This is a genomic window from Variovorax sp. GW821-FHT09B01 (assembly GCF_059418345.1).
Map to the genome: position 1 here is coordinate 109,609 of NZ_JBWKPQ010000006.1, position 222,676 is coordinate 332,284.

Below are 222,676 nucleotides of genomic sequence, written 5' to 3' on the forward strand. Positions count from 1 at the left end.
CGGGCGTCATCAGCCCGGTGGTCAACGCCAACATGACGGCGGTGGTGGTGCTCTCGATGGCGCTCACGCCGCTGGTGGTGCTCGCGCACCGCCGCTTCGCGCCGGCCGTGGCCGAGTCCATGGACGGCATCGACAAGGCCGAGGACCTGGTCGGCAACGTGCTGGTGATCGGCTTCGGCCGCTTCGGCCAGATCGCGATCCAGGGCGCGCTGGCGCGCGGCGCCTCGATCGCGATCATCGACACCGACACCCAGGTGATCCGCGATGCCGCCCTGTTCGGCTTCAAGGTCTACTACGGCGACGGCTCGCGCGCCGACGTGCTGCATGCCGCCGGCGCCCACAGCGCGCGCGTCATCATGGTCTGCGTGAACGACAAGGCCGCCACCACGCGCATCGTCGAGCTGCTCAAGGCCGAGTTCCCGCATGCGCAACTGCTGGTGCGCGCCTACGACCGCGAGCACATGCTCGAGATCGGCAAGCTCAACGTCGACTTCCAGATCCGCGAGACCTTCGAATCGGCGATGGCCTTCGGCCGCCAGGGCGTGCTGGCGCTCGGCGCCTCCGACACCGAGGCCGACGAGGTGATCGGCGAGCTGCGGCGGCGCGACGCGGAGCGCCTGGTGCTCGAGATGGCCGGCGGCATCTTCGCGGGCCGCGCGCTGGTGCAGGTGAACACCGAGGCGCACGGCAAGAACACCTGAGCGCGCCCGAGTTCGTTCTCGAGCCGCGCGCGGTTCAGAGCTTCTCGGTCTCGCCGCTGCGCGGCTGCCACTTCATGAGCCGCTTCTCGATCAGGCCCACCAGCGCGTCGAGCGCGAGCGCGAAGGCCGTCAGCACCACGATGCCCGCGAACACGGTGTTGACGTCGAAGGTGCCCTCGGCCTGCAGGATCAGGTAGCCGACGCCGCGCGCCGAGCCCAGGTACTCGCCCACCACCGCGCCCACGAAGGCCAGGCCCACCGAGGTGTGCAGGCTCGAGAACACCCAGCTGGTCGCGCTCGGCAGGTAGACGGTGCGCAGCAGCTGGCGCTGGTTGGCGCCCAGCATGCGCGCATTGGCCAGCACCACCGGGCTCACCTCGCGCACGCCCTGGTAGACGTTGAAGAACACGATGAAGAACACCAGCGTGACGGCCAGCGCCACCTTGCTCCAGATGCCGAGGCCGAACCACAGCGCGAAGATCGGCGCGAGGATCACGCGCGGCATCGAGTTGGCGGCCTTGATGTAGGGGTCGAGGATCAGGCTCGCGGTGGGCGCGAGCGCGAGCCACAGGCCGCAGCCCAGGCCCAGCACGGTGCCGATGCCGAAGGCCAGCACGGTCTCGAGCAGCGTGGTGCCCAGGTGCAGGTAGATGTCGGCATTGCCCTTGAGCCCGTCGGGGAACAGCGGGTTCGCCGGCACCTCGAAGGGCAGGAACCAGCTCCAGATGCGGCCGGCCACCTGGATCGGCTCGCCGAGGAAGAAGGCCACCTGCTGATTGCGCGAGGCCAGGTGCCAGCCCACGAGGATCACGACCAGCAGCACCAGCTGCCAGAAGCGCGCGTTGCGTTCGTTGAGGGCCAGGCGCGACATCATGCGGCCTTCTTCAGTTGCTGCGCGTAGCCCTTGAGCACCTCGTCGCGCAGCACCTCCCAGATCTGGGTGTGCAGCTCGACGAAGCGCGGCTGGGTGCGCACCTCGGCCACGTCGCGCGGGCGCGGCAGGTCGATCTCGAACTCGCCGATCGGATGGGTGGCGGGCCCGGCCGAGAGCACCACCACGCGATCGCTCATCGCGATCGCTTCGTCGAGGTCGTGGGTGATGAACAGCACGGCCTTCTTCTTCGCGCTCCAGAGATCGAGCACCTCGTTCTCCATCAATTGCCGGGTCTGGATGTCGAGCGCGCTGAAGGGCTCGTCCATCAGGATGATGTCGGGGTCGAGCACCAGCGTCTGCGCCAGCGCCACGCGCTTGCGCATGCCGCCCGAGAGCTGGTGCGGATAGCGGTCGCCGAAGCCCGAGAGGCCCACGCGCGCGAGCCAGGCCTCGGCCTCGCGGCGCGCCTGTGCATCGGCCATGCCGCGGTATTGCAACCCGACCATCACGTTGTCGATGGCGCTGCGCCAGGGCATCAGCGCCTCGGTCTGGAACATGTAGCCCGCGCGCGCGTTGATGCCCGCGAGCGGCTGGCCGAACACCTTGACCGTGCCGGACGAGGGCTGCAGCAGCCCCGCGCCGATGTTGAGCAGGGTCGACTTGCCGCAGCCCGTGGGACCGACCACCGACACGAACTCGCCGGCGCGCACGCGCAAGGTGGTGTCGGCCACCGCGGTGTAGCGCTGGCCGGGGTCGTCCTTCGAATGGAAGATGCAGCTGATCGAGAGGAGTTCGAGTGCGTGGTCGGACATGGCGGAACTGGATGTCGAGCGAAGTGCGTCCCCCAGAAAAAACCCGGCCGAAGCCGGGTCGCGGGACATCGAGGTCAGGCCTTGAACCTGTCCTTCGCTCGCCGTGCGAAATCGTTGGTGTAGGTTTTCGCCAGGTCGATCTTGTCGGCCTTGACGGAAGTATCGAAGCTCGCGATCGCGGCCAGCGCGGTCTTGGGTCCTTCGGACGGCACGATGCCGTCGGGCGCGATCGATTCGCGCACTTTGTCGAACGAGGCGAGATAGAGCGCGCGGTCGCCGAGCAGGTAGGTCTCGGGCACGGTCTTGATGATGTCGCCCGGGCCCGCGGTCTGCAGCCACTTGAGGCCGTGCACGATCGCGTTGGCCAGCGCCTGGCAGGTGTTGGGGTTCTTCTGCACGAAGTCGACCGGCGCATAGAGGCAGGCGGCCGGCATCGGCCCGCCGAACACCTGCTGCGTGCCCTTGAGCGTGCGCGTGTCGCTGATGATCTTCACGTCGCCCTTCTGCTCGAGCATGGTCATCACCGGGTCGGTGTTGCTGATGGCGTCGATCTGGCCCGAGCGCAGCGCGGTGAGCGCGCCGGCAGCGACGCCCACGCCGATGTAGCTCACGTCGCTGGCCTTGAGGCCGCCGCGCGAGAGCACGAGGTTGGCCACCATGTTGGTCGACGAGCCCGGCGCCGAGACGCCGATCTTCTTGCCCTTGAGGTCGGCGATGCCGGCATAGCTCGACATGTTCTTGGTCGACACGCCCATCGCGATCTGCGGTGCGCGGCCCTGCAGCACGAAGGCCTGGAAGAACTGGTTCTTGGCCTGCAGGTTGATGGTGTGCTCGTAGGCACCCGAGCACACGTCGGCCGAGCCGCCGACCACCGCCTGCAAAGCACGCGCGCCGCCCGCGAAGTCGGAGATCTCGACGTCGAGCCCCTCGGCCTTGAAGTAGCCGAGCTGCTCGGAGATGGTGAGCGGCAGGTAATAGAACGCCGCCTTGCCGCCGACCGCGATCGAGATCCTGGTTTTCTCCAGCTTCGGCTGCGCAAACACCCGCGGCAACGCGATGGTGGCGGCGGCGATGGCCGAGGCGGAAATGAGGGTGCGGCGGTGAAGCATGGAACGTGGCCTGCGGCGGCTTGGGGTGGCTCTGGGATGCGTCGAAACTGAATCGAGCTTAGGGGCGCGCGCAGGGTCGCTGCATCGGGGTCATCCCGTGCGGGTTTTCACGTAAGCATGAAGGCCTCTCACAGAGTGAAAAAGGCCGGATTAGTCCGCGCTATTTCGCGAGGAACAGGATCGCGATGTTGACGACGAACGCAGCCGCCCAGACCGCGCTGCGCAGCGCCGGAATGCCCTTGATGTAGAGCGCGAGATAGGCCACGCGCAGCAGTACGTAGGCGATCGCGAGGCGGTCGATCCACAGCTGCGCGGCGCCGAGCTGGTGCGCGATGAGCACCGCGCCGATGAAGAACGGCAGGCCTTCGAAGCTGTTGGCCTGCGCGGCATTGGCGCGCGCGCGCCAGCCCGCCTGCCTGGCGGCCCAGTCGCGCGGCTGCGCGTTGTCGCTGGGACGGAACGCGCCGGCCTTGGCGATCCAGGCCGCGAGGTACGGCAGGCCGCAGGCGATGAAGACGCACCAGTAGGCGACGGTGAGCAGCGACAGGGTCATGGGTGTCTCCGGAATCTCTTGGATGCGCCGCGCGGCGCGGTATGAGCGCCGCGCAGCGGCGGTGGCCGCCGCGGGATCAGCGCCGGTCGACCAGTGCGTGCGCGATGGTGCCGAGGTCCACGTACTCGAGCTCGCTGCCCGCGGGCACGCCGCGCGCGAGCCGCGTGACGGTGAGGCCGCGCTGGCGCAGCGCATCGCCGATGACGTGCGCCGTGGCCTCGCCCTCGGCCGTGAAGTTGGTCGCGAGGATCACCTCGGCCACGGTGCCGTCGAGCGCGCGCTCGAACAGCTTCTGCAGGCCGATGTCCTTGGGACCGATGCCGTCGAGCGGACTGAGCTTGCCCATCAGCACGAAGTAGTAGCCGCGGAAGGCGTTGGTGCGCTCGAGCGCGGCCTGGTCGGCCGGCGTCTCGACCACGCAGAGCTTGGTCGCGTCGCGCCGCACGTCGAGGCAGACGTTGCACACCGGCATCTCGGTGAAGGTGTTGCAGCGCTCGCAATGGCGCACCTGCCCCGCCGCCTGCTGCAGGGCGCGCGCGAGCAGCTGCGCGCCCTCGCGGTCGTGCTGCAGCAGGTGGAAGGCCATGCGTGAGGCCGACTTGACGCCCACGCCCGGCAGGCGGCGCAGCGCATCGACGAGCGCGTCGAGGGAACCGGCGTCGGACACGTCAGCCTTGGTGGCTCGGCGGCATCAGAACGGCAGCTTCATGCCCGGGGGCAGGCCCGGCATGCCGGCGGTCAGCTTGCCCATCTTCTGCTCGCTGGTCTCCTCGGCCTTGCGCACGGCGGCATTGAAGGCGGCGGCCACGAGGTCCTCGAGCATGTCCTTGTCGTCGGCCAGCAGGCTCGGGTCGATGGTGATGCGCTTGACGTCGTGCTTGCAGGTCATCACGACCTTGACCAGGCCGGCGCCCGATTCGCCCTCGACCTCGATGTGGGCCAGTTCTTCCTGGGCCTTCTTGAGGTTGTCCTGCATTGCCTGCGCCTGCTTCATGAGGCCGGCCAGTTGTCCTTTGTTGAACATCGTTGGTCCTGTGGATCGGTTGGGTGGATGGAGAAGGATAAGAGATGGAAGCGCAGACGGCGGCGAAGCCTCGCCGCCGCAAGGGCCACGGCCGATTGTCGCCGCTGCGCGTGGCCCGCTGCGCTCAGGCCGGTTTGAGCGAGCCCGGGACGATCCTCGCATCGAAGTCGCGCATCAGGGCCTGGATCTCGGGATCGCTGCGGATCGCCTCCTCGGCGATGCGCTGGCGCTCGTCGGCGGCGGCCTTGTTGCGGCGGGCCGGGCTGTCGACCACGCCGCCGACCTCGATCGCGAGCTTGACCTCGTGGCCGATCGCGGCCAGCGCGGCGATCAGCTTCTCGCGGCTCGAGGGCTGGTTGAGCGACTCGCGCTCGATGCGCAGCAGCCACTGGTCGGTGTCGCGCGCCACCAGCTGCGACTGCAGCGCCAGTTCGCGCGTGAGCGCGGCGATGCTCTCGGCCGCGATCAGCTGCGTGACGGTGGCGAACCAGAAGTCGCCCTCCTCGCTCGGCGGGATCGGCGCGGCCGGGGCCTGGGCGCCGTCGCGCGGCGTGTCGCGCGCGCCGGGCGGCGGCTGCACGCGCATCGGCACGGCGACCACCTTGGCGGGATCGGGCTCGGGGGCGTCCTCGGGCGGACGCGCCTCGGGCCGGCGCACGGGCTGGTCGACGACCGGCAGGCGGTGGCCCGCCGGCGCATGGGCCGGCGGCTGCATGGGCGCGGCATCGGACACGGGCGCCGGACGCGGCACCTCGGCCGACATGCTGCGCACCGGGATCGGCCGCGGCGGCTGCGCGGGGGCGGCAACGGGTGCCGGCGCCGCCGCCGGGGCTTCATTCAGAGTTTTTTTTTCCGCGGAGGCCGAGCCGGCCGCGTTCTGCGCAGGCTTGAACGCCAGCAAGCGCAGCAGCACCATCGTGAGCGCGGCGTATTCGTCGGGCGCGAGGCCGAGCTCGCCGCGCCCGTGCAGGCACAGGCTGTAGAGCAGCTGGGTCTCGTCGGCCGGCATCAGCAGCGCGAGCCGCGCGGTGTCGGCCGCGTCGGGATCGGTGGCGGACGTGGCGGCCTCGGCGCGCGAAGGCACGGCCTGCAGCACCGCCATGGCCTGCAGCACCGCCGTCATTTCCTCGAGCGTGGAGGCGGCCGACATGCCGTCGATGCGCAGCGCCTCGGAGGTCTCGACCACGGTCTTGCCGTCGCCCTGCGCGAGCGCCTCGATCAGGCGGAACACATGGCCGCGATCGACGCTGCCGAGCATCTGGCGCACGCCGGCTTCGACCAGTTCGCCGTTGCCGAAGGCGATCGCCTGATCGGTCAGCGAGAGCGCGTCGCGCATCGAGCCGCGCGCCGCGCGCGCGAGCAGGCGCAGCGCCTGCGGCTCGGCCGGCACCTGCTCGGTCTGCAGCACCGAGGTCAGGTGCTCGAGCACCGTCTCGGGCGCCATCGGGCGCAGGTTGAACTGCAGGCAGCGCGACAGCACCGTGACCGGCACCTTCTGCGGATCGGTGGTGGCCAGCACGAACTTGAGGTACTCGGGCGGCTCCTCGAGCGTCTTCAGCATCGCGTTGAACGCGGTGTTGGTCAGCATGTGCACTTCGTCGATCATGAAGACCTTGAAGCGGCCCTGCACCGGCTTGTAGACCGCCTGCTCGAGCAGCGACTGCACCTCGTCGACGCCGCGGTTCGAGGCCGCGTCGAGCTCGGTGTAGTCGACGAAGCGGCCGGCGTCGATGTCGCGGCAGGCCTGGCACACGCCGCAGGGCGTGGCGGTGATGCCGCCCTGCCCGTCCGGCCCCTGGCAGTTGAGCGACTTGGCCAGGATGCGCGAGACGGTGGTCTTGCCCACGCCGCGCGTGCCGGTGAACAGGTAGGCGTGATGCAGGCGCTGGGTGGTGAGCGCGTTCTCGAGCGCCTGCACCACGTGCCCCTGACCGACCATCTCAGCGAAGGTTTTCGGACGGAACTTGCGGGCGAGCACGATATAGGACATTGCGCCCATTCTAAAAGCCGCGAAGGGGGCCTTCGGCGTCCGCCTCTTCGATGTTTCTCATCGATCGATTCACCGCCCCGGCGAAGGGGGCAACGCGAGCGAGGTTAGAATCGCCGCTGACGGGCCTCCCTGCATGGTGAAGTGGCCAACCGGGTCAGGTGGGGAACCAAGCAGCCCTAACTGCGTAGTCAGTGCCAGGGGTAAGGCTCGTCAACTTCTTCAGCGCTTTCGTTTCGGCTCGAAACGGGAGCCGCGCCAACCGCTCCTCGTTCCATCGATCACGGCCTGGGTCTCATGCAAGACCCAGCCGTGCGAGCACGCCGCGCGCGGCGGCAATGCCGCTGGCCATCGAGGCCGTGAGCAGGTAGCCGCCGGTCGGCGCTTCCCAGTCGAGCATCTCCCCCGCCACGAACACGCCGGGCAGCGCGCTCGCCATCAGTTGCGCATCGAGCGCCTCGAAGCGCACGCCGCCCGCGGTGCTGATCGCCTCGTCGACCGGGCGCGTGGCCAGCAGCCGCAACGGCACGGCCTTGATCGCCTGCGCGAGCTGCAGCGGATCGTGCATCGCCTCGCGGCTCAGCACCTCGTAGAGCACGCCGGCCTTGATGCCCTCGAGGCCGAGCCGGCTCTTGAGATGGCTGCCGAGCGAACGCGCGCCGCGCGGATGTTTGACCGCGGCCAGCACCTGCTCGGCGCTGCGGTCGGGCAGCAGGTCGAGCAACAGCGTGGCACTGCCGTGGGCCGCGATCTCGTCGCGCAGCAGGGCCGAGACGGCATAGACGAGGCTGCCCTCGATACCGCCCGCCGTGGCGACGAACTCGCCCTTGCGCGCGAACTGCCGGCCGCGGCTGTCGGTGAACGACACGGCCACCGACTTGAAGGGCTGGCCCGCGAAGCGCTCCGAGAAATGCGCGCTCCAGCCGCTGCCGTCGAAGCCGCAGTTGGCGGGTTGCAGCTCCGCCACCGGCACGCCCTGCGCCTGCAGCCGCGGCGCCCAGGCGCCATCGGAACCGAGCCGCGCCCAGCTCGCGCCGCCGAGCGCGAGCACCACCGCGTCGGCCGAGGCCTCGACCTCGCCCGTGGGGGTGTCGAAACGCAGCACGCCGGGCGAGACCGCGGCATCGCCGGTCCAGCGGTGCCGCATGTGGAACTGCACGCCGGCCTCGCGCAGCCGGTGCAGCCAGGCGCGCAGCAGCGGCGCGGCCTTCATGTCGGTGGGAAACACGCGGCCCGAGCTGCCGACGAAGGTCTCGATGCCCAGGCCCGCGGCCCATTCGCGCAGTTGCGCGGGACCGAAGGCCGCGAGCATCGGCTCGAGCTCGGCGCGGCGTTCGCCGAAGCGGCCCACGAAGGCCTCGAAGGGCTCGGAGTGCGTGAGGTTGAGCCCGCCGCGCCCCGCGAGCAGGAACTTGCGCCCGACCGAGGGCATGGCGTCGTAGAGGTGCACGTTCGCACCGGCCGCGGAGAGGATTTCCGCCGCCATCAGGCCGGCGGGGCCGCCGCCGATCACGGCGACGGTGAAAGAAGAAGTCATTCGAGGTTCACCAGTTCGCCCTGCCCGGTCAGGAACGCGGCGCGCACCGTGGCACCGGGATGGGCCTGCTGCACGGCCGCGCGGTAGCGCTGCATCTGTGCGATGAGCGCGGCATCGCGCTCGGGCCTTGCGGCCGATTTGTAGTCGAGGATCCACCAGGTGCCGCTGGCGCGCTCGCGCACCAGCCGGTCGATGCGCAGCGTGTCGCCTTCGTGCACCAGCGTGACCTCGTTGCCGTGCCAGTCGATCCGCTCGAGGTCCCAGGCCCAGGCACCCGCGCCGGCGCGGATGCGCGCGGCCAGCGCAGCGGCGCCGCGCGCCTGTTGCGCGTCGAGCAGGAACTCCTGCGCCGCCGCGCGCACATGGGCCGCGGCCAAGGGCTCGCCGGGCACCGACCATTCGAGCAAGCGATGCATCGCCTGGCCAAAGGCCGCGGCGCGCGCGTCGAGGGTGGCCGCCTTTTCCTTGCGCGCGACGGGCACCGGCGGCGTCGCGGAAGCAAACACCGGCAGCTCGTGGATCGCGAACACGGCCTGCGCCTGCGCCGCGAGCGGGGCCACCAGCGGCTCGTCGGCAGCTACGGTCTCGCAGGCCTCGGCCAGCCGCGCCCACCAGCTGCCTTCGTTGGCGCGCGCGGGGCGCACCGACGACAGCACCAGCCGCGCGCGGGCGCGCGTGGTCGCGACATAGAGGCCGTTGAGTTCCTCGCGGTGGCGCGCGCGCTGCTCGTCGAGCAGCAGCGATGCCGCGCAGGCCGGTGGCGTCTTCTCGCTCGCGAGGAAGACGAAGCGCGTCGGCACGCGGTCGCCGCCCTTCCACTCGACCAGCACGCCCATGGTCTGGGCGCGCGGCGGTGGCGCGTCGCAGTCGAGCATCAGCACGGTGTCGGCCTCGAGGCCCTTGGCACCGTGCACCGTCAGCAGCTGCACCGCTTCGGGCGCGGCCACCGACGGGGCACGCACGCCGCCGGCACGCAGCGCGCGCACCAACGCATAGGGCGTGACGAAGCGCGCGCCATCGATGTCGAGCGACGCGGCCAAGAGGCCGCGCAGGTTGGCCAGCGCGCCCTGGCGCAGCGCTGCGGGCACGGCCGCGCCGAACTTCGCGAGCACGTCGCCGTCGTGGAAGATCGCGTCGAGCGCATCGTGCGGCGGCAGCGTGGCCAGCCAGCGCTGCCAGCGCTTGAGCCGCGTCGCGGCCTCGGCCAGCGCGGCCGGCAGTCCCTCGCCGGTCTGCAGCAGCCGGAACCAGCTCCAGCCCGGCAGCGCGCGCTGGCGCAGCGCCAGTTGCACCAGGTCGTCGTCGCCGATGCCGAACAGCGGCGACTTGAGCGCGCGCGCCAGCGAGAGATCGTGCGCGGGCGAGACCAGCGCATCGATCAGCGCCACCAAGTCCTGCACCTCGGGCGCATCGTGCAGCTCGTTCTTCTCGGGCTGCTGCACCGGGATGTGGCGCTGGCGCAGCGCGTCCTGCATCGCGGCGAGCCGGCTGCGGCGGCGCGACAGCACCATGATCTGGCGCGGCGGCGTGCCGTCGGCGATCAGCTGCGCGATCCAGCGCGCGGCCTGCTCACACTCCTTCTGCAGCAGTTGCTCCTCGGGCAGCACGCGCGGCGTGACCAGGCTGTCGCGCCAGTGCAGCATGCCGTCGTCGGCCGGAGCCGCCTCGGCCGCGGCCTCGGCGGCATCGCGCTCGATGGCCGGCAGCTTCAGCAGCGCGCCCTCGTCGCTGCGCTCGGTGGTGTGGGCACGGAAGCCGTCGAACTCGCCGGCCTCCTGCGCGGCCAGCATGGCCTGGTTGACCAGGCCCACGACGGCGCGCGCATTGCGGTGCGTGTGGTCGCAGTTGAGCAGCTCGCCGCCGAGGCCCTCGCGCACGAACTTCTTCGCGGCGATGAAGACCTGCGGCTCGGCACGACGGAAGCGGTAGATGCTCTGCTTCGGATCGCCCACGACGAACACGCGCGGCGCGCTGCCGCCCGCGCCCACGTAGGCGCTGAGCCAGCCGTAGAGCGCCTGCCACTGCAGCGGATTGGTGTCCTGGAACTCGTCGATCAAGAGGTGCGCGATGCGCGCATCGAGCCGCTCCTGCACCCAGCCCGAGAGCGCCGACTGGCCCAGCAGCAGTTGTGCGGCCTGCTCGACGTCGTTCATGTCGACCCAGCCATGAGCCCGCTTGACGCCCGCGAAGGCATCGATCAGCAGGCGCGTGAGCCGCGTCATGCGCTGCTGGTAAAGCCAGGCCGCATGCTGGGCTTGCGCGGCGCACAGCAGCTGCAGCTCGGCCTCGGCCTCCTGCGCGGCCGGGTACTTCTGCAGGTTCTTGTTGAGCCGGTCTTCGGTCGCGACGAAGAAGCTCTTGCGCAGCAGCGCGAGCGCCGCCGGCAGCGCGGACTCGGCCGGCTCGCCGGTGCCGAAGATGTCGATGACGGCCTCGGCCGCCTTCTGCGGCGTCTTGTTGGTCTCGCGGCCGAGCGCGGCGGCGCGGTCGAGCCAGCGCCGGCGCACGGCCTCGCCGCGCAGCGCGTCGGTGGGCGTGTCGAAGCCGGCCAGCGCCGGATGCAGGTCGGCGAAATGCCGCACCGCCTCGGCCGGTTCGGCGAGCGAGAACTCCACGCGCCGCGTGAGCGCCTCGCCGAGCGCCTTGGCGGTCTGCGAGCGGCCGTAGGTGGCGACCACCGCGTAGTAATCGGCCAGTGCATCGGGGTCGGCGGTCACGGCCTCGAAGAACGGGCGCCAGGTGCGCGAGCGCGCCTCGGCATCGTCCTCGAGCAGCTCGTAGTTCGACGGCAGGCCGAGTTCGCGCAGCACCGCCAGCGGCGCATTGCGCAGCAGGCCCGCGAACCAGGCGTGGAAGGTGCGGAACTGCACCGGCCGGCCGCCTTCGAGCAGGTGTCGGTACAGCCCCTTCAGGCGCGGCGCGGCGGCCAGCGCCTCGGCCGGCGGCATGCCGCGCATCACGAGTTCCTTGACCAGCTCCTCGGGCTCGCGCTCGGCGAAGGCCTCGAGCCACTGGTCGAGCCGCTCGCGCATCTCGCCGGCCGCCTTCTTGGTGAAGGTGATGGCGAGGATCTCGTGCGGCTGGCAGGCGTTGGCACCGTCGTCGAGCAGCGCGCGCACGATGCGCGACACCAGCATCCAGGTCTTGCCCGCGCCCGCGCAGGCCTCGACCGCCACCGAGCGCCGCGGATCGCAGGCGACGGTGTAGAAGGCCTCGCGCGGCACGCGCTGGCCGTTGTGTTCGTAGGCGGCGCCGTTCATGGCGTGCTCCCCTGCAGCACGGCGGCGCCGGCATCGTCGCTCCAGAAATCCTTGCGGCACAGGCCGCGCGCGGTGCAGTGCTCGCACACCGTGCCCTCACCCAGCGGCGGCAGCGGCGTGCCTTCGGCGATGCGCCGGAAGTCGTCGAGGATGCCGGCCACCAGCGCATCGCGCGCCTGCACCACCACCGGCTGCTCCACCGTCTGCGTGCCCGAGGACTTCTCGCCCACGTTGACGTAGGCCGCGCGCAGCGTGTCGTCGGCCACCAGCGCGGCATAGAAGGCGAGCTGCGTGTCCTCGGTCGGTTCCTTCACGCGCTCCTTGGTCACGGCCGAGGACTCGGTCTTGTAGTCGATCACGAAGGGCTGGCCGTCGGGCATGCGGTCGATGCGGTCGAGCCGGCCCACCAGCTGCAGCGCGCCCAGCGGCTGCTCCTTCCAGGGTTCGGACTCGACGAAGACCGCGCCCGCGGCCTCATGGCCCGCAAGCCAGTCGAGGTAGCCGTCGCGCACCGCGGGCCAGGCCGCGGCGAAGGGCAGGAACTCGGCGTCCGACAGGCCGTACTCGCGCGTGGCGCGCACGGCCGCGTCCTCGATGAAGCGCAGGCGCTCGCCGGCGTCGCCCGTGGGCGTCTGCTGCAGCGTCTCGTGGAAATGGCCGAGCACCGCATGCAGCCAGTTGCCGAAGTCGCGTTTGTCGACCTCGGCATCGAGCTCGTCGGCGCTGCGCAGGCCGAGCTGGCGCAGCGCGAAGAAGCGGTAGGGACAGCGGCGCAGGTCCTCGTAGACGCTGGTCGACACGTTGCGCAGCGGCAGCAGCGCGCCCGAGGGCGTCGGATAGAGGGTGGGACGCACGGGCACTTCGCGCCGCGTGCGCGGATCGTCGGTGAACGCGAGCGCATGGTCGAGCTCGAGGCCCTGCACCAGCGGGCTGGGCCGCACGGGCTCGCCGCTGGCATCGGCGCTGCGCCACAGCAGTTCGCACCAGGGGTTGCACAGGGCCGCGTTCCAGGCCGCGCGCTGCGCCGCCTCGAGCGCCTCGCGCGAAGGCAGGCCGAGCTCGAGCCGCTGCGCGGCGCTCCAGTTGCCGGGCGGCTCGGGCGATGCGGGCAGGCGGCGGTCGTCGCAGCCCGGGATCACGATCGCGCCGAAGGCCCGGCCCAGCAGCTGATGCAAGGGCAGCACGATCACCTGCGGTATCTCGCCATTGACGGGCGGCACGAAGCTCGCGTCCTCGAGCACGTCGCGCACCCAGGCCGTGAATTCGGACAGCGTGTGACGACCGCCAGGAAAAGCCTCGTCGTCACCGTGCGCGCCGGCATCGAGCCACAGTGCCGAGATCACCTTGCCGCCCGCGAGGTCGGCCTCGAGCGGCTCCCACTGGCCGGCCGCCTCGAGCAGTTCGCGCAATGCGACCAGCCATTCGGCGAGCGGGCGCGCCCGCGCCATCGGCGCGCGGCGGGCCTCGATCTCGTTCGTGAAGGGCATCAGCGCGACGTCCTGCGGCTTCTCGCTGTGCGCGGCCTGCGCGCACCAGGCCGACCAGTCGCGCACGCCCTCGCGCCGCAATCTGGACTCGAGTCCCTGCACCGCGAGCGCATCGCCGTCGTCGCCGCTCTTGAGCCAGTCGAGCACCTGGTCGCTGCCGGCGTCGTGCGCGCAGGCGCGCAGCGCGCTCATCAGCATGGCGGCCGCGCGCGTGGTCGAGAGCTTCCAGCCGGTCTCGTCCTGCGCCGTGACGCCCTGCCCCTTGAGCCGCGCGCCGATGCGGCGCGTGAGCGCGCGGTCGGTGGCAACCAGCGCGACCGGGCTGCGGCCCTCGGCCAGGTGGCGCAGCGCACAGGCCGCGGCAAGCTCGGCCTCGTCCTCGGGATCGATCGCGACATGGGCCGCGGACTGCGCGAGTGGCGCGATGGCGGGCACCAGCGACAGGCGCACGGCGCGCTCGCCCCACAGGCCGCACAGGGTCTGCGTCAAGGGGTCGGTCTGGAAGCCCTCGAGCACGATCAGCACGTCGATCTGCGCGCGCGCGGGTTCGCGCAGCAGCACGTCGGTGGCATAGCTGGCGTTCGCGGCCCAGGCGACCGCGATGCGGATCAGCGCGCTCTCGATGCGGAACCACTCCGATTCGCTGCCCGCATCGGCCACGCCCGCGGCGCGCTCGGCCCAGGTACTGCCGCGCTCCTCGGGCGCAACCGCGGCTGCGAGCAGCGCGAGCTGATAGGCCAGCTCGACCACGCGGCCCGCGAGCGCGAAGCGTTCGGCGCCGAAGCCGGTCTGCGAGAGCAGGCCCTGCGCGGTCACGAGGTCGCGCGCCATGTCGAAGGCGATGTCGTAGCCCGAGGGCACGAAGCCGCCCGCGCTGCGCGCCCAGTTGCGCGTGGTCTCGAAGCGCGGCACGAAGCCCGGCGAGCCGCAGCGCGCCCACATGGCCTGTGCCACGCCCATGAGCTGCGCATAGGGCACCAGCACCATCGTGCGCGCCGCATGCGCCTGGCGCTCGGCGAGCACGCGCACGATGCGCGCGACCACACCATCGGCAGGGTCGCACCACAGGGCCTGGACGGGATGGCCTTCGTTCATGTTCTGTCGCGGGGGATTCGGTAGCGGGGCCGGGTCGCGACGAGGGCTCTGGCTATCGGCGCCATAGCCTTCGTGCATGCCACGTCACCCCTTGGTTTCTGTCACAATGACCCGCACTGTAGCTGCACCGAAACTCCCCGCGCACAAGGACTCCATCATGGCCAGCGAGCTGATCAAACACATCTCCGATTCCTCCTTCGAAGCCGACGTGCTCAAGTCCAGCCAGCCCGTGCTGGTCGACTACTGGGCCGAATGGTGCGGCCCCTGCAAGATGATCGCCCCGATCCTCGACGAAGTGTCGAGCGCCTACGAAGGCAAGCTGCAGATCGCCAAGCTCAACGTCGACGAGAACCGCGACATCCCCGCCAAGTTCGGCATCCGCGGCATCCCCACGCTGATGCTGTTCAAGGACGGCCAGCTCGCCGCCACCAAGGTCGGCGCCATGAGCAAAGCCCAGCTCACCGCCTTCATCGACCAGCAACTCGCCTGAGTGCTTTCAAACCGGCCAGCGCGCAACGCGTTGGCCGGCGCGTTTTTCCTGTCATAATCCTTAGCAGATCGCCGGCCCTTTCAGGTAGCCGGTTCGAGTTCCCCGGTCAGTGAGGCAGTTCTCGTCTCACATCGAACCACCCCCCTGTTCTCCGTTTCCCCTCGATTGCCCCCGCAAGGGGTCGTTCCATGCACTTAAACGAACTCAAGGCACTCCACGTGTCTGAAGTCCTCAAGCAGGCCGAAGCCCTTGAGATCGAAAACGTCGGCCGCATGCGCAAGCAGGAGCTGATGTTCGCGATCATCAAGAAGCGCGCGAAGGCCGGCGAACAGGTCTTCGCCGACGGTGTGCTCGAAATCCTGCCCGACGGCTTCGGCTTCCTGCGCAGCCCGGACACCAGCTTCACCGCCAGCACCGACGACATCTACATCAGCCCGAGCCAGGTGCGCCGCTTCAACCTGCACACCGGCGACATGATCGAGGGCGAGGTGCGCATTCCGAAGGACGGCGAGCGCTACTTCGCGCTGACCAAGCTCGACGCCGTCAACGGCGGACCGCCCGAGCAGAACAAGCACAAGGTGATGTTCGAGAACCTGACGCCGCTGTTCCCCAAGGAGCAGATGCGCCTCGAGCGCGACGGCATCAAGGGCGAAGAGAACATCACCGGCCGCGTGATCGACATCATCGCGCCCATCGGCAAGGGCCAGCGCGCCCTGCTCGTGGCACCGCCCAAGAGCGGCAAGACGGTGATGATGCAGCACATCGCGCACGCGATCAGCGCCAACTACCCCGAGGTCCACATGATGGTGCTGCTCGTCGACGAGCGCCCTGAAGAAGTGACCGAAATGCAGCGCACGGTGAAGGGCGAAGTCATCGCCTCCACCTTCGACGAGCCCGCCGCGCGCCACGTGCACGTGGCCGAAATGGTGATCGAGCGCGCCAAGCGTCTGGTCGAGCTCAAGAAGGACGTGGTGATCCTGCTCGACTCGATCACCCGCCTCGCACGCGCCTACAACAACGTCGTGCCCTCGTCGGGCAAGGTGCTGACCGGCGGCGTCGATGCCAACGCACTGCAGCGTCCCAAGCGCTTCCTGGGCGCGGCGCGCAATGTCGAAGAAGGCGGCTCGCTGACCATCATCGGCACCGCGCTGATCGACACCGGCAGCCGCATGGACGAAGTGATCTTCGAAGAGTTCAAGGGCACCGGCAACTCCGAAATCCACCTCGACCGCCGCCTCTACGAGAAGCGCGTGTTCCCCTCGATCCAGCTCAACCGCAGTGGCACGCGCCGCGAAGAGCTGCTGCTCGCGCCCGAGATCCTGCAGAAGACCCGCATCCTGCGTCAGCTCATGTACAACATGGACGAGATCGAGTCGATGGAGCTGATGCTCAAGAACATGAAGGCGACGAAGACCAATGTCGAGTTCTTCGACATGATGCGTCGCGGGGGTTGAGCCGGTCTTCGACCGAAGCTCGCCTCCCCAAAAAGCGCGTTGCATCGCAAGATGCAGCGCGCTTTTTTCATGGGCGCGCGACCGGCAGCGCGCGGCCTTCCTCGGCGCTGCGCGAGCCGAGATCGAGCAGTTCCATCAGCGCCACCGCCTGCGCGGGCGGCACGGGATTCGGCCCCTGGCCGAGGATCGCATCGCGCACGGCCGCGTAGTACGCGACATAGTCGCCCGCGCGCGTGGGCCAGGCGCGCTTCGCCACCGTGCCGTCGCCCGCGGGCAGCACGAGCTCGCCATCGAGCGGATCGACGCCCCACCCCGCCATCGGCGGCCGCTGGCCGGCGCGCAGCGCATCCTCCTGCGGATCGACGCCATGCTTGACGTAGCTGCCGCGCGTGCCGTGCACGAAGTAGCGCGGCGCCGCCTGGGCCGCGAGCGTGGTCGAGTGCAACACCACGCGCAGCGGCGCATGCGGCCCCGACTCGTAGCGCAGCACCGCATGGAAGTAGTCCTCGACCTGGGCGCCGTCGCGCAGCACGGCGGTGTCGAGCTGCAGGGTGTCGGGCATGCCGAACAGCTGCACCGCCTGGTCGACCAGGTGCGCCCCCAGGTCGACCCAGATGCCCGCGCCCGGCACCTTCTGCTCGCGCCAGCGCTCGCGAACCTCGGGCCGGTAGCGGTCGAAATGCGATTCGAAATAGACCGGGCGGCCCAGCTCGCCGCTGGCCAGCAGTTCCTTCAGGGTCAGGAAATCGGCGTCGAAACGGCGGTTCTGGTAGACCGCAAGCACCCGATCGTTGCGTTCGGACAACAGCTTGAGCTCGCGCGCCTCCCCGGCATCGAGCGTGAAGGGCTTGTCGACCACCACGTGCTTGCCGGCCAGCAGTGCCGCCTTCGCGACCGGATGGTGCTGGGCGTTCGGCGTGGCGACCACGACGAGGTCGATGTCCTGCCGCGCGACCAGCGCCGCCGTGTCGGGCACCACGGCCACGCCGGGCCAGTCGGCATGCACCTTGTGCGGCTGGGAACTGGCCACGGCCGCCAGTTCGAGCCCGGGCACGGCCGACAGCACGGGGGCATGGAAGGTCTGGCCGGCAAAGCCGTAGCCGACGAGGCCGGCGCGCAGAGGTCTGGAGGTCATGGGAGGCCCGATTTGGCTGGGGGACGGGCCGAACTGGCCGCCATCGGCCCAGTATGCGATAATCGACGGCTTCGCGAAAAGTGCGGCCGGCGTCCTGCCCGCCAGTGGCTCTCGCATCGACCCCCAAGGAAAGACCATGGCAAAAGAAGGCATCCACCCGAATTACCGCGAAGTCCTGTTCGTCGACATGTCGAACGGCTTCAAGTTCGTGACCCGTTCCTGCGTGAACACGAAGGAAACCGCCAAGGCGGACGACGGCCGCGAGCTGCCCCTGTTCAAGCTGGACACGACCAGCGAATCGCACCCGTTCTACACCGGCACCCAGAAGTCGGTCGACAACATGGGCGGTCGCGTCGAGAAGTTCCGCAACCGCTTCGGCAAGACGACCGGCGCCGCTGCCTCCAAGTAAGGCACGCACCCAGGCTCAGGCCTGGCGTCGAGGGCAGCCCGGTTTACCGCGCTGCCCTTTTTGTTTCTCCCACCCGTTGCCGCCCATCGCCCTTTGAACCAGCCCACGCCCGCGATCGTTGCCCAGAATGCCGTGCGCCGGCTGCCGCGCATCGCGCTGCTGCTGCTGTGCGCCGCCTATCTGCTGCCGGGGCTGGTCGGCCGGGGACCCTGGAAGAGCGCCGACATCACGGCCTTCGGCTACATGGCCGAACTGGCGCGCAGCACCGAGGGCATCGCCCGCTGGTTCGATCCGCGCCTGCTGGGCATCGCGCCCGAAACGCCCGCGCTGGTGCCGTACTGGATCGGCGCGCTGGCGATCAAGATCGCGCCCGCCTGGCTGCATCCCGACTTCGCGGTGCGCATCGTGTTCGCGCTGCTGCTGTGGGGCACTTTCACCGCGACCTGGTACGCGGTCTACTACCTGGCCCGCACCGCGCGCGCCCAGCCCGTGGCCTTCGCCTTCGGCGGCGAGGCACGGCCGACCGACTACGCGCGCGCCATGGCCGACGGCGCCCTGCTCGCGCTGATCGCCTGCCTGGGCCTGGCGCAACTCGGCCATGAAACCACGCCCGCGCTGGCCCAGCTCTACTTCGCCTCGCACCTGTTCTACGGCGTGGCGGCCCTGCCCTACCGGCGCGCCGGGCCGGTCATCGCGCTGGTGGTCGGCACGCTGGGCATGACGCTCAGCGGCGGCCCGACCGTCGGCCTGGCCCTGGCCACGGGCAGCGTGCTGTTCATCGCCTACGAGCGCCGCCGCATGCGCCGCGCCGCCGAACCCGCGAGCACCGGCTGGTCGGGCACGGGCGAGGACGAAGGCCCGGGCTACACGCGCGGCGCGCTGTTCACCATGGCCGGCGTGACGCTGCTGGCCGCGGCGCTCGCGATCGGCCTCGGCCTGCTGCAATGGAAGATCGACCTGCCCGGCGCCCATCCCGGCACCTCGATCGCGAGCGACATCCGCAGCCAGGCCCGGCTGCTGCTGTGGTTCACCTGGCCGGCCTGGCCGCTCGCGCTGTGGACGTTGTGGCGCTGGCGCCGCCAGCTCGCGGCGCGCCACGTGGCGCTGCCGTTCTGGTTCGCGCTGGTGCCGCTGGCCGCCACCTGGACCACCGACTACTCCGACCGCTCGCTGATGCTGGCGCTGCCCGCGATGGCCACGCTCGCGGCCTTCGCGCTGCCGACCTTCCGCCGCAGCGTGGCGGCGCTGGTCGACTGGTTCACCCTGCTCTTCTTCAGCGGCCTCGCGCTGCTGGGCTGGATCTACTGGATCGCGATGCAGACCGGCTACCCGCCCAAGCCCGCGGCCAGCGTGGCGCGGCTGGTGCCGGGCTTCGTGCCCGAGTTCTCGCCCATCGCCTTCGTGCTCGCGCTCGCCGCCACCATCGCCTGGTGCTGGCTGGTGCGCTGGCGCACCGGCCGCCACCGCGCGGCGCTCTGGAAGACGCTGGTGCTGCCGGCCGGCGGCACCGCGCTGTGCTGGATGCTGCTGATGACGCTGTGGCTGCCGCCGATCGACTATGCGCGCAGCTACGCGCCGCAGGTGCGCGCGGTGAGCGAGCGCGTGGGCCATCCCAAGTGCGTGGCCGAGCTCGCGCTCAGCCGCGCCCACATCGCGGCGCTGCAATACCACGGCCACTTCGAGCTGCAGCCGCTGCTGCTGGGCACCGACTGCCCGTGGCTGCTGGTGGCCCCCGAGACCATCGAGCGGCTGCACACCATCATCTCGCTCGACCAATGGCGCTTCGCGGGGACCCTGCGCCGCCCCAGCAGTCCCTCCGACGACCTGCTGCTGTACGAGAAGATCGCACCGCGGTGAGGGGCGAACGCGGACTGATCGCCCGCCACGCGGGCACGGTGCTGGTCGGCCAGCTCGCCGTGATGGCCTTCGGCGTGACCGACACCATCGTGGCCGGCCGCTATTCCGAGGACGCCCTGGCCGCCCTGTCGGTCGGCGCCGCCATCTTCGTCAGCGTCTACGTCTCGCTCATGGGCGTGCTGCAGGCCTTGCTGCCGGTCTGGGCCGAGCTGCACGGCGGCGGCCGCGGCGCCGAGGTGGGCCGCTCGGTGCGGCAATCGCTCTACCTCGCGGGACTGGCGATCGTCGTGGGCATGGCGCTGCTGCTGCTGCCGGGCCCGGCCCTGCAATGGACCCAGGTGCCGCCCGCGATGCGCAGCGAGGTCGAGGCCTACCTGATGGTGCTGGCCTTCGCGCTCGCGCCCGCGCTGCTGTTCCGCCTGTTCAGCACCCTGAGCCAGAGCCTGGGCAAGCCCCAGCTCGTGACCTGGCTGCAGCTCGCCTCGCTGGCGATCAAGCTGCCGCTGTCGGTCTGGTTCACCTTCGGTGGCGCGGGCCTGCCGGCCATGGGCCTGGTCGGCTGCGGCTGGGCCACGCTGGTCGTCAACTGGGCGATGCTCGGCTGCGCCGTGTGGCTGCTGCGCGCCAGCCCGTTCTACCGCGGCTACCGGCTCTGGCAACCGATCGAGAAGCCCGACTGGGCGCAGATCGCCCAGTTCGCGCGCCTGGGCGTGCCGGCCGGTCTGGCGGTGCTGGTCGAGGTCACCTCGTTCACGCTGATGGCGCTGTTCATCGCGCGCCTGGGCACGACCGCGGCCGCGGCGCACCAGATCGCCGCCAACCTGCTGGCCGTGGCCTACATGGTGCCGCTGTCGCTCGCGATCGCCACCAGCGCGCGCGTGAGCTTCTGGCTCGGTGCCGGCGATCCGGCGCTGGCGCGGCGCGCCTGCCGCACCGGCTTCGAGCTGACCGTGCTGTGCGCACTGCTGTTCGCGCTCGCCATGTGGGGGCTGCGCTTCCAGCTCGCGGCCGTGTATTCGGACAAGCCGGCCGTGATCGCGCTCGCGGGCGCGCTGCTGCTCGTGGTGGCGCTCTACCACTTCGCCGACGCGCTGCAGACCCTGTGCGTGTTCGTGCTGCGCTGCTACCGCGTCACGCTCGCGCCGCTGGCGATCTACTGCACGCTGCTGTGGGTGGTGGGCCTGGGCGGCAGCTACCTGCTGGCCTACCGCGGGCTCGGACCCTGGCCGGCCATGCAGTCGCCGCTGGCGTTCTGGATCATGGGTGCCGCCGCGCTGGCCGTCACGGCGCTGCTGTTCGGCGCGCTGCTGCGCTGGACCATGGCGCACCGCGTGCGCGACTGAACGGTGACAGCGGCGCGGCCGTTCAGGCCTGCAGCCGCGCCAGCACCCGCGCCTCGCGCACGCGCGTGGCCGGGAACAGCAGCGCGAAGCGCGAGCCCTTGCCCACCGTGCTCTCGATGCGCAGCTCCGCGCCATGGCGCTGGGCGATGTGCTTGACGATCGCCAGCCCGAGCCCGGTGCCGCCGGTCTCGCGCGAACGGCTGCGGTCGATGCGGTAGAAGCGCTCGGTCAGCCGCGGGATGTGCTCGGCCGCGATGCCCGGGCCGGTGTCCTTCACCGCGTACTCGCCGCGGCCATCGGGCAGCACGCGCCAGCTCACCGCCACCTCGCCGCCGCCGGGCGTGTAGCGGATCGCGTTGCTCAGCAGGTTCGACATCGCGCTCTGCAGCTCGGTGGCGGCGCCGGACATCTCGGAATCGGCATCGATGGTGAACGACAGCTTGTGGCCCAGCTGCGGCGAGAGCCGGCCCGACAGGCCGCGGCCCTCGTCCTCGCACTGCGCGAGCAAGGCGCGGATGCGGGTCCACTGGGTGCCGCCGGGAGCGGCACTGCCCTCGAGGCGCGACAGGGTCAGCAGGTCGTTGACCAGCGTCTCCATACGGTGCGACTGCTGCCCCATCAGCCCGAGGTAGCGCGCGCGCTCGTCGGCATCGAGCGGCAGGTTCTGCAGCGTCTCGACGAAGCCCGCGAGCACCGTGAGCGGCGTGCGGATCTCGTGCGAGACGTTGGCCACGAAGTCGCGCCGCATCGCCTCGGCCTGTTCGAGCGCGGTGATGTCGCGCGTGAGCAGCATGCGGCGGTTGCCCGCGTAGGGATGCACCTGCACCGACAGCCGCACCGTGTGGCTGCGCTGTTGCGAGCCCGGGCCGTGGCCGTCGATGACGACGTCGCGGCTGTAGTTCCACGACGCGAGGTAGGCGACGAAGGCCGGATCGCGCACGAGGTTGGCCAGGTGCTGCAGCAGGTCGCGCTCGGCATCGATGCCGAACTGCGCCGCCGCGGTCTGGTTGCACCACTCGATGCGGCCCTGCTCGTCGAGCAGCACCACGCCGTTGGGCGAGGCCTGGATGGCGGCCAGGAATTCCTGCAGCCGGTCCTCGGCCTGGCGGGTCTGCTGTTCGCGGTCGCGCAGCAGCTTGCGGATGCGCTCGGCCAGTTCGCCCCACATGCCGACGCCGCGGCTGGGCAGCCCGACCGCGTCGTTGCGCAGGATCTGCAGCAGCCGCTTGGCGCGCCAGCCGTCGAAGGCCAGCCAGACCACCGCGCCGCCCCAGGCGCCGATCCAGCCGAGCTTCCAGCCAAAAAAGGCTGTAACGCCCGCTCCACCAAGGAGAGACGCTATTAAAAAGGTAGCAATGCGAAACGGCATGGCGGGCGATTATCCGCGCCCGCGGGCGGAGACGCTCACGGCGGTCAAACGGTGGCTTGGGCCGTCAGTCGGTAGCCGGCGCCGCGCACCGTCTCGACCATCGGCGACGCCGCACCCAGCGATTCGCGCAGGCGCTTGACGTGCACGTCGACCGTGCGCTCCTCGATGTAGACGTGGTCACCCCACACCTTGTCGAGCAGCTGGGCCCGGCTGTGGACGCGCTCGGCGTGCTGCATCAGGTAGGCCAGCAGCTTGAACTCGGTCGGGCCGACCTTCAGCGCATTGCCCTGCCAGGTCACGCGGTGGGTGGCGGTGTCGAGCGCCAGCTCGCCGATCTCGACGCGCTCGGTCACCACCTCGGGCGCGCGGCGGCGCAGCACGGCGCGGATGCGCGCGAGCATTTCCTGGGTGGAGAAGGGCTTGGTGATGTAGTCGTCGGCGCCGGCGTCGAGGCCGGCCACCTTGTCGGGCTCGTCGCCGCGCGCGGTCAGCATCAGGATCGGGACGGCCTTGGTACGGGGGTCCTTGCGCCACTGGCGCGCGAGCTGCAGGCCGCTCTGGCCCGGCAGCATCCAGTCGAGCAGGATCAGGTCCGGCAGGAAGGCATCGATCTCGCGTTGGGCCGCCGCGCCATCCTCCGACCAGATCGGCTCGAAGCCGTTGTGGCGGAGGTTGACGGCGATCAGCTCGGCGATCGAGGACTCGTCTTCGACGATCAGGACTCGGGGTTTTTTCATGCTTTCTTGGGAGTCTTGCCGCAGTCGTACTGGTGTCGTTACTGCAGCGCCGACTCGATTTCCTGCATCGAAGTGTGCCGCACATCGGCACCCTTGACGATGTAGATGATGAACTCGGCGATGTTCTTGGCGTGGTCGCCGATGCGCTCGATGGCCTTGGCCAGGAACAGCAGGTCGAGGCTCGCGGAGATGGTGCGCGGGTCTTCCATCATGTAGGTGACCAGCTTGCGCACGAAGCCGTCGAACTCCTTGTCGATCAGGTCGTCGTCCTTGAGGATCGACAGCGCCGCGGCGGTGTCGAGGCGCGCGAACGCGTCGAGCGCGGTGCGCAGCAGGTTCGACGCCAGGTCGGCCGCGATGCGCAGCTCGGTGGTCGGCAGCACGCGCGAAGCACCGCTCTCGATGATCGACTTGACCATGCGCGCGATCTTGTTGGCCTCGTCGCCCACGCGCTCGAGGTTGGCGGTGGTCTTGGAGATCGCGATCAGCAGGCGCAGGTCGCGCGCGGTCGGCTGGCGACGCGCGATGATCGACGACAGCTCGCGGTCGATCTCGATTTCCATCGCGTTCACGCGGTGCTCGGTTTCCATCACGCGGTCGGCCGCGTCCGAATCGAACTGCAGCAGCGCGTAGATCGCCTGGTGGATCTGCGACTCGACCATGCCGCCGAGTTCCATCACGCGCGACGAGACGCCGTTGAGTTCGCTGTCGAACTGGCTGGAGAGGTGTTTTTCAGTCATGGTGTCGTCCTCTTTGCATCCGTTGTTGCATCAGCCGAAGCGGCCGGTGATGTAGTCCTCGGTCTCCTTGCGCTGCGGCTTGAAGAACATCTGCTCGGTGGCACCGAACTCGATCAGGTCGCCCAGGTACATGTAGGCGGTGTAGTCGCTGCAGCGGGCCGCCTGCTGCATGTTGTGGGTCACGATGACCACCGTGTATTCGTTCTTCAGCTCGGCGATCAGTTCCTCGATCTTGGCGGTCGAGATCGGGTCCAGGGCCGAGCAGGGTTCGTCGAGCAGCAGCACTTCGGGCTTGATCGCGATGCCGCGTGCGATGCACAGGCGCTGTTGCTGGCCGCCCGAGAGGCCCGAGCCGCTTTGCTGCAGCTTGTCGCGCACTTCGGTCCACAGGGCCGCCTTCTTCAGCGCCCATTCGACACGGTCGTCCATGTCGCTGGCCGAGAGATTCTCGAACAGCTTCACGCCGAAGGCGATGTTGTCGTAGATCGACATCGGGAACGGCGTCGGCTTCTGGAACACCATGCCGACCTTGGCGCGGATCAGCGCCACGTCCTGCTTGCTGGTCAGCAGGTTCTCGCCGTCGAGCTCGATGGCGCCTTCGGCGCGCTGCTCGGGATAGAGCTCGAACATGCGGTTGAAGGTGCGCAGCAGCGTCGACTTGCCGCAGCCCGAGGGGCCGATGAAGGCCGTGACCTTGTTCTCGGGGATCTCGAGGTTGATGCCCTTGAGCGCGTGGAACTTGCCGTAGTAGAAGTTCAGGTTCTTGACCGAGATCTTCGCGGGCGCTGCGGCGGCGGTGGGAGCGGTGATGGGTGCCATGTTGCGTTTCTCTTGTTCGTTCTGTGCGGGTTGCGTGGAAGCCGCTTCGGGTTCAGTGCTTGGAGCGCGTGAGGACCCGCGCCAGGATGTTGAGGACGAGCACCGCGACGGTGATCAGGAACACGCCGGCCCAGGCGAGCTGTTGCCAGTTCTCGTAGGGGCTCATGGCGAACTTGAAGATCGTCACCGGCAGGCTGGCCATCGGCTGCGTCACGTCGGCGGTCCAGAACTGGTTGTTCAGGGCCGTGAACAGCAGCGGCGCGGTCTCGCCGGCGATTCGGGCCACGGCCAGCAGGATGCCGGTCACGACACCGGCGCGCGCGGCGCGCAGCGTGATGCTCAGGATCACCTTCCACTTCGGCGTGCCGAGGGCGTAGGCGGCTTCGCGCAGGCCCGGGGGCACCAGCTGCAGCATGTTCTCGGTGGTGCGGATCACGACCGGGATCACGATCAGCGCGAGCGACAGCGCACCGGCCAGGCCCGAGAAGTTCTTGAAGTAGGCCACGACCACCGCGTAGACGAACAGGCCGATCACGATCGACGGTGCCGACAGCAGGATGTCGTTGACGAAGCGCGTGACGGACGACAGCATGCCCTTGGGGTTGTACTCGGCCAGGTAGATGCCGGCCATGATGCCGATCGGCGTGCCGACGAAGGTCGCCAGCAGCACCATCACGAAGGAGCCGAAGATGGCGTTCAGGATGCCGCCCGGCTCGTTCGGCGGCGGGGTCATCTCGGTGAAGGCCATGATCGACAGGCCGCCGATACCCAGGCGCAGGGTTTCCCAGAGGATCCAGACGAGCCAGAACACGCCGAACACCATCGCGGCGAGCGACAGCGTGAGGGCGATCTTGTTGACGCGGTTGCGCGAGGCGAACCGGGCCTGGCGGGTTTCGGCCAGGGTCTTGGCGTTGATGAGGGATTGGCTTGTGCTCACGACTTCTTTCCTTCGCTCTTCTTCATCTGCGCCAGCAGCACCTTCGACAGCGACAGCACGACGAAGGTGATGAAGAACAGCACGAGGCCCAGGTACATCAGCGCGGCCTGGTGCAGGCCGGCGCCGGCTTCGGCGAACTCGTTGGCGAGCGCCGAGGTGATGCTGTTGGCCGCCTCGAACACCGACAGCGAGTTCAGCTGGTTCATGTTGCCGATCACGAAGGTGACGGCCATGGTCTCGCCGAGCGCGCGGCCCAGGCCGAGCATGATGCCGCCGATGACGCCGGCCTTGGTGTAGGGCAGCACGACCTTGGAGACGACCTCCCAGGTGGTGGAGCCGAGGCCGTAGGCCGATTCCTTGAGCAGCGGGGGCGTGACCTCGAACACGTCGCGCATCACCGAGGCGATGAACGGGATGATCATGATCGCGAGGATGATGCCGGCCGAGAGAATGCCGATGCCCACCGGGGGACCGGACACCAGCGCGCCGAGGTAGGGCACGCCGGCCAGCAGCTTCTGCAGCGGCTGCTGGACCCAGCTCGAGAGGATGGGGCCGAACACCAGCAGGCCCCACATGCCGTAGACGATCGACGGCACGGCTGCCAGCAGTTCAATGGCGGTACCCAGCGGGCGCTTGAGCCAGCCGGGCGAAAGTTCGGTGAGGAAGAGCGCGATGCCGAAGCTCACGGGCACCGCGATCACCAGGGCGATGGCCGAGGTGGCCAGCGTGCCGTAGATCATCACGAGGCCGCCGTATTCGTTCTGGACCGGGTCCCACACGCTGCTCGTGAGGAAGCCGAGGCCGTACTTGGTGATGGCAGGCCAGGCGCCGACGATCAGCGACAGCAGGATGCCGATCAGCATCGCCAGCGTCAGCAGTGCGGCACCCTTGGCGGCCAGGCCGAACAGGCGATCGACCATGGGACCGGAGCGCGATGCCTTCATCGGCGGCGGTGCGGTGGTGCGGCCCTGCTCGGCGGAAAGATCGAGCGCGGTGGCGGCGGCGGGGAAAGTGGATGACACGTGTCGCTCCGGCAAGGACGAAAGCGGCGCGCCATCGAGCGGATTGCTGCTCATTGGCGCGCCGTGTTTTCTTTTTCTATCGGGAAGAGAAAGGCTTACTTGAAGGCAACGGGCTTGCCCGAAGCGTCCTTGACCTCACCCCAGGACTTGGCGATCGTGGCCTTCACGGCGTCGGGCATCGGCACGTAGTCCAGTTCGTCGGCCGTCTTGTCGCCGCTCTTGTAGGCCCAGTCGAAGAACTTCAGCACGGTGGTGGCATTGGCCGGCTTGTCCTGCGTCTTGTGCAGCAGGATGAAGGTGGCGCCGGTGATCGGCCATGCACCCTTGTCGGCCTGGTTCGTCAGCACCTGGTAGAAGCTCTTGTTCCAGTCGGCACCGGCGGCGGCGGCCTTGAAGGCGGTGTCGTCGGGCGAGACGAAGTTGCCGGCGGCGTTCTGCATCTGGGCGTACGTCATCTTGTTCTGCTTGACGTAGGCGTATTCCACGTAGCCGATCGAGTTCGGCAGGCGACCCACGAAGGCGGCGACGCCTTCATTGCCCTTGCCGCCCGCGCCGGTGGGCCAGTTCACGGCCGTGCCTTCGCCGACCTTGCTCTTCCACTCGGCGTTGACCTTCGACAGGTAGTTGGTGAACAGGAAGCTGGTGCCCGAACCGTCGGCGCGGCGAACCGGGGCGATGGCAGCGTCGGGCAGGTTCAGCGAACCGTTCAGGGCCTTGATCGCGGGGTCGTTCCACTTCGTGATCTTGCCGAGGTAGATGTCGCCCAGCACCTGGCCGCTGAGCTTGAGTTCGCCGGGCTTGATGCCCTGGATGTTCACGACCGGGATCACGCCGCCGATGACGGTGGGGAACTGCATCAGGCCCTTGGCCTGGAGTTCGTCGTCCTTCAGGGGAGCGTCCGACGCGCCGAAGTCGACGGTCTTGGCTTCGATCTGCTTCAGGCCGGCGCCCGAACCGACCGACTGGTAGTTGATCTTGACGCCGGTGGCCTTGTTGAAGTCCGAAGCCCACTTGGCATACAGCGGGGCGGGGAAGCTGGCGCCGGCACCGGTCACGTCCTGGGCGAACGCGGGAAGAGCGAAAACCGCGGCGACGAGGCCGGCGGTTGCAAATTTGAACGTCGTTTTCATGAAGCTTCCTTTAGAAGTAAGAAGTAGTCCCCTTTCGGGCTTGCGACGGACTCTAGAAAGCTTGTGTGACATCGATGTGACACCCCTCTGTCGAGGGAAAATGGGGCTACGGAGCCCTCCGGCTCTGTGACGCTGTCACACAACCGTCATGCGCCCGAACTAGCCTCTCGAACCTCGCTGCGGTGGGGTTCGGGGCGGTGGGGAAACCGTCAACGACTTACGAATCAGGCTCCGCCTTCTTTACTACAACATGCAAAACGGCACCCGCCTCGCAGCGGTCGATCTCGGTTCCAACAGCTTCCGGCTCGAAATCGGCCAGGTCGATCACGGCCAGATCCACCGCACCGAATACCTGAAGGAGACCGTGCGCCAGGGCAACGGCCTGGACAGCGCACGCAATCTCACGCCCGAAGCCATGCAGCGCGGCTGGGACGCCCTCGCCCGCTTCGGCGAGCGGCTGGCCGGCTTCAAGCGCTCGCAGGTGCGGGCCGTCGCCACCCAGACGCTGCGCGAGGCGCGCAACCGCGAGGAATTCCTGCTGCGCGCGCGCACCATCCTGGGCTTCGGCATCGACGTGATCCCGGGGCGCGAGGAAGCCCGCCTGATCTATCAGGGCGTGGCGCACATGCTGCCCCACAACGACGCCTCGGACCGCGAACGCCGGCTGGTGATCGACATCGGCGGGCGCTCCACCGAAATGATCATCGGCCGCGCCCTCGAGGCCGAGCTGATGGAGTCGTACCGCGTCGGCAGCGTCGCCTGGTCGATGAAGCACTTCCCCGAGGGCCAGTTCACCGCCGCCGCCTTCCGGGCCGCCGAGGTCGCGGCCAAGGCGGTGCTCGACGACGCGCTCGGCAGCTACACGCGCGACCAGTGGGACGTGGCCTATGGCGCCTCGGGCACGATCGGCGCGGTCGGCGACGTGCTGGCCGCAGCCGGCGGCGAGCCCGGCGTGGTCAGGCGCGAGGGCCTCGACTGGCTGCTCGACCGGCTGCTCAAGGCCGGCGGCGCCGACAAGCTGCGCATCGAGGGCATGCGCGAGGACCGCAAGGCCGTCATCGGCGGCGGCCTCAGCGTGCTGCGCGCGGTGTTCGACCTGCTGGGCATCGAGGAGATGAAGGTGGCCCAGGGCGCGCTGCGCCACGGCGTGCTCTACGAACTGCTGGAACGCGACGAGAGCGTGGCCGACATGCGCACCACCACGGTCGCGCGCCTCGCCACCCGTTTCGCGGTCGACCCGGTCCAGGCCCGGCGCGTGGGCGACACGGCCGCCGCCCTGTTCGTGCAGCTGGCCCCGGCCGCGCGCGGCGGCAGCACCACCAGCCGCGCCGGCCGCGCGCTGCGCAAGCTCGGCTGGGCCGCGCAACTGCACGAGATCGGCGCGCTGGTCTCGCACAGCGACTACCACAAGCACGGCGCCTACATCCTCGACAACACCGACGCCCCCGGCTTCGCGGTCAACGAGCTCCACACCCTCGCCCAGCTGGTGCTGGGCCAGCGCGGCAAGCTGCGCAAGCTCGAGGGTTCGCTCGACGACGAGACCTTCGTGATGCAGCTGCTGGCGCTACGGCTCGCGGTGATCCTGTGCCACGCACGGCGCGATCCCGCGCCCGATGCGCTGCACCTGTCGCCGCTCGGCACCCGCACCTTCTCGATCGCCTGCGCGCCCGACTGGGCCGAGGCCTTCCCGCAGTCGGCCCACCTGCTGCGCGAGGAGGTGCTGGCCTGGCAGAAGATCAGTACCTGGCGCGTCGATCTGGCGGGCTGCTGAGCCGTCCGGCCAGGTGGCCTGCTGACAGCCGGCACCGCTGCCCGCAGCGCCGACACCGAATGCGCGGCGTGGCCGCGCGCAGCCTCAGAGCAGTTCGGGCGACTGCACCGTCACCACGACGGTCTGCACGTCGCCATCGCGCTCGCGCGTGCGGATCCACCACAGCGCGCCCTTGCGCACCGGGCAGCTGTCCTGCTTCAAGCCCAGCAGCAGCGAGATCGCCTGCCCCAGCGAAGGCTGGTGGCCGATCATCAGCACCACCGACTTGCCGTTGGGCCAGCCGGCCGAGGCCAGCAGCGCATCGGCGGTGGTGTCGGGAGCGAGTTCGCTGCGCAGCTTGTACTTGCGGCCGAGCGCCAGCGCGGTCTGTTCGCAGCGCCGTGCGGGGCTGCTGATGATGCGCGTGCCGTCGGGCAGCTGGCGGTCGAGCCAGCTGGCCATGCGCTTGGCCTGCTTCTCGCCGCGCGCGGTGAGCGAGCGCTGCATGTCGTCGCAGCCCTCGGTCCAGTCATCGGCTTCCGCATGGCGCCAGAAGATCAGGTCCATGGTCATCGTCTTTCGAACTTCGGCTTCATTCGCCGGATGCGACGTCACGGGGCCCTCGCGCTGCGTAGCGGTTCATCAGGGCGGCCTGCGCGCCGTGCGCCTCGATCGCACGCGACGCACCGGCCTCGCCCGGGTGCGTGTCGTGGTCGATGCGGGTGTAGACGCCATCGGCGCCGAGGTCCCAGGCATCGCGGCCGTCGTGCAGGTAGGCGACCAGGCACTCGTCGATAAGGCGCTGGCGCAGCACCGGGTCGGTCACGGGCCAGGCGAGCTCGATGCGCCGCATCATGTTGCGGTTCATCCAGTCGGCGCTCGAGAGATAGAGCGACTCGTCCTCGCCATGGCGGAAATAGAACACCCGCGAATGCTCGAGGAAGCGGCCGATCACCGAGCGCACGCGGATGTTGTCGGTCAGCCCCGGCACCTGGGCCGGCAGCGTGCAGGCACCGCGCACGATCAGGTCGATCTTCACGCCCTTCTGCCCCGCGTGCACCAGCGCCGCGACCAGTTCCTCGTCGGTCAGCGCATTCATCTTGGCGACGATGCGCGTGGGCTCGCCGCGCTCGGCGGCCGCGGCCAGCGTGGCGATCTGCGCGCGGATGTTGCTGTGCAGGTCGAAGGGCGCGAGCCACACGCGGTTGAGCTTGGGCAGCTTGCTCTGGCTCGCGAGGTGCACGAACACCGCTTCCATGTCGGCGGTCAGCAGCGGGTCGGCCGTGAGGTGGCTGATGTCGGTGTACAGGCGCGCGGTGCGCGGGTTGTAGTTGCCGGTCGACAGGTGGCCGTAGCGGCGCATCTGCTTGCCCTCGCGGCGCGTCACCAGCAGCATCTTGGCGTGGGTCTTCAGGCCCACCACGCCGTACACCACCTGGGCGCCGATCGACTCGAGCATCTCGGCCCAGTTGATGTTGGCCTCTTCGTCGAAGCGCGCCTTGAGCTCCACCACCACGGTGACTTCCTTGCCGCGGCGCACCGCCTCGCGCAGCAGCTCCATCAGCTCGGAGTCGGCGCCGGTGCGGTAGATGGTCTGCTTGATCGCCAGCACCTGCGGGTCGTGCACCGCCTCGCGCAGGAAGGCCAGCACGCCCTCGAAGCTCTCGAAGGGCTGGTGGATCAGCACGTCGCCGCGCTGCAGCCGTTCGAAGAAGGACTGCGCGGGCGACAGCGTGATCGGGTAGGAGGCCTGGTAGGGCTTGAAGCGCAGCTTCGGCTCGTCGAGCAGGTCGGCCAGCTGCGTGAAGCGCGCGAGATTGACCGGGCCGTGCACGCGGTACAGCGCCTCGGGCGGCAGGTTGAACTGCTCGAGCAGGAAGCTCGCGAGCGATTCGGCGCAGCTGGCCGACACCTCCAGGCGCACCGCCTGGCCGAAGTGCCGGTGCTGCAGGCCCTGGCGCAGCGCGGTGCGCAGGTTCTTCACGTCCTCCTCGTCCACCGCGAGGTCGGAATGGCGCGTGACGCGGAACTGCGAGAAGTCGCCGACCTCGCGCCCCGTGAACATCGAGGACAGGTGCGCGCGCACCACGCTCGACAGCGCCACGAACAGCGTCTTGCCGTCCGACACCTTGGCCGGCATCTTGATCAGCCGCGGCAGCACGCGCGGCACCTTGACGATCTGGATCGGGTTCTCGCGCCCGAAGGCATCCTTGCCGCCCAGGCGCACGATGAAGTTCAGCGACTTGTTCGCGACCTGCGGGAACGGATGCGAGGGGTCGAGCCCCACGGGCAGCAGCAGCGGGCGCACCTCGCGCTCGAAATACTCGGCCACCCACTTGCGCTGCGCCGGGTTGCGCTCGCCGTGCGAAATGATGTGGATGCCGTGCGTGCCGAAGGTCGGCATCAGCTCGTCGTTGTAGAGCGCGTACTGGCGCGCCACCAGCGTGTGGACCGCCTCGGCCAGCCGGCGGAAGGACTCGACCGTGTAGGTGCCCTTGTGGTCGTCGGCGCTGCCCGCGATCAGGTGCGGCGCGGCGCGGACCTCGAAGAACTCGTCGAGGTTCGACGAGACGATGCACAGGTAGCGCAGGCGCTCGATCAGCGGCACCTCGGGGCGGTGCGCCCAGTCGAGCACCCGCTCGTTGAACGACAGGATGCTGTGGTCGCGGTCAAGCAAGGTGAATTTCGGCGTCTCGGCCACGGAAGGCAGCGAATCGGCCGGATCGGAAGGCATGGACACGGATTCTGGAACAAGCGGCACCATGGCCGTGCTCGATAAAGGGAATGTGACAGTGTCATGCGGGTTTGTGACATTTGCATGACTTTCCCGTGACGCCGTCGACATGCCTACTTTCGACTGCTCTTCCCCGTCCGGCGGCAGGACGGACGACCCGTTCGCGGGTCGGACGACCGCTGGTTTCATGCGCCCAGGAAATGCTTGCGGTAGCGCGCCGGCAGGTCGTCGATGCGCATCAGCATCGGCAGGTCGGCGGTGTTGAAGTCCGGATCCCAGGCCGGCGCGCCGAGCACCTTGGCACCCAGGCGCAGGTAGCCCTTGATCAGCGCGGGCGGTTCCACGTCGAGGCTGCCATCGAGGCGCTCGACCGGCAGCGCGAGCCGCGGCTGCACCTGGTACTGGATCGGCGCCATGTGGCTGGCCGAGAGCTGGCGCCAGATGCTGGCCGCCGCGTCGCCGCAGGTCACGCCGTTGTGCGACATCGGGATGCTGGCGCAGCCGATCATCGTGTCGAGCTTGTTGCGGTGCATGAAACCGGCCAGCGCGCCCCACAGCGCCAGGATCACGCCGCCCTGGCGGTGCTCGGGGTGCACGCAGCTGCGGCCCAGCTCGACCATGCGCTCACGCAGGTCGCGCAGGCGGGTCAGGTCGAATTCGGTGTCGCTGTAGGTGCTGCCCACGCGGCGCGCCTGGGCCGGCGTCAGCACACGGTAGGTGCCGATCACCTGCTGCGTCAGTTCGTCGCGCACCAGCAGGTGTTCGCAGAAATCGTCGAACAGGTCCACGTCGTGGCCGGGCAGCGAGGTGGAGATGCGCGCACCCATCTCGCCGACGAACACTTCATAGCGCAGGCGCTGGGCCGCGCGAACATCGTCCTGGTGACGGGCCCAACCGACGGTGATGCCCTGCTTGGCCTCGATGACGGGGGCCGGCACGACGACCGCGGGACTGACGGCAGCGGGGACCTTGGGCGTCGCGGTGACGGCGGCGGCGGTGCCGGCGACAACGGGCGCGGGCCAGAGGGCTGCGCGGAGCCCGATCTGCGACAGCGGAAATGTCGGGTTGGGCAGTTCTTTCATGTGGAAACCCTTTCTGCTGGGCGAGTCTCGGCACCCGTGGTGAAAAGCGCGTGTCATGGCCGTGGCAATTGCATGACGATGTGACGGGCCGTCGGCCTTCCTTTCGGGGGTGCTCCGCCGCCGCTTCTTTGACGTCTAATGGCTTTCATCGCCGAACCCGCACCGACCTGGAGTCCTCGCCCGATGGCCCTCACCGACGCTTCCACCGCCGCACCGGCTCCCGCCGGCGGTAACCGACAGTTGCAGACCTTTCCGGTGCTCAACGACAGCGAGATCGCGCGGATCGCGCGTTTCGGCAGCGTGCAGCACTTCGCGCGCGGCAGCCGGCTGTTCACCGCCGGCGAGGTCGGCGCCGGCATGTTCGTGCTGCTCAAGGGCGTGGTCTCGGTCACCCAGCGCGACGGCCTGGGCCACGTGGTGCCGATCGTGCGCCAGGGGCCGGGCGAATTTCTGGCCGAGGTCGGCCAGCTCAGCGGCCGCCCCGCCCTGGTCGACGGCCATGCCGAGGAGGACGTCGAGGCGCTGGTGCTGCCGCCCGCGCAACTGCGCGCGCTGCTCGTGGCCGAGGCCGACCTCGGCGAGCGCATCACCCGCGCGCTGATCCTGCGGCGCGTGGCGCTGATCGAATCGGGCGCCGCCGGCCCGGTGCTGATCGGCCAGCCGCAGTCGCCCGACATGGCGCGGCTCGAGAACTTCCTGCGCCGCAACGGCCATCCCTATCACCTGGTCGATGCCGACCAGGACCCCGACGCCGCCGCGCTGCTGGCGCAGTACGGCGACCACCAGTTGCTGGCCGTGTGCCCCAACGGCTCGGTGCTGGTGAACCCGAGCGAGGACGCGCTGGCGCTGTGCCTGGGCATGGTCGATGCCGCCGCGCACGACGAGCTCTACGACGTGGCCGTGGTCGGCGCCGGCCCGGCCGGCCTCGCGACCGCCGTATATGCCGCCTCCGAGGGGCTGCGCGTGATCGTGCTCGACTGCCGCGCCTTCGGCGGCCAGGCCGGCGCCAGCGCGCGCATCGAGAACTACCTGGGCTTTCCCACCGGCATCTCGGGCCAGGCACTGGCCGGCCGGGCCTTCGTGCAGGCGCAGAAGTTCGGCGTCGAGATGCTGATCCCGGCCAAGGTGGCCTCGCTCGACTGCGCGCGCACCAACGCCGACGGCAGCCTCGCCATCGCGCTGGCCGACGGCCGCCGCATTTCGGCACGCACCGTCGTCGTCGCCAGCGGTGCGCGCTACCGCCGGCCCGGGGTGCCCAGGCTGCACGAATTCGAGGGCCGCGGCATCTGGTACTGGGCCTCGGCCATCGAGGCCAAGCTCTGCGCGCAGCAGGAGGTCGCGCTGGTCGGCGGCGGCAACTCGGCCGGCCAGGCCGCCGTGTTCCTCTCGCACCATGCGGCCAAGGTCAACGTGCTGGTGCGCGGCCCCTCGCTCGCGGCCAGCATGTCGCGCTATTTGATCGACCGCATCGAGGCCACGCCCAACATCTCGCTGCAGCCCCACACCGAACTCGTGCAGCTGCACGGCGATCCCGACGACGGCCTCACCGGCGCCACCTGGCGCTGCCACAGCACCGGCGCCGAGCATGACTGCCCCGCGCGCAACATCTTCCTGTTCGTCGGCGCCGAGCCCGAGACCGACTGGCTCGCGGGCTGCGGCGTCGCGGTCGACAAGCACGGCTTCGTGCAGACCGGTCCCGACGCCAGCGCCGGCTTTCCCGCGCGCCCGGCCACCGCGCTCGAGACCAGCGTGCCCGGCGTCTTCGCGGTCGGCGACGTGCGTTCGGGCTCGGTCAAGCGCGTGGGCGGAGCGATCGGCGAAGGTGCGGCGGTGGTCGCGTTGATCCATCAGCACCTGACCTCCAACTCGGCGATCGCCTGAGTCCCCGATCCCTCCACCATTCATCCAGGAGAACCCGCGCATGCGCATCAAGCCCTGCGAACACGTCCCCGCGGAGATCGCCGCGCCCCACACCCTGCGCGGCTGCGAGGAATGCCTCAAGACCGGCGACAGCTGGGTGCATCTGCGCCTGTGCGTGCACTGCGGCCACGTCGGCTGCTGCGATTCGTCGAAGAACCGGCATGCCACGCGCCACTCGCAGGCCGAGGGCCATGCGGTGATCCAGTCGCTCGAGCCCGGCGAGGACTGGATGTGGTGCAACGCGCACGAGCGGCAGGTGGGCTGAGGCGCGCGCCGGTCATTGGCCGTGCGGCGCACGCCCGCGCGGCCGCCTGTATATGCTGGCTGCCGCGTCGAGGAGCCCCTCTTCGCCGCCCCCATCCAGACCGGAGACTCGACAACATGCCCGAACCGAAGACCATCGAGGTCTATTCCTGGCCCACGCCCAACGGCCACAAGATCCACATCATGCTCGAGGAGTGCGGCCTGCCCTACCGCGCGCACCCCATCGACATCGGCAAAGGCGACCAGTTCGCGCCCGACTTCCTGCAGATCAGCCCCAACAACAAGATCCCCGCCATCACCGACCCCGACGGTCCGGACGGCGCGCCCATCTCGCTGTTCGAATCGGGCGCCATCCTCGTCTACCTGGCCGGCAAGACCGGCAAGTTCCTGCCCCAGGGCGACCGCGCGCGCTACGACGTGCTGCAGTGGCTGATGTTCCAGATGGGCGGCGTCGGCCCCATGCTCGGCCAGGCGCATCACTTCCGCCTCTATGCGCCCGAAAAGATCGCCTATGCCATCGACCGCTACACCAACGAGGCCAAGCGCCTCTACGGCGTGATCGACAAGCAGCTGTCGAAGCACCGCTTCATCGCCGGCCCCGACTACAGCATCGCCGACATCGCCATCTTCCCGTGGCTGCGCAGCTGGCAGAACCAGGGCATCACCCTCGAGGACTATCCGCGCCTGAAGGACTGGTTCGACGGCATCGCCGAGCGCCCCGCCGTGCAGCGCGGCGTGAAGGTGCTTGCCGATCTGCGCAAGCCCATCACCGACGACAAGGCGCGCGAAGTGCTTTTCGGCAAGACCCAGTACGAGAAGCGCTGAGACCGCCCCATATTCGGGCTAGAATAGAAGGCTTGTCGGGGTGTAGCGCAGCCTGGTAGCGCATCTGGTTTGGGACCAGAGGGTCGAAGGTTCGAATCCTTTCGCCCCGACCAAGAATCTTCTTTCCTGCTTTGCTTTCTGTTCCGCCTGGAATCTGCCCGTAGCTCAGTTGGATAGAGCACCTGCCTTCTAAGCAGGTTGTCGGGGGTTCGATCCCCTCCGGGCAGGCCAACTCCGTTGTTGATTTCCCTGGGTTTTTCCAACACACCGCGAAAAGCCGAATCTCTCAAAGCGACTTAGAACGCCCCTCCGCTACCCCGAAAGGTAGCGGCACTACTCGCCCGTTCTCGTACGCATCTGCCATGGCGCAGAACATCCAAGCAGGCGACGGGCGCTACCGACTTCGCATCGAGCACAAGCGGCTTGATCGCCACAACCTCTCCACCTTTGAGACCGAGGCCGAAGGAGTCGAACATCGCGACACGCTCAGTCCTATTTGAGAAGCGCGGCATGGTGCCACGAGGCATCCAATCCGATGCGCAGACGACGAAACGTCCGCTCATGATGGAGATGGCCTCAGCCGCCTGGCGGTTCTGGCTCCCGTTGAACAGCGCATGACCCAGCCAGAGGATGGCGATCAGCGTGGTGCCGGGCCTTCAGGATGACGTTGTGGAGCCAGAGACGAATGATGAATCGCCGCTGGGCCCGGTTGGGATTGAAAGTTATGACGAACACATCGCCCTCGTCGATGACCTCGCCGTCCTCGTTCTTGGGTGACCCGCCCTTGGCGATGATCCGGTAGAGGCAGCCACTGAACAACCGCCGTTCCGGGTCACGCAGGCAGCGCTCGAGCTCGGCCGCGTCCCTGGGCACTTGGTCGGCGTGCTTGGCGATGTGCGGCCCGCGCTTGGGCCGGCGGCGGTTGTCCCACCGGTGCGACAGCTGCACGTTGACGGCGCTGCCGGGCGCGACGTCCAGTGCGGTGTCGTCCTCGTCCAGCGTGCCCGGATCGGCGGGCGCGCCGTAGCCTTAGCCTGTTGCGCCATCGTCTACGTCCTGGCGCGGCATGAAGCCGCTGGTGCCGGCCGGAGCCTCGGGCGCCTCGGGATCGTTGGCCACGGGCCGAAACCCGTTGCCATTGCCGTTCGCGATGCTGTGCAACAGGGCCGCCAGCGGGTCGGTCTTCTGCTGGTTGTCCTTCTCGTAGAGGCCCAGGTGCTTGAACAGCGTCTCCATCGCCGCGCCCTTGTCGTGCATGGAGATCTCGATGCCGTACTTCGTCATCTTGGCGCCGGCGTAGAGCGCGACCGCCCGGGGCGACAGGCGGCGCGTGTCGGCCAGCATGATGTTCCAGGCTTTGGTCACCACACAGTCGGCACCCACCTGGGTGCGCTCCTGCTGCGCCTTCGGGCGTCGGCGATCGCACCCTGGATGTATGGTTTTGACAGGTTCTCGAACGCCATCTGCCGGGCGCTGTCCGGGCTGTATGTAGCCGGCGCGGAGGCAGCCCGCGTGTCTTTCAGGTCGATCAGGTACTTGTCGACGAAGCGTTGCTGCAGGCCGGTAAGCCCAAGCTGGGCCGACTCTGGGGCTGCCGGGCGGCGTTGCTTCTTCGCCTTGGTCGCCGGGGCTTTCTTGCGCGCAGGCGAGCCCGCGGCCTTCTTGCGGGCGGCGGGCTCCGTGGTGATCTTCTTCGATGCGGCCGCCTGCTTCTTCGCCGGCTTGCGTGGTGCCATGCGAGCGAGTGTTCTCGCCTGGCGTTCAACGGTCAAACCCTATAGGGGCACAATCCGCGCATTCACTTCGAGGAGCGGCAATGAGCGTCGGCAAGGCCGAGTTGCAGTCAGCCCTATTGGGTGTGATGACCAGTGGATGGACGAGCGTTCAGCGCTGGATGGTGGACGTTCTTGAGGAGCGTGGCTACATCGACGTCCACGACCGGCGCGATGGCAAGCCCGTCAAGCTGGCCGATTTGGGCGAGTCGCCGAGCCCTGCGCACTACACCGTCTCGGTCACCAAAGCCGGTCAGGAATTCCTTCGACCTCCTCAATAGAAAAAGCCCGCGAGGATGGTCCTGGCGGGCGAACGTGCGACCGAGGCCGCTCGAGGAGACAACTGACCGGCATAGCGCCAGAGATTCGATCCATCCGACTTGCGTGCTGCTCGCGCGCTGGACCGTGCGGTCCCATCCCACCCTGCAACCCCTGGGACAAGCAGGAGGAAAAATCCGGAATGGCTTACCCCCAACTCCAGCATCAGGGCCGGCGCCGTGTTCCGGGTCCGGTTGCCCGTGGCCTGCATCTTCCGGCGGAGAATGAAATGAACGAAACCCTACAGGGGCGTTTGCAGTGTAAGCATGAAACGCGAACGCGCGCCATCATCTGAATGAGCTATAGACGCATTGGCCTGCTGAACCCACGCTTCGCCTCCGGAAGGAGAACGAAATGGGAAGAAATCCCCCCTTGCACGACGGAGCCACGGCCCCCAGCGAGCCTCAACCTACGGCAGAGGCAAAGCCTGCGGATCCTTCAAAATCCATGGCAGCCGTCTGGATACCAATCATCCTCTCGATTGGGGGCGCCATTGGGGGTGCGGGCACGTGGCTTTACCAGCAGCAACAGGCGGAGAAAAAAGAGGCAGCGCGAGCCGAGCAGCTAGCTGCTGAAAAAGCCACAGCCGAAAAGCAGCTCGCCGACATGGAGAATGCGCGCCTCTGGCGAGAGTACTTGGTCAAAATCGAAATGGCTTTGGAAGCCAATCGGCTCGTTGCCAAAGAGCTTCAAGCAGATTTCACGGAACCCAACTGGGGCATCCTCGAATCCTACGTAATCCGCGTGCGGCGAGACGGCCAGCAGAGACACGCCCAACTTTACGGACGTATCGCCCGATTGGTCCAAGACAACGCGAAAATCGTTGATCTGCTGGTAGCGTATCGCCCGTACGTGTTGAACGAAGAACTCCCGCCGCAAATCACGGCGTTCAAGGAACATGCAGAGCGATACAACGATCGATGGCTTGCAATTCAAAGCGTTATCGAATCGAAGGAGCAACTGCCCTACGCGACCCCGTTTCCAGAAGCTCTTACGGCTGCCGTCGCCGCCGAATCCAAACTTCGCAAGCCGAGGCCACCCCCTGGAGTGAATGTCCCCGCTCAGAGAGACAAGCTCTAGAAAGCGAGAAGCGAGGCGTCGCTCGCAGGCGGATGCCACCAAAGGCCTCGACCGGTTCGCCGTGCGCAGCTACCCCGGATCATGCATCTCGACCCGTGCTCGAATTACGGTTGAACCCCTCCGGGATGGTTAACTGGTTGCGGTGGCCTGATTTGAACGGGCGACCCTGTGGGTTATGAGCCCTCTGCGCTATCTGGCTGCGCCACACCGCGATCGAAGTGTGGAACGCTGGAGGCCGGCACGCTCGCCCTAGAAGGGGTTATTTCGGCAGCAACGCTTCCGTCTCTTCGATGAGCAATCGAACGCGGCCACGTGCCTTCTTCAAGTCCCGCAACATCGATTCAAGTTCTTCGACCGAACGAGGGGCGAGAGTTCCCACTCCTTCGGCGAGTAAGACTTTGGCGTGTTCCGTGTAGGCGTTTTCAGCCTCGATCTGCTTACCGTCGCAATTCCTACGAATCAGGGCAAAGCCAGAATGCTCGCGCGACCCGCTTTTGGTCTCCATGTCATTCGCGCGCTGTCTAGTCCTATCCGCCGCCCCGCCATGCAACCGCACGTCATCCGCGAGACCGTGGGCCTCCAAGAAAACCTGATCGACCAACGCACGGCGCTCGGCGGCCGCCTGTGCCGCGTGTGCCTCTCGACGAGCAGTCTCAGTTCGAGCGTTTGTGAGATGCGATTGAAGAACTGCGTACCCACTGATTGCGAGGGCCGCAAGAGCGATGTAGTCCGAGGTGTTCATGAGCCGGATTTTCCACTCGAACTAGCTGCCGCCGTTCGAGCCCAAACCTCGCGATGTTGGCCGCCAAATCGCCGATACAAATCTCTTCTTGAAAGAGCTGAGGCTGACCAGGATCGACCTTTTCGGACATTGCATGGACCTGTCGGCAGAGTCGTTTGATCTCCTCGGCCTGTTCCGCGGCGAGTGTGGCAATGTTGCGCCCGGTCTCGATCGCAATGGCCTGGACGGCCGCGCTGACCTGCAGCGCCGCCAGCATGCGGTCCTTGCGCGGCGTCAGCTGAAGCACCATCTCGCCGATCTCCATCTTCACCCAACCGTCGGCCAGCAGCGTCTTCGACATGGCACGCGCTGGCAGGTGCCGCACGGTCGGTACGTATGCCCCGCGCTGCACGCGCAGGATATCGCCTCGATCGACCAGCGTTCCTACGCGATCATCGATTACGCAGAGCTCAGGTGAGTAAGCTCTGCCGGTGTCTCGCGGGTCACGATCTGTTCCTTGCCATGCAGGTCCTGCTCGGCCTTGAACACGATGGTCGTGCTGGATTTACGGTCTTCGGGCATTCGGTTGTTCTCCTCGCTCAAGTCCTGTCGAGCGCCACCGGGCGGCTTTCCGCGCGCGCTACGTGGTCGGGACGTTTCCTATAACGACGTCCTGCCAGATAACCACCATCCAGCGATGACAACCGTTGCACCCAAGTGCCCAGCTCGTGCGCGATGGTCGGCCCAGCTTGGTTGCGCTTTGAGTAGCTACAACGCCTCGGATTGCGCCGCAGGCATCCAAGGCCATTTCACCTTCCCGGTTGAAGCGTGCAGCCACGCTACGATGAAGCGATGCCCCTCCACCGAAACCGACACGCCATTGCCCTGCTATCTGCCGCGGCCCTCGTGAGCGCCTGCAGCACGCCTTCCGATCGTCAAGCCGATCAAACTGTGCGCACAACAAAACCCCAAGCCACCACCCTCTCCCCCGCCCAGGCCCTGACCCCGCAAGCCCAAGGCAAACGCATCCACTGGAGCGGCGGCATCAACGCCATCGAAGCAGAGGAAGGCGCTCGCCAGTGCTTCACGCTGCTGCACGCCACCTTCGATGCACAGAACGTGCTGCAGTGGCCCCGCGACGAGCAGCAGTTCATCGCCTGCGGCGCGGGGGACTACGACCGGGACCTCGTGGCCCTATACACGCTGGTGAGCTTCGACGGCCGCGTGGTCGGGCAGCGGATGTTCCTGGGCAGGCCGGTGCCTGTGATCGAGATCGAGGCCTTGTACAGGCACTCCGACTGCGTGCAGGGCGACGAAAAGATTCCCGCGTGCTACTCGGGCTTGCTGCAGCCTCGAAAGCCCTGACAGCGCGCCGAATCCGAAGCGAGCTTGCGCGCGTATCAATGGCGCGTCATGGCAACGAGCATTCCCGCTCCGCGCGGACATCGAAGACGCGGGAGACCCATGAAAGCTTCGATTCGCCTCGCGCGCCAACCCTGGATGTTCGGCGCCCTGCTCGGCAGTGCCGCGGCCTGTGCCCAACCCGTTCACCTGCCACCGATCGAAGTCAGCGGCCCGCGCGATGCGGCCATCGGCACGGCCGACAGCGCCAGCGAAGGCGCGGTGGAGAAAGCCTCGTTCCAGGCCCGCCCCAAGCTGCGCCCCGGCGACATCGTCGAGGCCGTGCCCGGCGTGGTCGCCACCCAGCACTCGGGCGACGGCAAGGCCAATCAGTACTTCCTGCGCGGCTTCAACCTCGATCACGGCACCGACTTCGCGGTCACGGTCGACGGCATGCCCGTCAACATGCCATCGCACGGCCACGGCCAGGGCTTCGCGGACCTCAACTTCCTGATCCCCGACCTGGTCTCGGGCGTGCGCTACCGCAAGGGGCCCTACTTCGCCGATGGCGGCGACTTCGCGCTCGCGGGCACGGCTTCGCTCGACTATGTGAGCGCGCTCGATGCACCCTTCGCCGAAGTCACGCTGGGCGCCAACCACTTCCGCCGCCTGCTTGCGGCCGGCTCGCGCACCGTGCAGGACCAGACCTGGCTCGGTGCCATCGAGCTCGAGGGCAACAACGGCCCCTGGGACACGCCCGAGCGCCTGCGCAAGGCCAACGCCGTGCTGCGCTATTCGCAGGGCTCGCCGGTGCGCGGCTTCAGCCTCACGGCCATGGCCTACCAGAGCCGCTGGAACTCCACCGACCAGATCCCCGAGCGGCTGGTCGACAGCGGCGAGCTCTCGCGCTTCGGCTCGCTCAACACCACCGACGGCGGCAAGACGCGGCGCCTCAGCCTGTCGGGCAAGTGGTTCGACAACAGCCCCGAGGGACAGACGCAACTCAGTGGTTATGTCATCGACTACCGCTTCGATCTGTTCTCGGACTTCACCTACTTCCTCAACAACCCCGAGCAGGGCGACCAGTTCGAGCAGACCGACCGCCGGCGGGTCTTCGGATTGCAGGGCACGCACAGCCGGCCCAATCAGATTGGTGGACTCGATGGGGTCCTCAGCTTCGGGGGCAGCTGGCGCGGTGATCGCATCGGCGAGGTCGGGCTCTACAACACCGTGGCCCGCGAACGGATCTCGACGGTACGCAACGACAAGGTTCAGCAGGACCTGTTCTCCGTTCACGCCCAGCAGCTCGTGAACTTCAGCGAGCGCTGGCGCGGCTACGTCGGGTTGCGCGGCGATCTGCTGCGCTACGACGTGCAAGGGCGCGAGCCGCTCTATGGCCCGATCAACAGCGGACGCGGCCACGACTCGCTCGTGAGCCCGAAGGCCGGCCTGGCCTTCACCGTGACGCCGGCCCATGAGCTCTACCTCAACGTGGGCACGGGCTTCCACAGCAACGACGTGCGCGGCGCGACGATCAACGTCGATCCGACGAACGGCCTGCCCGCGGACCGCGTGCCCGCGCTCGTGAAGGGACGCGGCGCCGAGATCGGCTGGCGCTTCCAGCCCAGCGAGGACTTCAGCTTCACCACCGCGCTGTGGCAGCTGCGGCTCGACTCCGAATTGGTCTATGTCGGCGATGCCGGCACCACCGAGCCCGGCCGCGCCAGCAGCCGCCGCGGGATCGAGGCCACGCTGCGCTGGAAGCTCGGTTCGCGCTGGCGCTTCGAGGCCGATGCGGCGATCTCGCGCGCGCGCTTCCGGGGCATGGCGCCCGAGGGCGAAGGCAACTACATCGACAACGCGGTGGAGCGCGTGTTCGCGGCCGGCGTCATCTACACCGAGGGCCCGCTGACGGCCTCGCTTCGGCTGCGCTACATGGGACCGCGCGCGCTCGACACCTTGAACACGGTGCGCTCGCGTGCCACCACGCTGCTGAACTTCGGCGCGCGCTACGCCGTCAACAAGCAGCTCACCCTGGGTCTCGACGTGTTCAACCTCGCGGGCAGGAAGGGCAACGACATCGAATACTTCTACGCCTCGTGCAGCGCGGGCGAGGTGGCGCGCGGTGTCTGCGGCGATGGCATCGACGGCCGCCACATCCATCCGATGGAGCCGCGCAGCGCGCGGGTCAGCGCGCGCTGGACCTTCTGAACGAGAGAAAGCGCGCGCCTTGCCTCGAGATTGAATCTGCATCGTGACCCGGCCCGTAGTTGCAGCAGTCGATGCGCAATTCGCGCCGGCATCCTCACCAGGAGTACACGCATGAAGAACAGATTCAATCGCATGGCCACGGTCGCCTTGGCCGTCTCGCTGAGCTTGGGCTCGTTCGCCGCGCTCGCGCAGGTCACCGTCGGCGGTGCGCCGATGTATGCCACCAAGGACATCATCGACAACGCGGTGAATTCGAAGGACCACACCACGCTGGTGGCCGCGGTCAAGGCCGCGGGCCTCGTCGAGACGCTCAAGGGACCGGGCCCCTTCACCGTGTTCGCACCGACGAACGCAGCCTTCGCCGCCCTGCCCGCCGGCACCGTCGATACGCTGCTAAAGCCCGAGAACAAGACGATGCTGACGGGCATCCTGACCTACCACGTCGTGCCCGGGAAGATCGATGCGGCCGCGCTGACCAAGATGATCATGGACGGCAAGGGCTCGGCGACGCTCAAGACCGTGGCCGGCGGCAACCTCACGGCCAAGTCCAGCGGCGGCAAGGTCATGATCACCGACGAGAAGGGCGGCTCCGCGACCGTGACCATCGCCGACGTGTACCAGTCGAACGGCGTGATCCATGTCGTCGACAAGGTGCTGCTGCCCAAGTAATCCATCGCGCACCCGCCCGCGCAAGCTGCGCGGACGGTTCGAAACGCGCCGGAGCCCCGACATCGATCGGGGCTTTTTTCTTTCACGCGGTGCGGCCGCGCCACGGCCTCCCGCTCAAGCGAACGGCAGGATCTTCACGTCGAACACGCGCTCGCAGAACCAGATGGCCGCCACCGCCACGGCCACGACGGAGCCGCCGCGCAGCACCACTGGCGCATAGCCGCGCCAGCCGCGCAGCGACAGCAGCACGACCAGCGCCACGGCCACCACCATGAGCTGGCCCGCTTCCACGCCGAGGTTGAACTGCAGCAGCGCGAGCACGAAGCCGCGCAGCGGCAGGTCGAGTTCGCCGAGCGCGCCCGCGAAGCCGAAACCATGGATCAGGCCGAACAGGAAGCTGAAGAGCTTGCGCCGGCCGCGCAGCAACGGCCGCAGGTTGTCCACGGCCGCGAGGATGATCGTGATCGCGATGCCCGGCTCGACGATGCGCGGCGAGAGGCTGACGATCTTCAGTCCGGCCAGCGCCAGCGTGATCGAGTGCGCGATGGTGAACATGGTGACGATGCCGAGCATCGGCCAGATCGCGTCGCGCCAATGCCTCACCGGTGTCCAGCCGCCATCGCCACGCCGCAGCAGCACTGCGGGCAACAGCAGGCACAGCAGGAACAGGATGTGGTCGTAGCCGATCAGGATGTGATGGATGCCGTCGCGGAAGAAGCCGGGGCTGTCGCTCTCGGCATTCGCTGCGGGCGTAGAAGATCCCGCCACCGCGCCCGGCCATGGCAGCGTCACGCTGCCGGCGGCGGGATCAAGCGAGTGGACTGCGGGCGAAGCACCGCCGTCCGAAGCGAGCCGCAGCAAACCGCGATGCGTCGGATCGATCTCGCGAAACAGCCGGTAGTCGATCTCGAGCGTGGACCCCGTATCGCATCGTGCGTGCAGTTGCAGCACGAGGTAGGCACCGTCGACCCGGTCCTCGACCGCCGGCGGCCGCGTCCCGACCAGCGCGCAGCGACCCTGCTGCAGTTGGAGCCGCGCGAGCGCATAGGCACGGATGTCATCGAGCCGCGCTCGCACCTCGCCCCAGCGCAACTGGCGGTCGCCATCGCGGTCGAGCTCGAGCATCGCGTCGAGATCGCGCAGCGCGATGTCCCAGCGCAGGTCCAGGCCCTCGGCATCGCGCTGGATCTGCAGGTAGGCATCGCTGGCCTTGTGGGCGTGCGCGGCGCCCGGTGCGAGCGCCAGGAGCAGCGCCAGCGCGAACACCAGGACGGCGGCGAGCCCGATGCGGCGACGTTCAGGGAATGGCATCGACACGTGCGTCCTTCAGTCCGATCTCGCGCATCAGCGCCTTCGCTTCATCGCGCGCGGCCGCATCGCCGGCGGCCGAGGCCGCGCGCGCGAACACCAGCAGGTCGATCGGTTCGCGCTGCAGGCGCACATTGAGGCGGGCCAGCTCGACAGCGCGCTTCGCATCGCCTTGCACATCGAGCGCGAACATCGCCTCCTCGCGTGCGTGCTGCGCGGTGGTGCCGGGCCGCAGCGCGGCGGCCTCGAAACGCTCCCGCAATTCCTCGGCCTCGGGGACCACGGCGCGCGATGCCTGCGGTTTTCCCGCCTGCGTGTGTGCAATGGCCAGCCGCAGCAGCACAGCATCGCTGCGCGCTTCCTTCGCGAGCAACGAAGGGATCTCGCCAGCACGACCCGCACGCTGCAGGAAGTCGCTGTACGCCAGCAGCAGATAGCCCGAACGCTCGGCCGCGAGCGCCTTGCGGTACGCGGCATCCGCCTCGGCGGGCCGGCCCGCGAGCTCCTCGATCTCGGCGATCGAGGTCCACAGCCATTGCCGCGTTCCGGCCTGTGGCGCACCCGCCAGCGCGGGATCGGCCAGCAGGCCTCGCAGCGCATCGCGCGCGGCGGCATGGTTGCCGCGCAGGCCCGCGTTCTCCGCCAAGCAGGCCACGCCATAGAGCGCCGGCCCAACGCGGCCCAGCGCACGACAGGTGGCATCGGATTCGTCGTAACGCCCGCGCACGCGCAGCACGGTCGCGAGGGTGATCCAGCCCTGGGGATCGGCGGGCCGGCGTGCCAGCGCCGCCTTCAACAGGGTTTCGGCGCCATCGAAATCGTGCAGGAACTGGGCCACGGTGGCACGCATCACCAGCACCGCGGGCGGCGTCTGGGCGATGGGCGTGGCCTCCCAGGCCTGCAGCGCGGCCACGGCCTGGCCGGCATAGCGCGCATCGCCCTGCGAGCGCGCGAGGTCGAGGTAGGTGGTCGCGGCCTCGATCGCGGTGGTCTCGTCGCCGGGCCGCTGGGCCAGCTCGCGGCGCAGCTTGCGCTGCGCATCGAGCCAGCCGGCGATCACGGGCAGTTTCTCGACCACCTCGTCGTCGCTGGCCGGCACCCGCGGCGCCGCGAGCGCCACCCCGGCCGTACCCAGCAACAACAACAGCGCTGCCGCGCGGGCCAGCCGGTTCGCGGCCCGCCGCGCGGCACGCTGCGCCTGCTTCATTGCGTGGCGACGGGGTCCTTGGTCTCCGACGTCGGCGCCGGATCGAAGGCGGCCACGTTGGCCGGCTCCGCCGTGTCGAGCACCGAGGCGACCAGCGACTGCACGTAGGCGATGAAGCTGTCGTAGGCGTCGGCTTGCGGCGGCGGGTTCTCCGGCGGGTTGCCGCTCACCGGCGGGAACGGATAGAACACGGCGCCACCGCCGCCCCCCCCGCCGCAGCCGGCGAGAAAGGCGGTCACCAGCAGCAGGCCGGCGATGCGAGGGATGTTGCGGTTCATGCCGTCATCCTCCTCAGCGCGCGGCCGAGGCCGAGGTCGAACCCGGCAGCGGCGTGTTGAGGTACGGGAAGGCATCGGGGAACTGCGTGGGGCTCTGCGCGGCACCATCGGTCAGCGCGGCGCTGCCTGCGGGCGCGTCGGCCGGCTTGCAGCCGACCTTGAGCGTGTCGCTGGCACCGGTGGCCACGCACAGCACGCCCATGGCCACGCGCAGCTCGGCATCGACCACGTCGTCGCCCGGCCGGCGTCCGTTCGGGAAGCCCGCGTTGTCGCCGCCGAGCACGCCGAGGTTGCTCTGGTTCGCCTTCACCGTCGGCGCGATGGACGTGTTCAGCCGCAGCATTTCCGACGCCTTGACGTTGGCCGGCTTGTTCACGCCCTCCACGCCCGTGAGGAAGGCCGCGACCAGGTCGGTGCGCGGGAAGTTGGTGGGCGCGGGCGCCGAGAACAGCGTCTGCACCAGCGCCGGCAAGGTCGGGTTGGTCACGTAGTCGGCGAATTGCGCGTCGTCCTGGGGCTTGGAGCTGTTGAAGCGGTCCTTGTCCTTCAGGCCGATCACCACCTCGTTGACCAGCGGCATGCCCAGGCGCGAGACCTGGGCCCAGGCGCCGCCGTTGATCGCGGTGGTGCCGTGGCCGCTCTTGGGCGGGCTGGCGATCAGGCGACCCTGACGCACGCTGGCCGTGGTCCAGCCGCCCACGATCGGATGGCCGGCGGTTGTGATGCACGAGATCGGCACCTCGAGCGCCATCGTCGTCACGTTCTTGTCGGCCAGCGCGTCGGGATTGGCCGAGCTCGAGCCCAGCGGATTGAGGTTGATCAGGTCGAACACCTGGCCCAGGGCCACCGTGAACGGATCCTTGCGCTGGCCGACGAACACGCGGCCCTGCGTGGCGCAGCCCGGGATGTTGACCGTGTAGAGATGCTGGTTCGCATAGGTGGCATAGCCGGTCGGGCCGCCGAAGGTCTTGTCGCCGATGTTGTCGGTGGGCTTGTCGAACTCGGTGCCGCCGCCCGCCTTGGACACGGCCTCGACCTTGCCCTTGCGGCGATCGCCGCGCACGATGTTCAGCGTGTAGGTCTCGCGCAGGTTGCTGGTGGCCTGGTTCGGCCCGCTGATGCCGCCGGCCTGCACCAGCGGGATCGACACCTGCTTGCCCGCGATCGGCAGCTGGATGTCGCGCAGCGTGTTCTTGAACCTGAACTGGAAGGTGATGTCCTCGACCGCGTTGCCGTCGGTGTCGAGGTGGATCTCGTACAGGCCGTTCGGGTCCATGGTGAAGTAGTTGGGACCGCCGTACGGGCTCTGGTCGGGCTGGTAGTTGGCGATCAGCGTCACGAAGTCCTGGCGGCCGGCTTCGTAGCTGCGGAACATGTAGAAGTCGGTGGCATCGAGCTTGGGCATGCCCGCGATCGACGGCGCCTCTCGGTGGCTGGATGCGATGGCACCCACGGCGGTCACGGCACTGAGCACGAAGACACAGGCCCTTGCGGGGGGTAGGGAGAATCTCATCGGCGTCACCTCGGTGTAAATGGTGGATGTGCGGGCACGACTCGTCCGACGAAAACGTCGGCTCTGGATGAGTACGAACCGAAGGTTCAACCGGATGTGCTTTTTTTACCGAGGGTTTTCACCGCGCAGCGCGGCCGTGGAAGTGCTACGCGCGCGTTCCCGCGAGGGCGCGCGCGGTCCTCTTCCTTCCGTCACCGAAACGTCACGAACTCAGCGGCTCGTGAACACGAGCACCGAGCGCCCCGTCGCCAGATAGTCGCCGCGCGCCGCGTCATCGCCCACGCCCAGTGCCGGGTCGGCGCTGTCTAGCACCAGCGTCCACGCACCGGCGGGCGCGGCCGGCAGCGTGAAAGGCACGGCCTCGTGCCAGGCGTTGAACACCAGCAGCACGCTCGCGTCGTGCGCCGCGACCGGAATCGCCGACACCGGCGCGCGGCCGTCGAGCAGCAGCGCGAACGAACGCGTCTGCGGGTCGTCCCAGTGCGAGGGCTGCATCTCCTCGCCGGCCGGCGTGAACCAGGTCGAGTCCTTGGCGCCGATGTCCTCGAACCAGGCACCGGCCAGGAAGCGGTTGCGCCGCAGCACCGGGAATTCCTTTCGCAGCGCGAGCAGGCGGGCCGCGAAGTCGCTCAGTGCGCGCCCTGCTTCGCCACCGGCCGCGGCCCAGTCGACCCACGAGATCTCGTTGTCCTGGCAGTAGGCATTGTTGTTGCCCTGCTGCGTGCGGCCGAACTCGTCGCCGGCCAGCAACATCGGCGTGCCCTGCGACAGCAGCAGCGTGGCCAGCAGGTTGCGCTGCTGGCGCGCGCGCAGCGCGAGCACGGCCTCGTCGTCGGTCGGACCTTCGACGCCGCAGTTCCACGAGCGGTTGTCCGAATGGCCATCGCGGTTGTCCTCGCCGTTGGCCTCGTTGTGCTTGTCGTTGTAGCTCACGGTATCGGCCAGCGTGAAGCCATCGTGCGCGCTGATGAAGTTGACGCTGGCCCAGGGCCGGCGCCCGCGGTGGTTGAAGCGCTCACCGCTCGCGGTGAGGCACTGCGCGAGCTTGCCCGCCGTGCCTTCCTCGCCCTTCCACCAGGCGCGCACGGTGTCGCGGAACTGGTCGTTCCACTCGGCCCAGCCGGGCGGGAAGCCGCCGACCTGGTAGCCGCCGGGGCCGATGTCCCAGGGCTCGGCGATCAGCTTCACGCTCGAGAGCACCGGGTCCTGCCGGCAGCTCTTGAGGAAGCCACCGCCTTCGTCGAAGCCATGCGGCTCGCGCGCGAGGATGGTCGCGAGGTCGAAGCGGAAGCCGTCCACGCGCATCTCAGTCACCCAGTAGCGCAGGCTGTCGGTCACCATCTGCAGCACGCGCGGATGGCTGAGGTTCACGGTGTTGCCGGTGCCGGTGTCGTTGATGTAGTAGCGCGGCGTGTCGGGCAGCAGCCGGTAGTAGCTCGCGTTGTCGATGCCCTTGAACGAGATCGTCGGGCCGAGCTCGTTGCCCTCGGGCGTGTGGTTGTAGACCACGTCGAGGATCACCTCGAGGCCGTGCGCATGGAAGCGGTCGACCATGTGCTTGAACTCGTCGATCTGCGGTCCGTCCATGTAGCGCGGGTCGAGCGCGAAGAAGCCGATGGTGTCGTAGCCCCAGAAGTTGGTCAGGCCCTTCTCGAGCAGCGAGGACTGGTTCAGGAACATCTGCACCGGCAGCAGCTCCACGCTGGTCACGCCGAGCGCGCGGATCGGTGCCAGCACCTCGTCGCGCGCCATGCCCGCGAAGGTGCCGCGGAACTGCTCGGGCACCTGCGGATGCTGCATGGTGAAGCCGCGCACATGGGTCTCGTAGAACACGGTCTCGGGCCAGGGCACGCGCAGCGCATCGGTCTGCGTCCACTCGAAGCGCGAATCGACCACCACGCACTTGGGCACCAGCGGCGCGCTGTCGCGCTCGTCGAAGCTCAGGTCGCCGTCGGCATGGCCCACGGTGTAGCCGAACAGCTCGGGGCCCCACTTCAGCGTGCCCATGTAGGCCTTGGCATAGGGGTCGAGCAGCAGCTTGTGGTGGTTGAAGCGGTGGCCCTTCTCGGGCTCGTAGGGACCGTGCACGCGCAGGCCGTAGCGCGCGCCGGGTTGCAGGCCGGGCACGAAGCCGTGCCAGATCTCGTCGGTGTACTCGGGCAGGGTGACGCAGCCCACCTGCGTGGTGCCGGCCTCGTCGAAGATGCAGACGTCGACCCGCGTGGCATGCGCCGAGAACACGGCGAAGTTGACGCCGTCGCCGTTGAAGCTGGCGCCGAGCGGGTGCGCGGTGCCTTCGAGCACCGTCAGGGGGGTCGGAACGTGAGGGGTGTCGGCCATGGCGTGTGGGTGATCGGGCTGAGGGGTTGCGGGAAGGGACGGCAAAGTCTCCGTGTCCCCCGTGCCCGCGTGCGGCAGCACTTGGCGCAGCCTCGCGTAGGCGGCGCGCCCGTCATCCGGCCACACCGGCCGGCGGCTCATAATGCGGCCCGTCGCCGGCCCCGGAACCCCGGGGTCCCTGCCCGAGTCCACCACGGCTCCTTTGCAACCGCACTCCTCTCCCATGACCGACAAAGAACGCCTCGACTACCTCCAGGGACAAGTGGCCGCGCTCAAGAGCTTCTGCCTGGCCCTGATGTCCTCGCACCCCAATCCCAGGCTGCTGTTCGACCGGATGGAACGATTCGGCAACCAGCAGGCGGGCATCCTGCTGGGCCAGCCCACCTCGGATGCGCTGCTGCAGGGCGCCGATGCCATGCGCGACCAGCTCCTGGCCTATGCCAGGGAACTGCAGGCGGCGATCGACAAGAAGTCGGAAGCCGACAAAGCCTGACGCCCGCGTTCGGCTGTCGGGGCCGCCCGAGCCGCTATCGCGCGTTCAGGTCGGTCGAGGTCTCGAACTCGATGCCGCCGACGAACTTCTGCAGGAAGTTGTAGATCAGGCAGCCGATGGCCACCGCGCAGTAGGCGAAGACCAGGTACATGAGCGGCGCGAGCAGCAGGAGCAGCAGCGACGGCCCGCTCTTGCCGGCCGGCTGCACCAGCGCGAACAGCAGCGCGAAGGGCACGAGGAACACCAGCGAGGTGACCGCCATCATGACGCCGAACACCTTGCCGTTCTGATGCGGTGAGAGTCGCGAGATCTGTTGTTTCATGGGGCGGCGCCTCCTCGCGCCTGGGTTCGAAATCGGACGGATAGCGTACCAGCGCGGGCCTGGCGGCGACGGTGTTACGCTCTCGGGCGCCCTCCTGCCCGCCCCCATGCAGGCAGTGAAGGCCCAGCCACCCGCGGCCCGTCCGCCACGCAAGGAAGCCAAGGCCACGGCCTGCAGCGCAACCTTCCCCGACATTCCATTTCCATGTCCACCTCCACCCCGATCACCTCCTCCCGCACGCTGTCCTACGTCGCGCTCTTCGCCGCGCTGATCGCCGCCCTGGGCGCCGTTCCGCGCATCGACCTGGCCCTGGGCGTGCCGATCACGCTGCAGACCCTCGGCGTGATGCTCGCGGGCTGCCTGCTCGGCCCGCGCCGCGGCTTTCTGGCGGTGGCACTGCTGCTCGTGGGCGTGGCGCTCGGCCTGCCGCTGCTGTCCGGTGGCCGCGGCGGACCGGGCGCGTTCGTGACGCCCTCCGCCGGCTTCCTCGTGGGCTGGCTGTTCGGCGCCTTCGCCTGCGGCTGGATCATGCGGCGCTTCGCCGCCGCGCGCGGACGCACGCTGTTCGCCGCGGCGCTGGCCGCCTCGTTCATCGGCGGCATCGTCGTGGTCTACCTGTTCGGCATCGCGGGGCTGTCGCTGGTGGCCCACCTGCCGCTGCAGAAGGCGGCGCTTGCGAGCCTGGTCTTCGTGCCGGGCGACCTCGTCAAGTGCGTGGTCTGCGCGCTGGTGGTGCAGACGGTGGCACGCGGCCTTCCGAGCTGGCGTCTCGATCGCGACTGATGACCGGCCCGGCGCCCGATTTCCGGACCGTCCACGCGCCGCTCGCCTGGTGGGCGCGGCACACGCCCGATGCGCTCGCGCTCGACGATGGCCACACGCGACTGAGTTTCGCCGAGCTCTCGGCCCGCGTGGCGGCCGAAGCCGCCGCATTGAACGAGGCGGCAACGCCGACGGTCGCCTGGGCCAGCGCGAGCGCCTCGCCGGCCGACCAGCTCGCGAGCTTCCTCGCGATCCTCGCGAGCAACCGCACCGCGGCCGTCGGCGATCCCGACTGGCCGCAGCCCATCAGGGACAAGGTGCAGACGCGCATGGCACAGCACCTGGGCACGGCCGCCGACCTCGAGGAAGCGGACGCGAACACGCCCTTCTACATCGGCTTCACCTCGGGCAGTACCGGCGTGCCCAAGGGCTTCCGGCGCACGCACGGATCGTGGACCCACAGCTTCGAGATCTGCGTGCAGAGCTTCGGCCCCGCCACCGGCACCACCGTACTGGTGCCGGGCCGGCTCTCGCATTCGCTGTTCCTGTTCGGCGCGCTGCTGGGCCTGTGGACCGGTGCGGGCATGCGCCTGCAGCGCCAGTTCTCGGCGGCCGCCGCGCTCGACACGCTGCAGCGCGGCCTCGCGGGCAGCCTGGTCGCCGTACCCAGCCAGCTGCTGCTGATGCTCGAGCATGCGCAGCGCCATGGCCTGGCGCCCGTAACGGGCACGCGCCTCGTGATGATCAGCGGCGCCCCGTGGCCGCGCGCGCGCACCGCGGCGCTGCGCGCGCTGTTTCCCGAGGCACGCATCATCGAGTTCTATGGCGCCTCGGAAACCTCGTTCATCGCCTGGGCCGACAGCGACGAGGCGCTGCCCGACGACGTGGTCGGCCGGCCCTTCGCCAATGTCGAGCTCAGGATCGAGCCGCCCCTGCCCGGACTGATCTACGTGCGCAGCCCCATGGTGTTCAGCGACTACGTGACGCTGACGGCCGAGGAAGACGGCACCGCCGTGCTGCGCGACGGCGACTGGCTCTCGGTGCGCGACATGGGCCATGTGGACGAGGACGGCTTCCTGCACCTGGTCGGCCGGCAGCAGCGCATGCTGCTCGTGCAGGGCAAGAACCTGTTCCCCGAGGAAGTCGAGAACGTGCTGGCCGGGCATCCGGCGATCGCGGCCGCGTCGATCCAGGGGCTGCCGCATCCGCTGCGCGGCATGGAGGCCGTGGCCTTGCTCGCGCTGTCGGCACCGCTCTCGCGCGAGGAACTGCAGGCCTGGTGCCGTGACCGGCTCGAGCCCTTCAAGCTGCCGCGGCGCTTCTACCTCGTCGACGCCTGGCCTCGCACGCCGAGCGGCAAGACGGATCACGCGGCCCTCGCGCGGCGGTTGGCCGACATGCCGACGACGCAATGGGAGCGGCTGTGAGCCCACCCGTGATCCTGGGCTGGGCCCGCAGCGCGGTGGTGCCGGTCGGCGGTGCACTCGGCGCACTGGCGGCGCACGAGATCGGCGCGCCGGTGCTACAGGCGCTGCTGGCGCGCGCCGGTGTTCCGGCACAAGCGGTCGATGCGGTCGTCGCCGGCAACGCGCTCGGCGCGGGCGGCAATCCCGCGCGCATGGTCGCGCTGGCGGCCGGCCTGCCGGACCACGTCGCCGCGCTGTCGGTCGACACCCAGTGCTGCGCGGGCCTCGATGCCCTGACCCTGGCCGCCGGCCTGCTGGCCAACGGCAATGCCGCCATCGCGATCGCGGGCGGCGTCGAGGCCTGGAGCCGCGCTCCCATCCGCCAGCATCGCCCGCGCGATGCCGGCGAGGCGCCCGTGCCCTACGACCGCCCTGCCTTCGCGCCCGATCCGGCGCGCGATCCCGACCTGCTGCTCGCCGCCGCGCGCCATGCCGCGCTGCATTCGATCGGCCGCGCGCAGCAGGATGCTTTCGCCGCAGAAAGCCATGCGAAGGCGCTCGCATGGCGCGAACGCATGTCGCAGGAGATCGTGCCCATCGGCGATGCCACGCACGACAGCTATGCGCGCGAACTCACGGCCTCGCGCGCGGCCCGCATGCCGATCGAGGCGGTCGCCGACACGCTGTCCGACCCGGTCCTTGCACTAGAGATGGCCGTCAGCCGCCTCGCGATCGCGCCGCGCGCCGACGGCGCCGCCTTCGTGCTGCTCGCCACGCCGCAGGCCGCGGCCGCGTTGAAGATCGCGCCGCGCTTCCATTGGCTGGGTGGCACCTCGATCGGCGTGGCGCCGGAGATGCCGATGCTCGGCGCCTCCACCGCCGCCGACGCGCTGCTGCGCCGTGCCGGCCTCGATGCGGACGCGCTCTGGGGCGCGGAGCTGCACGAAGCCTTTGCCGTGCAGGCGTTGTCTTTCATCCAGGCATTGGGTTTACAGCCCTCGCGCCTGAACCGTGGCGGCGGCGGCCTGGGCCGCGGGCATCCGATCGGCGCCTCGGGCGCGATCAGCCTGGTGCGCCTGCTCGCCGACATGGCGCACGATGCCCCGTCGGGTGCGCACGGCCTCGCCGCCATCGCCGGCGCGGGTGGCCTGGGCGCTGCGGGGCTGGTGCAGCGGCGCTAGGCTCCAGCTAGCGAATCACGCGAAAGAAGTCGTCGAGCGGCCGCCGCGCGGTCCGCACGGCGTTCTCGGGCGCCTGCGGATCGGCATAGCCCAGCGCCAGGCCGCAGACGACGTGGTGCTCATCGCCCAGCCCCAGCGTCGAACGCACCAGGCCCGGATAGGACGCGATCGCGCCGATCGCGCAACTGCCGATGCCCTGGGCGTTCGCAGCCATCATCAGCGCGAACAGGCACATCCCCAGGTCCATGTAGCAGCCGCTGCCCATGCGTGCATCGATCACCACCAGCAGCGCCACGGGTGCATCGAAGAAGCGGAAGTTGCGCTCGAACTGCGCATCGCGCGCCGCCCGGTCCTCGCGTGCCGCCCCCAGCGCGCCATAGAGCGCCTGCGCCGCCGCGACCTGGCGCCGGCGCAGGCTGTGGGGCATCGGGCGCGGAAAGTAGCTGTAGTCCTCGGCTTCCTGCTCGCCATTGCGGAATGCGCCCACCAGCGCCGCGCTCAGCCGCGCGCGGGCCTCGCCTTCTAGCGAGATGAACTCGCCGGGCTGCAGATTCGCGCCGCTCGGGGCGCGGCGTGCCTGGATCAGGAGCTGTTCGAGGCAACCCTCGGGCAGGGCCTGGTCGGTAAAGCCGCGGGTCGAGCCGCGTTGCTCGAGCAGCGTCTGGAGTGCGAGGGGGTCGGGGACGGAAGAAGCGGCTGCCGGATCGGAAGCGAGAAGGCTGTGCATGCCGCATTTTCGCAAGCAATGCGAAGCACCCGCCGGCGCGGAAGGAAGCAGCCGCGCCGAGCATCCCAGCGCTCGGATTTCACAAGGCCTTCGTATAGAGAAAGCGATCCTTCACCATCCAGACGATCGCCCCCTTCGGCTGCCTCGTCAACGACAGCATGAACCCCGGATCGTTCGGCTTCATCCACAGTTGCATGCCACCCGCCACGGTCGTCGGCGGGCCGAGGGCGGCCACGAGAAAAGCCTCGGCGTTCTCGACGCGCAGCGCCTCGAGCTTCGCCGCGAAGCCTCGCTCCTCGGCCGTCATCGCCGCCAGGGCCTGCGCGTTCCTCGCCGCTGGCGATTGCCCCGGATCGAATCCGTAGAGCAGGCGGTTCAGCACGCCGTTCGAACTCTCCACGCCCAGAATGCCCATCAGCTCCTCGAAGTAGCCCACCGCGCGCTCGCGTTCCTCGGTGTCCTCGTTCTCCCAGGCGGGATAGGCGGCCTTGAACGCGGCCATGAGCTTCTCCTTGGGATTCGGCCGGTCCGCGAGCGGCTGCAACTGCATGGCCAGCGCATTGATCGTGGCCTCGAAGCGCAGGCGCTCCGGCTCGTTCATCGCGCCCGGGTACAGGGCTTCCGGCAGGAATTTCTTCTTGGCGATGAATGCGGACAGCGCCCGGGCCTGGGGGCCCGGCGGTGTGGAAGGCGAAGGTGGAGCGGCCATGGCGAGCTGACAGAAGAGGACGAGGGCGAGCAGGAAGACGCGCATGCCGCGCACCATACCTCCAGTCGATGCCGCCCGGCGTCCCCGCTTTCCCCACTCCCCGCATATCCATGCATGGATTTCTTCGTTGGTCCGGCACCGGCCGCTTCCTAGCATCGGCCATCCCTGTTCAGAGGCAGTTCCGCTGCCGGTCGCCATGTCCATCGAAAAGCTCTCCCCCTCCCGCGAATCCGCAACCGATGCGCTGCGCGCGCCCTCGCGCCGCGGCCTGCTGCAAACCCTCGTCTCGCTGGGCACGGTGGGCAGCCTCGGCGGGCTCGGCGCGGCCGCGCTCGTCGGCTGCTCGCGCGACGAGGCGAAGTCCGCTTCGGCCAACGCGCCGGCCATCGTCAGGAAGGCCGGCGACAAGGTCGCGTTCAAGTACCCCGACAACCCCTCGTTCGACCTGATCTACCTGGCCGACCAGCTCGGCTACTTCGAGGGCACGAACACGCGGCCGCAGTACGTGGGCAAGATCGCGGCGCCGCAGATCATTCCGCTCGTGGGCACCGGCGAGATCGACTTCGGCAGCCGCATGGTGCCGCTGGTGATCTCGGCCATCGCCTCGGGCGCCGACCTCAAGGTGGTGGCCGCCGGCGGCAAGACGCTGCAGGAAGCGCCGCACATGAAGTACTTCGTACGCAAGGACTCGGGCATCCTCAAGCCCAAGGACCTCGAGGGCAAGACCATCGGCTTCAACAGCTTCGGCGCCTGCGCCGAGTTCGTGACCAAGAAGTACCTGCGCCAGCATGGCGTGGACGTGAACAAGATCAACTTCGTGGTGGTGCCCGACGAGCAGGCCGAGCAGACGCTGGTCACGCGCAACACCGACCTCGCGATCATCCACGCGCCCTTCTCGGGCCGCGCCGACCATGCCGACGCGCTGGTGCGGCTGTGGAGCGACTTCGACCTCGACGGCGGCCTCGGCGGCATGGCGCCCTACAGCGCGCACGGCCGCTTCATCCGCGAGCATCCCGAGGCGGTGCGCGACGTGGTGACGGCGCTGGCCAAGGCCGGCAACTGGGTCAACGCGAATCCCGAGGAGGCGCGCAAGCTGGTCGCCAAGCGCATCAACATGGACCTGCAGAACGTGGACCGCTACGCCTACGTCGAGGACCTGGTGGTGACCGAGCCGCCGATCGAGTACTACGTCGACATCCTGCAGTCCGAGGGCAAGATCCCGGCCGGCAAGGTGGCGGTGAAGGACGTCTACACGAACGAGTTCAACCCCTACGCGCAGGCGCCCTCGCAGCCCGCCGCGGCGAAGACCTGAGCGGCGCGCGCATGAGCGGCATCAAGATCTCGGCGCGCGACGTGCGCATGGACTACGCGGCGCGCGGCGCGAGCGAGCGCGTGCGCGTGCTCGAGGGCTTCGACCTCGACGTGCGCGAAGGCGAGTTCCTCTCGGTGCTCGGCCCCTCGGGCTGCGGCAAGTCGACCTTCCTCGGCATCCTGGCCGGGCTCACCGAGCGCACCGGCGGTCGCATCGCCATCGACGGCCAGCCGGTCGCGGGCGTGCACCGCAACCAGGGCGTGGTGTTCCAGGGCTATGCGCTGTTCCCGTGGCTCACGGTGCTCGACAACATCGCGGTGGGCCTCGAGATTCGCGGCATCGGCAAGGCCGCGCGCCGCCGCACCGCGCAGGAGTACCTCGAGCTCGTGGGCCTGCACGGCTTCGGCGAACGCTATCCGCACGAGATCTCGGGCGGCATGAAGCAGCGCGTGGCGATCGCGCGCTCGCTGGCCTACCGGCCCGACGTGCTGCTGATGGACGAGCCCTTCGCCGCGCTCGACGCGCAGACGCGCGAGATCCTGCAGGGCGAGCTGCTGCGCATCTGGGAGCAGTACCGCAAGACCATCGTCTTCATCACGCACAGCCTCGAGGAGGCGGTCTACCTGTCCGACCGCGTGGCCGTGATGACGCAGCGGCCCGGCCGCATCAAGGCGATCATCGACATCCCGCTGGCGCGGCCGCGCTCGGCCGAGCTGCGCCATTCGCCCGAGTTCGCGGCCCTGCGCCAGCGCGCCTGGGAGGTGCTGAAGGACGAGGTGCAGATCGGGCTGAAGCCGCGTTCCCTCGAAGGAGTGGTCTCGTGAGCGCGGTGCTCGAAGGCGCGCCCGCCGCGCCCGCGCCGCGCCGCACGCTGGCGCGCTTCGCCCGGTTCGTGGGCCGCTTCGCCGAGCGCGCCGCCGGCATCGTGCTGTTCCTCGCGCTGTGGGAAGCGCTGCCGCGCCTGGGCATCGTGAGCGACGCCTACCTGAGCCCGCCCTCGGCCGTGCTCGCGAGCATCGGCCAGTTGCTCGACAACGGCCAGCTCTGGAAGCACGTGGCCGCGAGCCTGCAGCGCTCGCTCTGGGGCCTGGTGCTCGCGAGCAGCGCGGGCGTGCTGCTGGGCCTGCTGATCGGCGGCTTCCGCCGGCTCGCGGCCATCGTCGATCCCGTGCTGCAGCTGTTCCGCCAGACCTCGGCCTTCGCGCTGTTCCCGGTCTTCATCCTGTTCCTCGGCATCGGCGAGCTGTCGAAGGTGGCGATCATCTTCTGGGCCTCGTTCTGGCCGGTGCTGCTCAGCACGGTGAGCGGCGTGAAGCAGGTCGACCGGCTGCTCGTGAACTCCGCGCTGTCGATGGGCGCCTCGCGCCGCTTCGTCTTCTTCAAGGTGGTGCTGCCGGCCTCGCTGCCCTCGATCTTCACGGGCGTACGGCTCGCGGGCGCCTACAGCATCACGGCGCTGGTGGCGGCCGAGATGATCGGCGCGCACTCGGGGCTGGGCTTCCTCACGCTCAACTCGCAGGAGACCTTCCAGATCCCGACCATGTACGCCGGCATCCTGTTGCTGGCGGTGCTCGGGCTGCTGCTGAACTACCTGCTGGCGCTGCTCGAGCGCCGGCTGCTGCGCTGGCGGCGCGGGTTGAGCCTCGATGAGTGAGAACCCGCGTCCTTCCTCCGCCGTGGCCGGCCTGCTCGACGGCATCGGCCGCTGGCCCAGCCTGGTCGCGGCCGGGCCGGTGCTCGCGGTGGTCGCCGCGCTGGCCGCCGCCGGCGGTGCCTGGCCGAATGCCGCCAACGCACCGCGCGAGCGCGGCCTGTCGGGCCCCGCGCCCTGGCTCGCGTGGCTGCCTCCGCTGGCCGTGCCCGCGCTGGCCACGCCGCTGAACCAGTTGCCCAAGGGCCCGGTGCTCGCACGCGCGATCGCGCGCGGCGAACTGGTCGTCGGCGTGCGGCGCTATCCGCGCCCTGCCCCGCCCGGCTCGCCCACCCCGCCCGAACCCGATGCCTTCGACGCCACCCTGGCACGCGAGCTCGCGGCCTCGCTGGGCGTGAAGGCCGTGCTGGTCGGCCTCGCGCCCGACGAGCGCGACGAGGCGCTGCGCGACGGCCGCGTCGACCTGCTGGTGGCCGGCGTGCCCACGCAGGACCAGGGCGCGCGCACCGACGAAGGCGGCGCCGGCATCGATGCCGCGCCCGGCAGCTACGACACCGGCCGCGGCCAGGTGGTCGCGCTGCGCCGCGGCCGCGTGCAGGACGAAGAGGCGCTGCGCGGCGCCTCGGTCTGCGTCGGCGAAGGCTCGGGCTACGCGGGCGCGGTGGCGCTGCGCTATGGCGCCCAGCCGCGCAACTATCCCTCGGCAGTGCATGCGGCCTCGGCCTTCATGGCCGGCGAATGCGCGGCGCTGGCCGAAGACGCGCAGGTGCTCGAGCGGCTGATGGGCAACGAGGAATGGCGCTTCTACAAGCCGGTCGCGCAGGACCTGCGCGCACCGGCCGACGCGGCCGTGCGGCTCGCGGCCGGAGACGCCGTGTCGCGCGACTACATCGCCGCCGCGCTGCGGCGCTGGCGCGCCGACGGCACGCTCGCGCAGGCGCGGGGGGCGCGTGCGGGGAATCTGCAGTTCGAGATCACCTTGTTGAAGGATGGGTTGGTCTGCCATTCGTGAGTGGGGGAGGAAACGGGCTGCGCCAGCCTCGTTCGTGTCACGCGAGCTTCATGAAGACGGCGATCCGGCGCGCTATGGTCGGGCGGCTGCCACCATCGCCCATCCGAAGAAGCTCCGATGCGTTCCCTGCGTACCGTCATTTCCATCCTCTGGGCCCTCGCCGTTGCGATCCTGACCCCACTTGCAGCCAATGCGGCTCCGAATGCACCGGCCACTGGGCAAGCCGACGGCTTTCCGGTGAACACCGTGGTCTCCTGCGGCGTGGCCTTCGAACTCTCCTCCAAGTACCGGATCGGCCGGCCCGAACGAGCCGACAGCAAACATGGACCCGCGCCCCACTACCAGATAGGCAGGCCGGACTATCCCGAGAACCCATCCGGCGGGGACGAATGCCAGTTCACCGTCTGGATCGCGAAACCGAAGAACAGCGATCTCTACGAGTGCCACACGGACGGATATGCCTCCGCGCCGCCCTACGAGGTCTGCGATTGGTATCTTGCGTTCGGCCCCCTGCCCCTGGGCGCGGTGGGCACCGTCGTCGTCGGCCACGGCCGGTTGAACGACATGGGCCAGCGTGACCTGGGAGATTTTTTCTCCGACGAAGACGGCTGGCACCTGCCCAACGCCGTCTCCGGAAGCGTCACGCGCATGGACCCGACGCAACTGGCGGGCAAGTCCGCCCTGAAGGGGGAGTTCGTCTACAAGGGCGAATGGAATCGCGGCAAGACCAGCCGGTACGAGCACGTGTACGGCGGCACCAATGCGCAGCAGGGGTCCATCGTGCAACTGTCGCCCGACCTGCTCGTCGGCATCGTAGGCAATCCCATCCTGTCGGGCGATGCCTGGGCCACCAGATTCCGGACCAGCCTGCGCGTGGCCGCACCCGAGGATCTACGACCGCACCACTAGCCCTCACCCGCCCACTGCCACTGCGCCAACGCGAAGTCCTGCGTCACCAGCTTCTCCGCCAGCAGGAACTTCTTCACCTCCTCGATCAGTCCCAGCCCCTCGGCGGGATAGGCCGCCTCGGGGTACTGGCTCAGCGGATGCGAGGCCTTGACCGCCTCGATCGGGAAGCCGCTGACCTCGGCATGGAAGGCGTAGTAGGCCGCGCTGTCAGCGCGCATCTCGGCAATGGCCGCGCGGCGCGCGCGGGTCCAGGCGGCCGGCAGGCCGGGCGCGGTGGCGAGCAGCTTCGACGAAGCGACGATCACCGAGGTGCCGCGCAGGGTGGGATGGCGGTCGGCCTCGTCGATCACGGGGTAGCCGCGCGATGCGAGCAGCGGTCCGACGTCGATCTGGGCCGCGAAGGCGGCGATCGAGCGCTGGTCGAGCGCGGCCTCGCCGTCGCGCGGGAACATGTGGATCACCTTCACCGACTTCTGCAGGCCATGTTCCTTGAGCAGGCCCAGCACGTAGCGGTGCATGTAGGAACCGCGCGCCACGCCGATGGCCTGGCCCTCGAGCTCGCGCACGCTGCGCACGCCGTCGCGCGGCGTGAGCAGCCAGACGTTCATGCCCACGGTGTCGAAGCCGATCAGCCGCGCATCGAGCCCGCGCGAGCGCGCGACCACGGCGGGCGTGTCACCGTAGATGCCGACGTCGAGCACGCCCGAGATGAAGGCTTCGTTGAGGTCGGGTCCGTTCGGGAAGTTGCGCGTGACCACCTCCTTGAAGCCCAGCGGCGCGAGCTCGCGCTGCAAGAGACCCTGGCGCAGCGCCCAACCGGTGGCGGCCGCGGGCTTCTTGCCCGGACCGATGTAGCCCAGGCGCAGCACGCCTGCGCCCGATGCGCCCTGCGCGATCGAGAACAGCGGCAGCGTGGCCGCGGAAGCGGCGACGGCGCCGCGCAGCAGCCGCCGGCGGCCGGTATCGACGGGCGCCGCCATCAGTGCGCGCGCCGCAGCAGTTCGAAGCTGGCGTCGGCCGAGGCCGTCGATTGGCGGCCACGCCCCCAGCCGATGTCGCGGCGGTAGCTGCCCATCAGCGCCTGCGCGGCCACGTCGCGCTCCTCGGCGGTGGCGCCGCGGTCGGCGATCGGCGCGACGTAGAGCGCGTCCTCGGGGCAGTAGAGCTCGCACATGAAGCAGGTCTGGCAATCGTCCTGGCGCGCGATGCGCGGCAGGCCGCCGGGCACGGCCTCGAACACGTTGGTCGGGCAGGCGCTCACGCAGATGTTGCAGGCGGTGCAGCGTTCGGCGCTGATGAGCTCGATCATGCGGCCACCTCTTCCTCGGCGCGCCGTTGCACGGCGTGGCGTTGCACCCAGACCTCGTCGAGCCCGCCGCTCAAGAGGCGATGGCGCTGGGTCGGGTCGATGGCCGAATGCTCGCGCCGGCGGTGCATGCCGCGCGTCTCGGTGCGCTGCAGCGCGCTGCGGTACATCCAGCGCGAGGTGGCCAGCATGGCGGCCGCTTCGCGCGCGCGCACCGCGTCGGCCGCGCTGGCCGCCGGCGCGCCCTGGCGCAGGCGCTCCCACAGGTCGTCGAGCCGCGCGAGCGAATCGCGCAGCGCGTCGCCTTCGCGGAACCAGTTGCGTTCGTAGGGGAAGACCTCGGCCTGCACCGCGCGCACCACGGCCTGGCTGTCCCAGGCCTGCGCGCCGCGCGTGGACAGCGCGACGCCGCCGGCACGCAGGGCGATGCGTTGCGAACGCGCGCGCGCATAGCGCCCGAAATCGGCCGCGCCGGCGCCGGCCCAGAAACCCGAGGACAGCGCCCAGGCCGCGTTGTGGCTGCCGCCGCCGGTGAAGCCGCCGCAGATCAGCTCGCGCGTGGCCGCGTCGCCCGCGGCATAGAGGCCGGCCACGGTGGTGGCGCAGCTGTCGTCGACCAGGTGCAGGCCGCCGGTGCCGCGCACCGTGCCCTCGAGCCGCAGCGTGACGGGGAAATGCTGCTTAAAGGGGTCGATGCCCTGCCGGTCGAAGGAGACGAAGAAGTTCGGCTGCGCGGTGCGCATCCAGGCGCGGATCTGCGCGTCGGCGCGGTCGAGGCAGGCATAGACGGGTTGCGCCTGCAGCGTCTGCGCGATCACGCCGCGGCCCTTGGACGAACCCGCGCCCTCGATCGCCACGCCGTCGGCCGTGTAGAAGGTGGCCCAGTTGTAGAACAGTGACTTGGTGACCGACGAGAACGCCGGCCCGAGCCCGTAGGCATTGGAGAACTCCATGCCCGACAGGGCCGCGCCGACCTCGGCCGCCATCAGCTGGCCGTCGCCGGTCAGCACGTTGCAGCCCAGCGCGCGGCTCAGGAAGGCGCAACCGCCGGTGGCGATGACCACGGCGCCGGCGCGCGCCACCCAGCTTTCGCCGCTCTGCCGGTTCACGCCGGTGGCGCCGCAGACGGTGCCGTGCTCGTCGACCAGCAGCTCGAGCACCGGGCTGTGGTCGAGGATGCGCGCGCCCGCGGCCTTCACGCGCTTGCGCATCAGCCGCATGTACTCGGGGCCCTGCAGCGAGGTGCAGCGCAGCGCGCCCTGGTCGTCGACCGGGAACGGATAGCCCCATTCCTTGAGCGTCTCGACGTTGCGCCAGGTCTGCTCGAGCACGCGGTCCATCCAGGCGTGCTCGGCCAGCTGGCCGCCCATCGCGAAGCGGCTGGCCTTGGCCTCCTCGCGCGCCGTGCCTTCGGCCGGCACGTGCCACAGGCCGGTGCCCGAGGGCGCGGTGGCGCCCGAGGTGCCGCAGAAGCCCTTGTCGGCCAGCAGCACGCGCGCGCCGCGCGCGGCGGCGCTCACCGCGGCCCAGGCGCCGGCCGGGCCGCCGCCGATCACCAGCACGTCGGCCTCGTGCCGCGTGCCGCCATCGGCGCCCGAAAGAAGCTGCCGCTCGAAATCCCTGGCGCCCATGTCGCGTGTCCTCTGCTGCAAGAAAGAAAAGAGGACCGACCGTAGCGCCGGCTCGGGCGCGGCACAAAGAAGGAATGCGTGCTTCGATATGCGCGGCCCTGGAATGCCGCTCAGGTACCCAGCCGCAGCCTGAGCCCGGCCCAGACCGCCAGCAGCACGGCCGCGCCGAACACCCAGCCCGAGAGCGCGCCGGCCATGGTGCCCGACAGCAGGTTGCCGACGGTGCAGCCCAGGCCGGTCATCGCGCCCCAGCCGAGCAGCAAGCCGCCGCCGAGCCCGCGCGCGATCTGCGCCGGCCGCGGCCACGCGGGCCGGAACTGCCCGCTCGCGAGCGCGGCCGCGAAGGCGCCGGCGACGAGGCCGCCGACCAGCAGCGCGTTCGGCGTCTGCCACAGGCTCTGCGCCACGGCCGTGACGCAGCCCGCGAAGCCGTCGAGGCCCTCGAGCCGCTGCGGCAGCAGGCCCTGCCCTTCGCCGGCCGCGCGCGCCGCGCTGCCGAGCGCGGCCGTCACGCCCAGCGGCCGCAGCCGCAGCACCACGATCACGGCGATGGCGCCCACCGCGAGGCCGCCCCAGACGTAGGGCCAGCGTCCTCGCAGCAGCGCGCGCAGCGCGGCGCCGAAGCTCGCGGGCACCGCGGCGTTCCGCGCGGGCGGCAGACGTCGCCACAGCAGCGCGCTCGCGAGCGCGAGCACCGCGAGCTGCAGCGCGGCCGAGCCCGCATAGCCCAGGTGATGCGGCAGCCAGGGCACGGGCGCGGTGGCGATGGTCGCGCTGTAGAGCGGGTTCCAGGTGTTGAAGCCGAGCACGAAGCCCAGCGCCGCGCCCGCGAGCGCGAAGGGCGCGGTGGGCGAGCCTTCGCCGAGCCGGTACCAGTGCGCGCTGATGCACGAGCCCGACACCACCATGCCCGCGCCGAAGGCCAGGCCCGCGAGCACCAGCGCCCAGCTCACCGGGCCGATGTGCGCATCGGGCGGCAGCCGGCCCGGCTGCGGCACCGGCAGCCAGCCGCTCATCACCACGTGCATGCCGAGCGTGCCCACCGCGAGCGCCGCGACGATCGCGAGCAGGCCGCGCGCGTCGCCGCGCTCGAAGTAGTCGCGCGCATGGCAATAGAAGCAGAAGCGCGAGCGCTGCAGCACGATGCCGAGCACCGCGCCGATGCCGAGCGCGAAGGCCAGCGCGCGGCCGCCGCTGCGCTCGCCGAGCAGGTGCACGCCGGCCGCGAGCAGCACGAGCACGACCGACGCCGTGGCCAGCGCGGGCCAGCGCGCCGCGCCCGTGCCATCCAAAAAAAACGAGCCCGAAGGCTCGCCCAATGCCGTCCGCGCTTGCTGCGGACGGCCACCCAACTCGTGATGACTCACGCACCCTCCTCGTTCTTCTTCTCTCCTCGAATCACTTCGACGCCCAGACGGTGCCGCTCGGGTTGTTCACCGGCACGCCGACCGCGTTGCCGTACTCGGTCCACGAGCCGTCGTAGTTGCGCACGTTCTTGTAGCCGAGGATGCGGTGCAGCGCGAACCAGGTGTGGCTCGAGCGCTCGCCGATGCGGCAGTAGGTGATGACCGGCTTGCTGCCGTCGATGCCCGCGGCGGCGTAGAGCGCCTTCAGCTCGGCCGGCGACTTGAAGGTGCCGTCCTCGTTGACCGCGCGGCCCCAGGGCACGTTGGCCGCGCCGGGGATGTGGCCCGCGCGCACCGCGAGTTCGGCCGCGCCCGGCGGCGCGAAGATCTTGCCGCTGTATTCGTCGGCCGAGCGGATGTCGACCAGGCGCGTGTCCGACTTGCCGTCGGCCACCGCCACCACGTCGGTCAGGCGCGCGCGCAGTGCCGGGTCGGGCCGGCTCGCCTTGAAGGCGGTGGCGGCGTACTCGGGCGTGCGGTTCTCGAGCGTGCGGTTCTCGGCCTCCCACTTCTTGCGGCCGCCGTCGAGCAGCTTGACGTTGTTCAATCCGTACTGCTCGAACACCCAGGCGCCCCAGGCCGCGAACCAGTTGTTGTTGTCGCCGTACAGCACGATGGTGGTGTCCTTGTCGACGCCCGCGGCCGACAGCAGCTTCTCGAACTGGGCCTGGCTCACGATGTCGCGGCGCACGCGGTCGTTGAGGTCGTTGTGCCACGAGAAGTTGACCGCGCCGGGGATGTGGCCGCGCTCGTAGAGGCCGGGGTTCACGCTGACCTCGATCACGCGCACCTTGGCGTTCCGGAGGTTCTTCTCGAGCCACTCGGTCGACACCAGCGCCTCGCCGGCTTCGGCCGTGGATTGGGCGACGGCCACGGGGGCGCTCGCGATGAAGGTCAGCGTGGCAAGGGAGGCGGCTCGCCACCAGCGGCTCAGGATCGACATGCGTAACTCCTTGTGAAAAGTGCAGGCCGCACTTTAGGGAGTCGCCGCGCGCTCACCAACGAAGCGTTTGCGATATGGCTATGACCAATGCATCTGAAAGCGGCAGCCGCTTCGGCGCGATCAGGCCGAGGGCTTCGCGCCCTTGCGGCCGAACACCTCGGGCGCCACCAGCATGAAGGCGCGCACGCGGTCGGCCAGCACCGCGTCGAGGTCCTCGGGCATGGCCTCGGCGTAGATCCAGCGCCGCACGCCGATGTAGAAGATCCCGCCGTGCATGCCCCACATCAGCTCGCGCTCGCGCTCGGTGGGCCTGGCGCGCCCCGTGAGGCCGAGCTCGTGGCGCATCTCGCGCCAGATGTGCGGGAACAGCCGTTCCTTGAGCAGTTCCATGTACTGCCCCGGCACGTAGCCGTCGGACAGCCCCGAGAACACCAGGATGCGCACCCACTCCTTGGTGAGGATCGCGCGCGCATAGGCGCCGTAGAAGCGCACCAACCGCGCCTCGAGCGGCGTGGAACGGTCGGACAGCCACTCCTCCCACTCCTGCTGCCAGCGCTCGAGGTAGACCTCCTCGTACACGCGCTCGATCAGCGCGCGCTTGTTCGGGAAGTAGTGATAGAGCAGCGGATGCGTGATGCCGATCTGCTGCGCCAGCTCGCGCGTCTGGCCGTCGAGGCCGCGCTCCGAGAAGAAGGCGATCGCGCCGTCGAGGATCTGGCGCTCGCGGTCCTCGGTCGAGAGCCGCTGGCGCGCGGGCTTGACGGCCACGTTCTTCGGGTCTTCGGATGCGTCTTTCATGAAACGGCTGTTGTCTTCGGTGTTGTCGTTGGAGGGTCGCAATTTACCTCATGGTAAGTACCAATGATCTTATTGACCAATCGTTAAATACTCCGGCCCATGCGAACGGCACCGGCTCCCGGTGCGCCACCGAAGAAAGAGACGACGGATGGAACTGCAAGGCGAACAGTGGATTCCCGCGGGCCGCGAGACGGTCTGGCGCGCCCTCGACGATCCCGAGCTGCTGGCGCGCTGCGTGCCCGGCTGCGAGGAGATCCGCCGGCTCGGCGAGAACGAGATGGAGGCGCGGCTGCTCGCCAAGATCGGCCCGGTGCGCGCGCATTTCAGCGGCCGCATCCGCCGGCTCGACGTGGTCGAACCGCAGAGCTGCCGCATCGCCTTCGAGGGCAGCGGCGGCGCGGCCGGCATGGCCAAGGGCGAATCGCGCGTCACGCTCGCCGCCGAGGGCAACGGCACGCGGCTGACCTACACGGTCGAGGCGGCCGTCGGCGGCAAGCTGGGGCAGATCGGCGGCCGGCTCGTGAATGCCTCGGCACGCAAGATGGCCGACGAGTTCTTTCTCGCGCTCAACGAGCAGCTCGCGCCCAAGCCCGCGGCGCAGGTGCTCGAAGCCGCGGCGGACAGGCCCGAGGCACGGCGCGAACCGGCCCCCACATTGGCGGCACCCGTGCGCGCCGCCACCGCATCGGCCGGCTTCGGCCCCTGGTCCGGCGAACTGCAGCGCCTGCTGTGGCTCGCGATCGGCAGCGGCATCGGCTGGCTCGCGAGCCGCGCGTTCTGAGCCAGGGAAGCCCGCGATGAAAGCCCCCGCCTTCTCCTACCTGCGCGCGCAGAGCCTGGCCCAGACCTCGGCCCTGCTGCGCGAGCACGGCGACGCGGCCCGCGTGCTGGCCGGCGGCCAGACCCTGCTGGCCACGCTCAACATGCGGCTGTCGAAGCCGCAACTGCTGATCGACATCGCCGCCCTGCCCGAGCTGCGCGGCATCGAACTGCGCGGCGACTTCCTGCGCATCGGCGCGCTGGTGCGGCACGCCGACATCGAATGCTCGGAACTGATCGCGCAGCGGCTGCCGCTGCTGTCGCAGGCCGCGCCGCACGTGGCGCATGCGGCGATCCGCAACCGCGGCACGCTCGGCGGCTCGATCGCCTTCGCCGATCCGGCGGCCGAATGGCCGGCCTGCGCGCTCGCGGCCGATGCCGAGCTGATCGTGAGCGACGGCCAGCGCGAGCGCCGCGTGATGGCCGGCGACTTCTTCATCGACCTCTACCAGACCGACCTGCGCGCGCACGAGGTGCTGGTGGCGCTCGAGTTCCCGCTGCCGGGCCCGGCGCGCCGCTTCGCCTTCGCCGAACTCGCGCGGCGCCATGGCGACTACGCCATCGTGGGCATCGCGCTGGCCGCCGACGTGCACGAGGGCCGGCTGTCCGACCTGCGCATCGCCTTCTTCGGCATGGGCAACACGCCGATGCGCGCGCTCGGCGCCGAGACCCGGCTGGCCGGCACCCAGGCCGACGAAAGCACGCTCGAGGCGGCCGTGCTGAGCCTCGACGAAGACATGCAGCCCGATGCCGACCTGCACAGCAGCGCCGCGGCCAAGCGCCACCTGGCCGGCGTGCTGCTGCGGCGCGCGGTCGAGCGCGTGCTGCAACCGGAGACCGCCCAGTGATGGACACCACCGACACCCACGACCTCAAGCTCGCGGTGCGCATCGAGGTCAACGGCGAGGTGCACGCCTGCCGCGTGGAGCCGCGCCAGCACCTGGTCGACTGGCTGCGCGACGAGCTCGGCCTCAAGGGCACGCGCGTGGGCTGCGAGCACGGCGTGTGCGGCGCCTGCACGGTGCTGATCGACGGCGAGATCGCGCGCGGCTGCCTGGTGCTCGCGGTGCAGGCCGACGGCCGGCGCATCGAGACCATCGAGGGCCTGTCCGACGCCGGCACGCTCGCCGACCTGCAGCGCAGCTTCTCGGCGCGCAATGCCGCGCAGTGCGGCGCCTGCACCTCGGGCATGCTGCTGACCGCGCACGCGCTGCTCGAACGCACGCCCTGCCCGGGCCGCGAAACGATCCGCGAACAGATCTCGGGCAACTACTGCCGCTGCACGGGCTACCACGCGATCGTCGACGCGATCGCGCTGGCCGGGCAGGAACGGCAGGCACGATGCAGCGGCTGTACCGGCACCTCGGGGAGCGCGGCATGAACGACCTCACCCTCCCCGCGCCGGTGCGCGAGATCGAGGCGCAGCGCTACATCGGCCAGTCGGTCGAGCGGCCCAACATGCAGCGGCTCACCCAGGGCCGCGCGAACTACGTCGACGACCTCGAGCTGCCGCGCATGCTGCACGTGGTCTACCTGCGCAGCCCGCATGCGCATGCGCGCATCGTGCGCATCGATGCCGAGGCGGCGCGCCGCATGCCGGGCATCGCGGCCATCGTCGACGGCCGCCAGCTCGCGGCGGTCTGCGCGCCCTGGGTCGGCACGCTCAAGCACCTGGCGGGCATGCGCTCGCCGCCGCAGCATGCGCTGGCGATCGAGCGCGCCACCTGGCAGGGCGAGGCGGTGCTCGCCATCCTCGGCCGCACCCGGGCGCTGGCCGAGGACGCGCTCGACGCGGTCCAGGTCGAATGGGAGCCGCTGCCCGCGGCGGTGCACATGGACACGGCGCTCGATGCCGCCACGCCGGTGATCCATCCCGAGCTCGGCAGCAACCTGTGCTTCCACCGCGAGATCGACACCGGCGGCGTGGAGGCGGTGTTCGAGGGCGCCGACGTGGTGGTCGAGGACGAGTTCCGCTTCGGCCGCCACACCGGCGTGACGCTGGAACCGCGCGCCGTGCTGGCCGACTTCACGCCCACCGGCCGGCGCCTCGTGGTGCACCACTCGCACCAGGCGCCGCACATGATGGCCGACCTCTATGCGCGCCAGCTCGGCCTGCAGGAGGCCGACGTGCGCGTGGTCTGCCGCGACGTCGGCGGTTCCTTCGGCATCAAGGTGCATGCCTATGCCGACGACTTCGCGACGGTGGCGCTGTCGGTGCTGCTGGGGCGGCCCGTCAAGTTCGTCGCCGACCGGCTCGAGTCCTTCGTCACCGACGTGCATGCGCGCGAGCACCGCGTGAAGGCGCGGCTCGCACTGGCGCGCGACGGCCGCATGCTGGCGTTCCAGATCGACGACCTCACGGGCATCGGCCCGTTCTCGATGTTCCCGCGCACCAGCGCGATCGAGGGCAACCAGGTCATCAACATCACGGGCGGCCCCTACAAGCACGCGCACTACAAGGCCACGCTCGATGTCGCCTTCCTCAACAAGGTGCAGACCAGCCAGTACCGCGGCGTCGGCCATCCGATCGCCTGCACCGTGACCGAGGGGCTGGTCGACCTGGCCGCGGCGAAGCTGGGCATCGACCCGCTCGAACTGCGCCGCCGCAACGTGATGGAGGACGGCAGCTATCCGCGCCAGGGTGCCTCGGGCATCCTGCTCGAGGGGCTGTCGCACCAGGCCTGCCTGGACCGCATCGAAACGCTGATGGGCTACGGCGCGCTGCGCCGCGAGCAGGCCGCGCTGCGCGAGCGCGGCGTGCACCGCGGCATCGGCCTGGCGGCGCTGATCGAGCTGACCAATCCCGGCCCGGCCTTCTACGGCGTGGGCGGCGCGCGCATCGCGGCGCAGGACGGCGCGACCGTGCGGCTCGACCCCACCGGCGTGGTGCACTGCGCCACCGGCGTCGGCGAACAGGGCCAGGGCACCGAGACCATCTTCGCGCAGATCGTGGCCGACACGCTGGGCCTGCCGATGGCCTCGGTGCGCGTGCTGACCGGCGACACCGCGGCCACGCCCTATGGCGGCGGCACCTGGGCCTCGCGCGGCGCGGGCATCGGCGGCGAGGCCGTGCTGCTCGCGAGCCGCGACCTGCGCCGCCACATCCTGGCACTCGCGGCCGCGCACCTCAAGCGGCCGGCCGAGGGCCTGACGATCGCGCACGGCGAGGTGCGCTGCCTGGCCACGGGCGACACGCTGTCCGACCTGGCCGAGCTCGGCCGGCTTGCGCACTTCCGCCCCGACCTGCTGCCCGCGGGCTTCCAGCCCGAGCTGGTGGTCACGCGCCACTATGCGCAGCGCGACTATCCCTTCGTCTTCACCAACGGCGTGCAGGCCTCGTACGTCGAGGTCGACGTCGACACCGGCTTCGTGCGGCTGCTGCGCCACTGGGTGGTGGAGGACTGCGGGCGCGTGCTCAACCCGATGCTGGTCGACGAGCAGATCCGCGGCGCCGTGGTGCAGGGCATCGGCGGCGTGCTCTACGAGGAATGCCTCTACGACGACCACGGCCTGATGCGCAACGGCAGCATGGCCGACTACCTGGTGCCGATGGCCTTCGAGATGCCCGACATCGAGGTGGCCCACATCGAGACGCCCACGCGCACCTCGCAGCTCGGCGCCAAGGGCGCGGGCGAGGCCGGCACGGCGGGTGCGCCGGCCGCCGTGCTCAACGCGATCAACGACGCGCTGCGGCCCTTCGGCGCCCACGTGTCGGAACAGCCCGTGACCCCCGAGAAGGTGCTGCGCGCCCTCGGACGCATCTGATCCCCGGCCGCGCGGGCGCCCCCGGGGCCCGCGCCTTCATCGCTTGCATTGACCCGAACGACAAGGAGACACGCCATGACCTCGCCCCTCGACCTTCCCTCCCCCTCGCTGCGCCGGCGCACCGTGCTGCAGGCCGCCGGCGGCGCCCTGCTGGCCTCGGGCGCCGCGCTGCCGCTGCGCGCGCTGGCGCAGAACGAACCGTTCCGCGTCGGCCTGCCGATCCCGCTGACCGGGCCCTTCGCGGCCGAGGCGCGCGCGGTGCAGCAGGGCGCCGAGCTCGCGGTCAAGGAGTTCAACGCGGTCGGCGGCCGGCGCGCCGAGTTGCTGGTGCGCGACGACAAGCTCAACCCGCAGGAGGCCGTCACGCGCACGGTCGAGCTGATCGAGAAGGACCGCGCGCACTTCATCGTGGGCTCGGTGTCGGCGGCGGTGCAGCTGTCGGTCAACAACGCCACCAGGCAGCGCAAGATCATCTACAACTCGGTGAGCCAGTCCGACTCGATCAACGAGGCCAAGGACTTCAGCAAGTACACCTTCCACGAGTGCCTGAACCCGCACATGACCGCGGGCGCGGTGGCGCGCTACGCCTTTCCGAAGATGGGCAAGCGCGTGGTGTTCCTCACGGCCGACTACGCCTACGGCCACGAGATGTCGCGCGGCTTCCTCGCGGCCGGCAAGGCCTTCGGCATCGAGGTGCTGGCCGACATCCGCCATCCACTGGGCCAGACCGACTTCTCGAGCTACTTCCCGCGCATCCTCGCGCTCAAGCCCGACGTGCTGGTGGTCTGCAACTTCGGCCGCGACCAGTCGATCGCCTTCCGCCAGGCCGGCGACTTCGGCGTCAAGCAGAAGTCGAAGATCATCGCGCCGCTCTTGATGCACTCGGGCCGCATGGTCGACGGCCACGAGGTGTATGCCGACATCATCGGCGGCACCGGCTACTACTGGGGCATGGAGGAGAGCACGCCCTCGGCGCGCGCCTTCAACACGGCGTTTCGCGCGGCCAACGGCGGCACCGCGCCGACCGACTACGCGGGCCTGGGCTATGCGGGCGTGCGCAACCTGCTGGCCGCGGCCAGGCAGGCCAACAGCACCGACAGCGACCGCGTGGCCGAGGCGCTGCAGGCCCTCAAGAGCGACGCCTACAAGGGGCCGACCTACTACCGAGCCTGCGACCACCAGTCGGTGCAGTCGGTGCTGATCGTGGAATCGAAGCCCGCCGCGCAGGCCAAGGGCAAGGACGACATCTTCCGCATCGTCGCCACCGAGGCGCCCGACGAGGCACGCATGCGCAGCTGCGCCGAGCTGGGCCACGCCTGAGAGCCTCGCCGTGGAACTCTCCGTCTCCCTGCTGCTCCAGCAGCTCTTCGTGGGCCTGGCGCTCGGTGCCATCTACGTGCTGGTGGCCGTCGGCCTGTCGCTCATCTTCGGGCTGCTGGGCGTGGTCAACTTTGCGCACGGCGCCTTCTACATGCTGGGCGCCTACGTGGCGGTCTATGCCTACGGCCTCACCGGCAGCTTCTGGTGGTGCCTGCTGCTGGTGCCGCTCGCGGTCGGCCTGCTGGGGCTGGTGGCCGAGCGCTGGCTGATCCGGCCGCTGTACGGCCGCGGCGTCGACTACCCGCTGCTGCTGACCTTCGGCCTGGCCTACGTGCTGGTCGACGGCGTGCGCATGGTCTGGGGCGTGCAGGGCGAGGCCTTCGCCACGCCCGAGGCGCTGCGCGGCGCGGTCGACCTGGGCTTCGGCGTGTTCCCGCTCTACCGGCTGTTCCTGCTCGGCCTGTGCGCGGCACTGCTGCTGGCGCTGTGGCTGTTCATCGAGAAGACGCGCCTGGGCCTGGTGATCCGCGCCGGCGCGCGCGACCCGCTGGTGCTCAAGGTGCTGGGCATCGACGTGGGCCGCGTGTGGCTCCTGATCTTCGGCCTCGGCACCGCGCTCGCGGGCCTGGCCGGGCTGCTGGCGGCGCCGTTGCGCGGGGTGAATCCCGAGATGGGCGGCTCGGTGCTGATCGAGGCCTTCGTGGTCACGGTGATCGGCGGCATGGGCTCGCTGGTCGGCGCCATCGTGGCCGGCCTGCTGGTGGGCGTGGTGGTGGCGATGACCACGCTGTTCCAGCCCGAGCTCGCCGAACTCGCCATCTTCGCGCTGATGGCCGCGGTGCTGATCCTGCGGCCCAACGGGCTGTTCGGCGCGCGCGACTGAAGGCGCGCCCTTCGCTTCCAACGCTTTCCAGACCATGTCCACCACCACTTCCTCCTCCCCGCCCCCGCTGCGCGCGCCGCGCGCCGAAGCCGCCGCGGCCCCGGGCGCGCGACGGCTGCGCGAGGCGGCCACGCGCCACCGCGTGCCGCTGAGCATCGCGGTGCTCGCGCTGTTCCCGCTGGTCGTTCCGTTCCACGCGATGGCGATCAACATCCTGCTGTTCGGCCTGTTCGCCGCGGGCTACAACCTGACCTTCGGCTACACCGGCAAGCTGTCGTTCGGCCACGCGGCCTTCTACGGCAGCGGTGCCTACGCCTGCGGCATCCTGATCGCCAGCTACGGCCTGCCCTGGCCGCTGGCCGTGGCGGCGGGCATCGCGCTCGGCGGGCTGGTGGCGCTGGCCATCGGCGCGCTCGCGATCCGCACGCGCGGCATCTACTTCGCGATGGTCACGCTGTCGCTCGCGCAGTGCGTGTACTTCGCGGCCTTCCACGCGACTTCGTTGACGGGCGGCGACAACGGCCTGCGCGGCGTGAACGTGCCCACGCTGCGCCTCGGCGGCTGGCAGGTCGACCTGCTGCAGCCGCTGAACCGCTACTACTTCATGCTCTGCTTCGTGGCGCTGGCCGTGTGGCTGCTGTCGCGCATCCTGCAGTCGCCGTTCGGCGCGGTGCTCGAGGCGGTGCGCGAGAACGAGCAGCGCGCCCGCGCCTCGGGCTTCGACGTGGAGCGCGCCAAGCTGCTGTCGTTCGTGATCTCGGGCCTGTTCTGCGGGCTGGCCGGCGCGCTGACGGCGATCAACCTCGCGACCGTGGGCATCGACACCCTGTCGTACCACACCTCGGGCCAGGTGATGATGGTCACGCTGCTCGGCGGCATGGGCACCTTCTTCGGGCCCTTCGTGGGCGCGGGCGTGTTCCTCGCGATGGAGCATGCGCTGACGGCCGTGACCGAGCGCTGGCAGCTGATCGTCGGGGTGATCTTCATCGCGCTGGTGCTGTTCTTCCCGAAGGGCATCTGGGGCACGCTGCTCGCGAGGATGGAACGATGACGACCATGCATCGGGACGCCATCCTCGAGACGCGCGGCCTCACCAAGCGCTTCGGCCAGTTCACCGCCAACGAGGACATCGGCGTGAGCTTCCCGCGCGGGCAGCTCACCGCGATCATCGGTCCCAACGGCGCGGGCAAGTCGACCTTCTTCAACATGGTCTCGGGCGCCTTCGCGCCGAGCGCGGGCGAGATCCGCTTCGACGGCCGCGACATCACCGGGCTGGCCCAGCACCGCTTCGCGCACCTGGGCATCGCCAAGTCCTTCCAGGTGACCAACCTGTTCCCCGACCTCACGGTGCTGGAGAACGTGCGCGTGGCGGTGCAGGCGCTCGACAGCGGCTTCGACTGCTGGCGCCCGCGCGCCGCGCGCCGCGACTGGATCGAGAAGGCCGAGCGGCTGCTCGAGCGGGTGCAGCTGCAGGACAAGCGCGGCTTTCGCGCCGAGCGGCTCTCGCACGGCGAGCAGCGCGCGCTCGAGATCGCGGTGGCGCTGGCGAGCGACCCGAAGCTGCTGCTGCTCGACGAGCCCACGGCCGGCATGAGCCCCGAGGAGACGCGCTCGGTGATGGACCTGATCCTCGCGCTGGTGGCCGAACGCACGGTGGCGCTGGTGGAGCACAAGATGAAACTGATCATGGGCGTGAGCGACCGCATCGTGGTGCTGCACCAGGGCCGCCTGCTGGCCCAGGGCAGTCCCGCGGAGATCCGCGCCAACGAGGACGTGCAGCGCGTCTACCTCGGCCACGGAGGGCAACACCGATGACCCCATCGCAACCACCGCTGCTCGCGGTGCAGAAGCTCGAGGCCTGGTACGGCCGCAGCCACATCCTGCAGGGCATCGACCTCGAGGTGCACGCGGGCGAGATCGTCTGCCTGATCGGGCGCAACGGCGCGGGCAAGACCACGATCATGCGCAGCATCATGGGCCTGATGGGCCGCACGCGCGGCAGCGTGCTGTTCGACGGCGTGTCGCTGCTGGGCCTGCCGCCGCACCGGCGCTTCCACCAGGGGCTGGCCTACGTGTTCGAGGAGCGCCGCATCGTGCCCGGGCTCACGGTGCTCGAGAACCTGCGCCTGGGCATCCTGGCCTCGGGCCGGCGCGCGCGCGAGCAGGAGCTGATCGACGAGGTGGCGCAGACCTTTCCGCGCCTCAAGGAGCGGCTCGCGCAGGTGGCGGTCACGATGTCGGGCGGCGAGCAGCAGATGCTCGCGATCGCGCGCGCGATGGTGGCGCACCCCAAGCTGGTGATGCTCGACGAGCCCAGCGAGGGGATCATGCCGGTGCTGGTGGACGAGATGTTCGCGCTGTTCGCGGCCTGGAAGCGCGCCGGCAAGACGCTGCTGCTGGTGGAGCAGAACGTCGAGCTGGCGCTGTCGATCGCGGACCGCGCCTACATCGTCGACCAGGGCTGCATCGCGCACCACGCGGGCGCGGCCGAGCTGCTGGCCGACCGCGAGATCCAGGAGCGCTACTGCTCGGTGTAGCGCGCCCGGGCCTGGCTCAGGCGCCGTCGACCACCGGGTTCGACAGCAGGCCCACGCCCTCGATCTCGACCTCGCAGACGTCGCCGGCCTTCATGAAGACCTGCGGCTTGCGCGCCAGGCCCACGCCCGAGGGCGTGCCCGCGATGATGATGTCGCCGGGCTGCAGCGCGAAGGGCTCGGAGCACACCGACACCAGCGTCGCCACGTCGAAGATCATGTCGCGCGTGTTGGCGTCCTGCAGCACCTGGCCGTTGAGCCGGGTCTGCAGCTTGAGGCCGGCGGCGCCCGCGGGCAGCTCGTCGGCGGTCACGAACTCGGGGCCGAACGAGCCCGAGCGGTCGAAGTTCTTGCCCATCATCCATTGCGCCGACTTGAACTGGTAGTCGCGGATCGAGCCGTCGTTGAACACCGAGTAGCCGGCCACGTGGTCGAGCGCCTGGTCCTTGGCGATGTAGCGGCCGGCCTTGCCGATCACGATGACCAGCTCGCCCTCGTAGTCGAACTGGGTCGAGACGTGCGGGCGCTCGAGCGCCTTGCCGTGGCCCACCCACGAGGAGGCGAAGCGGTGGAACAGCACCGGGTAGGTCGGCGGGTCGAACTTGCTCTCGGCCGCATGGTCGATGTAGTTGAGGCCGACCGCGATCGCCTTGGCGGGCGACTGCACGGGCGGCAGCCAGTCGAGGCCGGCCAGCGGCAGCCGGCTGCGCGCGCTCTCGCCGGCGCGGCGCGCGGCGGCCAGGCCCTCGGGGCCGGCGCGCAGCAGCTCGTCGAGCGTGGCGGGCAGGCCTTCGGCGCTGAGGTTCACGACTTCGTCGCCAAGACGAAGACCGAGGGCGGGCTTGCCGCTGCTTTGAAAGGCCAGGAGGCGCATGGGAGTTCCTTGTGGTGGGTGAAAGAAGAAAGCGAAACGATCAGGCGGCGGGATCGGCGGCCGGCGGCGCGGGCTCGATCTCGAAGTTGGTGACGAAGTCCTCGGGCACGCGCGGGCCCCAGGCATAGAAGGAGTCTTCGGGCGGATGGTCGGCGGCGGGCCAGTCGAAGTCGCCGGGCACGAAGTCGATGTCGTACGAATACTCGCAGTAGCTGCCCCAGGGGTCGCGCACGTAGTGGAAGTAGTTCGAGCCCAGCACGTGGCGCCCCACGCCCCAGCCGCGCACATGGCCGGCGGCCAGCATCTGCTCCATGCCGCGACCGACCTCGTCGATGTCGGCCACGTCCCAGCTCAGGTGATGCAGGCCGGGCCCGCCCGACTTGGCCATCGCAACGAGGTGGTGGTCGCTGCCGTGCACGCCGTGCATGAACACGATCAGGTCGCCCGAGCGGTCGGAGACGCGCAGGCCCAGCGCCTCCTCGAAGAAGCGCACCGCCTCGGGCACCTTGGCGCTGAACAGCAGCACGTGCGAGAGCCGGCGCGGGTGCACCTTCGGGATGCGCGCGCGGTTGAGTGACGCGCCCACGCCCGGCGGCGGCCGCGGCGCGAGCACCCGTTCGCCCGCGGCCTCGGGCGAGCTCTTGGCGGCCACCACGACCTGCACCGGGAAGCCGTCGGGATGCAGCAGCCAGAGGCCGGCCTCGCCGCCCTGCCCCTCGCTCAGCGGATGGGGTTCGCAGCGTGGCAGGCCCAGCTGCCGCGCGCGCGCGGCGATGCCGTCGAAGTCCTCCGCGAAGCAGCCGAAGCGCAGGTACTGCAGCTTCTTGGGCTGGCCCGGCGCTTCGTGGAGCGAACCCCAGGCCTGCGGATGGCCGACGGTGTGGAGGTCGAGCCGGCCGCCATCGCGGCGCGGATCGAGGCCGAAGGCGGCATAGAAGCGCTCGGCCTCGGCGAGGTCGGGCACGGTGAACACGAAGCGGTCGAGCGAATGCACGGCCTGCAGCGCGGCGCGCGGCGGGTTCTTGACGGTGCGAAGCGAGGAAGCGGTCATGGCGGCTTGTCTCCGGTGGACGGGTGGATCCGTGGTTTCTTGTTCGAAGAATATATTATTTATTGAATCATAGATTTAAAAGCCTGCCAAGTATGATCTGGGCCGAAGCAACGCCACGGCGCGAAAGGACGCGATGAACGAGAAGACCAAGGGCATGAGCCAGACCCGGCTGGTGTTCACCCACCTGCGCGCCGCGATCGTCGGCGGCCGCCTGCTGCCCGACGCCAAGCTCAACATCGCCGCGCTGGCCGAGGAGCTCGACGTGAGCGCGGGCGCGGTGCGCGAGGGGCTGGCGATGCTCGAGGCCGAGTCGCTGGTGGTGTCGGAGCCCGCGCGCGGTTTCCGGGTCAGCCCCATCTCCGAGCCCGAGCTCGAGGACCTGGTGCAGGCGCGCATCGAGATCGAGAAGCTCTGCCTGGCCGAGGCGATCCGCCATGGCGGCCTCGAATGGGAAGGCCGCGTGGTGTCGGCCCACCACCGGCTGTCGCGGCTGGCCGAGCTGCAGCACGAGCTGCCGCAGACCCTGCTGAGCGAGGACTGGACCACCGCCCATGCCGAGTTCCACCATGCGCTGGTGAGCGGCTGCCCCAACGGCTGGCTGCTGCGCATGCACCTGATGCTCTACCAGCAGAGCGAGCGCTACCGGCAGCTGTCGGCGCCGCTGGGCGGCGACCAGCGCGACGTGCGCGGCGAGCACCAGGCGCTGGTCGACGCGGTGCTCAGCAAAGACGTGCAGGCCGCGCAGGCGCTGATCACGGAGCATCTGCAGACCACGGGGCGCCTGCTGGTCGAGGGCCTGCGCGCGCAGGCGCCGAAGGCGGCGAAGCGCCGCGCTTAGCTGCGCGGCAACGACGCGGCAACGACGCGACGATTGCGCCGCCACATCACAGCTATATCGCGCGGCCCCTTCAACCGACCCGCTCGGCATCGCAAGCTCGCTGCATCTTCAACAAAGCATGCAAGGAGCGACACGATGTTCGCGATGCAGTACTCGCACCGGCTGCCGGCCGGACACGACATGGAAGCCATCCGCCGCCGCGCGGCGCAGCGCGGCCCGCTGTGGGACGACACCGAGGGCCTGGTCTTCAAGGCCTTCGTCGCGCAGGAGCGCGGCCGGCACCGTGCCGTCGGCCACCTCTACGCCTCGGTCTACCTGTGGCGCGAGCCCGCGGCCGCGGCTTCGTTCCTGATGGGCGAGCGCTTCCAGAACGTGATCGACAGCTTCGGCCGGCCGCGCGTGGAGAGCTGGCTGCCGCTCGATGCGCGCGCCGGCGCGGCGCGGACCGAACGCGCGGCCTGGCTGCGGCGCAGCGAGCGCGCGCTCGATGCCGATGCCGATCGCACGGCGGTGTTCGCCGCGCAGGCCCGCGAGCCAGAGGCAGGCGTGGTCGCGACCTGGAGCGCGCTCGACCTGGCCGCCTGGCGGATCGTGCGCTTCACGCTGCTGACGGATGCGCCCGAGGCGCCCGATGCGGGCGATGGTGATGCGATCTACGAAGTACTGCACCTCGCGCAGCCGGGCCTGGAGACGCTGCCATGAGCACCGCCTTCGACCTGCTCGCGGGCCATCTGCTGGCCGTGCTCTCGAGCGCCGCCGTGCTGGCGATGGCCACCGCCGTGGCGGCCATCGCCCTGCGCGCGCTCAGCGCGTGAGGCCGCCGGCCGTCGCGCGCATCGCGTCCGACAGCGACTTCAGGGCGCGCCGCGCCGGCGCATCGGACATGCCCGCATGCAGCACCACGTCGCGCGCGGGCAGCGGCGGCAGGCCCAGCACCGGGCCGACCTCGATCGTGCCGGCCGGCGCCACGCGGCGCCCGAGCGCGGCCACCGCGAGTCCGGCCGAGACGGCCGCGCCCACCGTGAGGATGCCGCCGCCCACGAACACCTCGGACCAGGGCACGCCGCCCTGCGCCAGCGCCGTGATGGCCATCTGCCGCACGCTGCAGGGCTCGGCCTGCGTCGCCAGCGGCAGCGGCTCGCCCGAGCGGTACACGAAGTCGGGCGCGGCCATCCAGCCGAAGGGCTCCTCGAACAGCACCTCGCCGTCGAGCCGGCGGCTGTCGTGGCGCAGCACCAGCACGGCATCGAGCGTGCCGCGGTCGAAGGCCTCGAGCAGTTCGCGCGAGGTGGAGATGCGCACCTCCATCACCACGCCGGGCTCGGCCTGCTTCACGCGGCGCAGCAGCAGCGGCAGCTCGGCGCCGACGATGTGGTGGCTCAGGCCCACCACCAGCCTGCGGCGCGGCGCCGCGAAGGCATCGAGCGCGCCGCTGTGCGCGGCCAGCAGGTTGCGTGCAAAGGGCAGGAAGGCATCGCCCTCGGCCGACAGCCGCACGCGGCGCGGCGTGCGCTCGAGCAGCCGGCGGCCCAGGCCGTCCTCGAGCCGCTTGATGCGCAGGCTCACGGCCGACTGGGTGCCGTCGAGCGCCTCGGCCGCGCGCGTGAAGCTGCGCAGGTCGGCCACCAGCACGAAGGCCTGCACGGCCTCGATGTCGAGCGCCTTCATGGCGCGCGCCCGTCGAAGGCTGGGGGATCGGTGGGGACGATGGAAGGCGCGCTCATTTCGATGCGATCATTTCACAAGGCATTCGCCCGCGTGTTCCGGCGCGGCACATCGACCCTCCACAGAAAGAGACATCCCGTGTCCCTCGAAACCCACTCCCCCGTCAATGCGCCGCTGATCGGCGTGCCCGGCGGCCGCCAGCAGCTCGACACTCCGGCGCTGCTGATCGACCTGAGCGCGATGACGCGCAACATCGAGCGCATGGCCGCCTTCGCGCGCTCGCGCGGCGTGGGCCTGCGGCCGCACGTGAAGACGCACAAGTCGGTGGCGATCGCGCGCATGCAGGTCGCGGCCGGCGCCATCGGCGTGAGCTGCGTGACGGTGGGCGAGGCCGAAGTGATGGTCGCGGGCGGCATCCCGGGCGTGCTGCTGACCTCGCCCGCGGTCACGCCGAGCAAGATCGCGCGCGTGCTCAAGCTCGCGCGCCAGGCCGGCCCCGGCGGGCTGATGGTGGTGATCGACGATCCGCGCAATGCCGCCGAGCTCGCGCGCGCGGCCGCCGCCCTGCCCCATCCGCTCGACGTGCTGGTCGACTACGGCGCGGGCTACAACCGCACCGGCGCCGCCACCGAGGCCCAGGTGCTGGCGCTGGCGGCGGCGATCGCGGCCGAGCCGCGGCTGCGGCTGCGCGGCCTGCAGGCCTACGCGGGCAACCTGCAGCACATCGTGGAGCGCGAACACCGCAGCGCCTCGGCCGCAGGCCTGCGCAAGACGGTGGCGCAGATCGTGGCCGCGGCCGGGCGCCAGGGCATCCGCTTCGAGATCGTGACCGGCGCCGGCACCGGCACCCACGACCTCGATGCGCAGGGCGACGGCTTCACCGAGCTGCAGGCCGGCTCGTACGTGTTCATGGATGCCGAGTACGCGCAGGTGCTGGCCGGCAACGCGCCCGGCCAGGAATTCGAGGTCTCGCTGTTCGTGCAGACCGCGGTGGTCAGCACGCAGGCGGCCGACTGGGTGACGGTGGACGGCGGCAGCAAGTGCTTCGCCACCGACAGCGGCGTGCCGCTGGTGGCGCGCGGCGCCGGCGCGGGCAGCCGCTATGCCTTCTTCGGCGACGAGCACGGCAAGCTGCTGGTGCCGGCCGACGAGCGCCCGGCGCTGGGCGCGCGTGTCGAATTCGTGACGCCGCACTGCGACCCGACCGTGAACCTGCACGACGTCTACCACGTGGTCGAGGACGACACGCTGGTCGCCATCTGGCCGGTGGATGCGCGCGGGAAGCGCTGAAGAAGAAAGCCGCTCAGACCCGCGGCAAGGCGGCCAGGTAGGTCGACACCACGATCGCCGCCGCGCGATCGAGCTGCAGGATGTCGGCCACGTCGAAGGCATGCGGCGCGGTGCGCCCGGTGGCGCCCAGCGGCTTGCGGATCTCGACCAGCACCTCGGCCGCGAGCTCGCGATCGCTGCGCGGACGGCCGTCGGCATGCATCACCCAGGCATCGACGTCGTCCATCGCGATGGTGCGGAACACACCCACGATCGGGACGTACTTGTAGCGATCCTCGCCCACCAGGATGGGGACGTTGAGGTTGCAGAAAAACGTGGTCGTCGACATGCAGGATCGCTGCCGTGGCAAGGCTTCTTAATAATTGATAAGTGTGATGCGAAGGATTTCCCATGACGGCAGAGTTCACGGCATCCAGCCGTGACCTTCTGCACACAAACCGTCCCAAACAGCCCCGTCGCATGCAAAACGAATACTTACATTTTACATGTTCGTAAATCTTTGTGTCGCAAAGGCGTCCATTTGTTACTTAATTCATTCGTAAAGATGTGACGCATGCACGTTTCATGACCTTGTCATCACGCGCCAGGACGCGCCGGCGCGACCGCGCCGCCATGGGCCGGCCTCGGCATGTACCTGCAATGGCGATGCTGCTGTGCGCGCGGAAGGGCTCGACGGCGGCCGCGGGCGTGCGGGGCCGCGCGCCGCGCGAGGCGGACGTGCGCTGTCGGCGCCCGAGCCCGGCGCCGCTCAGTCGGGCGCGGTGAAGCGCGGCGCGCGCCGCTCGATGTTGGCGCGCACGGCCTCGACCTGGTTCGGGCTGCCGATCAGCGCCTGCTGCTCCACCGACTCGGCGATCAGCAGCTCGGCCGCGCTGTGTGCCAGCGAGGCATTGAGCAGCCGCTTGCCGGCGCGGATCGCATCGGGGCTCTTGCCGGCGATCTCGTGCGCCATCGCGAGCGCCTCGGCCAGCGGATCGGCCGCGAGGCGCGTGGCGAAACCGAGCTGCAGCGCCTCCTCGCCCGAGAACACGCGGCCGGTGTAGGTGAGCTCGCGCACCACGTCGCTGCGCGCCAGCTCGCGCATCAGCACCATGCCGCCCATGTCGGGCACCAGGCCCCACTTGATCTCCATCACCGACAGCCTGGTGTCGGGCGCGACGATGCGGATGTCCGCGCCCAACGCCACCTGCAGGCCGCCGCCGAAGGCCACGCCATGCACCGCGGCGATCACCGGCACCGGCACCTCGCGCCACACCATCGCGACCTGCTGCGCGGCGTTGGCCAGGCCGTGCGTACGCGCCACCAGCCCGGCGCTGCCGGCCGACTGGCCCAGCACCTCGCCGGCCGCGCCCTGCTCCATGCGCTGGAACGAGGCCATGTCGAGCCCCGCGCAGAAGGCCTTGCCGCGCCCGGCGATCACCACCGCGCGCACCGTGGCGTCGGCGCGCAGCGCTTCGCCGGCGGCGATCAGCGCATCGAACATCGCGGGGTCGAGCGCGTTCATCTTGTCGGCGCGGTCCAGCTGCAGTTCCACCACGCCGTCGGGGTGGCGGATCGTTTCGATGCGTTCGGTCATGCGGTGTGTCTCCTGGGGTCGTTGGCAAAGTATCGCGCGCCGCGGTGCTCGGCGATGATGGCGGCTGTCGCCGACCCAACACCCGCACCGCCGTCCATGTCCCTCGACCGCCGCCGCTTCCTGCAATCGGGCACCGCCGCCGTGGTGGCGCTGCTGGCCCAGCATCCTGCCGGGGCCACCAAGCCCACGGTGTCCGGCGAGGCTGGCGAAGCTCTGGGCTTCACGGCCGTGCCGGCCTCGCTGCGCGACGCGGTCGTGGTGCCGCCCGAGTACGAATGGCAGTTGCTCTACCCCTGGGGCACGCCCACCGGCATCGCCGGCCAGCCGATGCCCGCCTTCGCGCCCGACGGCGGCAACAGCGCGGCCGACCAGGCGCTGCAGGCCGGCATGCATCACGACGGCATGCATTTCTTTCCGCTCGCCACGCCCGGGCGCGCGCTGCTCGTGATGAACCACGAGTACACCGACGAGCAGTTGCTGCATGCCGACGGCGCGAAGGAATGGAACGCGCAGAAGGTGCGCAAGTCGCTGCATGCGATGGGCGTGTCGGTGATCGAGATCGCGCGCACGCCCGAGGGCGGCTGGCGCCAGGTGCTGCCCTCCCCCTATGCCCGCCGCGTGCACGGCAACACGCCGATGCGCATCGCCGGCCCGGCCGCGGGTTCGCCGCGCCTGCGCACCGCGCTCGATCCGGCCGGCACCGAGGTGCTCGGCACCTTCGCCAACTGCGCGATGGGCGTCACGCCCTGGGGCACCTACCTGACCTGCGAGGAGAACTTCCACGGCTACTTCGGCGGCCCGAAGGAGGCGGCCAAGGACGCCACGCCCGCGCAGCGCCGCTACGGCACGGTGGCGGGCTCGCAATGGGTCGAGTACTGGCGCTTCGACGAGCGCTTCGACCTGAGCCGCCATCCCAACGAGCCGCACCGCTTCGGCTGGGTGGTCGAGATCGACCCCTTCGATCCCGCCGCCAGGCCCGTCAAGCGCACCGCGCTGGGCCGCAAGCGCCAGGAGAGCGCGACCTGCACCGTGACCAGGGACGGCCGCGTGGCGGTCTACATGGGCGACGACGCGCGCTTCGAATACATCTACAAGTACCTGAGCACCGAGCGCATCGCGCCCGCCGGCGAGGGCTCGCGCGCGGCGGCCAACGCGCGGCTGCTCGACGAAGGCACGCTGTACGTCGCGCGCTTCGACGCCGACGGCCGCGGCCGTTGGATCGAGCTCGTGCACGGCCGCCACGGGCTCGACGCCGCAGCCGGCTTCGCCGACCAGGCCGAGGTGCTGGTCCATGCGCGGCTCGCGGCCGACGTGGTGGGCGGCACGAAGATGGACCGCCCCGAGTGGATCGCGATCAGCCCCGGCGGCGAGGTCTACGTCACGCTCACCAACAACAGCCAGCGCGGCGACCTCGGCAAGCCCGGCCCCGATGCCGCGAACCCGCGCGCAGACAACCTGTTCGGCGGCATCCTGCGCTGGCGCGAGGACGACGGCGACGCGGCAAGCGCGGGCTTCGCCTGGGAGCATTTCGTGCTCGCGGGCGACACCGCGCAGCCCGGCAGCGGCGCGCGCTATCCGAGCGCCGACGCCGACCTGTTCGGCAGCCCCGACGGCCTGCACTTCGACAGCGGCGGCCTGCTGTGGATCCAGACCGACATGAGCGGCCAGCTGATCGGCAAGCCGCCCTACACCGCCCTGGGCAACAACCAGATGCTGGTGGCCGACCCGGCCACGGGCCGCATCAAGCGCTTCCTGACCGGGCCCAGCGGCTGCGAGATCACGGGCTGCGTGGTCGCGCCCGACCGCCGCGCGCTGTTCGTCAACGTCCAGCATCCGGGCGAGTCGCGCGACGACGGCAGCGCCACGCACAACAGCGCCTGGCCCGACGGCACCGCACCGGGCAGCGCGCGGCCGCGCTCGGCCACGCTGGTGATCCGGCGGCGCGACGGCGGCATCGTCGGTACCTAGAGGAGACCCCCATGAGCATCCGCATCGTTCGACTCGGCACGCCGCGCAGCCCCGGCGAAGGCCTGCGCGTGGGCACCGTGCGGCGCCCGCCGCGCGGCGTGCCCAAGAGCGAATTCGCGTCGCAGGACTGGTACGACGTCTGGTACCCGAACCTCGCGCCCTCGACCGAGACCATGAAGCTGGGCCAGGCCGCGCAGACGCCGGCCGAGTGGAATGTGTTCATGCGCAAGTACAAGGCCGAGATGGCCGAGGCCGACGCGAGCCGCAGCCTCGACCTGCTCGCGGCGCTCTCGCACCAGACGGCGCTGGCCGTGGGCTGCTACTGCGAGGACGAGTCGCGCTGCCACCGCTCGCTGCTGCGCGGCCTGCTGGACGAGCGCGGCGCCGACATCGCGGCCTGATCAGAGCTGCGGCAGCGCCGCGAACACCGGCAGGGCCTCGGCGCGCGCGGCATGGGCCGCGAGCGCCGGGCAACGGGCCGGTACCACCAGCTCGGGCAGCATCAGCTGCGTGAACGACCAGGCCACGGCCGCCGAGACGGCGTCCTGCGTCAGCGCCGCTTCTTCGGCGGTCCATGGCGCCGCCGCCACCTCGCGCTCGAGTTCGTCATAGGCCGCCAGCAATTGCCCCAGCACCCGGTCCACCCAGGGCTGGTGCAGCTTCTCGGCCGGCCGGAGCTTGCGCTCGTAGACGATCTGCACCGTCTTCTCGCAGGCCGCGAGCGCGAGCCCCGTGAGGCGCAGCGCGCGCAGCCGCGCCGCCGCTTCGGCCGGCCACAGGCTGCGGCCGGCGAGGAACTCGGCGTACTCGACGATCAAGGTCGAATCCATCAGCACCGCGCCGTCGTCGAGCACCAGCGTCGGCGCCTTGACCACCGGGTTGATGGCGCGGAACTGCTCGAAGGTGCTGAACACCGAGAGCGAGCGGTGTTCGAAGGGAATGCCCAGCAGCCGCAACGAGACGGCGGTGCGGCGCACATAGGGCGAGTCGAGCATGCCGACGAGTTGCATCGAAGGTTCCTCCTTGGGTCTTGAACGAAGCCACGACCTTAGCGGTGCCTGTGCGCACGAGCCACGGGCATTCATCGAAAATCGGCGCTCCCGGCCGATGGACCATCGGCGAACCCTTCCGCTCATCGCGCATGGACATCGACAAGAAAGACCGCCTGATCCTCGAAGCCCTGCAGGCCGACGCGCGCCAGAGCCTCGCGGCGCTGGGCAAGCGCATCGGCCTGTCGCAGCCGGCCATGAGCGAGCGCGTGCGCAAGCTCGAGGACGCGGGCGTGATCGAGGGCTACGGCGCGCGCGTCAACCTGCGCGCGCTCGGCGTGGGGCTGCAGGCCATCATCCGCATCGACACCACGCATGCGGGCATCGCGCGCTACCTGAAGCTGTTCGAGCAGATGCCCGAGGTGCTGAGCGCCGACCGCGTGACCGGCGAGGACTGCTTCATCGTGCGCTGCGCGATCGCCGAGCCGGCCGACCTCGAGCGCGTGGTGGACGCGCTCGCGGTCGACGGCGCGGTCACCACCTCGCTGGTGCTGTCGAGTCCCGTGAACAAGCACGTCACCGTGCACGCGGCGAAGCCGCCGAGGAAGTAGCGCGCAGGCTCAGCGCTGCGTCTTGTCCTTCTGGTTCTGCGCCTCGATGCGCTCGCGCGCGGCCAGCCAGTCGCCGTCGCTCCACTGGCGCAGCTCGTAGAAGTTGCCGCCATTGGCCAGCGCGTTGGCGCCGTCCATCATGATGCTCTGGCCCGTGAGCCAGTCGCACTGGCCCGGCGACATCAGGAAGGCCGCGAGGTTCTGCAGCTCGCTCATGCGGCCGGTGCGCGCCATCGGGCTCATCGCGATGGTGCGCGCGCCGGGCTCCTCGCCGGGGTTCAGGCGCTTGCTCATGCCCTCGGTCGGGATCTCGCCCGGGCCCACGGCATTGAGCCGCACGCCGTAGCGCGCCCATTCCACCGCGAGCGACTTGGTCATCACCTCGATGCCGGCCTTGCTCATCGCCGAGGGCACCACGTAGGGGCTGCCGTTGTCGACCCAGGTCACGATGATGCTCATCACGCTGCGGAAGGCATCGCCGGCCTTCCACTGGCCCGACTTGGCCTCGGCCACCCAGCGCTTGCCCACGGCCTGCGTGACGTAGAAGCTGCCGTGGAAGACGATGTTCGCGATCGCGTCGAAGGCGCGCGGCGAGAGGCTCTCGGTCGGCGAGACGAAGTTGCCGGCCGCGTTGTTCACCAGGCCGGTGAGGCCGCCGCTCTGCCAGAGGCTCTCGACCATCTCGTCGACGCTCTGGGCGACGCGGATGTCGACGCCGAAGGTGTCGATGCGCCGTTCGGGAAACTGCTGGCGCCACTCGGCCGCGGTCTCCTCGCAGACCGACTGGCGCCGGCCGCAGATCGCGATGTCGGCGCCCAGGCCGAGGAAGCGCTCGGCCATCGCGCGGCCGAGCCCGGTGCCGCCGCCGGTCACGAGGATGCGCTGGCCGCTCATGAGGGAAGGTTGGAACATGCGTCGTCTCCTGGAGGTTTGCCTGACGGCGGCCATGCTACGCGCGGCGGGCGCCGCGCGCATCGGGGGCCGGGTCGCGGGCGCGACGCGGGGCTGGGGCGAGAATGGCGCCATGCCCGACTCCATCGACGCCTCCTCGCAGCCGCTCGCCGGCGTGCGCATCCTGAGCCTCGCGCTCAACCTGCCCGGCCCGGCCGCGCTGCTGCGCTGCCGCCGCATGGGCGCCGATTGCCTGAAGCTCGAGCCGCCCGCGGGCGACCCGATGGCGCTCTACAACAAGCCTGCCTATGCCGCGCTGCACGAGGGCATCGCCATCGAGGCGGCCGACCTCAAGAGCGAGGCCGGCCAGCGCGCGCTGCACGAGGCGCTCGCGCGCACCGACGTGCTGCTGACCTCGTTCCGTCCCTCGGCGCTGGCCAAGCTCGGCCTGGACTGGAACGCGCTGCATGCGCGCCATCCGGCGCTGTCGCAGGTGGCGATCGTCGGCGCCCACGGCGAACGCGCCGAGGAGCCGGGCCACGACCTGACCTACCTCGCCGAGAGCGGCCTGGTCACCGGCACCGAGTTGCCGGCCACGCTGTTCGCCGACATGGGCGGCGCGCTGCTCGCGAGCGAGGCGGTGCTCAAGGCGCTGCTGCTGCGTTCGCGCGGCGCCACGGCGCAGGGCGTGTACCTCGAGGTCGCGCTCAATGTCTCGGCCGACTGGCTCGCGCTGCCGCGCACCTGGGGCCTGACGCAGCCGCAGGGCGCGGTCGGCGGCGCGCATGCGGGCTACCGCGTCTATCCCTGCGCCGACGGCCGCGTGGCGGTGGCCGCGCTCGAGCCGCACTTCGCCAACCGGCTGTGCGAGGCCGCGGGCCTGGCCTCGCGCGACATGATGGCGCCGGCCACGCACGAGGGCGTGGCGGCCTGGATCGTGGGCCGCAGCCGCGCCGAACTCGAGGCGATGGCGCGCGAGCGCGACGTGCCGCTGCTCACGCTGGCGGACTGAAGCCCGCCGGGCCGGCGGACCTCAGAGCTTGATACCCGCCGCCTTCACCGTCGGCCCGAGCACCGCCACCTGCTCCTTCACGATGCCCTCGAAGCGGGCCGTCGTCTCGGGCTTGGCGACGATGCCCAGCTCGATCAGCTTCTTCTGGACCTCGGCCATGGCCAGCACCTCGTTGCAGGCGGCATGGAGGCGCGCCACCACCTCGGGCGGCAGCTTCGCGGGGCCGCTGAGGCCGAAGAAGTTCTCGAGCACCAGCTTGGGCTGACCGACTTCGGCGATGGCGGGCACCTCGGGCATCAGCGGCGAGCGCGCGCTGCCCGTGACCGCCAGCGGCACCAGCTGGCCGCTCTTGAAGTACGGCACGTAGGCGGTGATCACGTCGATCCCCACGGGGATGGTGTTGGCGATCAGGTCGGTGGTCATCGGCGCGCCGCCGCGGTAGGGCACATGCTCCAGGTGCAGCCCGGTCACGCGGCGGATCAGCTCACCGTGGATGTGGCCGATCGAGCCCGGGCCGCCCGAGCCGAAATCGAGCCGGCCGTCCTTGCGCGCACGGGCTTCCAGGTCGGCGAAGCTCGCGATGCCCGAGCCCTTGCTGGCCATCACCACCAGCGGCGCCGAGCCCAGCGCGGCGATGTGACTGAAGGCCGCGACCGGGTCGTAGGGCTGCTTGTCGAGCGTGAACGGCCCGAGCGCGATCGGCGTGGTGTTCGCGAGCATCAGCGTGTAGCCGTCGGGCGCCGCGGCCGCCACCTGGGCGCCGCCGATGGTGCCACCCGCGCCGGGCTTGTTGTCGATCACCACCGCCTGGCCGAGCCGGCGCGCGAGCTGCTCGCCCATCACGCGCGCCAGGATGTCGCTCGAGCCGCCGGGCGGGAAGGTCACGACGATCCTGATCGGCCGGTCGGGCCACTGCGCGAAGGCCGGCAGCGCGAGCGCGGCGGCGCCGGCCGCCAGCAGTTGCAGCGCGCCGCGGCGCGAGGGTCGAGCGAGGGAGAGGTCGGTGGAGTTCATGGCACGGTCCAGCAAGAGCGATGCCCGCACTCTAGGAACGCACCCATGGCACGCCAATCGCTAGCGCGTTATGCGCGGCATAGCAAAGCGCCGGGCCTGCACGATGGCTTGGCACCAAAGCTGTGCAGCGCCCTTCCCTCCATGTCCCGCGCCAACGATCCTTTCGACACCTACCTGCTGCGCGTCTTCGCCGTGCTGCTGGCCGAGCGCAGCGTCTCGCGCGCCGCCACCCGGCTCAACCAGTCGCAGCCGGCCGTGAGCACCGCGCTCAAGCGGCTGCGCGAGATCTTCGGCGATCCGCTGCTGGTGAAGGACAAGCAGCGCATGGTGCCGACCGAGCGCGCGCTGCGGCTCGAAGCCTCGGTGCGCGTGGTGCTCGGCGAGATCGACGCCCTGCTCGCGCCGGCCGACAGCTTCGATCCCGTGACGACGCGGCTGACCTTCCACCTCGGCACGCCCGACTACCTGGCGCCGCCGCTGATGGCCGCGGTGGTGCAGTACCTGCGCGGCACCGCGCCGGGCGCGCGCCTGTTCATGCATCCGCTCGGGCCCGAGTTCGATGTCGAGGCCGCGCTGGCCGACGGCTCGCTCGACGTGGTGGTGGGCAACTGGCCGCAGCCGCCCGAGCACCTGCACACCACCTTGCTGATGGAGGACGAGATCGTCTGCCTGGTCGACCGCGACCACCCGGGCGCGCAGGGCCTCGCGTTGAGCGACTACCTGCACGGCGCCCACGTGGTGCCGCAGCTCTACAGCACCCTGCAGCGCGGCGTGGTCGAGAGCCACCTGGCCACGCTGCGCCTGGCGCGCACGCCGACCGTGACGGTGCCCTACTTCTCGATGGCGCCGCAGCTCCTGCCCGGCACCGACCTGATCTTCACCACCAGCCGGCACTTCGCGCAGCACTACGCCGCGCTGCTGCCGCTGGCGATCGTGCCGGCGCCGCTCGACTTTCCGCCGATGCGCTTCTACCAGCTCTGGCATGCGCGCCACCAGCGCGCGCCGGGCCACGTGTGGTTCCGCTCGCTGCTGTCGGCCGTGATGCGCACGGCCGGCGCCACGCGGCATCTGCGGATGCCGCCGGCGAAGACCGCCGCGGCGCCGCTGACCCTGGACCGGACCTGAGCGGCCGCGTCAGCGGCCCAGCCCCTCGCGCTGCCGGTCCTCGCGCTTGAGCGCGAGGTAGGTGTCGAGGTCGATCTCGTGCAGCTGGCGCGGGAACTGCTCGGCGGCTGCGAACCAGTGGCGCTGCCGCTGCTCGGACTGGCCCTTGGCATCGGCCGCGAGGTAGGCATCGAGCGTGAGGAAGTAGCGCATCGCATTGCGCTCCACCAGCCCGCGCATGCCGCGGATGTACTCGGGCTTGCCGTCGGGCGTCTGTCCCACCACGGTGAAGCCGACCTTGTCGCGCCCGAAGGTCGCGAGGTAGGCCTGGGTGGCGAGCTTCACCATCATGCTGTGGTCGTAGCTGTAGCTGAAGTGCAGGAAGCTCTTGTGCTCGTCGAGCGCCACCGCCTCCAAGGTGACGTGGTAGTTGCTGGTGCCGAACGGGCCGCTGGCGGCCGACAGGTCGATCATCAGGTGATCGGGCGTCGCGCTCGCCACGCGATAGGCGAAGGGCAGCTCGAAGGCCTGGTCGACCGGCTTGTCGTAGCGCCGCACCACGAAGAGCGTGAGCGTCTCGCGGCCCGGCGCGCCGCTCACGCGGCAGCGCCGGTTGTTGACGTGCAGCAGCATCAGCTCGCACCAGTTGGCCGAGCCCTTGAGCGCGCTGCCGACCTCCGACAGCGGATGCTCGACCACCGCGTAGACGTCGCCCTGCAGCCCGTCGGGCGTCTCGATCGAATCGAGCTGTATGGGGCGGCCGAAGCTGCTGCGCTCGAGCTTGTCCTTGATCTGCTTGTGCCGGGCGCGCAGCGCCTGCGCGGGCGCTTCGCCGGCCGCCGGCTCGGTGGCCGTGGGCGCGGCGACGGCCTGGAGACTGCCCGCCAGCAGCCAGCCGCACAGGACGGCGCCGCAGGCACGCCACAGGTGCCGCGCTGGCGAGAACATGCCGGGACCAGGCCGGTAGAACGAAATGCTCATCGGACCACACCATACAACGGCGCGGCCTTTCGCGTGCTCGGGCGCTTCCCGCGCCCTTGCCCATGCAGGCCGGCGCGGACGCGCCCACAATCGCGCCGAGCGCCTCCCGCTCGCCAAGGAAGACACCATGCCCCTCGTCCGCATCGACCTCCCCGACACCGCTCCCGAGACGCTCGGCCCGGCCATCGGCGACCTGATCTACCAGGTCATGACCGAGACCATCAACGTCCCGCAGGACGACAAGTTCCAGGTCATCGCGCGCCATCCGCCGGGGCAACTCGTGCATCCGCGCAGCTACCTGGGCATCGAGTATTCAGCGCGCTTCGTGCTGATCCAGATCACGCTGAACCAGGGCCGCAGCATCGAGATGAAGAAGGCCTTCTACCGGCACGTGGCCGACGGGCTGCACGAGAAGCTCGGCATCCGGTGCGAGGACGTGTTCATCAGCCTGGTCGAGGTGGTCAAGGAGAACTGGTCGTTCGGAAACGGAGAGATGCAGTACGCGTAGCCCAGGCGCCGCCGGCCAATGCCACGCCCGGCAGCACCAGCGCGAGCGCGATCCAGGTCGAGGCCGTGAGCGGCTCGCGCAGCAGCCAGGCCGCGCCCACGGCGGTCATCAGCGGCACCAGCGCGCCCGAGAGCGAGGCGCGCGCCGCGCCCAGCCGCGCCACGGCCAGGCCGTAGAGCGCGAGCCCCAGCAGGCCCGCGAACAGCCCCTGCCCCACGGCCTGCAGCGCCACCTCGCGCAGCGGCGCGCTCAGCAGCTTGGGCGCGCCCGCGAACCACAGCAGCGGCAGCAGCAACAGCGTCGAGCCGAGGTTGATCGCGGCCGCGCCCTGCCAGGCCGTGAGGCCGCTGCGGCGCAGCGCCAGGGTATAGCCCGACCACAGCAGCGCGGCGAGCAGGAACAGCAGGTCGCCGCGCCATGCCGAGGCGGCCGCGGCCAGCCCGCCGAGGCCGGACACCGCGAGCCCCGCGGCCATCAGCGCCAGCCCGAGGCAGCGCGAGCGCGCGGGCCGCTCGCCATCGAGCCACCAGCCGCCGAGCGCGGTGAACAGCGGCACGCTGCCGGCCACGAACACGCCCATGTGGGCGGCCGGCGCCCACTGCGCGCCGGCCATCACCACCAGCCCGAACGGCAGGCCGCCGCCGAGCACCAGCAGCAGCCCCTGCCGTGCCGGCAGCGAGCACAGCACCGCGCGCGAGGCCCACGCCACCGGCAGCAGCACCAGCGCGGGAATCGCATAGCGCAGCACCGCGAGCTCCAGCGGGCCGAGCGAGGTGGTGACGCCGTGGCGCGAGGCGATCTGCCAGCCGCTGCCGATCAGCGCGGTGGCGAGCGCGGCGAGCACGCCTGTCCAGGGAAGGGATCGGTTCATGCGGCCAGTCTGGCCGTGCGCGCCTGGCGCCGCTATCAAGATCCTGCGCAGCTGCGTGCGGACTTACGCGGCGTGAAGCGCGCGGCGCGCCTCGCCGGGCGTCACGCCGACCTCGCGCAGGAACAGCGCGCCGAGGTGGCTCTGGCTACAGAAGCCGAGCGCGTGCGCCAGGCCCGCGAGGTCGCGTTCGCCGGCATCGAGCTGCGCGAGCGCGGCGGCCAGCCGCAGGTGCAGCCGGTACTGGTGCGGACTCAGCCCCGTGCGGCGGCGGAAGCTGCGCGCCAGATGGAACGGCGAACTGCTGGCGGCTTCGGCCAGTTCGTGCAGCGACAGCACGCGGCCGTCGACGGCCTCCGCCGCCAGGCAGCGCCGTGCACGGCCCACGGCGCCCTCGCTGTGCGCGCTGCCGCCGGCCGCGAGGGCTTCGGCGATCAGTCGCGCCGTGGCATCGACGCCATCGAGCCCCGCTTCGAGGCGACGCCAGTGCAGTCGCAGCCGGTACAGAGCGCGCGGCGACAGCAGGCGCTGGGCCGGCTCGCCGGTCCAGGGCGCGTCGGCCACGCCGTCGGCGGCGCTCACGACCACGCTGCAGCGCGGCTCGCGCGCCTGGGGGCGCAACTGGTAGCGCTGCGCGGGCGCGACGCGCAAGGCCGTCAACGCATCGATCCAGGCACCAGGGCCGTCGTCGCCGCGAAACTCCATCGCGGCGGCATCGAAGGGCAGCACCAGCCGCCCCGAGGGCGCGGTGTAGACGGGACTCCATTGCGGCGCGGTCTCGTGCGAACGCACGCGCTCCACGCGCCAGCGCGGGTCAGTGGCCAGGAGGATGCGTTGCTGTGCCATGGCGGCCGGGGCGATCGCCGGAGCCGGATCGCCCGCCGCTTCAGCGCACCTTGCGCGCCGAGGGCTTGCCGCCGGCGGGCTTGGCCGAGGGGCGGCCCGAGCCGGTGTCGCGCGGCGGCAGCCCGGTGTGCTGCGTGAGGATGCGGCCCTTCGAGGGCTTGACCATCGGCAGCTTCACCGAGGGCGCGGCCTTGGCGGTCTTCGTTGCGGGCGCGCTGGTCGAGTTCTTGCGGCGCGCGCTGGTGTAGCCGCCGTCGGTCAGCGGCTGCCAGGTCGGGATCAGGTGGTGCTTGCCGTTGCCGATCAGGTCGGCGCGGCCCATGGCCTTGAGCGCCTCGCGCAGCAGCGGCCAGTTGTTGGCATCGTGGTAGCGCAGGAAGGCCTTGTGCAGCCGGCGCCGCTTCTCACCGCGCACGATGTCCACCGTCTCGCTCTCGCGCGTGATCTTGCGCAGCGGGTTGCGGTTGCTGTGGTACATGGTCGTGGCCGTGGCCATCGGGCTCGGGTAGAAGGTCTGCACCTGGTCGGCACGGAAGCCGTTCTTCTTGAGCCAGATCGCGAGGTTCATCATGTCCTCGTCGCTGGTGCCCGGATGCGCGGCGATGAAGTACGGGATCAGGTACTGCTTCTTGCCCGCCTCGGCCGAGTACTTCTCGAACATCTGCTTGAACTTGTCGTAGCTGCCGATGCCGGGCTTCATCATCTTGCTGAGCGGGCCCTGCTCGGTGTGCTCGGGCGCGATCTTCAGATAGCCGCCCACGTGGTGCTGCACCAGTTCCTTCACGTACTCGGGCGACTGCACGGCGAGGTCGTAGCGCAGGCCCGAGCCGATCAGGATCTTCTTGATGCCGCGCAGCGCGCGCGCGCGGCGGTAGATCTTGATCAGCGGATCGTGGTTGGTGTTGAGGTTCTGGCAGATGCCCGGGTACACGCAGCTGGGCTTGCGGCAGGCGGCCTCGATCTCGGGCGACTTGCAGCCGATGCGGTACATGTTGGCCGTGGGGCCGCCGAGGTCGGAGATGGTGCCGGTGAAGCCCTTCACGCTGTCGCGGATGGCCTCGACCTCCTTGATGATCGAGTCTTCCGAGCGGCTCTGGATGATCCGGCCCTCGTGCTCAGTGATCGAGCAGAAGGTGCAGCCGCCGAAGCAGCCGCGCATGATGTTCACGCTGAAGCGGATCATCTCCCAGGCCGGGATCTTGGTCGCGCCGTCGTGGCTGCCGTTCTCGTCGGCATAGCGCGGATGCGGGCTGCGCGCATACGGCAGGTCGAACACGTGGTCCATCTCGGCCGTGGTCAGCGGGATCGGCGGCGGGTTGATCCAGACGTCGCGCGCGGTCGTGCCCTCGCCATGCGCCTGCACCAGCGCGCGCGCATTGCCGGGGTTGGTCTCGAGGTGCAGCACGCGGTTGGCGTGCGCGTAGAGCACCGGGTCGGCACGCACCTGCTCGTACGAGGGCAGGCGGATCACCGAGCGGTCGCGCGGCGGCACCTTGGTCTTGCCACGGCCCTGCAGCGCGGGGTTGGGTACGAACTGCAGCGGCTTGATGGCGGGGTTGACCACCGCGGCGGCGGCTGCCGCGGCGGCCGGCGAACCGGCGACCTCGGCCGCCTTGGCGACCGCCTCGGCCTCGTCCTCGCGCGCGCAGCTCGCGCCGTTGGCCTTGGCCTGGTCCGAGACCATCAGGTAGGGATTGACGTGCGCCTCGACGCGGCCCGGCTCGTCCACGCTGGTGGAGTCGATCTCGAACCAGCCCTCGGGCGTTTCGCGGCGCACGTAGGCGGTGCCGCGCACGTCGTCGATCTGGTGCACCGGCTCGCGCGCGGCGAGGCGGTGCGCGATCTCGACGATGGCGCGCTCGGCGTTGCCGTACAGCAGCAGGTCGCACTTGGAATCGACCACGATCGAACGGCGGACCTTGTCCTGCCAGTAGTCGTAGTGGGCGATGCGGCGCAGGCTGCCTTCGATGCCGCCGAGCACGATCGGCACGTCGTTCCAGGCTTCCTTGCAGCGCTGCGAATAGACGATGGCCGCGCGGTCGGGCCGCGAACCGCCGACGTCGCCGGGCGTGTAGGCGTCGTCGCTGCGGATCTTGCGGTCCGCGGTGTAGCGGTTGATCATCGAATCCATGTTGCCGGCGGTCACACCGAAGAACAGGTTCGGCTTGCCGAGCGCCTTGAAGGGCTCGGCGCTCTGCCAGTCGGGCTGGGCGATGATGCCCACGCGGAAGCCCTGCGCCTCGAGCATGCGGCCGATCACCGCCATGCCGAAGCTCGGATGGTCGACGTAGGCATCGCCCGTGACGATCACGATGTCGCAGCTGTCCCAGCCGAGCGCCTCCATCTCCTGGCGCGAGGTCGGCAGGAACTTCGCCGTGCCGAAGCGGGCTGCCCAGTACTTGCGGTAGCTGGTCAGCGGCTTGGCGGCGCGCGCGAAAAAGGAGACGTCGACGGGGGCGTTCATCAAATGGGGGTGGTGCGGCAGGCGGCCTCGAACGGAAACGAGAGATGCGGCTGCGATGGGTAACCCGCGATTTTAGGGTTTTCCACCCTTTCTGTCCCGTGAAAGCGGTGGCGCGGCTTCGGGATTAGGGGCATCGGCCCAGGGAGGGCACCGCTTCGCCCTGCCGGCATTGAAAGCCTGAGTCATTAAATTACTTGCTTTTGTCAATCAATTGACGGATAGTCGCGCCATGCCGACCACCGAATCCCCTGCCGTTTCCGCTGTTCCTGTCGAAGCCGTCAAGGCGGTTCGCCGTTTCAACCGTTTCTTCACGCGCCAGGCCGGCGTGCTCGAGCCCTACCTCGGCGGCGCGCTGCCGCTGACCGAAGTGCGCGTGCTCTACGAACTCGCGCACCGCGACGCGCTGGTCGCGACCGATCTCGCGCGCGAACTGGGCCTGGACGGCGGCTACCTGAGCCGCATCCTCAAGCGCTTCGAGACCGAGGGCTGGATCGTGCGTTCGCCGAGCCCGCGCGATGCGCGGCAAAGCCTGCTGACCCTGACCGAGGCCGGCCATGCCGCCTTCGCGCCGCTGCAGCAGAAGTCGCGCGAGGAAGCCGCCGCCCTGCTCGCGCCGCTGCCGCCACGCGAACGCGAACAGGTGGTCGAGGCCATGGGACGGATCGAGCGCCTGCTCGACCCCGCGGCACCGCGCGCACCCACGCGCACCGTGGTGCTGCGCGATCCCAAGCCCGGCGACATGGGCTGGGTGGTGCAGCAGCACGGCGAGCTCTATGCGCGCGAATACGGCTGGAACAGCGAGTTCGAGGCGCTGGTCGCGGAGATCGTGGCGCAGTACCTCCGCAAGTTCCAGCCCGAATGGGAAAAGGGCTGGATTGCCGAGCTCGACGGTGAGCGCGTGGGCGCGATCTTCGTGGTGCGCAAGTCGGCCACCACCGCGCAGCTTCGGCTGCTGCTGCTCACGCCCGCCGCGCGCGGCCTGGGCCTGGGCAGCCGGCTCACCGACGAGTGCATCGCCTTCGCGCGCGCCAAGGGCTATCGCAAGATGGTGCTGTGGACCAACAGCTGCCTCACGGCCGCGCGTGCGATCTACGCCAAGCGCGGCTTCGAACTCGAGAAGACCGAAGCCTACGAGGGCTTCGGCCAGCAACTGGTCGGCGAGACCTGGTCGCTGAAGCTCTAGCGCCGCTGCAGGCGGCTGCGATTACTGCATGTACCAGCCATGGCTCACCACCAGCGACTGGCCGGTGAGCGCATTGGTCGGGAAGGCCGCGAACAGCAGCGCCACGCGCGCCACGTCGTCGGTGGTGGTGAATTCGCCATCCACCGTTTCCTTGAGCATCACGTTCTTGATGACTTCCTGCTCGCTGATGCCCAGGGTCTTGGCCTGCTCGGGGATCTGCTTCTCGACCAGCGGCGTGCGCACGAAGCCCGGGCAGATCACGTTGGCGCGCACGCCGTGCTTGGCGCCTTCCTTGGCCACCGTCTTCGCGAGGCCGATCAGGCCGTGCTTGGCCGTCACGTAGGGGGCCTTGAGCAGCGAGGCTTCCTTCGAGTGCACCGAGCCCATGTAGATCACGCTGCCGCCGCGGCCCTGCGCATACATGTGCTTGAGGCAGGCCTTGGTCGTGAGGAAGGCGCCGTCGAGGTGGATCGCGAGCATCTTCTTCCAGTCGGCGAAGCTGAACTCCTCGACCGGATGCACGATCTGGATGCCGGCATTGCTCACCAGGATGTCGATGCCGCCGAAGGCCTTGGCGGCCTCCTCGACCGAGGCGTCGACCTGTGCCTCGTTGGTCACGTCGACCGCCACGCCGATGGCCTGCGCGCCCGTGGCCTTGAGCTCGGCCGCGGTGGCGTCGGCGGCGTCCTTGTTGAGGTCGGCGATGACGATCTTCGCGCCTTCCTGCGCGAAGAGGATCGCGATCTCCTTGCCGATGCCGCTGGCCGAGCCGGTGATGTAGGCGACCTTGTCCTTGAGTTGCATGGTGGTTCCTTGGGTTAGGGTTGCGAAGAAGACGAAGAAGAGGAAGCAGCGAGGTAGTCGAGCTCGACCGTGCCGAGCGCGAGCGTCATGTCGGCGATGTAGTGCACGGCCGATTCGACCTTGCGCACCGGCAGTTCGGCCACCGGCGCGAGCGCATGCGGATGCAGCTCGAGCGAGGCCGGGCCGGTCCAGGCGCCGTGCAGCGTGACGTCGACCATGTGGTAGCGCACCAGCTCGCAGATGCGCGGCGTGCCATCCACGTGCGGAATGATCTTGAGCAGGAAGTTGGGCTGCGCGATGCCTGCAAGGATCGGGCCGGGCTCGAGCGCGCGGTGCTTGAAGCCCATGGTGGCCTTGGCCACGCGCAGCTTGCCGTAGTCGAGGGTGCCGACGATGGTGTCGGTCTCGTAGTCGAACTGCGGCGAGGCCAGCTTCTTCGGAAAGCCCCAGAGCTCGCGCCCGCCCGCGATCGGCGGATGGTCGTTGAGGTACATCGCATGCACGTAGGCGCCCTGCTCGAGGCCGCGCGCGGTGCGCAGCTGCACCGGGATGACCTGGCCCGACTCGGTGTAGTCGCCGAAGCCGGTGGAGTCGGGCATGCGGATGAACTCGTACTTGACGAGCGGCTCGACCACCTCGAGCGGCTCGGGCACCACGGCACGCAAGGCGTCGAGGTCGGTGCGGTAGGTGATCACCATGAACTCGCGCCGCATGAAGCGGTACGGTCCGGGCGGAAAAGCGGGGCTGGTCAGCGGCATGGCGAAAGCCTGGCGCCGCACGTCTTCAATGTTCACGACATTCCTCCTTTGAAGCATCTTGAATCCGGCAACCAGTCTCGTGCCGGTTTCTTAGCCGGGGCTGAATCGTGAGGGCGATTCTTCTCGTCAGCGTGACAGACCGGGCCGCTTCACGCGACCGCTGCCGCCCTCGCCGAGGTCGAAGGTGGTGACGCCGTTGACCGCGGCGTCGCTGCGCAAGGTCTCGGGATGCGCGAGCACGCGGCGCATGTCGCGCGCGCCCGACTCCCAGTGCTCCTCGACCGCCGCGCGCGAGAACTCGTAATCCTTCGACTCGAGCTCGTAGGGCTTGTCGCGGTAGATCAGGTGGAAGATGTCGATCGGGTGGTGCGTGAGCTCGGCCTGCACCGCCTCGACCGCGGGATCGCGGCGCAGGTGCGGCGGCAGCTTCTCGATCAGGTCGGCGATCGCCTGCTGCAGGTTCATGTTGGCCGCGAGCGCATCGGTGTTCATGCGGGTGCGGCTCGAATAGGTGATGTCCTTCTGCCGCTCCATCACGCCCGACAGCGTGTGCGGCATCTCGCCGCGCGCATTGAACAGGTCGACCTGCAGCACCACCAGCGGCTCGCTGCGCGGATGCAGGTCGAGCACGTACTGCAGCGGCGTGTTCGAGACGATGCCGCCATCCCAGTAGTCGTCGCCGTCGATGTGCACCGGCGCGAAGCCCGGCGGCAGCGCGCCGCTGGCCATGATGTGCTCGGGGCCGATGCGCTGGCGCGTGTTGTCGAAGTACACCGAGTTGCCGGTGCGCACGTTGACCGCGCCCACGCTAAAGCGCGCCTCGCAGTGGTTGATGCGGTCGAAGTCGACCAGGCGCTCGAGCGTGGCCTTCAGCGGCGAGGTGTCGTAGTAGCTCAGGAGCGGTGCTGCGCCGCCGAGCAGCAGGGCCGGCGAATAGCGCGGCTCGAAGAAGCCGGGAATGCCCACCAGCGAGGCCATGGTCGCGCTCCACTGGTTCTGCGTGCTGCGGTCGCCGAACCATGACGGCAGGCGCTGCGAGGGGCCCGAGGACACGAGATGCCAGAACTCGCGCAGCCGGTCGACGCGGTGCTCGGGCGCATTGCCCGCGATCAACGCGGCATTGATCGCGCCGATCGACACGCCCGCGATCCAGTGCGGCTGCAGCTCGGTCTCGCTGAGCGCCGCGTAGACCCCGGCCTGGTAGGCGCCGAGCGCGCCACCGCCCTGCAGCACCAGCGCCTTGCGCGCGGAGCGCATGTCCTCGCGCCGCGCCGCGAAGGCTTCGAGCCTGCGCGCCGCGGAAGCGGCCTGGCTCTTGCGGCGGGCGGGGGGAGATGGGGAACGGGAGGGAGTCGGGACAGAGGAGGAACGGGGCTTCTTCGGGGACGTCGTCATGCGGCCATTTGACATCAGCCCCGTGACCCCCGACTGACCAGGGGGCACTCGAAGCCGCGTTCAGCGGACCTGTTTCACATCTTCGGCAGCAATTGCCCGCGGATCTCGCCGCCCGGATTCGCGGCCGTGTGGACGTTGGCGTACCACTTGCCCGCGCTGAGGTCGGCGGCCTGCGCCGGCGTGAGCGTGGCCTCGCCCTCGATCGGGCTGGCCGCGTTCGAGAACGGCAACACCACGCCGGCATTGGCGCCGGCCGGTGCCGGGCCATGGAAGTGGGCCGCGGTGGCCGGGCCGCTGAGACCGGTGTAGGTGATCTTGTACTTGAGGACGTTGGTGTCGCGGTTGAGCCAGGCCTCGGCCATGCCGCTGCCGCGCGTCATGTTCGGTGGCACCTCGCTGGCCGCGTTCATGGTGCCGCTGAAGCTCGCGACATTGGCCTTGGACATCATGCCGCAGCCGGCCAGTGCCGCACTGGCCGCGCCGGCGACGAGGGCGGCGCGCAAGAGGGTGCCGTATCGGTTCATGGGAAGTCTCCTGATCGTGAATGGATGCAAACCAGCATAGGCAGGGCATTCGCAATCCCTTGTCGGCCACCACCCCGAATTCGCCGTGCACGCGGCGCCAGCCTTGGCATTGAAAGCCGATTGAAAGAAGACAATGCCGCGATGATTTCCGCTCCCGAATCTTCTTCGTCTTCCACCCCGTCCTCCACCCTGCCCTCGGCCCACGATGTGGTGCAGTTCTGGCGCGAGGCCGGCCCCAAGCGCTGGTTCGCCAAGAACGAGGCCTTCGATGCCGAGTTCGCCAGCCGCTTCGTCGAAGCCCACCATGCCGCGGCGCGCAGCGAACTCGACGCCTGGATGAACGATGCCGAAGGCACGCTCGCGCTGCTGGTGCTGCTCGACCAGCTGCCGCGCAACACCTGGCGCGACAACGCCCACATGCTGGCCACCGACGGCAAGGCGCTGGCCGTCGCGCACCATGCGGTCGACGCCGGCTTCGACCGCCAGCTCGAGGAGGTGCTGCGGCCTTTCTTCTACATGCCCTTCATGCATTCCGAAGTGTTGGCCGAGCAGGAGCGCTCGGTCGTGCACTGCAGCGCGCTCGATGCCAACACCCAGCGCTTCGCGGTGCTGCACCGGGACATCGTGGCGCGCTTCGGCCGCTTTCCGCACCGCAACCGGATGCTGGGCCGCACGAGCACGCCCGAGGAACTTCAGTTTCTCGCCGAGGGCGGCTTCAAGGGCTGAGCGCGTTCAGAGATCGCCGCCCGAGCGCGTGCGCGCCGGCACGTGATCGTCCTTGCCGGCGCCGATGCCGACGTCGGAGTGCTTGAGCGAGCCGTAGCTGCGCGCATAGACCCAGGTGAACTCGGCGCCCAGCAGGAAGATCTGCGCCGAGTAGTAGACCCACACCAGCACCACCACCAGCGAGCCCGCGGCGCCGTAGCCCGAGGCCACGCTGCTCTTTCCGATGTACAGGCCGATCAGGTGCTTGCCGATGGTGAACAGCAGGGCCGTCACCGCCGCACCTACCCACACGTCGCGCCACTGCACCTTCGCGCGCGGCATGATCTTGTAGATCATCGCGAAGATCACGGTGACCATGCCGAAGCTGAAGCCGAAGTTGACCCACTGGGCCAGCGTCTCCCAGGCGCCGAACATCGGCGACCACCACTTGCCGAGCGCGGCCAGCGCGGCGCTCGCCACCAGCGACACCATCAGCAGGAAGCCGATGCCCATCACCATGCTGAAGGACAGCAGGCGCACGCGCAGCAGGTTGAAGATGCCGCTGCTCTTGGCACGCGCGGGGGCGCGCCAGATGCGGTCGAGCGCGTCCTGCAGCTCGCCGAACACGGTGGTGGCGCCGACCACCAGCAGCGCGATGCCGATCAGGGTGGCGACGATGCCCTCGCGCGGCTTGTTGACCGCCTGCAGCATGCTCTGCACCGCGGCCGCGCCCTGCTCGCCCATCAGGCCCGAGAGCTGCGCGAGGATCTCGCCGCGCGCGGCCTCCTGCCCGAACACCAGCCCGGCGACGGCGATCACGATCAGCAGCAGCGGCGCGATCGAGAACACGGTGTAGTAGGCGAGCGCGGCGCCCATGCTCGGGGCGTAGTCGTTCGACCAGGAGGCGACGGCGCGGCGGCAGAGGTCGAAGAGGGGTCGCAAATACATGGCGGAAAGTCTCCTGTCGGTGGCGGCACCGTCCTGTCGGAGCGGCACCCGGCATCTTGCCGTCTGCCTACGATAATCGCTCAAACATGCAACCGTCTCCCCCAGCCTCCGGCGCGGCGGCGCCGTCCGCGCCCTCGCACCCGCAGTCGCCGCGCGACCTCTTCGTGTCCTTCACCTTCTTGGCGCTGCAGGGCTTCGGTGGCGTGCTGGCGATCGTGCAGCGCGAGATGGTCGAGAAGAAGAAGTGGCTCACGCCCGAGCAGTTCCTCGAGGACTGGGCCGTGGCCCAGGTGATGCCGGGGCCCAACGTGATCAACCTCGCGCTGATGATCGGCGACCGCTACTTCGGCCTGCGCGGCGCGCTCGCCGCGGTGGCCGGCATGCTCACGGTGCCGCTGTTCGTGATCCTCGCGCTCGCGGTTCTCTACGCGCACTACGCGGGCAACCCGCAGGTCGCGGGCGCGCTGCGCGGCATGGGCGCGGTGTCGGGCGGACTGATCGCGGCCACCGGCATCAAGCTGATCCCGCAGCTGCGCAAGCATCCGCTGGGCTTCGCCACCTGCCTGGCGTTCGTGGCGCTGGTGTTCGGCGCCATCGCCTGGGCGCGCATCCCGCTGGGCTGGGTGCTGCTGGTGCTCGGCGGCGTGGCCTGCGGCTGGACCTGGAAGAGGATCGCGCCATGAGCGCCGCGCCGGGCCGCCCCAAGCAAGCTCGCACCGCAGTGCGAAGCACGGAGCTACTTCAATGACCATCGTCATGCACTGGCACGACTGGCTCGCCCTGTTCGGCCAATACATGCTGCTGTCGATGCTCTCGATCAGCGGCGCCATCACCACCGTGCCCGACATGCACCGCTACCTGGTGGCGCAGCATGGCTGGCTCACCGATGCGCAGTTCACCTCCTCGGTCGCCATCGCGCAGGCCGCGCCCGGGCCCAACGTGCTGTTCGTCGGGCTGATGGGCTGGAACGTCGGCCTCAACGCGGGCGGCGGCATCGGCGCCGGGCCCTCGGCCTGGCTGCTCGGCCTGTTCGGGCTGGCCGTGACCATGGTCGGCATCATGCTGCCGAGCACCACCCTCACCTACTTCGCCACCCGCTGGGGCCACCGCAACCGCAGCCGCCGCGGCGTGCGCGCCTTCAAGCAGGGCATGGCGCCCGTGGTGGTGGGCCTGCTGATCGCCACCGGCTGGGTGCTGGCCGCCGGCAACCACGTGGGCAACGCACCGGCCTGGCACCTGTGGCTCCTGACCGGCGTGGCCGCGCTCATCGTCTGGCGCACGCGCATCCATCTGCTGTGGCTGCTGGGCGCCGGCGCGGCGCTCGGCGCCATCGGTTTCGTCTGACCTTCGCCCCCTTCCTCCTCCCTCTTCTTCCTTCCTCAGGAGCTTTCCCATGTCGCAACTTCGCCCCCTCGGCCGCTCCGGCCTCCAGGTGTCCCCGCTCGCCTTCGGCGGCAACGTGTTCGGCTGGACCGTCGACGAGGCCGCCTCGTTCAAGCTGCTCGACGCCTGGCTCGACGCCGGCTTCAACTTCGTCGACACCGCCGACGTCTACTCGTACTGGGTGCCGGGCCACAGCGGCGGCGAGTCCGAGACCATCATCGGCAAGTGGCTCAAGCAGAGCGGCAAGCGCAGCCGCGTGGTGCTGGCCACCAAGCTCGGCAAGTCGATGGGCGAAGGCAAGGTCGGGCTCTCGCCGGCCTACATCCGCGAGGCGGTCGAGGCTTCGCTCAAGCGCCTGCAGACCGACTACATCGACCTCTACCAGTCGCACGACGACGACGCCAACACGCCGCTCGAGGACACGCTGGTCGCCTTCGACGACCTCGTGAAGGCCGGCAAGGTGCGAGCCATCGGCGCCTCGAACTTCACCGCGCCACGGCTGGCCGAGGCGCTCGACGTCTCCGAGCGCCTGGGCATCGCGCGCTACGAGAGCCTGCAGCCGCTGTACAACCTCTACGACCGCGCCGTGTTCGAGGACGACCTCGAGCCCCTGTGCCTGAAGCGCGAGGTCGGCGTGATCAACTTCTACGCGCTGGCCGCCGGCTTCCTCACCGGCAAGTACCGCACCGAGGCCGATGCGGCCAAGAGCGCGCGCGGCGCGAGCACCACCAAGAAGTACCTCAACCCGCGCGGGCTGCGCATCCTCGAGGCGCTCGACAAGGTGGCCCAGCAGTACAACGCGAAGCCGGGCCAGGTCGCGATCGCCTGGCAGATCGCTCGCCCCTCGGTGACCGCACCGATCGCGAGCGCGACCTCGATCGCCCAGCTCGACGAACTGGTGACCGCCACCCAGCTCAAGCTCGACGCGGGCACGATCGCGATGCTCGACCGCGCGAGCGAGGAAGAAGGCAAGGCGGCCTGAGGACCGGGTCGTGAGCGACTTCGACGACATCGCGGCGCCCTCGCTCGAGCACTTCGCCGACCTGCGCGTGGAGGTCGGCGAACCCCAGGTGCTGGGCCAGGGGCCGGGCGGCCTGCGCCGCGTGGTGCCGATCACCGGCGGCCAGGCGCAGGGCCATGGCTGGACCGCGCGCGTGCTGCCGGGCGGCAGCGACTTCCAGCTGATCGTGGGCGAGACCCTCTCGGTGCTCGATGCGCGCTATGGCCTCGAGACCGATGCGGGCGACCTCGTCTACGTGCAGAACCATGCGATCCGCAGCGCCTCGCGCGAGACCATGGCGCGGCTGCTGCGCGGCGAGCCGGTCGATCCGGCGCAGGTGTATTTCCGCTGCACGCCGCATTTCGAGACCGCCTCGCCCGCGCTGGCCTGGATCGCCGAACGGCTGTTCCTCGGCGCCGGCGTGCGCCGGCCGGCCCAGGTGGTGATGCGCTTCTGGGCCGTGAACTGACGATCAGCCGTCGACCGGCTCGGCGGGCGTGGCCAGGATGCGCTGGTAGAAGGCCACGTCGAGCCAGCGGCCGAACTTGAAGCCTGCCTGCCGCACCGTGCCCGCGTGCTCGAAGCCCAGGCGCTCGTGCAGCGCGATGCTGCCGGCGTTCTGGGCGTCGATGGCGCCGACCAGCACGTGCACCTCGCGCGCCTGCGCCTCGGCCACGATCGCCTCGAGCAGCGTGCGGCCCAGGCCCTTCCCGCGGTCGGCGGCATCGACGTACACCGAGTGCTCGACCGTGTACTTGTAGGCCGGGAAGGCGCGGAACGTGCCGTAGCTCGCGAAGCCCATGAGGCGGCCGTCATCGTCCACCGCGCCGATCACCGGGAAGCCGTTGGCGCGCTTGGTGGCGAACCAGCCGGCCATCTGCTCGGGCGTGCGCGGCTTGTAGTCGTAGAGCGCGGTCGAGGTGACGATGGCGTCGTTGAGGATCGCGAGGATGGTGCCGGCGTGGGCTTCCTCGGTGCAGGGGATCAGGCGCATGGGGCTCCTTTGCAGCATTGCGCGGTTGTTCACTATAGGAGAATAATAGTCTCTTATGAGAAACGAGGCATCCCCCCCGGCGCTGGAGACCGGCGAGCCCATCGACGCGCTGATCGCCAGGCGGCTCTCGGCGCTGCGGCAGGCGCAGGGCCTGAGCCTCGCGGAACTGGCCGAGCGCTCGGGCGTGAGCAAGGCCATGATCTCCAAGGTCGAGCGCGCGCAGAGCAGCCCCACGGCCGTGCTGCTGGGGCGGCTGGCCGCGGGGCTGGGCGTGCCGCTGGCGCAGTTGCTGACGCAGGACGACGAAGGCCGGGGCACGCAGCGCCTGCGCCCCCGCGCCGCGCAGGCGATGTGGCGCGATCCTGGCGCGGGTTACCTGCGGCGGCAGGTGCTCGAGCGCGGTACGGCTGGCGGCATCGAGCTGGTCGAGGTCGAACTGCCGCGCGCGGCGCAGGTCGCCTATCCGCGCTGGAGCGGCAGGCCGTACCGGCAATGCCTGTGGCTGCTCGAGGGCGAGTTGCAGGTTGACTATGGCGAGGAGCGCTTCCGGCTCGCGAGCGGCGACTGCCTGGATTTCGGGGTCGACCGGGCACTGGTGTTCCAGGCGCTGGGCGATGGCGGCTGCCGCTACCTGCTGGTGGCCGACCAGGACCTGCGTCCGCGGTAGGCCCGCTCCCACAGCCGCAGGCGGCACCGGCCGGTGCGGGCGACGAGCATGCTCCAGATACTGCGAGACATCACAGCTTCGGAGGAACACGCATGTCGTTCGCGCTCTACATGATCGGTTTTCTGATCTTCATGGCCGGCCTGATCTGGGGCGCCTCGGTGGCCGGCGTGCCCACGCTCTATATCGGCATCGGCTCGCTGATCCTGCTGGGCATCGGCATCTTCAGCGCCGTGGGCCGCACGCGCGGCAAGGATCCGTCGCAGTGAGGCCGCGGCGCGGCGCTCAGGCGCCGCGCTGGCGCATCGCCTCGTAGAGGCACACGCCGCTGGCGACCGAGACGTTGAGGCTCTCGACCGCGCCCGCCATCGGGATGCTGACCAGTTCGTCGCAGGTCTTGCGCGTGAGCTGGCGCATGCCCTCGCCTTCGGCACCGAGCACCAGCGCCAGCGGGCGCTTGAAGTCGCTCTGGTAGATGGTGCCGGGCGCGTCGTCGCTGGTGCCCACGCACCAGATGCTGCGCTCCTTGAGCTCGTTGAGCGTGCGCGCGAGGTTGGTCACCATGAAATAGGGCACCGTCTCGGCCGCGCCGCTGGCCACCTTGGCCACGGTGGCATTGATGCCGGCCGCATGGTCCTTGGGCGCGATCACCGCATGGGCACCGGCACCGTCGGCCACGCGCAGGCAGGCGCCGAGGTTGTGCGGATCGGTCACGCCGTCGAGCACCAGCAGCAGCGGCACGGTGCCGGCCTCCTCCAGGCCCTCGAGCAGTTCGTCGAGCGAATGGATCTGAGCGGCAGGCTCCACGCGCGCCACCACGCCCTGGTGGCCGTGGCTGCCGCTGAGCTTGGCGAGCCGCGCGCCGTCGGCCTCGACCAGCCGAACGCCGGCATCCTGGGCCCGCGCCATGAACTGTTTCATGCGCGCATCGCGCCGGCTGGCGTCGAACAGCACCTCGAGCACGGACTTGGGGGCGGTCTTGATGCGCACGCCCACGGCATGGAAGCCGAAGATCACTTTGGGAGAAGACATGCGGCGATTATCGAGGGAGGCCGCCCTCGCCCGGATTCAGGCCAGCGGCAGGCCGCCGCGCGCCTGCGCCAGTTCGTCGTGCAGCGTCTGCACCGCGAGCGCGCGCGGATGCACGCGCTGCGCGTCGCCCACGCTCTCGAGGTACTCGCAGGCCGCGAAGCGGTCGGCCATCTGCTCGTAGCGCGCCACCCAGGCCTCGCGCTGCGCGAGCCGCTCGGGCGCCACCGGCCAGACGCCAGGGCGCGGCCGCAGCGGATCGCCGATGCCGATGCGCCAGGGCTTGGCGCTGACGCGCGCGCGAAAGCAGTTCTGGTTGCGGCACATGCGCGCATAGACCTTGTCGGCGCCCAGCGCCTGGAACACGTCGGCGACCGCGGCATCGGAAGGCGCGAACACGTCGTGCATGGCGAGCGCGCGCAGGCCCGCGGGGGTGCGGTACAGCCGCAGGTGCCAGTCGGGGTGCTGGTGGATGAAGCGCTCGATGCGCGCGCGCACGGCCGCGAGCGGATCGCCCTGGGGTTCGGCCAGGCGCAGCCCCTCGGCGCGCACGCGCCAGAAGCCGAAGCCCGCCACCAGCACGGCAGCCACCACGGCCAGCGGCCACGACTTGGTGGCATAGCCCGCGACCAGCGCGCCGATAAGCGCCGCGCCGATGACGGTGAGCCCGCGCGCATTGCCGCGTTGCGCGTCCTCGAAGTCCACGTCGACGAACAGCACGTCGGGCGTGTTGAGGCAGCGCGCGCCATAGCCGTTGCGCGTGACGATGTCCTCGCCGTGGCGCTCGACGATCTCCTCGCGGATCGGCATGCCGTCGGCGCCGTTGTAGGCCACCTTGCGCTCGCGGCGCTCGAGCTTCTCGCCGCCGGCGATGCGCTCGAAGGCCTCGCGCGTGCGCTGGTCGGCATGGGCCTGCGCGGCCACCGGGCTGTCGTCGGACCAGCCGAAGCGGCGCACCGTGATCTGGCGGCCGTCGATGCGTTGCTGGAGGCGGCCTTCGGCCCAGAACTGCGGAACGATCATCGGGCTCAGGCGCTGACGAAGAAGAACACCGCGGCCGCCACGGCGACCACCAGCACGATCGCCAGCCACTTGACGCCGCCGCCCGAAGGCACGCGGCCGGGCTCGGCCATCGGATCAAAGGCGCCGTGCGGCGCGGACTGGCCGCGCTCGCCATGCATGTGCTCGTCGACCCGCTTCAGCGATTCGGCCAAGCCGAGGCCGGTGGCCTCGCGCACGATCTTCACCGCCTCGACCTTGCGGCCCTGCGCCAGCGCCGCGATCGCCTCGGCCGGCAGGCCCTGCGCGCCGCCGCTCAGCAGCCGGTTCCATTCGTCGGTCTGCGGCGCGGGTTCGCCCTCCACCGCATTGGCATGCCGCTCGACCAGTTCCTTGGACTCCTTGAGACCCAGGCCGGTGCGGTCGCGCACGATCTTGATGGCCTCGATCAGGTTGCCGCGCTGCAGCGCGAGTCGGGCATCGGGGGGTAGCTCGTCCTGCATCTTGAATCTCCTCCTGCAGGCCCGGTTGTACCCGAAGCCTTCAGGCTGGCGCGTCGGCGTTCTTCTCGTTGAGGATCACGCGGCCGGCCTCGATCATGATGCGGCGCTCGCACTGGGCCGCGATGCCGCGGTCGTGGGTCACCAGCACGAGCGTGGTGCCGAGCTCGCGGTTGAGGTCGAACATCAGCCGCATCACCTGCTCGCCGGTGGCGAAGTCGAGGCTGCCCGTGGGTTCGTCGGCCAGCAGCAAGGCGGGCTGCACCACGAAGGCCCGCGCCAGCGCCACGCGCTGCTGCTCGCCGCCCGACAGCACCTTGGGATAGTGGTTGAGCCGCTGGCCCAGGCCGACGCGGCCCAGCATTTCGGTCGCGGCCTTGCGGGCATCCTTGCGGTTGGCCAGTTCCAGCGGCAGCATCACGTTCTCGAGGGCGCTGAGGTTGCCCAGCAGCTGGAAGCTCTGGAACACGAAGCCCACGCGCTGCGCGCGCAAGGCGGCCCGGTCGTCCTCGTCGATGGCGAAGATGTCGTCGCCGGCCAGCTTCACCGTGCCGCGCGTGGGCGTGTCGAGCCCGGCGACGATCGACAGCAAGGTGCTCTTGCCCGACCCCGAGGCACCCACGATGGCCGCGGTTTCCCGTGCCCCGAGGGTGAAATCGATGTCCTGCAGAATGTCCAGGGTACCGGTCGAGTCGGTGACGGACTTGAACACATGCTCGACGGTGACAATCGCTGGGGACGGGGGTTGGGACATGGAAAGGCTTTGGTTTTGAATCGACGTGACTTTATCTTGACCACTGCCGCGCTCGGCAGTTCCGGGGCATGGCGTGGGGCGATGGCGCAGAACGCCGCCGCGCGCAAGCCGGTGATCCTGGTGCTCGGCGATTCGCTGAGCGCCGAGTACGGCCTCAAGCGCGGCGAAGGCTGGGTGCCGCTGCTCGAGAAGCGCCTCGCGCAGCAGAAGGTCGACGCCACCGTGGTCAACGCCAGCATCAGCGGCGACACCAGCTCGGGCGGACGCGCGCGCTTCGCAGCACTGCTGGCGCAGCACAAGCCCAGCCACGTGGTGCTCGAGCTCGGCGCCAACGACGCGCTGCGCGGCCTGCCGCTCACGGACACCGAGGCCAACCTGCTGCAGATCACGCAGTCCGCGCAGGCCGCGGGCGCCAAGGTGCTGATCGTGGGCATCCAGGTGCCGCCCAATTACGGCGGCGACTACACGCGGCGCTTCGAGGCGGTGTTCGCCAAGGTGGCGTCCACCACCAGGTCCGCGCTGGTGCCCTTCCTGCTCAAGGGCGTGGCCGACGCGCCGAATGCGATGTCGCTGTTCCAGGCCGACCGCATCCATCCGACCGCGGCGGCGCAGCCGCAACTGCTCGACAACGTCTGGCCCGAACTGCGCAAGCTGCTCGCCGCCAAATAGGGCCGAAGGGCCGGGCCCTTCACCGATCGCGCGCCAACAAAAAGCCGCTGCGGGACCGACAGGCCCCCAGCGGCTTCGTCATTCAGAACGGAAAGAATCCGGACGGTGCAGCGTTCAACCGTTCTTGGTCGGCAGTTCGGGAACGGTCGGCGGATCGCGTTCGAGCGAGGCCACGTCGTCTTCCGGATCGCCCGGCGCGAGGCCGTCGCTGCTCGGGGAAAGCTTGCGGTTCGCCTTTTCGCGGAGCTTTTCTTCCTTCTTCTTCTTGCGAGCCAGCTCTTTCTGCCGCTTCTCGTAACCGTAATTCGGTGTTGCCACTGATCTCTCCTTCAGGCGAAGCAGTCGAACGACTGCGCGTCGGGGTACTGTAAGCGATAACCGGAGCGCCTCCTGCGAAGGCCGGTCAGGCCATGCGCGCGAGTGCCTGCTGCAGGTCCGCGCGCAGGTCGTCCACGTCCTCCAGGCCGATCGAGAAGCGCACCAGCGTGCCCTTGTAGGGCCAGGGCGCCACACTGGCGTCGCGCATCAGGCCGATGTCGTAGGGCACCACCAGGCTGATCGGCCCGCCCCACGAGTAGCCGAGGCGGAACAGCTGCAGGCTGTCGCAGAAGCGGTCGACCTGCTCGGTACCGTAGCGCTCGTCGAAGACGATCGAGAACAGGCCTGCCGCGAGGTCGGCCTCGCCGCACAGCGCGCGCCAGTGGCGGTGGCCGGGCGAGCTCTCGATCGCCGGATGCAGCACCTGCGCGACCTCGTCGCGGTCGGTGAGCCAGCGCGCGAGCTCGCGCGCCGCGCGGTCGTGCGCCGCATAGCGCAGCCCGATGCTCGGCAGCGAGCGCAGCAGCGTCTCGACGTCGCCCACGCCGACGCCGAAGCCGATGCGCATGTGGGTGAGCTTGAGCGCGCGATGCAGCCGCTCGTCGCGCGTGACCACGCTGCCCATGAGCACGTCGCCGCCGCCGCTCGGGTACTTGGTGAGCGCATGCACCGAGATGTCGACGCCCTGCCCGCTGCCGTTGAAGTCGAAGGGCGCGAAGGCCAGGCCCGCGCCCCAGGTGTTGTCGAGCGCGCTGAGCACGCCGCGCGCGCGGCAGGCGGCCGCGAGCGCGGGCAGGTCCGGGAACTCCATCGTCACCGAGCCCGCGGCCTCGAGCCACACCAGCTTCGTGCGCGGCGAGATCTTCGCCGCGAGGTCCTCGGGGTTCATGGCGTCGTACAGGCGGTACGCGATGCCGAAGTTCGCGAGCTCGCCGGTGGCCAGCGCCTTGTTGGGGCCGTAGGCGTTGTCGGGGATCAGCACCTCGTCGCCGGTCTTGAGGAAGGCGAAGGCCACGAGCGAGATCGCCGCCAGGCCGCTGGGCACCAGCAGGCATTCGGTGCCGCCCTCGAGGGTGGCCAGGCGCTCCTCGAGCGTGAAGGTGGTGGGCGTGCCATGCAGGCCATAGGTGTAGCCGGCCTTGGTCTTCCAGTCGCGCGCGCGCATCGCGGCCACGTCGGCGAAGAACACCGTCGAGGCCTTGTAGACGCCGGGCTGGGGCGCGTCGAAGGTGGCGGGCGGCACGTAGGGGTGATGGATCAGTGTCGTGGAAGGCTTGCTCATGCGCTGGATGCTAGCGCGCCCTCGCGGGCCGGGTTTTTGTGCGCTTTTATAAAAACAGTTCTCGTGTTTAAATCAAGTGTATGAAATCGAACCCACCCTCCCCGGCGGCCTCCTATGCGCTCGCGGACCTGTGCGTGCTGGCCGACCTGCCGCCGCGCACGGTGCGCTACTACGTGCAGATCGGCATCGTCGACCGGCCCGAGGGCGAGACCCGCGCGGCGCGCTACGGCGCGCGCCACCTCGAGCAGCTGCTGCTGATCAAGAAGTGGACGGCGGCCGGCGTCTCGCTCGAGCGCATCCGCGAGCTGCTGCAGGGCCAGGAGGCGCCGGTGCCGGCGCGCCCGCGGATGGCCGGCTCGGTGGAGGTGCGCAGCCACCTGACGGTGGCCGACGGCGTCGAGGTGGTGATCGAACCCGGCCGGGCCGGGCTGTCGCCGGAGCAGGTGCGCGGTTTCATCCAGGGCGTGATGGCGGCCTTCGCCGCGGCTTGCGCCCCCTCCCCCGTCGACGGCCCCGCCGCCGACGTTCCGAAGAAGAACTGACGACACAGGAAAGGGCAATCCCATGAGCTATCAGGAACACGCACGCATGACGACCGCGAACGGCGACAGCATGCTGCTCGAAGGCGTGAAGGCCAGCGGCGACCTGCGCGGCGTGCTGCTCGATATGACGGTCGAGCAGCGCTTCCGCAATCCGGGCGCCTCCAACGTCGAGGTGGTCTACGGCTTTCCGCTGCCGTGGGGCGCGGTGCTGCTGGGCGTCGACGTGAAGCTCGGCGAGCGGCGTCTGTGCGGCACGGTGGTCGAGAAGGCCGAGGCCGAGGCGGCCTACGAAGGCGCGCTGGCCGAGGGCCACGCGGCCATCATGCTGGAGAAGAACCACGACCGCAGCTACACGCTGAACCTCGGCAACCTCGCAGCGCAGGAGGCCTGCATCGTCACCCTGCGCTACGCGCAGACGCTGGCCTTCGAGCAGCAGGGCCTGCGCCTGCTGATCCCGACGGTGATCGCGCCGCGCTACGGCGACCCGGTCGCCGACGGCGGGCTGCAGCCGCACCAGGCGCCCGTGCACAGCCCGGTGGCGGCCTACCCCTTCGACATCGAACTGCGCCTGCATGGCGAACTGGCACGAGCACGCGTGGCCTCGCCCAGCCATCCGGTGGGCGTGGCGATGCGGCCCGCGAGCGGGCTGCTGCAGGTGTCGCTGGCGCGCCGCGGCGCGCTCGACCGCGACTTCGTGCTGGTGGTCGACCAATTGGCGCAGGCCTCGATGGCCGTGGCGGCGCCCGATGGCGTCGCGTCCGGTGGCATGGTCGCGCTCGCGAGCTTCTGCCCGCGCGTTCCGGCGCGCGGCCCGGCCACCACCGACGTGCAGCTGCTCGTCGACTGCTCGGGCTCGATGGCCGGCGACAGCATCGATGCCGCCCGGCGCGCGCTGCAATCGATCGTTTCGCAGATGGGCGCGGGCGACCGCTTCTCGCTCTCGCGCTTCGGCACCACGGTCGAGCACCGTTCGCGTGGCCTGTGGCAGCTCACCGAGGTCACGCGCCTGGCCGCGCAGCGCTGGATCGGTGCGCTGCAGGCCGACCTGGGCGGCACCGAGATGGAAAGCGCGCTGGCCTCCACCTTCGCGCTGGGCACCGGCGCGTCGAGCGACGTGCTGGTGGTCACCGACGGCGAGATCAGCGCCATCGACGCGACCGTCGAATCGGCCCGCGCCTCGGGACATCGCGTGTTCGTGGTCGGTATCGGCAGCAGCCCGGCCGAGAGCCACCTGCGGCGCCTGGCCGAGGCCACGGGCGGGGCCTGCGACTTCGTCGCGCCCGGCGAGGCGGTCGAGCCGGCCGTGTTGCGCATGTTCGCGCGGCTGCGTTCGCCGCGGCTCGATGCACTGCGCGTCGAATGGCCGGGCGACGCGCAGCCGCGGTGGACGTCCGCCCTGCCGCTCTCGGTGTTCGGCGCCGACACGGTGAACGTGTTCGCGCTGTTCGACGCGGTGCCCGTGGGCCAAGTGCGGCTGCTCGGCGTGCGCGCGGAGGGCGACGCGGCCGAGGAAGCGATCGGCAGCGCGCGCGTGAATGCCGTGGCCGAACCGATCGACGCGCTCGGCCGGATCGCCGCGCACGCGCGGGTGGCCGGACTCGGCACGGAGGACGTGGCGGAAGCCCGCCGCATCGCCGTGGCCTACCAGCTCGTGACCGACCTCACCAACTACCTGCTCGTGGTCGAACGCGCCGAGGGCGAGCGCGCGACCGACATGCCCGAGCTGCGCAAGGTGGCGCAGATGTTGCCGGCCGGCTGGGGCGGCGCCGGCTCCGTGCAGTTCGACGCCATGCTCGCCGCACCGGCGTCGGCGCCGATGCTGATGCGCACGCGCGGCCTGCCGGTGGCGGCGGCCGCCGGCGGCGCGCCCCGGCACCTCATGAAGATGCAGGCGAACTCGGCGGCCGAGGCCGCGGCGATGGCCCCGGCGGGCACGCCGCGCGCGCTCGGCGCCTGGCTGCGCAAGGCACCGGCCAGCGCCTGGCCGACCACCTATGCCGCGCTGGCGGCCCAAGGCATTCCGCAGGAAGTGGTCGACTGGCTCGAGCTGGTGATGGCGGCGCTGGACGGCACGCAGCGCACGGAGGCGACCGTGGTGGCCTCGTTCCTCCACCTGCTGGCCAACGTGCTGGTCTTCGAGCAGTCCGGCCAGCCCGAGGGCGTGCTGCGCGGCACCGCCAATGCCGTGCGCCGGCTGCGCGAGGCCTTCGGCCGCGGGCCGGCCAGCATGGCCCCCGATGTCGACATGCGCTTCGTCGAGCAGTTGGCGGCGCAGCTGGCCGGCATGGCGCCCGAGCGCTGGCCCGACCCGGTCTACGCGCTGCACGCGGATGCCCAGGCCTGAGATGCGGCAACTGACGCGCGAGCCCGTGCCGCACCTGCGGCCCTTCGTGCGGCAGGTCTGGGCCTGGGCGCCCGGCGCCGAGGGCGCCGGGGCCGAACGCCCCGGCGCGCGCGAACACGTGCTGCCCACGGGCGGCATGCACCTGGTGTTCCGGCTCTCGGGGCCGCCGCTCAAGCTGTTCGGCCACGCGGCCGACACCGAGGGCCGGACCTACGGCCATGCCATCGTCGGCGGCGCGCGCAGCAGCTTCTACCTGCGCGACGTCTCGGTGGCCACGCGCTCGGTCGGCGCCCAGCTTCAGCCCGGCGCCGCGCGCGCGCTGCTGGGCGCGCCCGAGGACGCGTTGTCGGGCCAGCACACGCCGCTCGACGCGCTCTGGGGCGCGCGCGAGGCGGCGGATGCGCTCGAGCGGCTGCATGCCGAGGCCGACCTGGCGCGGCAGCTCGCCTTGTTCGAAGCGATGCTGTCGGCGCGGCTGGCGCTCGCGCTGCGCGCCGGCCTGCGCGGGCTGCATCCGGCGATCGCGGCGGCGCTCGGGCCGCTCGCGGGCGAGAACCTGGCCATCGGCGCGCTGGTGGCCGACAGCGGCTACAGCCACCGGCGCTTCATCGCGCTGTTCCGCGGCGCCATCGGGCTCACGCCGAAGGAGTACGCGCGCGTGATGCGCTTCGACCGCGCGCTGGCGCTGGCGGCCGATCCGGCGCGGCCCTGGGCCGAGATCGCCTTCGAGGCCGGCTACGCCGACCAGGCGCACCTGAGCCGCGAGTTCTCGGCGCTCGCGGGCATGGCGCCGCAGGCCTGGCGACGCACGGGCGCCACGTCGCCGCGCCACGTGGCGGCGCCCGCGAACGCCGCCCCCGGTCAAATTCGTTCAAGACGGCCGCGCTGAAGCCTTCCAGAATCGGCGCCGACACGCGATTTCTTCCACGAACCACGACGAGAGGCACTCCATGGCGATCCACGAGCTCTTCCCCTACATCTGCGTCCACGATGCCAAGGCCGCGGTCGACTTCTACTGCGAGGTGTTCCAGGTCAAGGAGATCTTCCGGCTGGTCGAGCCCAGCGGCCGCATCGGCCACGTCGAGCTCGACTTCCACAACGGCGCGATCCTGATGATCTCGGACGAGTACCCCGAGTACGGCATCCCGAGCGCGAAGACGCTGGGCGGCAGCGCGGTCACCCTGCACCTGCACGTGGACGATGCCGACGCGGTGGTCGCGCGCGCGGTGGCGGCCGGCGCCACGCTCGAGATGCCGACCGAGGACCGCTTCTACGGCGAGCGCTCGGGCGTGTTCCGCGATCCCTTCGGCCACCGCTGGAACGTGGGCCACAGCATCGAGAAGCTGTCGCCCGAGGAGATGCAGCGGCGCTACACGGCGATGTTCGAGAACGGCAGCGGCGCCTGCTGAGGCCGCGCCATGAAAAACGCCCCGGCAAGCCGGGGCGTCAAACTCTGGTCGAGATCAGAGGCAGGCCTCAGACCGACCACTTCTCGATCAGCTTCTCGGGCCGCAACGAGTCGTAGCCCTCGAAGGGCTGGTGGATCCACGGATTGGTCTGCAGGAACTCCACCGAGTAGTCGGGCGTGAAGGTCGAGAGCGCCTTGGTCCACAGCACCGCGCTGCGCAGCTCGGTGATCGGCGCGTAGTTGTTGCGCAGCATGTTGATCACCGCATGCAGCGTGTGGCCCGAGTCGGCCAGGTCGTCGACCAGCAGCACCTTGCCGGCGATCTCGCCCTTGGGCGTGGTGATGTAGCGCGCGATGTCGAGGTGGCCCTGGATGGTGCCGGCATCGGCCCGGTAGGAGCTGGTCGACATGATCGCCAGCGGCTTGTCGAAGATGCGCGACAGCACGTCGCCCGGGCGCATGCCGCCACGGGCCAGGCACAGGATGGTGTCGAACTCCCAACCCGACTGGTGCACCTTGATCGCGAGCTTCTCGATCAGGTTGTGGTACTCGTCGTAGCTCACGTAGAGGTGCTTGCCGTCTTCGGTCAACATGGGGGATGGGCTCCTGGATGAATAGCGGATGTCGCCCGGGTCAGCGGGCGCAGGGGGCTTCTTTTTTGGGGTTGTCGTCGAGCCGGGAAATCAGTCGGCCAGATAGGGGTGGCGCATCATGATCGTGTGATCGCGGTCGGGGCTGGTCGACACCATGTGGATCGGCACGCCGGTGACCTGCTCGATGCGCTGCAGGTACAGGCGCGCGTTGACCGGCAGCTTGTCGTACTGCGTCACGCCGACCGTGCTTTCGCTCCAGCCTTCGAGGGTTTCGTAGATCGGGGTGCAGCGCTCGATCTCGTCGGCGCCCATCGGCAGGATGTCGGTGGTCTCGCCATCGAGCTCGTAGCCGGTGCACAGCTCGAGCTTCTCGAGGCCGTCGAGCACGTCGAGCTTGGTGATGCACAGGCCCGACAGGCCGTTGACCTGCGCCGAGCGCTTGAGCAGCGCGGCATCGAACCAGCCGCAACGGCGGCTGCGCCCCGTGGTCACGCCCTTCTCGGCGCCCACGGTGCTCATGTGATAGCCGGGGGTGCCCGGCGTGGCCCAGTCGAGTTCGGTCGGGAACGGACCGCCGCCCACGCGCGTGCAGTAGGCCTTGGTGATGCCGAGGATGTAGTGCAGCATGCCCGGGCCCACGCCCGAACCGGCGGCGGCGTTGCCGGCCACGCAGTTGCTCGAGGTGACGTAGGGGTAGGTGCCGTGGTCGACGTCGAGCAGCGTGCCCTGCGCGCCTTCGAACAGCAGGTTGGCGCCGTCGCGGTGGGCGTCGTTCAGTTCGCGCGAGACGTCGGCCATCATCGGCTTGAGCAGCGCGGCGTGGCGCATGGCTTCGTCGAACACGGTGTCGAAGTCGATCGCGGTCGAGCCCAGCACCTCGGTCAGCACGTGGTTGTGCAGGTCGAGCAGCACGCGCAGCTTGGCCGCGAAGCGCTCGGGGTGCTTGAGGTCCTGCACGCGCAGCGCACGGCGCGCGATCTTGTCTTCATAGGCCGGGCCGATGCCGCGGCCGGTGGTGCCGATCTTCTCGACGCCGCCCTTTTCGCGGTAGGCCTCGCGCGCGATGTCCAGCGCCGAGTGGAACGGCAGGATCAGCGGGCAGGCCTCGCTGATGCGCAGGCGCGAACGCACTTCCACGCCGGCCTTCTCGAGCCCTTCGATCTCCTCGAACAGCTTGGCCGCCGACAGCACCACGCCGTTGCCGATGTAGCACTTCACGCCGGGACGCATGATGCCGCTGGGGATCAGGTGCAGCGCGGTCTTCACGCCGTTGATCACGAGCGTGTGGCCCGCGTTGTGGCCGCCCTGGAAGCGGACCACGCCCTGGGCGCTCTCGGTCAGCCAGTCGACCAGCTTGCCTTTGCCCTCGTCGCCCCATTGGGTACCGACGACGACCACGTTTCTTCCGGTGGTTACGCTCATGCTCGTTCCATTGCTAAAAATTCAGATCGTTCGGACTTGCCACTGGCCGGCCTGCTCGACGAGCTCGCGGTCGCAGTGGAACTCATCGATTTCGCTGCCATGGCCCGGCAGCACGCACACCACGGTTTCGCCGGCCTTGCGCAGCCCGGCGATGGCCTGACGCAGGCCGGCCTCGTCGCTCCACGGCGCGCGGATCGCCGCGCGCAGAGGACGCGCCGGCAGCACGCCGACCAGTTCGCGCACGTCGAGGCTGAAGCCGACCGCCGGACGGTTGCGGCCGAACACGGCCCCCACCTCGTCGTAGCGGCCGCCGCGCACCAGCGAATCGGCCGCGCCCGGCACGTAGATGCCGAAGCGCATGCCGCTGTAGTAGGCATAGCCGCGCAGGTCGGCCAGGTCGAAGCTGATCTTGCGCCCCGCCACGCCGTCGAGGCCGGCGGCCAGCAGCTTCAGGTCGGACAGCGCCGCGCGCACCGCGGGCGTGCTCTGCAGCGCCTGGGCGGCCTCGTCGAGCACGGCGGCGTCGCCGTAGAGCTGGATCAGGGCCAGCAGGCCTTCGCGCGAAGCCGCGGGGAAATCGCGCGTCAGCGCGCGCAGCTCGCTCGCATCCTTGGCGGCCAGCGCCGCATGCACGCGCGCCAGCACGGCCGCGTCGACCGGCACGCCGGCGAACAGCGCGCGCACGATGCGGGCATCGGCGAGGTCGACGATCACGCCCTCGCGCAGGCCGGCCGCATCGAGGCAGTCGAGCGCGAGCAACAGGACTTCGGTGTCGGCCTCGAGGCCGGCGTGGCCATAGATCTCGGCCCCGAACTGCAGCGGCTCGCGCGTGGCGTGCGGGCGATCGGGACGGGTGTGGAGCACCGGGCCGCAGTAGCACAGCCGTGCCACGCCATCGCGGTTGAGCAGGTGGGCATCGATGCGCGCGACCTGCGGCGTGGTGTCTGCCCGCAGGCCCATCGAGCGGCCCGAGAGCTGGTCGACCAGCTTGAAGGTCTGCAGGTCGAGCGCCTCGCCGGTGCCCGAGAGCAGCGACTCCAGATGCTCGAGCAGCGGCGGCATCACCAGCTCGTAGCCGTAGCTGCGGGCGGTGTCGAGCAACTGGCGGCGAAGTTCTTCGATGTGGCGCGCCTCGGAGGGCAGCACATCGGCAATGTGATCCGGGAGGACCCAGGCGGACATGGGGATCGGGGGCGTGGTTAAACCGGAATTCTACCGGCAGCCGAAAAGCGCCCCGGCGGTGCCCGCTCGAAGCGGGCGGCGAGGCGGTCGAAAAGCGGCGCTGCCGGCCTCAGGCCAGCAGCCAGAGCAGGCACAGCCCGAGCACGATGCAGCACAGGCCGAAGAAGCGCAGCTGCCCGTCACGCAGCTGCATCAGCTGGCCGAAGCCGCGGCGCCAGCCGCCGGGCGACACGAAGGGCAGGATGCCCTCGATCACCAGCACCAGCGCCAGCGCGCTCCAGAAGGTGTCGGAACTCACGTTCCCGAAACTGCTGCGAACGAAGGCGTCAACGGCGCGGCGCGCCGGCCGACGAACCCGCGCCCTGCATCGCGCGGAAGAAGTCCGACGAGGGATCGACCACCATCACGTCGCTCTTCTTGTTGAAGCTCTGCTTGTAGGCCTCGAGGCTGCGATAGAACTGCGCGAACTGCGGATCGCGGCCGAAGGACTCGCTGTAGACCGAAGCGGCCTGGGCATCGCCCTCGCCCTTGATCTTCTGCGCGTCGCGGTAGGCGTTGGCAACGATCACTTCGCGCTGGCGATCGGCGTCGGCGCGGATCTTCTCGCCTTCGGCCGTGCCGGTGGAACGCAGCTCGTTGGCCACGCGCTTGCGCTCGGCTTCCATGCGGCGGTAGACCGATTCGGTGATGGCTTCCACGTAGTCGACGCGCGTGATGCGCACGTCCACCACGTCCACGCCCCAGGGCTTGGCGCCCTTCACCACGGTCAGTACCTCGCGCTGCACGTCGGCCATCAGGGCCTCGCGGCGCACCGAGATCAGGTCGCGCACGGTGCGCTTGTTGATGTTTTCCTGGAACGCGTTGCGCACCACGCGGTTGAGCTGCATGGCACCGGCGTTCTCGTCGAGGCCGACGTTGCGGATGTAGGCCTGCGGGTCGGTGATGCGCCAGCGCACGTACCAGTCGATCACCACGCGCTGCTTCTCGGCCGTGAGCATGGGCTCGGTGTCGAGGCTCGACAGCGTGAGCAGCCGCTTGTCGATGTACGACACGTTCTGGAACGGCGGCGGCAGCTTGAAGTTGAGGCCGGGCTCGGTGATGACCTGCTTGATCTGGCCCAGGGCGTAGACCACGCCGAACTGGCGCTGATCGACCACGAAGAGGGTCGAGCTCAGCAGCACCAGCAGCACGAGGATCGACGAGGCGATGAATCCGATTCTGTTCATGTTCTTGTTGCCTTCCAGGTTCAACGCACGTCGCGGTCACGCGAGCGGCCGTCGCGGGCACGCATGTCGTTGGTCGGCGCGACCGGGATCACCGAGGACTGCACCGGCGCGGTGCCGGCGACGCTCGGGCTGGCGGCATCGACCGGGGTGGACTGGTTGCTGCCGGTCTGCTGGATCAGCTTGTCGAGCGGCAGGTACAGCAGGTTGGACCCCTGCTTGCTGTCGACCAGCACCTTGGTCGTGCTGGCGTAGATCTGCTGCATGGCGTCGATGTACATGCGGTCGCGCGTGACCTGCGGCGCCTTCTGGTACTCGGTCAGCACCGAGGCGAAGCGGCCGGCATCACCCTGGGCCTGGGCCACGATGCGCGCCTTGTAGGCTTCGGACTCTTCCTTCAGGCGCGAAGCGGTACCGGTGGCCAGCGGCACCACGTTGTTGGCATAGGCCTGCGCCTCGTTCTTGGCGCGCTCGCGTTCCTGGCCGGCCTTGAGCACGTCGTCGAAGGCGGCCTGCACCTGCTCGGGCGGACGCACGCCGCCCTGCTGCAGGTTGATGCCAACCACTTCGACGCCGACCTGGTAGCGGTCGAGGATGTTCTGCATCAGCTGGCGCACGCGCGGCGCGATCTGGTCGCGTTCCTCGGCGAGGGCCGCGTCCATCTTCATCTTGCCGACGACTTCGCGCACGGCGGTCTCGGCCACCTGCACCACCGTGTCGGCGGGCGTCTTGCTCTCGTAGAGCCAGGCGCGCGCATCGCTCAGGCGGTACTGCACGGCGAACTTGATCTCGACGATGTTCTCGTCCTCGGTCAGCATGGCCGATTCGCGCAGGCCGGTGGAACGCACGATGGCGTCGCGGCCGACGTCGGTCGAGCGGATCTGCGTGACGACCACGGTCTCGTGGCGCTGGATCGGGTACGGCAGGCGCCAGTTGAAGCCCGCGCCCACGGTGGTCTTGTAGCGTCCGAACTGGGTGATGACGGCCTGCTGGCCTTCGTTCACGATGAAGAAGCCGGTACCGAGCCAGATCAGCACGGCGACGATGGCCACCAGGCCGATGCCGAAGCCGGCGTTCTTCATGTCGGGTTTGTAGCCATTGCCGCCACCGTTGCCGCCGCTGGGACGGTTGTTGTTGCCTCGGCCACCGCCGAAGAAGCCGCCGAGCTTGCGGTTGAGATCGCGCCAGAGTTCGTCGAGGTCCGGCGGACCCTGGTTCGGGCCCTGGCCGCGCGGGCGGTTGTTGTTGCCGTTGTTGCCCGAAGGCGGGGGCGTGGGGGCACCCGGAGGATCGGCGTCGGGAGGCCTGTTGCCCGAAGGGCGATCGCCATTGGAGGAGGACGAATCGTCGCCACGCCCCCATCGGCCATCGTTCAGGTTGAACATGCCCAAGAACCCTTTCCACACTGGCTTTGCATTCATTCGCGTCGTTCTCTTGTCAGTGGCGGGATTGTGCCCAATCAATGGGTGGCACCGTGCAATTCAGCGTCACCCTCAGGGGTCATGGTATCGGCGATCGAGCCCGAGAGTCGGGCCAGCTCCGCGCGCAGCAGGGGCAAGCCCTCGCCGCTGCGGGCGCTCAGGAAGATGCGCGGAACCTGCACGCCGTCGATGTCCATGTCGTCCTGCAGATGCAGCGGACGTTGCGTGCTTTCAAGGGCATCGAGCTTGTTGAAGACCAGCAATTGCGGCACGGTGTCGGCGCCGATCTCGCGCAGCACCGTCTGCACCTCGGCCATCTGCTCGGGATGGTGCGGGTTCGAGGCATCGACCACGTGCAGCAGCAGGTCGGCATCGACCGCTTCCTGCAGGGTCGCCTTGAAGGCGTCGACCAGGCCGTGCGGCAGGTCGCGGATGAAGCCCACGGTGTCGGAGATCGACACCTGCCGGCGCGCATCGCCCAGGTAGAGGTTGCGGGTGGTGGTGTCGAGCGTGGCGAACAGCTGGTCGGCCGCGTAGGCACGGGCCTTCACGAGCGCATTGAACAGCGAGGACTTGCCCGCGTTGGTGTAGCCCACCAGCGAGATGTTGAAGGTCTCGCGGCGCTCGCGCTGGCGGCGCTGCGTGCCGCGCTGCTTCTGCACCTTGGCCAGCCGCTCGCGCGTGCGCTTGATCGACTCGGCGATCATCCGCCGGTCGAGCTCGATCTGCTTCTCGCCCGGACCGCCGCGTACGCCGGCACCGCCGGTCTGGCGCTCCAGGTGGGACCAGCGGCGCACGAGGCGCGTGCTCAGGTACTGCAGGCGGGCGAGCTCGACCTGCAGCTTGCCTTCGTGCGAGCGCGCGCGCTGCGCGAAGATCTCGAGGATGAGGAAGGTCCGGTCGTACACCGCGACGTCGAGCTGGCGCTCGAGGTTGCGTTGCTGCGCCGGGCTCAGCGACTGGTCGAAGATGACCTCGCTCGCGCGATGCATCGCGGCAAGCTCCTTGATCTCGTCGGCCTTGCCGCTGCCGACGAAAAGCGCCGCATCGGGCACCTTGCGCTTGCACACGAGGCGCGCCACGGGCGAGAGGCCCGCGGTTTGCGCGAGCAGGCCGAGTTCTTCGAGTTCGCTGTCGAAATGGGGCAGCCCGAAGTCGACGCCGACGAGAACGACGGCGCCTTCCTGGCGGGAATTCAGTTCAGACAAGCGGTATCAGAAAAGGGGAAAAGCGCGGCGGGTTTGACACCGCCGCGCTCCGCGCCGATCAGGCTGCGGCGTCGTCGTTCTCGTTGGCCGAGAAGTTGACGGCACGACCCGGCACGATGGTGGAAATGGCGTGCTTGTAGACCATCTGTGTCACCGTGTTGCGAAGCAACACGACGTACTGGTCGAAAGACTCGATCTGACCCTGCAGCTTGATACCGTTCACCAAATAAATGGAAACCGGCACATGCTCGCGACGCAGTGTGTTCAGAAACGGGTCTTGTAGAAGTTGCCCTTTATTGCTCACGATATTCTCCGTGTTCAAGAGTAGTTGTTGGAAAAGGGACCTTAACACAGGCCTCCCGCGCTGCAGCATTCCGCGCCAAAAGCCTTTGAAAAATAACGGTTCTCAAAAGACGGAACTTCCGTTCCGGCGGCCGCTCATCGGCCGCCAACGGTGCCCAAGACTCACTCGTCCTTGTCGGCGTAGGGATTGTGGGAGCTCTTGAATTCGATTCGCAACGGTGTACCCACCAGGTCGAATTCCTTGCGGAACCGCCCCTCGAGAAAGCGCTTGTAGGCGTCGGTCACATGCTCGAGCGAATTGCCGTGGATCACGATCAGCGGCGGATTCATGCCGCCCTGGTGCGCATAGCGCAGCTTGGGCCGGAACATGCCGGTGCGCTTGGGCGTCTGGAATTGCACCGCCTCGAGCAGCAGACGGGTCAGCACCGGCGTCGACATCTTGCGGGTGGCCGACTTGTGGGCCTGCGCGATCGCCTGCCACAGCGGCCCCAGGCCCTGGCGCTTGATGGCCGAGATGAAATGCAGCGCGGCGAACTTGAGGAACACCAGCCGGGTCTCGATCTGGCGCTGGATCTGCTCGCGCTGGTAGCTGTCGACCGCGTCCCACTTGTTGATGGCGATCACCACCGCGCGGCCGCTCTCGAGGATGTAGCCCGCGATATGGGCGTCCTGGTCGGTCACGCCCTGGGTCGCATCGAGCAGCAGCAGCACCACATTGGCCGATTCGATGGCCTGCAGCGTCTTGACCACCGAGAACTTCTCGATCGCCTCGAACACCCTGCCCTTGCGGCGCAATCCGGCGGTGTCGATCAGCTCGAAGCGCTGGCCGTTGCGCTCGAAGGGCACCGAGATCGCATCGCGCGTGGTGCCGGGCATGTCGAAGGCCACGAGACGCTCTTCGCCGAGCCAGGTGTTGATCAGCGTGGACTTGCCGACGTTCGGGCGCCCCGCCACCGCGAGCTTGATCGGCTTGTTGACGTCGTCCTCGCCGTCCTCGTCCTCTTCGGGCTCGGGCAGGTTCAGCGACTCGAGCGCCAGTTCGACCAGGCCGCGGATGCCCTGCCCGTGCGCGGCCGACACGCCATGCACCTCGCCGAGGCCCAGCTCGTAGAAGTCGACCAGCTTGGAGCCGTCGTGCATGCCTTCGGACTTGTTGGCCACCAGCACGCAGGGCTTGCCCAGGCGGCGCAGCTCGTTGGCGATGTCGTGGTCCTGCGCCGACAGCCCTTCGCGGGCGTCGACCACGAACACCACCACGTCGGCCTCCGCCACGGCCTGGCGCGTCTGCTTGGCCATCTCCTTGAAGATGCCGCTGCCCGCGTCGGGCTCGAAGCCGCCGGTGTCGATGACGATGAACTCGTGCTTGCCCAGGCGGCCGTTGCCGTAGTGGCGGTCGCGCGTCAACCCGGCGAAGTCCGCCACGATGGCGTCGCGCGTCTGGGTCAAGCGGTTGAACAGGGTCGACTTGCCGACGTTGGGACGGCCCACCAGGGCCATGACGGGTTTCATGGCCGCTCCTTCGCGGATTCGCAATTCATGGCCATGCCCTGGAAAAAATATCAGTCGGGACGGTAGCCGAAGACGCCGCCGTTGGCCGTGACGACCACCACCGTGTTGCCCACGACCACCGGAGCGGTTTCGATGGCCGAGCCATCGGGCGTGACGCGGTTCAGCAGGCCGCCGTTCTCGCGCGAGACGAACAGCAGCAGACCGGTGCTGTCGCCGATGACCAGCGAGCGGCCCACGGCCAGCGGCGCGGTCAGCGTGCGGTTCTTGAAGGTAGTGGTCTGCCAGGCGCGTTCGCCGTCGGCGCGGCGCCAGGCGGTGACGCTGCCATCGGCTTCGGTGCCGTAGACGAAACCGTCGTCGCCACCCAGGCCTTCGGCGCCCGAGGCCGCCTTGCTCCAGACCAGCGTGCCGCGCAGCGTGTCGACGCAGCCGACGCTGGCGTAGTAGGCGCGCGCGCAGACGGTGTCGCCCACGCGGCTCACGCTGCCGGTCAGGTCGACCAGGCGCTCGACGTCGTTGGTGCCGCGCGGCGCCGCGATCGGCGATTCCCAGCGCGAGGTGCCGTTCGACGGGTTGATGCCCGCGAGGCGGCCACCGATGCCGGCCACCAGGGTGTCGCCCACGGCGAGCAGCACGCCCGGCTTCTTGAGCACGAGGTTCTCGCCGGTGCGCTGCTGCGACCAGAGGCGGCGGCCGCTCTCGCCGTCCCAGGCGCTGATGTTGCGGTCGGCGGTCTGCACGAAGACGCGGCGGCCGGCCACCAGCGGCGCGGTGAAGGCCTGCGCCGTGAGGCGCTGCTTCCAGATCACCTTGCCGCCCTGCAGCGCGACCAGTTCATTGTTGGTGGTGACCACCGCGGTGATGCTGCCGTCGCTGCCCACGCCCGCCGTGAGCGGTGCGCCGACGCTGGCACGCCAGGTTTCGCGGCCCGCGCGGGCATCGATGCCGACCACGGTGCCGTCGGCGGCCGCCACGGTCACGATGTCGCCGCTGATGTCGGTGGTGAGCGGGAACTTGACCGCCGGGATCTTCACGCTCCAGGCCTGGCGCACGCCGATCAGCGAGGCATTGGTCGGCAGTTCGGCCGGCTTCGGCTTGGAGGTGCCCGAGCAGGCGGCCAGGACCGCTACCAAAACAAGAGCAGACCCCGCGCGCACGGCGGTCGATTCAGGCATGAAACGCATGAAATTCATGATGGCTGGCGATCAGGATTTGGCAGGAACTGCGGGGGTGACGGTGATGGCGGGCGCCAGGCTCTTGGGGTCGACGCCGACCGCATTGAGCTTGAATTCGACCAGCCGGCGGTATTCGGAAGCGGCACCCAGGCCGGTCCAGGCCTTGCGGTACTCGGCCTGCGCCTCGTCGCGCTTGCCCTGGGCCAGGTAGATGTCGCCCTTGCGGTCGGCCACCAGCGGCTCGAATTCCTTCGGCACGTTGCCCGAGAGCTGCTTGATCGCGTCGTCGTAGGACTTGGCATCGAGCAGTTCGGCCGCGAGGCGCAGCTTGGCGATGGCCTGGTAGCCGGGGTCGGTGGCCTTGTCGGCCACCCAGCCGAGCGCGGCGCGCGAGGCTTCGGCATTGCCCTTGTCGTAGAGCGTCTTGGCGGCCAGCAGGCCGGCCTGCTGCGCATAGGCGGTGCCCGCGAAGCGTTCCTTCATGTCGTTGAACACGCGCTCGATGCGGGCGGCGTCGCCCGACTGGGCACTGCGCTCGACCTCGTCGTACAGCGCCGCCGCCTGGGCTGCCTTGGTGCGCTGGAAATACTGCCAGCCGTTCCAGGCCACGAAGGCGCCGGCGACGAGCAGCACGACCCAGGTGATCAGGGTGCCGTAGGTGTTCCAGAAATGCTTGAGCTGGTCGAGCTGTTCCTGTTCTTCGAGATCGAGATGGGTTGCCATGCGCTGTCAGTGGTTGGAAGGACTCGAGGCCGCGGTGCGCCGGGTGCGCCCGCGTGTTTTGATTCTGTGCCTCCGTGAGGCTGAAAGACTCAGGAACGGTCCGATGATTCCCCGGGAGCCGGCGATTGTAGGGTGGCGGCCCAGCCGGCCACGTCCGCGAGCGGGCGGGCCACCTGCGAACCGCTGCCATCGCGCAAGGATTTCACGGTGACCTCGCCGCGCGCGAGTTCGTCCTCGCCGAAGATCAGCGCAAAGCGCGCCCCGCTCGCATCGGCCTTCTTGAACTGCGCCTTCATGCCGCCGCCGCCCGCATGCTGCACCACGGCCACGCCGACCGCGCGCAACTGCTCGAGCACCACCATCGCCTGCGGCAGCGCTGCGGCCGAGGGCACGATGGCGTAGGCCGCGGGTTCGCTGCCGGGCACCGGCAGGCCGAGTTCCTGGATCAGCAGCAGCAGGCGCTCGATGCCCAGGCCGAAGCCCACGGCCGGCGCAGGCTTGCCGCCCATCTGGCCGATCAGGCCGTCGTAGCGGCCGCCGCCGCACACGGTGCCCTGCGAGCCGAGCTGGTCGGTGACCCACTCGAACACGGTCAGGTTGTAGTAGTCCATGCCGCGCACCAGGCGCGGGTTGACGCGGTAGCCCAGGCCCGCGGCGTCGAGCACCGCGCGCACCGCGGCGAAGTGCGCGCGCGACTCCTCGCCGAGGAAGTCCATCAGCTGCGGCGCGGCCTCGACCATCGCCTGCATGGCGGGATTCTTGGTGTCGAGGATGCGCAGCGGATTGCTGTGCAGCCGGCGCTGCGCATCGGCGTCGAGCAACTCGGCATGCGCCTCGAAGTGGCGGATCAGCGCCTCGCGATGCGCCTGGCGCTCGGCCGGCTGGCCCAGGCTGTTGATCTCGAGCCGCACGTGCTGGCCCTCGAGCAGCCCGAGCTCGCGCCACAGCGCGCGCACCATGAGGATCAGCTCCGCATCCACGTCCGGACCGGCGAAACCCAGCGCCTCGACGTCGAGCTGGTGGAACTGGCGGTAGCGGCCCTTCTGCGGCCGCTCGTGGCGGAACATCGCGCCCAGGGTCCACAGGCGCAGCGGTCCGTTGTAGAGCGCGTTGTGCTCGACCATCGCGCGCACGATGCCGGCGGTGGCCTCGGGGCGCAGCGTGAGCTTGTCGCCGTTCATCGAGTCGGTGAAGGAGTACATCTCCTTCTCGACGATGTCGGTCACCTCGCCGAGGCCGCGCACGAACAGCGCCGTGGGTTCGACCACCGGCGTCACGATGTACTGGTAGCCGTAGCGCGCGAGCAGTCCGCGCACCGTCTGCTCGAACCACGACCACAGGGCCGAGTCGGGCAGGCGGTCGGTGCGCGGCACGCTCGCCGGCAATATGTCGTTCATGCCTTTGACGGCATTGATCTTGTCAGCCATGGGAGAGGAGTGGTCAGGCGACGTCGGCAGCCTGGGGCTGGCCGAAGCGCTTTTCGATGTAGGTTTCGACGAGCTGGTGGAACTCGTTGGCGATATTGTCGCCGCGCAGCGTGAGGGCCTTTTCGCCGTCGATGAAGACCGGCGCGGCGGGGGCCTCGCCGGTGCCGGGCAGGCTGATGCCGATGTCCGCGTGCTTGCTCTCGCCGGGGCCATTGACGATGCAGCCCATCACGGCCACCTTCATCGTCTCGACGCCCGGGTATTTCTTGCGCCAGACCGGCATCTGCAGGCGCAGGTAGTCGTCGATCTGCTTGGCCAGCTCCTGGAAGGTGGTGCTGGTGGTGCGGCCGCACCCCGGGCAGGCGGTGACGCTCGGCACGAAGATGCGCAGGCCCAGCGACTGCAGGATCTCGGAGGCGATCACCACCTCCTGCGTGCGCGACTCTCCGGGCTGCGGCGTGAGCGACACGCGGATGGTGTCGCCGATGCCTTCCTGCAGCAGGATCGACAGCGCGGTGGCCGAGGCCACCGTGCCCTTGGTGCCCATGCCGGCCTCGGTCAGGCCCAGGTGCAGCGGGTAGTCGCAGCGCCGCGCGAGTTCGCGGTAGACCGAGATCAGGTCCTGCACGCCGCTGACCTTGCACGACAGGATGATCTGCTCGCCGGCCATGCCCATGGATTCGGCCAGCTTCGCGGATTCGATGGCCGAGGTGATCAGCGCCTCGTACATGACCTGCTTGGCATCCCAGGGCTGCGCGCGCAGGCTGTTGGTGTCCATCAGGCTGGCCAGCAGCTCCTGGTCGAGGCTGCCCCAGTTCACGCCGATGCGCACCGGCTTGTTCCAGCGCATGGCCGCGTCGATCATCTGGCCGAACTGACGGTCCTTCTTGTCGCCCTTGCCCACGTTGCCGGGGTTGATGCGGTACTTGCTCAGCGCCTCGGCGCAGGCCGGATAGTCGGTCAGCAGCCGGTGGCCGTTGTAGTGGAAGTCGCCGACCAGCGGCACGTCGATGCCCATGCGGTCGAGCTGCTCGCGGATGTAGGGCACCTGCGCCGCGGCCTCGGGCGTGTTGACCGTGATGCGGACCATCTCGGAGCCGGCCTGGGCCAGTTCCTTGACCTGGATCGCGGTGCCGATCGCGTCGACGGTGTCGGTGTTGGTCATCGACTGCACGCGCACCGGCGCATCGCCGCCGACCGTGACCACGCGCGGGCCCCAGACCACGCGGGCCTGGCGCGAGCGGCGCGCCTTGGGCGCCGCGGATTCGATCGGCAGGGGTTCGCTCACGATTTCACCTCGAAGCGCGCAACGCCGCCGTTGCGCGTGAAGGGTTTGAGATCGAAGGGCTTGCCGAGCACCTGCACATCGACGCTCGATGCGCGCCCGACCACCACCGAGAGCGGCAGCGCCCCCGACAGCGCGACCGTTTCGCCGGCCAGCAGGCTGCGCCGCAGCAACTGCTTGCCCGCCGAATCGGTGACGGTGATCCAGCATTCCTCGCGCGCCACGAAGACCAGCGCCTGGCCGCTCGCGTCGGCGGCGGCCGGCGGCGTGGCCGTCGCGGGGGCGGCGGGCGTTGCCGCGGCCGGCGTCGCCGGTGCAGCCGCCACGGCCGGCGCCGGCGCGGCGGTGCCGACGGCCGCGGCCGGAACCGGCACGTTCTCGGTCGCGACGCCCGGTGTGGTGCCGGGGGCGGCGGGCGCCTCGCCGGCATTCGGTCCGATCTCGGCCGCGCCGCGCGCCGTGATGCGCGACACCGTGCTGCCGATGCGGTCGAACACCGACTGCGGCAGCCAGAAGATCGCGGCCGCGCCGACCAGCAGCAGCGCGACCACGGTCAGCAGCGCGCGCGACGGCAGCCCGCCCGAACGGCCGCTGCCCCAGCGCGAGGTGCCCGAGACGATGTGGGTCTTGAGATTGCGGTCGGCCACCGCCACGGCGGCCTTGGGCGCGCCCGGCAGCTTGGCGAGCACCGGCGCCGGATCGACGCGCAGCGCGCGGCAGACGCTGCTGGCCAGCGCGCGCGCGAACACCGGGTCGGGCAAGGCGGCGATGTCGTCGGCCTCGAGCGCCAGCAGCTTCTGCGCCGGCACCTTGAGCGCGGCCGCGACCATCTCGATGTGCAGGCCGTGCGCTTCGCGCGCCTCGCGCAGCATGGTGCCGGCGGACTTGTTCGTGTTGTCGGCTTCCTCGAGCGGAATCACCGCGGAAGTGCCGAATTCGGAAACCCGTTCAGTCATTGAAATTCCCGCGCTCGAACGCCGAAGCTTCGCGCGACTGCGGGAAGCGGCGCTGCAGCTGCCCGCCCAGCTGCGCGACCGCCTCGCGGTTGTTGAGACTGCGCTCGATCTTGATCCCCAGCCACAGGGTTTCGGCGTTGGCCGAGGGACCGTTGTTGACGCGGCGCACGTAGAACTGCGCGCGCGACCATTCCCCGCGCTTCGCGAGCAGCGAGGCGAGGTTGAAGCCGACCACCGGATTGCCGGCATCGATCTCGTAGGCCGCCTGCAGCGAGCGCTCGGCCTCGACGGGCTGGCCCGCGCGCATCTCGCACAGGCCCTGCGTCATCAGCGTCTTGGCGCGTTCGGTGTAGGCCGGCGTGGCCAGCGCCTCGGTGAACTGCTGGGCGGCGTCGCGGTAGCGGTTCTGCTGGCACAGCAGCCAGCCGTAGTTGTGGCGCGTGTTGCCGTCGCGCGGGTTGAGCGCCAGCGCGCGGCGGAAGCTGTCCTCGGCCAGGCCGGCGTCTTCCATGCGCATGTAGACCAGCCCGCGCAGCGCGAAGGCATCGGCATAGCTGGGGTCGGCGTTGAGCGCCTGCTTGATCTCGTCGAGCGCGACGGTGTTCTGGCCATGCTCGAAATAGCCGGCCGCGAGTTCCATGCGCAGGCGGGCGCGGCGACGGGCGTTCGACTCGTCCGACTCGGTGACGAGCTGCGGGCCCGAGGACGAGCTGGCCGAATCGAGGCTGGTGGTCGTGGTGCGGGTGTTCACGCACCCCGAGAGCAGCAGTGCCGCGAGGCCCGCGAAGCTGGCCACCAGCACGCGTTGCAGCCCGGCGCTCGCCGTCGGAAAAGCCATGCTCATCGGTTCAATGCTCCTGGGAGGCGGTGGAAGCGGCCTTGCGGACCGGATGCAACACGACCGTTCGCTCCGTTCCCGAGGCGGATGACGCCAGGCGGCGCTGCGCCATGCGCTCGGCCGCGCGGGTGCGGTCCTTGACGTCGCCGGCCAGCTGGCCGCAGGCGGCGTCGATGTCGTCGCCGCGCGTCTTGCGCACCGTGGTCACCAGGCCGGCTTCGCTCAGCATCTTCGCGAAGGCCAGCACGCGCGGCTGCGGCGAACGCAGCAGGCCCGATGCCGGGAAGGGGTTGAACGGGATCAGGTTGAACTTGCACGACACGCCGTGCGTGCGCACCAGCTCGATCAGTTGGCGCGCATGCTCGGGCTGGTCGTTGACGCCGTCGAGCATGCAGTACTCGAAGGTGATGAAGTCGCGCGGCGCGTGCGCGAGGTAGCGCTTGCAGGCCTCGAGCAGCTCGGCGATCGGGTACTTGCGGTTCAGCGGCACCAGGTCGTCGCGCAGCGGATCGTTGGGCGCGTGCAGCGAGACGGCGAGTGCCACCGCGCAGTCGGTGCCCAGGCGGTCGATCATCGGCACCACGCCCGAGGTCGAGACCGTGACGCGGCGGCGCGAGAGGCCGTAGCCGTTGTCGTCGAGCATGGTGCGCAGCGCGGGCACCAGCGCCGAATAGTTCTGCAGCGGCTCGCCCATGCCCATCATCACCACGTTGGAGATGACGCGCTCGTCGCGCTTGAGGTGCTTGCGCAGGAAGTGCTCGGCGAACCAGAGCTGGGCGACGATCTCGCCCGTGCTCAGGTTGCGGCTGAAGCCCTGGTGGCCGGTCGAGCAGAAGCGGCAGCCGACCGCGCAGCCGGCCTGGGACGACACGCACAGCGTGCCGCGGTCGTCCTCGGGAATGAAGACGGCTTCGACGGCATTGCCGTCACCGACGTCGAACAGCCACTTGATCGTGCCGTCCTTGGATTCGTGCTGGGTGATGACCGGCAGCGCCTCGACGCGCGCGGTCGTCGCGAGTTTCTCGCGCAGCGACTTGGCCAGATCGGTCATCTGGGAGAAGTCGCTGGCGCCACGCTGGTGGATCCAGCGGAACAGCTGCGTGGCGCGGAATTTCTTCTCGCCGAGTTTTTCGCAGAACGCAGCCAACCCCTCGAGATCGAAATCGAGCAGGTTGGCCGTGGTCATGGATTCGGTCGAGATGCGGCTTCAGCGTGCGTAGACGTTGAGGCCGGCGAAGAAGAACGCCACTTCGTTGGCGGCGGTTTCGGGAGCGTCCGAACCGTGCACGGCGTTGGCGTCGATGCTGTCGGCGAAGTCGGCGCGGATGGTGCCGGCGGCGGCCTTCTTCGGGTCGGTGGCGCCCATCAGGTCACGGTTCTTGGCGATCGCGTTCTCGCCTTCGAGCACTTGCACGAACACCGGGCCCGAAATCATGAACTCGACCAGGTCCTTGAAGAAGGGACGTTCCTTGTGCACGGCGTAGAACTGCTCGGCTTCGTTGCGCGAGAGGTGGACCAGCTTGGCGGCCACGATCTTCAGGCCGGCGGCCTCGAAGCGGGAAACGATCTTGCCGATGACGTTCTTGGCGACGGCGTCGGGCTTGATGATGGAGAGGGTACGTTCGATAGCCATGGAAGTGCTTTCTGAGCTTGCTTGATTCTGAAGTTTTTTGTCACAACTGCAACGATATTGTTGCGCTGTATCCCGACAAAGCCCGCGATTTTAACCGGCGGGATTCACCACCTTGGTGAAAACCCCGCGAAAGGCCGCGCGGGCGCGGCTGTTTTTGTTCAGCGGCCGCGGCGCCGCCCACCGCCGCCGCCCTGCCCGCCAAAGCCGCCGCCTCCACCACCACCCCCGCCGCCCCCACCGCCACGGCGGCCGGAACCGCCCTGGCGCTGTTCCTTGCGCTGGCGCGTGAAGCTGTCGGCGCCGATGTAGCCCAGCGAGGTCTTCATCGGATCGGGCTGGTTGGCACCGCTCGGCGGACGGTCGTCGCCGCCCTGCCGGTTGCGGTTGCCGGCATTGTTGTTGCCGTTGTTGCGCCGGCCCTGCTGCTGTTGCGGCGGACCGCCGTTGCCGCCGCCGGGACCACGGTTGTTGCGCGGGCCGCGCGGCGGACGGCCGTCGCCCAGCGGGCTGGGGATCGGCGGCTCGCGGTTGTCGTCGCGCGCCTGGGCACCACCGCCGTTGCGGCCGCCGCGGCGCTTCTTGTTGCGGCCATTCCGGCCGCCACCGCCGCCATCGGGCCCCTGGCCGCGCTGCTGCGGCGGACCCGGACGCGCCTGCGCACCGCCCGAGGCCTGGAACAGCGCGCGGATGTCGCGCTCGTCGAGCTCCATCCAGGCGCCGCGCTTGAGGCCGCGCGGCAGCACCATCGCGCCGTAGCGGATGCGGATCAGCCGGCTGACCGCATGGCCCACCGACTCGAACAGCCGGCGCACCTCGCGGTTGCGGCCTTCGGAAATCGTGACGCGGTACCAGCAGTTGGAGCCTTCGCCGCCACCGTCCTCGATGGTGCCGAACTGCGCCATGCCGTCGTCGAGGCGCACGCCGTCGAGCAGCTTCTGCCGTTCTTCGCTGCTGATCGCGCCGAGCACGCGCACCGCGTACTCGCGCTCCAGGCCGAAGCGCGGATGCATCAGCTGGTTGGCCAGGTCGCCCGAGCTGCTGAACAGCAGCAGGCCTTCGGTGTTCAAGTCGAGCCGGCCGACCGACTGCCACTTGCCCTGGTGCAGGCGCGGCAGCTTGCGGAACACGGTCGGACGGTTCTGCGGATCGTCGTGCGTGACGACCTCGCCCACGGGCTTGTGATAGGCGATCACGCGCGGCGGCGGCGGCGCGATCCGGTAGCGGATCGGCTTGCCGTTGATCTTGACCTGGTCGCCGTACTGGATGCGCTGGCCGATGTGGGCCGGCTCGTTGTTGACCGAGATGCGCCCCTGCAGGATCAGTTGCTCCATCTCGAGGCGCGAGCCGAGCCCGGCCTGCGCCAGCACCTTGTGCAGCTTGGGCGAATCGGCCTCGGGCAGCAGCACGCGCTTGAGCGGCGGCACCTCGGGGCTGTCCTCGTCGGCGTCGAACTGGCCCGAGATGACGTCGGCGAAGCGGATCGGCTCGGGGGGGGGCGCCTTGCGCTGCTCGCGCTCGGCGGCGCGGCGGGCGCGGTCGAGGTCGTCCTCCTCGTCGTCGGGGTCTTCCTCGTCTTCTTCGTCCTCGGAACGGTCGTCCGAATCTTCCTCGTCCCGGGGCTGCAGGCGCGCCGGCTCGGCACGCGCGGGTTCGGGCTCCGGCTGAGGCACCGGTGCCGCGACGGGCTCGGGTGCCGCTTCGAGCGCGGGCGGCTCGGATTCGGCTGCGGGCTCTTCGGGCGCCGTTTCGACCACGGCCTTCGGCTTGCGCGGGCGTTTCGGCTTGGCGGGCTTGGCCGGCTCCTCGGCGCTCTCGGCGGCCACGGCCGCTTCGGGTTCGGCCGCGGCCGGCGCCTTGGTGGCCTCCACGGCCTCCTTCTTGCGACGCGGACGCCGCTTCGGTGCCGCGCCCTCCTCCGCCGTCGCTACGGCTTTCGCAGCATCGCCCGCGGACTGGCCGGTCGTTTCCAGCGTGTTTTCATTGGACAAGGGGTCGATCGGCAGGATCGCCGCTTGGTCGGGGTCGGATGAGCTCATGAGGTCTTTCCGGGGAGGACTGCGTCAGGATCGGTCGCGTCCGGCGGCGGAGCGTCGGGATCAATGCGGGGTTCTTCGGAGGGTTCGGTATCGGCGGAAACCTGGGCTTCCACGGGGGCTGGCTGTTCGGCGTCGTCGCCTCGCTCGTCGAGGGCGGCGACTTCGCCCGGCTCGGGCGTCTCGGCGGCCATGTCCAGCTCGGCCGGCGCGCTGTCGGTCGCCACGATCTCGTCGGCGATCGCTTCGTCGGCCAGCGATGCATCGTCCGCGATCGCTTGCTGGACTTCGGGTTGTTCCGAGGGGGTTGCCCCAGTCTGCGCCTCTTCCGCCGCGACGGCAACCGCCGTCTCCTCGGCGGCCGGCGCCGGCTCGGCCTCCGCCGGCGGCTCGTCGATCGGCAGCGCCGGCTGGTTGCCGCCGCCCGCGCGCTCGAGCGAATCGACCAGTGCCGCCTGCTGGGCCGGCGTCTCGATCACCGGCAGCTGGTCCAGCGAGGCCAGGCCGAGGTCGTCGAGGAACTGGCGCGTGGTCGCGTACAGCGCCGGGCGCCCGACCGTCTCGCGGTGGCCGATCACCTCGACCCAGTTGCGGTCCTCGAGCTGCTTGAGGATCAGCGAGTTGATGGTGACGCCGCGGATGTCTTCCATGTCGCCGCGCGTGACCGGCTGGCGATAGGCAATGATGGCCAGGGTCTCGAGCGCCGCGCGGGTGTAGCGCGGCGGCTTCTCGGGGTGCAGACGGTCGAGGTGGTCGCGCATCTCGGGCCGGCTCTGAAAGCGCCAGCCACTGCCCACGCTGACCAGTTCGAGGCCGCGTTGCGTCCAGTCTTCCTGCAGCTCGAGAAGCAGCGACTTGATCGTGTCCACACCCAGTGCGTCGTCGAACAGCACGCGCAATTCGCGCACCGGCAGCGGCTGGCTCGAACAGATCAAGGCGGTTTCGAGAATGCGCTTGGCATCCGCCGTATTCATGGTTCGCGTTGTCCGGGAAAAGGCGCCTTGGGGGACGCTTTTTTTGTTCAGAAGGATGGAAGGAGGCGTTGCCGGCACGCGGCGAGTGCAACGCGGGGCCGGCACCAAGCGGCCGGCGAGGCGGCCCTGGAGGCCGTCAGGCGCGATTGTAGTCCAGCCCCCAGGCCCGCAAGGCCTCGGCGAGATCGGCCGGCACGGGCGAATGCAGCGCGATCGGCGCCTTGGTGACCGGATGCACGAAGGCCAGCCGGAACGCATGCAGCGCCTGCCGCGCGAGGCCCGCGGCGGCCGTGCCGCCATAGAGCGTGTCGCCCACCAGCGGATGGCCGATCGACGCCATGTGCACGCGGATCTGGTGCGTGCGGCCGGTTTCGAGGGTGCAGCGCACCACGCAGCCGCGCTCCTCGCTGTCCAGGCGCTCGATCAGGGTGCGGGCGGTCTTGCCGGCGTGCTGCTGCAGATCGACCACCGCCATGCGCAGCCGGTTGCGCGGATCGCGGCCGATGGCCGCGTCGACCTGGCGCGCGGCCGGGCCGGTCCAGGGCTTGTGGCCCAGCGCCAGGTACTGGCGCTTGACTTCGCGCGCGGCGATCAGCGCCACCAGCGCGTCCATGGCGGCGCGCGTGCGCGCGACCATCATCAGCCCGCTGGTGTCGCGGTCGAGCCGGTGCACGATGCCCGCGCGCGGCAGCAGCAGCGCCTTGGGGTCGAGCGCGAGCAGGCCGTTGAGCAGCGTGCCGCTCCAGTGGCCCGGGGCGGGATGCACCACCAGGCCGGCCGGCTTGTCGATCACGCGCAGGTGCTCGTCCTCGTAGACGGTGACGATCTCCATCGGCTCGGGCCGGAACGCCTGGCTCTGCGGCGTGGGGCGCAGTTCGACCCGCCCGGCCTGCCCGGCCCGCACGGCCGCCGAGGCCTTGGTGGCGGCGCGGCCCTGCAGCTCGACGGCGCCGGCCTCGATCAGCTGCTGCAGGTAGCTGCGCGAGAACTCGGGAACCAATGCGGCCAGCGCGCGATCCAGCCGCAGTCCGTGCTGCGCGGGGTCGACGACGAAATCCCGCCACTCGCTGGCTTCGGACGGATCGGCGCCCTCGTCGAGCTCGGCCGCCTCCGGGGAGTTGTCGCGGGGGTCGGTCGATATAATTGAGGGCAACTGTTTCACGAAAGCCGCATGTGATGATTCGCGCCAAATTATCGGTCCCAGCCTGGATGGCGCTCAGCGCCCTCGCGCTGCTCGCCGGCTGTTCGAGCACCAAGGACGACAAGACCGCGACCTGGAGCCCCAACCGGATCTACGCGGAAGCCAAGGACGAAGCCGGCTCCGGCGCCTACGACAAGGCCGTGCCGCTGTACGAGAAGCTCGAGGGCCGTGCCGCCGGCACCCCCCTGGCCCAGCAGGCCCAGCTCGAGAAGGCCTACGCCCAGTACAAGGGTGGCGACAAGGCGGCCGCGGTCTCCACGATCGATCGCTTCCTGAAGCTGCACCCCGCCAGCCCCGCGCTCGACTATGCGCTGTACCTCAAGGGCGTGGTCAACTTCAACGACGACCTCGGCATGTTCGCGTTCCTCACGCGCCAGGACCTGTCGGAGCGCGACCAGAAGGCGGCCAAGGAGTCGTTCGAGTCGTTCAAGGAACTGATCACGCGCTTCCCCGACTCGCGCTACACGCCCGATGCGCGCCAGCGCATGAACTACATCGTGAACTCGCTCGCCCAGTACGAGGTTCACGTGGCGCGCTACTACTACTCGCGCGGCGCCTACCTGGCGGCCATCAACCGCGCCCAGAGCGCGATCGCCGACTACCGCGAAGTGCCCGCGGTCGAGGAGGCGCTCTACATCATCGTGCGCTCGTACGACGCGCTCGGCATGAACGACCTGCGCGACGACGCGCAGCGCGTGCTGACCTCCAACTACCCGCAGAGCACCTACCTCTCGCAAGGCTTCAAGACCAAGGACGATCCCTGGTGGAAGATGTGGTGATGGCGGCCGGCCGGCTCGGCTGACCCGACACGAAAGCCCGACGGCGCGAGCCCTCGGGCTTTTTTATCGCCCGCGGCCCGCGCGCTTCAGTCCTGCACCGGCACGGCCAGGTCCGCGATCGCCGCGTCGAGATCGGCCTCGGTCTCGAGCCGCCGCATCGGCGGCAACGCCCCGAGCAGGCGCCGGCCATAGCCCATCGCGACCAGGCGCGTGTCGCAGATCACCAGCACGCCGCTGTCGGTCTCGCGCCGGATCAACCGCCCCGCCCCCTGCTTGAGCGCCACCGCGGCCTCGGGCAGCGAGTAGTCGCCGAACGAGCTGCGGCCCTGCGCCTCGAGCCGCTGCGAGCGCGCCTCGACCAGCGGATCGTTGGGCGGCGGGAACGGCAGCTTGTCGATCACCACCAGCTGCAAGGCATCGCCGGGCGCATCGAAGCCCTCCCAGAACGAGGCCGAGGCGACCAGCACGCAGCCGGGGCGGCCCATCGTGTCGCCCTCGCGGAAGCGGTCCATCAGCACCCGCTTGGGCAGTTCGCCCTGCACCAGCACCTCGGGCCGCCGCTCGATGCCCAGGCGCTCGATCTGCTGGCGGATCTCGTCGCCCACGGTGCGCAGCGCGCGCAGCGTGGTCGTCAGCACCAGCGTGCGGCCGCCGAGCGCGCCGGCGCCGCGCGCGGCCAGTTGCGCCACGCGCAGGCTGTGCGAGGGCTCGTTGGGCTTGGGGAAGGCGCGCGGCACGTAGAGCGCGGCCTGCGCGGCGTAGTCGAAGGGGCTGCGCACGCGCAGCACCTCCGCATCCTCGAGGCCGCAGGGTTCGGTGAACCAGCGCAGCGTGGGATCGTCGCCCAGGGTGGCAGAGGTGAAGACCCAGGCGCGGCGGCGCCGCTCGGTGGCCGCGGGTTCGGGCTCGTGCGCGCGCGGTGGCTCGTCGTCGTCATCGCCACCGCCCTGCGCATCGAGCCAGGCGTCGTATTCGTCGACGGCCTCGCGGGCGCCGCGCCCCAGCGTCTCGTCGCCGTGCGCGTCCGACTGCGCATCGGGCGCCTTGGCGATCTTGAGCACGCGCGTGCGCATCGCCTCGGCGATGTCGAGCGGCGACTCCACCAGCCGCAACTGCGTGCCCACGTCGACCCAGCGCACTGATTCCGGCGCGCAGGCGCGCGCGAACTTGGCGGCGCGCTTCGCGAGTTCGCGCGCGCGTTCGAGCAGCCGCACGAAATCGGGCGACAGCTCGCTGACCGTGTCGAGACCTTCGGCCGCCTCCTCGAAGGCGATCTGCAGCGTGTCGAGCGCGCCCTGCCATTCGTGCTCGCCGATGCCCTCGGGCGAGGGCCCGGCCCAGCGCAGCTTCGCGCCCGGCCATTGCTTGCCCACCGCCAGCCGCAGCTCGCGCGCCGCGCGCTCGAGCCCGGCCACGATGCCCTGCCAGTCGACCAGGCCGCGTGCATGCGTGAGGCCGGCCGCGAGCACGTCGCGCGCGAAGTCGAGCGCCTGCCCGGTGCCGAGGTTGGTGCCGAGGAACTGCACGCCGGTCTCGTTGAGCTGGTGCGCCTCGTCGAACACCACCACGCTGACGCTCGGCAGCAGCTCGGCCATGCCGGTCTCGCGCACCGCGAGGTCGGCGAAGAACAGGTGGTGGTTGATGACCACCACGTCGGCCGCGAGCGCCTCGCGCCGCGCCAGGTTGACGTGGCAGGGCTTGAACTGCGGGCACTGCGCGCCCAGGCAGTTCTCGCGCGTCGAGCTCACCAGCGGGATCAGCGGCGAGCGCTCGTCGAGCCCCGGCAGTTCGGCGAGGTCGCCGGTGCGCGTGGCCTTGGACCATTGCTCGATCTTCGCCAGCGTGCGCAGGCTGCCGCGCTCGGGCAGCGAGGCATCGTGGCGCGCGATGTCGAGCCGGTGCAGGCAGAGGTAGCTGCCGCGGCCCTTGAGCAGCGCGGTGCGCACCGGCAGGCCCAGCGCCTGCACGAGCCGTGGCAGGTCGCGGCCGAAGAGCTGGTCCTGCAGCGCCTTGGTGGCGGTCGAGAGCAGCACGCGCTCGCCGCTCAGCAGCGCGGGCACCAGGTACGAGAAGGTCTTGCCGACGCCGGTGCCGGCCTCGACCACCAGCATGCCGCCCTGCTCGATGGTGCGCGCCACGGCCATCGCCATCTCGGTCTGGCCCGAGCGCTCGCGGAACTGCTCGGCCGCGCGCGACAGCACGCCGCCGTCCGAAAAAGCCTCGAGCACCTTCGATGCGAGCGTGTCTTCCAGGCCCACCGCGCTCATGCCGGCTCCTTCGGATCGATCGCGTTCTCGAGTCGCACGATCTGGTCGCGCAGCGCAAGGCGCCGCTTCTTGAGGCGGCGCAGCAGCAGCTCGTCCTGCGGCGCGACCTCGCTCAGGCTGTCGATGGACGCGTCGAGGTCCGCATGCTCGATGCGTAACTCGATCAACTGGCGGGAAAGGGAGTGGAGATTGGAGTCCAACGTGGGAGAAGCGGACGCATCTTCTGCGCGGCTCGGGCTCGGGTTCATTCGATAATACGTCGTGATCCGAACTCCAGAGAAGACAGGCGGCGCTGCATCGGCGCATTCGCGCTCATGACCCAAGGCTTTCGACTCGTTGCCGCCACCGGCTTGCACAAGGGCGACCGCCCCTACCAGCAGGACCAGGTGCTGCTGATCGCGCATCCGCGCACGCCGGGCTGCGTGCTCGCCGTGGTGGCCGACGGCATGGGCGGGCGCAGCGGCGGACGCAAGGCCTCCGACCAGGTGCTGATGACCGCGCGCCAGCTCTTCGCGCGCTACAACCCGGCGCGCGACGAAGCCGAAGCGCTGCTGCGCCAGTTGCTCGAGGACGCGCACACGGTGATCAAGCTCACGGCCGTGTCGAGCGAGCAGGAACCGCACAGCACGCTGGCCGCCTTCCTCATGAACCCGACCGGCGACTGCGCCTGGATCCACGCGGGCGATTCGCGCATCTACCACTTCCACGACGGCCGGCTGATCAAGCGCACGCGCGACCATTCGTACGTGCAGACGCTGATCGACCGCGGCGAGATCACCGAGGCCGAGGCCAACGTGCATCCGCAGGGCAACATCCTGCTCGGCTGCCTGGGCATGCGCTCGACGCCGCCGCCGATCGCACCCGACCAGGTGCCGAGGATGCAGCCCGGCGACCTGCTGATGGCCTGCAGCGATGGCCTGTGGCACTACTTCACTCCCGAGGAACTCGCGAGCGTGCTTCATGCGCAGCCGCCGCGCGATGCGGTCGAGATCCTGGTGGGCGAAGCACGCCGCCGGGCGCATGGCACCGGCGACAACATCTCGATCGCGGTGCTCAAGCTCGAGCCCCTGCCGGCGGCCTGAAATCTCCACGGCCCGCGCGGGCCGTTGCGCGGCGGTCAGGGCTTCGCAGCCGGCTCCGCGGGCGGCAATGGCGCGCCACGCGGCTTGGTGCGGTTGGTGTTCTGCCGCTCGCGGCTGGCGCGGTGCTCCTCGGCCTTGCGCTGCTTTTCCTCGTAGCGCTGGGCCTGCGCGGGCGCCTCGGCGCGGCGCTGCGCGGCCTTGGCCTGCTCGGCGGCCTGGTTGCTCTGCTTCTGGTCGAACTGGCGCTGGCGCTCGGGCGCTTCCGCGGCCGTCGCGGCACGGCCTTCGGCATGGTCGGCGGCACGCTGTTCGCGTTCGCGCTGGTTCTGCTGGGACTGCTCGCGCTGCTGCGCGGAATCCTGCGGGCGTTCGGTGGTCTTCTTCTCGTCGAGCTTGCGCAGCTCGGCGGCGCCGCGGCGCTGGCGCTCGATGTCGTTGATCGACGATTCCTGGCGCTTGATGTGGTCGTTCTCGGTGCGGCGGCGCGCGCGGCTGTCGCGCAGGCAGTCCTCGACCGCGAACTTGGCGTAGCAGGCCTTGCGCTCGTTCTCGTAGCGCGCCTCGATGGCGGCGCGCTCGCTGGCCAGGCGGTTGCGCTCGGCCTCGAGATCGGCGACGCCGGCGGCGGCGCTGGACTGGGCCCAGGCCGGCAGGCCGGCCAACGACATCCACAGGGCAAGGACGAGGGTTTTCTTCATGTGAGGCGAGTGTCGACGATGCGGCGTTCCAGCGCGAGGAATTCGGCCGACTGCATCTCGTTGAGCCGCGAGACCGTGCGCGGAAACTCGTGCGCCAGCGGCCCCTCGGTGTACAACGCCTCGGCCGGTACCTCGGCCGACATGATGAGCTTGACGCGGCGGTCGTACAGCACGTCGACCAGCCAGGTGAAGCGGCGCGCCTCCGAGGCCATGCGCACCGGCATGTGCGGCACGTCGGACAGCAGCACGGTGTGGAACTGGCTCGCGATCTCGAGGTAGTCGTTCTGCGAACGCGGCCCGCCGCACAGCGTCTTGAAGTCGAACCAGACGACGCCACCGGCCTTGCGCCGCGCGCGGATCTCGCGCGACTCGATGTGCAGCACCGGATTCTCGTCGGCCGTCTCGGCCAGCTTCTCGAAGGCCTTGCGCATCTCCTTCTCGGCGCCGGCATCGTTCGGCGTCAGGTACATGCGCAGCTGCTCCATGGTGCGGCGCCGGTAGTCGGTGCCGTTGTCCACGCTGAGCACCTCGAGCTTCTGGTTCAGCAGCTCGATGGCGGGCAGGATGCGGTCGCGGTGCAGCCCGCCGGGATAGAGGTCGTCGGGCTTGAAATTGGAAGTGGTGACGAAGCCCACGCCGTTCTCGAACAGCGCCATCAGCAGCCGATGCAGGATCATCGCGTCGGTGATGTCGGCGACGTGGAACTCGTCGAAACAGATCAGCTTGTAGCGCTTCGAGATGCGCAGGCCCAGCTCGTCGAGCGGGTTGACGGTGCCCTGCAGCTCGCGCAGTTCGCGGTGCACCTCGCGCATGAACTCGTGGAAGTGCAGGCGCGTCTTGCGCCGCAGCGGCACGGCGTTGAAGAAGAGGTCCATCAGGAAGCTCTTCCCGCGCCCCACCCCGCCGTACATGTAGACGCCGCGCGGCAGCTCGGGCCGGTTGATGAGCTTCTTCAGCGCATTGGAACGCTGCGACTTGTACGCGGCCCATTCCGCGGCGCAGCGATCGAGCGCCTCGACGGCCCTCAGCTGCGCGGGATCGCTCTTGAACCCGCGTGTCGCGAGTTCCGCTTCGTAGGCCTGTTTGACGCTCAAGGGATCGGAATGCTAGGTGTTGGGGGCTGCGGGCGGCCAGCGAATGGCCGCCCGCAGCGTGGTCGCCGCTGGATCAGAAGTTCAGCGTGCGCTTGTCCACCGCCAGGGCGGCTTCCTTGGTGGCTTCCGACAACGAGGGGTGCGCATGGCAGATGCGCGCGATGTCCTCGGCGCTGGCCTTGAACTCCATCGCCACCACGGCTTCGGAGATCAGTTCGCTGGCCTGCGGGCCGACGATGTGCACGCCCAGGATCTCGTCCGTGGTCGCGTCGGCCAGGAACTTGACCAGGCCGGTCGTGTCGCCGAGCGCGCGCGCGCGGCCGTTGGCCAGGAACGGGAAGGTGCCGGCCTTGTAGGCGCGGCCCGAGGCCTTGAGCTGCTGTTCGGTCTGGCCGACCCACGCGATCTCGGGGCTGGTGTAGATCACCCACGGCACGGTGTTGAAGTTGACGTGCCCGTGCTGGCCGGCAATGCGCTCGGCCACGGCAACGCCCTCTTCTTCTGCCTTGTGCGCGAGCATCGGACCGCGCACCACGTCGCCGATCGCCCACACGTTCGGCAGGCTGGTCTTGCAGTCGTCGTCCACGGCGATGGCGCCGCGCTCGTCGAGCTTCAGGCCCACGGCTTCGGCGTTCAGGCCGATGGTGTTGGGCACGCGGCCGATCGAGACGATCAGCTTGTCGACCTCGAGCGTCTGGGCTTCGCCCTTGGCGTTGGTCCAGGCCACGCTCACGCCGTTCTTGCCCGACTTGATCTCGCCGACCTTCACACCGAGCTCGATCTTCAGGCCCTGCTTGTCGAAGGCCTTCTTGGCTTCCTTGGCGATCTGCTCGTCGACCGCGCCGAGGAAGGTCGGCAGCGCTTCGAGCACCGTGACTTCGGCGCCGAGGCGGCGCCACACCGAGCCCATCTCGAGGCCGATGACGCCCGAGCCGATCAGGCCCAGCTTCTTCGGCACCGCGCCGATGCGCAGGGCGCCGTCGTTCGAGAGGATGTTCTCCTCGTCGAAGGCCGCGCCGGGCAGCGCACGGGCGTTGGAGCCGGTGGCGACGATGATGTGCTTGCCGGTGATGGTTTCCTCGGCGGCGCCGGTCACCTTGATGTCGTAGCCGGCGTCGCCGGCCTTCTCGAACGCGCCACGGCCGTGGAAGAAGCTGATCTTGTTCTTCTTGAACAGGTACAGGATGCCGTCGTTGTTCTGCTTCACGACCTGGTCCTTGCGGGCCAGCATCTTGGCGAGGTCGATGCCGAGGCCCTCGACCTTGATGCCGTGGTCGGCGAAGTGGTGGTTCGCCTGCTCGTAGTGCTCCGACGACTGCAGCAGCGCCTTCGAAGGGATGCAGCCGACGTTGGTGCAGGTGCCGCCCGGGGCCGGGCCGCCCTTGCCGTTCTTCCACTCGTCGATGCAGGCGACGTTGAAGCCGAGCTGCGCCGCGCGGATGGCGGCGATGTAGCCGCCGGGGCCGCCGCCGATGACGATGACGTCGAATTGTTTGGACATGATTTCCTTCATGATTTCGTGTGCCGGCTCCGCTCAATGGCAAGCGAAGCGAAGGCCGTTCGGGAGCACCCGCGGAACCGGCTTTGCCGGGCCGCTGGGTGCGCCCCCTTGAGGGGGGAGGCGGCTACACGAAGTGAGCGAGCAACGGGGGTGGGTCAGGTTAGATGTCGAACAGGAGGCGCGACGGGTCTTCCAGCGCTTCCTTCATGGCGACCAGGCCCAGCACGGCTTCGCGGCCGTCGATGATGCGGTGGTCGTAGCTCATCGCCAGGTAGTTCATCGGGCGGATGACGATCTGGCCGTTTTCGACCACGGCGCGGTCCTTGGTGGCGTGCACGCCGAGGATCGCGGACTGGGGCGGGTTGATGATCGGGGTCGAGAGCATCGAGCCGAAGGTGCCGCCGTTCGAGATCGAGAAGGTGCCGCCGGTCATCTCTTCGATGCCCAGCTTGCCGTCCTGTGCCTTCTTGCCGTACTCGGCGATCTTCTTCTCGATGTCGGCGAAGCTCATCTGGTCGGCATTGCGCAGGATCGGCACCACCAGGCCGCGCGGCGAACCGACGGCGATGCCGATGTCGAAGTAGCCGTGGTACAGGATGTCGTTGCCGTCGACCGAGGCGTTGATCACCGGGTACTTCTTGAGCGCGTGCACCGCGGCCTTCACGAAGAAGCTCATGAAGCCGAGCTTGACGCCGTGTTCCTTGGTGAAGCTGTCCTGGAAGCGCTTGCGCAGTTCCATGACGGGCGCCATGTTGACCTCGTTGAAGGTCGTGAGGATGGCGTTGGTCGACTGCGATTGCAGCAGGCGCTCGGCGATGCGGGCGCGCAGGCGGCTCATCGGCACGCGCTGTTCGGGGCGCTCGCCCAGGTCCGGCGCGCTGGTGGGCGCGGCGACCTGCGGCAGCGCGGGCTTGGCGGCCGGCGCGGGGATCGCGGCGGGCGCGGCCTTGGCGGTGGCACCCGAAGCCACGGCGCCGAGCACGTCGCCCTTGGTCACGCGGCCGTCCTTGCCGGTGCCGGCGACGTCGCTGGTCTTGAGGTTGTTGTCGGCCAGCAGCTTGGCGGCGGCGGGCATGGCGACGTCGGACTTGGCACCGCCGGTGGCGGCGGCAGCGGCTGCCGCGGGCGCGGCGGCGGGTGCCGGGGCGGCAGCGGCGGGCGCTGCGGCCGGAGCGGCGGCGCCGGCCTTGCCTTCGGTGTCGATCTTCGCGATCAGCTGCTCGGCCACGACGGTGGCGCCGTCGCCTTGCACGATCTCGGCCAGCACGCCGGCGGCGGGCGCCGGCACTTCGAGCACGACCTTGTCGGTCTCGATCTCGATCAGGATTTCATCGATGGCGACGGCTTCGCCGGCCTTCTTCTTCCAGGTGAGCATGGTGGCTTCGGCCACCGATTCGGACAGCTGAGGGACTTTGACTTCTACGATAGACATTTGGAGTTTGCTCCGCTTTGATTTGTGTGTGCCCCTGGGGCCCGGCTTCGCCAGGCCCGCCCCTCGTGGGGGATCGGGCGATGTGGCCGTGCCACATGCGCCCGAGCGGGTTGTTCGTGTTGAAAGGAGATCGTTCTATTACTTGGTCAGCACGAAGCCCTTGAGCTTGGCGAAGGCGGCATCGACCAGTGCCTTCTGCTGTTCCTGGTGCAGGTGCGAGTAGCCGACGGCCGGCGAGGCCGAGGCCGCGCGGCCGGCGTAGCCGAGCTTCTGGCCTTCCTGCATGTTCTCGTGGATGTAGTGCTGCACGAAGAACCAGGCACCCTGGTTCTGCGGTTCGTCCTGGCACCACACCACGTCGACGAGGTTCGGGTACTTCTTGATCTCGGCCGCGAAGGCCTTGTGCGGGAACGGATAGAGCTGTTCGACGCGGATGATCGCCACGTCGTCGTCGCCGCGCTCCTCGCGCTTCTTGGCCAGGTCGTAGTAGACCTTGCCCGAGCAGGCGACCAGGCGCTTGACCTTCTCGGCCTTGAGCGCCTTGCTTTCCGGAATGATGGTCTGGAAGCTGCCCTTGGTGAACTCGGCCAGCGGCGAGGTCGCGTCCTTGTTGCGCAGCAGCGACTTGGGCGTGAGGATGATCAGCGGCTTGCGCAGGTTGCGCACCATCTGGCGGCGCAGCACGTGGAAGATCTGGCTGGCCGTGGTCGGCTGCACCACCTGCATGTTGGTGTCGGCGCTCAGTTGCATGAAGCGCTCGAGGCGCGCCGAGCTGTGCTCGGGGCCCTGGCCTTCGTAGCCGTGCGGCAGCATCATCGTCAGGCCGTTGACGCGGCCCCACTTGACTTCGCCCGAGGCGATGAACTGGTCGATCACCACTTGCGCGCCGTTCACGAAGTCGCCGAACTGGGCTTCCCAGATCACCAGCGTGTTCGGGTCGTTCGAAGCGTAGCCGTATTCGAACGCGAGCACCGCTTCTTCCGACAGGATCGAGTCGATCACGACGAACGGGGCCTGGTTGTCCGCGACGTTCTGCAGCGGCGTGTAGGTGCCTTCGTCGAACTTCTCGCGGTTCTGGTCGTGCAGCACGGCGTGGCGGTGCGTGAACGTGCCGCGGCCCGAGTCCTCGCCCGACAGGCGCACCGGGTAGCCGCTGGCCACCAGCGAGGCGAAGGCCATGTGCTCGCCCATGCCCCAGTCGACGTTGACGTCGCCGCGGCCCATGGCGGCGCGGTCGTCGAGCACCTTCTTGACCAGCGGATGCACCGTGAAGCCTTGCGGCACGGTGGTGATCTTCTCGGCCAGGCGCTTCCACTCGCTCGAGGGAATCGCGGTGTCGCCGGCGTCGGTCCACTTCTTGTTGAGGTACGGGCTCCAGTCGACGGCGTACTTGCTCTTGAAGTTGGTCAGCACCGGGTCGACGGTGTTCTTGCCTTCGTCGAAGGCGGCGCGCTGCGCCTTGACCATGTCGTCGCCGAGCGTGTCGCCCAGGCCCTGCGCGGCCAGCTTGTCGGCGTACAGCTTGCGCGTGCCGGGATGCTGGGCGATCTTCTTGTACATCAGCGGCTGGGTCAGCGAGGGGGTGTCCTGCTCGTTGTGGCCCAGCTTGCGGAAGCAGATGATGTCCACGACCACGTCCTTCTGGAATTCCATGCGGAAGTCCAGCGCGATCTGGGTGGCGAGCACCACGGCTTCGGGATCGTCGCCGTTCACGTGCAGCACCGGCGCCTCGATCATCTTGACGATGTCGGTGCAATACAGCGTCGAGCGGCTGTCGCGCGGGTCGCTGGTGGTGAAGCCGATCTGGTTGTTGATGACGATGTGCACCGTGCCGCCCGTGGAGTAGCCACGGGTTTCGGCCAGCGCCAGCGTTTCCATCACGACGCCCTGGCCCGCGAAGGCGGCGTCGCCGTGCACGATCACGGGCAGCACCTGCTTGCCCAGCGGGTCGGCGCGGCGGTCCATGCGCGCGCGCACCGAGCCTTCGACCACGGGATTCACGATCTCAAGGTGCGAGGGGTTGAACGCGAGGCTCAGGTGGACCGGGCCGCCGGGGGTGGTCACGTCCGAGCTGAAGCCCTGGTGGTACTTGACGTCGCCGCTGGGCAGGTCTTCAGGCGCGGTGTGGTCGAACTCGGCGAACAGGTCGGCCGGCATCTTGCCGAGCGAGTTGACCAGCACGTTGAGGCGGCCGCGGTGGGCCATGCCGATCACGATTTCCTGCACGCCCTTGGCGCCAGCCTGGTTGATCAGCTCGTCCATCGAGACGATGAAGCTTTCGCCGCCTTCGAGCGAGAAGCGCTTCTGGCCGACGTACTTGGTGTGCAGGAAGCGCTCGAGGCCCTCGGCCGCGGTCAGGCGGTTGAGCACGTGCTTCTTCTGCTCGGCGCTGAGCTTGGGGTTGGTGCGAGCGCTTTCGAGCCGCTGCTGCCACCAGCGCTTGTGATTCTGGTCGGTGGTGTACATGTACTCGGCACCCATGGTGCCGCAGTACGTTTCGCGCAGTGCGTTGAGCAGGTCGCGCAAGGACATGGTGTCCTTGCCGAAGAATGTGTTGCTGGTGTTGAACACCGTCTCGAGGTCGGCGTCGGTGAAGCCGTAGAACGAGGGCTCGAGTTCGGGAATGGCGGGACGCTCGGCGCGCTTGAGCGGATCGAGGTCGGCCCAGCGGGCGCCGACGTTGCGGTAGGCGGCGATCAGCTGCTGGACGGCGGTGCGCTTGCGGCCGAGTTCGGAGTCGGCGCCGCTGGCCTGCACGACCTTGGTCGTGCCCTGCTTCGCCAGTTCGGCAAAAGCGTTGATGACCGGCTGGTGCGGAACGTCGCGGGTGTTGGTGCCGTCGGCGGCGGGGACGTGCTGCAGCGCGTCGAAGTAGGTGCGCCAGTTGTCGGGCACGCTGCCGGGGTTGGCGAGGTAGTTTTCGTACATCTCCTCGACATAGGGCGCGTTGCCGCCGAAGAGATAGGTGTTGCCTTGGTAGGCGGCATACACCGATGGAGTCGATGAATCGCTCATATTGCGCTGACCTTCGCTTCCCTGTGGGAAGCACGAGCTGGTTTAAGAAACCTTCCGCGACACGGCTGAACCGATTGGCGGATGCGACTGTGGCTGGGGAAGGGCCTGAGTACCGGGCGATTGTGCCACGCCAACCATATGACGGTTGAAAGCGGATGCACAACCCCCCAGGCGTGGCACTCAGGCCGGCTTGAGTAACAGTTTGATCTGCTGCAGCGTGGCGGGGTCGTCGATGGTCGTCAGGTCGCCCGGATCGCGGCCCTCGCAGACCGCCTGGATGGCGCGGCGCAGCAATTTGCCGCTGCGGGTCTTGGGCAGCCCGCCCACGAAGCGCACGCGCGCCGGGCGGGCCAGCGCGCCGAGCTGGTCGGCCACGGTCTTCATGATCTCGCCCTCGAGCTTCAGCGCCACGGCGTCGTCGCTCACGGCCTGCCCGTCCTTGGGCACCACGAAGGCCATCGCGACCTGGCCCTTGAGCGCATCGGCCACGCCCACCACGGCCACCTCGGCCACGCCCGCGTGGCCCGAGATGCTCTCCTCGATCTCGCGCGTGCCGAGCCGGTGGCCGGCCACGTTGATCACGTCGTCGGTGCGACCGAGGATGTAGAAATAGCCGTCCTCGTCGCGGATGCCCCAGTCGAAGGTCGAATAGACCATCTTGCCGGGCACGCTCTTCCAGTAGGTGTTGACGAAGCGCGCGTCGTCCTTCCAGATGGTCTGCATGAAGCCCGGCGGCGTCGGGCCCTCGACCACGACCACGCCCTTCTCGTTCGGGGCGGTCAGTTCCTCGCCGGTCGACTCGTGCAGGATCTTCACCTTGTAGCCGTACATCGGCACGCCGGGGCTGCCGAACTTGCTGGGCTTCTTCTCGATGCCGTTGGCGATGGTGATGATCGGCCAGCCCGATTCGGTCTGCCAGTAGTTGTCGATGATCGGCACGCCCAGGCCCTCGGCGATCCAGCGGCCCGTGGGCTCGTCGAGCGGCTCGCCGGCCAGGAACAGCGCGCGCAAGGTGGAGAGGTCGTATGTCTTGAGTAGCGCCGGGTCCTGCTTCTTGAGCACGCGCACCGCGGTCGGCGCGCTGAACATCACCGTCACCTTGTACTTCTCGACCAGCCGCCACCAGATGCCGCCGTCGGGCTGGCCATCGAGTCCCTGCGTGGGCAGGCCCTCATACATCACCGTCGCCATGCCGGCGATCAGCGGGCCGTAGACGATGTAGCTGTGGCCCACGACCCAGCCGATGTCGCTGGTGGAGAAATAGGTCTCGCCGGGCCGCCCGTCGAAGATGTGCTTCATGCTCGCGGCCAGCGCCACCGCGTAGCCGCCCACGTCGCGCTGCACGCCCTTGGGCTTGCCGGTGGTGCCGCTGGTGTAGATGGTGTAGCTGATCTCGGTCGACTCGAGCCAGGTGCAGGGCACCTGCGCGTCGAGGTGCTTTTGCCGCAGCTCGCTCGCCAGGTGGTCGCGCCCCGCCACCAGCGCCATGGGGGCCAGGCCGCGGTCGGTCAGCAGCACCGCGTCGGGCTTGTGCTTCGACAGGCGGATCGCCTCGTCGAGCAGCGGCTTGTACGCGATCACCTTGCCGCCGCGCGAACCGGCGTCGGCGCTCACCACCACCTTGGGCTCGGCGTCCTCGATGCGCGTGGCCAGCGAGCCGCTCGCGAAACCGCCGAACACCACGCAGTGGATGGCGCCGATGCGCGCGCAGGCCAGCATCGCGAATGCGGCCTCGGGAATCATCGGCATGTAGATCAGCACGCGGTCGCCGCGGCCCACGCCCAGGTCGGCCAGGCTGGCGGCGGTGCGCTGCACCTCGGCATGCAGCTCGCGGAAGCTGTAGCTCTTCTCGGTGCCGGTCTCGGTCGAGACGAAGATCAGCGCCGGCTGGTCGCCGCGCTCGGCCAGGTGGCGGTCGACGGCGTTGTGGCACAGGTTGGTGGTGCCGCCGACGAACCAGCGCGCGAACGGCGGCTGGCCGGCGTCGAGGATCTTCTGCGGCGGGCTCTGCCAGTCGATGAGCCGGGCCTGCTCGGCCCAGAAGGCCTCGGGCGCGTCGATGGACTGGCGGTGGAAATCTTCGTAGCGGCTCATCGGTGTTGTCTCCTGATCTTGGAAAGTCGGTCCGGCACCGCCCGGCAACGGGCGACGCCAAAACTGAATTCATAATTATGGAGACCGATCTTGCAGCAGGCTGACACGCGCCACAAGCGGATGAAACCGGGGCCGGCCGGCTGCCGCCCCTTATTGGATGGAAGGTGGCCCCGCCCTCTCAGCGCACCAGCGCGAGCAGCTCCGGAAAGGCCGGATGCTCGGCCGTGCGCAGCCATTCGAAGCCGACCATCTCCGTCGTCACCAGCTCGGCGCCCGCGCCGGCCAGGCGGTCGAAGGCGGCGTCGCGGTTGCGCTCGGTGCGCGAACCGCAGGCATCGGTGACGACCCAGACCTCGAACTCGTCCTCCAGCAGGTCGAGCGCCGTCTGCAGCAGGCAGACATGGGCTTCGCAGCCGGCGATGACGATGGTGTTGCGCTCCTCGGCGGCCGCGGCCGGCTTCTGCAGATGCTTGGGCAGGCTGCGCGCATTGCCCTGCGGCGCCTTGGCCGGCACGCGCAGCCATTCGCCCAGGCCTTCCTCGACGCCGCTGAAGTGCATCTTCGGCAGCGTGCGACGGCACAGCGCGCGGATGTCGGGCAGGTTCTCGCCGAGCTTGGACGGGTTGTGCTCGGTGCCGAAGACCGGCACGTCGAACAGCCGGGCCATCTTGCCGAGGCGGACCGCGTTCTGCGCCACCGCCTCCGACTCGAAGATCGCCGGCATCAGTCGGGCCTGATAGTCGACCAGCACGAGTTGGGATTGGGATGCATCGAGCAGCATGGGCAGGGTTCTTTCTTCTGACGAGGGTTGCGGGGGCGCCGTGCGCCCTGAACCCTGGAAACTAACACCAAAGCACCGGCGCGCGGACCGGCTCAGGCGGCCGGCGCCTCGACGCGGGCCACGAGCTGCCCGATGTAGGCCTCGAACAGCGCATCGGCCGACTGCCCGAACATGCGGATGCGCCCGGTGTGCCGCATCAGCAGCAGGCCCACGCCGTGCGCGAACAGCGCGGTGTTCTCGCGCAGCGCGTCGGCGGCATCGAGCCCCATCGCGCGCAGCGCTTCCTCGCAGGGGTTGAGCGCCTCCTTCAACTGGTCGTTGAGCGCATGGTCGAGCTCGCTGGTCAGGCCGCGCGGCCGCATGCCGTGCACCAGGTAGAAGCCGAGGTCGAGTTCGCGCGGATGGGCCGCGTAGAAGCCGAACCAGGCCCGCGCCTTGGACGCCAGCGTCAGCGCGGGCCGGTCCGCGAAGGCCTCGGCCTCGGCCACCGCGGCACACAGGCGCAGCAGCGATTCGTCGAGCAGCGCGGCGTAGATCGCCTCCTTGCTCTCGAAGTACGAATAGATGGCGCCGGGCGTGTAGCCGGCGCGGCGCGCGATCTCGCGGATGCTCGCGCCCTCGATGCCGGCCTCGGAGAACACGGCCCGCGCCGCGTCGAGCACCAGCGCGCGGCGCGCGTCGCTCAGGGTCTGTCGTCGTTGGAGCTTGGCCTGCATGGGCTGGACTGTAGCCCTTCTTTTAAGCGTTGCTCATTTTCCTTAACGGTTGATCAATTTTTTGAACAGTGTTTAAATTTAGCGAAGCCGGCCCGTTCCGGCCCGCACGACAACCACCGGAGACACCCACGATGAACGCCCCGCTCCCCTCGGCCGCGCTGATGTCCGGCGCCGACTACCGCGAATCGCTGCGCCGCTACAAGCCCGTCGTCTACGTCGACGGCCGGCGGGTCGAGAGCGTGGCCGACGAGCCCGCGTTCCGCCCCGGCATCAACGCCATTGCCCTGACCTACGACCATGCGCTGAAGACGCAGTACGAACCGCTGATGACCGCGGTGCAGCACACCAGCGGCAAGCGCGTGAACCGGCTCTCGCACATCAACACCAGCGCCGGCGACCTGCTCAACAAGCTCGAGGCGGTGCGGCTGGTGTGCCAGGAAACCGGCTGCGCGCAGCGCTACCTCACGCACGACGCACTCAACGCGATCGCCCAGGTGTCGGCGCGCATCGACGACGCGCGCGGCGGCGGCGAGCACACGGCGCGCTTCCTCGAGTACCTGCACCGCGTCCAGGACCAGGACCTGACCCTGGGCGTGGCCATGACCGACGCCAAGGGCGACCGCAGCCGCCGGCCGCACGAGCAGGCCAACGTCGACAGCTACGTGCACGTGGTGGAACGCAACGCGCGCGGCATCGTGATCTCGGGCACCAAGGCCATCGTGACCGGCGCGCCCTACGTGCACGAGCTGCTGGTCATGCCCTGCCGCAACATGGGCCGCGAGGACGCCGACTTCGCCGTCTGCTGCGCGGTGCCGCTCGACGCGCCGGGCCTGACCATCGTGGCGCGCCCGGCCGGCCGGCCCGGCGAGAAGCTCGAGCATGGCGACGCCCTGTTCAGCCGCAAGTACGGCCAGAGCACCGGCGTGTGCATCTTCGACCGCGTGCTGGTGCCCTGGGAGCGCGTGTTCTACGACGGCTCCGACGGCAGCTGGGAACACTCGGGCCACCTCACCTACAGCTACGCCACCCACCACCGCCACAGCTGCATCGGCGCGCGCGCCGGCTTCGGCGACCTGCTGATCGGCGCCGGCGCGTTGATGTGCGAGGCCAACGGCTTCGACCCGGGCAAGGAGAGCCACCTGCGCGAGCAGATGGTCGAGCTCATCAGCATCACCGAGGGCTTCTTCGCCTGCGGCGTGGCGGCCAGCGTCTACGGCAAGGCCGACGAGCACTGTCCGGTCTTCATGCCCGACCCGGTGTTCAGCAACATCGGCAAGCTGCTGCTGGCGACCAAGATCTACGACATGCACCGCATCGCCCACACCGTGAGCGGCGGCCTGATCGTCACCCTGCCCGGACCCGACGAGGACCACAACCCCGAGACCGCGGCGCGGCTGTCGGACGTGCTGCGCGCCAATCCGGCCGTGCCCTACGAGCACCGCATCGAGGCGGCCCGCTTCATCGAGGACCTGACGGCCGGCTACCAGGGCGGCTGGTACAGCGTGATCAGCCTGCATGGCGGCGGCTCGCCGGCGGCGATGAAGCAGGAGATCTGGCGCCACTACCCGGTGGGCTCGAAGGTGGAGCTGGTCGAGCGGCTGCTCGAGCGCGGCATCGCCGCCGACGGCTCGCCCGCGGCCGCGCCGCACGATCCGCAGCGCGCGATCACGCGCAACCGCCAGCCCGGCAAGTGCTGCGACACGGGGTGCACGACGCCCGGACAGCCGGTGATGGTCGAACTGCCCAAGCCTCATCGCGCCGCCTAGACTCGGCGGGATGAAAGTCCTGACGAAGCGGCTCTGCCTCGCGGCCCTCGGCGTGGGCGCCGCGCTGCTGCTGACCGGCTGCGGCGGCGTGCGCAAGAGCACCGTGCCGCTGGGGACCGTGCTCGAGACCCAGCGCTGCACGCGCCAGGCCGACACCCTGCTCGTGATGCTGCCGGGCGCCTATTCGACGCCCGACGAGTTCGAGCGCGAGGGCTTCGTCGAGGCGGTGCGCGAGAACCGGCTCGCGGTCGACGTGATGCTGGTCGACGCGCACCTCGGCTACTACAACGACAGGACCGTGCTCGAGCGGCTGAACGCCGACGTGATCGCGCCCGCGCGGCGCCAGGGCTACCGCCAGATCTGGATCGTCGGCATCTCACTCGGCGGCTTCGGCGGCCTGCTCTATGCGCAGACGCATCCGGGCGAGCTGGCCGGCGTGGTGGCGATCGCGCCCTACCTGGGCGAACGCACGCTGAGCACCGACATCGCCAACGCGGGCGGACTCGCGAAATGGAACGGGCCGCTCGACACGGCCACCACGCCCCCGCGCACGCCGAACGAAACCCAGCTGTGGCAATGGCTGCGCGGCTACGCGGGCCACACGCAGACGGCGGGCGCGCGGCCGCCGCTGTACCTGGGCTATGGGCTCGACGACCGCTTCGCCTTCAGCCACCGGCTGCTGGCCGGCGTGCTGCCGGCCGAACGCGTCTTCACCACCGAGGGCGGCCACGACTGGCCCGAATGGCGGCGCCTGTGGCAGCGGCTGCTGCCGACGCTGTCGTTGCCGGGCTGCCCCGGCTGACGCTCAGTTCGGCCGCAGCCGCAGCAGCTTGCCGCTCGACTCGTCGGTCAGCACGTAGAGCAGGCCGTCGGGCCCCTGCTTCACGTCGCGGATGCGCGCGCGTCCGTCCTCGAGCAGCTTGTGCTCGGCCACCACCTTGCCGTTCTTGAGCTCGATGCGATCGAGGTAGCCGAACTTCAGCGAGCCGACAAAGAGATTGCCCTTCCACGCGGCGCCGTAGCGGTCGCTGGTCAGGAAGGCCATGCCCGAGGTCGCGATCGACGGCACCCAGTAGTGCAGCGGCTGCTCCATGCCTTCCTTGGCCGTGATGCCGTCGCCGATCTTGCCGCCGCCGTAGTTCTCGCCGTAGGTGATGACGGGCCAGCCGTAGTTGCGGCCGGCCTGCACGACATTGATCTCGTCGCCGCCCTGCGGGCCGTGCTCGGTCATCCACAGGCGGCCGTCGGGCCCGAGCGTGGCGCCCTGCCCGTTGCGATGGCCGTAGCTCCAGATCTCGGGCAGCGGACCGGGCCGGCCGGCGAAGGGGTTGTCGTCGGGCACGCTGCCGTCCTTGCGGATGCGCACGATCTTGCCGAGATGGTTGTCGAGCCGCTGCGCGTCCTCCTTGCGGCTGAAGCGGTCGCCGAGCGTGAGGTAGAGCGTGCCGTCGCCGCCGTCGACGATGCGGCAACCGAAGTGGGCGCGGCTCGCGACCTTGGGCTTCTGGCTGAAGATGATCTGCAGGTTCTCGAGCCGCGTGTCGTCGGGCGACAGCCGCGCCCGCGCGAGCGCCGTGCTGTTGGCGCTGCCGCCGGCATCGGGCTCCGAGAAGCAGAAGTACAGCGTGCGGTTGCTGCGGAAGTCCGTGTCGACGAGCACGTCGAGCAAGCCGCCCTGCCCGCCCGCCGCAATGGGCGGCAGGCCCGCCAGCGGCGCGCCCGGCTTGCCGTCCTTCGCCACGATGCGGATGCGTCCCGGCTTCTCGGTCACCACGAAACGATCGCCCGGCAGGAAGCCCACGCCCCAGGGGCTCTCGAGCCCCGAGGCCACCGTCTCAGATCTCCCCTGTGCCATGGCGGCCGCACCAAAGATCAAACCCGACATGACGAAAACACGGCCGAGGACGCGCCGGGAGGTCTCTGACAGCGATTTCATGTGTTTTCCCCGCAAAACGAATGATCTTGGCGGTTTTTCAAACCCACATGAAGACAGTTGTCGACTTCGAAGGGTCTTGGAGGCCGAACTGTTTATCCGGCATCACCGGTCGACCGTTACATTTTAGTTGTCCGATGATTCAAATTTTTCAAGTAAATCAACGGGTTGGCGGCACAATCTCTAATTCAGATCAAATTGACAGTGCCCGCCGTCATCAATATCCTACGCGCCATGCGTTTTTTCGTCCTACCCGCGTCCCTCCTGATTGCCGTCGCTGCCCACGCAGCTCCCCAACCACCGGACCGGTCCGACGAAGTCGGCCAACTGCTGGCCGAAAAGGGCCTGGTGGGGCAACTGAGGCAAGTCCGCCAGACCGTCACGGAGCGCACCTCCGACCTCGTGATGACTGCCATCGGTTTCCTCGGTGTTCCGTACCGCCGCGGCGGTAACTCGGAAGACACCGGCTTCGATTGCAGCGGCTTCGTGCGCGCCATGTACAACCAGACGGTCGGCCACATGCTGCCGCGCCGCGCGGAAGAACAGGCCGCCGCCACCGAGAAGATCGACCGCAGCGAACTCAAGCCCGGCGACCTCGTGTTCTTCAACACCATGCGCCGCGCCTTCAGCCATGTCGGCATCTACGTCGGCGAGGGCAAGTTCATCCACTCGCCGCGCTCGGGCGCCCAGGTGCGCGTGGAAGACATGAACGGCAGCTACTGGAGCCGCCGCTTCGACGGCGCCCGCCGCGTGCTCGGCGGCGGATCGAACGACGAGATCCGCGCCGCCGCGGCTTCGGCCCGCACCGGCGACTGAATTTCCCCTTCTTCGGCCCGCTTCGCACAGGGGGCCAAGACGAAAAAAATCCCGCAGCCGCGGGATTTTTTGTTTGGGGCGAAGGCCGCAACGCGGCCCCCGATCCTTCAGCGCTTTTGCGGCGGCAAATCGGTGCAGGTCCCGTGCGCCACTTCCGCCGCCATGCCGATGCTCTCGCCCAGCGTGGGATGCGGATGGATGGTCTTGCCGATGTCGATCTCGTCGGCGCCCATCTCGATGGCCAGCGCGATCTCGCCGATCATGTCGCCGGCATGGGTGCCGACGATGCCGCCGCCGAGGATGCGGTGCGTCTCGGCGTCGAACAGCAGCTTGGTGAAGCCCTCGTCGCGGCCGTTGGCGATTGCGCGGCCCGAGGCGGTCCACGGGAAATGGCCCTTCTTGACCTTGATGCCCTCGGCCTTCGCCTGGTCCTCGGTGAGGCCCACCCACGCCACCTCGGGGTCGGTGTAAGCCACGCTCGGGATCACGCGGGCATTGAAGGCCGCGCTCGCCAGTTCCTTGTCGCCCTTGAGCTCGCCCGCGATCACCTCGGCCGCCACGTGCGCCTCGTGCACCGCCTTGTGGGCCAGCATCGGCTGGCCGACGATGTCGCCGATGGCGAAGATGTGCGGCACGTTGGTGCGCATCTGGATGTCGACCGGGATGAAGCCGCGTTCGCCGACGGCCACGCCGGCCTTCTCGGCGCCGATCTTCTTGCCGTTGGGGCTGCGGCCCACGGCCTGCAGCACCAGGTCGTAGACCTGCGGTTCCTTGGGCGCGTTCTCGCCCTCGAAGGTGACCTTGATGCCCTCCTTCGTGGCCTCGGCGCCCACCGTCCTGGTCTTGAGCATGAGGTTGTCGAAGCGCGGCGCGTTCATCTTCTGCCAGACCTTCACCAAGTCGCGGTCGGCGCCCTGCATCAGGCCGTCGAGCATCTCGACCACGTCGAGGCGCGCGCCGAGCGAGGAATACACCGTGCCCATCTCGAGGCCGATGATGCCGCCGCCCAGGATCAGCATGCGCTTGGGATCGGTGCCGAGCTCGAGCGCGCCGGTGGAGTCGACCACGCGCGGGTCCTTCGGCATGAAGGGCAGGCTCACGGCCTGCGAGCCGGCGGCGATGATGGCGCTGCGGAACTTCACGGTCTGCTTGCTGCCGGTGGTGTCCCAGCCGGTGCCCGAGGTCTCCTCGACCTCGATGTGATGCGGGTCGACGAAGTTGCCGACGCCGCGCAGCACCGTGACCTTGCGCATCTTGGCCATGGCCGTGAGGCCGCCCGTGAGCTTGCTTACCACCTTGTTCTTGTGACCCAGCAGCTTGGCGCGGTCGACGGTCGGCGCGGCGAAGCTCACGCCGAGGTCGGCGAAATGCTTGACCTCGTCCATCACTGAGGCCACGTGCAGCAGCGCCTTCGAGGGAATGCAGCCGACGTTGAGGCAGACGCCGCCGAGGGTGGCGTAGCGCTCGATCAGCACGACCTTCAGGCCGAGGTCGGCGGCGCGGAAGGCGGCCGAGTAGCCGCCGGGGCCGGCGCCGAGCACGATGACGTCGCATTCGACGTCGACCTTGCCACCATAGTTCGAGGCAACGGGTGCCGCGACCGGTGCGGGCGCCGCAGCCTTGGGCGCGGGCGCCGCGGCGGCAGGCGCCGGGGCCGCTGCAGCCGGCGCAGGCGCGGCGGCGGCATCCGCCTCCAGCGTCAGCACCACCGAGCCTTCCTTGACCTTGTCGCCCACCTTCACCGCCAGCGACTTCACCACGCCGGCCGCGGACGACGGGATCTCCATCGAGGCCTTGTCCGATTCGACCGTGATCAGCGATTGCTCGGCCTTCACCGTGTCGCCCACCTTCACCAGCACCTCGATCACCGCCACTTCGTCGAAGTCGCCGATGTCGGGCACCTTGATTTGTTGTTCGCTCATTTGGACACTTTCAGTTTGAGTGTGAGAGAGTCGACCGGTCCGGCCGAATTGCGATCGAATTCGCAGGCGGCGGCGATCCCCGCCTCCGCCACGTCGCGCGCCGAGCGCGACTTCTGGTCGTACACCGCATGCATGGCACCGAGCGCGAAGCTGCGTCCCGAGCCGATGCTCCAGAACTGCTTGAACTCGAACACCTCGCGGTAGCTGTAGATGCCGTAGATCCCGCTCGCGTTGGCAAGCAGCATCGTGAACTGGCTCGACTCGTAGGGCTCGTGGTCGTCTTCCTTGGTCTCCATGAAGAACGAGCTCTTGAGCACCGGATGCAGCATCGTGAAGGTGCGGAACACCTCGTGCTTGCTGCCGAACAGCAGCGACTCGCGCGGCTGCGCGGCCAGCGCATGCTGCAGCACCAGGAAGTGCGCCGCGGCGCCGGCCATCGCGAACAGGCTGTGGCCGGCGGCGTCCTCGATCGAGAAGATCTTCTGGTTCGCCTCCTGCCGGTGCGTGAGCCGCGTGTCCCCGAAGGTCACGAGCGCGTCGGCCGCCATGGCGACCTGGCCGTTCTTGCGGACGGCCACGACCGTGGTCATGGGGCCTCGCGCCGGTTCGCCAGGGGCGCCGAGGCCGCCGAAGCAGCCTGGGCGCTCATAGCAGCACGCGGCGGAAGTCGGCGAGCACCTGGCCCAGGTAGGCGTTGAAACGCGCCGCCGAGGCACCGTCGATCACGCGGTGGTCGTAGGACAGCGACAGCGGCAGCGTCAGGCGCGGCACGAACTGCTTGCCGTCCCACACCGGCTTCATCGCGCTCTTCGAGAGGCCGAGGATGGCCACTTCGGGAGCGTTGATGATCGGCGTGAAGTGCGTGCCGCCGATGCCGCCGAGCGAGCTGATCGAGAAGCAGCCGCCCTGCATGTCGGCCGCGCCGAGCTTGCCGTCGCGCGCCTTCTTGGCGAGCTCGCCCATCTCCTGGCTGATCTGCAGGATGCCCTTCTTGTCGGCATCGCGCAGCACGGGCACGACCAGGCCATTGGGCGTGTCGGCCGCGAAGCCGATGTGGAAGTACTGCTTGTAGACCAGCGTGTCGCCGTCGAGGCTGGTGTTGAACTCGGGAAACTTCTTGAGCGCCGAGACCACCGCCTTGATCACGAAGGCCAGCATCGTGACCTTCACGCCCGACTTCTCGTTCTCCTTGTTGGTGGCGACGCGGAAGGCTTCGAGCTCGGTGATGTCGGCATCGTCGTTGTTCGTGACGTGCGGGATCATCACCCAGTTGCGATGCAGGTTCGCGCCGCTGATCTTCTTGATGCGCGACAGGTCCTTGCGCTCGACCGTGCCGAACTTCGTGAAGTCGACCTTAGGCCAGGGCAGCAGGCCCAGCGCGGCGCCGTCGGCACCGCCACCGGCCGCGGGCTTGGCAGCGGCGGAAGCCTTGGTGGTGGCCTGGCCGCTCATCACGGCCTTGGTGAAGCCCTGGACGTCTTCCTGCGTGATGCGGCCCTTGGGACCGGAACCCTTGACCTCCTCGAGCGGCACGCCGAGCTCGCGCGCGAACTTGCGCACCGAGGGCGAGGCGTGCGGCAGGCCGGCCGACGGGCTCTTGGTCGGATCGTGCGGCGCGGCGGCAGCCGGCGCGGGAGCAGCCGGCGCCGGTGCGGGCGCGGAGGCCGAAGCGGTGGCGGGCGCAGCGGCGGCTGCAGCCGCGGGAGCCGGCGCCGGTGCGGGCGCGGCGCCTGCAGCGGGGGCAGCGCCTTCGATCACCGCGATCAGGTCGCCGATGTTGACGACGTCGCCGACCTTGACCTTGAGTTCCTTGAGCGTGCCGGCGGCCGACGACGGGATCTCCATCGAGGCCTTGTCCGATTCGACCGTGATCAGCGACTGCTCGACCTTGATGGTGTCGCCGGGCTTGACCAGCACCTCGATCACCGCGACGTCCTTGAAGTCACCGATGTCGGGCACCTTCACGTCGACCGGGCCGGCGGCGGCGGCGGTCGGTGCAGCCGCCGCAGCGGGTGCGGGTGCCGCAGCGGCCGGTGCCGGCGCGCTGGCTGCGGGTGCCGGAGCACTGGCGGCGGGCGCCGGCGCGGCGGCCTGGCCGGCCCCTTCGGCCTCGAGCACCAGCACCACCGAACCTTCCTTCACCTTGCTGCCGACCTCGACCTTGAGTTCCTTGACCACGCCGGCGGACGACGACGGAATCTCCATCGAGGCCTTGTCCGACTCCACGGTGATGAGCGACTGCTCGGGCTTGACCGTGTCGCCCACTTTCACCAACACCTCGATCACCGCGACTTCATCGAAATCGCCGATGTCGGGTACCTTGACTTCCACTGCTGCCATATCGTTTGTCTCCCGCCGGAAGGCGCGTCCTGGTTGTGGGGAATCGTGATTACGCGTAGAGCGGGTTCACCTTGTCGGCATTGATGCCGTACTTCTTGATCGCCTCGGCCACCTTGGCGGCCGGCAGCACGCCGTCCTCGGCCAGGGCCTTGAGCGCGGCCACCACGATGTAGTGGCGGTTGACCTCGAAGTGCTCGCGCAGCTTGTTGCGGAAGTCGCTGCGGCCGAAGCCGTCGGTGCCCAGCACCTTGTAGTTGCGGCCCTTGGGGATGAAGGGACGGATCTGCTCGGCGTAAGCCTTCATGTAGTCGGTCGAGGCGACCACCGGGCCGGTGCTCGCTGCGAGCTGCTGCGCCACGAAGGGCACGCGGGCTTCCTCGGTCGGGTGCAGCAGGTTCCAGCGGTCGGCGTCCTGGCCGTCGCGCGTCAGCTCGTTGAAGCTCGGGCAGCTCCACACCGATGCCGAGACGCCCCAGTCCTGTTCGAGCAGCTCCTGCGCGAAGAAGCTCTCGCGCAGGATGGTGCCGCTGCCGAGCAGTTGCACGGTCGGCGCTTCCTTGCCCTTGGCGGCCTTGATCGCCGGGCCCTGACGCGTCAGGTACATGCCCTTGATGATCTGTTCCTCGGTGCCGGGCTGCAGGCCGGGCATCGGGTAGTTCTCGTTGAGCAGCGTGATGTAGTAGTAGACGTTGTCCTGCTTCTCGACCATGCGCTTCAAGCCATGGTGCAGGATCACGCCGACTTCGTGCGCGAAGGTCGGGTCGTAGCTCACGCAGTTCGGGATGGTGTTGGCCAGGATGTGGCTGTGGCCGTCCTCGTGCTGCAGGCCCTCACCGTTCAGCGTGGTGCGTCCCGAGGTGCCGCCGAGCAGGAAGCCGCGCGCCTGCATGTCGCCGGCCGCCCAGGCCAGGTCGCCGATGCGCTGGAAGCCGAACATCGAGTAGTACACGTAGAACGGCACCATGATGCGGTTGTTGGTGCTGTACGAGGTCGCCGCCGCGATCCAGCTCGACATGCCGCCGGCTTCGTTGATGCCTTCCTGCAGGATCTGGCCGGCCTTGTCTTCCTTGTAGTACATGACCTGGTCCTTGTCGACCGGGGTGTACTGCTGACCGTGCGGGTTGTAGATGCCGATCTGGCGGAACAGGCCTTCCATGCCGAAGGTGCGCGCCTCGTCCACGAGGATCGGCACCACGCGCGGGCCCAGGGCCTGGTCACGCAGCAGCTGCGTGAGGAAGCGCACGTAGGCCTGCGTGGTCGAGATCTCGCGGCCTTCGGCGGTGGGTTCGAGCACCGCCTTGAAGGTGTCGAGCGCGGGCACGGTGAAGCTCTCCTCGGCCTTGACGCGGCGGTGCGGCAGGTAGCCACCCAGCGCCTTGCGACGCTCGTGCAGGTAGCGCATTTCCGGCGTGTCGTCGGCCGGCTTGTAGAACGGCAGCTCGGCGATCTGGCTGTCGGGGATCGGGATGTTGAAGCGGTCGCGGAAGGCGCGGATGTCGTCGTCGTTGAGCTTCTTGGTCTGGTGGACCGTGTTCTTGCCCTCGCCGATCTTGCCCATGCCGAAGCCCTTGACGGTCTTGACAAGCAGCACCGTGGGCTGGCCCTTGTGGTTCTGGGCCGAGTGGAAGGCCGCGTAGACCTTCTGCGAGTCGTGGCCGCCGCGCTGCAGGTTCCAGACCTCGTCGTCGCTCAGGTGCTCGACCATCTTCAGGGTGCGCGGATCGCGGCCGAAGAAGTTCTTGCGCACATAGGCGCCGTCGTTGGCCTTGAACGACTGGTAGTCGCCATCGTTGCACTCCATCATGATCTTGCGCAGCGCGCCGTCATGGTCCTTCTCGAGCAGCGCGTCCCAGCCCTTGCCCCAGATCAGCTTGACCACGTTCCAGTTGGCGCCGCGGAACTCGCCTTCGAGCTCCTGGATGATCTTGCCGTTGCCGCGCACCGGGCCGTCGAGGCGCTGCAGGTTGCAGTTGATGACGAAGATCAGGTTGTCGAGGTTCTCGCGCGCCGCCAGGCCGATCGCGCCCAGCGATTCGACCTCGTCCATCTCGCCGTCGCCGCAGAAGACCCAGACCTTGCGGTTCTCGGTGTTGGCGATGCCGCGGGCATGCAGGTACTTGAGGAAGCGTGCCTGGTAGATCGCCATCAGCGGGCCCAGGCCCATCGACACCGTCGGGAACTGCCAGAACTCGGGCATCAGCTTGGGGTGCGGGTAGCTCGACAGGCCCTTGCCGTCGACTTCCTGGCGGAAGTTGAGCAGTTGCTCCTCGGTCAGGCGGCCTTCGAGGTAGGCGCGGGCATAGATGCCGGGCGAGACGTGGCCCTGGATGTAGAGCAGGTCGCCGCCGTGGTTTTCGCTCTCGGCGTGCCAGAAGTGGTTGAAGCCGGCGCCGAACATGCTGGCCAGCGAGGCGAAGGAGCCGATGTGGCCGCCGAGGTCGCCGCCTTCGGCCGGATGGTGGCGGTTGGCCTTGACCACCATCGCCATCGCATTCCAGCGCATGTAGGCGCGCAGGCGCTGTTCGATCTCGAGGTTGCCGGGGCTGCGGGCTTCCTGCGAGGTTTCGATGGTGTTGACATAGCCCGTGTTGGCAGAGAACGGCATGTCGACCGTGTTCTGGCGGGCGTGTTCCAGAAGCTGTTCGAGCAGGAAGTGCGCACGCTCGGGGCCCTCGCTCTGGATCACGGCGGACAGGGCATCCATCCACTCGCGCGTTTCCTGGGAATCCGCGTCGTTCGCGGCCGGGCCGAATTGCTTCTCGGGATTTGCCGACATGCTTGTCTCTCCTTTTGGGGCTGTGGGCGTAATTTAGGCGCTCTGCGTGTGAGCGCGCGGAGTGTCGCACAGAAATAATGAGATTTCAAATAGTGCGTATAGATTTCTTAATGTGACATTCTGACGATTTTCAGCCGACCCTAGACCGTGCCGGGACCAGTGCCACCGTCGATAACCCGGGCCTTGGGAAGCCCGCCACCTAATAAACTCCCGCAATGCCTTTTTCCTCCCCGCTGGCCGTGGCCCGCAGTGCCGTCAACGCCTCGCCGCTGTCCTGGTGGCGCCGCTGGTGGCGCCGCCAGACCCCGGTGCTGCAGGACGCCGTCGCGATGCTGGCCCCGATGGCCGCCGTGCTGCTGTTCCTCGCGGCGATCGTCACCGCCTTCTGGTACCTGCGCACCGAGGAGGTCGAGCGCGAGCAGGAATCGGTGCGCCGCGACGTCGAGTACGCCCAGCAGCGCCTGCGGCTGCGGTTGCTGGAACGCCAGGAGCAGCTGATGCGCATCGCGCGCGATGCCTCCAACCGCGAGATAGACCCGATCGAGTTCACCAGCCGCGCCGAATCGCTGGTGAGCCAGTTCCCCGAGCTGCAGACCATCACCTGGATCGACGACCGCCGCCGCTTCAAGGCCGGCTATGCCGCGCCCAGCGTGCATCCGGCGCAGCAGCACCTGATCGGCGACGTGCTGCGCCCCGGCGACATCGAGAGCAACTACGCGCTGGCGCGCGAGCTGCGCCAGCCGGTGTTCTCCCAGCCCGCGGCCGGCGGCGATCCGCCGGCCATGCTGCAACTGCACATCCCGCTGTTCGACCAGGGCTTGTTCGCGGGCGTGGTGCTCGGCGAGTTCTCGGTCGATGGCCTGCTGCGCTACGGCATGCCTTCCGAGGTGCAGGCGCGCTACGCGGTGTCGCTGCTCGACGCCAAGGGCAAGGTGATCGCGGGCAACACCGCCAACCTGCGCGAGACCGGCGCGCGCCTGCTGCCCTGGAGCGAACGCACCAACGAGTACGAAGTGCCGGTCTCGCCCGTGGGCAACGCGCTGGTGCTGCGCGCCCAGGCCTACCGCACCTCGCAGGGCGTGGTCGGCAACGGGCTGTTCTGGCTGGTCTGCGCGCTCAGCGTGCTCACCAGCTGGATGCTGATCGGCACCTGGCGCCACACGCGCCGCAGGCTGCAGGCCCAGCAGCGGCTGGTGGCCGAGACCAACTTCCGCCGCGCGATGGAGAACTCGATGCTGACCGGCATGCGGGTGCTCGACCTGCAGGGCCGCATCACCTACGTCAACGCCGCCTTCTGCGCGATGACCGGCTGGGCCGAGGAGGAGCTGGTCGGCCAGACACCGCCCTTCCCCTACTGGCTCGAGTCCGACCGCGAGATCATGAACGAGCGGCTCGAGGAGGAACTGCACGGCCGCGCCCTGCCCGGCGGCTTCCAGGTGCGCGTGAAGCGCAAGAACGGCAGCGTGTTCGATGCGCGGCTGTACGTCTCGCCGTTGATCGACGCGCGCGGCCACCAGACCGGCTGGATGACCTCGATGACCGACATCACCGAGCCCACGCGCATCCGCGAACAGTTGTCGGCCTCGTACGAGCGCTTCACTACCGTGCTCGAGGCGCTCGACGCCGCGGTGTCGGTGGCGCCGATCGGCAGCGAGGAGCTGCTGTTCGCCAACAAGCTCTACCGCCTGTGGTTCGGCTCCGACACCGTCGGCCACCTGGGCATGGTGGCGCAGGCCGGCGTGCCGGCCTCGAACGCGCACGACGAAGGCCTGGACGACGTCGACCCCTACGCGGGCCTGCCGATCGACACGCTGACCGCCGCGCAGGCGGCCAACAACGAGATCTTCGTGCCCGAGCTCGGCAAGTGGCTCGAGGTGCGCTCGCGCTACCTGACCTGGGTCGACGGCCGCCTGGCGCAATTGGTGATCGCCACCGACATCACGCCGCGCCGCGATGCCGAGGAACAGGCCGCCGCGCAGGCCGACCGCGCGCAATCGGCGAGCCGGCTGATCACCATGGGCGAGATGGCCTCGAGCGTGGCGCACGAGCTCAACCAGCCGCTGACCGCGATCAGCAACTACTGCAACGGGATGATGTCGCGCATCAAGAGCCAGTCGATCGACAACGACGCGCTGCTGGCCGCGCTCGAGAAGACCTCGAAGCAGGCCCAGCGCGCGGGCCAGATCATCCAGCGCATCCGTTCCTTCGTGAAGCGCAGCGAACCCAACCGCACGCCGGCCGACGTGGCGACCATGGTCAGCGAAGCGGTGGAGCTGGCCGGCATCGAGCTGCGCCGGCGCAACGTGCGCCTGAACCACTACGTGGCCGCGCGGCTGCCGATGGTGCGCGTCGACCCGATCCTGATCGAGCAAGTGATGGTCAACCTGCTGAAGAACGCGGCCGAGTCGATCGACCTCGCCGAGCGCCCGCTGGCGCGGCGCAGCGTCGAACTGCGCGTGCTGCCGAAGGTGATCGAGGGCCACAACGCGATCGAGTTCTCGGTGCAGGACACCGGCAAGGGCCTCGCGCCCGAGGTCATGGACCGGCTCTACGAGGCCTTCTTCTCGACCAAGCCCGAGGGCATGGGCATCGGGCTGAACCTGTGCCGCACCATCGTCGAGTCGCACCGCGGCCGGATGCAGGCGGAGAACATCTACAATGGCCCGGATGTGATCGGATGCCGTTTTTCCTTCTGGATTCCGGTGTTGGACGCTATCAGTTCCCTAGCAAGTGACGAGGTAAAGGTACCTGCATGAGTTTGATTCCGAAAAAGGGCACTGTGTATGTCGTCGATGACGACGAAGCGGTACGCGATTCGCTCCAATGGCTGCTCGAAGGCAAGGACTACCGGGTCCGCTGTTTCGATTCCGCCGAGTCCTTCCTCTCCCGCTACGACCCCCGCGAGGTGGCCTGCCTGATTGTCGACATCCGCATGGGTGGCATGACGGGTCTGGAGCTGCAGGACCGGTTGATCGAGCGCCGCTCGCCGCTGCCGATCGTGGTCATCACCGGCCACGGCGACGTGCCGATGGCCGTCGACAGCATGAAGAAGGGCGCGATGGATTTCATCCAGAAGCCCTTCAACGACGAGGAACTCGTCGCGCTGGTCGAGCGCATGCTCGAACACGCGCGCGGCGCCTTCACGCAGCACCAGCAGTCGGCCAGCCGCGACGCGCTGCTGTCCAAGCTCACGGGCCGCGAGGCGCAGGTGCTCGAGCGTATCGTCGCCGGCCGCCTCAACAAGCAGATCGCCGACGACCTCGGCATCAGCATCAAGACGGTCGAGGCGCATCGCGCCAACATCATGGAGAAGCTCAACGCCAACACCGTGGCCGATCTGCTGAAGATCGCGCTCGGACAGGCGGCACCCGCTGCCAAGGCCTAGACGCCGGCTATCTGTTCGATAGCGATGCATGACCCCCACGCCTGCGCAAGCGGGCGTTTTTACTTGGAAAATCGAAACCGATGACCGCCCAACTGATCGACGGCAACGCCCTCGCCAAAACCATCCGCGCCGAAGTCGCCGGCCGCACCGCGGCGCTCAAGGCCCGCGGCGTGAACCCGGCCCTTTCCATCATCCTCGTGGGCGAGGACCCGGCCAGCCAGGTCTATACCAAGCACAAGGTCAACGACAGCACGCAGACCGGTCTCTCGGCCACGCTCGAGACCTACCCGGCCGACCTCAGCGAGGCCGACCTGCTCGCGCGCATCCGCGTGCTCAACGACGACCCGGCGGTGCACGGCATCCTGGTGCAGTTGCCGCTGCCCAAGCACATGGACAGCCAGAAGGTCATCGAGACCATCTCGCCCGCGAAGGACGTGGACGGCTTCCACGTCGCCAGCGCCGGTGCGCTGATGACCGGCGCGCCGGGCTTCTGGCCCTGCACGCCCTTCGGTTGCATGAAGATGCTCGAATCGATCGGCTACGACCTGCGCGGCAAGCACGCGGTGGTGATCGGCCGCAGCAACATTGTCGGCAAGCCGATGGCCATGATGCTGCTGGCCAAGAGCGCCACCGTGACCATCTGCCACAGCGCCACGCAGGACCTGGGCGCCATCACGCGCCAGGCCGACGTGATCGTCGCGGCCGTGGGCAAGCTCAACCTCCTCACGGCCGACATGGTCAAGCCCGGCGCGGTGGTCATCGACGTCGGCATGAACCGCAAGGCCGACGGCAAGCTCGCGGGCGACGTCGACTTCGACGGCGTGAAGGAAGTCGCCGGCTGGATCACCCCGGTGCCCGGCGGCGTCGGCCCGATGACGCGCGCCATGCTGCTCGCCAACACCCTTGAAGCGGCCGAACGCGTCGCCAAGTGAACACCATGGCCACCTCGAACAACCCCCTCCTCGATTTCACCGACCTCCCGCTGTTCGACCGCATCCGGCCCGAACACGTCGCCCCCGCGGTCGACGTGCTGCTCGCCGATGCCGAGACCGCGCTGCAGACGGTGACGGCCCCCGACTTCCCCGCGAGCTGGAGCGCGATCTCCAAGGTGCTCGACGTGGCCTCGGAACGCTTCAGCCGCGCCTGGAGCGCAGTCGGCCATCTCAACGCCGTGGCCGACACGCCCGAGCTGCGCGCCGCCTACAACGAGGCGATGCCACGCGTGACCGCGTTCTGGACCCGCCTGGGCTCCGACGAGCGCCTGTACGCGAAGTACAAGGCGATCGACGTCACTACGCTCGATGCCGAGCAGCGCCAGGCGCATCGCAACGCGGTGCGCAACTTCGTGCTCGGCGGCGCCGAGCTGCAGGGCGAGGCCAAGCAGCGCTTCGCCGAGATCCAGGAACGCCAGGCCGAGCTGAGCCAGAAGTTCAGCGAGAACGCGCTCGATGCGACCGATGCCTTCGCCTACTACGCGCAGTTCGGCGAGCTCGACGGCGTGCCCGAGGACGTGGTCAACGCCGCGCGCGCCGCGGCCGAAGCCGAGGCCAAGGACGGCTACAAGCTCACGCTCAAGATGCCCTGCTACCTGCCGGTGATGCAGTTCGCCAAGAGCAGCGCGCTGCGCGAGACGCTCTACCGCGCCTACGTCACGCGCGCCAGCGAACTCGGCGACCCAGCCTTCGACAACACGGCCCTGATCAGCGAGATCCTCGCGCTGCGCGAGGAAGAGGCCAAGCTGCTGGGCTACCGCAACTTCGGCGAGCTCTCGGTGGTACCGAAGATGGCCGAGTCGCCCGAGCAGGTGGTGAAGTTCCTGCGCGACCTCGCCGCCAAGGCCCGCCCCTACGGCGAGCGCGACCTCGCCGACCTGCGCGTTTTCGCGTCCACCCAGCTGGGCCTGGCCGATCCACAGCCCTGGGACTGGAGCTACGTCGGCGAGAAGCTCAAGGAAGCGCGCTATGCCTTCAGCGAGCAGGAGGTCAAGCAGTACTTCCCGGCGCCCAAGGTGATGGCGGGCCTGTTCAAGATCGTCGAGACGCTGTTCGAGGTCTCGATCCGCCGCGACAGCGCGCCGACCTGGCATCCGAGCGTCGAGTTCTACCGCATCGAGCGCGCCGGCCAGAAGGTCGGCCAGTTCTACCTCGACCCCTCCGCGCGCGCCGCCAAGCGCGGCGGCGCCTGGATGGACGACGTGCGCGCGCGCTGGCTGCGGCCCGACGACGGCCGGCTGCAGACGCCGATCGCGCAACTGGTCTGCAATTTCGCCGAGGGCGTGGGCGGCAAGCCGCCGCTGCTCACGCACGACGACGTGACCACGCTGTTCCACGAGTTCGGCCATGGCCTGCACCACATGCTCACGCAGGTGAACGAGCGCGACGTCTCGGGCATCAGCGGCGTCGAATGGGACGCGGTCGAACTGCCGAGCCAGTTCATGGAGAACTTCTGCTGGGAGTGGGACGTGCTGAGCCACATGACGGCCCACGTCGACACCGGCGAGCCGCTGCCGCGCGCGCTGTTCGACAAGATGACCGCGGCCAAGAACTTCCAGAGCGGCCTGCAGACGCTGCGCCAGATCGAGTTCTCGCTGTTCGACATGCTGCTGCACACCGAGTACCACGCCGCGGCCGCGAAGCCCGGCGACGTGCTCGCGCTGCTGGCCCAGGTACGCGCCGAGGTGGCCGTGATGCCCTCGCCGCCCTTCAGCCGCACGCCGAACACCTTCAGCCACATCTTCTCGGGCGGCTACGCGGCCGGCTACTACAGCTACAAGTGGGCCGAGGTGCTGAGCGCCGACGCCTACGCGGCCTTCGAGGAAACCGTGGGCGCCAACGGCGAACCCAGCATCGAGACCGGCCGCAAGTACCGCCAGGCCATCCTCGAGGCCGGCGGCAGCCGCAGCGCGATGGAGTCGTTCAAGGCCTTCCGCGGCCGCGAACCCCAGCTTGATGCGCTGCTGCGACACCAGGGCATGGCCGAGCCGCAGCCGGCTTGATGCGGCGCTGAAGCTTGAGATACTCGGGCCATGCGCCCGATTTACAAATTCTCACCAAGTCGCCTGACCGGTTTCGTCCTCCTGCTCGCCGTCGCGGGCGCGATGGCACAACCGGTCTACCGGCAGGTCGACAAGAACGGCCGGGTCACCTTCTCGGACCGCGCCCCCACCGCCAGCACCGAACCCGCCGCCAATGCGCAGCCGGCGCCCGGCGCGAGCGCCAACGCGGGCCTGCCCTACGAGCTGCGCCAGATCGCCCAGCGCTATCCCGTCACGCTCTACAGCGGCGACGACTGCAGCCCCTGCGCGATGGCGCGCACGCTGCTCACCACGCGCGGCATCCCGTTCCAGGAACGCACGGTGAACGGCAACCAGGACGTGGAGGCGCTGCAGAAGCTCAGCGGCCAGACCTCGCTGCCGCTGCTGACCATCGGCACGCAGCAGTTGTCCGGCTTCTCCGACACGCAGTGGGCGCAGTACCTCGACGCGGCCGGCTATCCCAGGAGCAACGGCCTGCCGAGCGGCTACCGCAATCCGCCGGCGCAGCCGATGGTCGCGCAGGTCACGCGCGCACCGGTGCCCGCACCCGCCGCCGCGCGCGCGGCGCCCGACGAGCAGCCGCTGCCCGCGGCACCGCCGAGCGGCCCGACACCGGAGAACCCGGCCGGCATCAAGTTCTGATCAGGCGAAGTCCAGCGTGCGCACGCCCTCGGGCGTGCCGAGCAGGCACACATGCGCCTTCTGGTGCGCGAACACGCCGACGGTGACCACGCCGGGCCACTGGCTCACCTCGGATTCGAAGGCCAGTGGATCGGCGATCTTCAGGCCCGTCACGTCGACGATGTGCTGGCCGTTGTCGGTGACCAGCGGCAGGCCGTCCTTCTCGCGCACCTGGGCCTGGCCGCCCAGCGCCGCGAACTGCCGCATCACGCGACGCGCCGCCATCGGGATCACCTCGACCGGCAGCGGAAAGGCACCGAGCGTGTCGACCAGCTTCGAGGCATCGGCGATGCAGACGAAACGGCGCGACTGGGCCGCGATGATCTTCTCGCGCGTGAGCGCGGCACCGCCGCCCTTCACCATGAAACCCCGTGGGTCGATCTCGTCGGCACCATCGATGTAGACGCCCAGTTCCTCGACCTCGTTGCTGTCGAACACCTGGATGCCCAGCGCCCGCAGGCGCTCGGTGGAGGCGATCGAGCTCGAGACGGCGCCGCGGATCTGGTCCTTGATCGTGGCCAGCGCGTCGATGAACTTGTTGACCGTCGAGCCGGTGCCCACGCCCACGATCTCGCCCTTCACCACGTAGGCCAGGGCGGCGCGGCCCACCTGGGCCTTGAGTTCGTCCTGGGAGATGGGGGCGGGTACGGCGGAAGAAGAAGGAAGGGGTGCGGTCATCGCGGAGAATCCTGGGCTCATTGAAGCCCCGAATTATCCGACGATGTCCCTGCTGCCCTCCTCGCTCTACGGCCTGGCCCGCCCTTTCCTGTTCGGTTTCGACCCGGAGCATGCCCATGAACTGACGCTCGACGGGCTCGCGCGCACGCAGAACACGCCGCTGGCCTGCGCCTACTCGGCGCCGCGCGTCGACGATCCCGTCACCCTGGCCGGCCTGCAGTTCCCGAACCGCGTCGGCCTCGCCGCCGGCCTCGACAAGAACGCGCGCTGCATCGACGCCTTCGCCGCCATGGGCTTCGGCTTCGTCGAGGTCGGCACCGTCACGCCCAAGGGCCAGCCCGGCAATCCGCGCCCGCGCATGTTCCGCCTGCCCGAACGCCAGGCGCTGATCAACCGGCTCGGCTTCAACAACGACGGGCTGGCCGCCTTCCTGGCCAACGTGCAGAAGGCGCGCTTCCGCCGCAACGCGGGCCGCGCCAAGGCGCCGATGCTGCTGGGCCTGAACATCGGCAAGAACGCCGCCACGCCGATCGAGCGCGCGGTGGACGACTACATCGCCTGCCTCGACGGCGTGTACCCGCATGCCGACTACGTGACGATCAACATCTCGAGCCCCAACACCGCCAACCTGCGCAGCCTGCAGAGCGACGAGGCGCTCGACGCGCTGCTGGGCGCCGTGGCCGAGCGGCGCGAGACGCTGGCGCGCCAGCCCCTCGGCGGTGCGCCGCGCCGCGTGCCGCTGTTCGTGAAGATCGCGCCCGACCTCGACGAGGCCCAGGTGGCGGTGATCGCCGCCACGCTGCGCCGCCACGGCATGGATGGCGTGATCGCCACCAACACCACGCTGGCGCGCGATGCGGTCGAGGGACTGCAGCATGCGAAGGAAGCCGGCGGCCTGTCGGGCGCGCCGGTGCGCGAATCGAGCAACCGCGTGATCGCCCAGCTGCGCGCCGCATTGGGCGCGGACTTCCCGATCGTCGGCGTGGGCGGCATCCTGGGCGCGGCCGATGCCAAGGCCAAGATCGCGGCGGGCGCGGACGTGGTGCAGATCTACACCGGCCTGATCTACCGCGGCCCGGCACTGGTCCATGAAACGGCGCAGGCGCTGCAGCGGGATCGCGGCAGCGCCTGAGTTTTTTCAGTTGGAAGGCGGGCGAGCGTGGCTCGCCGGCCGTTTCAACGCATGCGCCAGAGGATGGGCGCGACGAAGGTCGCCCAGCGCAGCAGGCGCTTGGGGCGAACCACCACCAGCGCCGCCGCCACGGCCACACCCGTGGCCACCGGATGCTCGCGCGCGATGCGCAGCGCCGTGGCGGTCGGGGTTTCGTCGGGCGGCGGAGGCGCAGACTGCTCCACACCGTGCGCGGCGGCGGTGCCGCCACCCTGCAAGGTCGCGATGCGCAGGCGCTGGCGCTCGATGCGTTCGATCAGTTCCTCGCGCGTGGCCGGACGGCGGGGCGCCGGCTCGTCCTCTTCACCGGGCTCGTCGCCGAGTCCGAAGCGCTCCTGCACCCAGGTCCAGTCGCGCGCCAGCTCTTCGCGGGTCGGCGTGAAGCTGTTCGAAGCGCCGCGCAGTTGGGTCCACAGGCCCCAGGCGGCCGCGAGCCACAGCACGATCCAGAGCGCGGCCACCGACCAGGCGGCGGTGGTGCGCTGCGGCGTGTCCCAGAAATGGACCACGACGGCCACGGACAGCAGCGCGACGGCGATCGTCGTCAGGCCCAGCAGCACGATCGCGAGGACCAGCACCAGCTTGAGCCGCTGCTTCTCCTCCTCCCAGGCCATGCGCAGCAGCTGCACACGGTCTTCGGCGGCCATCGCGCCCTCGGCTGCGGCAATGCGCAGCCGGCGCAGGCGCCGGTCCAGTCCGAGCAGGGAGAGCAACCTCATCGGCAGCCCCCCGTCATCATGGTTCGATCAGCGGCGACCAAGCAGCAGGCCCACCAGCACACCGACGGCCAGCGCGCCTGCGGCGATCTGCCAGGGTTCGTCGTGGGCATAGGCGTTGGTGGCCGAGGCGGCTTCGCGGGCCTTCTTGGCAGCGAGGCGGCTCTTCTCGGCGGCGAGTTCGCGGGCGATCGCGAGCTTGGTGTCGATGCGCTGGCGCAGCGCCTTGATGTGGGGAACCGAATCCAGGTCCTTGCTGGCGAGCACGCCACGCACGTCGCTCGCGATGTCCTCGGCTGCCGCCTCGAGATTCTTGGATGCACTCATTGGAAACCTTCCTCCGTGATGACACCGGCACCGCGCCGGCGGCTTCACGCCTACAAATGGCGTGCTGTCATGTTACAGGCTCCATCGGCCACACAGGCCTGCATCCACAAAGAGTTCTGCAAGAGATCGTTCGCGATCGACGCGGAATTCAGTCCTCGGCCGCGAGCAGATCCACCACATAGCGGCCGATCGCGAGGCTGCTCGTGAGCCCCGGCGATTCGATGCCGAACAGGTTCACGAGGCCTCGCACGCCATGCGCGCGCGGTCCGTCGATGCGGAAGTCGGCCGCGGGATCGCCAGGGCCGGAAATCTTCGGCCGCATGCCCGCATAGCCCGGGATCAACGCGCCATCGGGCAGCGCGGGCCAGTACTTGCGCACCTCGGCATAGAAGGCATCGCCGCGCGCCGGGTCCACCACCAGGTCGTCGGGCGAGCTCACCCATTGCACGTCGGGTCCGAACTTGGCCTGCCCGCCAAGGTCGATCGTCAGGTGCACGCCGAGGCCGCCGGGCTCGGGCACCGGATAGACCAGCCGGCCGAAGGGCGCGCGGCCCGACAGGGTGAAGTAGTTGCCCTTCGCGAAATGAGCGGTGGGAACGGTCTCGGTGGCGAGTCCTCCGAAGTGGCGCGCCAGATCGGGCGCACCCAGGCCGGCCGCGTTGACCACGCTGCGGCAGCGCAACCGCGTGCCGTCTTGCGCCGTCAATACGATGCCGCCCTCCTCCAGGTCAGCCCGCGTCACGGCCGACTTCAACGCCAGCATGCCGCCCGCATTCTCGAGATCGCCGAGCAGGCTCAACATCAGCGCATGGCTGTCGACGATGCCCGTGCTCGGCGAGACCAGCGCGGCCATGCAGCGCAGTTGCGGTTCCAGCGCGACGGCCCGCGCCGCCGAAATCTGTTCGAGGTCGTCGACACCATTGGCCGCGGCCTTGAGACGGATCGCCTCGAGCTCCGCCACCTGTTCGGTCGAGGTCGCGACGATCAGCTTGCCGCAGCGCCGGTGCGGCACGCCGCGCGCTTCGGCGTAGGCATACAGCAGTTGCTTGCCCTCGACGCAGAGCGTCGCCTTCAGCGAGCCTTGCGGGTAGTAGATCCCCGCATGAATGACTTCGCTGTTGCGCGAACTCGTGCCGGTGCCGATGGCGCCTTCGGCCTCGAGCACCATCACTTCACGGCCCGCGAGCGCGAGTGCGCGCGCCACGGCCAAACCCACCACACCACCGCCGATGACGGCGCAATCGAGATCGTCCATGCGGCGAGCTTAGCGCGGCCGCCGCGCGTGGGGAGATCAGGTCGCGGTCGGCGGCGGCTCGGGATCGGTGGGCTCGTCAGGCGGCGTGCCCGGCCCTTCGTCGGGCTCCACGGGCAGGCCCGGCGTGGGCGTGATCGGCGTCGGAAGATCGGGTGCGGTCGCCATGATCTGTTCTCCTGGGTTGCGGTCGTGCCGTCGGTTCTAGGCGCCAAGGCACGCGAAACCAGCAGCCCGCGACGGCAGTTGGCGTCGGTGCGCACCGACAGGCCAACAGCGATGCCGTCGGGGCCGATGCGCCGACGGAAAAGAGAAATGGAACCGGGAAATTGGTGGGCGGTGGAGGTTTCGAACCTCCGACCCCAGCAGTGTGAATGCTGTGCTCTACCCCTGAGCTAACCGCCCCTGACGCCTCTGCCCGATCTTTTCGATGGGCTTCAGCGCCTGGATGAATCGCGTTCTGCGAAGCCTTAGATTATGCCACAGCTTTTCAAGCGTTTTGGCGAAAGAGTGTGCGACCGTTGCTCGATTTGTCGAGCTGCGACAACACGGCGTCGTGCTCGGCCAGTTCGTGCTCGGTTGCCACCAGCACCGGCAGCTCGATGCTGCGCAGGTCGATGGCAATCACCGTGGTGCCCACTTCGGGCTCGGTGGTGGCCACGTCGATCAGCAGCGCGTCCTGGCCGCGCGTGAGGTTGATGTAGACGTCGGCCAGCAGCTGGGCGTCGAGCTTGGCGCCGTGGAAGGTCCGGTTCGAACGGTCGACGCCGAAGCGGTCGCACAGCGCGTCGAGCGAGTTGCGCTTGCCCGGGTACACCTGCTTGGCCATGGCCAGCGTGTCGGTCACTTCGCTCACGAAGGTCTTGAGCGGTGGCAGGCCGGCGCGCTCGAATTCCTTGTTGAGGAAGCCCACGTCGAAGGCCGCGTTGTGGATGATCAGTTCGGCGCCGCGCAGGTACTCGACGATGTCGTTGGCCAGGGTGGCGAACTTCGGCTTGTCGCGCAGGAAGTCGGTCGTCAGGCCGTGCACCTTGAGCGCGTCCTCGTGGCTCTCGCGCTCGGGGTTGAAGTAGATGTGCAGGTCGTTGCCGGTGAGCTTGCGGTTGAACAGCTCCACGCAGCCCAGCTCGATGACGCGGTCGCCGTTCTCGGCCGACAGCCCGGTGGTTTCCGTATCGAGAACGATCAGACGGCTCATCAGTGGTTTTCCTTCGCGTGGTTGATCGAGTACTTCGGAATCTCGATCGTCACATTTTCCTGCGCCAGGATCGCCTGGCAACTCAGGCGCGATTGCGGCTCCAGGCCCCAGGCGCGGTCGAGCAGGTCCTCCTCGCCCTCCTCCGCCTCGTTGAGCGAGCCGCCGCCCGCGCGCACGATCACGTGGCAGGTGGTGCAGGCGCAGCTCATCTCGCAGGCGTGCTCGATGTTGATGTCGTTGTCGAGCAGGGCCTCGCAGATCGATGTGCCCGCGGGCGCGGTGATCTCGGCGCCTTGCGGGCAGTACTCGGGGTGCGGATAAATCTTGATCGTGGGCATGCAGTGCTGCGTTGTCGTTCTTGCGGTGTTCTGGACCGCGGACTAAAGCGATTCGACCTTGCGCCCCGAGAGCGCGCGGGCGATGCCGGCATTCATGCGCTGCGCGGCGAAGGGTTCGGTGATCTCGGCCAGCGCCTTGGTCGCGGCCTCGATCGCGGCCGCGTCGCTGCCCTGGGCGCCCAGGCGCAGCGCGCTCATCGACGCATCGATAGCCGCGCGCTCCTGCGCGTCGAGCAGGTCGCCGTCGGCATCGAGCGCGCTCTTCGTCGCGAGCAGCATGCGTTCGGCATCGACGCGGGCCTCGACCAGCGCGCGCGCCTGCATGTCCTGCTGCGCGGTCGAGAAGCTCTCCTGCAACATGGTCGCGATCTGGTCGTCGGACAGCCCGTAGGAAGGCTTGACGGTGACGCTGGCTTCCACGCCGCTCATCTGCTCCTTGGCGCTCACGCTCAGCAGGCCGTCTGCATCGACCGTGAAGGTCACGCGGATGCGCGCGGCGCCCGCGGTCATCGGCGGAATGCCGCGCAGCGTGAAGCGCGCAAGGCTGCGGCAATCGGCCACCAGGTCGCGCTCGCCCTGCACCACGTGCAGCGCCAGCGCGGTCTGGCCGTCCTGGTAGGTAGTGAAGTCCTGCGCCATCGCGGTCGGGATGGTCTGGTTGCGCGGCACGATGCGCTCGACCAGCCCGCCCATGGTCTCGAGGCCCAGCGACAGCGGAATCACGTCGAGCAGCAGCAGCTCGCCCGCGCCATTGTTGCCGGCCAGCTGGTTCGCCTGGATCGCGGCGCCGAGCGCGACGACCTCGTCGGGGTTCAGGTTGACCAGCGGCTCGCGCCCGAAGAACTCGGCAACGGCCTCGCGAACCTGCGGCATGCGCGTCGACCCGCCCACCAGCACGATTCCCTGCAGGTCGTCGGCCTTGAGCCTGGCATCGCGCAGCGCCTTGCGCACGGCGGCCAGGGTGCGGTCGGTGAGCGCCTTGGTGGCCGCGTCGAACTGCGCGCGCTGCAGCGCGAAGCGAAGCGGCTGGCCGCCGACGTCGGCGGCGAAGGTCACGGTGTCGGCATCGGTCAGCGCTTCCTTGGCGGCGCGCGCCGCCACGAGCACGGCGGCCTTGTCGGTCTCGCTCGCGGTCCGGACACCGCTTTGCGCCAGCACGAAATCGGCCAGCGCATGGTCGTAGTCGTCGCCGCCGAGCGCCGAGTCGCCGCCGGTCGCGATGACCTCGAACACGCCTTGCGTAAGCCGCAGGATGGAGATGTCGAAGGTGCCACCGCCCAGGTCGTAGACGGCGTAGACGCCCTCGCTCGCGTTGTCGAGGCCGTAGGCGATGGCGGCCGCGGTGGGCTCGCTGATCAGCCGCAGCACGTTGAGGCCGGCCAGCTGCGCCGCGTCCTTCGTGGCCTGGCGCTGGCCCTCGTCGAAGTAGGCCGGCACGGTGATGACCGCGCCGTAGAGCTCGTCATCGAAGGTGTCCTCGGCGCGGTAGCGCAGCGTCGCGAGGATCTCGGCGCTGATCTCGACCGGCGACTTGTCGCCCGCTGCGGTGTGCACCTGCACCATGCCGCCGTCGCCACCGCCGATGGCGTAGGACATCGCTTCGCGGTGGGTCACGTCGGCCAGCCCGCGGCCCATGAGCCGCTTGACCGAGGTGATGGTGTTCGAGGGATCCTGCGCGCGTGCGGCGACCGCGTCGAAACCGATCTGGCGGCGCTCCTTGTCGAGGTAGCGCACCACCGAGGGCAGCAGCACGCGGCCCTGGTCGTCGGGCAGGCATTCGGCCACGCCGTTGCGCACCGAGGCCACCAGCGAATGCGTGGTGCCGAGGTCGATGCCCACGGCGATGCGGCGCTGATGCGGATCGGGCGCCTGGCCGGGTTCGGAAATCTGAAGAAGAGCCATGCCCTTATTGTCCCAATTGATCCGATTTGGCTTCGACGTCGTGGCCGAAGCGCTCAATGAACATGAGGGCTCTCACCTGCTGCGCGGCGGCGGGGTAGTCGCCCTTCTCGTCGATCAGCCAGTCGAGCGACGAGAGTGCGCGAGCGCGGCCCGCGTCGACCTCGGCCTGCAGCTTGTCGAGCGCGGCGATGTCCTCGACCTCGTCGAGCGCCTCGCGCCATTCCATCTGCTGCATCAGGAAGTCGGGCGGCATCGCCGTGTTGTTCTCGGCATTGACCGGGGCACCGTGCAGCTCGCAGATGTAGCTCGCGCGCCGCACCGGGTCCTTGAGCCGCTGGTAGGCCTCGTTGATGCGCACCGACCACTGCATGGCCACGCGCTGCGCGGCCGCGCCCTGCGCCGCGAAGCGGTCGGGATGGGCTTCGCGCTGCAGCTCTTTCCAGCGCGCGTCCAGCGCCGCGCGGTCCTGCGCGAAAGTCGCGGGGACGGCGAACAGCTCGAAGTCGGTGTCGTTCAGGTTCATGGCATGAAAAAACCGCCAGCACATGACATGGTGGCGGCTGTTGTCGCGGTCAGCGACTGCGCATCAGATGCGGAAGCTTTCGCCGCAACCGCAGCGGTCGCGTTCGTTCGGGTTGTTGAACTTGAAGCCCTCGTTGAGGCCCTCGCGCACGAAGTCCAGCTGCGTGCCGTCGATGTAGGCCAGACTCTTCGGGTCCACCAGCACCTTCACGCCGTGGTCCTCGAACACCACGTCCTCGGGCGTCAATTCGTCCACGTACTCGAGCTTGTAGGCCAGGCCCGAGCAGCCCGTGGTCTTCACGCCCAGCCGCACGCCCACGCCCTTGCCTCGCTTGCCGAGGTAGCGATTCACATGGCGCGCGGCGGCTTCTGTCAGCGTGACGGCCATCTCAGTGCACTGCCGCGGCTTCGGCGCTCTTCGCGCCGTGCTTGGCCTTGTAGTCGCTCACGGCCGCCTTGATCGCGTCCTCGGCGAGGATCGAGCAGTGGATCTTGACCGGGGGCAGCGCCAGTTCCTCGGCGATCTGCGCGTTCTTGAGCGCGGCGGCTTCGTCGAGCGTCTTGCCCTTGACCCATTCGGTCACGAGCGACGACGAGGCGATCGCCGAGCCGCAGCCGTAGGTTTTGAAGCGCGCATCTTCGATCACGCCGGTTTCGGGGTTGACCTTGATCTGCAGCTTCATCACGTCGCCGCAGGCCGGCGCGCCGACCATGCCGGTGCCGACCGAGTCGTCGCCCTTTTCGAAGGAGCCGACGTTGCGCGGATTTTCGTAGTGGTCGATGACCTTGGAAGAATATGCCATGGTGTACCTCTCAAACTGTGTTCAATCGTGGAGCTTCGGAGCGATCTCGCGTCACTGCCTCAGTGCGCCGACCACTGGATCGTGCTGATGTCGACGCCGTCCTGGAACATTTCCCACAGAGGGCTCAATTCGCGCAGCTTGGCCACGTTGTGCTTGATGGTCGAGATGGCGTAGTCGATCTCTTCCTCGGTCGTGAAACGGCCGATGGTCATGCGCAGGCTGCTGTGGGCCAGTTCGTCGCTGCGGCCCAGGGCGCGCAGCACGTAGCTGGGTTCGAGGCTGGCCGAGGTGCAGGCCGAACCCGACGACACCGCCAGGCCCTTGATGCCCATGATCAGCGACTCGCCCTCGACGTAGTTGAAGCTCATGTTCAGGTTGTGCGGCACGCGGTGCTCGAGATCGCCGTTGATGAAGACCTGTTCCACGTCCTTCAGGCCGTCGAGCAGGCGCTTCTGCAGCCGCGCGGCCTTGGCGATGTCTTCCTTCATCTCGAGCTTGGCGATGCGGAAGGCCTCGCCCATGCCCACGATCTGGTGCGTGGGCAGCGTGCCCGAGCGCATGCCGCGCTCATGGCCGCCACCGTGCATCTGGGCCTCGAGCCGCACGCGCGGCTTGCGGCGCACGTACAGTGCGCCGATGCCCTTGGGGCCGTAGGTCTTGTGCGACGCCAGGCTCATCAGGTCGATCGGCAGCTTGGCGATGTCGATCTCGACCTTGCCGGTGGCCTGCGCGGCGTCGACGTGGAAGATCACGCCCTTCTCGCGGCAGATGTTGCCGAGCGCCACCACGTCCTGCACCACGCCGATCTCGTTGTTCACGAACATCACGCTCGCGAGGATGGTGTCGGGACGGATCGCGGCCTTGAATTTATCGAGATCGAGCAGGCCGTCTTCCTGCACGTCGAGGTAGGTGACCTCGAAGCCCTGGCGCTCGAGCTCGCGCATGGTGTCGAGCACGGCCTTGTGCTCGGTCTTCACCGTGATCAGGTGCTTGCCCTTGCCCTTGTAGAACTGCGCCGCGCCCTTGAGCGCGAGGTTGTTCGACTCGGTGGCGCCAGAGGTCCAGACGATCTCGCGCGGATCGGCGCCGATCAGTTCGGCCACGTAGCCGCGGGCCTTCTCGACCGCTTCTTCCGCTTCCCAGCCCCAGGCGTGGCTGCGCGACGCCGGGTTGCCGAAGTGCTCACGCAACCAGGGAATCATGGCGTCGACCACACGCGGGTCGACCGGCGTGGTGGCGCCGTAGTCGAGATAGATCGGGAAATGAGGAGTTACGTCCATGGCTGGCTCGTGCTGGCGTGGGGGTTGTTCTTGGTCGCTGTTCGTTCGCTGGCGGCGCCCGGTGGGCGCCGCGTCGGTCTAGGCTCGAAGCTTCGGTGTCGCGCGGTCCTCAGGACTTGGCGAAGACGTTGCCCAGGGCAAACACCGAATTCGGTGCATTGACGCGGATCGGCTTGACCACCGGCTGCGCGGAAATGGCGCGCTTGACGACCGGCTTGTTCTCGATCTGCACGCCCTTGGCGATCTGGTCGTCGACCAGCTTCTGCAGGGTGACCGAATCGAGGAACTCGACCATGCGCTGGTTCAGCGAGGCCCAGAGTTCGTGGGTCATGCAGCGGCCTTGTTCGCCGAGGCAGTTTTCCTTGCCGCCGCACTGGGTGGCGTCGATCGGTTCGTCGACCGACACGATGATGTCGGCCACGGTGATGTCGGCGGCCTTGCGGCCCAGGCTGTAGCCACCGCCCGGACCCCGGGTGGATTCGACGAGTTCGTGACGGCGCAGCTTGCCGAAGAGTTGTTCGAGGTACGACAGCGAAATCTGCTGCCGCTGGCTGATCGCGGCCAGCGTGACCGGACCGGTGTTCTGACGCAGAGCCAGATCGATCATGGCTGTGACCGCAAAACGGCCTTTGGTAGTGAGACGCATCGCAAGCTCCTTTTTAGCGCTTACCGTTGAAATGACACCGTTGCCCGGGAGCCACGGTGATCTCGTCTCCGCCCTGCCCGACTCTTGACACTGGTGAGCCAGTGGTTGTGAGTCGGTCCTTCATCGCGAAGTTTCTTTTTTGTTGAGTGTTTCGCTCAAGTATATCAGAAGCCCCCCGGGTTTGCTCGGGTAAACCCGATTCCGGGCGATCAGGGGCGCCGGCGGCGCAAACCTTCGGCCTACTTGACCGGCGATATCGCGATGTTGTCGCTGCCCGCGGCGCCGAAGGCCTGCTCGCGCAGCAGCGCCAGCTGGTCGCGCACCCGCGCCGCCTTCTCGAACTCGAGGTTGCGGGCGTGCTCGAGCATCTGCTTCTCGAGCCGCTTGATCTCGCGCGCGATGTCCTTCTCGCTCATGTCCTCGACCTTGGCGCGTTCCAGGTCCAGCTTGGCCATCTCCTTGCCGGTCTTCTCGCTGTAGACGCCGTCGATCAGGTCGCGCACCTGCTTCACGATGCTGCGCGGGGTGATGCCGTTGGCTTCGTTGTGGGCGATCTGGCGCGCGCGCCGGCGCTCGGTCTCGCCGATGGCGCGCTTCATCGATTCGGTCATCCGGTCGGCATACAGGATGGCCTTGCCGTTCAGGTTTCGCGCCGCCCGGCCGATGGTCTGGATCAGCGAGCGCTCGGCGCGCAGGAAGCCTTCCTTGTCGGCATCGAGGATCGCCACCAGCGAGACCTCGGGAATGTCCAGCCCCTCGCGCAGCAGGTTGATCCCCACCAGCACGTCGAAGGTGCCCAGACGCAGGTCGCGCAGGATCTCCACGCGTTCGACCGTGTCGACGTCGCTGTGCAGGTAGCGCACCTTCACGCCGTTGTCGCCCAGGTAGTCGGTGAGCTGCTCGGCCATGCGCTTGGTCAGGGTGGTGATCAGCACGCGCTCGTTCTTCTCGACGCGCACGTGGATCTCCTGCAGCACGTCGTCGACCTGATGCGTGGCCGGCCGGACCTCCACCTCGGGATCGATCAGCCCGGTGGGCCGCACCAGCTGCTCGACCACCTGGCCGGCGTGCTGCTTCTCGTAGTCGGCCGGCGTGGCCGACACGAAGATGCACTGGCGCATGCGCTTCTCGAATTCCTCGAGCTTCAGCGGCCGGTTGTCGAGCGCGCTCGGCAGCCGGAAGCCGTACTCCACCAGCGTGGTCTTGCGTGCCCGGTCGCCGTTGTACATGCCGCCGAGCTGGCCGATCATCTGATGGCTCTCGTCGAGGAACATCAGGGCGTCCTTCGGCAGGTAGTCGGTCAGCGTGGGCGGCGGGTCGCCGGGCGCCGCGCCCGAGAGGTGGCGCGTGTAGTTCTCGATGCCCTTGCAGTGGCCGATCTCGGCCAGCATCTCGAGGTCGAAGCGGGTGCGCTGCTCGAGGCGCTGGGCCTCCACCAACTTGCCCGCGGCCACCAGCTCCTTGAGCCGCCCGTCGAGCTCGATCTTGATGGTTTCGACGGCGGCCAGCACCTTGTCGCGCGGCGTCACGTAGTGGCTCGAGGGGTAGACCGTGAAGCGCGGCACCTTCTGGCGGATGCGCCCGGTCAGCGGGTCGAACAGCTGCAGCGACTCGATCTCGTCGTCGAACAGCTCGATGCGGATCGCGAGCTCGCTGTGCTCGGCCGGAAACACGTCGATGGTGTCGCCGCGCACGCGGAAGGTGCCGCGCGCGAAGTCCTGCTCGTTGCGCGTGTACTGCATGCGGATCAGCTGGCCGATCAGGTCGCGCTGGCCGACCTTGTCGCCCACGCGCGCGATCAGCCGCATCTCCATGTAGTCCTCGGGCGTGCCGATGCCGTAGATCGCGCTCACGGTGGCCACGATCACGGTGTCGCGCCGCTCCAGCACGCTCTTGGTGGCCGACAGCCGCATCTGCTCGATGTGCTCGTTGATCGAGGAGTCCTTCTCGATGAACAGGTCGCGCTGCGGCACGTAGGCCTCGGGCTGGTAGTAGTCGTAGTAGCTGACGAAGTACTCGACGGCGTTCTTCGGGAAGAACTCGCGGAATTCGCTGTAGAGCTGGGCCGCCAGGGTCTTGTTGGGCGCGAACACGATGGCCGGGCGCCCGGTGCGGGCGATCACGTTGGCCATGGTGAAGGTCTTGCCCGAGCCGGTCACGCCCAGCAGGGTCTGGAACACCTCGCCGTCGCTCACGCCCTCGACCAGCTTCTCGATGGCCTTCGGCTGGTCGCCGGCCGGCGGATAGGGCTGGTACAGCTCGAAAGGCGAGCCCGGGAAGCTGATGAATTCGCCCTGGGGAGCCGGCCCCACGGGTTCGGCATTGTTCGAGTCTGCTATGGCTTCGTTGATCTCTGGCATGGCTGTACCCGTCAGGTGGCGTGGCGCCGGTAAAATTCAAGGCAACCGCAAAGCTTAAAGCCTCGAGCGGTTGCCAGCGAAGCTTTCATCCCAAAGGACCTTTCCATGTCTATGTTCACCGCGGTCGAGATGGCACCGCGCGATCCGATCCTCGGCCTCAACGAGCAATTTGCCGCCGATACCAACCCCAGCAAGGTCAATCTCGGCGTCGGCGTCTACTACGACGACAACGGCAAGCTGCCCCTGCTCCAGTGCGTGCAGGCGGCCGAGCAGAACATGATGAAAGCGCCCACGGCGCGCGGTTATCTGCCCATCGACGGCATCGCGGCGTACGACAACGCCGTCAAGGTGCTGGTCTTCGGCGCCGACAGCGAACCCGTGACCTCGGGCCGCGTGGCCACGATCCAGGCCATCGGCGGCACCGGCGGCCTCAAGGTCGGCGCCGACTTCCTCAAGAAGCTCAACCCCGCCGCCAAGGTGCTGATCAGCGACCCGAGCTGGGAAAACCACCGCGCGCTGTTCACCAACGCCGGTTTCGAGGTCGAGAGCTACCCCTACTACGACGCCGCCAAGCGCGGCATCGACTTCGACGGCATGCTGGCCGCGCTCAACGCCGCCCCGGCCGGCACCGTGGTCGTGCTGCACGCCTGCTGCCACAACCCGACCGGCTACGACATCACGCCCGCGCAGTGGGACCAGGTCGTGGCCGCCGTCAAGGCCAAGGGCCTGGTGCCCTTCCTCGACATGGCCTACCAGGGCTTCGGCTACGGCCTGCAGGAAGACGGCGCGGCCGTCGCCAAGTTCGTCGACGCCGGCCTGACCTTCTTCGTCTCGACCTCGTTCTCCAAGAGCTTCAGCCTCTACGGCGAACGCGTGGGCGCCCTGTCGGTGCTGTGCGAGAACAAGGAAGAAGCCGCGCGCGTGCTGTCGCAGCTCAAGATCGCGATCCGCACCAACTACAGCAACCCGCCCACGCACGGCGGCGCCGTGGTGGCCGCGGTGCTCGGCAACCCCGAGCTGCGCGCCCTGTGGGAGAAGGAACTGGGCGAGATGCGCGTGCGCATCAAGGCCATGCGCCAGAAGCTGGTCGACGGCCTCAAGGCCGCCGGCGTGAAGGAAGACATGAGCTTCATCACGACCCAGATCGGCATGTTCAGCTACTCGGGCCTGACCAAGGACCAGATGGTGCGCCTGCGCAACGAGTTCGGCGTCTACGGCACCGACACCGGCCGCATGTGCGTGGCCGCGCTCAACAGCAAGAACATCGACCACGTCTGCGCGTCGATCGCCAAGGTCATTTGAGATCCCGCGCCGCGGGCGCGTGAGTGATTGCGGCCGCAGGTGACTCGCTCGAGTCACCTGCGCGACACAACTTGTTCACGAAGCCCGCGGCCATCTCCGAGGGCCTTCCCGGGCCTAGGGTTAGGCCCCCTGCGCGTGTCGAAATGCGCTGATATATTGCACCGCAACATTCCAACTCGACACAGCGATGCTCTACCAACTCTACGAAGCCCAGCGTTCCCTCATGGAACCGTTCGCGGACTTCGCCCAGGCCGCCTCCAAGCTCTACAGCCCCGGCGCCGTCTGGAGCCAGCTGCCCGGAGCGCAGCGCATGGCGGCGAGCTACGACCTGCTCTACCGCCTCGGCAAGGACTACGAGAAGCCCGAGTTCAACATCAAGTCGGTCAAGGTCGACGGCGACGACGTCGTGATCCAGGAAGTGATCGAGCTGGAAAAGCCGTTCTGCCAGCTGCGCCGCTTCAAGCGCTTCACCGACGAACCGCACATCCTCAAGACGCTCAAGAGCCAGCCCGTGGTGCTGGTGGTGGCGCCGCTGTCGGGCCACTACGCCACCCTGCTGCGCGACACGGTGCGCACCCTTTTGCAGGACCACAAGGTCTACATCACCGACTGGAAGAACGCGCGCCTGGTGCCGCTGTCGGACGGCGAGTTCCACCTCGACGACTACATCAACTACGTGCAGGAGTTCATCCGCCGCCTGCAGGCCGAGTACGGCAACTGCCACGTGGTCAGCGTGTGCCAGCCCACGGTGCCGGTGCTGGCCGCCGTGTCGCTGATGGCCAGCCGCGGCGAGGCGCTGCCGCTCACCATGACGATGATGGGCGGCCCGATCGACGCCCGCAAGTCGCCCACGGCGGTCAACAACCTCGCGATGAACAAGAGCTTCGAGTGGTTCGAGAACAACGTGATCTACCGCGTGCCCCAGGGCTTCCCGGGCGCGGGCCGGCGCGTCTACCCTGGCTTCCTGCAGCACACGGGCTTCGTCGCGATGAACCCCGACCGCCACGCGAGCAGCCACTACGACTACTTCAAGGACCTGATCAAGGGCGACGACGCGAGCGCCGAGGCGCACCGCAAGTTCTACGACGAGTACAACGCCGTGCTCGACATGGACGCCGATTACTACCTCGAGACGATCCGCACCGTGTTCCAGGAATTCGACCTGGTCAACGGCACCTGGGACGTGAAGAGCCCCACGGGCGAGGTCGAGCGCGTGCGGCCGCAGGACATCCGCGCCACCGCGCTGCTCACGGTCGAGGGCGAGCTCGACGACATCTCGGGCTCGGGCCAGACCGAGGCCGCGCACGAGCTGTGCACCGGCATCGCCGATGCGAAGCGCGAGCACTACGAGGTCAAGGGCGCGGGCCACTACGGCATCTTCAGCGGCCGCCGCTGGCGCGAACTGGTCTATCCGAAGATGCAGAAGTTCATCGCCGCCAACGACCAGCCGCAAAGCCGTGCCGGTGAACGCGAGAGCCTGCCGGCCGAGGACAAGGTCAAGCCCGGCCGCAAGCTGGCCACCACCACCGCCAAGGCGCCCGCCAAGAAGGCGGTGCCGGCCAAGAAGGCGGCACCGGCCGCGAAGCGCGCGCCCGCCCCGAAGAAGACCGTGACGCGCAAGACCGCCGCCGCGGCGCGCTGAGCGCCCAACTCCTCCCGTGAACGGACTGGCCGCACGCATCCACGACGCACTGCCCCAGACGCAGTGCACCCGTTGCGGCTACCCGGACTGCGAGGGCTATGCGCAGGCCGTGGCGAGCGCCGAGGCCGAGATCAACCAGTGCCCGCCGGGCGGCGCCGAGGGCGTCGAGCGGCTCGCGCGGCTCACCGGCCGCCCCGTGCAGGCGCTCGACCCGGCCTTCGGCACCGAGGGCCCGCGCAGGCTGGCGGTGATCGACGAGGCCTGGTGCATCGGCTGCACGCTGTGCCTCGATGCCTGCCCGACCGACGCCATCCTCGGCATCAACAAGCGCATGCACACCGTGATCGACGCGCACTGCACGGGCTGCGAACTCTGCATCCCGGTCTGCCCGGTCGACTGCATCTCGCTCGAGGACGCCACGCCGGGCCGCACCGGCTGGCAGGCCTGGTCGCCCGCGCAGGCGGCCCATGCCCGCGCGCGCTACGCCCTGCATGGCCAGCATCGGCCCACCGATGCGCGCCAGGGCAAGAAGCGCCCCGAAGCCGAGGTCGCGGCGCCCAGCGCCGAGGCCCGTAAGCGCTCGGTGGTCGAGGCCGCGCTCGCGCGCGCCCGTGCCGCCTCCCAACGTCCTTCCACACCCAAGCCATGAACCTCGACACCCTGCTCGTCTTCGTGCTCGCCTCCCTCGCGCTCGCCGTGATCCCGGGCCCGACCATGCTGCTCGCGCTGTCGAACGGCATCGACGGCGGCATGCGCCGCGCGAGCTGGGGCATCGTCGGCGCCTCGCTCGGCAGCAGCATCGTGATCGCGGTGGTCGCGCTGGGCCTGGGCTCGCTGCTGGCGGCTTCGGAATGGCTGTTCAACGCGATCCGCGTGGCGGGCGTGGCCTACCTCGTGTGGCTCGGCATCAAGCTCTGGCGCAGCGACGCCACCGACCTCGGCGCCGCGCTCGCGAAGTCCTCGCCCGAGAGCCGGCTGCACGGCCGCATCGCGCTGCTGCGCAGCCTCGCGGTGGCGCTGTCGAACCCCAAGTCGCTGCTGTTCTTCGCGGCCTTCCTGCCGCAGTTCGTCGACATCGCGCAGCCGCAGGGCCCGCAGTACCTGCTGCTGGGCGGCATCTTCGTGCTGCTCGACACCTGCGTGATGCTGGCCTATGCCGGCGCCGGCACGCAGGCCGTGCGCTGGCTCTCGAAGCGCGGCCTCAAGGCGCTGAACCGCGGCTGCGCCGTGGGCATGTGGCTGCTGGCGGCCACGCTCGCGGTGTGGCGCCGCCCGGGCGCCTGAGCCACGGGCCCGCTCAGTTCCTGGCCGAGCGCTTGAGCAGCAGCATCAGCACGCCCGCCAGGATCACCGTCACCGCGTACCACTCGAAGCGAGTGACCGTCTCGCCCGCGATCCACACGCCCAGCAGCATCGCGATCACCGGATTGACGAAGGTGTAGCTGGCGGCCAGCGCGGCCGGCGCGCGCGCCAGCAGCAGCATGTAGGCGTTGAAGGCGATCAGCGAGCCGAACACCACCAGGTAGAACCAGGCCGCCGTGGCCTGCGGCGCGGGCGGCCACGCGAGGCTCTCGCCCGAGACCGCCGCCAGTATCAGCAGCACCACGCCGCCGCAGATCATCTCGCTCGCGAAGCCCATCGCACCCGGCGCGAGCGGCAGCGCGCGCTGGCTCAGCACGCTGCCGGCCGACCAGCAGACGCAGGCGATGGAGATCGCGGCCAGCCCGGCCGGCGAGGCCTGGAAGCCGCTGCCCTGCGTCAGCATCAGCACGCCGACCAGGCCCAGCGCGATGCCGATCGCCTCGAGCTTCGTCGGCACGATGCCCCAGATCAGGTTGAGCAGCGCGATGATCAGCGGCACCACCGCGATGAAGGCCACCACCAGGCCCGAGCCCACCGAGACCTCGGCATGCGCCGTGCCGCCCATGCCGCCGCCCAGCATCAGCGTGCCGACCACCAGCGCGTTGCGCCACTGCAGCCGGTTCGGCCAGGGCGCGCCGCGCCAGCGCATCCAGGCCGCGAGCAGCAGGCCCGCGAACAGGAAGCGCGAGCCCATCTGCAGGAAGGGCGGGAAGCTGATCAGCGCGTACTTGATCGCGAGGTAGGTCGAGCCCCAGACCAGCCAGGTGGCGGCGAGGCAGAGCCAGATGATCGGCGGCAGTCCGCCGCGCGCGGACGGCGTGGAAGTGGCGAGCGAGAGCATGTCGAGGGTGTCTGTTGTTGTGAACCTGGCCGGCTCCATGGTATGAAGGCCGCCGCCGCGCTTCCATGCGCAAATCACGGTTCTGGCGGCTCGCGGCCGTCGATTTGAAGGACTTCGATGGAATCCACCTTGAACCCCACGCTCGATGCCCACGACACCCGCATCCTGGCCGAGTTGCAGAAGGACGCGCGCCTCACCATGGCCGAGCTCGGCCGCCGCGTGCACCTGAGCCAGCCGGCGGTGACCGAGCGCGTGAAGAAGCTCGAGGCCGCGGGCGTGATCAGCGGCTACCGCGCCACCGTCAACCTGGCCAAGCTGGGCTACGGCATCCGCGCGATGATCCGCGTCGGCCGCGCCGACTACGACCGCGTCGTGAAGCTGGTGCAGGACACGCCCGAATGCGTGAATGCCTACAACGTGACCGGCGAGGACAGCTGGATCCTCGAGATCGCGGTGATCGACGTGAGCCACCTCGATGCGGTGGTCACCAAATTCTGCATCCTCACCGAGACCGCGACCTCGATCATCCTGAACCCGGCGCGCGAGCACCAGCCGATGCTGCCGCCGCACCGCTCGGACGTGAAGCCGCCGATAAGGAAGGTCGTGAACGCCTGAAGGCGCCCGGGCTCAGCGCCCGGCGAGCGCGTCGAAGGCCTTCACCACCTCGGGCGGCGCCTGCACCATCTCGATCAACACGCCCTCGCCCGCGATCGGGAACTCGTCGTTCGCCTTCGGATGCAGGAAGCAGATGTCGAAGCCCGCCGCGCCCTTGCGGATGCCGCCAGGTGCGAAGCGCACGCCCTGCGACGTCAGCCATTCGACGGCCGTCGGCAGGTCGTCGATCCACAGGCCCACGTGGTTGAGCGGCGTGGCATGCACCGCGGGCTTCTTCTCGGGATCGAGCGGCTGCATCAGGTCGACCTCGACCTTGAACGGGCCGGTGCCGATCGCGCAGATGTCCTCGTCGACGTTCTCGCGCTCGCTTCGGAAGGTGCCCGTGACCTCGAGCCCCAGCATGTCGACCCAGAGCTTCTGCAGCCGGGTCTTGTCGGGACCGCCGATCGCGATCTGCTGGATGCCCAGCACGCGGAAGGGACGTTGGATGGCGCTCGTCATTGGCAGGACTCCGGGTTCGTTTCGGTCGAGGCGCGGTGCGAGCGCAGCCCCAGCTTGCGCAGCAGCTGCACGTCGGCCTCGACGTCGGGATTGCCCGTGACCAGCAGCTTGTCGCCGTAGAAGATCGAATTCGCGCCGGCCATGAAGCACAGCGCCTGCACCGCCTCGCCCATCTGCTGGCGGCCGGCCGACAGGCGCACGCGCGCGGTCGGCATGGTGATGCGCGCGACCGCGATCATGCGCACGAAGTCGAAGGGATCGATCGGTTCCGAGTCGGCCAGCGGCGTGCCGGGCACGCGCACCAGGCTGTTGATCGGCACCGACTCGGGGTACGGATCGAGGTTGGCCAGCTGCGCGATCAGCCCCGCGCGGTGCACCGGCGCCTCGCCCATGCCCACGATGCCGCCGCAGCACACGCTGATGCCGGCGCCACGCACATGGGCCAGCGTGTCGAGCCGGTCCTGGTAGCTGCGGGTGTCGACGATGTCGGTGTAGTACTCGGGCGCGGTGTCGAGGTTGTGGTTGTAGTAGTCGAGGCCCGCGGCCTTGAGCTGCTGCGCATGGTGCGGCTCGAGCATGCCGAGCGTGGCGCAGGTCTGCAGGCCCAGGCCCTTCACGGCCTCGACCAGCACCGCCACCTTCTCGACGTCGCGGTCCTTGGGCGCGCGCCAGGCCGCGCCCATGCAGAAGCGCGTGGCGCCCGCGTCCTTGGCGGCCTGCGCGGCGCGCAGCACCTCGTCGACCTCCATCAGCTTCTGCGCTTTCACGCCGGTGTCGAACTCGGCCGACTGCGGGCAGTAGCCGCAGTTCTCGGGACAGCCGCCGGTCTTCACCGACAGCAGCGTGGCCAGCTCGATGTCACCCGCGGGAAAGTGCTGGCGGTGCACCGTCTGGGCCTCGAACAGCAGTTCCATCAGCGGCTTGTCGAGCAGCGCCTGGATCGCCTCGACCGACCAGCGGCCCTCGGGCGCTGGCGCCGGCTTCGCAGGCCGGTGCAGCACCACCGCCTGCAGGTCGCTGGCCCCCATCAGTTGAACTCCAGGATGATCTGGTCGACCGCGAGCGACTCGCCCTTGGCCGCGGAGATCTTGCCGACCACGCCGTCCTGCGCGGCGAACAGCACGTTCTCCATCTTCATCGCCTCGATCACCGCGAGCTTCTCGCCGGCCTGCACCTGCTGGCCCGGCTGCACCGCCACCTCGACCAGCAGGCCCGGCATCGGCGACATCAGGAACTTGCTGAGGTCCGGCGGTGCCTTGTGCGGCATCAGCGCGAGCAGGCGCGCGCCCAGCGGCGACAGCACCATGGCCTCGATCTGGCGGCCGTCGTTCGACACCCGCAGCGCCAGCGGATTCTTGCCGGCGCCGCGCTCCACCTGCGCGGTGAAGGGCTTGTCGTTGACGATGCCCTGCACGCGCACCGCGCCCAGCGCGAGGCTGCTGTCGATCTTGTAGGTCTTGCCGCTGACCGTGACCGCGCTCGCGCCGGTCTTGCCGTGGAAGTCGCTCACGGTCACCGGGTGGTGCACGTGCTCGCCCTGTGCGCCGAGCTCGACCACCACGAACTGCTCGCCCACCTTCACGCCATGGCCCTCGAGCTGGCCGCTGATGCCCGAGGCGCGCGCGCGGTAGCGGCGGTGCACGTAGGCCGCCAGCGCGACCAGGAAATCGGGCTCGCTGTGCGGCACGTCCTCGGCATGGAAGCCCTTGCCGTAGTGCTCGGCGATGAAGCCGGTGTTGAAGTCGCCGGCCACGAACTTCGGATGCGCCAGCAGCGCGGCCTGGAACGGGATGTTGCTGCTGATGCCGCGGATCACGAAGCCGTTGAGCGCCTCGCGCATGCGCGCGATCGCGTGGTTGCGGTCCTTGCCGTGCACGATCAGCTTGGCGATCATCGAGTCGTAGTACATCGGGATCTCGCCGCCCTCGTACACGCCGGTGTCCACGCGCACGCCCTGCAGGTGTTCTGTGTCGCTCGCGAACATGGTCTCGGCCGGCGGCTGGAATTTCACCAGCCGGCCGGTCGAGGGCAGGAAGTTGCGGAACGGGTCCTCGGCATTGATGCGGCACTCGATGGCCCAGCCGTCGCGCTTGACCTGCTCCTGCGTCAGCGGCAGTGCCTCGCCGGCCGCCACGCGGATCATCAGCTCCACCAGGTCGAGGCCCGTGATGCACTCGGTCACCGGATGCTCCACCTGCAGCCGGGTGTTCATCTCGAGGAAGTAGAAGCTCTGGTCCTTGCCGACCACGAACTCCACCGTGCCCGCGCTCTGGTAGTTCACGGCCTTGGCCAGCGCCACCGCCTGCTCGCCCATCGCCTTGCGCGTGGCGTCGCTGATGAAGGGCGACGGCGCCTCCTCGATCACCTTCTGGTGGCGGCGCTGGATCGAGCATTCGCGCTCGTTGAGGTAGATCACGTGGCCGTGCGAGTCGCCGAGCACCTGGATCTCGATGTGCCGCGGCTCCTCGACGAACTTCTCGATGAACACGCGGTCGTCGCCGAAGCTGTTGCGCGCCTCGTTGCGGCAGGAGGTGAAGCCCTCGAAGGCTTCCTTGTCGTTGAAGGCCACGCGCAGGCCCTTGCCGCCGCCGCCGGCCGAGGCCTTGATCATCACCGGGTAGCCGATGTCCTTCGCGATCTCGACCGCGCGCTCGGCGGTCTCGATGGCGTCGTTCCAGCCCGGAATGGTGTTGACCTTGGCCTCGTTGGCGAGCTTCTTCGAGGCGATCTTGTCGCCCATGGCCGCGATCGAGTAGTGCTTGGGGCCGATGAAGGCGATGCCCTCTTCCTCGACCCTCTTCGCGAAGCCCTCGTTCTCGGAAAGGAAGCCGTAGCCCGGATGCACCGCCTCGGCGCCGGTCTTCTTGCAGGCTTCGATGATGCGGTCGGCCAGCAGGTAGCTCTCGCGGCTGGGCGCGGCGCCGATGTGCACGGCCTCGTCGGCCAGCTCGACGTGGCGCGCCTCCTTGTCGGCGTCGGAATAGACGGCGACCGTGAGGATGCCCATCTTCTTGGCAGTTTGAATGACGCGGCAGGCGATTTCCCCGCGGTTCGCAATCAGGATCTTCTTGAACATGTTCTTCTCCGTGCGGCTCAAAGCGGAATGTTGCCGTGTTTGCGCCACGGGTTCTCGAGCTTCTTCTCGCGCAGCATCACCAGCGAGCGGCAGATGCGCTTGCGCGTCTCGTGCGGCAGGATCACGTCGTCGATGTAGCCGCGCGCGCTCGCCACGTAGGGGTTGGCGAAGCGGGCCTTGTACTCGGCCTCGCGCGCAGCGAGCTTGGCCGGATCGTTCTTGTCCTCGCGGAAGATGATCTCGACCGCGCCCTTGGCGCCCATCACCGCGATCTCGGCGCGCGGCCAGGCCAGGTTGACGTCGCCGCGCAGGTGCTTCGAGGCCATCACGTCGTAGGCGCCGCCGTAGGCCTTGCGCGTGATGACGGTGATCTTCGGCACCGTGCACTCGGCATAGGCGTAGAGCAGCTTGGCGCCGTGCTTGATGATGCCGCCGTACTCCTGGCCGGTGCCGGGCATGAAGCCGGGCACGTCGACGAAGGTCACGACCGGGATGTTGAAGGCATCGCAGAAGCGCACGAAGCGCGCGGCCTTGATGCTGCTCTTGATGTCGAGGCAGCCCGCCAGCACCAGCGGCTGGTTGGCGACGATGCCCACGGTCTGGCCTTCCATGCGCGCGAAGCCGATCACGATGTTCTTCGCGTAGTCGGGCTGCAGCTCGAAGAAGTCGCCGTCGTCCGCGACCTTGAAGATCAGCTCCTTCATGTCGTAGGGCTTGTTCGCGTTCTCGGGCACCAGCGTGTCGAGCGAATAGTCGGGCCGGTCGGCCGGGTCGCCCTGGCCGTTGTTGCCCAGGCGCACCGGCGGCTTCTCGCGGTTGTTGAGCGGCAGGTAGTTGTAGAGGCGGCGCAGCATCATCAGCGCCTCGACGTCGTTCTCGAACGCCATGTCGGCCACGCCGCTGCGCGTGGTGTGGGTCACGGCGCCGCCCAGTTCCTCGGCCGTCACGCTCTCGTGCGTCACGGTCTTCACCACCTCGGGGCCGGTGACGAACATGTAGCTCGAGTCCTTCACCATGAAGATGAAGTCGGTCATGGCGGGCGAGTACACCGCGCCGCCCGCGCACGGGCCCATGATCATGCTGATTTGCGGCACCACGCCCGAGGCCATCACGTTGCGCTGGAACACGTCGGCATAGCCGCCGAGCGAGGCCACGCCCTCCTGGATGCGCGCACCGCCCGAGTCGTTGAGGCCGATCACCGGGGCGCCGACCTTCATCGCCTGGTCCATCACCTTGCAGATCTTCTCGGCATGCGCTTCGCTGAGCGCGCCGCCGAAGACGGTGAAGTCCTGGCTGAAGACGAACACCAGGCGGCCGTTGATCATGCCGTAGCCAGTGACCACGCCGTCGCCCGGGATCTTGTTGTCGGCCATGCCGAAGTCGGTCGAGCGGTGCTCGACGAACATGTCCCATTCCTCGAAGGTGCCGTCGTCCAGCAGCAGCTCGAGGCGTTCGCGCGCCGTGAGCTTGCCCTTGGCATGCTGCGCGTCGATGCGCTTCTGTCCACCGCCCAGGCGGGCCTGCGCACGGCGCTTTTCGAGTTCGTCGATCAGTTCTTGCATGAGAAAAGCCTCTTTGAAAAATCAGCAGTCATAGGTTTCGCTGTACTGGAACGATGCCCCCGGCATGGTGGCCAGGATGTCCATGAATTGCGCGATCGCGCCGCACCGCTCGCGCGGGCGATAGGGCGACGTGTTGGTGAGCGGGCCGAACGAGAGATCGGTGCTGCCGCCGCCCTTGGCCGGCAGCACCTGCACCCATTGCGCCGCGAGGCTTTCGCCGCGGCGGCAGAAGACGGTGTCGTGGAGATCGGAGACGCCCCAAGCATCGCCCGCGGCCGAGGACCACAGCACCAGTCGGTGATTGGCGGCGCCATCGCCCTGCAGCAGCGCGAAGCCGGACACGGTGAAGTGCAACGCGGGCATGCGCAGCACGCGCTGCGCCGCACTCCGCGCGAATTCGCGCGCGGGGCCGGCCTCGAGCCTCGCCACCGCATGCGCCTCGCGCAGCATGACGTCGAGCGCCGACTGCTCGCGCTGCCAGGCCTCGGCCCACGGCGCGGCGGCCGCGACCTCGTCGTCCCAGTCGACGAACAGGATGCCGCTGGTCTTTCCGGCCGCCTCGTCGTCGCGCGGCGCGCCGTACCACGAGACGCCCACGCGCACGCCAGCCAGGCGCCACTCGGCGCTGACAGCCACGCTCCAGGCGTTCTCTTCCTTGAAGCGCGCGGGCCGCGCGTCGCCGCGATCGGGCTCGCCGAACCGTTCGACCAGTTGCGCATGCGCGCGCAGCGCGAAGTCGACATGCGACTCGCCCGCGGGCAGGTCCAGCCGGTGCCACGCCTGCATCACCGGGCGCCCGGGGCGCGGCACCATGAGTTCCATGCGGCTGCTGCGCAGCCCGAGCACGTCCGCGCCCGCCACATGCCAGACGTTGACGCCCGCGGCCGTATGCGCGGGCCGCAGCCCGCGCGCCTCCAGCTGCTCGAAGGTCGTGCCCCAGGCAAAGCGTCCCGCCGCGGTGTCGAAACCGCGCGCGAAGCCGTGGTCGTTCAGCTGGCCCATGCGCTCTCGTCGCCTGCATAGAGGCCGAGCAGGCGGCGCGCCGCGGTCGACGGCGCCAGCTCGAGCGCGCCCACCTGGCCCAGCAGCGCCGGCAACTCCTCCTTCACGCGCGGGTGATGGCGGAAGGCATGGCGCAGGCCCGCTTCGATGCGGTCCCACATCCACGACTTGGCCTGCTGCTGGCGGCGGCCCATGAGCCGGCCGTTGGCTGCCTGCAGCGCGCGAAAACGCTCGACCTGGGTCCAGAACGCGTCGACGCCCTGCCCCAGCAATGCGCTGAGCTGGATCGCCTGCGGATGCCAGAAGCTCTCGTCGTGGCGCGCATGGTCGGGATGGCCGTGCTGGCCGAACAGCCGCAGCGCCGAGGTGATCTGCGCCTGCGCGCGCGTGGCGGCGTCCTTGTCGATGTCGGCCTTGTTGATGACGACCAGGTCGGCGATCTCCATCACGCCCTTCTTGATCGCCTGCAGGTCGTCGCCGGCGTTGGGCAGCTGCATCAGCACGAACATGTCGGTCATGCCCGATACCGCGGTCTCGCTCTGGCCCACGCCCACGGTCTCGACGATCACCACGTCGTAGCCCGCGGCTTCGCACACCAGCATCGCCTCGCGCGTCTTCTCGGCCACGCCGCCGAGCGTGCCGCTCGAGGGGCTGGGGCGGATGTAGGCGCGCTCGTGCACCGAGAGCCGTTCCATGCGCGTCTTGTCGCCGAGGATGGAGCCGCCCGAGACGGTGGACGAGGGGTCGATGGTGAGCACCGCGACGCGGTGGCCCTTGTCGATCAGCAGCAGGCCCAGGGTCTCGATGAAGGTCGACTTGCCCACGCCCGGCACGCCCGAGATGCCGAGCCGGAACGAGTTGCCGGTGCGCGGCAGCAGCGCGGTGAGCAGCTCGTCGGCCTGCGCACGGTGGTCGGCGCGGGTGGATTCGAGCAGCGTGATGGCCTTGGCGATGGCACGGCGCTGCGCCATGCCATCCGTCTCGGCGATCGCGCTTTGCAGCGCCTGGGCCGTGTTCAGCACGCGGCCTCCACGGCGAGGCGCCAGCGGTAGTGCAGGTCGACGCCCTCCTCGCCCTCGAGCACGAAGCCGTGCCGCAGGTAGAAGCGGTTGGCATCGCTGCGCACCAGCGCCGTGAGCTTGATGTCGCGCTGCTGCGCGCGCGCCTGCGCCTTGGCCCAGCGCATCACCCATTCGCCGATGCCCAGGCCCTGGAAGCCGGTGCGCAGGTACAGGTGGTCGAGCCGCAGCGCATCGGCGCCCTCGGGCTTGAGCGTGACGAAGCCGATGCGCCCGTCGCCGTCGAGCACGATGTGGTGCATGAACGGGATCACGAAGCCGGCGCTGAGCCGCTCGCGCGAGCGCGCGAGGTCGAAGCGGCCGACACGCTCGAGGCTCGGGCGCATCGCATCGATGCGCAGCGCCAGCATGTCCTCGAAATCGCTGGATTCCACGGGCTGCAGCGACAGCCGCGACAGGAGATCGCCCACGACGCTGCTCAGGCCGCGACCGCCGCGCGGATCTGCTCCAGCACGTCCTTCGCGCTCGCCGGGATCGGCGTGCCCGGTCCGTAGATGCCCTTCACGCCGGCCTCGTAGAGGAAGTCGTAGTCCTGGCGCGGGATCACGCCGCCGACGAACACGATGATGTCGTCCGCGCCCTGCTTGCGCAGCTCCGCGATGATCGCGGGCACCAGCGTCTTGTGGCCGGCCGCGAGCGTGCTCACGCCCACCGCATGCACGTCGTTCTCGATCGCCTGGCGCGCGCACTCCTCGGGCGTCTGGAACAGCGGCCCCATGTCGACGTCGAAGCCCAGGTCGGCGAAGGCCGTGGCCACCACCTTGGCGCCGCGGTCGTGACCGTCCTGGCCCAGCTTGGAGATCATCACGCGCGGACGGCGGCCCTGCTCCTCGGCGAAGGCGTTGATCTCGGTCTTGAGGTTCTCCCAGCCCTCGGCGGAGTCGTAGGCGGCGGCGTAGACGCCGGTCACCTTCTGGGTGTCGGCGCGGTGGCGGCCGAAGGACTTCTCGAGCGCGTCGGAGATCTCGCCGACGGTGGCGCGCAGACGCACCGCGTCGATGCTCAGCGCGAGCAGGTTGCCGCTGCCGTTCTCGGCCGCCTCGGTGAGCGCGTCGAGCGCGGCCTGCACCTTGGCGCCGTCGCGCGTGGCGCGGATCTTCTGCAGCCGCGCCACCTGCTGGTCGCGCACCTTCACATTGTCGATCGAGAGGCTCTCGATCGCGTCCTCGTTCTTGAGCTTGTACTTGTTGACGCCGACGATCACGTCCTTGCCCGAGTCGATGCGCGCCTGCTTCTCGGCGGCGGCGGCCTCGATCTTGAGCTTGGCCCAGCCGCTGTCCACCGCCTTGGTCATGCCGCCCATGGCCTCGACCTCCTCGATGATGGTCCAGGCCGCGTCGGCCATGTCCTGCGTGAGCTTCTCCATCATGTAGCTGCCGGCCCAGGGGTCGATCACGTTCGTGATGTGCGTCTCTTCCTGGATGATGAGCTGCGTGTTGCGCGCGATGCGGGCGCTGAACTCGGTCGGCAGCGCGATGGCTTCGTCGAGCGCGTTGGTGTGCAGGCTCTGCGTGCCGCCGAACACCGCGGCCATCGCCTCGATGGTGGTGCGCACCACGTTGTTGTAGGGGTCCTGCTCGGTCAGGCTCCAGCCCGAGGTCTGGCAGTGGGTGCGCAGCATCAGGCTCTTGGGGTTCTTGGGCTCGAACTCCTTCATGATCCGGCACCACAGCAGGCGCGCGGCGCGCATCTTGGCCACTTCGAGGTAGAAGTTCATGCCGATGGCCCAGAAGAAGCTCAGGCGCCCGGCGAAGCCGTCGACGTCGAGGCCCTTGGCCAGCGCGGTCTTCACGTACTCCTTGCCGTCGGCCAGCGTGAAGGCCAGCTCCAGCGCCTGGTTGGCGCCGGCTTCCTGCATGTGGTAGCCGCTGATCGAGATCGAGTTGAACTTCGGCATGTTCTGCGCCGTGTACTCGATGATGTCGCCGATGATCCGCATGCTCGGCGCGGGCGGGAAGATGTAGGTGTTGCGGACCATGAACTCCTTGAGGATGTCGTTCTGGATGGTTCCGCTGAGCTGGTCCTGCGCCACGCCCTGTTCTTCCGCAGCCACCACGTAGCCCGCGAGCACCGGCAGCACCGCGCCGTTCATCGTCATCGACACGCTGACCTTGTCGAGCGGGATCTGATCGAACAGGATCTTCATGTCCTCGACCGAATCGATCGCCACGCCGGCCTTGCCCACGTCGCCGGTCACGCGCGGATGGTCGCTGTCGTAGCCGCGGTGGGTGGCGAGGTCGAAGGCCACGCTCACGCCCTGCCCGCCGGCGGCCAGCGCCTTGCGGTAGAAGGCGTTCGATTCCTCGGCGGTCGAGAAGCCGGCGTACTGGCGGATGGTCCACGGGCGCACCGCGTACATCGTGGCCTGCGGGCCGCGCAGGTAGGGCTCGAAGCCCGGCAGCGTGTCGGTGTACTTCAGGCCCTGCAGGTCGGCCGCGGTGTACAGCGGCTTGACGCTGATGCCGTCGGGCGTGATCCAGTTCAGCGCGGCGACGTCGCCGCCGGGGGCCGACTTGGCGGCGGCCTTGGCCCAGGCCTCGAGAGTGGCGGGCTTGAAGGAGGGTTCGGGTTTGCTGCTCATGGAGGCGCCGCTTCGCAGTGTGTCGTGCAGGGGATGTGCTGCTGGAGGAAAGGATTCGCTGGAATCGCTGGGGGTCCGCAGGGATTTGCAGGCCGGCCGCGAGTCTAACCGATCCATAATTATTAATTCAAACGCGATTTTTGAAGTACAGTCCCGCCCATGTCCGCCGTCACCCTCACCCCGCGCGCCCTCTATGAAGAGGTGGCCGAGCTGCTGCGCCAGCGGATCTTCCGCCGCGAGCTCGAACCGGGCAGCTGGATCGACGAACTCAAGCTCGCCGAGGAGTACGGCATCAGCCGCACGCCGTTGCGCGAGGCGCTGAAGGTGCTGGCCGCCGAGGGCCTGGTGACGATGAAGGTGCGCCGTGGCGCCTATGTGACCGAGGTGTCGGAGCAGGACCTGGCCGACGTCTACCACCTGCTCTCATTGCTCGAGAGCGATGCCGCCGGCGTGGTGGCCGAGCGCGCCACCGAGGCCCAGCTCGCCGAGCTGCGCGCGCTGCACGCCGAGCTCGAGGCCGCGGCCGCGCCCGAAGACCGCGAGCATTTCTTCGCGGTCAACGAGCGCTTCCACATGCGCCTCTTGGCCATCGCCAACAACAAGTGGCGCGACCAGATGGTGGCCGACCTGCGCAAGGTGATGAAGCTCAACCGCCACAACTCGCTGCTCAAGGCCGGGCGGATCGGGGAGTCGCTGGCCGAGCACCGCTCGGTGATGGCCGCGATCGAGGCGCGCGACGGCGAGGCCGCCATGGCGCGCATGCGCGAGCACTTCAGCAACGGGCTGGAAGCGGCGGCCTAGCGTTCGCCGCGGGGCCGCGCGGCGGCCCGCTTCGCTTCGCTCAATCGAGATCGACCGTGCCCGCCTCGGCCGCGATGCGCTGCGCCGTCTCGAGCAGCCGCGGCGCCACGCGCGCGAGCATGGTGTCCTTGGGCAGCAGGTAGGCCGGGCCGCCGCAGCTCACCGCGTAGCGCTCGCCGCGCGGACCGCGCAGCGCGAAGCCCAGTGCGTGGATGTGCGGATGCCATTCGCCGAACGAGCCGCAGTAGCCCACGCGCGCGTACTCCTCGATGCTGGCGATCAGCCCCGGCTCGATGCGCGGCCAGTTCTCGCCGCTTTCCTGCCGGATCTGCGCCAGCAGCGCCTCCTGCTCGGGCGCCGCGAGCGAGGCCAGGTAGGCCCGTCCGGCGGCCGAGGTGGCGATCGTCATGCGCGAGCCGACCTCGATGCGCGAGCTGATCATCACCGAGCGCGGGCGCAGCGAATCGATGATCAGCATGTCGAGCTCGTCGCGCACGCCCATGTGCACGCTCGCGCCCGCGAAGTCCGACAGCGCCGCGAGATGCGGGCGCGCCACCGTGCGCAGGTCGAAGTGCCGCAGGTAGCGGCTGCTCATGTCGAGCAGCGCCGGCCCCAGGCTGAAACGCTCGCTGTCCTGCGACTGCCGCAGGTAGCCCGCCCCGACCAGGGTGGCCGTGAGCCGCGACACCGTCGCCTTGGGAATGCCCGTCGCATCCGCCAGTTCGCGATTGCCCATCGGCGCCGCCGCCATCCCGATCACCTTCAGCAGGGCCAGTCCCCTGGCGAGCGCGCTCACCTCTTCCCTGCCGCCAATCGCGTCATTCATTTTTAGAAACCTTTGCTTCCCTGATTGATCTTTGTTGCCATTTTTCAGCAAAAACGGGTTGACGCGAGAACTTTGGGAGATCATTATTTCGGAACACAGTTTCAAAATAATGAGATGACGAGACAAAACCCCCACTTCTCCCCGCCGTCGCCGCGCCGCCGCGAGCTCCTTGGCACCGGCCTCGGCCTGCTGGCCGGCGCCGCCCTTCCGGGTTTCGCGCGGGCCGCCGCGCCGGCCGCGTTCCCCAAGGGACCGGTGAAGCTCATCGTGCCGTTCGCCCCCGGCGGGCCGACCGACACCGTCGGCCGGCTCATCGCCATGAAGCTGCAGGAGGGTTGGGGCCAGCCGGTCATCGTCGACTACAAGCCCGGCGCCGGCACCGCGATCGGCGCCGACTTCGTCGCCAAGGCCCCGCCCGACGGGCTGACCATCGGCATGGTGAATTCCTCGTTCGCGGTGAACCCCTCGCTGCGCAAGACGCTGCCCTACGACACGCTCAAGGACATCGCGGGCATCACGCAGATCGCCAACCTGCAGCTGGCCATCGTGGCCCGACCCGACGCGCCCTTCAACACGCTGGCCGAGCTGATCGCCTATGCGAAGAAGAACCCGGGCAAGCTGACCTACGGCACGCCCGGCGCCGGCAGCACCACGCACCTGGGGGCCGAGCTGCTCAAGCGCGAGGCCGGCTTCGACATGCTGCACGCGCCCTTCAAGGGCAGCTCGCCCGCGCACACCGAACTCATGGGCGGGCGCATCGACCTCGTGGTCGACCCCTTCCTCTCGGTGCTGCCCTTCGTGAAGGCCGGCCGCATGAAGCTGATCGCCACCCTCGGCGACAAGCCCGTGCCCGGCTTCAGCTATCCGACCGTCGCGCAGACCCTGCCCGGCTTCCACGTCAATGCGCTGCTGGGCTTCATCGCGCCGCACGGCACGCCGCCGGCCGTCATCGAGAAGATCCAGTCGGACACCCGTCGCGTGCTGCTCGATCCCGAGATGCGCAAGCGCGTCGAGGAACAGGGCATGGAGGTGGTCGCCTCCACGCCCGCGCAGTTCGACGCCTTCGTGCAGTCGGAGATGAAGCGCTGGGCGCGCGTCATCGCCGACGCGGGCATCCAGCCCGAGTGAGTCCCTCTTTCCATCCGGACACCCTTCCCATGCCCCTAGCACTCACCCCCCTGCATCCGCATTTCGCCGCCGAAGCGCGCGGCATCGACATCGCCCGGCCGCTCTCGAGCGACGAGGTCAAGCAGATCAACGCCGCGATGAACCGCTACGCCGTGCTGGTGTGGCGCGGCCAGCCGCTCACGGGCCAGCAGCAGATCGATTTCGCCAAGGCCTTCGGGCCGCTGGACCTCGGCCTCAAGAAGGTGTTCAAGCGCCCCGAGCGGCTCGAGGACGAGCGCCTGATCGACATCTCGAACGTCGATGCGCAAGGCAACGTCGCGCGCCGCGATTCGCCCAAGAACCTCTCGAACTTCGCCAACCAGCTCTGGCACAGCGACAGCTCGTTCCAGAACCCGCGCGCCGCCTATTCGATGCTGCATGCGCTGGTGCTGCCGAGCTGGGGCGGCAACACCGAGTTCACCGACCTGCGCGCCGCCTACGACGCCCTGCCCGCGCGCGACAAGACCGAGCTCGAGGGCCTGAGCGCCGAGCACTACGCGCTGCACACGCGCATCCTGCTCGGCGACGAGGCCTACACCGACGAGCAGAAGAAGACCATCCCGCCGGCCACCTGGCCGCTGGTGCAGACGCACCCGGGCTCGGGGCGCAAGCTGCTGTTCGTGGGCGTGCATGCGCGCGAGATCGTCGGCTGGCCCGTGGCCGAGGCCCGCATGCGGCTGTCGGACCTGCTCGAGCACGCGACCCAGCGCGAATTCGTCTACCGCCACGAATGGCAGGTGCACGACCTCGTGATGTGGGACAACCGCAGCACCCTGCACCGCGGCCGGCGCTACGACATCGCCGAGCGCCGCGAGCTGCGCCGCACCACCATCGAGGACGTGCCCGAGGCCACGCTGATGGCGGCCTGAGAAGAAACGGGAGCGCGGCTCAGGCCGCCTGCGCCACCGGCTCGTGCGCGATCGCCATCACCTCGTGCGGCGACTTGCTCTTCATGCGGTGGTCGCTCCACACCTGGCGCCAGCGGCGCGCGCCCGGCAACCCGTTGCGCAGGCCCAGCATGTGGCGCGCGATGTTCGACCACGGCGTGCCGTGCTCGGCCGCCTCGCGCACCATGTAGTCGCACATCAGGGTCTCGACCTCCTCGCGCGTGCGCTCCAAGGGCGCCGCGCCGAAGAACTCCGCATCCCATTCGGCCAGCCACCAGGGGTTGTGGTACGCCTCGCGTCCCACCATCACCCCGTCGAGCAGCCGCAGGTGCTCGTGCACCTGTGCATTGAGCGTGATGCCGCCGTTGATCGAGAGCTTCAGCGCCGGAAAGTCGTGCTTGAGCCTGTGCACCAGCGCGTAGCGCAGCGGCGGAATCTCGCGGTTCTGCTTCGGGCTCAGGCCCTTGAGCCAGGCATTGCGCGCATGCACGATGAAGGTGTTGCAACCTGCCTCGCTGACCTGGCCCACGAAGTCGCGCACGAACTCGTAGCTCTCGATCTTGTCGATGCCGATGCGGTGCTTCACCGTCACCGGCACGCTGCTCGCGTCGACCATCGCCTTCACGCAGTCGGCCACCAGCTGCGGCTCGTTCATCAGGCAGGCACCGAAGGCGCCGCGCTGCACGCGCTCGCTCGGGCAGCCGCAGTTGAGGTTGATCTCGTCGTAGCCCCATTGCTCGCCAAGCTTCGCGCAATGCGCCAGATCGGCCGGCTCGCTGCCGCCGAGCTGCAGCGCCAGCGGATGCTCCTCGGCGTTGAAGCGCAGGTGCCGCGGCACGTCGCCATGCACCAGCGCGCCGGTCGTCACCATCTCGGTGTAGAGCAGCGCGTGGCGGCTCAGCAGGCGGTGCAGGTAGCGGCAGTGGCGGTCGGTCCAGTCCATCATGGGCGCCACGGACAGGCGCATGGCGTCAAGCGCCTGGGCCGCTTCAGGGCCTCGCACTGGATCGGGCCCCGGCCCGGCGTTTTCTGGGTTCTCGTTCGGTGTCATTCGATTTCTTTGGGCGCCGCCGCTTCTGTCGGTTGCAAGCGCGCAGGGCGCGAGCGTAGCGCACCCGGCCATTCCGCTCCCTGCCGACAGCGCTTGACCTCAAGCTTGGTTGAGGTTTTACAGTCCGCCGCGCTCACCCGAATACCCGCGTGGGCTTCACCGATGAACCCATGGCGGCAAACGAATGTCCCGCCGAAATCAGGAGCTATGTTGATGAGGTCGTGGATCGATGCCGCGTTGGAAAGCCAACTGCTGTGGCTGGCCGCCCGGATACTTCTCGCCGTGGTCTTTGCCGCGTCGGGTCTTGCCAAGGCGCTGAACTTCGCGGGCGGGGTGGGCGAGATGCGCGCGGCGGGCCTCGAGCCGGCCTGGGCCTTCAATGTCGCCACCATCTTCGTGCTGCTGGCCGGCTCGCTGCTGCTGCTGGTCGACCGCGCCGTGTGGCTGGGCGCCGGCGCGCTCTCGGTGTTCCTGCTGCTCACGATCGCGATCGTGCACCGCTTCTGGTCCCTGCCCGAACCGCGCGCCACGCTGTCGCTGTACTTCGCGCTCGAGCACGTCTCCATCATCGGCGGGCTGCTCGCGGCGGCGATCGCGAGCCACCTGCGGCGGCAGCTCGGCGGCTGAGCACCACATCGCCCATATCGCCTATAAGACGCCGATCCGACTCCGAGCCTTTCCGCCATGCCAGAGAACCATCCCGCCGAGCCCGCCAAGGTTTTGACCGTTGGCGAGGTCGCCCGGCGCAGCGGCGTCGCCGTCTCGACGGTGCACTTCTACGAATCGAAGGGGCTGATCAAGGGCTGGCGCAGCGAGGGCAACCAGCGTCGCTATCCGCGCGAGGTGCTGCGCCACATCGCGGTGATCCGCGTGGCACAGCGCACGGGCATTCCGCTCGAGACCATCCGCGACTCGCTGTCGCGGCTGCCCGAGGGGCGCATCCTCAATGCCGCGCAGTGGAAGGCGCTGTCCGCGCACTGGCGCGACGAGCTCGACGCGCGCATCCGCGTGCTGACCCGGCTGCGCGACGACCTCGGCGAATGCATCGGCTGCGGCTGCCTGTCGATGACCGACTGCCCGCTGCGCAATCCCGGCGACAGGCTGGGCGCCTCGGGGCCGGGCGCGGTGCTGCTCGACGATCCGCCTTGAGCCCGCGCCACGCTCGGACATGGCGCGCGCACTAGACTCCCTTCGCGCATGACCCTGCTAGACACCCCCGCCCTCCGCCGGCTCGCCGAAGCCGCCACGCCCACGCGCCCCAGCTGCGCCTGCCGCCTGCAGGATGCCAGGGCCTGGGAAAGCATCACCGAGGAACGCTGGCCCAAGGCGTTGATGGAGCAGGTCGGCACGCTGCGCGACCCCGAGGCCTACGAACCCACGTTCGAGGAATTCCATCCCGCCGGCACGCGCTACGACTCGCCCGAGACACCGATCTCGGTCGCGCACTTCCCGTACAACCGCTGCGACGTCTACCGCTGCAGCGCCTGCGCGCGGCTGGTGCTGCGCTACACAGAGTTCGGCGGCTACTACATCGACCACCGCGTGCGGGTGGTCGATGCCGCGCTGATCGCCGGCTGATCAGCCCTCGCCCATGAGGTGCGCGGCCAGCGCGCGAAAGGCCGGCATCGAGGTCGGCAGGTGCGCATCGGCCGCCAACGGATGCGAGGCGAAGCGCGCCACCACCATCTCGGCCGCCGGATCGATGTGCAGCGCCTGGCCATGGATACCCTGCGCGGTGAAGCTGCCATGCGCGTCGTGCGCCACCCACCACATGTTGCGGTAGCTCCAGCCGGCCAGCCGGGTGTAGCCCGCGAGCGCGAAGCGCGCCGGGTCGGCGCCGCGGCGGATGTCGGCCACCACGGCCTCGGGCACGATCTGCGCGCCGTTGTAGAAGCCGCCCAATCGCATCGCCTCGCCGAAGCGCGCGAGGTCGCGCAGGCCGGTGCACAAGCCGCCGCCCGCGAACTCGGCGCCCTGGCCATCGAGCGCGAAGCTGGCGTCCTGTTCGGCACCCAGGCGCGACCAGATCAGTTCGCCCAGCAGGCCCGCCACCGATTGCCCGGCCGCGCGCGCGATCAGCCAGCCCAGCACGTCGGTGTTGACGGTGCGGTAGGCGAAGGCCTGGCCGTGCACGGTGCCGTCGCGCGCCGCGCCCACGCTCTGCAGGAACTGCCGGTAGCCCTCGGCGCCCGCGTAGCCCGCCGGACGCGGCAGCAGCTCGCCGGCGCGCGCATGCTTCCACACGCCCGCATCGGGGTCGGCGTACTCCTCCGAATAGTCGATGGCCGTGGTCATGTCCATCACCTGGCGCACGGTCGCGCTGCCGAAGGCGCTGTCGGCCAGCTCGGGGATGTAGTGCGTGACGAAGGCGTTCTCGTCGAGCGTGCCGTCGGCCGCGAGCATGGCGCCGAGCGTGCCCACCACCGACTTGGTGACCGACATCGCCATGTGCTCGCCCTGCGCGTCGAGCGCGCCGAAGTAGCGCTCGTAGACGATGCGCCCGCGGTGCAGCACCACGGCGCCGTCGGCATGGATGGCCTCGAGCGCCGCGAGCCAGGTCGTGGGCGCGCCGTCGCCGAAGCGCGCGAAGGGCAGCGCATCGATCTCGGGCCGCATCGCGCGCGGCAGCTCGGCCACCGGCGCGCTGCCTCGCCCCACCCTGCGCGTGGGCTGCAGCTCGCGCAGGTGCGAGAAGGCCCAGCGGTTGTGCGGCGGCTGGAACACCGGGCATTCGCGCGGCCTCGTGACGGGCGCGCCGGCCGTGGGGAATCCGTCGCGCCAGCCGGCGGCCAGCGCTGTGTTGTCTTGCGTCATGAAGAAAGAAGGAGAGAAAGAAGAGGAAGGGTGGGTTGCGGATTCAGTCAATCGCCGAGCACACCCATCACCCGCCGCTCCAGCAGGTCGCTGGCGCGGCTCAGGTGCAGCCGCATGCCTTCGGCGGCGCGGGCCAGGTCGCCGTCCTCGACCGCGTCGAGGATCTCGAGGTGCTCGCGGCAGGACTTGTGCAGCAGGTCGACGTTCACGAGCGGATAGTCCGAGAGGTCCGACATGCGGCGCAGCCGGTTCTGCTGCTGCACGGTGTCGAGCACGAAGCGGTTGCCCGAGAAGCTGGCCAGCAGCTCGTGGAACTGCGCGTTGGCCTCGAAGAAATCCATCCAGTTGTAGCGCGCGGCCTGGGCCAGCAGGCTCTGCTGGCGCTCGCGGCAGGCCAGCAGCCGCTCATGGTCGATGCGGAAGCCCGGCTCGCGCAGCGCGGCGCACTCCACGATCAGGCGAAAGCGGTAGCTCTCGCGCTCGCTCTCGACCGAGTCGAGGGTCTCGGTGAACTCCCAGCGCTGGTAGTGGCGCCCGCGCAGCACGCCGTCCTGCAGCAGCGTGGTCAGCACGGTGCGCAGCAGGGGCCGCGGCGCGTCATAGGCCTGCGCCAGCTCGAGCTCGTTGACGCGCGTGGGCAGCTTGCCCGCGAGGCGATCGCGCAGCAGCCGGTAGTAGAGGGTCTTCTCCTCGTCCTCGGGCATCTCGCGCCGCGCGCGGCCCAGCGCCTCGCGGTCGGCCACCAGCGTGTAGCCGCGGTTGGGCATGTGGGCCAGCAAGGCGCGCTCGTGCAGGAAGCGCAGCGCGGCGCGCACCGGCGTGCGCGAGATGCCGAGCCGGCTCGCGAGGTCGGCCTCGGTCATGTGCCGGCCGTTCTCGTAGCCGCCGGCCAGGGCCTGGTCGAGGATGTAGCGGCTCACGCGCTGCGCGAGCGGCGCGATCGGCGGCGCCGGGGGCGTGTCCATCTGTGCTTCGGCCATCCAAGGTTCTCCGGGGAGGAATCGCGAGTGGCGCCGATCATCGCGCCGGCTTTGTATTTTTGACCGCAAAAAACCATGTACATCTTGCGACAAAAATACAATCCACGCTCCAAGATCGGCCCACGACGACCCGAGCGCCGGGTCGCGTCCAAACGGAGAAAACCCTCGTGGCCGCAGCCGACACCCTTTCGAACCCCGACGCCGCCGCGGCGTCGCCCGCCCTGCCCGCGTCCCTCGACGCGTTCTGGATGCCCTTCACCCCCAACCGCAAGTTCAAGCAATCGCCGCGCCTGATCGTCGGCAGCGAAGGCCTCTACTACGACCTCGCCGACGGCCGCCGCGTGCTCGACGCCATCGCCGGCCTGTGGTGCGTGAACGCCGGCCACCGCAACCCGCGCATCAGCGCCGCGCTGAAGGCGCAGATCGACGTGCTCGACTACGCCTCGAACTTCCAGATCGGCCACCCGGCCGCCTTCACGCTGGCCGAGCGCCTCGCCGGGATGGCGCCCGAGGGCATGAATCACGTGTTCTTCACCAACTCGGGCTCCGAGTCGGTCGACACCGCGCTGAAGATCGCGGTGGCCTATCACCGCGCGCGCGGCGAGGCCGGCCGCTACCGGCTGATCGGCCGCGAGCGCGCCTACCACGGCGTGGGCTTCGGCGGCATCTCGGTCGGCGGCATCGGCCGCCAGCGCAGCACCTTCGGGCCGCTGCTCAACGGCGTGGATCACCTGCCGCACACGCACGACTTGGCGCGCAACGCCTTCTCGCGCGGCGAGCCGCCGCACGGCCTCGACAAGGCCGACGCGCTCGAGGCGCTGATCTCGCTGCACGACGCCTCGACCGTGGCCGCCGTCATCGTCGAGCCGGTGGCCGGCTCCACCGGCGTGCTGCCGCCGCCGCGCGGCTACCTGAAGCGCCTGCGCGAGATCTGCGACCGGCACGGCGTGCTGCTGATCTTCGACGAGGTCATCACCGGCTTCGGCCGCCTGGGCACCAATTTCGCGGCCGACCTGTTCGGCGTGAAGCCCGACATCATCACCACCGCCAAGGGCCTGACCAACGGCGCGGTGCCGATGGGCGCGGTGCTGATGCGCGACGCGGTGCACGACGCCTTCATGCAGGGCAGCGTGAGCGCGGTCGAGCTCTCGCACGGCTACACCTACTCGGGCCATCCGCTGGCCTGCGCGGCCGCCATGGCCACGCTCGACGCCTACGTGCACGACGGCCTGATCGCCCAGGCCGCGGCGCTGTCGCCCTATTTCGAGGAATGCCTGCACGCGCTGCGCGGCCTGCCCGGCGTGATCGACGTGCGCAACGTCGGCCTGCTGGCCGGCATCGAGCTGCAGCCCTGGGCCGCGGGCGCGGGCACGCACGCCCAGGCCGTGGCGCAGCGCTGCCTCGACGCCGGCGTGCTGGTGCGCTCGGTCGGCGACACGATCGCGCTGTCGCCGCCGTTCACGCTCGAGCGCCGCCACGTCGACCAGATCGTCGACAGCCTGCGCCAGGCCATCGCCCAGACCGCCCAGCCCACCGACACGCCCGCCTGAATTCCCGAGGACCGCACCCCATGGACATCGAATCCTTCCCCCTCTACGACATCGAGGGCGACGCCGCCCAGTGCGGCCGCCAGTACGGCCGCGCGGCCGGCGACCGCATCGACCTGAGCCTGCGCACCTACCGCGCCGCCTTCGAACGCGTGGGCCTGAACTGGGAGCGCACGCGCGCGCTGGCGCGCCGCTTCATGCCGCTGGTCGAGGCCTTCGACGCCGGCATGCTGCGCGAGATCGAGGGCGTGGCCGAGGGCGCGGGCGTGCCGACCGAGGACATCGTGGCGCTCAACGCGCGCAGCGAGATGCTCTATGCCTTCCAGCAGCTCGAGGCCACCGAGCCGCCCGACGGCTGCACCGGCGTGGTGGTCATGCCCTCGGCCGCGCGCGACGGCAAATTGATCCACGCGCAGAACTGGGACTGGCGCGTCGAGAGCCTCGAGCTCGGCGTGGTGCTGCGCATCCAGCCGGCCAAGGGCCCGGCCATCCTGACCTTCGCCGAGGCGGGCACGCTGGCGCGCGCCGGGCTCAACAGCGCGGGCATCGCGGTCACCGGCAACTTCATCAAGGCCGACAGCGACGGCCGCCAGCAGGGCGTGCCGCTGGCGCTGATCCGCCGCGGCATCCTGCAGTCCGAGCTCTACGCCAATGCGCTCGGCGTGGTCTGCCGCAGCGCGCGCTCGATCTCCAACAACATGATCCTGACCCATGCCGAGGGCGAGGCCGTGAGCCTCGAGACCTGCCCCGAGCAGGTGTTCTGGCAGCAGCCCGAGGACGGCGTGCTGGTGCATGCCAACCACTTCAAGACGCCGGCCGCGCTGGCGCGCGTGGTCGACCGCAGCCTCGAGACCACGCCCGACTCGCTCTACCGCGACCGCCGCGTGACCGAGGCCCTGCGCAAGCGCGCCGGCGACCTCACCGAGCAGGACGTGCTCGACGCGCTGCAGGACCGCTTCGGCGCGCCGCGCGCGGTCTGCCGCAGCCCGAGCGCGGGCCCGGGCGGCGCCTCCTCGGCCACCGTGGCGACCATCGTGATGGACCCGGCGGCACGGAAGATGCGCATCGCGCCCGCGCCGTTCAAGGCCCACCGCTTCACCGAGTATTCCCTCTGAGTTCCTCCCGATCCGATCCCGACCGGCCCAGCCCCCGCCAGGAGTGTTTGCCATGAACCCACCCGTGCCCCCCGCCCGCCCGCCTTCCGTCTCGCGCGCCGCCGCCCTGCTCGCGCTCGGCCTCGCCGCCGGCACCGCCTTCGCCCAGGGCGCGCCCGGCGCCGGCCAGACGCTGCGCATCCAGATCAACTCGGACATCCGCAGCACCGACCCCGGCGGCAATCGCGACGACAACACCGACAACGTGCTGCTGCACATCGGCGAGGGCCTGGTCGCGCTGCGCGAGGACACCTCGGTGGGCCCCATGCTCGCGAGCAAGGTCGACACCTCGGCCGACGGCCTGAGCTACACCTTCACGCTGCGCGACGGCGTGAAGTTCCAGAACGGCGCCACGCTCACGGCCGACGACGTGGTCTGGAGCTGGCAGCGCTACCTCAAGCCCGGAAGCGGCTGGCGCTGTCTCAGCGAGTTCGACGGCAAGGGCATGACCAAGGTGCTCTCGGTGGAGGCGCCGAACCCGAAGACGGTGGTGTTCAAGCTCGACCGCGCGAGCGCGCTGTTCCTCACCATGATGGCGCGGCCCGACTGCGGCGGCGCGGCCATCCTGCACCGCAGTTCGGTCGGCGCCGACGGCCAGTGGAAGGAACCGGTGGGCACCGGCCCCTACAAGCTCAAGGAATGGAAGCGCGGCCAGTACGTGGAGCTGACCCGCTTCGACGGCTACACCGCGCGCGCCGAGCCGCGCGACGGCCTCACGGGCGGCAAGAAGGCCGAGGTCGAGAACTTGCGCTTCGTCGTCATCCCCGACTCGGCCGCGGCCAAGGCCGCGCTCTACAGCGGCGGCATCGACGCCTTCATCAGCCCCAGCCCGTCGGACGTGATCGAGATGCGCGGCCGCGCCGACGTGCGCGTGGACACCACGCCCGTGATGACCATGGTCGCGCTGCTGCTGCAGACCAACGACCCGGTGCTCAAGGACGTGCGCATCCGCCGCGCGCTGGCACTCGCGCTCGACACGCCCGAGATCGCGCGCTCGGTCACCGAAGGCCTGTCGGCCGTCAACAACTCGGTCGTGCCCTCGACCAGCCCCTACTACGACGCGGCGCAGGCCGGCGGCTTCAAGCGCGACATCGCCGCCGCCAAGAAGCTGCTGGCCGAGGCCGGCTACCGCGGCCAACCGATCCGCATGATCGCCAACAAGCGCTACGAGGCGCTCTACTCGGCCGCCGTGTTGGTGCAGGCCATGGCGACCGAGGCCGGCATCAACATCGAGCTCGAGGTGCTCGACTGGGCCACCCAGCTCGACCGCTACACCAAGGGCCAGTACCAGAGCATGGCCTTCGTCTACTCGGCGCGCATCGATCCCGCGCTCAACTACGAGATGGTGTCGGGCGACAAGGCCGCGCAGCCGCGCAAGGTCTGGGACAGCGCCTTCGCCCAGACCCGGCTGGCCGAGACCATGGTCTCGCGCGACAAGGCACGGCGCCAGGTGCTGTTCGACGAAATGCACCAGCAGATGCTGCAGGACGTGCCGATGATCGTGCTGTTCAACGCCAGCGACGCCACCGCCATGCGCAAGAACGTGGTCGGCTTCAAGGGCTGGGCGCCGGCCAAGCCGCGCTTCTGGAACGTGCGGCTGGCCGCCGCCGGCGGCTGAGCGGAGCCCGCGCCTTCATGCCCGCCTACCTCCTGCGCCGGATCGCGATGACGATCCCGACGCTGCTGCTGGTCTCCATCGCGGTCTTCGCGCTGATGCGGCTGATCCCGGGCGACCCGGTGCTGCTGATGCTCGGCGAAGGGGCCGATCCGGCCCAGCTCGAATCGATGCGCCACCAGATGGGCCTGGACCAGCCGCTGCCGCTGCAGTACCTGGTCTGGCTGCGCCAGGCGCTGGGCGGCGACCTCGGCGTCTCCACCACCAACGGCCTGCCGGTGCTGCCGCTGATCTGGGAACGCTTCCAGGTCAGCGCCGTCATCGTGCTGGTCGCGGTGGCGCTGGCCTCGCTGATCGCCGTGCCCGCCGGCCTGGTCGCCGCCTGGCGCAAGGACCGCCCCGCCGACCTCGCCATCATCGGCGCGGCCACGCTGATGCTCTCGGTGCCGAGCTTCTGGCTCGGCCTGCTGCTGCTGATGTTCTTCGGCCAGTACCTGCACTGGCTGCCGGTGGTGGGCTACGTGCCGCTGTCCGAGAGCTTCTCGCAGGGCGTGCTCTACGTGATCCTGCCGATCGTCACGCTGGTGCTGGTCGAGACCGGCGTGCTCACGCGCATGTCGCGCGCCAGTACCATCGAGATCCTGCGGCTCGAATACGTGACGCATGCGCGCGCCAAGGGCGTGCCCGAGTCGCAGGTGCTGCGCCGCCACGTGCTGCCCAACGCCTTCAATCCCACGCTGACCATGATCGGGCTGATCCTCGGCCACCTGCTCAGCGGCATCGCGGTGCTCGAGACGGTGTTCACCCTGCCCGGCCTCGGGCGCCTGATGATCGACTCGATCTTCGCGCGCGACTACCCGGTGCTGCAGGGCTGCCTGCTGTTCACCGCCTGCATCTACGTGGTCATCAACCTGGTCGTGGACATGTGCTATCCCCTGTTCGATCCGCGGGTGTCGGTGCAGTGATGAAGATCAAGACCCATACCCTGGTGGGCGGCGTGCTGATCGCCACGCTGCTGGTGCTGGCCGTGGTGGCGGCCGTCTGGACGCCCTACAACCCGGTCGGCATCGACCTCAAGTCCAAGCTGCAGGCGCCCTCGATGGCGCACTGGCTCGGCACCGACGAGTTCGGCCGCGACGTGGCCAGCCGCGCGATGCGCGCCGCCTCCACCAGCTGCCTGGTGGCGCTGCTCACGGTCGCGCTGGCCACCGCCATCGGGCTGGTGGTGGGCGTGGTCGCGGGCTTCGTGCGCGGCTGGACCGACCGCGTGCTGATGGCCTTCAACGACACGCTGCTGGCCTTCCCGGGCCTGCTGCTGGCGCTGGCCGTGATGGTGATCGTGGGCGCCAACCAGTGGGGCATCGTGCTCGCGCTGAGCCTGGCCTATGCGCCCTCGGTGGTGCGCGTGGTGCGCGGCACCGTGCTGTCGCTGCGTGAGCGCGAATACGTCGAGGCCTCGCGCATGATCGGCAACGGCGAGATCTACACCATGTGGCGCCACATCCTGCCGAACTGCGTGGCGCCGGTCGCCGTGCTGGCCACCAGCATGTTCGGCTGGGTGCTGCTGTCGGAGAGCGCGCTGAGCTTCCTGGGCCTGGGCGTGCCGCCGCCCGCGCCCACCTGGGGCAACATGCTCTCGAGCGCGCGGCCCTACATGGTCTCGGCCGTCTGGCTGTGCGTGGTGCCGGGCCTGTGCATCGCGCTCACGCTGCTGGGCATCAACCTGCTGGGCGAATCGCTGCGCGACCGGCTCGATCCGCGGACGGAGAAGTCATGAGCGCGCCTTCCACAACTTCTCCCGTGCTCTCGGTCGAGCACCTGAAGATCGCGCTGCGCCACGGCACCCAGCCGCTGGTGCACGACCTCTCGTTCGAGGTCCGGCCCGGTGAGTTCCTCGCCGTGGTCGGCGAATCGGGCAGCGGCAAGACCATGGCCGCGCGCGCCATCCTGCAGCTGCTGCCGCCCGGCATCGCGCAGACCGGCGGGCGCATCGTGTTCGACGGCCAGGACCTGAGTCGGCACGACGCGCAGGCCATGCGGCCGATCCGCGGCCCGGGCATCGGCATGGTGTTCCAGGAGCCGATGGTCTCGCTCAACCCGGTGCACCGCATCGGCGAGCAGATGGCCGAGGGCCTGCGCATGCACCACCGGCTGTCGGCCGCCGAGATCCGCGCGCGCAGCCTCGAGATGCTGCGCCGCGTGCAGATCGCCGACCCCGAGCGCTGCATGCAGGCCTATCCGCACGAGTTCTCGGGCGGCATGCGCCAGCGCATCATGCTCGCGAGCGTGATGCTGCTGAAGCCGCGCCTCTTGATCGCCGACGAGCCCACCACCGCGCTCGACACCCTGAGCCAGCGCGAGGTGCTCGACCTGATGGTCGAGCTCGCGCGCGACAACGGCACGGCCGTGCTGCTGATCACGCACAACCTCGGCCTCGTGGGCCGCTATGCGCAGCGCGCGATCGTGCTCGAGAAGGGCCGGTTGGTCGAGACCGGCGAGGTGCCCTCGATCCTGGTCGCGCCGAAGCAGGCCTACACGCGCAAGCTGGTCGACGCGCTGCCGCGCCGCCAGGCCGCCAAGCCGGCAACGACCGAGACGCGCCAGCCGCTGCTGCAGGTGCGCGGCCTCGGCGTGAGCTACCCCGGCGCACGCCTGGGCTTCTTCAAGCGCCAGCCGCCCGTGCGCATCATCGATGCGCTCGACCTCGACATCCACCCGGGCGAGATGGTCGCGCTGGTGGGCGGCAGCGGCTCGGGCAAGACCACGCTGGGCCGCGCCATCCTGCGGCTCGCGCCCTCGAACGCCGGGCAGATCCTGTTCCGCGGCGAGGACGTGCGCACCGCCGGCCGCGCCGCGCTGCACCGCTTCCGGCTGGCCTGCCAGCTCGTGTTCCAGGACCCCTTCTCCTCGCTCGACCCGCGCATGCGCGTGCAGGAGATCGTGGCCGAGCCGCTGCGCCACCTGCCCGAGCTCGATGCCGCGGCACGCCTGCGGCGCGTGGCCGAGACGCTCGACGAGGTCGGCCTCGACGGCCTGGGCGCGCGCTATCCGCACGAGCTCTCGGGCGGCCAGCGCCAGCGCGTGGCGATCGCGCGCGCGCTGGTGCGCCGGCCGGCCTTCGTGGTGGCCGACGAGCCGGTCTCCGCGCTCGACATGACGATCCAGGCCCAGGTGCTGCGCCTGTTCCAGAGCCTGCAGCAGCACCATGGCTTCGCCTGCCTGTTCATCAGCCACGACCTCGCGGCCGTCGAGCAGATCGCCGACCGCGTGATCGTGATGGAGCGCGGCCGCATCGTGGAGCAAGGCGCGCGCGACGCGGTGTTCGACCGGCCGCGCCATGCCTACACCCAGGCGCTGCTGGCAGCCACGCCGCGGCCGCTGCACGAGCTGGCCGAACCCGCCATCGACATCCACCCCGTTCCCGAGAAAGCCTTCGCGTGACCTCCCCCTCGTCCTACAGCTGGCAGCATCCCAGCGCTCCGCCGCCGCTCGATCCGCAGATCGTCGAGTTCATGCGCCTGATGGGCGCCGAGGGCGCGCGCTATCCGAAGCGCCACACGATTCCCATCGCCGAGGGCCGCGCCAATGCCGAGAAGGTGCGCGCGCCGTGGACGCGGGGCGGGCCCGAGATGGCGCGCAGCGTCGACCACCGCGTGCCCACGCGCCATGGCGAGGTCCGCATCCGCGTGCACTACCCCGCGCAGCGCGCGCTGCAGGGTGCGCTGGTCTACATCCACGGCGGCGGCTTCGTGCTGTTCAGCCTCGACACCCACGACCGCGTGATGCGCGAGTACGCGGGCCGCGCCGGCATCGCGGTGATCGGCATCGACTACACGCGCGCCCCCGAGGCGCGCTTTCCGCAGCCGCATGACGAATGCGTGGACGTGATGCGCTGGCTGGCGGCCCATGCGGGCACGCTCGACATCGATCCCGCGCAGCTCTTCATCGGCGGCGACTCGGCAGGCGCCAACCTCTCGGTCGGCGCCTGCCTGGTGCTGCGCGACGAGGGCGATGCGCTGCCGCTGGGCATGCTGCTGAACTACGGCGCCTACAGCACCGAGCTCTACCGCGACTCGGTGGTGCGCTACGGCGCGGGCGAGTACGGCCTGTCGCTGCACATGATGCTGTGGTTCTACGGCCTCTATGCGCGCGGGCCGGCCGACTTCGCCGACCCGCGCCTGCACAGCCTCTCGGCCCGGCTCGAGGGCCTGCCGCCGGCCTGCATGGTGGTCACCGAATGCGACCCGCTGTACGACGACAACCGGCTGATGGCCGCGCGGCTGCGCGAGGCCGGCGTGGCGGTCAGCGAGACGCTCTACCCCGGCACCATCCACGGCTTCCTCGAGGCGGTCTCGGTCGCCGACGTGGCCGGCCGCGCCTTCGACGATTCGGTGCGCTGGCTGCGCGACCTCGCCACGCGCTGAGCCGCCGCATGTACACGCCCAAGCCCTATGCCGAGGCCGAGCTCGCGACGCTGCACGAAGGCATGCGCGCCTGGAGCTTCGCCACGCTGGTCACGGTCGGCCCGGCCGGCGCCAGCGCCACCCACCTGCCCTTCCTGCTCGATGCGCAAGACGGCGAGGCCGGCCTGCTCACCACCCATCTCGCGCAGAAGAACCCGCAGCTCGAGGACCTGCGCGCCGGCCGCGAGGCGCTGGTGATCTTCCAGGGCCCGCATGCCTTCGTCACGCCGAGCTGGTACGTCAAGCAGAGCACCTTCCCGACCTGGAACTACAGCGCGATCCATGCGCGCGGCACGCCGCGCGTGATCGAGGAGCGCATGGCGATCCACGCCGTGCTGCGCCGCACCGTCGCGGTCTACGACACGCCGCTGCGCGCCGAATGCGCGGGCAGTTGGGACTTCGACGCCATGCCCTTCGACTTCGTCGCGCCGCGGCTCGACATGATCGCGGCGGTGGAGATTCCCGTGCAATCGCTCGAGGGCAAGTTCAAGCTCAACCAGGACCGCTCGGAGGAGGACCGGCGCGGCGTGATCGCCGCGCTCGAGCGGCTCGGCGAACCGCAGGGCGTGGCCGTGGCGCGGATGATGCGCGAGCGGATGGAGACCGGCGCAAACGCCTGATACGTATCGCGTTCAACCTCCGAGAAACCGTTCACGCTGAGCTTGTCGAAGCGCCGCGCGAGGCTTCGACAAGCTCAGCCCGAACGGTTCCTTTTGTAGCGCGATCCAGCCGGCCCCACGCGGCACAATGGTCCGCGTGCCGCTTCTTCTCCGCCTGTTCGCCGGCCTCGCGCTGGCCTCCCTCTTCGCCACCACTCACGCGGCCGAGCCGCTGCTGCTCGTCACCGCGCCCGCGGTGCTGCAGGCGGCCGAGAAGTCCGGCGCCGGCTTCGCCCACTGGCTGGCCGAAACGCCGGCCGCCGACGGCATCGCGAGCAACGAGGTGCTGATGCGCTCGAAGGCCTGGCGCTCCATCGCCGAGCCCCTCGGCGCCAGCCTCGCGGCCATCCAGCGCCGCGACAGGCAGGCCGGCGTGGGCATCGCCAAGTACCCGCACCGCCTGTTCGACGCGCGCTGGCTCGCGAGCCCCGATGCTTTCTTCGAACTCGTGGGCGTGGCCAACCGCATGGACCGCCGCCCGTTCCAGGACGGCGCCTGCGGCGAGACCCGGCTCGTGTACCGCCTCGCCTACCGCACGAGCGCGATGCAGTCGCGGCTGCCGATGACCGTCAACGTCGAGCTGCGCGGCGACGCGCCCGATGCCGATGGCGGCTGCGCCTCGGCCGTGAAGCGCTGGCAGCCGCCGCAGGCCGCGATGGCCGACGAGGCGCTGGGCCGCTGGCTGGTGTCGGCCGACGGCCCGCTCGCGCCGCAACGGCTCGCGCCCGCGCGCATCTACCAACTCACGGTGAACCTGCAGAGCGTGCGCTGGCCTTCGGCCGTACGGCCGGATCTCGGCGGCCATGCCGAGTACATGCTGCGTGCCTTCCGCTGGAATGCAGCCGCGAAGCGCTACGACGTGGGCCCGCTCGAGAACACGCCCGACGTCGCGAAGCTCAAGGCCAGCACGCCGCTGCGCCAGGAACTCAAGCAATGGCTTCGCCAGCCCGAGAACCTGCGCGCGCTCGACGAAGCCACGCTCAGGATCCCCGAGCGCTTCCTCGCCACCGAGGCCATCTCGGTCGCGCCGCGCGGCCTCGAGCGCCTCGCCAACCGGCCTTTCACGCAGCTCTTCGCCGAAAGCGAATGGCAGGCCGTGCCCGGCAGCCGCACGCTGCAGTCGCCGCAGGCCCTGCTGCGCCGGCTCGACGACCTCAGTTGCATGGGCTGCCACCAGAGCCGCGCGGTCGCGGGCTTCCACCTGCTGGGCGTCGATCGCCGCGGTGCCTCGCGCAGCTTCACGCCCGGCAATGCGCTCGCGGTGCCGCACTCGCCGCATCTGCAGGACGAGCTCGCGCGGCGCGCGCGCTACCTGCAGGCCGCGCTGACCACGCCGACGCCCGATCCCTTCCGGCCGCTGGCCGAACCACTCGATGCAAACACGCAATCCGAGCCGGCGATCGTTGGCGCGCGCTGCGAGCCCACGCGCATCACGGCCTCGCCCAACCCCTGGCTCGACCGCGCCGAGAAGCTGCCGCGCACCGCCTGCGAGGGCGCCGCCTCGGTCTGCGAGAAGACCTCGGTCGGCTTCCCGGGCGGCATGTGTTCGGGCCCCTGCGATCCCAGGGACCCGAACGGCACGTGCGGCGGCATCGCGATCCTCAGCGATTTCAACCAGTGCCTGGCGGCCAGGCGCCCCTTCGGCGAATGCCTCGCGAAGCACACGCGCCCCGGCAAGCTGCGCAGCTGCTCGGCCACCGCGCCCTGCCGCGACGACTACATCTGCGCGCAGGCCGAAGGCCAGCCCGAGGGGCGCGGGGCGTGCATCCCGCCGTACTTCCTGTTCCAGATGCGCGTGGACGGCCACTCCTGACTTTCACCCTCCCCCGCTGGGGGAGGGCCGGGGTGGGGGCACCGGGCGCATCCATCGCCCCGCCGCCGTCGACCGCCCGGTGCCCCCATCCCGACCTTCCCCCAGAGGGGGAAGGAGTTGGGGAAGGAGTCAACCCTCGTTCGCCGCCGGCCGCATCTTCCACGCCGACAGCGCCGCCACCGCCCCGAGCACCGCCACGTACGCCCCCACCGGCACGATGCTGCCGAACTTCGCGACCAGCGTCGCCGCGATGATCGGCGCCAGCCCGCCGCCGAGCGCGGCCGCCATCTGGATGCCGATCGAGATGCCCGAGTAGCGCAGCTCGGCCGGGAACTGCGCCGCATACAGGTTCGATTGCGGCGCGAACATCAGCGGATAGTTGAGCGCGAGCGCCACCACCATCGCCACCGTGTAGGCCGTGAGCGAGCCGCTGCCGATGGCCTGGAACAGCGGCAGCGCCATCAAGGCCAGCAGCGCGCCGCCGAACACGTAGAGCCGCCGCGCGCCGACACGGTCGGCCAGCCAGCCGAACAGCGGGATGGTCAGCACCATCAGCGACGAACCGAGCACCAGCGCATGCAGCGCATCGCCGCGCGAGAAGCCCAGCCGCGTGACCGCATAGGAGATCGAGAACACCAGGAGGGTGTAGATCAGCGTGACCTCGGCCAGCTTGCCGCCGATGGTCAGCAGCAGCGGCCGCCAGTGCGCCAGCACCACTTCGCGCGCGGGCAGCGCGGCGGTCTTGCGGTGCGCCTTCACGGCCTCGAACTCGGGCGACTCGTCGATGCGCGTGCGGATGAAGATGCCCACCGCGATCAGCAGCGCGCTAGCCAGGAACGGCAGCCGCCAGCCCCAGTGCAGGAAGGCGTCCTCGGGCAGCTGCGTGACCAGCGCGAAGGCGCCCGAAGACAGCAGCACGCCGATCGGCGCGCCCATCTGCGGCATGCTGCCCACCAGCGAGCGCCAGCGCGGCGGCGCATGCTCGACCGCCATCAGCATCGCGCCGCCGAGCTCGCCGCCGAAGGACAGCCCCTGGCCGATGCGCAGCAGCACCAGCAGCACCGCGGCC

215 protein-coding genes, 4 tRNA genes and 1 other RNA gene (2 of these 220 running past the window's edge) are annotated in these 222,676 nt (G+C 69.4%); 90 read left to right on the forward strand and 130 right to left on the reverse strand.

Features of this window, described 5'->3' with window-relative positions; genetic code table 11:
* Positions 1-701, forward strand: the final stretch of a protein-coding gene (locus AC07RV_RS19470; RefSeq protein ID WP_296789186.1) for a monovalent cation:proton antiporter-2 (CPA2) family protein. It extends 1,066 nt beyond the left edge of the window; 701 of the gene's 1,767 nt are visible here — the last part of the coding sequence; its start codon lies beyond the left edge, outside the window; its stop codon occupies positions 699-701.
* Between the two features lie 34 nt (positions 702-735).
* Here AC07RV_RS19470 and AC07RV_RS19475 read toward each other — a convergent pair whose 3' ends face one another.
* The 7 genes from AC07RV_RS19475 to dnaX all read right to left on the reverse strand — a co-directional run bounded on the left by AC07RV_RS19475 (position 736) and on the right by dnaX (position 7,063).
* Positions 736-1,575, reverse strand: a complete 840-nt coding sequence (locus AC07RV_RS19475) for an ABC transporter permease (RefSeq protein WP_057594209.1) — start codon at positions 1,573-1,575, stop codon at positions 736-738.
* Positions 1,572-2,387: an ABC transporter ATP-binding protein gene (locus AC07RV_RS19480; protein ID WP_296789185.1), complete on the reverse strand. Its 816-nt coding sequence runs from the start codon at positions 2,385-2,387 to the stop codon at positions 1,572-1,574. The genes AC07RV_RS19475 and AC07RV_RS19480 overlap by 4 nt, the downstream gene beginning before the upstream one ends.
* A gap of 74 nt (positions 2,388-2,461) precedes the next feature.
* Positions 2,462-3,496, reverse strand: coding sequence for an ABC transporter substrate-binding protein (locus tag AC07RV_RS19485; protein WP_093341329.1), 1,035 nt, complete (start codon positions 3,494-3,496; stop codon positions 2,462-2,464).
* Between the two features lie 160 nt (positions 3,497-3,656).
* Positions 3,657-4,049, reverse strand: a complete 393-nt coding sequence (locus tag AC07RV_RS19490) for an MAPEG family protein (protein WP_208513568.1) — start codon at positions 4,047-4,049, stop codon at positions 3,657-3,659.
* Between the two features lie 76 nt (positions 4,050-4,125).
* Positions 4,126-4,716: a recombination mediator RecR gene (gene recR / locus AC07RV_RS19495; RefSeq protein WP_093341325.1), complete on the reverse strand. Its 591-nt coding sequence runs from the start codon at positions 4,714-4,716 to the stop codon at positions 4,126-4,128.
* Positions 4,717-4,740: 24 nt separating this feature from the next.
* Entirely contained in the window at positions 4,741-5,073 is a 333-nt protein-coding gene (locus tag AC07RV_RS19500; RefSeq protein WP_007836669.1) for a YbaB/EbfC family nucleoid-associated protein, read from the reverse strand.
* Positions 5,074-5,197: 124 nt separating this feature from the next.
* Entirely contained in the window at positions 5,198-7,063 is a 1,866-nt protein-coding gene (dnaX, locus tag AC07RV_RS19505; RefSeq protein ID WP_296789184.1) for a DNA polymerase III subunit gamma/tau, read from the reverse strand.
* Between the two features lie 118 nt (positions 7,064-7,181).
* Between dnaX and ffs the strand changes: the two genes are divergently transcribed.
* Positions 7,182-7,278, forward strand: an RNA gene (gene ffs, locus AC07RV_RS19510) — signal recognition particle sRNA small type.
* Positions 7,279-7,355: 77 nt separating this feature from the next.
* Here ffs and AC07RV_RS19515 read toward each other — a convergent pair.
* The 3 genes from AC07RV_RS19515 to AC07RV_RS19525 are packed head-to-tail and all read right to left on the reverse strand — an operon-like array spanning position 7,356 to position 14,439.
* Positions 7,356-8,597: a TIGR03862 family flavoprotein gene (locus AC07RV_RS19515; RefSeq protein WP_296789182.1), complete on the reverse strand. Its 1,242-nt coding sequence runs from the start codon at positions 8,595-8,597 to the stop codon at positions 7,356-7,358.
* A complete protein-coding gene (locus AC07RV_RS19520; RefSeq protein ID WP_296789181.1) occupies positions 8,594-11,857 on the reverse strand; it encodes a UvrD-helicase domain-containing protein in 3,264 nt (1,087 codons plus the stop codon). The genes AC07RV_RS19515 and AC07RV_RS19520 overlap by 4 nt, the downstream gene beginning before the upstream one ends.
* Positions 11,854-14,439, reverse strand: a complete 2,586-nt coding sequence (locus AC07RV_RS19525; protein ID WP_296789180.1) for a PD-(D/E)XK nuclease family protein — start codon at positions 14,437-14,439, stop codon at positions 11,854-11,856. Before AC07RV_RS19525 ends, AC07RV_RS19520 begins: the two co-directional genes overlap by 4 nt.
* Positions 14,440-14,596: 157 nt before the next feature.
* On the opposite strand from AC07RV_RS19525, the gene trxA reads away from it, so the two are divergent.
* A complete protein-coding gene (trxA, locus tag AC07RV_RS19530; protein ID WP_057594218.1) occupies positions 14,597-14,929 on the forward strand; it encodes a thioredoxin TrxA in 333 nt (110 codons plus the stop codon).
* A 188-nt stretch (positions 14,930-15,117) separates the two neighbouring features.
* Positions 15,118-16,383, forward strand: coding sequence for a transcription termination factor Rho (rho, locus tag AC07RV_RS19535; RefSeq protein ID WP_057594219.1), 1,266 nt, complete (start codon positions 15,118-15,120; stop codon positions 16,381-16,383).
* 67 nt (positions 16,384-16,450) lie between these two features.
* Here rho and AC07RV_RS19540 read toward each other — a convergent pair whose 3' ends face one another.
* On the reverse strand, positions 16,451-17,518 hold the full coding sequence (locus AC07RV_RS19540; protein WP_296789179.1) for an oxidoreductase: 1,068 nt from the start codon (positions 17,516-17,518) through the stop codon (positions 16,451-16,453).
* 136 nt (positions 17,519-17,654) lie between these two features.
* Between AC07RV_RS19540 and AC07RV_RS19545 the strand changes: the two genes are divergently transcribed.
* The 3 genes from AC07RV_RS19545 (at position 17,655) to AC07RV_RS19555 (ending at position 21,127) form a co-directional block, all read left to right on the forward strand.
* The gene (locus AC07RV_RS19545; RefSeq protein WP_093341315.1) at positions 17,655-17,927 is read left to right on the forward strand and encodes a type B 50S ribosomal protein L31; all 273 of its coding nucleotides are present in this window, start codon (positions 17,655-17,657) and stop codon (positions 17,925-17,927) included.
* Between the two features lie 93 nt (positions 17,928-18,020).
* On the forward strand, positions 18,021-19,784 hold the full coding sequence (locus AC07RV_RS19550; protein ID WP_296789177.1) for a hypothetical protein: 1,764 nt from the start codon (positions 18,021-18,023) through the stop codon (positions 19,782-19,784).
* Positions 19,781-21,127 carry an MATE family efflux transporter gene (locus AC07RV_RS19555; RefSeq protein ID WP_296789175.1) on the forward strand — a complete coding sequence of 449 codons (1,347 nt, stop codon included), beginning with the start codon at positions 19,781-19,783 and terminating at the stop codon, positions 21,125-21,127. Before AC07RV_RS19550 ends, AC07RV_RS19555 begins: the two co-directional genes overlap by 4 nt.
* 22 nt (positions 21,128-21,149) lie before the next feature.
* Here AC07RV_RS19555 and phoR read toward each other — a convergent pair whose 3' ends face one another.
* From phoR to pstS, 7 genes are read right to left on the reverse strand one after another with little or no spacing between them, the layout of a single operon-like run.
* Positions 21,150-22,496 (reverse strand): phosphate regulon sensor histidine kinase PhoR, encoded by a 1,347-nt coding sequence (gene phoR / locus AC07RV_RS19560; RefSeq protein WP_093341310.1) that lies wholly within the window; start codon positions 22,494-22,496, stop codon positions 21,150-21,152.
* Positions 22,497-22,540: 44 nt separating this feature from the next.
* A complete protein-coding gene (phoB, locus tag AC07RV_RS19565; RefSeq protein ID WP_057594225.1) occupies positions 22,541-23,233 on the reverse strand; it encodes a phosphate regulon transcriptional regulator PhoB in 693 nt (230 codons plus the stop codon).
* Positions 23,234-23,271: 38 nt separating this feature from the next.
* Complete coding sequence (gene phoU, locus AC07RV_RS19570) at positions 23,272-23,973, reverse strand: phosphate signaling complex protein PhoU (protein ID WP_057594226.1); 702 nt, start codon at positions 23,971-23,973, stop codon at positions 23,272-23,274.
* A 30-nt stretch (positions 23,974-24,003) separates the two neighbouring features.
* Positions 24,004-24,792 (reverse strand): phosphate ABC transporter ATP-binding protein PstB, encoded by a 789-nt coding sequence (gene pstB / locus AC07RV_RS19575; RefSeq protein ID WP_093341306.1) that lies wholly within the window; start codon positions 24,790-24,792, stop codon positions 24,004-24,006.
* 52 nt (positions 24,793-24,844) lie between these two features.
* Positions 24,845-25,729, reverse strand: a complete 885-nt coding sequence (pstA, locus tag AC07RV_RS19580; RefSeq protein ID WP_093341305.1) for a phosphate ABC transporter permease PstA — start codon at positions 25,727-25,729, stop codon at positions 24,845-24,847.
* Complete coding sequence (gene pstC / locus AC07RV_RS19585) at positions 25,726-26,805, reverse strand: phosphate ABC transporter permease subunit PstC (protein WP_093341303.1); 1,080 nt, start codon at positions 26,803-26,805, stop codon at positions 25,726-25,728. The genes pstA and pstC overlap by 4 nt, the downstream gene beginning before the upstream one ends.
* A 41-nt stretch (positions 26,806-26,846) precedes the next feature.
* Positions 26,847-27,881, reverse strand: coding sequence for a phosphate ABC transporter substrate-binding protein PstS (gene pstS / locus AC07RV_RS19590; RefSeq protein WP_093341301.1), 1,035 nt, complete (start codon positions 27,879-27,881; stop codon positions 26,847-26,849).
* A 250-nt stretch (positions 27,882-28,131) separates the two neighbouring features.
* Here pstS and AC07RV_RS19595 point away from each other — a divergent pair, with 250 nt between their 5' ends.
* Complete coding sequence (locus AC07RV_RS19595) at positions 28,132-29,652, forward strand: Ppx/GppA phosphatase family protein (protein ID WP_296789170.1); 1,521 nt, start codon at positions 28,132-28,134, stop codon at positions 29,650-29,652.
* Between the two features lie 84 nt (positions 29,653-29,736).
* Here the strand turns inward: AC07RV_RS19595 and AC07RV_RS19600 are convergent, their stop codons facing one another.
* From AC07RV_RS19600 to AC07RV_RS19610, 3 genes are all read right to left on the reverse strand, one after another.
* Entirely contained in the window at positions 29,737-30,198 is a 462-nt protein-coding gene (locus tag AC07RV_RS19600) for a SixA phosphatase family protein (protein WP_057594239.1), read from the reverse strand.
* A 25-nt stretch (positions 30,199-30,223) separates the two neighbouring features.
* Positions 30,224-32,365, reverse strand: a complete 2,142-nt coding sequence (gene ppk1 / locus AC07RV_RS19605; protein ID WP_093341297.1) for a polyphosphate kinase 1 — start codon at positions 32,363-32,365, stop codon at positions 30,224-30,226.
* Between the two features lie 185 nt (positions 32,366-32,550).
* Entirely contained in the window at positions 32,551-33,447 is an 897-nt protein-coding gene (locus AC07RV_RS19610) for a GNAT family N-acetyltransferase (RefSeq protein WP_093341295.1), read from the reverse strand.
* 183 nt (positions 33,448-33,630) lie between these two features.
* On the opposite strand from AC07RV_RS19610, the gene AC07RV_RS19615 reads away from it, so the two are divergent.
* The 6 genes from AC07RV_RS19615 (at position 33,631) to AC07RV_RS19640 (ending at position 36,956) form a co-directional block, all read left to right on the forward strand.
* Positions 33,631-35,328 carry an FAD-dependent oxidoreductase gene (locus AC07RV_RS19615; protein ID WP_296789167.1) on the forward strand — a complete coding sequence of 566 codons (1,698 nt, stop codon included), beginning with the start codon at positions 33,631-33,633 and terminating at the stop codon, positions 35,326-35,328.
* Positions 35,329-35,368: 40 nt separating this feature from the next.
* Positions 35,369-35,632, forward strand: coding sequence for a UBP-type zinc finger domain-containing protein (locus tag AC07RV_RS19620; protein ID WP_203205608.1), 264 nt, complete (start codon positions 35,369-35,371; stop codon positions 35,630-35,632).
* Between the two features lie 116 nt (positions 35,633-35,748).
* On the forward strand, positions 35,749-36,456 hold the full coding sequence (locus AC07RV_RS19625; protein WP_296789165.1) for a glutathione binding-like protein: 708 nt from the start codon (positions 35,749-35,751) through the stop codon (positions 36,454-36,456).
* A 36-nt stretch (positions 36,457-36,492) separates the two neighbouring features.
* A tRNA-Pro gene (locus AC07RV_RS19630) sits at positions 36,493-36,569 on the forward strand.
* A gap of 41 nt (positions 36,570-36,610) precedes the next feature.
* A tRNA-Arg gene (locus tag AC07RV_RS19635) sits at positions 36,611-36,687 on the forward strand.
* A 131-nt stretch (positions 36,688-36,818) separates the two neighbouring features.
* On the forward strand, positions 36,819-36,956 hold the full coding sequence (locus tag AC07RV_RS19640) for a hypothetical protein (RefSeq protein WP_296789164.1): 138 nt from the start codon (positions 36,819-36,821) through the stop codon (positions 36,954-36,956).
* Between the two features lie 76 nt (positions 36,957-37,032).
* Here the strand turns inward: AC07RV_RS19640 and AC07RV_RS19645 are convergent, their stop codons facing one another.
* From AC07RV_RS19645 to AC07RV_RS19655, 3 genes are all read right to left on the reverse strand, one after another.
* Positions 37,033-37,404 (reverse strand): hypothetical protein, encoded by a 372-nt coding sequence (locus tag AC07RV_RS19645; RefSeq protein WP_296789162.1) that lies wholly within the window; start codon positions 37,402-37,404, stop codon positions 37,033-37,035.
* An 81-nt stretch (positions 37,405-37,485) separates the two neighbouring features.
* On the reverse strand, positions 37,486-37,821 hold the full coding sequence (locus AC07RV_RS19650) for a terminase small subunit (RefSeq protein WP_296789160.1): 336 nt from the start codon (positions 37,819-37,821) through the stop codon (positions 37,486-37,488).
* Positions 37,818-38,192 carry a terminase small subunit gene (locus AC07RV_RS19655; RefSeq protein ID WP_296789158.1) on the reverse strand — a complete coding sequence of 125 codons (375 nt, stop codon included), beginning with the start codon at positions 38,190-38,192 and terminating at the stop codon, positions 37,818-37,820. Before AC07RV_RS19655 ends, AC07RV_RS19650 begins: the two co-directional genes overlap by 4 nt.
* An 80-nt stretch (positions 38,193-38,272) precedes the next feature.
* Here AC07RV_RS19655 and AC07RV_RS19660 point away from each other — a divergent pair, with 80 nt between their 5' ends.
* Entirely contained in the window at positions 38,273-38,509 is a 237-nt protein-coding gene (locus AC07RV_RS19660; RefSeq protein WP_296789156.1) for a hypothetical protein, read from the forward strand.
* A 484-nt stretch (positions 38,510-38,993) separates the two neighbouring features.
* Complete coding sequence (locus tag AC07RV_RS19665; RefSeq protein ID WP_296789155.1) at positions 38,994-39,626, forward strand: hypothetical protein; 633 nt, start codon at positions 38,994-38,996, stop codon at positions 39,624-39,626.
* A 134-nt stretch (positions 39,627-39,760) separates the two neighbouring features.
* Here AC07RV_RS19665 and AC07RV_RS19670 read toward each other — a convergent pair.
* The 4 genes from AC07RV_RS19670 to AC07RV_RS19685 form a co-directional block, all read right to left on the reverse strand.
* A tRNA-Met gene (locus AC07RV_RS19670) sits at positions 39,761-39,838 on the reverse strand.
* A gap of 47 nt (positions 39,839-39,885) precedes the next feature.
* Positions 39,886-40,131 carry a hypothetical protein gene (locus tag AC07RV_RS19675; RefSeq protein ID WP_296789153.1) on the reverse strand — a complete coding sequence of 82 codons (246 nt, stop codon included), beginning with the start codon at positions 40,129-40,131 and terminating at the stop codon, positions 39,886-39,888.
* Positions 40,132-40,279: 148 nt separating this feature from the next.
* On the reverse strand, positions 40,280-40,708 hold the full coding sequence (locus AC07RV_RS19680) for a hypothetical protein (protein ID WP_296789151.1): 429 nt from the start codon (positions 40,706-40,708) through the stop codon (positions 40,280-40,282).
* 98 nt (positions 40,709-40,806) lie between these two features.
* The gene (locus AC07RV_RS19685; protein WP_296789150.1) at positions 40,807-40,929 is read right to left on the reverse strand and encodes a hypothetical protein; all 123 of its coding nucleotides are present in this window, start codon (positions 40,927-40,929) and stop codon (positions 40,807-40,809) included.
* A 270-nt stretch (positions 40,930-41,199) separates the two neighbouring features.
* Here AC07RV_RS19685 and AC07RV_RS19690 point away from each other — a divergent pair, with 270 nt between their 5' ends.
* The 3 genes from AC07RV_RS19690 (at position 41,200) to AC07RV_RS19700 (ending at position 44,568) form a co-directional block, all read left to right on the forward strand.
* Complete coding sequence (locus tag AC07RV_RS19690; protein WP_296789149.1) at positions 41,200-41,712, forward strand: hypothetical protein; 513 nt, start codon at positions 41,200-41,202, stop codon at positions 41,710-41,712.
* Positions 41,713-41,811: 99 nt separating this feature from the next.
* Complete coding sequence (locus AC07RV_RS19695) at positions 41,812-43,899, forward strand: TonB-dependent receptor (RefSeq protein WP_296789148.1); 2,088 nt, start codon at positions 41,812-41,814, stop codon at positions 43,897-43,899.
* Positions 43,900-44,010: 111 nt separating this feature from the next.
* A complete protein-coding gene (locus AC07RV_RS19700) occupies positions 44,011-44,568 on the forward strand; it encodes a fasciclin domain-containing protein (RefSeq protein ID WP_296789146.1) in 558 nt (185 codons plus the stop codon).
* A 114-nt stretch (positions 44,569-44,682) separates the two neighbouring features.
* Here AC07RV_RS19700 and AC07RV_RS19705 read toward each other — a convergent pair whose 3' ends face one another.
* From AC07RV_RS19705 to glgX, 5 genes are all read right to left on the reverse strand, one after another.
* A complete protein-coding gene (locus AC07RV_RS19705; protein ID WP_296789145.1) occupies positions 44,683-45,879 on the reverse strand; it encodes a HupE/UreJ family protein in 1,197 nt (398 codons plus the stop codon).
* The gene (locus tag AC07RV_RS19710; RefSeq protein WP_296789144.1) at positions 45,866-47,083 is read right to left on the reverse strand and encodes a hypothetical protein; all 1,218 of its coding nucleotides are present in this window, start codon (positions 47,081-47,083) and stop codon (positions 45,866-45,868) included. Before AC07RV_RS19710 ends, AC07RV_RS19705 begins: the two co-directional genes overlap by 14 nt.
* Positions 47,080-47,361 carry a hypothetical protein gene (locus AC07RV_RS19715; RefSeq protein WP_296789143.1) on the reverse strand — a complete coding sequence of 94 codons (282 nt, stop codon included), beginning with the start codon at positions 47,359-47,361 and terminating at the stop codon, positions 47,080-47,082. The genes AC07RV_RS19710 and AC07RV_RS19715 overlap by 4 nt, the downstream gene beginning before the upstream one ends.
* Positions 47,362-47,374: 13 nt before the next feature.
* Complete coding sequence (locus tag AC07RV_RS19720) at positions 47,375-48,874, reverse strand: DUF4331 domain-containing protein (protein ID WP_093342513.1); 1,500 nt, start codon at positions 48,872-48,874, stop codon at positions 47,375-47,377.
* Between the two features lie 210 nt (positions 48,875-49,084).
* Complete coding sequence (gene glgX, locus AC07RV_RS19725; RefSeq protein WP_296789141.1) at positions 49,085-51,214, reverse strand: glycogen debranching protein GlgX; 2,130 nt, start codon at positions 51,212-51,214, stop codon at positions 49,085-49,087.
* A gap of 223 nt (positions 51,215-51,437) precedes the next feature.
* Between glgX and AC07RV_RS19730 the strand changes: the two genes are divergently transcribed.
* A complete protein-coding gene (locus AC07RV_RS19730) occupies positions 51,438-51,707 on the forward strand; it encodes a hypothetical protein (RefSeq protein ID WP_057594242.1) in 270 nt (89 codons plus the stop codon).
* A 34-nt stretch (positions 51,708-51,741) separates the two neighbouring features.
* On the opposite strand, the gene AC07RV_RS19735 is transcribed toward AC07RV_RS19730, so the two are convergent.
* Positions 51,742-52,029, reverse strand: coding sequence for a hypothetical protein (locus AC07RV_RS19735; RefSeq protein ID WP_296789139.1), 288 nt, complete (start codon positions 52,027-52,029; stop codon positions 51,742-51,744).
* A 204-nt stretch (positions 52,030-52,233) separates the two neighbouring features.
* Between AC07RV_RS19735 and AC07RV_RS19740 the strand changes: the two genes are divergently transcribed.
* From AC07RV_RS19740 to AC07RV_RS19750, 3 genes are read left to right on the forward strand one after another with little or no spacing between them, the layout of a single operon-like run.
* Positions 52,234-52,812 (forward strand): biotin transporter BioY, encoded by a 579-nt coding sequence (locus AC07RV_RS19740; RefSeq protein ID WP_093342518.1) that lies wholly within the window; start codon positions 52,234-52,236, stop codon positions 52,810-52,812.
* The gene (locus AC07RV_RS19745; RefSeq protein WP_296789136.1) at positions 52,812-54,218 is read left to right on the forward strand and encodes an AMP-binding protein; all 1,407 of its coding nucleotides are present in this window, start codon (positions 52,812-52,814) and stop codon (positions 54,216-54,218) included. Before AC07RV_RS19740 ends, AC07RV_RS19745 begins: the two co-directional genes overlap by 1 nt.
* Positions 54,203-55,378 carry a thiolase family protein gene (locus AC07RV_RS19750; protein WP_444814151.1) on the forward strand — a complete coding sequence of 392 codons (1,176 nt, stop codon included), beginning with the start codon at positions 54,203-54,205 and terminating at the stop codon, positions 55,376-55,378. Before AC07RV_RS19745 ends, AC07RV_RS19750 begins: the two co-directional genes overlap by 16 nt.
* A gap of 7 nt (positions 55,379-55,385) precedes the next feature.
* Here AC07RV_RS19750 and AC07RV_RS19755 read toward each other — a convergent pair whose 3' ends face one another.
* Complete coding sequence (locus tag AC07RV_RS19755; RefSeq protein WP_296789132.1) at positions 55,386-56,105, reverse strand: nitroreductase family protein; 720 nt, start codon at positions 56,103-56,105, stop codon at positions 55,386-55,388.
* A gap of 79 nt (positions 56,106-56,184) precedes the next feature.
* Complete coding sequence (locus AC07RV_RS19760; RefSeq protein WP_296789130.1) at positions 56,185-56,859, reverse strand: DUF4844 domain-containing protein; 675 nt, start codon at positions 56,857-56,859, stop codon at positions 56,185-56,187.
* Between the two features lie 151 nt (positions 56,860-57,010).
* Between AC07RV_RS19760 and AC07RV_RS19765 the strand changes: the two genes are divergently transcribed.
* The 5 genes from AC07RV_RS19765 (at position 57,011) to AC07RV_RS19785 (ending at position 61,698) form a co-directional block, all read left to right on the forward strand.
* Positions 57,011-58,126 carry an ABC transporter substrate-binding protein gene (locus AC07RV_RS19765; protein WP_296789128.1) on the forward strand — a complete coding sequence of 372 codons (1,116 nt, stop codon included), beginning with the start codon at positions 57,011-57,013 and terminating at the stop codon, positions 58,124-58,126.
* Positions 58,127-58,137: 11 nt separating this feature from the next.
* Positions 58,138-58,950 (forward strand): ABC transporter ATP-binding protein, encoded by an 813-nt coding sequence (locus AC07RV_RS19770; protein ID WP_296789127.1) that lies wholly within the window; start codon positions 58,138-58,140, stop codon positions 58,948-58,950.
* On the forward strand, positions 58,947-59,780 hold the full coding sequence (locus tag AC07RV_RS19775; RefSeq protein ID WP_444814152.1) for an ABC transporter permease: 834 nt from the start codon (positions 58,947-58,949) through the stop codon (positions 59,778-59,780). Before AC07RV_RS19770 ends, AC07RV_RS19775 begins: the two co-directional genes overlap by 4 nt.
* Positions 59,773-60,789 carry a substrate-binding periplasmic protein gene (locus AC07RV_RS19780; RefSeq protein ID WP_296789126.1) on the forward strand — a complete coding sequence of 339 codons (1,017 nt, stop codon included), beginning with the start codon at positions 59,773-59,775 and terminating at the stop codon, positions 60,787-60,789. Before AC07RV_RS19775 ends, AC07RV_RS19780 begins: the two co-directional genes overlap by 8 nt.
* A 117-nt stretch (positions 60,790-60,906) precedes the next feature.
* Positions 60,907-61,698, forward strand: coding sequence for a hypothetical protein (locus AC07RV_RS19785; RefSeq protein WP_296789125.1), 792 nt, complete (start codon positions 60,907-60,909; stop codon positions 61,696-61,698).
* On the opposite strand, the gene AC07RV_RS19790 is transcribed toward AC07RV_RS19785, so the two are convergent.
* The 6 genes from AC07RV_RS19790 to AC07RV_RS19815 all read right to left on the reverse strand — a co-directional run bounded on the left by AC07RV_RS19790 (position 61,695) and on the right by AC07RV_RS19815 (position 67,782).
* On the reverse strand, positions 61,695-62,678 hold the full coding sequence (locus AC07RV_RS19790) for an ABC transporter substrate-binding protein (RefSeq protein ID WP_296789124.1): 984 nt from the start codon (positions 62,676-62,678) through the stop codon (positions 61,695-61,697). The two genes, AC07RV_RS19785 and AC07RV_RS19790, sit on opposite strands and share 4 nt — an antisense overlap.
* The gene (locus tag AC07RV_RS19795) at positions 62,678-63,007 is read right to left on the reverse strand and encodes a 4Fe-4S binding protein (RefSeq protein ID WP_057594253.1); all 330 of its coding nucleotides are present in this window, start codon (positions 63,005-63,007) and stop codon (positions 62,678-62,680) included. The genes AC07RV_RS19790 and AC07RV_RS19795 overlap by 1 nt, the downstream gene beginning before the upstream one ends.
* Entirely contained in the window at positions 63,004-64,635 is a 1,632-nt protein-coding gene (locus tag AC07RV_RS19800) for an FAD-dependent oxidoreductase (protein ID WP_296789123.1), read from the reverse strand. The genes AC07RV_RS19795 and AC07RV_RS19800 overlap by 4 nt, the downstream gene beginning before the upstream one ends.
* Positions 64,636-64,745: 110 nt before the next feature.
* On the reverse strand, positions 64,746-65,927 hold the full coding sequence (locus AC07RV_RS19805; RefSeq protein ID WP_472922558.1) for a YeeE/YedE family protein: 1,182 nt from the start codon (positions 65,925-65,927) through the stop codon (positions 64,746-64,748).
* Between the two features lie 106 nt (positions 65,928-66,033).
* On the reverse strand, positions 66,034-66,984 hold the full coding sequence (locus tag AC07RV_RS19810) for a sulfurtransferase (RefSeq protein WP_093342532.1): 951 nt from the start codon (positions 66,982-66,984) through the stop codon (positions 66,034-66,036).
* Between the two features lie 120 nt (positions 66,985-67,104).
* Positions 67,105-67,782 carry a TetR/AcrR family transcriptional regulator gene (locus tag AC07RV_RS19815; RefSeq protein ID WP_296789122.1) on the reverse strand — a complete coding sequence of 226 codons (678 nt, stop codon included), beginning with the start codon at positions 67,780-67,782 and terminating at the stop codon, positions 67,105-67,107.
* Between the two features lie 148 nt (positions 67,783-67,930).
* On the opposite strand from AC07RV_RS19815, the gene AC07RV_RS19820 reads away from it, so the two are divergent.
* The 9 genes from AC07RV_RS19820 (at position 67,931) to AC07RV_RS19860 (ending at position 77,106) form a co-directional block, all read left to right on the forward strand.
* A complete protein-coding gene (locus tag AC07RV_RS19820; protein WP_296789120.1) occupies positions 67,931-68,563 on the forward strand; it encodes an SRPBCC family protein in 633 nt (210 codons plus the stop codon).
* A 16-nt stretch (positions 68,564-68,579) separates the two neighbouring features.
* Entirely contained in the window at positions 68,580-69,449 is an 870-nt protein-coding gene (locus AC07RV_RS19825; RefSeq protein WP_296789119.1) for an FAD binding domain-containing protein, read from the forward strand.
* Entirely contained in the window at positions 69,449-69,982 is a 534-nt protein-coding gene (locus tag AC07RV_RS19830) for a (2Fe-2S)-binding protein (RefSeq protein ID WP_296789118.1), read from the forward strand. Before AC07RV_RS19825 ends, AC07RV_RS19830 begins: the two co-directional genes overlap by 1 nt.
* Positions 69,979-72,366, forward strand: coding sequence for a xanthine dehydrogenase family protein molybdopterin-binding subunit (locus tag AC07RV_RS19835; protein WP_296789117.1), 2,388 nt, complete (start codon positions 69,979-69,981; stop codon positions 72,364-72,366). Before AC07RV_RS19830 ends, AC07RV_RS19835 begins: the two co-directional genes overlap by 4 nt.
* A gap of 75 nt (positions 72,367-72,441) precedes the next feature.
* The gene (locus AC07RV_RS19840) at positions 72,442-73,686 is read left to right on the forward strand and encodes an ABC transporter substrate-binding protein (RefSeq protein ID WP_296789116.1); all 1,245 of its coding nucleotides are present in this window, start codon (positions 72,442-72,444) and stop codon (positions 73,684-73,686) included.
* A gap of 10 nt (positions 73,687-73,696) precedes the next feature.
* On the forward strand, positions 73,697-74,569 hold the full coding sequence (locus tag AC07RV_RS19845; RefSeq protein WP_057594262.1) for a branched-chain amino acid ABC transporter permease: 873 nt from the start codon (positions 73,697-73,699) through the stop codon (positions 74,567-74,569).
* A gap of 34 nt (positions 74,570-74,603) precedes the next feature.
* Positions 74,604-75,620 (forward strand): branched-chain amino acid ABC transporter permease, encoded by a 1,017-nt coding sequence (locus AC07RV_RS19850; protein WP_296789115.1) that lies wholly within the window; start codon positions 74,604-74,606, stop codon positions 75,618-75,620.
* A 5-nt stretch (positions 75,621-75,625) separates the two neighbouring features.
* Entirely contained in the window at positions 75,626-76,384 is a 759-nt protein-coding gene (locus AC07RV_RS19855; RefSeq protein ID WP_208509303.1) for an ABC transporter ATP-binding protein, read from the forward strand.
* Positions 76,381-77,106 carry an ABC transporter ATP-binding protein gene (locus AC07RV_RS19860; protein WP_296789113.1) on the forward strand — a complete coding sequence of 242 codons (726 nt, stop codon included), beginning with the start codon at positions 76,381-76,383 and terminating at the stop codon, positions 77,104-77,106. The genes AC07RV_RS19855 and AC07RV_RS19860 overlap by 4 nt, the downstream gene beginning before the upstream one ends.
* 16 nt (positions 77,107-77,122) lie before the next feature.
* On the opposite strand, the gene AC07RV_RS19865 is transcribed toward AC07RV_RS19860, so the two are convergent.
* Positions 77,123-77,977, reverse strand: a complete 855-nt coding sequence (locus AC07RV_RS19865; protein WP_057594263.1) for a fumarylacetoacetate hydrolase family protein — start codon at positions 77,975-77,977, stop codon at positions 77,123-77,125.
* Positions 77,978-78,017: 40 nt separating this feature from the next.
* The gene (locus tag AC07RV_RS19870) at positions 78,018-79,028 is read right to left on the reverse strand and encodes a VOC family protein (protein ID WP_296789111.1); all 1,011 of its coding nucleotides are present in this window, start codon (positions 79,026-79,028) and stop codon (positions 78,018-78,020) included.
* A 133-nt stretch (positions 79,029-79,161) separates the two neighbouring features.
* Here AC07RV_RS19870 and AC07RV_RS19875 point away from each other — a divergent pair, with 133 nt between their 5' ends.
* Both AC07RV_RS19875 and AC07RV_RS19880 read left to right on the forward strand, forming a co-directional pair.
* Positions 79,162-79,866 carry a GntR family transcriptional regulator gene (locus tag AC07RV_RS19875; RefSeq protein WP_296789110.1) on the forward strand — a complete coding sequence of 235 codons (705 nt, stop codon included), beginning with the start codon at positions 79,162-79,164 and terminating at the stop codon, positions 79,864-79,866.
* A gap of 135 nt (positions 79,867-80,001) precedes the next feature.
* Positions 80,002-80,568, forward strand: a complete 567-nt coding sequence (locus AC07RV_RS19880) for a DUF4865 family protein (RefSeq protein ID WP_296789108.1) — start codon at positions 80,002-80,004, stop codon at positions 80,566-80,568.
* Positions 80,569-80,670: 102 nt separating this feature from the next.
* On the opposite strand, the gene AC07RV_RS19885 is transcribed toward AC07RV_RS19880, so the two are convergent.
* Positions 80,671-81,534, reverse strand: coding sequence for a LysR family transcriptional regulator (locus AC07RV_RS19885; protein ID WP_296789107.1), 864 nt, complete (start codon positions 81,532-81,534; stop codon positions 80,671-80,673).
* Between the two features lie 135 nt (positions 81,535-81,669).
* Between AC07RV_RS19885 and AC07RV_RS19890 the strand changes: the two genes are divergently transcribed.
* Positions 81,670-82,821, forward strand: coding sequence for a DSD1 family PLP-dependent enzyme (locus AC07RV_RS19890; RefSeq protein WP_296789106.1), 1,152 nt, complete (start codon positions 81,670-81,672; stop codon positions 82,819-82,821).
* Positions 82,822-82,834: 13 nt separating this feature from the next.
* Here the strand turns inward: AC07RV_RS19890 and AC07RV_RS19895 are convergent, their stop codons facing one another.
* Positions 82,835-83,149 carry a hypothetical protein gene (locus AC07RV_RS19895; RefSeq protein WP_093342549.1) on the reverse strand — a complete coding sequence of 105 codons (315 nt, stop codon included), beginning with the start codon at positions 83,147-83,149 and terminating at the stop codon, positions 82,835-82,837.
* 420 nt (positions 83,150-83,569) lie between these two features.
* On the reverse strand, positions 83,570-84,397 hold the full coding sequence (locus tag AC07RV_RS19900) for a crotonase/enoyl-CoA hydratase family protein (protein ID WP_296789105.1): 828 nt from the start codon (positions 84,395-84,397) through the stop codon (positions 83,570-83,572).
* A 96-nt stretch (positions 84,398-84,493) separates the two neighbouring features.
* Between AC07RV_RS19900 and AC07RV_RS19905 the strand changes: the two genes are divergently transcribed.
* Together AC07RV_RS19905 and AC07RV_RS19910 are read left to right on the forward strand one after the other, a co-directional pair.
* Positions 84,494-86,365 carry a PhoX family protein gene (locus AC07RV_RS19905; protein WP_296789103.1) on the forward strand — a complete coding sequence of 624 codons (1,872 nt, stop codon included), beginning with the start codon at positions 84,494-84,496 and terminating at the stop codon, positions 86,363-86,365.
* An 11-nt stretch (positions 86,366-86,376) separates the two neighbouring features.
* Positions 86,377-86,766, forward strand: coding sequence for a DUF488 domain-containing protein (locus AC07RV_RS19910; RefSeq protein WP_296789102.1), 390 nt, complete (start codon positions 86,377-86,379; stop codon positions 86,764-86,766).
* Here AC07RV_RS19910 and AC07RV_RS19915 read toward each other — a convergent pair whose 3' ends face one another.
* Positions 86,767-87,375, reverse strand: coding sequence for a glutathione S-transferase (locus tag AC07RV_RS19915; RefSeq protein ID WP_296789100.1), 609 nt, complete (start codon positions 87,373-87,375; stop codon positions 86,767-86,769).
* Positions 87,376-87,506: 131 nt separating this feature from the next.
* Here AC07RV_RS19915 and AC07RV_RS19920 point away from each other — a divergent pair, with 131 nt between their 5' ends.
* Entirely contained in the window at positions 87,507-87,965 is a 459-nt protein-coding gene (locus tag AC07RV_RS19920; RefSeq protein WP_057594273.1) for an Lrp/AsnC family transcriptional regulator, read from the forward strand.
* A gap of 9 nt (positions 87,966-87,974) precedes the next feature.
* Here AC07RV_RS19920 and AC07RV_RS19925 read toward each other — a convergent pair whose 3' ends face one another.
* Entirely contained in the window at positions 87,975-88,877 is a 903-nt protein-coding gene (locus tag AC07RV_RS19925) for an SDR family oxidoreductase (protein WP_057594274.1), read from the reverse strand.
* A gap of 112 nt (positions 88,878-88,989) precedes the next feature.
* Between AC07RV_RS19925 and AC07RV_RS19930 the strand changes: the two genes are divergently transcribed.
* Complete coding sequence (locus tag AC07RV_RS19930; protein WP_296789098.1) at positions 88,990-89,868, forward strand: CoA transferase; 879 nt, start codon at positions 88,990-88,992, stop codon at positions 89,866-89,868.
* A 21-nt stretch (positions 89,869-89,889) separates the two neighbouring features.
* On the opposite strand, the gene AC07RV_RS19935 is transcribed toward AC07RV_RS19930, so the two are convergent.
* Positions 89,890-90,882 carry a Bug family tripartite tricarboxylate transporter substrate binding protein gene (locus AC07RV_RS19935; protein WP_296789096.1) on the reverse strand — a complete coding sequence of 331 codons (993 nt, stop codon included), beginning with the start codon at positions 90,880-90,882 and terminating at the stop codon, positions 89,890-89,892.
* A gap of 141 nt (positions 90,883-91,023) precedes the next feature.
* On the opposite strand from AC07RV_RS19935, the gene AC07RV_RS19940 reads away from it, so the two are divergent.
* The gene (locus AC07RV_RS19940) at positions 91,024-92,007 is read left to right on the forward strand and encodes a LysR family transcriptional regulator (protein WP_296789094.1); all 984 of its coding nucleotides are present in this window, start codon (positions 91,024-91,026) and stop codon (positions 92,005-92,007) included.
* A gap of 9 nt (positions 92,008-92,016) precedes the next feature.
* Here AC07RV_RS19940 and AC07RV_RS19945 read toward each other — a convergent pair whose 3' ends face one another.
* The gene (locus AC07RV_RS19945; protein WP_296789092.1) at positions 92,017-92,967 is read right to left on the reverse strand and encodes a hypothetical protein; all 951 of its coding nucleotides are present in this window, start codon (positions 92,965-92,967) and stop codon (positions 92,017-92,019) included.
* Positions 92,968-93,094: 127 nt separating this feature from the next.
* On the opposite strand from AC07RV_RS19945, the gene AC07RV_RS19950 reads away from it, so the two are divergent.
* Positions 93,095-93,475, forward strand: coding sequence for a tautomerase family protein (locus tag AC07RV_RS19950; protein WP_296789089.1), 381 nt, complete (start codon positions 93,095-93,097; stop codon positions 93,473-93,475).
* Here the strand turns inward: AC07RV_RS19950 and AC07RV_RS19955 are convergent.
* The 3 genes from AC07RV_RS19955 to AC07RV_RS19965 form a co-directional block, all read right to left on the reverse strand.
* Positions 93,429-94,346 carry a DMT family transporter gene (locus AC07RV_RS19955; RefSeq protein ID WP_296789087.1) on the reverse strand — a complete coding sequence of 306 codons (918 nt, stop codon included), beginning with the start codon at positions 94,344-94,346 and terminating at the stop codon, positions 93,429-93,431. The genes AC07RV_RS19950 and AC07RV_RS19955 overlap by 47 nt on opposite strands.
* 63 nt (positions 94,347-94,409) lie before the next feature.
* Positions 94,410-95,189 (reverse strand): helix-turn-helix domain-containing protein, encoded by a 780-nt coding sequence (locus AC07RV_RS19960; protein WP_296789085.1) that lies wholly within the window; start codon positions 95,187-95,189, stop codon positions 94,410-94,412.
* Between the two features lie 40 nt (positions 95,190-95,229).
* Complete coding sequence (locus tag AC07RV_RS19965; protein ID WP_296789083.1) at positions 95,230-97,653, reverse strand: YgiQ family radical SAM protein; 2,424 nt, start codon at positions 97,651-97,653, stop codon at positions 95,230-95,232.
* A gap of 229 nt (positions 97,654-97,882) precedes the next feature.
* Between AC07RV_RS19965 and AC07RV_RS19970 the strand changes: the two genes are divergently transcribed.
* Complete coding sequence (locus AC07RV_RS19970; protein WP_296789081.1) at positions 97,883-98,836, forward strand: bifunctional helix-turn-helix transcriptional regulator/GNAT family N-acetyltransferase; 954 nt, start codon at positions 97,883-97,885, stop codon at positions 98,834-98,836.
* A 21-nt stretch (positions 98,837-98,857) separates the two neighbouring features.
* On the opposite strand, the gene AC07RV_RS19975 is transcribed toward AC07RV_RS19970, so the two are convergent.
* The 4 genes from AC07RV_RS19975 to AC07RV_RS19990 form a co-directional block, all read right to left on the reverse strand.
* Positions 98,858-99,640 (reverse strand): 3-hydroxybutyrate dehydrogenase, encoded by a 783-nt coding sequence (locus AC07RV_RS19975; protein WP_093342572.1) that lies wholly within the window; start codon positions 99,638-99,640, stop codon positions 98,858-98,860.
* Positions 99,641-99,654: 14 nt separating this feature from the next.
* Positions 99,655-100,434, reverse strand: a complete 780-nt coding sequence (locus tag AC07RV_RS19980; protein ID WP_093342574.1) for an acetoacetate decarboxylase — start codon at positions 100,432-100,434, stop codon at positions 99,655-99,657.
* Positions 100,435-100,524: 90 nt separating this feature from the next.
* On the reverse strand, positions 100,525-101,655 hold the full coding sequence (locus tag AC07RV_RS19985) for a patatin-like phospholipase family protein (RefSeq protein ID WP_177239304.1): 1,131 nt from the start codon (positions 101,653-101,655) through the stop codon (positions 100,525-100,527).
* Between the two features lie 212 nt (positions 101,656-101,867).
* On the reverse strand, positions 101,868-102,317 hold the full coding sequence (locus AC07RV_RS19990; RefSeq protein WP_093342577.1) for a CHRD domain-containing protein: 450 nt from the start codon (positions 102,315-102,317) through the stop codon (positions 101,868-101,870).
* Positions 102,318-102,458: 141 nt separating this feature from the next.
* On the opposite strand from AC07RV_RS19990, the gene AC07RV_RS19995 reads away from it, so the two are divergent.
* Positions 102,459-103,043, forward strand: a complete 585-nt coding sequence (locus tag AC07RV_RS19995) for a DUF924 family protein (protein WP_296789077.1) — start codon at positions 102,459-102,461, stop codon at positions 103,041-103,043.
* A gap of 6 nt (positions 103,044-103,049) precedes the next feature.
* Here the strand turns inward: AC07RV_RS19995 and AC07RV_RS20000 are convergent, their stop codons facing one another.
* Positions 103,050-103,970 (reverse strand): YihY/virulence factor BrkB family protein, encoded by a 921-nt coding sequence (locus tag AC07RV_RS20000; protein ID WP_256222480.1) that lies wholly within the window; start codon positions 103,968-103,970, stop codon positions 103,050-103,052.
* An 86-nt stretch (positions 103,971-104,056) separates the two neighbouring features.
* Here AC07RV_RS20000 and AC07RV_RS20005 point away from each other — a divergent pair, with 86 nt between their 5' ends.
* From AC07RV_RS20005 to AC07RV_RS20020, 4 genes are all read left to right on the forward strand, one after another.
* Positions 104,057-104,653, forward strand: a complete 597-nt coding sequence (locus AC07RV_RS20005) for a chromate transporter (RefSeq protein WP_093342580.1) — start codon at positions 104,057-104,059, stop codon at positions 104,651-104,653.
* A 61-nt stretch (positions 104,654-104,714) separates the two neighbouring features.
* Positions 104,715-105,314: a chromate transporter gene (locus AC07RV_RS20010; RefSeq protein ID WP_208508103.1), complete on the forward strand. Its 600-nt coding sequence runs from the start codon at positions 104,715-104,717 to the stop codon at positions 105,312-105,314.
* Between the two features lie 49 nt (positions 105,315-105,363).
* Positions 105,364-106,335, forward strand: coding sequence for an aldo/keto reductase (locus AC07RV_RS20015; RefSeq protein ID WP_296789073.1), 972 nt, complete (start codon positions 105,364-105,366; stop codon positions 106,333-106,335).
* Between the two features lie 10 nt (positions 106,336-106,345).
* Complete coding sequence (locus AC07RV_RS20020) at positions 106,346-106,822, forward strand: DUF3237 domain-containing protein (protein ID WP_296789071.1); 477 nt, start codon at positions 106,346-106,348, stop codon at positions 106,820-106,822.
* Between the two features lie 3 nt (positions 106,823-106,825).
* On the opposite strand, the gene AC07RV_RS20025 is transcribed toward AC07RV_RS20020, so the two are convergent.
* Positions 106,826-107,347, reverse strand: coding sequence for a GNAT family N-acetyltransferase (locus AC07RV_RS20025; RefSeq protein WP_093342586.1), 522 nt, complete (start codon positions 107,345-107,347; stop codon positions 106,826-106,828).
* A gap of 55 nt (positions 107,348-107,402) precedes the next feature.
* Here AC07RV_RS20025 and AC07RV_RS20030 point away from each other — a divergent pair, with 55 nt between their 5' ends.
* Both AC07RV_RS20030 and AC07RV_RS20035 read left to right on the forward strand, forming a co-directional pair.
* Positions 107,403-108,014, forward strand: coding sequence for a helix-turn-helix domain-containing protein (locus AC07RV_RS20030; RefSeq protein ID WP_296789069.1), 612 nt, complete (start codon positions 107,403-107,405; stop codon positions 108,012-108,014).
* Positions 108,015-108,106: 92 nt separating this feature from the next.
* Complete coding sequence (locus tag AC07RV_RS20035) at positions 108,107-108,280, forward strand: hypothetical protein (protein ID WP_057594737.1); 174 nt, start codon at positions 108,107-108,109, stop codon at positions 108,278-108,280.
* A gap of 16 nt (positions 108,281-108,296) precedes the next feature.
* Here the strand turns inward: AC07RV_RS20035 and rlmB are convergent, their stop codons facing one another.
* Genes rlmB through AC07RV_RS20055 form a run of 4 tightly spaced genes read right to left on the reverse strand, consistent with a single transcriptional unit; the run spans position 108,297 to position 111,293 of the window.
* Entirely contained in the window at positions 108,297-109,043 is a 747-nt protein-coding gene (gene rlmB / locus AC07RV_RS20040) for a 23S rRNA (guanosine(2251)-2'-O)-methyltransferase RlmB (protein ID WP_093342589.1), read from the reverse strand.
* Between the two features lie 36 nt (positions 109,044-109,079).
* Entirely contained in the window at positions 109,080-110,063 is a 984-nt protein-coding gene (locus AC07RV_RS20045; RefSeq protein WP_296789067.1) for a hypothetical protein, read from the reverse strand.
* A gap of 5 nt (positions 110,064-110,068) precedes the next feature.
* Positions 110,069-110,542, reverse strand: coding sequence for a ribosomal protein L7/L12 (locus AC07RV_RS20050; RefSeq protein ID WP_296789065.1), 474 nt, complete (start codon positions 110,540-110,542; stop codon positions 110,069-110,071).
* Between the two features lie 40 nt (positions 110,543-110,582).
* Positions 110,583-111,293 carry an ABC transporter ATP-binding protein gene (locus AC07RV_RS20055; protein WP_093342593.1) on the reverse strand — a complete coding sequence of 237 codons (711 nt, stop codon included), beginning with the start codon at positions 111,291-111,293 and terminating at the stop codon, positions 110,583-110,585.
* 81 nt (positions 111,294-111,374) lie between these two features.
* Between AC07RV_RS20055 and AC07RV_RS20060 the strand changes: the two genes are divergently transcribed.
* Entirely contained in the window at positions 111,375-111,962 is a 588-nt protein-coding gene (locus AC07RV_RS20060; RefSeq protein ID WP_296789063.1) for an arylesterase, read from the forward strand.
* Positions 111,963-112,076: 114 nt separating this feature from the next.
* Here the strand turns inward: AC07RV_RS20060 and AC07RV_RS20065 are convergent, their stop codons facing one another.
* Positions 112,077-112,280, reverse strand: a complete 204-nt coding sequence (locus AC07RV_RS20065; protein WP_057594731.1) for a hypothetical protein — start codon at positions 112,278-112,280, stop codon at positions 112,077-112,079.
* An 85-nt stretch (positions 112,281-112,365) separates the two neighbouring features.
* Positions 112,366-113,562: a PLP-dependent transferase gene (locus AC07RV_RS20070; protein ID WP_296789061.1), complete on the reverse strand. Its 1,197-nt coding sequence runs from the start codon at positions 113,560-113,562 to the stop codon at positions 112,366-112,368.
* 80 nt (positions 113,563-113,642) lie between these two features.
* Here AC07RV_RS20070 and AC07RV_RS20075 point away from each other — a divergent pair, with 80 nt between their 5' ends.
* The 4 genes from AC07RV_RS20075 (at position 113,643) to AC07RV_RS20090 (ending at position 117,857) form a co-directional block, all read left to right on the forward strand.
* Complete coding sequence (locus tag AC07RV_RS20075) at positions 113,643-114,104, forward strand: MerR family transcriptional regulator (RefSeq protein WP_296789059.1); 462 nt, start codon at positions 113,643-113,645, stop codon at positions 114,102-114,104.
* Between the two features lie 46 nt (positions 114,105-114,150).
* Complete coding sequence (locus AC07RV_RS20080) at positions 114,151-116,448, forward strand: VIT domain-containing protein (protein ID WP_296789057.1); 2,298 nt, start codon at positions 114,151-114,153, stop codon at positions 116,446-116,448.
* 1 nt (position 116,449) lies between these two features.
* Positions 116,450-117,337, forward strand: coding sequence for a helix-turn-helix domain-containing protein (locus AC07RV_RS20085; protein WP_296789055.1), 888 nt, complete (start codon positions 116,450-116,452; stop codon positions 117,335-117,337).
* Positions 117,338-117,398: 61 nt separating this feature from the next.
* Positions 117,399-117,857, forward strand: coding sequence for a VOC family protein (locus tag AC07RV_RS20090; protein ID WP_093342601.1), 459 nt, complete (start codon positions 117,399-117,401; stop codon positions 117,855-117,857).
* Positions 117,858-117,924: 67 nt separating this feature from the next.
* On the opposite strand, the gene AC07RV_RS20095 is transcribed toward AC07RV_RS20090, so the two are convergent.
* From AC07RV_RS20095 to AC07RV_RS20190, 20 genes are all read right to left on the reverse strand, one after another.
* A complete protein-coding gene (locus AC07RV_RS20095) occupies positions 117,925-118,449 on the reverse strand; it encodes a phosphoribosyltransferase (protein ID WP_057594725.1) in 525 nt (174 codons plus the stop codon).
* A gap of 90 nt (positions 118,450-118,539) precedes the next feature.
* Positions 118,540-119,871, reverse strand: a complete 1,332-nt coding sequence (locus AC07RV_RS20100; protein WP_093342602.1) for an adenylosuccinate synthase — start codon at positions 119,869-119,871, stop codon at positions 118,540-118,542.
* 21 nt (positions 119,872-119,892) lie between these two features.
* Entirely contained in the window at positions 119,893-121,053 is a 1,161-nt protein-coding gene (locus tag AC07RV_RS20105) for an ATP phosphoribosyltransferase regulatory subunit (RefSeq protein WP_296789052.1), read from the reverse strand.
* Between the two features lie 109 nt (positions 121,054-121,162).
* Entirely contained in the window at positions 121,163-121,351 is a 189-nt protein-coding gene (locus AC07RV_RS20110) for a DUF2065 domain-containing protein (RefSeq protein WP_093342605.1), read from the reverse strand.
* 28 nt (positions 121,352-121,379) lie between these two features.
* Entirely contained in the window at positions 121,380-122,279 is a 900-nt protein-coding gene (gene hflC / locus AC07RV_RS20115; protein ID WP_093343425.1) for a protease modulator HflC, read from the reverse strand.
* A gap of 20 nt (positions 122,280-122,299) precedes the next feature.
* The gene (hflK, locus tag AC07RV_RS20120) at positions 122,300-123,661 is read right to left on the reverse strand and encodes an FtsH protease activity modulator HflK (RefSeq protein WP_093342607.1); all 1,362 of its coding nucleotides are present in this window, start codon (positions 123,659-123,661) and stop codon (positions 122,300-122,302) included.
* 74 nt (positions 123,662-123,735) lie between these two features.
* Positions 123,736-124,905 carry a GTPase HflX gene (gene hflX, locus AC07RV_RS20125; protein ID WP_093342608.1) on the reverse strand — a complete coding sequence of 390 codons (1,170 nt, stop codon included), beginning with the start codon at positions 124,903-124,905 and terminating at the stop codon, positions 123,736-123,738.
* 58 nt (positions 124,906-124,963) lie between these two features.
* Positions 124,964-125,209, reverse strand: a complete 246-nt coding sequence (gene hfq / locus AC07RV_RS20130; protein ID WP_056582504.1) for an RNA chaperone Hfq — start codon at positions 125,207-125,209, stop codon at positions 124,964-124,966.
* Positions 125,210-125,370: 161 nt separating this feature from the next.
* The gene (gene der, locus AC07RV_RS20135) at positions 125,371-126,717 is read right to left on the reverse strand and encodes a ribosome biogenesis GTPase Der (RefSeq protein WP_208509375.1); all 1,347 of its coding nucleotides are present in this window, start codon (positions 126,715-126,717) and stop codon (positions 125,371-125,373) included.
* Between the two features lie 50 nt (positions 126,718-126,767).
* Complete coding sequence (bamB, locus tag AC07RV_RS20140) at positions 126,768-127,910, reverse strand: outer membrane protein assembly factor BamB (RefSeq protein ID WP_093342611.1); 1,143 nt, start codon at positions 127,908-127,910, stop codon at positions 126,768-126,770.
* Between the two features lie 12 nt (positions 127,911-127,922).
* Positions 127,923-128,615 (reverse strand): YfgM family protein, encoded by a 693-nt coding sequence (locus AC07RV_RS20145; RefSeq protein WP_093342613.1) that lies wholly within the window; start codon positions 128,613-128,615, stop codon positions 127,923-127,925.
* An 89-nt stretch (positions 128,616-128,704) separates the two neighbouring features.
* Positions 128,705-130,042: a histidine--tRNA ligase gene (gene hisS / locus AC07RV_RS20150; protein WP_296789050.1), complete on the reverse strand. Its 1,338-nt coding sequence runs from the start codon at positions 130,040-130,042 to the stop codon at positions 128,705-128,707.
* Positions 130,043-130,055: 13 nt separating this feature from the next.
* A complete protein-coding gene (ispG, locus tag AC07RV_RS20155) occupies positions 130,056-131,318 on the reverse strand; it encodes a flavodoxin-dependent (E)-4-hydroxy-3-methylbut-2-enyl-diphosphate synthase (protein ID WP_281077512.1) in 1,263 nt (420 codons plus the stop codon).
* An 8-nt stretch (positions 131,319-131,326) separates the two neighbouring features.
* Positions 131,327-132,283 (reverse strand): helix-turn-helix domain-containing protein, encoded by a 957-nt coding sequence (locus tag AC07RV_RS20160; RefSeq protein ID WP_296789048.1) that lies wholly within the window; start codon positions 132,281-132,283, stop codon positions 131,327-131,329.
* A complete protein-coding gene (gene pilW, locus AC07RV_RS20165; protein ID WP_093342617.1) occupies positions 132,276-133,127 on the reverse strand; it encodes a type IV pilus biogenesis/stability protein PilW in 852 nt (283 codons plus the stop codon). The genes AC07RV_RS20160 and pilW overlap by 8 nt, the downstream gene beginning before the upstream one ends.
* Positions 133,128-133,131: 4 nt before the next feature.
* Positions 133,132-134,307 (reverse strand): dual-specificity RNA methyltransferase RlmN, encoded by a 1,176-nt coding sequence (gene rlmN, locus AC07RV_RS20170; RefSeq protein ID WP_093342618.1) that lies wholly within the window; start codon positions 134,305-134,307, stop codon positions 133,132-133,134.
* Between the two features lie 21 nt (positions 134,308-134,328).
* Positions 134,329-134,754, reverse strand: a complete 426-nt coding sequence (ndk, locus tag AC07RV_RS20175) for a nucleoside-diphosphate kinase (protein WP_019653122.1) — start codon at positions 134,752-134,754, stop codon at positions 134,329-134,331.
* Positions 134,755-134,912: 158 nt separating this feature from the next.
* Positions 134,913-136,790, reverse strand: a complete 1,878-nt coding sequence (locus AC07RV_RS20180) for a pseudouridine synthase (protein WP_296789047.1) — start codon at positions 136,788-136,790, stop codon at positions 134,913-134,915.
* The gene (gene scpB, locus AC07RV_RS20185; protein ID WP_296789046.1) at positions 136,787-137,761 is read right to left on the reverse strand and encodes an SMC-Scp complex subunit ScpB; all 975 of its coding nucleotides are present in this window, start codon (positions 137,759-137,761) and stop codon (positions 136,787-136,789) included. The genes AC07RV_RS20180 and scpB overlap by 4 nt, the downstream gene beginning before the upstream one ends.
* Before the next feature lie 136 nt (positions 137,762-137,897).
* A complete protein-coding gene (locus AC07RV_RS20190) occupies positions 137,898-138,923 on the reverse strand; it encodes an RluA family pseudouridine synthase (protein WP_296789044.1) in 1,026 nt (341 codons plus the stop codon).
* 14 nt (positions 138,924-138,937) lie between these two features.
* Here AC07RV_RS20190 and AC07RV_RS20195 point away from each other — a divergent pair, with 14 nt between their 5' ends.
* Positions 138,938-139,741: an outer membrane protein assembly factor BamD gene (locus AC07RV_RS20195; protein WP_093342623.1), complete on the forward strand. Its 804-nt coding sequence runs from the start codon at positions 138,938-138,940 to the stop codon at positions 139,739-139,741.
* Between the two features lie 86 nt (positions 139,742-139,827).
* Here the strand turns inward: AC07RV_RS20195 and AC07RV_RS20200 are convergent, their stop codons facing one another.
* Together AC07RV_RS20200 and AC07RV_RS20205 are read right to left on the reverse strand one after the other, a co-directional pair.
* Positions 139,828-142,008: an ATP-dependent DNA helicase gene (locus AC07RV_RS20200; RefSeq protein WP_296789043.1), complete on the reverse strand. Its 2,181-nt coding sequence runs from the start codon at positions 142,006-142,008 to the stop codon at positions 139,828-139,830.
* The gene (locus AC07RV_RS20205) at positions 142,005-142,208 is read right to left on the reverse strand and encodes a YdcH family protein (RefSeq protein WP_093342624.1); all 204 of its coding nucleotides are present in this window, start codon (positions 142,206-142,208) and stop codon (positions 142,005-142,007) included. Before AC07RV_RS20205 ends, AC07RV_RS20200 begins: the two co-directional genes overlap by 4 nt.
* 114 nt (positions 142,209-142,322) lie before the next feature.
* Here AC07RV_RS20205 and AC07RV_RS20210 point away from each other — a divergent pair, with 114 nt between their 5' ends.
* Positions 142,323-143,090 carry a PP2C family protein-serine/threonine phosphatase gene (locus AC07RV_RS20210; RefSeq protein ID WP_093342626.1) on the forward strand — a complete coding sequence of 256 codons (768 nt, stop codon included), beginning with the start codon at positions 142,323-142,325 and terminating at the stop codon, positions 143,088-143,090.
* Positions 143,091-143,125: 35 nt separating this feature from the next.
* Here the strand turns inward: AC07RV_RS20210 and AC07RV_RS20215 are convergent, their stop codons facing one another.
* From AC07RV_RS20215 to AC07RV_RS20250, 8 genes are all read right to left on the reverse strand, one after another.
* Positions 143,126-143,788 (reverse strand): hypothetical protein, encoded by a 663-nt coding sequence (locus AC07RV_RS20215; protein WP_093342628.1) that lies wholly within the window; start codon positions 143,786-143,788, stop codon positions 143,126-143,128.
* The gene (gene zapE / locus AC07RV_RS20220) at positions 143,785-144,882 is read right to left on the reverse strand and encodes a cell division protein ZapE (protein WP_296789042.1); all 1,098 of its coding nucleotides are present in this window, start codon (positions 144,880-144,882) and stop codon (positions 143,785-143,787) included. The genes AC07RV_RS20215 and zapE overlap by 4 nt, the downstream gene beginning before the upstream one ends.
* Before the next feature lie 73 nt (positions 144,883-144,955).
* On the reverse strand, positions 144,956-146,383 hold the full coding sequence (gene lpdA / locus AC07RV_RS20225; RefSeq protein WP_208507788.1) for a dihydrolipoyl dehydrogenase: 1,428 nt from the start codon (positions 146,381-146,383) through the stop codon (positions 144,956-144,958).
* Between the two features lie 160 nt (positions 146,384-146,543).
* Positions 146,544-147,815 (reverse strand): 2-oxoglutarate dehydrogenase complex dihydrolipoyllysine-residue succinyltransferase, encoded by a 1,272-nt coding sequence (gene odhB / locus AC07RV_RS20230; RefSeq protein ID WP_296789040.1) that lies wholly within the window; start codon positions 147,813-147,815, stop codon positions 146,544-146,546.
* 138 nt (positions 147,816-147,953) lie between these two features.
* Positions 147,954-150,830, reverse strand: a complete 2,877-nt coding sequence (locus AC07RV_RS20235) for a 2-oxoglutarate dehydrogenase E1 component (protein WP_093342634.1) — start codon at positions 150,828-150,830, stop codon at positions 147,954-147,956.
* Positions 150,831-151,010: 180 nt separating this feature from the next.
* Complete coding sequence (locus AC07RV_RS20240; protein WP_296789037.1) at positions 151,011-152,972, reverse strand: propionate--CoA ligase; 1,962 nt, start codon at positions 152,970-152,972, stop codon at positions 151,011-151,013.
* Positions 152,973-153,102: 130 nt separating this feature from the next.
* On the reverse strand, positions 153,103-153,705 hold the full coding sequence (locus tag AC07RV_RS20245) for an isochorismatase family protein (RefSeq protein ID WP_093342637.1): 603 nt from the start codon (positions 153,703-153,705) through the stop codon (positions 153,103-153,105).
* A gap of 92 nt (positions 153,706-153,797) precedes the next feature.
* Positions 153,798-154,421, reverse strand: a complete 624-nt coding sequence (locus AC07RV_RS20250) for a TetR/AcrR family transcriptional regulator (protein WP_296789036.1) — start codon at positions 154,419-154,421, stop codon at positions 153,798-153,800.
* A gap of 131 nt (positions 154,422-154,552) precedes the next feature.
* Here AC07RV_RS20250 and AC07RV_RS20255 point away from each other — a divergent pair, with 131 nt between their 5' ends.
* Both AC07RV_RS20255 and AC07RV_RS20260 read left to right on the forward strand, forming a co-directional pair.
* Entirely contained in the window at positions 154,553-156,187 is a 1,635-nt protein-coding gene (locus AC07RV_RS20255) for a 4-hydroxyphenylacetate 3-hydroxylase family protein (RefSeq protein ID WP_296789035.1), read from the forward strand.
* 10 nt (positions 156,188-156,197) lie between these two features.
* Positions 156,198-156,989 carry an alpha/beta fold hydrolase gene (locus AC07RV_RS20260; protein ID WP_296789033.1) on the forward strand — a complete coding sequence of 264 codons (792 nt, stop codon included), beginning with the start codon at positions 156,198-156,200 and terminating at the stop codon, positions 156,987-156,989.
* A 3-nt stretch (positions 156,990-156,992) separates the two neighbouring features.
* On the opposite strand, the gene AC07RV_RS20265 is transcribed toward AC07RV_RS20260, so the two are convergent.
* Positions 156,993-158,072: a PQQ-dependent sugar dehydrogenase gene (locus AC07RV_RS20265; RefSeq protein ID WP_296789032.1), complete on the reverse strand. Its 1,080-nt coding sequence runs from the start codon at positions 158,070-158,072 to the stop codon at positions 156,993-156,995.
* A 282-nt stretch (positions 158,073-158,354) separates the two neighbouring features.
* Here AC07RV_RS20265 and AC07RV_RS20270 point away from each other — a divergent pair, with 282 nt between their 5' ends.
* Complete coding sequence (locus AC07RV_RS20270) at positions 158,355-158,936, forward strand: C40 family peptidase (protein WP_093342645.1); 582 nt, start codon at positions 158,355-158,357, stop codon at positions 158,934-158,936.
* A gap of 107 nt (positions 158,937-159,043) precedes the next feature.
* Here the strand turns inward: AC07RV_RS20270 and lpdA (AC07RV_RS20275) are convergent, their stop codons facing one another.
* From lpdA (AC07RV_RS20275) to aceE, 4 genes are read right to left on the reverse strand one after another with little or no spacing between them, the layout of a single operon-like run.
* Positions 159,044-160,858: a dihydrolipoyl dehydrogenase gene (gene lpdA, locus AC07RV_RS20275; RefSeq protein ID WP_296789031.1), complete on the reverse strand. Its 1,815-nt coding sequence runs from the start codon at positions 160,856-160,858 to the stop codon at positions 159,044-159,046.
* Positions 160,855-161,448 (reverse strand): Ntn hydrolase family protein, encoded by a 594-nt coding sequence (locus tag AC07RV_RS20280; RefSeq protein WP_057593671.1) that lies wholly within the window; start codon positions 161,446-161,448, stop codon positions 160,855-160,857. The genes lpdA (AC07RV_RS20275) and AC07RV_RS20280 overlap by 4 nt, the downstream gene beginning before the upstream one ends.
* 55 nt (positions 161,449-161,503) lie before the next feature.
* Positions 161,504-163,198 (reverse strand): dihydrolipoyllysine-residue acetyltransferase, encoded by a 1,695-nt coding sequence (gene aceF / locus AC07RV_RS20285; protein ID WP_296789029.1) that lies wholly within the window; start codon positions 163,196-163,198, stop codon positions 161,504-161,506.
* A 49-nt stretch (positions 163,199-163,247) separates the two neighbouring features.
* Entirely contained in the window at positions 163,248-165,974 is a 2,727-nt protein-coding gene (aceE, locus tag AC07RV_RS20290) for a pyruvate dehydrogenase (acetyl-transferring), homodimeric type (RefSeq protein ID WP_208512224.1), read from the reverse strand.
* Between the two features lie 215 nt (positions 165,975-166,189).
* Here aceE and AC07RV_RS20295 point away from each other — a divergent pair, with 215 nt between their 5' ends.
* From AC07RV_RS20295 to AC07RV_RS20315, 5 genes are all read left to right on the forward strand, one after another.
* Positions 166,190-168,730: a PAS domain-containing sensor histidine kinase gene (locus AC07RV_RS20295; RefSeq protein WP_093342651.1), complete on the forward strand. Its 2,541-nt coding sequence runs from the start codon at positions 166,190-166,192 to the stop codon at positions 168,728-168,730.
* Positions 168,727-169,359, forward strand: a complete 633-nt coding sequence (locus AC07RV_RS20300) for a response regulator transcription factor (protein WP_057593667.1) — start codon at positions 168,727-168,729, stop codon at positions 169,357-169,359. The genes AC07RV_RS20295 and AC07RV_RS20300 overlap by 4 nt, the downstream gene beginning before the upstream one ends.
* Before the next feature lie 80 nt (positions 169,360-169,439).
* A complete protein-coding gene (gene folD / locus AC07RV_RS20305) occupies positions 169,440-170,291 on the forward strand; it encodes a bifunctional methylenetetrahydrofolate dehydrogenase/methenyltetrahydrofolate cyclohydrolase FolD (RefSeq protein WP_296789026.1) in 852 nt (283 codons plus the stop codon).
* A gap of 5 nt (positions 170,292-170,296) precedes the next feature.
* Entirely contained in the window at positions 170,297-172,354 is a 2,058-nt protein-coding gene (locus tag AC07RV_RS20310; RefSeq protein ID WP_296789025.1) for a M3 family metallopeptidase, read from the forward strand.
* A gap of 30 nt (positions 172,355-172,384) precedes the next feature.
* Positions 172,385-173,035 carry a glutaredoxin family protein gene (locus tag AC07RV_RS20315; RefSeq protein WP_296789023.1) on the forward strand — a complete coding sequence of 217 codons (651 nt, stop codon included), beginning with the start codon at positions 172,385-172,387 and terminating at the stop codon, positions 173,033-173,035.
* On the opposite strand, the gene rpiA is transcribed toward AC07RV_RS20315, so the two are convergent.
* Positions 173,036-173,752: a ribose-5-phosphate isomerase RpiA gene (gene rpiA / locus AC07RV_RS20320; protein ID WP_296789022.1), complete on the reverse strand. Its 717-nt coding sequence runs from the start codon at positions 173,750-173,752 to the stop codon at positions 173,036-173,038.
* Positions 173,753-173,795: 43 nt separating this feature from the next.
* Between rpiA and AC07RV_RS20325 the strand changes: the two genes are divergently transcribed.
* On the forward strand, positions 173,796-174,884 hold the full coding sequence (locus AC07RV_RS20325) for a quinone-dependent dihydroorotate dehydrogenase (protein ID WP_296789020.1): 1,089 nt from the start codon (positions 173,796-173,798) through the stop codon (positions 174,882-174,884).
* Between the two features lie 44 nt (positions 174,885-174,928).
* Here the strand turns inward: AC07RV_RS20325 and AC07RV_RS20330 are convergent, their stop codons facing one another.
* The 14 genes from AC07RV_RS20330 to uvrB all read right to left on the reverse strand — a co-directional run bounded on the left by AC07RV_RS20330 (position 174,929) and on the right by uvrB (position 186,267).
* Positions 174,929-175,642, reverse strand: a complete 714-nt coding sequence (locus AC07RV_RS20330; protein WP_296789019.1) for a phage holin family protein — start codon at positions 175,640-175,642, stop codon at positions 174,929-174,931.
* A gap of 27 nt (positions 175,643-175,669) precedes the next feature.
* On the reverse strand, positions 175,670-175,966 hold the full coding sequence (locus AC07RV_RS20335; protein WP_057593661.1) for a glycine zipper domain-containing protein: 297 nt from the start codon (positions 175,964-175,966) through the stop codon (positions 175,670-175,672).
* Between the two features lie 148 nt (positions 175,967-176,114).
* Positions 176,115-177,221 (reverse strand): NAD(P)/FAD-dependent oxidoreductase, encoded by a 1,107-nt coding sequence (locus tag AC07RV_RS20340; RefSeq protein ID WP_296789018.1) that lies wholly within the window; start codon positions 177,219-177,221, stop codon positions 176,115-176,117.
* A gap of 36 nt (positions 177,222-177,257) precedes the next feature.
* Positions 177,258-177,386, reverse strand: coding sequence for a stereocilin (locus tag AC07RV_RS20345; protein WP_261210940.1), 129 nt, complete (start codon positions 177,384-177,386; stop codon positions 177,258-177,260).
* 162 nt (positions 177,387-177,548) lie between these two features.
* Positions 177,549-177,623 (reverse strand) — tRNA-Val (locus AC07RV_RS20350).
* Positions 177,624-177,708: 85 nt separating this feature from the next.
* Positions 177,709-178,416 carry a DNA polymerase III subunit epsilon gene (dnaQ, locus tag AC07RV_RS20355; RefSeq protein WP_093342661.1) on the reverse strand — a complete coding sequence of 236 codons (708 nt, stop codon included), beginning with the start codon at positions 178,414-178,416 and terminating at the stop codon, positions 177,709-177,711.
* The gene (fdx, locus tag AC07RV_RS20360) at positions 178,416-178,754 is read right to left on the reverse strand and encodes an ISC system 2Fe-2S type ferredoxin (protein ID WP_057593657.1); all 339 of its coding nucleotides are present in this window, start codon (positions 178,752-178,754) and stop codon (positions 178,416-178,418) included. The genes dnaQ and fdx overlap by 1 nt, the downstream gene beginning before the upstream one ends.
* 42 nt (positions 178,755-178,796) lie before the next feature.
* Complete coding sequence (gene hscA / locus AC07RV_RS20365) at positions 178,797-180,656, reverse strand: Fe-S protein assembly chaperone HscA (protein ID WP_296789017.1); 1,860 nt, start codon at positions 180,654-180,656, stop codon at positions 178,797-178,799.
* Positions 180,657-180,660: 4 nt separating this feature from the next.
* Positions 180,661-181,179 carry a Fe-S protein assembly co-chaperone HscB gene (gene hscB / locus AC07RV_RS20370; RefSeq protein WP_296789015.1) on the reverse strand — a complete coding sequence of 173 codons (519 nt, stop codon included), beginning with the start codon at positions 181,177-181,179 and terminating at the stop codon, positions 180,661-180,663.
* A 63-nt stretch (positions 181,180-181,242) separates the two neighbouring features.
* Positions 181,243-181,566, reverse strand: coding sequence for an iron-sulfur cluster assembly protein IscA (gene iscA / locus AC07RV_RS20375; protein WP_057593654.1), 324 nt, complete (start codon positions 181,564-181,566; stop codon positions 181,243-181,245).
* Between the two features lies 1 nt (position 181,567).
* Entirely contained in the window at positions 181,568-181,981 is a 414-nt protein-coding gene (gene iscU, locus AC07RV_RS20380; protein WP_093342667.1) for a Fe-S cluster assembly scaffold IscU, read from the reverse strand.
* A gap of 59 nt (positions 181,982-182,040) precedes the next feature.
* The gene (locus AC07RV_RS20385) at positions 182,041-183,261 is read right to left on the reverse strand and encodes an IscS subfamily cysteine desulfurase (protein WP_093342669.1); all 1,221 of its coding nucleotides are present in this window, start codon (positions 183,259-183,261) and stop codon (positions 182,041-182,043) included.
* A 109-nt stretch (positions 183,262-183,370) separates the two neighbouring features.
* Positions 183,371-183,907, reverse strand: coding sequence for a Fe-S cluster assembly transcriptional regulator IscR (gene iscR / locus AC07RV_RS20390; protein ID WP_056580055.1), 537 nt, complete (start codon positions 183,905-183,907; stop codon positions 183,371-183,373).
* Positions 183,908-184,146: 239 nt separating this feature from the next.
* Positions 184,147-186,267 (reverse strand): excinuclease ABC subunit UvrB, encoded by a 2,121-nt coding sequence (uvrB, locus tag AC07RV_RS20395; RefSeq protein WP_296789010.1) that lies wholly within the window; start codon positions 186,265-186,267, stop codon positions 184,147-184,149.
* Positions 186,268-186,372: 105 nt separating this feature from the next.
* On the opposite strand from uvrB, the gene AC07RV_RS20400 reads away from it, so the two are divergent.
* From AC07RV_RS20400 to AC07RV_RS20415, 4 genes are all read left to right on the forward strand, one after another.
* Entirely contained in the window at positions 186,373-187,569 is a 1,197-nt protein-coding gene (locus AC07RV_RS20400) for an amino acid aminotransferase (RefSeq protein ID WP_093342670.1), read from the forward strand.
* Between the two features lie 187 nt (positions 187,570-187,756).
* Positions 187,757-189,211 (forward strand): polyhydroxyalkanoate depolymerase, encoded by a 1,455-nt coding sequence (locus tag AC07RV_RS20405; RefSeq protein ID WP_296789008.1) that lies wholly within the window; start codon positions 187,757-187,759, stop codon positions 189,209-189,211.
* Between the two features lie 16 nt (positions 189,212-189,227).
* A complete protein-coding gene (locus tag AC07RV_RS20410) occupies positions 189,228-189,860 on the forward strand; it encodes an RnfABCDGE type electron transport complex subunit B (RefSeq protein ID WP_296789006.1) in 633 nt (210 codons plus the stop codon).
* On the forward strand, positions 189,857-190,495 hold the full coding sequence (locus AC07RV_RS20415; protein ID WP_208512238.1) for a LysE family translocator: 639 nt from the start codon (positions 189,857-189,859) through the stop codon (positions 190,493-190,495). Before AC07RV_RS20410 ends, AC07RV_RS20415 begins: the two co-directional genes overlap by 4 nt.
* Before the next feature lie 13 nt (positions 190,496-190,508).
* Here the strand turns inward: AC07RV_RS20415 and yedA are convergent, their stop codons facing one another.
* Positions 190,509-191,414, reverse strand: coding sequence for a drug/metabolite exporter YedA (gene yedA / locus AC07RV_RS20420; RefSeq protein ID WP_093342675.1), 906 nt, complete (start codon positions 191,412-191,414; stop codon positions 190,509-190,511).
* Positions 191,415-191,531: 117 nt separating this feature from the next.
* Between yedA and AC07RV_RS20425 the strand changes: the two genes are divergently transcribed.
* The gene (locus AC07RV_RS20425; protein WP_208512240.1) at positions 191,532-192,029 is read left to right on the forward strand and encodes an Lrp/AsnC family transcriptional regulator; all 498 of its coding nucleotides are present in this window, start codon (positions 191,532-191,534) and stop codon (positions 192,027-192,029) included.
* A 12-nt stretch (positions 192,030-192,041) separates the two neighbouring features.
* Here the strand turns inward: AC07RV_RS20425 and AC07RV_RS20430 are convergent, their stop codons facing one another.
* The 8 genes from AC07RV_RS20430 to scpA are packed head-to-tail and all read right to left on the reverse strand — an operon-like array spanning position 192,042 to position 201,830.
* Complete coding sequence (locus AC07RV_RS20430; protein ID WP_057593644.1) at positions 192,042-192,530, reverse strand: VOC family protein; 489 nt, start codon at positions 192,528-192,530, stop codon at positions 192,042-192,044.
* Positions 192,527-193,558: a biotin synthase BioB gene (gene bioB, locus AC07RV_RS20435; RefSeq protein WP_296789002.1), complete on the reverse strand. Its 1,032-nt coding sequence runs from the start codon at positions 193,556-193,558 to the stop codon at positions 192,527-192,529. The genes AC07RV_RS20430 and bioB overlap by 4 nt, the downstream gene beginning before the upstream one ends.
* Complete coding sequence (locus AC07RV_RS20440; RefSeq protein WP_296789000.1) at positions 193,558-195,606, reverse strand: acetyl-CoA carboxylase biotin carboxylase subunit; 2,049 nt, start codon at positions 195,604-195,606, stop codon at positions 193,558-193,560. Before AC07RV_RS20440 ends, bioB begins: the two co-directional genes overlap by 1 nt.
* A 17-nt stretch (positions 195,607-195,623) precedes the next feature.
* Positions 195,624-197,168 carry an acyl-CoA carboxylase subunit beta gene (locus AC07RV_RS20445; protein ID WP_093342678.1) on the reverse strand — a complete coding sequence of 515 codons (1,545 nt, stop codon included), beginning with the start codon at positions 197,166-197,168 and terminating at the stop codon, positions 195,624-195,626.
* Between the two features lie 21 nt (positions 197,169-197,189).
* Positions 197,190-198,170 carry a hypothetical protein gene (locus AC07RV_RS20450; protein ID WP_296788998.1) on the reverse strand — a complete coding sequence of 327 codons (981 nt, stop codon included), beginning with the start codon at positions 198,168-198,170 and terminating at the stop codon, positions 197,190-197,192.
* On the reverse strand, positions 198,158-199,192 hold the full coding sequence (gene meaB, locus AC07RV_RS20455) for a methylmalonyl Co-A mutase-associated GTPase MeaB (protein WP_296788996.1): 1,035 nt from the start codon (positions 199,190-199,192) through the stop codon (positions 198,158-198,160). The genes AC07RV_RS20450 and meaB overlap by 13 nt, the downstream gene beginning before the upstream one ends.
* Positions 199,186-199,659: a GNAT family N-acetyltransferase gene (locus tag AC07RV_RS20460; protein WP_093342682.1), complete on the reverse strand. Its 474-nt coding sequence runs from the start codon at positions 199,657-199,659 to the stop codon at positions 199,186-199,188. The genes meaB and AC07RV_RS20460 overlap by 7 nt, the downstream gene beginning before the upstream one ends.
* Positions 199,660-199,667: 8 nt before the next feature.
* Positions 199,668-201,830, reverse strand: coding sequence for a methylmalonyl-CoA mutase (gene scpA / locus AC07RV_RS20465; RefSeq protein ID WP_296788994.1), 2,163 nt, complete (start codon positions 201,828-201,830; stop codon positions 199,668-199,670).
* Positions 201,831-201,989: 159 nt separating this feature from the next.
* Here scpA and AC07RV_RS20470 point away from each other — a divergent pair, with 159 nt between their 5' ends.
* A complete protein-coding gene (locus AC07RV_RS20470) occupies positions 201,990-202,631 on the forward strand; it encodes a GntR family transcriptional regulator (protein ID WP_057593638.1) in 642 nt (213 codons plus the stop codon).
* Positions 202,632-202,671: 40 nt separating this feature from the next.
* Here the strand turns inward: AC07RV_RS20470 and AC07RV_RS20475 are convergent, their stop codons facing one another.
* Positions 202,672-203,457: an IclR family transcriptional regulator gene (locus AC07RV_RS20475; protein ID WP_057593637.1), complete on the reverse strand. Its 786-nt coding sequence runs from the start codon at positions 203,455-203,457 to the stop codon at positions 202,672-202,674.
* A gap of 114 nt (positions 203,458-203,571) precedes the next feature.
* Between AC07RV_RS20475 and AC07RV_RS20480 the strand changes: the two genes are divergently transcribed.
* Positions 203,572-204,585 (forward strand): tripartite tricarboxylate transporter substrate binding protein, encoded by a 1,014-nt coding sequence (locus AC07RV_RS20480; RefSeq protein ID WP_296788991.1) that lies wholly within the window; start codon positions 203,572-203,574, stop codon positions 204,583-204,585.
* A gap of 29 nt (positions 204,586-204,614) precedes the next feature.
* Positions 204,615-205,493, forward strand: coding sequence for a TauD/TfdA dioxygenase family protein (locus AC07RV_RS20485; protein ID WP_296788989.1), 879 nt, complete (start codon positions 204,615-204,617; stop codon positions 205,491-205,493).
* 19 nt (positions 205,494-205,512) lie between these two features.
* On the opposite strand, the gene dusA is transcribed toward AC07RV_RS20485, so the two are convergent.
* Positions 205,513-206,562 carry a tRNA dihydrouridine(20/20a) synthase DusA gene (gene dusA, locus AC07RV_RS20490; protein WP_296788987.1) on the reverse strand — a complete coding sequence of 350 codons (1,050 nt, stop codon included), beginning with the start codon at positions 206,560-206,562 and terminating at the stop codon, positions 205,513-205,515.
* 213 nt (positions 206,563-206,775) lie between these two features.
* Here dusA and AC07RV_RS20495 point away from each other — a divergent pair, with 213 nt between their 5' ends.
* Genes AC07RV_RS20495 through AC07RV_RS20505 form a run of 3 tightly spaced genes read left to right on the forward strand, consistent with a single transcriptional unit; the run spans position 206,776 to position 208,140 of the window.
* On the forward strand, positions 206,776-207,189 hold the full coding sequence (locus tag AC07RV_RS20495) for a DoxX family protein (protein ID WP_093343438.1): 414 nt from the start codon (positions 206,776-206,778) through the stop codon (positions 207,187-207,189).
* Between the two features lie 57 nt (positions 207,190-207,246).
* The gene (gene soxR / locus AC07RV_RS20500) at positions 207,247-207,711 is read left to right on the forward strand and encodes a redox-sensitive transcriptional activator SoxR (protein ID WP_296788985.1); all 465 of its coding nucleotides are present in this window, start codon (positions 207,247-207,249) and stop codon (positions 207,709-207,711) included.
* Between the two features lie 48 nt (positions 207,712-207,759).
* Positions 207,760-208,140 (forward strand): hypothetical protein, encoded by a 381-nt coding sequence (locus AC07RV_RS20505; RefSeq protein ID WP_296788983.1) that lies wholly within the window; start codon positions 207,760-207,762, stop codon positions 208,138-208,140.
* Here AC07RV_RS20505 and AC07RV_RS20510 read toward each other — a convergent pair whose 3' ends face one another.
* Together AC07RV_RS20510 and AC07RV_RS20515 are read right to left on the reverse strand one after the other, a co-directional pair.
* Positions 208,141-209,376, reverse strand: coding sequence for a serine hydrolase domain-containing protein (locus tag AC07RV_RS20510; RefSeq protein ID WP_296788981.1), 1,236 nt, complete (start codon positions 209,374-209,376; stop codon positions 208,141-208,143).
* 47 nt (positions 209,377-209,423) lie between these two features.
* A complete protein-coding gene (locus tag AC07RV_RS20515) occupies positions 209,424-210,356 on the reverse strand; it encodes a GntR family transcriptional regulator (RefSeq protein WP_296788979.1) in 933 nt (310 codons plus the stop codon).
* A 167-nt stretch (positions 210,357-210,523) separates the two neighbouring features.
* Here AC07RV_RS20515 and aptA point away from each other — a divergent pair, with 167 nt between their 5' ends.
* The 9 genes from aptA (at position 210,524) to AC07RV_RS20560 (ending at position 221,607) form a co-directional block, all read left to right on the forward strand.
* Positions 210,524-211,906: an omega-aminotransferase AptA gene (gene aptA / locus AC07RV_RS20520; protein WP_472922557.1), complete on the forward strand. Its 1,383-nt coding sequence runs from the start codon at positions 210,524-210,526 to the stop codon at positions 211,904-211,906.
* A gap of 20 nt (positions 211,907-211,926) precedes the next feature.
* Positions 211,927-213,018, forward strand: a complete 1,092-nt coding sequence (locus AC07RV_RS20525; protein WP_296788977.1) for a C45 family autoproteolytic acyltransferase/hydrolase — start codon at positions 211,927-211,929, stop codon at positions 213,016-213,018.
* 52 nt (positions 213,019-213,070) lie between these two features.
* Complete coding sequence (locus AC07RV_RS20530; RefSeq protein WP_296788975.1) at positions 213,071-214,675, forward strand: ABC transporter substrate-binding protein; 1,605 nt, start codon at positions 213,071-213,073, stop codon at positions 214,673-214,675.
* A 17-nt stretch (positions 214,676-214,692) separates the two neighbouring features.
* Positions 214,693-215,637: an ABC transporter permease gene (locus tag AC07RV_RS20535; protein WP_057595422.1), complete on the forward strand. Its 945-nt coding sequence runs from the start codon at positions 214,693-214,695 to the stop codon at positions 215,635-215,637.
* On the forward strand, positions 215,637-216,449 hold the full coding sequence (locus tag AC07RV_RS20540) for an ABC transporter permease (RefSeq protein ID WP_057595421.1): 813 nt from the start codon (positions 215,637-215,639) through the stop codon (positions 216,447-216,449). The genes AC07RV_RS20535 and AC07RV_RS20540 overlap by 1 nt, the downstream gene beginning before the upstream one ends.
* Positions 216,446-218,113, forward strand: a complete 1,668-nt coding sequence (locus AC07RV_RS20545; protein ID WP_296788974.1) for an ABC transporter ATP-binding protein — start codon at positions 216,446-216,448, stop codon at positions 218,111-218,113. The genes AC07RV_RS20540 and AC07RV_RS20545 overlap by 4 nt, the downstream gene beginning before the upstream one ends.
* Positions 218,110-219,096 (forward strand): alpha/beta hydrolase fold domain-containing protein, encoded by a 987-nt coding sequence (locus tag AC07RV_RS20550; protein ID WP_296788973.1) that lies wholly within the window; start codon positions 218,110-218,112, stop codon positions 219,094-219,096. The genes AC07RV_RS20545 and AC07RV_RS20550 overlap by 4 nt, the downstream gene beginning before the upstream one ends.
* An 8-nt stretch (positions 219,097-219,104) precedes the next feature.
* Positions 219,105-219,755, forward strand: a complete 651-nt coding sequence (locus AC07RV_RS20555) for an FMN-binding negative transcriptional regulator (RefSeq protein ID WP_296788971.1) — start codon at positions 219,105-219,107, stop codon at positions 219,753-219,755.
* A gap of 127 nt (positions 219,756-219,882) precedes the next feature.
* Positions 219,883-221,607, forward strand: a complete 1,725-nt coding sequence (locus tag AC07RV_RS20560; RefSeq protein WP_444814136.1) for a hypothetical protein — start codon at positions 219,883-219,885, stop codon at positions 221,605-221,607.
* Positions 221,608-221,736: 129 nt separating this feature from the next.
* Here the strand turns inward: AC07RV_RS20560 and AC07RV_RS20565 are convergent, their stop codons facing one another.
* A protein-coding gene (locus tag AC07RV_RS20565) for an MFS transporter (protein WP_296788968.1) crosses the window boundary here: on the reverse strand, positions 221,737-222,676 show its 3' portion. Its footprint extends 371 nt past the window's final position; the window shows 940 of its 1,311 coding nt (coding positions 372-1,311); its start codon lies off the right edge, out of view; the stop codon is at positions 221,737-221,739.

Coding starts and splice junctions, on each gene's coding strand:
- AC07RV_RS20160 (WP_296789048.1), bottom strand. CDS start 132,283: ATGACTGAACGGGTTTCCGAATTCGGCACTTCCGCGGTGATTCCGCTC.
- hflK (WP_093342607.1), bottom strand. CDS start 123,661: ATGTTCAACCTGAACGATGGCCGATGGGGGCGTGGCGACGATTCGTCC.
- AC07RV_RS19485 (WP_093341329.1), bottom strand. CDS start 3,496: ATGCTTCACCGCCGCACCCTCATTTCCGCCTCGGCCATCGCCGCCGCC.
- AC07RV_RS20430 (WP_057593644.1), bottom strand. CDS start 192,530: ATGACGAGCGCCATCCAACGTCCCTTCCGCGTGCTGGGCATCCAGCAG.
- AC07RV_RS20045 (WP_296789067.1), bottom strand. CDS start 110,063: ATGATCGTTCCGCAGTTCTGGGCCGAAGGCCGCCTCCAGCAACGCATC.
- hscB (WP_296789015.1), bottom strand. CDS start 181,179: ATGAACCTGAACGACACCGACTTCGAGCTGTTCGCCGTCCCCGCGACT.
- AC07RV_RS19680 (WP_296789151.1), bottom strand. CDS start 40,708: ATGTCGAAGACGCTGCTGGCCGACGGTTGGGTGAAGATGGAGATCGGC.
- AC07RV_RS19840 (WP_296789116.1), top strand. CDS start 72,442: ATGACCTCGCCCCTCGACCTTCCCTCCCCCTCGCTGCGCCGGCGCACC.
- AC07RV_RS20545 (WP_296788974.1), top strand. CDS start 216,446: ATGAGCGCGCCTTCCACAACTTCTCCCGTGCTCTCGGTCGAGCACCTG.
- AC07RV_RS20560 (WP_444814136.1), top strand. CDS start 219,883: ATGGTCCGCGTGCCGCTTCTTCTCCGCCTGTTCGCCGGCCTCGCGCTG.
- AC07RV_RS19910 (WP_296789102.1), top strand. CDS start 86,377: ATGAGCATCCGCATCGTTCGACTCGGCACGCCGCGCAGCCCCGGCGAA.
- AC07RV_RS19615 (WP_296789167.1), top strand. CDS start 33,631: ATGGCCCTCACCGACGCTTCCACCGCCGCACCGGCTCCCGCCGGCGGT.
- AC07RV_RS19665 (WP_296789155.1), top strand. CDS start 38,994: ATGGCAGCCGTCTGGATACCAATCATCCTCTCGATTGGGGGCGCCATT.
- AC07RV_RS20100 (WP_093342602.1), bottom strand. CDS start 119,871: ATGAGCGTAACCACCGGAAGAAACGTGGTCGTCGTCGGTACCCAATGG.
- AC07RV_RS20555 (WP_296788971.1), top strand. CDS start 219,105: ATGTACACGCCCAAGCCCTATGCCGAGGCCGAGCTCGCGACGCTGCAC.
- AC07RV_RS19875 (WP_296789110.1), top strand. CDS start 79,162: ATGAACGAGAAGACCAAGGGCATGAGCCAGACCCGGCTGGTGTTCACC.
- aceF (WP_296789029.1), bottom strand. CDS start 163,198: ATGGCAGCAGTGGAAGTCAAGGTACCCGACATCGGCGATTTCGATGAA.
- AC07RV_RS19810 (WP_093342532.1), bottom strand. CDS start 66,984: ATGTCGATCCTGAGCCGCTGGTGGCGAGCCGCCTCCCTTGCCACGCTG.
- AC07RV_RS20515 (WP_296788979.1), bottom strand. CDS start 210,356: ATGGCCGAAGCACAGATGGACACGCCCCCGGCGCCGCCGATCGCGCCG.
- AC07RV_RS19765 (WP_296789128.1), top strand. CDS start 57,011: ATGTCCATCGAAAAGCTCTCCCCCTCCCGCGAATCCGCAACCGATGCG.
- AC07RV_RS20450 (WP_296788998.1), bottom strand. CDS start 198,170: ATGGGCCAGCTGAACGACCACGGCTTCGCGCGCGGTTTCGACACCGCG.
- AC07RV_RS19995 (WP_296789077.1), top strand. CDS start 102,459: ATGATTTCCGCTCCCGAATCTTCTTCGTCTTCCACCCCGTCCTCCACC.
- AC07RV_RS20415 (WP_208512238.1), top strand. CDS start 189,857: ATGAACCTCGACACCCTGCTCGTCTTCGTGCTCGCCTCCCTCGCGCTC.
- AC07RV_RS20475 (WP_057593637.1), bottom strand. CDS start 203,457: ATGAATGACGCGATTGGCGGCAGGGAAGAGGTGAGCGCGCTCGCCAGG.
- AC07RV_RS20015 (WP_296789073.1), top strand. CDS start 105,364: ATGTCGCAACTTCGCCCCCTCGGCCGCTCCGGCCTCCAGGTGTCCCCG.
- AC07RV_RS20090 (WP_093342601.1), top strand. CDS start 117,399: ATGGCGATCCACGAGCTCTTCCCCTACATCTGCGTCCACGATGCCAAG.
- dnaQ (WP_093342661.1), bottom strand. CDS start 178,416: ATGAGCCGTCTGATCGTTCTCGATACGGAAACCACCGGGCTGTCGGCC.
- phoU (WP_057594226.1), bottom strand. CDS start 23,973: ATGACTGAAAAACACCTCTCCAGCCAGTTCGACAGCGAACTCAACGGC.
- AC07RV_RS19760 (WP_296789130.1), bottom strand. CDS start 56,859: ATGCGCGTCTTCCTGCTCGCCCTCGTCCTCTTCTGTCAGCTCGCCATG.
- AC07RV_RS20525 (WP_296788977.1), top strand. CDS start 211,927: ATGGACATCGAATCCTTCCCCCTCTACGACATCGAGGGCGACGCCGCC.
- AC07RV_RS20050 (WP_296789065.1), bottom strand. CDS start 110,542: ATGCAGGACGAGCTACCCCCCGATGCCCGACTCGCGCTGCAGCGCGGC.
- AC07RV_RS19520 (WP_296789181.1), bottom strand. CDS start 11,857: ATGAACGGCGCCGCCTACGAACACAACGGCCAGCGCGTGCCGCGCGAG.
- AC07RV_RS19825 (WP_296789119.1), top strand. CDS start 68,580: ATGAAAGCCCCCGCCTTCTCCTACCTGCGCGCGCAGAGCCTGGCCCAG.
- AC07RV_RS19860 (WP_296789113.1), top strand. CDS start 76,381: ATGACCCCATCGCAACCACCGCTGCTCGCGGTGCAGAAGCTCGAGGCC.
- hflC (WP_093343425.1), bottom strand. CDS start 122,279: ATGAACAGAATCGGATTCATCGCCTCGTCGATCCTCGTGCTGCTGGTG.
- AC07RV_RS19905 (WP_296789103.1), top strand. CDS start 84,494: ATGTCCCTCGACCGCCGCCGCTTCCTGCAATCGGGCACCGCCGCCGTG.
- scpB (WP_296789046.1), bottom strand. CDS start 137,761: ATGAATACGGCGGATGCCAAGCGCATTCTCGAAACCGCCTTGATCTGT.
- AC07RV_RS20035 (WP_057594737.1), top strand. CDS start 108,107: ATGTCGTTCGCGCTCTACATGATCGGTTTTCTGATCTTCATGGCCGGC.
- AC07RV_RS20235 (WP_093342634.1), bottom strand. CDS start 150,830: ATGAGCGATTCATCGACTCCATCGGTGTATGCCGCCTACCAAGGCAAC.
- AC07RV_RS20405 (WP_296789008.1), top strand. CDS start 187,757: ATGCTCTACCAACTCTACGAAGCCCAGCGTTCCCTCATGGAACCGTTC.
- glgX (WP_296789141.1), bottom strand. CDS start 51,214: ATGGCCGACACCCCTCACGTTCCGACCCCCCTGACGGTGCTCGAAGGC.
- AC07RV_RS19700 (WP_296789146.1), top strand. CDS start 44,011: ATGAAGAACAGATTCAATCGCATGGCCACGGTCGCCTTGGCCGTCTCG.
- AC07RV_RS19930 (WP_296789098.1), top strand. CDS start 88,990: ATGCCCGACTCCATCGACGCCTCCTCGCAGCCGCTCGCCGGCGTGCGC.
- AC07RV_RS19835 (WP_296789117.1), top strand. CDS start 69,979: ATGAACGACCTCACCCTCCCCGCGCCGGTGCGCGAGATCGAGGCGCAG.
- ppk1 (WP_093341297.1), bottom strand. CDS start 32,365: ATGCCTTCCGATCCGGCCGATTCGCTGCCTTCCGTGGCCGAGACGCCG.
- aceE (WP_208512224.1), bottom strand. CDS start 165,974: ATGTCGGCAAATCCCGAGAAGCAATTCGGCCCGGCCGCGAACGACGCG.
- AC07RV_RS19790 (WP_296789124.1), bottom strand. CDS start 62,678: ATGGCGGCGCCCGTCGATACCGGCCGCCGGCGGCTGCTGCGCGGCGCC.
- AC07RV_RS19660 (WP_296789156.1), top strand. CDS start 38,273: ATGAGCGTCGGCAAGGCCGAGTTGCAGTCAGCCCTATTGGGTGTGATG.
- iscR (WP_056580055.1), bottom strand. CDS start 183,907: ATGCGTCTCACTACCAAAGGCCGTTTTGCGGTCACAGCCATGATCGAT.
- AC07RV_RS19865 (WP_057594263.1), bottom strand. CDS start 77,977: ATGCGCCTCCTGGCCTTTCAAAGCAGCGGCAAGCCCGCCCTCGGTCTT.
- AC07RV_RS20260 (WP_296789033.1), top strand. CDS start 156,198: ATGAAAGTCCTGACGAAGCGGCTCTGCCTCGCGGCCCTCGGCGTGGGC.
- AC07RV_RS19710 (WP_296789144.1), bottom strand. CDS start 47,083: ATGAAGCAGGCGCAGCGTGCCGCGCGGCGGGCCGCGAACCGGCTGGCC.
- AC07RV_RS19750 (WP_444814151.1), top strand. CDS start 54,203: ATGGGAGCGGCTGTGAGCCCACCCGTGATCCTGGGCTGGGCCCGCAGC.
- fdx (WP_057593657.1), bottom strand. CDS start 178,754: ATGCCCACGATCAAGATTTATCCGCACCCCGAGTACTGCCCGCAAGGC.
- AC07RV_RS19705 (WP_296789145.1), bottom strand. CDS start 45,879: ATGCCATTCCCTGAACGTCGCCGCATCGGGCTCGCCGCCGTCCTGGTG.
- AC07RV_RS19490 (WP_208513568.1), bottom strand. CDS start 4,049: ATGACCCTGTCGCTGCTCACCGTCGCCTACTGGTGCGTCTTCATCGCC.
- iscU (WP_093342667.1), bottom strand. CDS start 181,981: ATGGCATATTCTTCCAAGGTCATCGACCACTACGAAAATCCGCGCAAC.
- AC07RV_RS20495 (WP_093343438.1), top strand. CDS start 206,776: ATGAGGTCGTGGATCGATGCCGCGTTGGAAAGCCAACTGCTGTGGCTG.
- AC07RV_RS20400 (WP_093342670.1), top strand. CDS start 186,373: ATGTCTATGTTCACCGCGGTCGAGATGGCACCGCGCGATCCGATCCTC.
- AC07RV_RS20210 (WP_093342626.1), top strand. CDS start 142,323: ATGACCCAAGGCTTTCGACTCGTTGCCGCCACCGGCTTGCACAAGGGC.
- AC07RV_RS19990 (WP_093342577.1), bottom strand. CDS start 102,317: ATGAACCGATACGGCACCCTCTTGCGCGCCGCCCTCGTCGCCGGCGCG.
- AC07RV_RS19625 (WP_296789165.1), top strand. CDS start 35,749: ATGCCCGAACCGAAGACCATCGAGGTCTATTCCTGGCCCACGCCCAAC.
- AC07RV_RS20055 (WP_093342593.1), bottom strand. CDS start 111,293: ATGTCCCAACCCCCGTCCCCAGCGATTGTCACCGTCGAGCATGTGTTC.
- AC07RV_RS20200 (WP_296789043.1), bottom strand. CDS start 142,008: ATGAGCGCGGTGGGCCTGGAAGACACGCTCGCATCGAAGGTGCTCGAG.
- AC07RV_RS19480 (WP_296789185.1), bottom strand. CDS start 2,387: ATGTCCGACCACGCACTCGAACTCCTCTCGATCAGCTGCATCTTCCAT.
- AC07RV_RS20255 (WP_296789035.1), top strand. CDS start 154,553: ATGAACGCCCCGCTCCCCTCGGCCGCGCTGATGTCCGGCGCCGACTAC.
- AC07RV_RS20095 (WP_057594725.1), bottom strand. CDS start 118,449: ATGTTGACCGAAGACGGCAAGCACCTCTACGTGAGCTACGACGAGTAC.
- AC07RV_RS20005 (WP_093342580.1), top strand. CDS start 104,057: ATGCAACCGTCTCCCCCAGCCTCCGGCGCGGCGGCGCCGTCCGCGCCC.
- AC07RV_RS19770 (WP_296789127.1), top strand. CDS start 58,138: ATGAGCGGCATCAAGATCTCGGCGCGCGACGTGCGCATGGACTACGCG.
- AC07RV_RS20145 (WP_093342613.1), bottom strand. CDS start 128,615: ATGGCAACCCATCTCGATCTCGAAGAACAGGAACAGCTCGACCAGCTC.
- bamB (WP_093342611.1), bottom strand. CDS start 127,910: ATGAATTTCATGCGTTTCATGCCTGAATCGACCGCCGTGCGCGCGGGG.
- AC07RV_RS20215 (WP_093342628.1), bottom strand. CDS start 143,788: ATGAAGAAAACCCTCGTCCTTGCCCTGTGGATGTCGTTGGCCGGCCTG.
- AC07RV_RS20280 (WP_057593671.1), bottom strand. CDS start 161,448: ATGACCACGGTCGTGGCCGTCCGCAAGAACGGCCAGGTCGCCATGGCG.
- AC07RV_RS20060 (WP_296789063.1), top strand. CDS start 111,375: ATGGCGCAGAACGCCGCCGCGCGCAAGCCGGTGATCCTGGTGCTCGGC.
- AC07RV_RS20300 (WP_057593667.1), top strand. CDS start 168,727: ATGAGTTTGATTCCGAAAAAGGGCACTGTGTATGTCGTCGATGACGAC.
- AC07RV_RS19675 (WP_296789153.1), bottom strand. CDS start 40,131: ATGGAGACCAAAAGCGGGTCGCGCGAGCATTCTGGCTTTGCCCTGATT.
- AC07RV_RS19755 (WP_296789132.1), bottom strand. CDS start 56,105: ATGCACAGCCTTCTCGCTTCCGATCCGGCAGCCGCTTCTTCCGTCCCC.
- AC07RV_RS19955 (WP_296789087.1), bottom strand. CDS start 94,346: ATGAACCGATCCCTTCCCTGGACAGGCGTGCTCGCCGCGCTCGCCACC.
- AC07RV_RS19950 (WP_296789089.1), top strand. CDS start 93,095: ATGCCCCTCGTCCGCATCGACCTCCCCGACACCGCTCCCGAGACGCTC.
- AC07RV_RS19830 (WP_296789118.1), top strand. CDS start 69,449: ATGGACACCACCGACACCCACGACCTCAAGCTCGCGGTGCGCATCGAG.
- rho (WP_057594219.1), top strand. CDS start 15,118: ATGCACTTAAACGAACTCAAGGCACTCCACGTGTCTGAAGTCCTCAAG.
- AC07RV_RS20440 (WP_296789000.1), bottom strand. CDS start 195,606: ATGTTCAAGAAGATCCTGATTGCGAACCGCGGGGAAATCGCCTGCCGC.
- dnaX (WP_296789184.1), bottom strand. CDS start 7,063: ATGTCCTATATCGTGCTCGCCCGCAAGTTCCGTCCGAAAACCTTCGCT.
- AC07RV_RS19610 (WP_093341295.1), bottom strand. CDS start 33,447: ATGAAAGAACTGCCCAACCCGACATTTCCGCTGTCGCAGATCGGGCTC.
- AC07RV_RS19870 (WP_296789111.1), bottom strand. CDS start 79,028: ATGACCGCTTCCTCGCTTCGCACCGTCAAGAACCCGCCGCGCGCCGCG.
- AC07RV_RS20075 (WP_296789059.1), top strand. CDS start 113,643: ATGAAATCGAACCCACCCTCCCCGGCGGCCTCCTATGCGCTCGCGGAC.
- der (WP_208509375.1), bottom strand. CDS start 126,717: ATGAAACCCGTCATGGCCCTGGTGGGCCGTCCCAACGTCGGCAAGTCG.
- iscA (WP_057593654.1), bottom strand. CDS start 181,566: ATGGCCGTCACGCTGACAGAAGCCGCCGCGCGCCATGTGAATCGCTAC.
- AC07RV_RS19795 (WP_057594253.1), bottom strand. CDS start 63,007: ATGATCGAGCTCATCAGCGCCGAACGCTGCACCGCCTGCAACATCTGC.
- AC07RV_RS20505 (WP_296788983.1), top strand. CDS start 207,760: ATGACCCTGCTAGACACCCCCGCCCTCCGCCGGCTCGCCGAAGCCGCC.
- rlmN (WP_093342618.1), bottom strand. CDS start 134,307: ATGACCACGGCCAACCTGCTCGATTTCGATCTCGAGGGGTTGGCTGCG.
- AC07RV_RS19740 (WP_093342518.1), top strand. CDS start 52,234: ATGTCCACCTCCACCCCGATCACCTCCTCCCGCACGCTGTCCTACGTC.
- scpA (WP_296788994.1), bottom strand. CDS start 201,830: ATGAGCAGCAAACCCGAACCCTCCTTCAAGCCCGCCACTCTCGAGGCC.
- AC07RV_RS20345 (WP_261210940.1), bottom strand. CDS start 177,386: ATGGCGACCGCACCCGATCTTCCGACGCCGATCACGCCCACGCCGGGC.
- AC07RV_RS19945 (WP_296789092.1), bottom strand. CDS start 92,967: ATGAGCATTTCGTTCTACCGGCCTGGTCCCGGCATGTTCTCGCCAGCG.
- AC07RV_RS19500 (WP_007836669.1), bottom strand. CDS start 5,073: ATGTTCAACAAAGGACAACTGGCCGGCCTCATGAAGCAGGCGCAGGCA.
- AC07RV_RS19855 (WP_208509303.1), top strand. CDS start 75,626: ATGCATCGGGACGCCATCCTCGAGACGCGCGGCCTCACCAAGCGCTTC.
- AC07RV_RS20330 (WP_296789019.1), bottom strand. CDS start 175,642: ATGAGGTTGCTCTCCCTGCTCGGACTGGACCGGCGCCTGCGCCGGCTG.
- AC07RV_RS20245 (WP_093342637.1), bottom strand. CDS start 153,705: ATGCTGCTCGATGCATCCCAATCCCAACTCGTGCTGGTCGACTATCAG.
- dusA (WP_296788987.1), bottom strand. CDS start 206,562: ATGACACCGAACGAGAACCCAGAAAACGCCGGGCCGGGGCCCGATCCA.
- lpdA (WP_296789031.1), bottom strand. CDS start 160,858: ATGAGCGAACAACAAATCAAGGTGCCCGACATCGGCGACTTCGACGAA.
- AC07RV_RS19595 (WP_296789170.1), top strand. CDS start 28,132: ATGCAAAACGGCACCCGCCTCGCAGCGGTCGATCTCGGTTCCAACAGC.
- AC07RV_RS20315 (WP_296789023.1), top strand. CDS start 172,385: ATGCGCCCGATTTACAAATTCTCACCAAGTCGCCTGACCGGTTTCGTC.
- pstC (WP_093341303.1), bottom strand. CDS start 26,805: ATGAGCAGCAATCCGCTCGATGGCGCGCCGCTTTCGTCCTTGCCGGAG.
- AC07RV_RS20470 (WP_057593638.1), top strand. CDS start 201,990: ATGTCCGCCGTCACCCTCACCCCGCGCGCCCTCTATGAAGAGGTGGCC.
- trxA (WP_057594218.1), top strand. CDS start 14,597: ATGGCCAGCGAGCTGATCAAACACATCTCCGATTCCTCCTTCGAAGCC.
- AC07RV_RS20000 (WP_256222480.1), bottom strand. CDS start 103,970: ATGTATTTGCGACCCCTCTTCGACCTCTGCCGCCGCGCCGTCGCCTCC.
- AC07RV_RS19920 (WP_057594273.1), top strand. CDS start 87,507: ATGGACATCGACAAGAAAGACCGCCTGATCCTCGAAGCCCTGCAGGCC.
- AC07RV_RS19885 (WP_296789107.1), bottom strand. CDS start 81,534: ATGAAGGCGCTCGACATCGAGGCCGTGCAGGCCTTCGTGCTGGTGGCC.
- AC07RV_RS19880 (WP_296789108.1), top strand. CDS start 80,002: ATGTTCGCGATGCAGTACTCGCACCGGCTGCCGGCCGGACACGACATG.
- AC07RV_RS20340 (WP_296789018.1), bottom strand. CDS start 177,221: ATGGACGATCTCGATTGCGCCGTCATCGGCGGTGGTGTGGTGGGTTTG.
- AC07RV_RS20535 (WP_057595422.1), top strand. CDS start 214,693: ATGCCCGCCTACCTCCTGCGCCGGATCGCGATGACGATCCCGACGCTG.
- AC07RV_RS19915 (WP_296789100.1), bottom strand. CDS start 87,375: ATGCAACTCGTCGGCATGCTCGACTCGCCCTATGTGCGCCGCACCGCC.
- AC07RV_RS19935 (WP_296789096.1), bottom strand. CDS start 90,882: ATGAACTCCACCGACCTCTCCCTCGCTCGACCCTCGCGCCGCGGCGCG.
- AC07RV_RS19715 (WP_296789143.1), bottom strand. CDS start 47,361: ATGAACCGCAACATCCCTCGCATCGCCGGCCTGCTGCTGGTGACCGCC.
- AC07RV_RS20540 (WP_057595421.1), top strand. CDS start 215,637: ATGAAGATCAAGACCCATACCCTGGTGGGCGGCGTGCTGATCGCCACG.
- AC07RV_RS20310 (WP_296789025.1), top strand. CDS start 170,297: ATGGCCACCTCGAACAACCCCCTCCTCGATTTCACCGACCTCCCGCTG.
- AC07RV_RS19895 (WP_093342549.1), bottom strand. CDS start 83,149: ATGTCGACGACCACGTTTTTCTGCAACCTCAACGTCCCCATCCTGGTG.
- AC07RV_RS20025 (WP_093342586.1), bottom strand. CDS start 107,347: ATGCGCCTGATCCCCTGCACCGAGGAAGCCCACGCCGGCACCATCCTC.
- AC07RV_RS20195 (WP_093342623.1), top strand. CDS start 138,938: ATGATTCGCGCCAAATTATCGGTCCCAGCCTGGATGGCGCTCAGCGCC.
- AC07RV_RS20485 (WP_296788989.1), top strand. CDS start 204,615: ATGCCCCTAGCACTCACCCCCCTGCATCCGCATTTCGCCGCCGAAGCG.
- AC07RV_RS19815 (WP_296789122.1), bottom strand. CDS start 67,782: ATGAAAGACGCATCCGAAGACCCGAAGAACGTGGCCGTCAAGCCCGCG.
- AC07RV_RS20385 (WP_093342669.1), bottom strand. CDS start 183,261: ATGGACGTAACTCCTCATTTCCCGATCTATCTCGACTACGGCGCCACC.
- AC07RV_RS19690 (WP_296789149.1), top strand. CDS start 41,200: ATGCCCCTCCACCGAAACCGACACGCCATTGCCCTGCTATCTGCCGCG.
- AC07RV_RS19545 (WP_093341315.1), top strand. CDS start 17,655: ATGGCAAAAGAAGGCATCCACCCGAATTACCGCGAAGTCCTGTTCGTC.
- AC07RV_RS20265 (WP_296789032.1), bottom strand. CDS start 158,072: ATGTCGGGTTTGATCTTTGGTGCGGCCGCCATGGCACAGGGGAGATCT.
- phoB (WP_057594225.1), bottom strand. CDS start 23,233: ATGAAAAAACCCCGAGTCCTGATCGTCGAAGACGAGTCCTCGATCGCC.
- AC07RV_RS20510 (WP_296788981.1), bottom strand. CDS start 209,376: ATGACGCAAGACAACACAGCGCTGGCCGCCGGCTGGCGCGACGGATTC.
- AC07RV_RS20180 (WP_296789047.1), bottom strand. CDS start 136,790: ATGAGCTCATCCGACCCCGACCAAGCGGCGATCCTGCCGATCGACCCC.
- AC07RV_RS20325 (WP_296789020.1), top strand. CDS start 173,796: ATGTCCCTGCTGCCCTCCTCGCTCTACGGCCTGGCCCGCCCTTTCCTG.
- ndk (WP_019653122.1), bottom strand. CDS start 134,754: ATGGCTATCGAACGTACCCTCTCCATCATCAAGCCCGACGCCGTCGCC.
- AC07RV_RS20085 (WP_296789055.1), top strand. CDS start 116,450: ATGCGGCAACTGACGCGCGAGCCCGTGCCGCACCTGCGGCCCTTCGTG.
- hscA (WP_296789017.1), bottom strand. CDS start 180,656: ATGGCTCTTCTTCAGATTTCCGAACCCGGCCAGGCGCCCGATCCGCAT.
- AC07RV_RS19800 (WP_296789123.1), bottom strand. CDS start 64,635: ATGGGCGCCAGGGATTTCGAGCGGCAGCTTCTTTCGGGCGCCGATGGC.
- AC07RV_RS19620 (WP_203205608.1), top strand. CDS start 35,369: ATGCGCATCAAGCCCTGCGAACACGTCCCCGCGGAGATCGCCGCGCCC.
- AC07RV_RS19850 (WP_296789115.1), top strand. CDS start 74,604: ATGTCCACCACCACTTCCTCCTCCCCGCCCCCGCTGCGCGCGCCGCGC.
- AC07RV_RS20530 (WP_296788975.1), top strand. CDS start 213,071: ATGAACCCACCCGTGCCCCCCGCCCGCCCGCCTTCCGTCTCGCGCGCC.
- uvrB (WP_296789010.1), bottom strand. CDS start 186,267: ATGCCAGAGATCAACGAAGCCATAGCAGACTCGAACAATGCCGAACCC.
- AC07RV_RS20295 (WP_093342651.1), top strand. CDS start 166,190: ATGCCTTTTTCCTCCCCGCTGGCCGTGGCCCGCAGTGCCGTCAACGCC.
- AC07RV_RS19695 (WP_296789148.1), top strand. CDS start 41,812: ATGAAAGCTTCGATTCGCCTCGCGCGCCAACCCTGGATGTTCGGCGCC.
- lpdA (WP_208507788.1), bottom strand. CDS start 146,383: ATGTCCAAACAATTCGACGTCATCGTCATCGGCGGCGGCCCCGGCGGC.
- AC07RV_RS19720 (WP_093342513.1), bottom strand. CDS start 48,874: ATGAGATTCTCCCTACCCCCCGCAAGGGCCTGTGTCTTCGTGCTCAGT.
- soxR (WP_296788985.1), top strand. CDS start 207,247: ATGCCAGAGAACCATCCCGCCGAGCCCGCCAAGGTTTTGACCGTTGGC.
- AC07RV_RS19540 (WP_296789179.1), bottom strand. CDS start 17,518: ATGACCTCCAGACCTCTGCGCGCCGGCCTCGTCGGCTACGGCTTTGCC.
- AC07RV_RS19940 (WP_296789094.1), top strand. CDS start 91,024: ATGTCCCGCGCCAACGATCCTTTCGACACCTACCTGCTGCGCGTCTTC.
- pstB (WP_093341306.1), bottom strand. CDS start 24,792: ATGGCACCCATCACCGCTCCCACCGCCGCCGCAGCGCCCGCGAAGATC.
- AC07RV_RS19475 (WP_057594209.1), bottom strand. CDS start 1,575: ATGATGTCGCGCCTGGCCCTCAACGAACGCAACGCGCGCTTCTGGCAG.
- AC07RV_RS19735 (WP_296789139.1), bottom strand. CDS start 52,029: ATGAAACAACAGATCTCGCGACTCTCACCGCATCAGAACGGCAAGGTG.
- AC07RV_RS19685 (WP_296789150.1), bottom strand. CDS start 40,929: ATGCCCGAAGACCGTAAATCCAGCACGACCATCGTGTTCAAGGCCGAG.
- folD (WP_296789026.1), top strand. CDS start 169,440: ATGACCGCCCAACTGATCGACGGCAACGCCCTCGCCAAAACCATCCGC.
- AC07RV_RS19640 (WP_296789164.1), top strand. CDS start 36,819: ATGGCGCAGAACATCCAAGCAGGCGACGGGCGCTACCGACTTCGCATC.
- rlmB (WP_093342589.1), bottom strand. CDS start 109,043: ATGTCTTCTCCCAAAGTGATCTTCGGCTTCCATGCCGTGGGCGTGCGC.
- AC07RV_RS19965 (WP_296789083.1), bottom strand. CDS start 97,653: ATGAACGCCCCCGTCGACGTCTCCTTTTTCGCGCGCGCCGCCAAGCCG.
- AC07RV_RS20480 (WP_296788991.1), top strand. CDS start 203,572: ATGACGAGACAAAACCCCCACTTCTCCCCGCCGTCGCCGCGCCGCCGC.
- AC07RV_RS19525 (WP_296789180.1), bottom strand. CDS start 14,439: ATGAACGAAGGCCATCCCGTCCAGGCCCTGTGGTGCGACCCTGCCGAT.
- AC07RV_RS20335 (WP_057593661.1), bottom strand. CDS start 175,966: ATGAGTGCATCCAAGAATCTCGAGGCGGCAGCCGAGGACATCGCGAGC.
- hisS (WP_296789050.1), bottom strand. CDS start 130,042: ATGGCTGACAAGATCAATGCCGTCAAAGGCATGAACGACATATTGCCG.
- AC07RV_RS19730 (WP_057594242.1), top strand. CDS start 51,438: ATGACCGACAAAGAACGCCTCGACTACCTCCAGGGACAAGTGGCCGCG.
- AC07RV_RS19745 (WP_296789136.1), top strand. CDS start 52,812: ATGACCGGCCCGGCGCCCGATTTCCGGACCGTCCACGCGCCGCTCGCC.
- yedA (WP_093342675.1), bottom strand. CDS start 191,414: ATGCTCTCGCTCGCCACTTCCACGCCGTCCGCGCGCGGCGGACTGCCG.
- AC07RV_RS19655 (WP_296789158.1), bottom strand. CDS start 38,192: ATGGCACCACGCAAGCCGGCGAAGAAGCAGGCGGCCGCATCGAAGAAG.
- AC07RV_RS20270 (WP_093342645.1), top strand. CDS start 158,355: ATGCGTTTTTTCGTCCTACCCGCGTCCCTCCTGATTGCCGTCGCTGCC.
- AC07RV_RS19820 (WP_296789120.1), top strand. CDS start 67,931: ATGGAACTGCAAGGCGAACAGTGGATTCCCGCGGGCCGCGAGACGGTC.
- AC07RV_RS20445 (WP_093342678.1), bottom strand. CDS start 197,168: ATGCAAGAACTGATCGACGAACTCGAAAAGCGCCGTGCGCAGGCCCGC.
- AC07RV_RS20250 (WP_296789036.1), bottom strand. CDS start 154,421: ATGCAGGCCAAGCTCCAACGACGACAGACCCTGAGCGACGCGCGCCGC.
- bioB (WP_296789002.1), bottom strand. CDS start 193,558: ATGGGGGCCAGCGACCTGCAGGCGGTGGTGCTGCACCGGCCTGCGAAG.
- AC07RV_RS19925 (WP_057594274.1), bottom strand. CDS start 88,877: ATGTTCCAACCTTCCCTCATGAGCGGCCAGCGCATCCTCGTGACCGGC.
- AC07RV_RS19515 (WP_296789182.1), bottom strand. CDS start 8,597: ATGACTTCTTCTTTCACCGTCGCCGTGATCGGCGGCGGCCCCGCCGGC.
- AC07RV_RS20010 (WP_208508103.1), top strand. CDS start 104,715: ATGACCATCGTCATGCACTGGCACGACTGGCTCGCCCTGTTCGGCCAA.
- AC07RV_RS20105 (WP_296789052.1), bottom strand. CDS start 121,053: ATGTCCGCCTGGGTCCTCCCGGATCACATTGCCGATGTGCTGCCCTCC.
- AC07RV_RS19975 (WP_093342572.1), bottom strand. CDS start 99,640: ATGCAACTCAAGGACAAGGTCGCCTACATCACCGGCTCGGCCAGCGGC.
- AC07RV_RS19600 (WP_057594239.1), bottom strand. CDS start 30,198: ATGGACCTGATCTTCTGGCGCCATGCGGAAGCCGATGACTGGACCGAG.
- rpiA (WP_296789022.1), bottom strand. CDS start 173,752: ATGACCGCACCCCTTCCTTCTTCTTCCGCCGTACCCGCCCCCATCTCC.
- AC07RV_RS19900 (WP_296789105.1), bottom strand. CDS start 84,397: ATGACCGAACGCATCGAAACGATCCGCCACCCCGACGGCGTGGTGGAA.
- AC07RV_RS20425 (WP_208512240.1), top strand. CDS start 191,532: ATGGAATCCACCTTGAACCCCACGCTCGATGCCCACGACACCCGCATC.
- AC07RV_RS19780 (WP_296789126.1), top strand. CDS start 59,773: ATGAGTGAGAACCCGCGTCCTTCCTCCGCCGTGGCCGGCCTGCTCGAC.
- pilW (WP_093342617.1), bottom strand. CDS start 133,127: ATGAGCATGGCTTTTCCGACGGCGAGCGCCGGGCTGCAACGCGTGCTG.
- AC07RV_RS20070 (WP_296789061.1), bottom strand. CDS start 113,562: ATGAGCAAGCCTTCCACGACACTGATCCATCACCCCTACGTGCCGCCC.
- AC07RV_RS19985 (WP_177239304.1), bottom strand. CDS start 101,655: ATGCGCTCCGCGCGCAAGGCGCTGGTGCTGCAGGGCGGTGGCGCGCTC.
- phoR (WP_093341310.1), bottom strand. CDS start 22,496: ATGCCGTTTCGCATTGCTACCTTTTTAATAGCGTCTCTCCTTGGTGGA.
- odhB (WP_296789040.1), bottom strand. CDS start 147,815: ATGTCTATCGTAGAAGTCAAAGTCCCTCAGCTGTCCGAATCGGTGGCC.
- AC07RV_RS20030 (WP_296789069.1), top strand. CDS start 107,403: ATGAGAAACGAGGCATCCCCCCCGGCGCTGGAGACCGGCGAGCCCATC.
- AC07RV_RS20080 (WP_296789057.1), top strand. CDS start 114,151: ATGACGACCGCGAACGGCGACAGCATGCTGCTCGAAGGCGTGAAGGCC.
- AC07RV_RS19960 (WP_296789085.1), bottom strand. CDS start 95,189: ATGGCACAGCAACGCATCCTCCTGGCCACTGACCCGCGCTGGCGCGTG.
- pstS (WP_093341301.1), bottom strand. CDS start 27,881: ATGAAAACGACGTTCAAATTTGCAACCGCCGGCCTCGTCGCCGCGGTT.
- AC07RV_RS19970 (WP_296789081.1), top strand. CDS start 97,883: ATGCCGACCACCGAATCCCCTGCCGTTTCCGCTGTTCCTGTCGAAGCC.
- AC07RV_RS19785 (WP_296789125.1), top strand. CDS start 60,907: ATGCGTTCCCTGCGTACCGTCATTTCCATCCTCTGGGCCCTCGCCGTT.